This is a genomic window from Coprococcus sp. AF19-8AC (assembly GCF_003603115.1).
GTDB lineage: Bacteria > Bacillota > Clostridia > Lachnospirales > Lachnospiraceae > Coprococcus > Coprococcus aceti.
Map to the genome: position 1 here is coordinate 57,672 of NZ_QTMI01000001.1, position 230,686 is coordinate 288,357.

General features: G+C 44.9%; 212 protein-coding genes, 1 tRNA gene and 3 riboswitches (2 of these 216 only partly in view). Of the genes, 180 read left to right on the forward strand and 33 right to left on the reverse strand.

Translation table 11 applies throughout. From position 1 onward, the window contains the following. The 43 genes from DWX57_RS00315 to DWX57_RS00525 all read left to right on the forward strand — a co-directional run. A protein-coding gene (locus DWX57_RS00315; RefSeq protein ID WP_118016778.1) for a tetratricopeptide repeat protein crosses the window boundary here: on the forward strand, window positions 1–517 show its end. Its footprint begins 2,204 nt before the window's first position; the window shows 517 of its 2,721 coding nt (coding positions 2,205–2,721); its start codon lies off the left edge, out of view; it ends in the stop codon at window positions 515–517. A gap of 92 nt (window positions 518–609) precedes the next feature. Further along, a complete protein-coding gene (locus DWX57_RS00320) occupies window positions 610–1,101 on the forward strand; it encodes a hypothetical protein (RefSeq protein ID WP_118016777.1) in 492 nt (163 codons plus the stop codon). Window positions 1,102–1,218: 117 nt separating this feature from the next. Beyond that, window positions 1,219–2,499: a DUF4143 domain-containing protein gene (locus tag DWX57_RS00325; protein WP_022216601.1), complete on the forward strand. Its 1,281-nt coding sequence runs from the start codon at window positions 1,219–1,221 to the stop codon at window positions 2,497–2,499. 29 nt (window positions 2,500–2,528) lie between these two features. Continuing rightward, a tRNA-Thr gene (locus DWX57_RS00330) sits at window positions 2,529–2,601 on the forward strand. Between the two features lie 74 nt (window positions 2,602–2,675). Continuing rightward, a complete protein-coding gene (locus tag DWX57_RS00335) occupies window positions 2,676–3,221 on the forward strand; it encodes a DUF5662 family protein (protein WP_015533282.1) in 546 nt (181 codons plus the stop codon). An 11-nt stretch (window positions 3,222–3,232) separates the two neighbouring features. Next, window positions 3,233–6,817 (forward strand): DNA polymerase III subunit alpha, encoded by a 3,585-nt coding sequence (locus DWX57_RS00340; RefSeq protein ID WP_120122825.1) that lies wholly within the window; start codon window positions 3,233–3,235, stop codon window positions 6,815–6,817. A gap of 26 nt (window positions 6,818–6,843) precedes the next feature. Further along, complete coding sequence (locus DWX57_RS00345) at window positions 6,844–7,650, forward strand: TrmH family RNA methyltransferase (protein WP_117548568.1); 807 nt, start codon at window positions 6,844–6,846, stop codon at window positions 7,648–7,650. An 82-nt stretch (window positions 7,651–7,732) separates the two neighbouring features. Then, the gene (locus DWX57_RS00350; RefSeq protein ID WP_015533280.1) at window positions 7,733–8,365 is read left to right on the forward strand and encodes a single-stranded DNA-binding protein; all 633 of its coding nucleotides are present in this window, start codon (window positions 7,733–7,735) and stop codon (window positions 8,363–8,365) included. Window positions 8,366–8,486: 121 nt separating this feature from the next. Next, a riboswitch (Lysine riboswitch) is annotated at window positions 8,487–8,659 on the forward strand. 87 nt (window positions 8,660–8,746) lie between these two features. Beyond that, a complete protein-coding gene (gene dapA / locus DWX57_RS00355; protein ID WP_120122826.1) occupies window positions 8,747–9,631 on the forward strand; it encodes a 4-hydroxy-tetrahydrodipicolinate synthase in 885 nt (294 codons plus the stop codon). Between the two features lie 212 nt (window positions 9,632–9,843). Beyond that, the gene (gene dapB, locus DWX57_RS00360) at window positions 9,844–10,599 is read left to right on the forward strand and encodes a 4-hydroxy-tetrahydrodipicolinate reductase (RefSeq protein ID WP_022216597.1); all 756 of its coding nucleotides are present in this window, start codon (window positions 9,844–9,846) and stop codon (window positions 10,597–10,599) included. Between the two features lie 8 nt (window positions 10,600–10,607). Then, window positions 10,608–10,973 carry a DUF6145 family protein gene (locus tag DWX57_RS00365; RefSeq protein ID WP_015533275.1) on the forward strand — a complete coding sequence of 122 codons (366 nt, stop codon included), beginning with the start codon at window positions 10,608–10,610 and terminating at the stop codon, window positions 10,971–10,973. Between the two features lie 37 nt (window positions 10,974–11,010). Further along, window positions 11,011–11,778, forward strand: a complete 768-nt coding sequence (locus tag DWX57_RS00370; protein ID WP_118016773.1) for a type III pantothenate kinase — start codon at window positions 11,011–11,013, stop codon at window positions 11,776–11,778. 48 nt (window positions 11,779–11,826) lie between these two features. After that, window positions 11,827–12,795: a tRNA dihydrouridine synthase DusB gene (gene dusB, locus DWX57_RS00375; RefSeq protein WP_117548571.1), complete on the forward strand. Its 969-nt coding sequence runs from the start codon at window positions 11,827–11,829 to the stop codon at window positions 12,793–12,795. A 309-nt stretch (window positions 12,796–13,104) separates the two neighbouring features. Continuing rightward, window positions 13,105–13,962, forward strand: coding sequence for a 3D domain-containing protein (locus DWX57_RS00380; protein ID WP_117548572.1), 858 nt, complete (start codon window positions 13,105–13,107; stop codon window positions 13,960–13,962). A 236-nt stretch (window positions 13,963–14,198) separates the two neighbouring features. Further along, window positions 14,199–15,686 (forward strand): threonine synthase, encoded by a 1,488-nt coding sequence (gene thrC / locus DWX57_RS00385; RefSeq protein WP_022216593.1) that lies wholly within the window; start codon window positions 14,199–14,201, stop codon window positions 15,684–15,686. A gap of 140 nt (window positions 15,687–15,826) precedes the next feature. Then, the gene (queD, locus tag DWX57_RS00390; RefSeq protein WP_207666502.1) at window positions 15,827–16,246 is read left to right on the forward strand and encodes a 6-carboxytetrahydropterin synthase QueD; all 420 of its coding nucleotides are present in this window, start codon (window positions 15,827–15,829) and stop codon (window positions 16,244–16,246) included. 95 nt (window positions 16,247–16,341) lie between these two features. Further along, on the forward strand, window positions 16,342–17,010 hold the full coding sequence (queE, locus tag DWX57_RS00395; protein WP_117875416.1) for a putative 7-carboxy-7-deazaguanine synthase QueE: 669 nt from the start codon (window positions 16,342–16,344) through the stop codon (window positions 17,008–17,010). 1 nt (window position 17,011) lies between these two features. Next, on the forward strand, window positions 17,012–17,605 hold the full coding sequence (gene folE, locus DWX57_RS00400; protein WP_118649310.1) for a GTP cyclohydrolase I FolE: 594 nt from the start codon (window positions 17,012–17,014) through the stop codon (window positions 17,603–17,605). A gap of 99 nt (window positions 17,606–17,704) precedes the next feature. Continuing rightward, the gene (gene queC, locus DWX57_RS00405; RefSeq protein ID WP_055143853.1) at window positions 17,705–18,382 is read left to right on the forward strand and encodes a 7-cyano-7-deazaguanine synthase QueC; all 678 of its coding nucleotides are present in this window, start codon (window positions 17,705–17,707) and stop codon (window positions 18,380–18,382) included. 39 nt (window positions 18,383–18,421) lie between these two features. Continuing rightward, window positions 18,422–19,336 carry a diacylglycerol/lipid kinase family protein gene (locus DWX57_RS00410; protein ID WP_022216588.1) on the forward strand — a complete coding sequence of 305 codons (915 nt, stop codon included), beginning with the start codon at window positions 18,422–18,424 and terminating at the stop codon, window positions 19,334–19,336. A 19-nt stretch (window positions 19,337–19,355) separates the two neighbouring features. After that, window positions 19,356–20,711 carry a phosphoglucosamine mutase gene (glmM, locus tag DWX57_RS00415; RefSeq protein ID WP_055223692.1) on the forward strand — a complete coding sequence of 452 codons (1,356 nt, stop codon included), beginning with the start codon at window positions 19,356–19,358 and terminating at the stop codon, window positions 20,709–20,711. A 390-nt stretch (window positions 20,712–21,101) separates the two neighbouring features. Then, the gene (gene purF, locus DWX57_RS00420; protein WP_120122828.1) at window positions 21,102–22,574 is read left to right on the forward strand and encodes an amidophosphoribosyltransferase; all 1,473 of its coding nucleotides are present in this window, start codon (window positions 21,102–21,104) and stop codon (window positions 22,572–22,574) included. Between the two features lie 135 nt (window positions 22,575–22,709). Next, window positions 22,710–24,164: an adenylosuccinate lyase gene (gene purB, locus DWX57_RS00425; protein WP_015533264.1), complete on the forward strand. Its 1,455-nt coding sequence runs from the start codon at window positions 22,710–22,712 to the stop codon at window positions 24,162–24,164. Between the two features lie 334 nt (window positions 24,165–24,498). Next, on the forward strand, window positions 24,499–24,990 hold the full coding sequence (locus DWX57_RS00430) for a hypothetical protein (protein ID WP_117548577.1): 492 nt from the start codon (window positions 24,499–24,501) through the stop codon (window positions 24,988–24,990). A gap of 108 nt (window positions 24,991–25,098) precedes the next feature. Beyond that, the gene (locus tag DWX57_RS00435) at window positions 25,099–25,359 is read left to right on the forward strand and encodes a DUF4160 domain-containing protein (RefSeq protein WP_015533263.1); all 261 of its coding nucleotides are present in this window, start codon (window positions 25,099–25,101) and stop codon (window positions 25,357–25,359) included. A gap of 33 nt (window positions 25,360–25,392) precedes the next feature. Next, complete coding sequence (locus tag DWX57_RS00440) at window positions 25,393–25,668, forward strand: DUF2442 domain-containing protein (RefSeq protein WP_022059619.1); 276 nt, start codon at window positions 25,393–25,395, stop codon at window positions 25,666–25,668. Between the two features lie 202 nt (window positions 25,669–25,870). Then, a complete protein-coding gene (locus tag DWX57_RS00445; RefSeq protein ID WP_004849642.1) occupies window positions 25,871–26,146 on the forward strand; it encodes a YhdT family protein in 276 nt (91 codons plus the stop codon). Beyond that, window positions 26,136–27,623 (forward strand): sodium/pantothenate symporter, encoded by a 1,488-nt coding sequence (gene panF / locus DWX57_RS00450; protein WP_120122829.1) that lies wholly within the window; start codon window positions 26,136–26,138, stop codon window positions 27,621–27,623. The genes DWX57_RS00445 and panF overlap by 11 nt, the downstream gene beginning before the upstream one ends. Before the next feature lie 53 nt (window positions 27,624–27,676). Beyond that, window positions 27,677–28,123, forward strand: coding sequence for a PaaI family thioesterase (locus tag DWX57_RS00455; RefSeq protein ID WP_120122830.1), 447 nt, complete (start codon window positions 27,677–27,679; stop codon window positions 28,121–28,123). Between the two features lie 19 nt (window positions 28,124–28,142). Beyond that, window positions 28,143–28,799 carry a DNA/RNA nuclease SfsA gene (gene sfsA / locus DWX57_RS00460; protein WP_120122831.1) on the forward strand — a complete coding sequence of 219 codons (657 nt, stop codon included), beginning with the start codon at window positions 28,143–28,145 and terminating at the stop codon, window positions 28,797–28,799. Between the two features lie 564 nt (window positions 28,800–29,363). Continuing rightward, window positions 29,364–29,999, forward strand: coding sequence for a GyrI-like domain-containing protein (locus DWX57_RS00465; RefSeq protein ID WP_120122832.1), 636 nt, complete (start codon window positions 29,364–29,366; stop codon window positions 29,997–29,999). 33 nt (window positions 30,000–30,032) lie between these two features. Further along, entirely contained in the window at window positions 30,033–30,509 is a 477-nt protein-coding gene (locus DWX57_RS00470) for a GNAT family N-acetyltransferase (RefSeq protein WP_120122833.1), read from the forward strand. Continuing rightward, a complete protein-coding gene (locus DWX57_RS14205; protein ID WP_187115847.1) occupies window positions 30,510–30,734 on the forward strand; it encodes a hypothetical protein in 225 nt (74 codons plus the stop codon). A gap of 117 nt (window positions 30,735–30,851) precedes the next feature. Beyond that, window positions 30,852–31,457, forward strand: coding sequence for a helix-turn-helix domain-containing protein (locus DWX57_RS00480; protein WP_120122834.1), 606 nt, complete (start codon window positions 30,852–30,854; stop codon window positions 31,455–31,457). 15 nt (window positions 31,458–31,472) lie between these two features. After that, window positions 31,473–31,841 carry an ACT domain-containing protein gene (locus tag DWX57_RS00485; RefSeq protein ID WP_120122835.1) on the forward strand — a complete coding sequence of 123 codons (369 nt, stop codon included), beginning with the start codon at window positions 31,473–31,475 and terminating at the stop codon, window positions 31,839–31,841. Between the two features lie 52 nt (window positions 31,842–31,893). Continuing rightward, a complete protein-coding gene (locus DWX57_RS00490; RefSeq protein ID WP_120122836.1) occupies window positions 31,894–32,379 on the forward strand; it encodes an SMI1/KNR4 family protein in 486 nt (161 codons plus the stop codon). A 95-nt stretch (window positions 32,380–32,474) separates the two neighbouring features. Continuing rightward, window positions 32,475–33,494, forward strand: a complete 1,020-nt coding sequence (locus tag DWX57_RS00495) for a PDDEXK nuclease domain-containing protein (RefSeq protein ID WP_270227060.1) — start codon at window positions 32,475–32,477, stop codon at window positions 33,492–33,494. Window positions 33,495–33,519: 25 nt separating this feature from the next. Further along, window positions 33,520–34,359 carry a DUF3658 domain-containing protein gene (locus tag DWX57_RS00500; RefSeq protein WP_243104986.1) on the forward strand — a complete coding sequence of 280 codons (840 nt, stop codon included), beginning with the start codon at window positions 33,520–33,522 and terminating at the stop codon, window positions 34,357–34,359. Between the two features lie 94 nt (window positions 34,360–34,453). Continuing rightward, the gene (locus DWX57_RS00505) at window positions 34,454–34,753 is read left to right on the forward strand and encodes a type II toxin-antitoxin system RelB/DinJ family antitoxin (protein ID WP_118649302.1); all 300 of its coding nucleotides are present in this window, start codon (window positions 34,454–34,456) and stop codon (window positions 34,751–34,753) included. A 3-nt stretch (window positions 34,754–34,756) separates the two neighbouring features. Continuing rightward, entirely contained in the window at window positions 34,757–35,104 is a 348-nt protein-coding gene (locus DWX57_RS00510) for a type II toxin-antitoxin system RelE/ParE family toxin (RefSeq protein ID WP_243017659.1), read from the forward strand. Window positions 35,105–35,280: 176 nt separating this feature from the next. Next, window positions 35,281–36,657: a sodium-dependent transporter gene (locus DWX57_RS00515; RefSeq protein ID WP_118757550.1), complete on the forward strand. Its 1,377-nt coding sequence runs from the start codon at window positions 35,281–35,283 to the stop codon at window positions 36,655–36,657. A 4-nt stretch (window positions 36,658–36,661) separates the two neighbouring features. Beyond that, window positions 36,662–36,746: riboswitch (Fluoride riboswitch) on the forward strand. An 87-nt stretch (window positions 36,747–36,833) separates the two neighbouring features. Then, the gene (locus DWX57_RS00520) at window positions 36,834–38,033 is read left to right on the forward strand and encodes a cation:proton antiporter (RefSeq protein WP_120122837.1); all 1,200 of its coding nucleotides are present in this window, start codon (window positions 36,834–36,836) and stop codon (window positions 38,031–38,033) included. Between the two features lies 1 nt (window position 38,034). Continuing rightward, a complete protein-coding gene (locus tag DWX57_RS00525) occupies window positions 38,035–38,700 on the forward strand; it encodes an HAD family hydrolase (protein ID WP_243106133.1) in 666 nt (221 codons plus the stop codon). A gap of 71 nt (window positions 38,701–38,771) precedes the next feature. Here DWX57_RS00525 and DWX57_RS00530 read toward each other — a convergent pair whose 3' ends face one another. Beyond that, window positions 38,772–39,650 (reverse strand): LysR family transcriptional regulator, encoded by an 879-nt coding sequence (locus DWX57_RS00530; RefSeq protein ID WP_120122839.1) that lies wholly within the window; start codon window positions 39,648–39,650, stop codon window positions 38,772–38,774. A gap of 337 nt (window positions 39,651–39,987) precedes the next feature. On the opposite strand from DWX57_RS00530, the gene DWX57_RS00535 reads away from it, so the two are divergent. The 15 genes from DWX57_RS00535 (at window position 39,988) to DWX57_RS00605 (ending at window position 57,501) form a co-directional block, all read left to right on the forward strand. Then, complete coding sequence (locus DWX57_RS00535) at window positions 39,988–41,271, forward strand: adenylosuccinate synthase (protein ID WP_004849677.1); 1,284 nt, start codon at window positions 39,988–39,990, stop codon at window positions 41,269–41,271. A 138-nt stretch (window positions 41,272–41,409) separates the two neighbouring features. Then, entirely contained in the window at window positions 41,410–42,750 is a 1,341-nt protein-coding gene (locus DWX57_RS00540; protein ID WP_120122840.1) for an MATE family efflux transporter, read from the forward strand. Window positions 42,751–43,028: 278 nt separating this feature from the next. Then, on the forward strand, window positions 43,029–43,244 hold the full coding sequence (locus tag DWX57_RS00545) for a CPBP family glutamic-type intramembrane protease (RefSeq protein ID WP_117875520.1): 216 nt from the start codon (window positions 43,029–43,031) through the stop codon (window positions 43,242–43,244). A 248-nt stretch (window positions 43,245–43,492) separates the two neighbouring features. Continuing rightward, window positions 43,493–43,681: a GHKL domain-containing protein gene (locus tag DWX57_RS14780; protein ID WP_118016752.1), complete on the forward strand. Its 189-nt coding sequence runs from the start codon at window positions 43,493–43,495 to the stop codon at window positions 43,679–43,681. A gap of 43 nt (window positions 43,682–43,724) precedes the next feature. Next, window positions 43,725–44,549 carry a hypothetical protein gene (locus DWX57_RS00555; RefSeq protein ID WP_118649297.1) on the forward strand — a complete coding sequence of 275 codons (825 nt, stop codon included), beginning with the start codon at window positions 43,725–43,727 and terminating at the stop codon, window positions 44,547–44,549. Window positions 44,550–44,581: 32 nt separating this feature from the next. Further along, window positions 44,582–44,899 carry a hypothetical protein gene (locus DWX57_RS00560; RefSeq protein WP_120122841.1) on the forward strand — a complete coding sequence of 106 codons (318 nt, stop codon included), beginning with the start codon at window positions 44,582–44,584 and terminating at the stop codon, window positions 44,897–44,899. Window positions 44,900–44,934: 35 nt separating this feature from the next. Beyond that, window positions 44,935–45,291, forward strand: coding sequence for a hypothetical protein (locus DWX57_RS14210; protein WP_173795154.1), 357 nt, complete (start codon window positions 44,935–44,937; stop codon window positions 45,289–45,291). Window positions 45,292–45,299: 8 nt separating this feature from the next. Then, entirely contained in the window at window positions 45,300–45,629 is a 330-nt protein-coding gene (locus DWX57_RS00570; protein ID WP_117875550.1) for a hypothetical protein, read from the forward strand. A 256-nt stretch (window positions 45,630–45,885) separates the two neighbouring features. Next, entirely contained in the window at window positions 45,886–46,545 is a 660-nt protein-coding gene (locus DWX57_RS00575; RefSeq protein ID WP_120122842.1) for a cellulose binding domain-containing protein, read from the forward strand. 88 nt (window positions 46,546–46,633) lie between these two features. Further along, window positions 46,634–49,627, forward strand: coding sequence for a DUF7305 domain-containing protein (locus tag DWX57_RS14785; RefSeq protein WP_442872074.1), 2,994 nt, complete (start codon window positions 46,634–46,636; stop codon window positions 49,625–49,627). Then, window positions 49,611–50,873 carry a hypothetical protein gene (locus DWX57_RS00585; RefSeq protein WP_120122844.1) on the forward strand — a complete coding sequence of 421 codons (1,263 nt, stop codon included), beginning with the start codon at window positions 49,611–49,613 and terminating at the stop codon, window positions 50,871–50,873. The genes DWX57_RS14785 and DWX57_RS00585 overlap by 17 nt, the downstream gene beginning before the upstream one ends. After that, window positions 50,870–55,537, forward strand: coding sequence for an RHS repeat-associated core domain-containing protein (locus tag DWX57_RS00590; RefSeq protein ID WP_120122845.1), 4,668 nt, complete (start codon window positions 50,870–50,872; stop codon window positions 55,535–55,537). The genes DWX57_RS00585 and DWX57_RS00590 overlap by 4 nt, the downstream gene beginning before the upstream one ends. Before the next feature lies 1 nt (window position 55,538). Continuing rightward, the gene (locus tag DWX57_RS00595; RefSeq protein ID WP_117875548.1) at window positions 55,539–55,937 is read left to right on the forward strand and encodes an Imm44 family immunity protein; all 399 of its coding nucleotides are present in this window, start codon (window positions 55,539–55,541) and stop codon (window positions 55,935–55,937) included. Window positions 55,938–56,288: 351 nt separating this feature from the next. Further along, window positions 56,289–56,627, forward strand: a complete 339-nt coding sequence (locus DWX57_RS00600; RefSeq protein WP_117875547.1) for a hypothetical protein — start codon at window positions 56,289–56,291, stop codon at window positions 56,625–56,627. A gap of 49 nt (window positions 56,628–56,676) precedes the next feature. Next, window positions 56,677–57,501, forward strand: a complete 825-nt coding sequence (locus tag DWX57_RS00605; RefSeq protein WP_120122846.1) for a hypothetical protein — start codon at window positions 56,677–56,679, stop codon at window positions 57,499–57,501. Between the two features lie 149 nt (window positions 57,502–57,650). On the opposite strand, the gene DWX57_RS00610 is transcribed toward DWX57_RS00605, so the two are convergent. From DWX57_RS00610 to DWX57_RS00620, 3 genes are read right to left on the reverse strand one after another with little or no spacing between them, the layout of a single operon-like run. Next, window positions 57,651–58,559 (reverse strand): redoxin domain-containing protein, encoded by a 909-nt coding sequence (locus DWX57_RS00610; protein ID WP_120122847.1) that lies wholly within the window; start codon window positions 58,557–58,559, stop codon window positions 57,651–57,653. Between the two features lie 40 nt (window positions 58,560–58,599). After that, on the reverse strand, window positions 58,600–59,505 hold the full coding sequence (locus tag DWX57_RS00615) for a 4Fe-4S binding protein (RefSeq protein ID WP_118016748.1): 906 nt from the start codon (window positions 59,503–59,505) through the stop codon (window positions 58,600–58,602). Next, the gene (locus DWX57_RS00620) at window positions 59,498–59,638 is read right to left on the reverse strand and encodes a CD1871A family CXXC motif-containing protein (RefSeq protein ID WP_243003495.1); all 141 of its coding nucleotides are present in this window, start codon (window positions 59,636–59,638) and stop codon (window positions 59,498–59,500) included. Before DWX57_RS00620 ends, DWX57_RS00615 begins: the two co-directional genes overlap by 8 nt. Before the next feature lie 157 nt (window positions 59,639–59,795). On the opposite strand from DWX57_RS00620, the gene DWX57_RS00625 reads away from it, so the two are divergent. Together DWX57_RS00625 and DWX57_RS00630 are read left to right on the forward strand one after the other, a co-directional pair. Then, on the forward strand, window positions 59,796–60,434 hold the full coding sequence (locus tag DWX57_RS00625; RefSeq protein ID WP_238050552.1) for a response regulator transcription factor: 639 nt from the start codon (window positions 59,796–59,798) through the stop codon (window positions 60,432–60,434). Then, window positions 60,431–61,573: a HAMP domain-containing sensor histidine kinase gene (locus DWX57_RS00630; RefSeq protein WP_120122848.1), complete on the forward strand. Its 1,143-nt coding sequence runs from the start codon at window positions 60,431–60,433 to the stop codon at window positions 61,571–61,573. The genes DWX57_RS00625 and DWX57_RS00630 overlap by 4 nt, the downstream gene beginning before the upstream one ends. An 8-nt stretch (window positions 61,574–61,581) precedes the next feature. Here the strand turns inward: DWX57_RS00630 and DWX57_RS00635 are convergent, their stop codons facing one another. Beyond that, window positions 61,582–62,982: an MATE family efflux transporter gene (locus tag DWX57_RS00635; RefSeq protein WP_120122849.1), complete on the reverse strand. Its 1,401-nt coding sequence runs from the start codon at window positions 62,980–62,982 to the stop codon at window positions 61,582–61,584. 283 nt (window positions 62,983–63,265) lie between these two features. Between DWX57_RS00635 and DWX57_RS00640 the strand changes: the two genes are divergently transcribed. From DWX57_RS00640 to DWX57_RS00700, 13 genes are all read left to right on the forward strand, one after another. Continuing rightward, on the forward strand, window positions 63,266–63,895 hold the full coding sequence (locus tag DWX57_RS00640) for a hypothetical protein (protein ID WP_120122850.1): 630 nt from the start codon (window positions 63,266–63,268) through the stop codon (window positions 63,893–63,895). Then, window positions 63,885–64,865, forward strand: coding sequence for a biotin--[acetyl-CoA-carboxylase] ligase (locus DWX57_RS00645; protein ID WP_120122851.1), 981 nt, complete (start codon window positions 63,885–63,887; stop codon window positions 64,863–64,865). Before DWX57_RS00640 ends, DWX57_RS00645 begins: the two co-directional genes overlap by 11 nt. 163 nt (window positions 64,866–65,028) lie before the next feature. Further along, complete coding sequence (locus DWX57_RS00650) at window positions 65,029–66,237, forward strand: NADP-dependent isocitrate dehydrogenase (RefSeq protein ID WP_015533231.1); 1,209 nt, start codon at window positions 65,029–65,031, stop codon at window positions 66,235–66,237. Between the two features lie 196 nt (window positions 66,238–66,433). Further along, window positions 66,434–66,817, forward strand: a complete 384-nt coding sequence (locus DWX57_RS00655; RefSeq protein ID WP_120122852.1) for a VOC family protein — start codon at window positions 66,434–66,436, stop codon at window positions 66,815–66,817. 27 nt (window positions 66,818–66,844) lie between these two features. Then, window positions 66,845–67,378 carry a nitroreductase family protein gene (locus tag DWX57_RS00660; protein WP_120122853.1) on the forward strand — a complete coding sequence of 178 codons (534 nt, stop codon included), beginning with the start codon at window positions 66,845–66,847 and terminating at the stop codon, window positions 67,376–67,378. A 23-nt stretch (window positions 67,379–67,401) separates the two neighbouring features. Beyond that, a complete protein-coding gene (locus DWX57_RS00665) occupies window positions 67,402–68,463 on the forward strand; it encodes a zinc finger Ran-binding domain-containing protein (RefSeq protein WP_120122854.1) in 1,062 nt (353 codons plus the stop codon). 231 nt (window positions 68,464–68,694) lie between these two features. Next, on the forward strand, window positions 68,695–69,096 hold the full coding sequence (locus DWX57_RS00670; protein ID WP_243106135.1) for a hypothetical protein: 402 nt from the start codon (window positions 68,695–68,697) through the stop codon (window positions 69,094–69,096). Window positions 69,097–69,323: 227 nt separating this feature from the next. Next, window positions 69,324–69,611, forward strand: coding sequence for an Asp-tRNA(Asn)/Glu-tRNA(Gln) amidotransferase subunit GatC (gene gatC, locus DWX57_RS00675; RefSeq protein ID WP_120122855.1), 288 nt, complete (start codon window positions 69,324–69,326; stop codon window positions 69,609–69,611). Between the two features lie 22 nt (window positions 69,612–69,633). Further along, on the forward strand, window positions 69,634–71,097 hold the full coding sequence (gatA, locus tag DWX57_RS00680) for an Asp-tRNA(Asn)/Glu-tRNA(Gln) amidotransferase subunit GatA (RefSeq protein ID WP_173794534.1): 1,464 nt from the start codon (window positions 69,634–69,636) through the stop codon (window positions 71,095–71,097). A gap of 3 nt (window positions 71,098–71,100) precedes the next feature. Next, window positions 71,101–72,531, forward strand: a complete 1,431-nt coding sequence (gene gatB / locus DWX57_RS00685) for an Asp-tRNA(Asn)/Glu-tRNA(Gln) amidotransferase subunit GatB (protein WP_022217158.1) — start codon at window positions 71,101–71,103, stop codon at window positions 72,529–72,531. A gap of 2 nt (window positions 72,532–72,533) precedes the next feature. Continuing rightward, the gene (locus DWX57_RS00690; protein ID WP_055223734.1) at window positions 72,534–74,015 is read left to right on the forward strand and encodes a sugar transferase; all 1,482 of its coding nucleotides are present in this window, start codon (window positions 72,534–72,536) and stop codon (window positions 74,013–74,015) included. A gap of 31 nt (window positions 74,016–74,046) precedes the next feature. Continuing rightward, on the forward strand, window positions 74,047–74,793 hold the full coding sequence (locus DWX57_RS00695; RefSeq protein ID WP_120122856.1) for a glycosyltransferase family 2 protein: 747 nt from the start codon (window positions 74,047–74,049) through the stop codon (window positions 74,791–74,793). 30 nt (window positions 74,794–74,823) lie between these two features. Continuing rightward, window positions 74,824–75,036, forward strand: a complete 213-nt coding sequence (locus DWX57_RS00700) for a toxin-antitoxin system HicB family antitoxin (RefSeq protein WP_055273599.1) — start codon at window positions 74,824–74,826, stop codon at window positions 75,034–75,036. Window positions 75,037–75,093: 57 nt separating this feature from the next. Here DWX57_RS00700 and DWX57_RS00705 read toward each other — a convergent pair whose 3' ends face one another. After that, window positions 75,094–76,317, reverse strand: coding sequence for a UDPGP type 1 family protein (locus DWX57_RS00705; RefSeq protein ID WP_118016737.1), 1,224 nt, complete (start codon window positions 76,315–76,317; stop codon window positions 75,094–75,096). Window positions 76,318–76,380: 63 nt separating this feature from the next. After that, window positions 76,381–77,109 carry a glycosyltransferase gene (locus DWX57_RS00710; protein ID WP_055273597.1) on the reverse strand — a complete coding sequence of 243 codons (729 nt, stop codon included), beginning with the start codon at window positions 77,107–77,109 and terminating at the stop codon, window positions 76,381–76,383. A gap of 204 nt (window positions 77,110–77,313) precedes the next feature. On the opposite strand from DWX57_RS00710, the gene DWX57_RS00715 reads away from it, so the two are divergent. From DWX57_RS00715 to DWX57_RS00725, 3 genes are all read left to right on the forward strand, one after another. After that, window positions 77,314–79,668, forward strand: coding sequence for an LCP family glycopolymer transferase (locus DWX57_RS00715; RefSeq protein WP_118016735.1), 2,355 nt, complete (start codon window positions 77,314–77,316; stop codon window positions 79,666–79,668). 333 nt (window positions 79,669–80,001) lie between these two features. Further along, window positions 80,002–84,549, forward strand: a complete 4,548-nt coding sequence (gene gltB, locus DWX57_RS00720; RefSeq protein WP_118649275.1) for a glutamate synthase large subunit — start codon at window positions 80,002–80,004, stop codon at window positions 84,547–84,549. Window positions 84,550–84,551: 2 nt separating this feature from the next. Next, window positions 84,552–86,117 (forward strand): glutamate synthase subunit beta, encoded by a 1,566-nt coding sequence (locus DWX57_RS00725; protein ID WP_120122857.1) that lies wholly within the window; start codon window positions 84,552–84,554, stop codon window positions 86,115–86,117. 65 nt (window positions 86,118–86,182) lie between these two features. On the opposite strand, the gene DWX57_RS00730 is transcribed toward DWX57_RS00725, so the two are convergent. Both DWX57_RS00730 and DWX57_RS00735 read right to left on the reverse strand, forming a co-directional pair. Continuing rightward, a complete protein-coding gene (locus DWX57_RS00730) occupies window positions 86,183–87,412 on the reverse strand; it encodes a 6-phosphofructokinase (RefSeq protein WP_055223744.1) in 1,230 nt (409 codons plus the stop codon). Between the two features lie 29 nt (window positions 87,413–87,441). Beyond that, window positions 87,442–88,041, reverse strand: a complete 600-nt coding sequence (locus DWX57_RS00735; RefSeq protein WP_133300860.1) for a hypothetical protein — start codon at window positions 88,039–88,041, stop codon at window positions 87,442–87,444. A gap of 434 nt (window positions 88,042–88,475) precedes the next feature. Here DWX57_RS00735 and DWX57_RS00740 point away from each other — a divergent pair, with 434 nt between their 5' ends. The 14 genes from DWX57_RS00740 (at window position 88,476) to DWX57_RS00800 (ending at window position 103,859) form a co-directional block, all read left to right on the forward strand. Next, window positions 88,476–90,089, forward strand: coding sequence for a SpoIID/LytB domain-containing protein (locus DWX57_RS00740; RefSeq protein WP_022217148.1), 1,614 nt, complete (start codon window positions 88,476–88,478; stop codon window positions 90,087–90,089). An 18-nt stretch (window positions 90,090–90,107) separates the two neighbouring features. Then, a complete protein-coding gene (locus DWX57_RS00745; protein ID WP_120122858.1) occupies window positions 90,108–91,100 on the forward strand; it encodes a YihY/virulence factor BrkB family protein in 993 nt (330 codons plus the stop codon). A 158-nt stretch (window positions 91,101–91,258) separates the two neighbouring features. Beyond that, a complete protein-coding gene (locus tag DWX57_RS13960) occupies window positions 91,259–91,531 on the forward strand; it encodes a hypothetical protein (RefSeq protein WP_133300861.1) in 273 nt (90 codons plus the stop codon). A 14-nt stretch (window positions 91,532–91,545) separates the two neighbouring features. Further along, window positions 91,546–91,725: a hypothetical protein gene (locus DWX57_RS00750; RefSeq protein ID WP_015533216.1), complete on the forward strand. Its 180-nt coding sequence runs from the start codon at window positions 91,546–91,548 to the stop codon at window positions 91,723–91,725. 754 nt (window positions 91,726–92,479) lie between these two features. After that, entirely contained in the window at window positions 92,480–93,499 is a 1,020-nt protein-coding gene (gene pheS, locus DWX57_RS00755; RefSeq protein WP_120122859.1) for a phenylalanine--tRNA ligase subunit alpha, read from the forward strand. 286 nt (window positions 93,500–93,785) lie between these two features. After that, on the forward strand, window positions 93,786–96,215 hold the full coding sequence (gene pheT / locus DWX57_RS00760; protein WP_120122860.1) for a phenylalanine--tRNA ligase subunit beta: 2,430 nt from the start codon (window positions 93,786–93,788) through the stop codon (window positions 96,213–96,215). Window positions 96,216–96,342: 127 nt separating this feature from the next. After that, complete coding sequence (gene queA / locus DWX57_RS00765) at window positions 96,343–97,407, forward strand: tRNA preQ1(34) S-adenosylmethionine ribosyltransferase-isomerase QueA (RefSeq protein ID WP_120123134.1); 1,065 nt, start codon at window positions 96,343–96,345, stop codon at window positions 97,405–97,407. A gap of 102 nt (window positions 97,408–97,509) precedes the next feature. Further along, entirely contained in the window at window positions 97,510–98,055 is a 546-nt protein-coding gene (locus tag DWX57_RS00770; protein WP_120122861.1) for a hypothetical protein, read from the forward strand. After that, the gene (locus DWX57_RS00775; protein WP_120122862.1) at window positions 97,995–98,459 is read left to right on the forward strand and encodes a DUF2752 domain-containing protein; all 465 of its coding nucleotides are present in this window, start codon (window positions 97,995–97,997) and stop codon (window positions 98,457–98,459) included. The genes DWX57_RS00770 and DWX57_RS00775 overlap by 61 nt, the downstream gene beginning before the upstream one ends. A gap of 25 nt (window positions 98,460–98,484) precedes the next feature. Continuing rightward, a complete protein-coding gene (locus DWX57_RS00780; protein WP_120122863.1) occupies window positions 98,485–99,009 on the forward strand; it encodes an LURP-one-related/scramblase family protein in 525 nt (174 codons plus the stop codon). A 468-nt stretch (window positions 99,010–99,477) separates the two neighbouring features. After that, window positions 99,478–100,215 carry a LytR/AlgR family response regulator transcription factor gene (locus DWX57_RS00785; RefSeq protein WP_118757568.1) on the forward strand — a complete coding sequence of 246 codons (738 nt, stop codon included), beginning with the start codon at window positions 99,478–99,480 and terminating at the stop codon, window positions 100,213–100,215. 437 nt (window positions 100,216–100,652) lie between these two features. Further along, window positions 100,653–101,498: a GHKL domain-containing protein gene (locus tag DWX57_RS00790; protein WP_165852738.1), complete on the forward strand. Its 846-nt coding sequence runs from the start codon at window positions 100,653–100,655 to the stop codon at window positions 101,496–101,498. A 40-nt stretch (window positions 101,499–101,538) separates the two neighbouring features. After that, on the forward strand, window positions 101,539–102,960 hold the full coding sequence (locus DWX57_RS00795) for a hypothetical protein (RefSeq protein WP_120122865.1): 1,422 nt from the start codon (window positions 101,539–101,541) through the stop codon (window positions 102,958–102,960). Window positions 102,961–102,962: 2 nt separating this feature from the next. Then, on the forward strand, window positions 102,963–103,859 hold the full coding sequence (locus DWX57_RS00800) for a hypothetical protein (RefSeq protein WP_120122866.1): 897 nt from the start codon (window positions 102,963–102,965) through the stop codon (window positions 103,857–103,859). Between the two features lie 176 nt (window positions 103,860–104,035). On the opposite strand, the gene aroA is transcribed toward DWX57_RS00800, so the two are convergent. Next, window positions 104,036–105,313: a 3-phosphoshikimate 1-carboxyvinyltransferase gene (aroA, locus tag DWX57_RS00805; RefSeq protein ID WP_120122867.1), complete on the reverse strand. Its 1,278-nt coding sequence runs from the start codon at window positions 105,311–105,313 to the stop codon at window positions 104,036–104,038. 75 nt (window positions 105,314–105,388) lie between these two features. Beyond that, a complete protein-coding gene (locus tag DWX57_RS00810) occupies window positions 105,389–106,483 on the reverse strand; it encodes a prephenate dehydrogenase (RefSeq protein WP_165852739.1) in 1,095 nt (364 codons plus the stop codon). 274 nt (window positions 106,484–106,757) lie between these two features. Between DWX57_RS00810 and DWX57_RS00815 the strand changes: the two genes are divergently transcribed. Both DWX57_RS00815 and DWX57_RS00820 read left to right on the forward strand, forming a co-directional pair. After that, window positions 106,758–108,029, forward strand: coding sequence for a M18 family aminopeptidase (locus DWX57_RS00815; RefSeq protein WP_120122869.1), 1,272 nt, complete (start codon window positions 106,758–106,760; stop codon window positions 108,027–108,029). 106 nt (window positions 108,030–108,135) lie between these two features. Then, complete coding sequence (locus DWX57_RS00820) at window positions 108,136–109,248, forward strand: N-acetylmuramoyl-L-alanine amidase family protein (protein ID WP_120122870.1); 1,113 nt, start codon at window positions 108,136–108,138, stop codon at window positions 109,246–109,248. Between the two features lie 51 nt (window positions 109,249–109,299). On the opposite strand, the gene DWX57_RS00825 is transcribed toward DWX57_RS00820, so the two are convergent. After that, window positions 109,300–110,025 (reverse strand): pseudouridine synthase, encoded by a 726-nt coding sequence (locus tag DWX57_RS00825; protein ID WP_120122871.1) that lies wholly within the window; start codon window positions 110,023–110,025, stop codon window positions 109,300–109,302. A 280-nt stretch (window positions 110,026–110,305) separates the two neighbouring features. On the opposite strand from DWX57_RS00825, the gene DWX57_RS00830 reads away from it, so the two are divergent. Then, the gene (locus tag DWX57_RS00830; RefSeq protein WP_015533206.1) at window positions 110,306–110,920 is read left to right on the forward strand and encodes an SH3 domain-containing protein; all 615 of its coding nucleotides are present in this window, start codon (window positions 110,306–110,308) and stop codon (window positions 110,918–110,920) included. Window positions 110,921–111,035: 115 nt separating this feature from the next. Here DWX57_RS00830 and DWX57_RS00835 read toward each other — a convergent pair whose 3' ends face one another. Next, on the reverse strand, window positions 111,036–111,689 hold the full coding sequence (locus tag DWX57_RS00835) for a response regulator transcription factor (protein WP_118016722.1): 654 nt from the start codon (window positions 111,687–111,689) through the stop codon (window positions 111,036–111,038). Between the two features lie 53 nt (window positions 111,690–111,742). Beyond that, on the reverse strand, window positions 111,743–112,900 hold the full coding sequence (locus tag DWX57_RS00840; protein ID WP_120122872.1) for a sensor histidine kinase: 1,158 nt from the start codon (window positions 112,898–112,900) through the stop codon (window positions 111,743–111,745). Between the two features lie 302 nt (window positions 112,901–113,202). Between DWX57_RS00840 and DWX57_RS00845 the strand changes: the two genes are divergently transcribed. The 5 genes from DWX57_RS00845 (at window position 113,203) to DWX57_RS00865 (ending at window position 119,366) form a co-directional block, all read left to right on the forward strand. Then, window positions 113,203–114,150, forward strand: coding sequence for an ABC transporter ATP-binding protein (locus DWX57_RS00845; RefSeq protein WP_118016720.1), 948 nt, complete (start codon window positions 113,203–113,205; stop codon window positions 114,148–114,150). An 84-nt stretch (window positions 114,151–114,234) separates the two neighbouring features. After that, a complete protein-coding gene (locus tag DWX57_RS00850; protein ID WP_120122873.1) occupies window positions 114,235–115,398 on the forward strand; it encodes an ABC transporter permease in 1,164 nt (387 codons plus the stop codon). After that, window positions 115,385–116,545 carry an ABC transporter permease gene (locus DWX57_RS00855; protein WP_118649264.1) on the forward strand — a complete coding sequence of 387 codons (1,161 nt, stop codon included), beginning with the start codon at window positions 115,385–115,387 and terminating at the stop codon, window positions 116,543–116,545. The genes DWX57_RS00850 and DWX57_RS00855 overlap by 14 nt, the downstream gene beginning before the upstream one ends. A gap of 72 nt (window positions 116,546–116,617) precedes the next feature. Next, window positions 116,618–118,432: an alpha-amylase family glycosyl hydrolase gene (locus DWX57_RS00860; RefSeq protein ID WP_165852740.1), complete on the forward strand. Its 1,815-nt coding sequence runs from the start codon at window positions 116,618–116,620 to the stop codon at window positions 118,430–118,432. Between the two features lie 31 nt (window positions 118,433–118,463). After that, window positions 118,464–119,366, forward strand: coding sequence for an NAD-dependent epimerase/dehydratase family protein (locus DWX57_RS00865; protein WP_120000241.1), 903 nt, complete (start codon window positions 118,464–118,466; stop codon window positions 119,364–119,366). Between the two features lie 326 nt (window positions 119,367–119,692). On the opposite strand, the gene DWX57_RS00870 is transcribed toward DWX57_RS00865, so the two are convergent. Beyond that, entirely contained in the window at window positions 119,693–120,931 is a 1,239-nt protein-coding gene (locus tag DWX57_RS00870; RefSeq protein WP_004848633.1) for an argininosuccinate synthase, read from the reverse strand. A 483-nt stretch (window positions 120,932–121,414) separates the two neighbouring features. Between DWX57_RS00870 and argC the strand changes: the two genes are divergently transcribed. The 10 genes from argC (at window position 121,415) to DWX57_RS00920 (ending at window position 132,264) form a co-directional block, all read left to right on the forward strand. Then, complete coding sequence (gene argC / locus DWX57_RS00875; RefSeq protein WP_055223794.1) at window positions 121,415–122,455, forward strand: N-acetyl-gamma-glutamyl-phosphate reductase; 1,041 nt, start codon at window positions 121,415–121,417, stop codon at window positions 122,453–122,455. A 55-nt stretch (window positions 122,456–122,510) separates the two neighbouring features. Continuing rightward, window positions 122,511–123,737, forward strand: coding sequence for a bifunctional ornithine acetyltransferase/N-acetylglutamate synthase (argJ, locus tag DWX57_RS00880; RefSeq protein ID WP_120122875.1), 1,227 nt, complete (start codon window positions 122,511–122,513; stop codon window positions 123,735–123,737). Between the two features lie 43 nt (window positions 123,738–123,780). Beyond that, window positions 123,781–124,671 (forward strand): acetylglutamate kinase, encoded by an 891-nt coding sequence (gene argB / locus DWX57_RS00885; RefSeq protein ID WP_117548634.1) that lies wholly within the window; start codon window positions 123,781–123,783, stop codon window positions 124,669–124,671. A 328-nt stretch (window positions 124,672–124,999) separates the two neighbouring features. Then, on the forward strand, window positions 125,000–125,617 hold the full coding sequence (locus DWX57_RS00890) for a ComEA family DNA-binding protein (RefSeq protein ID WP_120122876.1): 618 nt from the start codon (window positions 125,000–125,002) through the stop codon (window positions 125,615–125,617). Window positions 125,618–125,646: 29 nt separating this feature from the next. Next, entirely contained in the window at window positions 125,647–126,333 is a 687-nt protein-coding gene (locus DWX57_RS00895; RefSeq protein WP_015533197.1) for a response regulator transcription factor, read from the forward strand. A 1-nt stretch (window position 126,334) separates the two neighbouring features. Continuing rightward, window positions 126,335–127,810, forward strand: coding sequence for a sensor histidine kinase (locus DWX57_RS00900; RefSeq protein ID WP_120122877.1), 1,476 nt, complete (start codon window positions 126,335–126,337; stop codon window positions 127,808–127,810). A 9-nt stretch (window positions 127,811–127,819) separates the two neighbouring features. After that, window positions 127,820–128,755 (forward strand): GerMN domain-containing protein, encoded by a 936-nt coding sequence (locus DWX57_RS00905; RefSeq protein ID WP_242992589.1) that lies wholly within the window; start codon window positions 127,820–127,822, stop codon window positions 128,753–128,755. 108 nt (window positions 128,756–128,863) lie between these two features. Beyond that, window positions 128,864–130,174 (forward strand): ComEC/Rec2 family competence protein, encoded by a 1,311-nt coding sequence (locus tag DWX57_RS00910; RefSeq protein WP_120122878.1) that lies wholly within the window; start codon window positions 128,864–128,866, stop codon window positions 130,172–130,174. Between the two features lie 11 nt (window positions 130,175–130,185). After that, window positions 130,186–131,232 carry a ComEC/Rec2 family competence protein gene (locus DWX57_RS00915; protein WP_165852741.1) on the forward strand — a complete coding sequence of 349 codons (1,047 nt, stop codon included), beginning with the start codon at window positions 130,186–130,188 and terminating at the stop codon, window positions 131,230–131,232. 81 nt (window positions 131,233–131,313) lie between these two features. After that, window positions 131,314–132,264 (forward strand): YitT family protein, encoded by a 951-nt coding sequence (locus DWX57_RS00920; protein WP_015533194.1) that lies wholly within the window; start codon window positions 131,314–131,316, stop codon window positions 132,262–132,264. Window positions 132,265–132,353: 89 nt separating this feature from the next. Here DWX57_RS00920 and pdxT read toward each other — a convergent pair whose 3' ends face one another. Next, on the reverse strand, window positions 132,354–132,917 hold the full coding sequence (gene pdxT / locus DWX57_RS00925) for a pyridoxal 5'-phosphate synthase glutaminase subunit PdxT (protein ID WP_117548639.1): 564 nt from the start codon (window positions 132,915–132,917) through the stop codon (window positions 132,354–132,356). Between the two features lies 1 nt (window position 132,918). Further along, the gene (gene pdxS / locus DWX57_RS00930) at window positions 132,919–133,797 is read right to left on the reverse strand and encodes a pyridoxal 5'-phosphate synthase lyase subunit PdxS (RefSeq protein ID WP_004848658.1); all 879 of its coding nucleotides are present in this window, start codon (window positions 133,795–133,797) and stop codon (window positions 132,919–132,921) included. Window positions 133,798–134,060: 263 nt separating this feature from the next. Between pdxS and holA the strand changes: the two genes are divergently transcribed. After that, window positions 134,061–135,080 carry a DNA polymerase III subunit delta gene (gene holA, locus DWX57_RS00935; RefSeq protein WP_015533192.1) on the forward strand — a complete coding sequence of 340 codons (1,020 nt, stop codon included), beginning with the start codon at window positions 134,061–134,063 and terminating at the stop codon, window positions 135,078–135,080. A 153-nt stretch (window positions 135,081–135,233) separates the two neighbouring features. On the opposite strand, the gene rpsT is transcribed toward holA, so the two are convergent. Next, complete coding sequence (gene rpsT / locus DWX57_RS00940; RefSeq protein WP_022059403.1) at window positions 135,234–135,497, reverse strand: 30S ribosomal protein S20; 264 nt, start codon at window positions 135,495–135,497, stop codon at window positions 135,234–135,236. A 297-nt stretch (window positions 135,498–135,794) separates the two neighbouring features. Between rpsT and DWX57_RS00945 the strand changes: the two genes are divergently transcribed. The 5 genes from DWX57_RS00945 (at window position 135,795) to DWX57_RS00965 (ending at window position 142,689) form a co-directional block, all read left to right on the forward strand. Continuing rightward, a complete protein-coding gene (locus DWX57_RS00945) occupies window positions 135,795–136,475 on the forward strand; it encodes a hypothetical protein (RefSeq protein ID WP_117548641.1) in 681 nt (226 codons plus the stop codon). 24 nt (window positions 136,476–136,499) lie between these two features. Next, window positions 136,500–139,019 carry a 1,4-alpha-glucan branching protein GlgB gene (gene glgB / locus DWX57_RS00950; RefSeq protein ID WP_118757585.1) on the forward strand — a complete coding sequence of 840 codons (2,520 nt, stop codon included), beginning with the start codon at window positions 136,500–136,502 and terminating at the stop codon, window positions 139,017–139,019. 149 nt (window positions 139,020–139,168) lie between these two features. Further along, window positions 139,169–139,369, forward strand: a complete 201-nt coding sequence (locus tag DWX57_RS00955) for a cold-shock protein (protein WP_117548643.1) — start codon at window positions 139,169–139,171, stop codon at window positions 139,367–139,369. 389 nt (window positions 139,370–139,758) lie between these two features. After that, on the forward strand, window positions 139,759–140,724 hold the full coding sequence (locus DWX57_RS00960) for a PfkB family carbohydrate kinase (protein WP_120122880.1): 966 nt from the start codon (window positions 139,759–139,761) through the stop codon (window positions 140,722–140,724). Between the two features lie 114 nt (window positions 140,725–140,838). Then, window positions 140,839–142,689 (forward strand): alpha-amylase family protein, encoded by a 1,851-nt coding sequence (locus DWX57_RS00965; protein WP_120122881.1) that lies wholly within the window; start codon window positions 140,839–140,841, stop codon window positions 142,687–142,689. On the opposite strand, the gene DWX57_RS00970 is transcribed toward DWX57_RS00965, so the two are convergent. Next, on the reverse strand, window positions 142,690–143,742 hold the full coding sequence (locus tag DWX57_RS00970; protein ID WP_120122882.1) for an alpha/beta hydrolase: 1,053 nt from the start codon (window positions 143,740–143,742) through the stop codon (window positions 142,690–142,692). A gap of 98 nt (window positions 143,743–143,840) precedes the next feature. Then, complete coding sequence (locus DWX57_RS00975) at window positions 143,841–144,752, reverse strand: AraC family transcriptional regulator (protein WP_165852742.1); 912 nt, start codon at window positions 144,750–144,752, stop codon at window positions 143,841–143,843. 122 nt (window positions 144,753–144,874) lie between these two features. Between DWX57_RS00975 and DWX57_RS00980 the strand changes: the two genes are divergently transcribed. The 3 genes from DWX57_RS00980 to DWX57_RS00990 all read left to right on the forward strand — a co-directional run bounded on the left by DWX57_RS00980 (window position 144,875) and on the right by DWX57_RS00990 (window position 147,698). Continuing rightward, entirely contained in the window at window positions 144,875–145,636 is a 762-nt protein-coding gene (locus DWX57_RS00980) for a response regulator transcription factor (RefSeq protein ID WP_243106138.1), read from the forward strand. Window positions 145,637–145,716: 80 nt separating this feature from the next. Then, window positions 145,717–147,300, forward strand: a complete 1,584-nt coding sequence (locus tag DWX57_RS00985) for a sensor histidine kinase (protein WP_120122884.1) — start codon at window positions 145,717–145,719, stop codon at window positions 147,298–147,300. Window positions 147,301–147,398: 98 nt separating this feature from the next. Beyond that, a complete protein-coding gene (locus tag DWX57_RS00990) occupies window positions 147,399–147,698 on the forward strand; it encodes a hypothetical protein (RefSeq protein WP_120122885.1) in 300 nt (99 codons plus the stop codon). 418 nt (window positions 147,699–148,116) lie between these two features. Here DWX57_RS00990 and DWX57_RS00995 read toward each other — a convergent pair whose 3' ends face one another. The 6 genes from DWX57_RS00995 to DWX57_RS01020 form a co-directional block, all read right to left on the reverse strand. Beyond that, window positions 148,117–149,052, reverse strand: coding sequence for a thiamine pyrophosphate-dependent enzyme (locus DWX57_RS00995; RefSeq protein ID WP_004848697.1), 936 nt, complete (start codon window positions 149,050–149,052; stop codon window positions 148,117–148,119). A gap of 13 nt (window positions 149,053–149,065) precedes the next feature. Next, window positions 149,066–150,247: a pyruvate ferredoxin oxidoreductase, alpha subunit gene (gene porA, locus DWX57_RS01000; protein ID WP_015533185.1), complete on the reverse strand. Its 1,182-nt coding sequence runs from the start codon at window positions 150,245–150,247 to the stop codon at window positions 149,066–149,068. Then, the gene (locus tag DWX57_RS01005) at window positions 150,248–150,550 is read right to left on the reverse strand and encodes a 4Fe-4S binding protein (protein ID WP_004848700.1); all 303 of its coding nucleotides are present in this window, start codon (window positions 150,548–150,550) and stop codon (window positions 150,248–150,250) included. It lies immediately after the preceding gene. After that, window positions 150,550–151,125 carry a 2-oxoacid:acceptor oxidoreductase family protein gene (locus DWX57_RS01010; RefSeq protein WP_022217194.1) on the reverse strand — a complete coding sequence of 192 codons (576 nt, stop codon included), beginning with the start codon at window positions 151,123–151,125 and terminating at the stop codon, window positions 150,550–150,552. The genes DWX57_RS01005 and DWX57_RS01010 overlap by 1 nt, the downstream gene beginning before the upstream one ends. A 327-nt stretch (window positions 151,126–151,452) precedes the next feature. Continuing rightward, a complete protein-coding gene (locus tag DWX57_RS01015) occupies window positions 151,453–152,736 on the reverse strand; it encodes a sensor histidine kinase (protein WP_120122886.1) in 1,284 nt (427 codons plus the stop codon). Between the two features lies 1 nt (window position 152,737). Beyond that, entirely contained in the window at window positions 152,738–153,445 is a 708-nt protein-coding gene (locus DWX57_RS01020; RefSeq protein ID WP_117548652.1) for a LytR/AlgR family response regulator transcription factor, read from the reverse strand. 507 nt (window positions 153,446–153,952) lie between these two features. Between DWX57_RS01020 and DWX57_RS01025 the strand changes: the two genes are divergently transcribed. From DWX57_RS01025 to DWX57_RS01035, 3 genes are all read left to right on the forward strand, one after another. Continuing rightward, a complete protein-coding gene (locus DWX57_RS01025) occupies window positions 153,953–156,241 on the forward strand; it encodes a hydratase (protein ID WP_022217197.1) in 2,289 nt (762 codons plus the stop codon). Window positions 156,242–156,466: 225 nt separating this feature from the next. Then, window positions 156,467–157,105, forward strand: coding sequence for a sugar O-acetyltransferase (locus DWX57_RS01030; protein ID WP_118757592.1), 639 nt, complete (start codon window positions 156,467–156,469; stop codon window positions 157,103–157,105). A gap of 12 nt (window positions 157,106–157,117) precedes the next feature. Beyond that, on the forward strand, window positions 157,118–158,503 hold the full coding sequence (locus DWX57_RS01035) for a hypothetical protein (protein ID WP_133300862.1): 1,386 nt from the start codon (window positions 157,118–157,120) through the stop codon (window positions 158,501–158,503). Between the two features lie 137 nt (window positions 158,504–158,640). On the opposite strand, the gene DWX57_RS01040 is transcribed toward DWX57_RS01035, so the two are convergent. Continuing rightward, window positions 158,641–159,597 carry an SPFH domain-containing protein gene (locus DWX57_RS01040; protein WP_055143974.1) on the reverse strand — a complete coding sequence of 319 codons (957 nt, stop codon included), beginning with the start codon at window positions 159,595–159,597 and terminating at the stop codon, window positions 158,641–158,643. A 53-nt stretch (window positions 159,598–159,650) separates the two neighbouring features. Next, on the reverse strand, window positions 159,651–160,097 hold the full coding sequence (locus DWX57_RS01045; protein WP_015533182.1) for an NfeD family protein: 447 nt from the start codon (window positions 160,095–160,097) through the stop codon (window positions 159,651–159,653). Window positions 160,098–160,361: 264 nt separating this feature from the next. Here DWX57_RS01045 and DWX57_RS01050 point away from each other — a divergent pair, with 264 nt between their 5' ends. After that, window positions 160,362–162,011, forward strand: a complete 1,650-nt coding sequence (locus tag DWX57_RS01050; protein ID WP_243105793.1) for an AI-2E family transporter — start codon at window positions 160,362–160,364, stop codon at window positions 162,009–162,011. 70 nt (window positions 162,012–162,081) lie between these two features. Here DWX57_RS01050 and DWX57_RS01055 read toward each other — a convergent pair whose 3' ends face one another. After that, a complete protein-coding gene (locus tag DWX57_RS01055; RefSeq protein ID WP_015533181.1) occupies window positions 162,082–162,267 on the reverse strand; it encodes a DUF4250 domain-containing protein in 186 nt (61 codons plus the stop codon). Window positions 162,268–162,436: 169 nt separating this feature from the next. Here DWX57_RS01055 and DWX57_RS01060 point away from each other — a divergent pair, with 169 nt between their 5' ends. Then, window positions 162,437–164,092 carry a putative polysaccharide biosynthesis protein gene (locus tag DWX57_RS01060; RefSeq protein ID WP_119998966.1) on the forward strand — a complete coding sequence of 552 codons (1,656 nt, stop codon included), beginning with the start codon at window positions 162,437–162,439 and terminating at the stop codon, window positions 164,090–164,092. 129 nt (window positions 164,093–164,221) lie between these two features. Here the strand turns inward: DWX57_RS01060 and DWX57_RS01065 are convergent, their stop codons facing one another. After that, window positions 164,222–165,013: a transposase gene (locus DWX57_RS01065; RefSeq protein WP_120122888.1), complete on the reverse strand. Its 792-nt coding sequence runs from the start codon at window positions 165,011–165,013 to the stop codon at window positions 164,222–164,224. A gap of 614 nt (window positions 165,014–165,627) precedes the next feature. Here DWX57_RS01065 and DWX57_RS01070 point away from each other — a divergent pair. From DWX57_RS01070 to DWX57_RS01250, 38 genes are all read left to right on the forward strand, one after another. Continuing rightward, window positions 165,628–166,269 (forward strand): chromate transporter, encoded by a 642-nt coding sequence (locus tag DWX57_RS01070; protein ID WP_120122889.1) that lies wholly within the window; start codon window positions 165,628–165,630, stop codon window positions 166,267–166,269. Continuing rightward, entirely contained in the window at window positions 166,269–166,841 is a 573-nt protein-coding gene (locus DWX57_RS01075; protein ID WP_120122890.1) for a chromate transporter, read from the forward strand. The genes DWX57_RS01070 and DWX57_RS01075 overlap by 1 nt, the downstream gene beginning before the upstream one ends. A 166-nt stretch (window positions 166,842–167,007) precedes the next feature. Then, window positions 167,008–167,442: a hypothetical protein gene (locus tag DWX57_RS01080; RefSeq protein ID WP_120122891.1), complete on the forward strand. Its 435-nt coding sequence runs from the start codon at window positions 167,008–167,010 to the stop codon at window positions 167,440–167,442. Window positions 167,443–167,718: 276 nt separating this feature from the next. Then, window positions 167,719–168,168, forward strand: coding sequence for a MarR family winged helix-turn-helix transcriptional regulator (locus tag DWX57_RS01085; protein WP_120122892.1), 450 nt, complete (start codon window positions 167,719–167,721; stop codon window positions 168,166–168,168). Then, window positions 168,165–169,514, forward strand: coding sequence for an MATE family efflux transporter (locus tag DWX57_RS01090; RefSeq protein WP_120122893.1), 1,350 nt, complete (start codon window positions 168,165–168,167; stop codon window positions 169,512–169,514). Before DWX57_RS01085 ends, DWX57_RS01090 begins: the two co-directional genes overlap by 4 nt. 89 nt (window positions 169,515–169,603) lie before the next feature. Then, window positions 169,604–169,706: riboswitch (cyclic di-GMP riboswitch) on the forward strand. Between the two features lie 29 nt (window positions 169,707–169,735). Further along, the gene (locus DWX57_RS01095) at window positions 169,736–170,173 is read left to right on the forward strand and encodes a response regulator (protein ID WP_118757600.1); all 438 of its coding nucleotides are present in this window, start codon (window positions 169,736–169,738) and stop codon (window positions 170,171–170,173) included. Window positions 170,174–170,695: 522 nt separating this feature from the next. Continuing rightward, complete coding sequence (gene ychF, locus DWX57_RS01100; RefSeq protein ID WP_055223899.1) at window positions 170,696–171,793, forward strand: redox-regulated ATPase YchF; 1,098 nt, start codon at window positions 170,696–170,698, stop codon at window positions 171,791–171,793. A gap of 108 nt (window positions 171,794–171,901) precedes the next feature. After that, entirely contained in the window at window positions 171,902–173,011 is a 1,110-nt protein-coding gene (gene lgt / locus DWX57_RS01105; protein WP_120122894.1) for a prolipoprotein diacylglyceryl transferase, read from the forward strand. Window positions 173,012–173,329: 318 nt separating this feature from the next. After that, window positions 173,330–173,782, forward strand: coding sequence for a division/cell wall cluster transcriptional repressor MraZ (gene mraZ / locus DWX57_RS01110; protein ID WP_015533171.1), 453 nt, complete (start codon window positions 173,330–173,332; stop codon window positions 173,780–173,782). Between the two features lie 19 nt (window positions 173,783–173,801). Next, window positions 173,802–174,737 (forward strand): 16S rRNA (cytosine(1402)-N(4))-methyltransferase RsmH, encoded by a 936-nt coding sequence (gene rsmH, locus DWX57_RS01115; protein WP_015533170.1) that lies wholly within the window; start codon window positions 173,802–173,804, stop codon window positions 174,735–174,737. Between the two features lie 27 nt (window positions 174,738–174,764). Next, window positions 174,765–175,340 (forward strand): hypothetical protein, encoded by a 576-nt coding sequence (locus DWX57_RS01120; protein ID WP_120122895.1) that lies wholly within the window; start codon window positions 174,765–174,767, stop codon window positions 175,338–175,340. Window positions 175,341–175,377: 37 nt separating this feature from the next. Next, the gene (locus DWX57_RS01125) at window positions 175,378–177,675 is read left to right on the forward strand and encodes a peptidoglycan D,D-transpeptidase FtsI family protein (RefSeq protein WP_118757602.1); all 2,298 of its coding nucleotides are present in this window, start codon (window positions 175,378–175,380) and stop codon (window positions 177,673–177,675) included. Between the two features lie 189 nt (window positions 177,676–177,864). Then, window positions 177,865–179,610 carry a peptidoglycan D,D-transpeptidase FtsI family protein gene (locus tag DWX57_RS01130; protein ID WP_120123137.1) on the forward strand — a complete coding sequence of 582 codons (1,746 nt, stop codon included), beginning with the start codon at window positions 177,865–177,867 and terminating at the stop codon, window positions 179,608–179,610. A gap of 70 nt (window positions 179,611–179,680) precedes the next feature. Further along, entirely contained in the window at window positions 179,681–180,640 is a 960-nt protein-coding gene (gene mraY / locus DWX57_RS01135) for a phospho-N-acetylmuramoyl-pentapeptide-transferase (protein ID WP_022217211.1), read from the forward strand. 46 nt (window positions 180,641–180,686) lie between these two features. Then, window positions 180,687–182,048: a UDP-N-acetylmuramoyl-L-alanine--D-glutamate ligase gene (gene murD / locus DWX57_RS01140; RefSeq protein WP_120122896.1), complete on the forward strand. Its 1,362-nt coding sequence runs from the start codon at window positions 180,687–180,689 to the stop codon at window positions 182,046–182,048. A gap of 38 nt (window positions 182,049–182,086) precedes the next feature. Continuing rightward, window positions 182,087–183,199 carry an FtsW/RodA/SpoVE family cell cycle protein gene (locus DWX57_RS01145; RefSeq protein ID WP_242992592.1) on the forward strand — a complete coding sequence of 371 codons (1,113 nt, stop codon included), beginning with the start codon at window positions 182,087–182,089 and terminating at the stop codon, window positions 183,197–183,199. 24 nt (window positions 183,200–183,223) lie between these two features. Beyond that, window positions 183,224–184,675: a cell division protein FtsQ/DivIB gene (locus DWX57_RS01150; protein WP_120122897.1), complete on the forward strand. Its 1,452-nt coding sequence runs from the start codon at window positions 183,224–183,226 to the stop codon at window positions 184,673–184,675. 125 nt (window positions 184,676–184,800) lie between these two features. Beyond that, window positions 184,801–186,090 (forward strand): cell division protein FtsZ, encoded by a 1,290-nt coding sequence (gene ftsZ / locus DWX57_RS01155; RefSeq protein ID WP_022217215.1) that lies wholly within the window; start codon window positions 184,801–184,803, stop codon window positions 186,088–186,090. A gap of 88 nt (window positions 186,091–186,178) precedes the next feature. Beyond that, on the forward strand, window positions 186,179–187,699 hold the full coding sequence (locus tag DWX57_RS01160; RefSeq protein ID WP_117548713.1) for an NAD(P)H-hydrate dehydratase: 1,521 nt from the start codon (window positions 186,179–186,181) through the stop codon (window positions 187,697–187,699). Next, entirely contained in the window at window positions 187,683–188,855 is a 1,173-nt protein-coding gene (gene alr / locus DWX57_RS01165; protein WP_330416291.1) for an alanine racemase, read from the forward strand. The genes DWX57_RS01160 and alr overlap by 17 nt, the downstream gene beginning before the upstream one ends. 103 nt (window positions 188,856–188,958) lie before the next feature. After that, the gene (locus tag DWX57_RS01170) at window positions 188,959–189,303 is read left to right on the forward strand and encodes a type II toxin-antitoxin system PemK/MazF family toxin (RefSeq protein WP_055144003.1); all 345 of its coding nucleotides are present in this window, start codon (window positions 188,959–188,961) and stop codon (window positions 189,301–189,303) included. 30 nt (window positions 189,304–189,333) lie between these two features. Then, the gene (locus DWX57_RS01175; protein ID WP_118016697.1) at window positions 189,334–190,134 is read left to right on the forward strand and encodes a hemolysin family protein; all 801 of its coding nucleotides are present in this window, start codon (window positions 189,334–189,336) and stop codon (window positions 190,132–190,134) included. Window positions 190,135–190,180: 46 nt separating this feature from the next. Next, window positions 190,181–190,930, forward strand: a complete 750-nt coding sequence (locus DWX57_RS01180; RefSeq protein ID WP_015533161.1) for a YebC/PmpR family DNA-binding transcriptional regulator — start codon at window positions 190,181–190,183, stop codon at window positions 190,928–190,930. A 187-nt stretch (window positions 190,931–191,117) separates the two neighbouring features. Next, window positions 191,118–192,854, forward strand: a complete 1,737-nt coding sequence (locus DWX57_RS01185; RefSeq protein ID WP_120122898.1) for an ABC transporter ATP-binding protein — start codon at window positions 191,118–191,120, stop codon at window positions 192,852–192,854. Further along, complete coding sequence (locus DWX57_RS01190) at window positions 192,847–194,607, forward strand: ABC transporter ATP-binding protein (RefSeq protein ID WP_120122899.1); 1,761 nt, start codon at window positions 192,847–192,849, stop codon at window positions 194,605–194,607. Before DWX57_RS01185 ends, DWX57_RS01190 begins: the two co-directional genes overlap by 8 nt. Window positions 194,608–195,010: 403 nt before the next feature. Then, window positions 195,011–196,231, forward strand: coding sequence for an aspartate aminotransferase family protein (locus DWX57_RS01195; protein ID WP_015533159.1), 1,221 nt, complete (start codon window positions 195,011–195,013; stop codon window positions 196,229–196,231). A gap of 59 nt (window positions 196,232–196,290) precedes the next feature. Beyond that, a complete protein-coding gene (gene queF, locus DWX57_RS01200) occupies window positions 196,291–196,785 on the forward strand; it encodes a preQ(1) synthase (RefSeq protein WP_015533158.1) in 495 nt (164 codons plus the stop codon). 41 nt (window positions 196,786–196,826) lie between these two features. Continuing rightward, window positions 196,827–198,125, forward strand: coding sequence for a bifunctional folylpolyglutamate synthase/dihydrofolate synthase (locus DWX57_RS01205; protein ID WP_015533157.1), 1,299 nt, complete (start codon window positions 196,827–196,829; stop codon window positions 198,123–198,125). Next, entirely contained in the window at window positions 198,112–198,258 is a 147-nt protein-coding gene (locus DWX57_RS14005; protein WP_015533156.1) for a hypothetical protein, read from the forward strand. Before DWX57_RS01205 ends, DWX57_RS14005 begins: the two co-directional genes overlap by 14 nt. A 29-nt stretch (window positions 198,259–198,287) precedes the next feature. Further along, window positions 198,288–199,898: a tetratricopeptide repeat protein gene (locus DWX57_RS01210; protein ID WP_120122900.1), complete on the forward strand. Its 1,611-nt coding sequence runs from the start codon at window positions 198,288–198,290 to the stop codon at window positions 199,896–199,898. A 104-nt stretch (window positions 199,899–200,002) separates the two neighbouring features. Next, window positions 200,003–200,350, forward strand: a complete 348-nt coding sequence (locus DWX57_RS01215; RefSeq protein ID WP_015533154.1) for an anti-sigma factor antagonist — start codon at window positions 200,003–200,005, stop codon at window positions 200,348–200,350. 17 nt (window positions 200,351–200,367) lie between these two features. Then, window positions 200,368–200,805: an anti-sigma F factor gene (gene spoIIAB, locus DWX57_RS01220; protein WP_015533153.1), complete on the forward strand. Its 438-nt coding sequence runs from the start codon at window positions 200,368–200,370 to the stop codon at window positions 200,803–200,805. Further along, window positions 200,805–201,488: a sigma-70 family RNA polymerase sigma factor gene (locus tag DWX57_RS01225; RefSeq protein WP_117548722.1), complete on the forward strand. Its 684-nt coding sequence runs from the start codon at window positions 200,805–200,807 to the stop codon at window positions 201,486–201,488. Before spoIIAB ends, DWX57_RS01225 begins: the two co-directional genes overlap by 1 nt. 57 nt (window positions 201,489–201,545) lie before the next feature. Further along, window positions 201,546–202,169 (forward strand): stage V sporulation protein AA, encoded by a 624-nt coding sequence (locus DWX57_RS01230; protein ID WP_118649249.1) that lies wholly within the window; start codon window positions 201,546–201,548, stop codon window positions 202,167–202,169. After that, window positions 202,159–202,575, forward strand: coding sequence for a stage V sporulation protein AB (locus tag DWX57_RS01235; protein WP_119999057.1), 417 nt, complete (start codon window positions 202,159–202,161; stop codon window positions 202,573–202,575). Before DWX57_RS01230 ends, DWX57_RS01235 begins: the two co-directional genes overlap by 11 nt. Window positions 202,576–202,615: 40 nt before the next feature. After that, the gene (locus DWX57_RS01240) at window positions 202,616–203,065 is read left to right on the forward strand and encodes a SpoVA/SpoVAEb family sporulation membrane protein (RefSeq protein WP_117548724.1); all 450 of its coding nucleotides are present in this window, start codon (window positions 202,616–202,618) and stop codon (window positions 203,063–203,065) included. Between the two features lie 119 nt (window positions 203,066–203,184). After that, complete coding sequence (locus DWX57_RS01245) at window positions 203,185–203,565, forward strand: DUF3783 domain-containing protein (RefSeq protein WP_015533147.1); 381 nt, start codon at window positions 203,185–203,187, stop codon at window positions 203,563–203,565. Continuing rightward, on the forward strand, window positions 203,566–205,281 hold the full coding sequence (locus tag DWX57_RS01250; RefSeq protein ID WP_120122901.1) for a VanW family protein: 1,716 nt from the start codon (window positions 203,566–203,568) through the stop codon (window positions 205,279–205,281). Between the two features lie 25 nt (window positions 205,282–205,306). Here DWX57_RS01250 and DWX57_RS01255 read toward each other — a convergent pair whose 3' ends face one another. Next, complete coding sequence (locus DWX57_RS01255) at window positions 205,307–206,662, reverse strand: chloride channel protein (protein WP_330514270.1); 1,356 nt, start codon at window positions 206,660–206,662, stop codon at window positions 205,307–205,309. A gap of 165 nt (window positions 206,663–206,827) precedes the next feature. Here DWX57_RS01255 and spoVAD point away from each other — a divergent pair, with 165 nt between their 5' ends. Both spoVAD and spoVAE read left to right on the forward strand, forming a co-directional pair. Continuing rightward, window positions 206,828–207,853 carry a stage V sporulation protein AD gene (spoVAD, locus tag DWX57_RS01260; protein ID WP_120122902.1) on the forward strand — a complete coding sequence of 342 codons (1,026 nt, stop codon included), beginning with the start codon at window positions 206,828–206,830 and terminating at the stop codon, window positions 207,851–207,853. Between the two features lie 6 nt (window positions 207,854–207,859). Then, window positions 207,860–208,216 (forward strand): stage V sporulation protein AE, encoded by a 357-nt coding sequence (gene spoVAE, locus DWX57_RS01265; protein ID WP_118016689.1) that lies wholly within the window; start codon window positions 207,860–207,862, stop codon window positions 208,214–208,216. Between the two features lie 64 nt (window positions 208,217–208,280). Here the strand turns inward: spoVAE and DWX57_RS01270 are convergent, their stop codons facing one another. Then, entirely contained in the window at window positions 208,281–211,004 is a 2,724-nt protein-coding gene (locus DWX57_RS01270) for a transglycosylase domain-containing protein (RefSeq protein WP_120122903.1), read from the reverse strand. A 261-nt stretch (window positions 211,005–211,265) separates the two neighbouring features. Here DWX57_RS01270 and DWX57_RS01275 point away from each other — a divergent pair, with 261 nt between their 5' ends. The 13 genes from DWX57_RS01275 (at window position 211,266) to thiI (ending at window position 226,965) form a co-directional block, all read left to right on the forward strand. Further along, window positions 211,266–211,577: a hypothetical protein gene (locus DWX57_RS01275; RefSeq protein WP_015533142.1), complete on the forward strand. Its 312-nt coding sequence runs from the start codon at window positions 211,266–211,268 to the stop codon at window positions 211,575–211,577. Window positions 211,578–211,669: 92 nt separating this feature from the next. Continuing rightward, window positions 211,670–212,572 (forward strand): GPR endopeptidase, encoded by a 903-nt coding sequence (gene gpr, locus DWX57_RS01280; RefSeq protein WP_015533141.1) that lies wholly within the window; start codon window positions 211,670–211,672, stop codon window positions 212,570–212,572. Between the two features lie 91 nt (window positions 212,573–212,663). Further along, complete coding sequence (locus DWX57_RS01285) at window positions 212,664–213,833, forward strand: stage II sporulation protein P (protein WP_120122904.1); 1,170 nt, start codon at window positions 212,664–212,666, stop codon at window positions 213,831–213,833. Window positions 213,834–213,968: 135 nt separating this feature from the next. Further along, a complete protein-coding gene (lepA, locus tag DWX57_RS01290) occupies window positions 213,969–215,783 on the forward strand; it encodes a translation elongation factor 4 (protein ID WP_022217229.1) in 1,815 nt (604 codons plus the stop codon). 151 nt (window positions 215,784–215,934) lie between these two features. Then, window positions 215,935–217,236, forward strand: coding sequence for a radical SAM family heme chaperone HemW (hemW, locus tag DWX57_RS01295; protein WP_120122905.1), 1,302 nt, complete (start codon window positions 215,935–215,937; stop codon window positions 217,234–217,236). Window positions 217,237–217,973: 737 nt separating this feature from the next. Beyond that, window positions 217,974–219,014 (forward strand): heat-inducible transcriptional repressor HrcA, encoded by a 1,041-nt coding sequence (hrcA, locus tag DWX57_RS01300; RefSeq protein WP_120122906.1) that lies wholly within the window; start codon window positions 217,974–217,976, stop codon window positions 219,012–219,014. Window positions 219,015–219,051: 37 nt separating this feature from the next. Next, window positions 219,052–219,717: a nucleotide exchange factor GrpE gene (gene grpE, locus DWX57_RS01305; RefSeq protein ID WP_119999066.1), complete on the forward strand. Its 666-nt coding sequence runs from the start codon at window positions 219,052–219,054 to the stop codon at window positions 219,715–219,717. Between the two features lie 36 nt (window positions 219,718–219,753). After that, window positions 219,754–221,601, forward strand: a complete 1,848-nt coding sequence (dnaK, locus tag DWX57_RS01310) for a molecular chaperone DnaK (RefSeq protein WP_015533135.1) — start codon at window positions 219,754–219,756, stop codon at window positions 221,599–221,601. A gap of 26 nt (window positions 221,602–221,627) precedes the next feature. Further along, entirely contained in the window at window positions 221,628–222,785 is a 1,158-nt protein-coding gene (gene dnaJ, locus DWX57_RS01315) for a molecular chaperone DnaJ (protein WP_055144029.1), read from the forward strand. An 11-nt stretch (window positions 222,786–222,796) separates the two neighbouring features. Then, complete coding sequence (gene prmA, locus DWX57_RS01320; RefSeq protein ID WP_022217233.1) at window positions 222,797–223,759, forward strand: 50S ribosomal protein L11 methyltransferase; 963 nt, start codon at window positions 222,797–222,799, stop codon at window positions 223,757–223,759. Window positions 223,760–223,787: 28 nt separating this feature from the next. Continuing rightward, a complete protein-coding gene (locus DWX57_RS01325) occupies window positions 223,788–224,546 on the forward strand; it encodes a 16S rRNA (uracil(1498)-N(3))-methyltransferase (protein ID WP_120122907.1) in 759 nt (252 codons plus the stop codon). A 77-nt stretch (window positions 224,547–224,623) separates the two neighbouring features. Continuing rightward, entirely contained in the window at window positions 224,624–225,769 is a 1,146-nt protein-coding gene (locus tag DWX57_RS01330; protein ID WP_118757618.1) for a cysteine desulfurase family protein, read from the forward strand. Between the two features lie 8 nt (window positions 225,770–225,777). After that, window positions 225,778–226,965 (forward strand): tRNA uracil 4-sulfurtransferase ThiI, encoded by a 1,188-nt coding sequence (gene thiI / locus DWX57_RS01335; RefSeq protein ID WP_117548736.1) that lies wholly within the window; start codon window positions 225,778–225,780, stop codon window positions 226,963–226,965. Between the two features lie 101 nt (window positions 226,966–227,066). Here thiI and DWX57_RS01340 read toward each other — a convergent pair whose 3' ends face one another. Continuing rightward, complete coding sequence (locus DWX57_RS01340) at window positions 227,067–227,300, reverse strand: HPr family phosphocarrier protein (protein WP_015533130.1); 234 nt, start codon at window positions 227,298–227,300, stop codon at window positions 227,067–227,069. Between the two features lie 92 nt (window positions 227,301–227,392). Between DWX57_RS01340 and mtaB the strand changes: the two genes are divergently transcribed. From mtaB to DWX57_RS01365, 5 genes are all read left to right on the forward strand, one after another. After that, window positions 227,393–228,751 (forward strand): tRNA (N(6)-L-threonylcarbamoyladenosine(37)-C(2))-methylthiotransferase MtaB, encoded by a 1,359-nt coding sequence (mtaB, locus tag DWX57_RS01345; RefSeq protein WP_117548737.1) that lies wholly within the window; start codon window positions 227,393–227,395, stop codon window positions 228,749–228,751. A gap of 66 nt (window positions 228,752–228,817) precedes the next feature. After that, a complete protein-coding gene (locus tag DWX57_RS01350; RefSeq protein ID WP_022217238.1) occupies window positions 228,818–229,075 on the forward strand; it encodes an IreB family regulatory phosphoprotein in 258 nt (85 codons plus the stop codon). A 14-nt stretch (window positions 229,076–229,089) separates the two neighbouring features. Then, window positions 229,090–229,539, forward strand: a complete 450-nt coding sequence (gene ruvX, locus DWX57_RS01355; RefSeq protein ID WP_015533127.1) for a Holliday junction resolvase RuvX — start codon at window positions 229,090–229,092, stop codon at window positions 229,537–229,539. A 59-nt stretch (window positions 229,540–229,598) separates the two neighbouring features. Continuing rightward, window positions 229,599–229,877, forward strand: a complete 279-nt coding sequence (locus DWX57_RS01360; RefSeq protein ID WP_015533126.1) for a DUF1292 domain-containing protein — start codon at window positions 229,599–229,601, stop codon at window positions 229,875–229,877. Window positions 229,878–229,882: 5 nt separating this feature from the next. After that, a protein-coding gene (locus DWX57_RS01365; RefSeq protein WP_022217240.1) for a ribonuclease J crosses the window boundary here: on the forward strand, window positions 229,883–230,686 show its 5' end (the start). The gene runs 861 nt beyond the window's last position; the window shows 804 of its 1,665 coding nt (coding positions 1–804); the start codon lies at window positions 229,883–229,885; its stop codon lies off the right edge, out of view.

A 230,686-nucleotide genomic window follows, 5' to 3' on the forward strand; every position in this document is an offset into this window, starting at 1 on the left:
ACCTGCCAAGGGACAGAAAGTTGTGGAGAACAAGTTCTTCAGACTCTGTGTTCCAAAGGAGTGTAACGCAGTCATCAATGATGATGGCGGTACTATCAAGATGGCTGATTCCGTCGTTGAGTTTGCAGTTGCCGAGATGCCTGTCAATGCTACGGCAGAGCAGGATTACCTGAAGATCTACAAGCTGATAGTTTCAGAGTATCTGCCTGATGAGAATGCGGATGTCATCATTGCCAACTCAAGAATGATCGGATCTGCAATAAGGGCTTCAAAGGATAACGTACATACATTCAGCATCCTTCTGATAAGCTCCAAGAACCAGTACATATTTAAGTTGAGTTCTAAGGACAGACGTCAGATGATGCAGTTCAAGGATGTCGTAGTTGCAATAGCCAAGTCTCTTGTTGAGACAGGTGAGATCTACAAGGCGACAGAGGAGGGCAAGAAGAACATCGGTCTTGCATTCCTGCTGAAGGCTAATGAGAGTGGATTCCTGTCGATCGGCAAGGGCGAGTAATACAACAGGATATCAATTAGATCAGAATGATCCCGGAGGACATATCTCCTCCGGGTTTTTTACCCCATAGGGATAGAGAAAGGGAGCATATTATGCCGGGACTTAACAAGAGAGAGCTCACGAGCAAGCCTTTGAGAATGGATTCCAGAATGGCGAGGGATTTGGAGAGATTATCTGATTATACCGGTTATTCTCAGAATGAGATCATTCTCATGTCCATAAAGAAATATCTCTTTGAAAATCGTGGGTATTTCCTGCGGGATATGGTTGAGGAGAAATGCCTTTCGCGCATTGAGAAGGAAGTAAGGATCATGCGTGGAGAGACCCATCTGAAGTATGGAGACATGACGGTGGATGTGGTGAAGTCAGAGAATGCAAATGGTAATATCAACTTATATGTAGCGACTATAAGACTTCGTAATAAGCTTGGAGAGATATTCTATGAGGATGTACAGGAGCTGGATATGTCGGGAAAAGACTGGGAATATTATAAGGAGTTCCTGTATGAGGTTGTGATGAAGTACATGGATATCGATGAACCAGCACTTAAGACGTATTTCAGGGAAAAATTCCTGTATGAATAGTATAAAGTGATAAAAAATCAGAGAGTGCAATGATATGGGTTTAACTATTTACATTGCAAATTTTTAGTGGTATCCTATAATAGATTTGGAAAAAGTGGTCGAATCGAGGTGAGATGCTTGTTTAGAAATGTTATGAATGACCTTGCAACATGGTATGAGACCGGAGCGGATAAGATTGCAGTTGTCCGTGGTGGCAAGTTTGTTGGCAAGACATGGGCTGTGGCTGATTTTGCCATGGGATTTTTTGAGGATCATATAATAATAGATATGGACAAGTATCCGGACTTTGCCGCATATGCAGCAAAGGAGAGGAGGCCGGAGAAGCTTCATGCCAAGCTTACAACGTCGCTTGACAAGTATGATTTCAAGGATAAGCTTCTTATATTTGACAATGCGCAGAACTGTGTGGGACTGCTCGGCAACCTTGTTGAGTATAGCAGATACAATACTGACTGCAGGATCTGTGTCATTGCGACATCCTGTGGACCAATCCCGGGAGAGGAAGAGTGCCAGGATGACATATGCGTATATGAGATGATGCCTATGAACTTTGAGGAATTCCTGAAAGCGGGAAAGGGCAGAAAGCTCTGTGCATTTATAGAGAACCAGAAGATCACACCGATGCCGGATGAGGTCAGGGACAGCGTCCAGACAATGCTTGAGACTTTCTTCGTGACCGGAGGAATGCCGGAGGCGGTGGATGAATATTATAAGACAGGAGATCTCAGAAGAGTTGATGTGGTTTTGAAGTCTATACTTGACAGAACTACTGAATATCTGATAAACTCCACTCCGAAGAGATATCTTACCAAGGTCATGGCGATATGGAACAGTATTCCGGTTCAGCTTACCAAGGAGAACAAGAAGTTCATGTATGGATACGTTGATCCGAAGGCCCGTGCCAGGGAGTATGAGGCGTCAGTTGATCAGATCGTCAGGATGGGCGTTGTGCGTCAGGTGTACAGAGTCAGGAATGGAGTGCTTCCTCTGGCAAACCAGAAGGATGACAAGTCATTTGAGCTGTATCATCTTGATCATGGTCTGCTCAGGGTCATGGCTGGTATTCTGGTTCAGGATATTGACACAGATAATGTTCTTGATATGATGGATGGAGTTATAGCAGAGCAGTACGCTCTTGCAGAGCTGTATGTGAACAGGAGTATCGGGGATCTGTATTTCTGGATCTCATCGGCCACAGCGAAGGTTGATTTCGTGTATGAGGGCGATGGAGAGGTCATTCCAGTGGATGTTCAGACAAGTCCGCACACCAAGGCCCAGAGCTCCAGAGTATTCAAACAGAGATATGACAATCAGACTTCAGTGAGGATATCTACAGATGACATGTTTGTCGATAAAGGATTGGTAAATATACCGCTATATGGTATCTGGTGTTTCTAACCGATAGCGTATGGTAGTAATTTATAGATGCCGAAATAGCTCAGTTGGTAGAGCAACGCATTCGTAATGCGTGGGTCGAGGGTTCGAGTCCCTTTTTCGGCTTCAATATTGAGGAAGGCTGCCTGCAAAAGTTTTTGCGGCAGCCTTTTGTACTCAGTGGGAAAGGACGGGATGATATGGATGCTCCAAAATGGTACAGACATTTGAAAACCATAAACAGACATAAGAGAATGGTCATGCATAACTGCTTTAAGTGCGGATTATACTGGCAGGGGCTTGTGCACGATCTGTCAAAGTATTCGTGGACTGAGTTCTCAGTCGGGGCAAAGTATTATCAGGGAACAAGAAGCCCGAATGATGCGGAGCGCGAGAGCAAGGGGTATTCAAGCGCATGGCTGCACCACAAGGGAAGAAACAAGCACCATCTGGAATACTGGGTAGACTACAGTGTTGACAGGAACTGTGTGGAGCTGGTGGGAATGCGCATGCCGGAGAAGTACGTTGTGGAGATGTTCTGCGACAGGGTGGCTGCCAGCAAGAATTATAATGGTGATAAGTATACGGATTCATTTCCGCTTGAGTATTATCTGAGGGGCAGATCCAGACATCATCTGCACCCTGAATCGGCGGATCTGCTGGAGGACATGCTAACGACTCTGGCTGAGAAGGGCGAAGATTATACATTTGACTATATAAGGCGGGAGATACTGCATAACAAATAAGGAGGAGACATATGGAGTTTACACATCTGCATGTGCATACAGGCTACAGTCTGCTGGACGGTGCGGCGAAGATAGACGGACTTGTGCGCAGGGCAAAGGAACTGGGATATGATTCCCTCGCAATAACGGATCACGGCGTCATGTACGGTGTTATAGAGTTCTATGAGACTTGTCTCAGAGAGGGGATAAAACCTATTCTCGGATGTGAGGTGTATGTCAGTCCGGGATCACGATTTGACAGGGAAGTTGGAAAGGGCGATGACAGATATTATCACCTCGTCCTTCTGGCGGAGAATGATCTGGGATATCATAATCTGTCCAAGATCGTGACCAGAGGATTTACCGAGGGCTTTTACTATAAGCCGAGGGTCGATATGGAGGTGCTGGAGAAGTACCATGAGGGAATTATAGCGCTCAGCGCCTGTCTTGCCGGTGAGGTTGCGACAAAGCTCAGAAAGGGCGACTATGACGGTGCGAAGGAGACTGCGATAAGATACAGGAATATATTTGGCGAGGAAAACTATTTTCTGGAGATGCAGGATCACGGAATACCTGAGCAGGCAACTGTGAATGCGGGGATCATGCGTCTGTCAAAGGAACTGGGTATCCCTATGGTCGTGACAAATGATTCGCACTACATCTATGCCGAGGACTGGGAGGCACATGATGTTCTCCTGTGTATACAGACTAACCACAAGGTTCAGGACGAGAACAGAATGCGCTATGAGGGAGGTCAGTTCTACCTCAAATCAAAGGAGGAGATGGCTGAGCTGTTCCCATACGCCCTGGAGGCTCTGGAGAATACACATAAGATCGCAGAGCGGTGTAATGTGAATATCGTATTTGGCGAGCAGAAGGTTCCGAGATTCGATGTGCCGGAGGGATATACCGCGGAGGAATATCTGGATCATCTGGTATATGAGGGTATGGAGAAAAAGTACGGATTTACATATGAGGAGTCCGGTAAGATGGCCGAGGGAACCCACGGCTACGAGGTCAGACAGAGAATAGATTATGAGCTGTCTGTCATAAAGAGCATGGGATTTGTGGATTATTTCCTGATAGTGTGGGATTTCATTCATTTTGCAAAATCGCAGGGAATTGCGGTTGGACCTGGAAGAGGTTCGGCGGTTGGAAGTGTGGTTGCTTACTGTCTGGACATCACGACCATTGAGCCTTTGCAGTACAACCTTCTCTTTGAGAGATTCCTGAACCCGGAGCGAGTATCCATGCCGGATATTGATATAGATTTCTGCTATATCAGACGTCAGGAGGTCATCGACTACTGCGTAAGGAAATATGGCGAGGAGTGCGTGACACAGATAATAGCATATCAGACCATGGGCGCAAGAAACGTCATAAGGGACGTTGGAAGAGCCATGGATCTCCCGTATGCGGTGTGTGATTCCCTTGCAAAGGCAATACCTGCAGAGAAGGATATGACCATAGATATAGCACTCAAGACGAGCAAGGATTTCAGGGATATGTACGAGGGCTCGGACGAGATCAAGGAGCTTGTGGACATAGCCAGAAAGCTTGAGGGACTCCCTAGAAATGCAGGAATGCATGCGGCGGGAGTGGTTATAGGCCGTGAGGCGATAGAGGAGTATGCGCCTTTGTCAGTTGGAGCCGAGGGCGCGGTGGTAACCCAGTTTGAGAAGAACACGGTGGAGCATCTGGGAATGCTCAAGATGGACTTCCTGGGACTCCGAACGGCGACCGTTGTGCAGGATACAGTCAAGCTTGTCAAGCAGACAACAGGCAAGGATATAGACATAGACAATATAGATTACGATGATCCGAATATACTTGGACTCATGGGACAGGGAAAGACCGAGGGTATGTTCCAGCTCGAAAGTGAGGGCATGAGAAACTTCATGATGAAGCTGAAGCCACAGAGTCTGGACGATGTAATTGCCGGTGTTGCTCTGTTCAGACCGGGTCCTATGCAGTTCATAGACGACTACATCAGGGGCAAGGAGAACCGTGAGCTGGTTCACTATGATACTCCTGAGCTCGAGGAGATACTTGAGCCGACTTATGGATGTATCATTTACCAGGAGCAGGTAATGCAGATCGTTATGAAGCTGGCGGGCTATACGCTGGGAAGAAGTGACCTTGTGCGCCGAGCCATGGCGAAGAAGAAGCCTGAGGAGATGGAGAAGGAGCGTCATAACTTTGTGTACGGCAACAAGGAGCTCAATGTTCCAGGATGCGTGGCAAATGGAATCTCGGAGACTGTGGCAAATAAGATATTTGACGAGATGATGAAGTTCGCGGAGTACGCATTTAACAAGTCCCACTCCGTGGCATATGCGGTACTTGCGGCACAGACAGCGTACCTTAAGTATTACTATCCGGTGGAGTTCATGGCTGCGCTGATGTCATCGGTAATTGACAACAATGGCAAGGTTGCAAAGTATATAAGTGTGTGTAAGCAGATGGGAGTTGAGGTGCTCCCTCCGGATATAAATGAGGGAGTGGCAAAGTTCTCCATAAGCAACGGCAAGATAAGATACGGACTCTCCGGTATAAAGAGTGTCGGCGGTGCTGTTGTCGACAGGATAGAGGCGGAGAGGACCAAGAATGGACCGTTTAAGGATCTCAGGGATTTCCTCACAAGGATGCCTTCAAAGGATACAAATAAGAAAACTGTGGAAGCTCTGATACTCAGCGGTGCATTTGATGATATGGGAGCAAACAGAAAGCAGATGATGATGGCTCTGCCGGCCATAGCGGAGGAAGCCGCAAGGGAGAGAAAGAGCAGGGAGTCAGGGCAGATGTCTCTGTTTGACCTGATGGGAGACGATTTTGTGCAGAGCAATCTCGTGCCTTACCCTGATGTGGAGGAGTATTCAGATCAGGAGAAGCTGGCGCTTGAGAAGTCTGTGCTCGGAGTGTATATATCGGGACATCCGCTTGGCAAATACATCGAGCTTATGCAGAGAACATGCACGGCTCAGGCGACGGATTTCGTGGTGGACACCGAGGATGACGATGAGATGAGCCAGGATCAGGGTGACGGAGATGGACAGAAGCTTCAGGACAATGCAATGTATGTCATCGGCGGACTCATATCAAGGGTGACGGTGAAGCTCACCAAGAACAATCAGAATATGGCGTATGTGACTATAGAGGATCTGGTCGGACAGGTCGAGGTTATAGTATTCCCGAGGGATTTCGAGAAGTTCAGGGACAGACTTCTGGTGGATTCCAGAGTGTTTGTCAGGGGCAGGGCGAATCTCGGCGAGAAGGAAAACAAGCTCATATTGTCGGATATGATAAGCTTTGAGGAGGCAGAAGGTGGCAAGAGCTTTCAGTCGGGGAAGCCATGGAACAACAGACAGAAGCCTGTTCAGAGCAACAGCCAGCTCTGGGTATTGTTCGATGATGTGGACGAATACATGAAGAACGAGTCTGCATTTATGTCGATCCTTGAGGAGTACAAGGGCACATGTCCGGTGTACGTGCAGCTCAAGAAGTCCAGACAGGCGAAGAATATGGGCCGGGGATTCTGTGTGGATGAGAATTCCGGCGTGGTGTACGCGCTCCAGATGGAATACGGCAAAGACAGGGTATTGCTCAGAAAAGTGTGACAGAAATACCGCAAAAGGAGAAAAAAGTGGAAGTAATTACAGCAAACAGTAATCCGAGGATAAAAGAACTTAATAAGCTGAACAAGGATGCAAAGCTCAGAAAGGACAGAGACGTGTTCGTGGTCGAGGGGATACGCATGTTCAGGGAGCTTCCGCTTCAGAATGTTCAGGAGGTGTATCTGTCGGAGAGTGCGCTTAAGGAATACAGGGATGAATTCAAGAGCATGGGTGTGCTTGATGGCAGGAATACCTGGATACTCAGCGACGGAGTGTTCGCAGGGGTGTCACAGACCAAGACTCCACAGGGGTGCATGGCTGTGGTGAAATGCATGCATTATCAGCTTGATTCCGTGCTCGGCAGGAATGACAGAGAGACATTTCTTGTGCTGGATACGCTCCAGGATCCCGGAAATATGGGAACTATATTCAGAAGCGCCGAGGCAGCAGGTGTGACCGCCGTGCTTATAGGAAAAGGTTCATGCGATCCGTACAATCCGAAGGTAGTCAGATCGACGATGGGTGCCATATTCAGGGTGCCATTTGTCATGTGCGATGACCTGCCCGGGACTGTGGAGGAGCTGAGACAGTCAGGCGTTGTGGTGTACGGAGCACATCTGGACGGCGACGATCTCTACGACATAGGATTCCCGGACAGGGTGGCATTCCTCATAGGAAATGAGGGAAATGGCCTGACGGATGAGGTGGCGTGCAGAGCTGACAGACTTCTCAGGATTCCGATGGAGGGCAAGGTCGAATCGCTGAACGCTGCAATATCGGCGACTCTTTTGTCGTATGAGGTAATGAGACAGCGAAAGAGAGACCGACAAAACTAGATCAAACAAGACAGCATATTTTTGTACTGCGTGGCATAACTTTTAAAGTATGCAAAAGTTTGTTATAACGGAGGGAGAAAATATGACTGAAAAAACATTAAACAACAATCAGGTAGTGGTGGCAGGAGAGATAGCATCAGAGTTCGTGTTCAGCCACGAGATATTTGGCGAGGGCTTCTATATGGTGGATCTCATCGTCAGCAGACTCAGCGATGCTTACGATACTATTCCGCTCATGGTGTCTGACAGACTGTTCGATGTGAACGAATCCCACATAGGGGAGCGCATCATGGCAAAGGGACAGTTCAGGTCATACAACAAGCATGAGGAGACCAGAAACCGCCTTATACTGTCTGTGTTTGTGAGAGAGATCGAGACCATCGACGAGGATGATGCGGAGGAGGAGAACAGACCAAATCAGATCTATCTTGACGGTTACATATGTAAGGCACCTGTGTACAGGATGACGCCCCTTGGAAGGGAGATCGCGGATGTGCTGCTGGCGGTCAACAGAGCATACGGCAAGAGCGATTACATACCATGTATCTGCTGGGGCAGAAATGCGAGATTTGCCGGAAAGCTCCAGGTAGGAGAGCATGTGGCCATCTGGGGAAGGATCCAGAGCAGGGAGTATCAGAAGCGTATCGACAATGACCAGGTGATCAGCAAGGTGGCATACGAGGTGTCTGTGAGCAAGATGGAATGTCTTGAATGATATTTCATAAGGAGGGACCCACGTCAGTGGGAGGAATCCTTGTGAAGCACGCAGTAAAATATATGGTTGACATGGTCTGGATGCGGTGATATAGTAGCACTATCTAAGGTTAAACTGAATACAATATAGTAGAGGCGCGGGATTAATGATTAAGCAGGCTGATGCATGTGGATGCAGAAGATGCCTGACGAAAGGGAAGACCGCCGAAGTGATGGATATTCCACAGGATCTGTTGCTGGTTGTGCAGTTAAGAACTGTATGACTGTCATCTGAGGATGGAGAGCTACTTGTAAGAATGGGATGTTTTTATGGGTTGGCTTTTTGCCAGCCCATTTTTATGCTATATTGTATCGACTATTTATTTTTAAGGAGGACGACAATATGTCAATTTTTACCGGTTCAGCAGTTGCACTTGTAACACCATTTCTTGAAAATGGAGATGTGGATTATGATAAGCTCAAGGAGCTCGTGGAGTTTCATATAGCACACAAGACGGATGCCATAGTTATCTGCGGAACAACAGGCGAGGCTTCAACACTGTCACACGAGGAGCATCTTGAGTGCGTGAAGAAGTGTGTAGAGTTCGCTGACCACAGAATAAAGGTAATAGCAGGAACAGGTTCAAACTGTACTGCAACAGCAATATATCTCTCAACAGAGGCAGAGAGCTACGGAGTGGACGGTCTGCTCGTGGTTACACCATACTACAACAAGGCTACACAGAAGGGCCTCATCGCACACTTCACAGCCGTTGCAAATTCAGTAAATGTGCCTATAATCCTTTACAATGTGCCATCACGTACAGGCTGCAATATCCAGCCGGAGACAGCAGTATATCTTGCACAGAACGTTGAGAACATTGTCGGTATCAAGGAAGCTTCAGGCAATATAAGCCAGGTCGTAAAGCTTGCAAGTCTTTCAAAGGGATGCATAGATATCTATTCAGGAAATGACGATCAGGTTGTACCTCTTCTCTCACTTGGCGGAAAGGGAGTTATCTCAGTAACAGCCAATATAATCCCTGAGGACGTACACGATATGGTTCAGAAATATCTTGACGGAGATGTTCAGGGAAGCCTTGATCTTCAGCTTAAGACCATCGACCTCTGCAACGCACTGTTCTGCGAGGTCAATCCAATACCTGTCAAGAAGGCTGTAGAGCTTCTTGGTATGTGTGATGGAACAATGAGAATGCCGCTCACTGAGATGGAGCCACAGAACGTGGAGAAGCTCAAGAAGGCAATGGAAGAGTACGGAGTTCTCTAGGACTGTAATTATCATAGAAACAATACAGATGTCTGCGGTCTCAACTGGCTGCAGACATTTTTATTTGCCGAGGTGGATATAAACGTTGCACAATGGACAGCAAATGTGTAAAATGGAGTACATGTTGAAATATATGCGCATGTCAGCGTGCATAGACCACACAAAAGACGACAACAAATGACAAAGCTTATATATATGGAGGATAGACAGACATGGTAAAGATCATAATGCATGGTTGCAATGGAAAGATGGGACAGGTAATAACAGGTATCGTTGCAGGCGATCCTGATGCCGAGATCGTAGCGGGAATAGATGTTGTGGACAACAGGGATAACGGATATCCGGTATTTACAGACATAGATGCCTGCGATGTCGAGGCTGATGTCATCATAGATTTTGCAGCGGCTGTAGCTGTTGACAAGCTCCTCGATTACGGTGTGAGGACACAGACTCCTATAGTTCTCTGCACAACAGGTCTCTCAGATGAGCAGCTTGCAAAGGTAAAGGAGTGCAGTGCAAAGGTTGCCATACTCAAGTCAGCGAACATGTCACTGGGAATCAATACACTCATGAAGCTTCTGAAGGATGCTGCGAAGGTATTCTCACCAGCCGGATATGATATAGAGATAGTTGAGAAGCATCACAACCAGAAGGTGGATGCTCCATCCGGAACAGCTCTTGCTCTTGCTGATTCAATCAATGAGGCATGCAATGAGCAGTATGAGTATGTGTACGACAGAAGCCAGGTGAGAAAGAAGAGGGATAAGAAGGAGCTCGGAATCTCTGCTGTCAGAGGCGGCACTATAGTTGGAGAGCATGAGGTGATATTTGCAGGTATTGATGAGGTTATAGAGTTCAAGCACACGGCATATTCCAAGTCAGTATTTGCAAAGGGTGCTGTTGAGGCAGGAAAGTTCCTCAAGGGCAAGCCTGCAGGAATGTACGATATGGCGGACGTTATAGGATAGGAGCGGTTATGGAGATTTCAACCAGGACAGAGGATGGCGAGCTTGTTCTGTGCGCCAGCTCGATATATAATCAGAAGTTTTATCTGAACAAGGAATTTTCAAAGCTTCCTGATGAGATAAAGGACGAGCTTCACGCCATGTGTGGAGCGTTTACACAGGAGGTCGGAGGAATATTTATGTTGGTGTTTGACGACGCCGGCAATCTGAAGATACAGACGAGGGCACTTGAGGATGACCTGTTATTTGACGACATAGGATGCGGACTCAAGGTCAAGAAGCTGCAGAATGAAAAGAAGGAGCTGTTCCAGAGTCTGGAGCTGTTCTATAAGATATTTATACAGGGTGTTGACATTAACAGTCTTGTAAATGAATGATATAAAATAATTGGAAGATCAGGAAGGAAAAAGGGGCATGTTATTTGCTATTGATGCTGGAAATACAAATATTACGATAGGACTGTTTGACGGAGAACGCCTGGAGAAGACCTTCAGGATGACCACCGGGATATCGAGAACATCGGATGAGTACGGAGTATTTCTGCGCGACTGGCTCAGAATGAGACAGTTGTCAACTGATGTTATAGATGAAGTTATAATCGCTTCGGTTGTTCCGAAGATCATGCATTCCCTGGTGAATGGCATAAAGAAATATTTTGGAATAACACCACTCATAGTTGAACCGGGAATAAAGACGGGGATCAATATAGCGCTGCCAAACCCGAAGCAGCTTGGAGCTGACAGAATAGTTGACGCAGTTGCGGCTTATCACATGTATGGCGGACCGGTTCTCACGGTGGACTTTGGAACTGCCACAACGTACGACCTCATCAATGCCGATGGCGTGTTTGAGGCTGAGGTCACATCGCCGGGCATAAGGCTTATTGCAAATGCTCTGTGGACGGGAACAGCCAAGCTTCCTGAGATAGAGATAAAGGTGCCTGAGACGATACTGTGCAAGGACACGATATCCAGTATGCAGGCCGGTGTGTGCATGGGCTATATTGGCCAGACAGAGTATATAGTGAAGAGAATGCGCAAGGAGTCAGGATACGACAACATGAAGGTCGTGGCTACCGGCGGACTTGGAAAGATGATATATGAGAACACGGACTGCATAGATGTGTATGATCCGGATCTCACACTTCACGGACTCAGACTTATCATGGACAAGCAGAAATAAGTCGGATTTTGCAAATTATATATTATTATAGAAGCAATGGAGAAATTTATGGATTTCAGAGATAAATTGATCCTGGCGCCGATGGCTGGTGTATGTGACCAGCCATTTCGTCTTTTATGCAAGGAACAGGGCTGTGATATCCTGTACAGCGAGATGGTGAGTGCCAAGGCAATATATTATAAAAATAAGAACACGAAGCCGCTTCTGGCTATGGATGAGCGGGAGAAGCCATTTGGGCTGCAGCTCTTTGGCTCTGATCCTGAGATCATGGCGGAGATGGCAAAGAGGATAGAGAGCAACGGTTATTCGTTCATAGATGTAAATATGGGCTGCCCTGTGCCGAAGGTGGTCAACAATGGAGAGGGATCTGCGCTGATGAAGGATCCGGTTCTCGTTGGAAGGATAGTCGAGGCCATGGCAAAAGCTATAAGCATACCGCTGACCATCAAGATAAGAAGCGGATTTGATTCAGAGCATATAAATGCGCCTGAGATAGCACATATAGCCCAGGAGAGCGGGGCTGCCGCTGTGGCGGTGCACGGAAGGACAAGGCAGCAGTATTATCAGGGACATGCGGACTGGAGCGTCATAGCCAGGGTGAAGGAGGCGTGCATCATCCCGATCATTGGCAATGGCGATATAAACACTCCTCAGGACATCATAGACATGAGGGCGCAGACGAACTGTGACGGCTTTATGATAGGAAGAGGTGCGAGGGGCAACCCGTGGATATTCCGCGATATGAAATACTACTACGAGCATGGCGAACTGCCGGACAAGCCTGACATATATGAAGTGAAGGATATGATGCTGAGACATGCGAGACTCATGGTTGAGTTCAAGGGTGAGTACACAGGTATCCATGAGATGAGAAAGCACGTGGCATGGTACTCAGTCGGAATGTATGATTCGGCAAAGCTCAGGAGCAATGTGAACCAGGTTGAGACTTACGAGGAGCTTGAGGAACTGCTCTGTATATGGGCTGACAGCGCACCTGAAAAAGTCATTGTGAGTTAACATAAAAACAAAAAATGTAACAGGAAATAAAGAATTTATTAAAAATTCTAAAGTAAAAATATACAAGATGCTAATTTGTTTCAAAAATGTTACGGTACTAAAATGTAAAATATGCACAAAAATGGCATTTTAAAATGTTGCATATTTACATTAACTGAATTAAAGATTTTATGCGAGTTGTGCATGATTTACAAAAATAGCCACTTTGCTTGACCTTTCTTTCGACAGAGATTATAATAGCGTCATGAGTTAAATTTTAACGGTTTTGTAACAATTCTGAAACCGTAAAGAAATTAAGGAGAAAAGGTTATGCAAAAGTTTTCAGATTCATCACGTATGAAATCACAGAAACTAATGAAGACATCACTGAAAAGGAACGTAAAGAAGATTAGCATAGGAGCAGTACTCTTGGCAGTTGGATTTTCATCATACGCAGTTATCGCATCAGATGACAGCATGGTTTCATCCAAGGGCAAGGGAGTGTCGATCGCAGCAGCAGGTAATACATTATACGCAGACAACACAGCAGACTATGGAGAGGCAACATCATCAGTTGCACTGGCAGATGGTACTCTGTCAGATGTCAACAAGACTGGTTCAGTAGCCCTCTCAAGCAAGAAGACAGTTAAGAAGACTTCAGCCATAAGCGGTGGAGTTCAGGAGAGCACAACAGAGGCTCGTGCAACAGAGGCTGCACAGCAGGCAGCAGACACAACAAAGTCAGAACCTACCACACAGATGAAGGTTAAGGATAAGGATAAGTCAGCAGCAGGACTTCCTGACGATCAGATATCAGTTGATCCATCAACAGAGAAGTCAACAGATGGACTTCCTGATGACAAGGTTATTTATGTGAATGGTGAGGCATCAGGTACATATCTCGGAACATTCTGGATTACGGCATATTGCCCATGTCCAATCTGCTGCGGTGAGTACAGCAACATGGATAACCCGACAACAGCTTCAGGTGCACCTGCAGTCGAGGGTGTGACATGTGCAGCGCCAAGTAACTTTGCATTTGGTACAGAGCTTATAGTTGATGGTCATACATACACAGTTCAGGACAGAGGTGGAGCTATCAATGGCAATCATCTTGATATCTACTTCTCAAACCATCAGGCAGCTCTTAACTTCGCAACAGGCTACTATGATGTATATGTAAAGTAATAAAAAGCAGAAATTGTATACAGATATATTAAAGACCCGCCGTAAGGCGGGTTTTTAAATGCAGTGAGATAAGTGTTGGGAAAGTGTTGGAAAAGTCGCACGAATGAGGCGGGCTATAGCTTGTTTTTTATAAAATGCTGTGTTATAATGCACACGATTATTTGTAAGAATACAGGTGATTCCTGAGTTTAGTACATAACGAAATGTTTAAATATATTTATTAAGGAGATTGGCAAATGGAACTTATCTACAGAAGCACAAGAAATGCAAATGAGACAGCAACAGCATCACAGGCTATACTTAAGGGACTTGCTAATGAGGGGGGACTCTTTGTACCAGATTCTATACCAGCACTTGATGTGTCTCTGGAAGATCTTGCAAAGATGAACTATCAGCAGGTTGCATACGAGGTTATGAAGCTTATGTTCACAGACTTCACAGAGGCTGAGCTTAAGCATTGTATAGATTCAGCATATGATTCAAAGTTTGATACACCGGTTATAGCACCACTTGTGAATAAGGCAGGAGCATATTATCTTGAGCTTTTCCATGGATCAACAATAGCATTCAAGGATATGGCACTTTCAATCCTTCCATATCTTCTCACAACATCAGCAAAGAAGAATGGCGTAAAGAATGAGATCGTCATCCTCACAGCAACATCAGGTGATACAGGTAAGGCTGCCCTTGCAGGATTTGCAGATGTTCCTGGAACAAAGATCATCGTGTTCTATCCAAAGCACGGTGTAAGCCCAATCCAGGAGAAGCAGATGGTTACACAGAAGGGTGACAATACATTTGTTGTTGGTATCACAGGTAACTTTGATGATGCCCAGACAGGTGTGAAGAAGATGTTCTCAGATGCTGAGCTTGCAAAGTACATGGATGAGAAGGGCTATCAGTTCTCATCAGCAAACTCCATCAACATCGGACGTCTTGTCCCTCAGATGGTATACTATGTATACGCCTACACAAGACTTGTTGCAGACGGAACCATCAAGGCCGGCGATAAGATCAACGTGGATGTTCCAACAGGTAACTTTGGTAATATCCTTGCTGCATACTACGCAAAGGAGATGGGACTTCCAATCGCAAAGTTCATCTGTGCATCAAATGACAACAAGGTTCTGTTTGATTTCTTCCAGACAGGAACATACGATAGAAACAGAGAGTTCATACTCACAACATCACCATCGATGGATATCCTCATTTCAAGCAACCTTGAGAGATTGATATACAAGATTGCTGGCAATGATGCTGAGAAGAACTCAGAGCTTATGAAAGAACTCACAACAGATGGAGTGTACACCATCACAGACGATATGAAGGCAAAGCTTGCTGAGTTCTATGGTGGATATGCAACAGAGGCAGAGACAGCAGCTACCATCAAAAAGGTATATGAGTCAGATGATTATATCATCGATACACATACAGCAGTTGCGGCTACAGTATATGAAAAGTATGTGGCAGAGACAGGAGATAAGACACCTACAGTCATCGCGTCAACAGCAAGCCCATACAAGTTCACAAGAAGCGTTATGAACGCTATAGACGCTGAGTATGATTCCAAGACAGACTTTGAGCTTGTCGACGAGCTTGAGAAGCTCTCAGGTGTAAAGGTACCTCAGGCTATAGAGGATATCAGATCAGCAAAGGTTCTCCACGACACAGTATGTGACAAGGAGGATATGCTTGCAGAGGTTAAGGGATTCCTTAATATCTAATGTATATTAAACACAATAAAATAGATTGACAGTTCATTAGTACCATCCTGTCACTAAACAAAACTAGGACATAAGAAGATCAGAATGTCCTATTCTGGTCTTTTTTTGTGGTGAACAGTTGGATGCTTATAGGAGGAGTTATGTATAAGTTAAAGACAAAGGCAAGTTTTGACAGCGCCCATTTTTTGAAAGATTATGACGGTAAATGCAGCAATATCCACGGACACAGATGGACTGTGGAGATCGAGGTCGGTGCAGAGACTCTTGAGAGCGATACACAGAACAGAGGAATGGTGGTTGATTTCTCCAATCTGAAGAAGGATCTGAAGGAGATTGCGGATCACTTTGACCACAGCCTTATCATGGAAACGGGAAGCCTGAAGCAGGCGACGGAGGATGCGCTGCTGGCGGAAAATCTGAGAATCGTGAAGGTTGATTTCAGACCTACTGCTGAGAATTTCGCAAAGTATATATACGATGAGATGGCAGGCCGGGGCTACAAGGTCGTAGAGGCAAGTGTGTATGAGACCCCGAACAATGTGGCATCTTATTGCGAGTAAACATATATGATATATCCCGGTGAGGAGCTGACTGAGATAAAAGCAGACAGATACGAGAGATGTGCACTATATACCGGGAGAAAGGAAATACAGACGTGAGTACGTACAGAGTTGTAGAGAGATTTATAAGTATCAACGGGGAGGCCGCGAGAGCCGGAGAGCTTGCCGTATTCATAAGATTTGCGGGCTGTAATCTTGATTGCGGTTACTGCGATACCAAGTGGGCAAATGAGGCAGGCGTTCCGTATGAGGAACTCACCGAGGATGAGATCATCGATTATGTCAGAAGGACAGAGGTGAAGAACGTCACCCTGACAGGTGGGGAGCCGCTGATACAGAAGGATATAGATAAGCTCCTCCTTGCATTTGAGCTGGAGGACGATATAAGGGTTGAGATCGAGACGAACGGAAGTGTGGATATAGCAGAGTTCAAGGCCCTTGGAGGGAATGTGTCATACACGCTGGATTACAAATGTCCGTCCAGCGGCATGGAGAATGACATGTGCCTTGCAAATTATAACTATATAGACAAGAATGATTCGGTGAAATTTGTGGTCGGTTCACAGGAAGATCTGGAGAAGTGTCTTGAGATAGTTCAGGAGTATGCGCTGGATGAGAAGACGAGAGTATTCATCAGTCCTGTGTATGGCAGCATAGATCCTGCGGATATAGTGGATTTTATGATCGAGAACGATATGAACGATGTAAAGCTTCAGTTACAGCTTCACAAGTTCATTTGGGATCCGGAAGAAAGAGGTGTATAAGATGGCGATAGATAAAGAGGCTATAAAGGAACACGTAAGAGGAATATTGATTGCCCTTGGAGATGATCCTGACAGGGAGGGACTTGTAGAGACTCCTGACAGGGTTGCGCGTATGTACGAGGAAGTATTTGAGGGAATGAACTACACCAATGACGAGCTGGCCGAGATGTTCGGCAAGACATTTGCTGAGGATGGAGTGGCAAGGCAGGTCGGTGACATGGTGTTTGTCAAGGATATAGAGGTGTTCAGCTACTGTGAGCATCACATGGCGCTTATGTACGACATGAAGGTGTCAGTCGCATACATTCCAAATGGAAGAGTGCTCGGACTTTCTAAGATAGCGAGGATTGCGGATATGGTGGCGAAGAGACTTCAGCTCCAGGAGAGGATAGGCTCGGACATAGCCTACGTCATATCCAAGGCTGCTGGAACTGAGGACGTGGCGGTCATGATAGAGGCACATCACAGCTGCATGACGGCAAGGGGCATCAAGAAACCGGGAAGCAAGACCATGACGACCACTCTCAGGGGAAGATTTGAGAGCGACACAGCTCTGCAGAACAAGATGCTGATGATGTACAATGCGGGAAGATAGTTATCGGTACACTGAATTGATAATGGTGAATTTGTTTATCCGTGAGCGTTATAATGCGGTTCGGAATATCATATTTGATTATATATGGAGGATGAGATCATGCAGAATTTAAAGAATAAGGATGAGGCAGTTGTAGTATTCAGCGGCGGACAGGACAGCACAACGTGTCTGTTGTGGGCACTCAAGAAGTATAAGAAAGTGTACGCCGTATCATTTGACTATGGACAGAGACATGCGTTAGAGCTTGAGTGTGCTAAGGAGATCGCGGACAAATTCGGAGTGGAGCATCACATACTCGACATGAGCCTGCTTAACCAGCTTGCGCCAAATTCACTGACAAGAACAGATATGAAGGTTGACGAAAATGCACCTGAGGAGGGCACGCCGAATTCATTTGTCGATGGAAGAAACATGGTATTTCTTACATTTGTAGCAATATTTGCCAAACAGAGGGGAATATCTGATATAATAACAGGAGTGTCCCAGAGCGACTTCTCAGGATACCCGGACTGCAGGGATATATTTATCAAATCGTTAAATACAACACTTAACCTTGCAATGGACTACGAGTTTGATATAATAACACCATTGATGTGGATCGATAAGATGGAGACATGGAAGATGGCTGATGAGCTGGGCGGACTGGATGTTATCAGAGATATGACACTCACATGTTACAATGGCATCAAGGGCGAGGGCTGCGGACATTGTCCATCATGCAAGCTCCGCAAGAAGGGGTATGATCTGTACATGAAGTACAAGGAGGATCACAAGTAAATAAGCAGTATCAAAGGGAAAGGTTGTGTTATTGAAAGTATGAAGAATATGCTGTTCATCATGAATCCCAAAGCGGGTAGGACTACTCTGAAGAATTCTTTGGTGGATGTGCTGGAAGTGTTCTGCAATAACGATTACGCGGTCAGGACATATCTTACGAAATCGGCAGATGACGCAGAGAGAATTGTTCAGGAGGAAGGCGCAAACTACGATGTGATCGTATGTGCGGGGGGCGATGGAACCCTGGGCAACACAGTTACAGGATATATGAAGAGCGGGATAAGGGTTCCACTTGGATATATTCCGTGTGGCTCCACCAATGACTTTGCAAGGAGCATGGACATACCGAGAGAGACGGTTGAGGCGGCTGAGATGATAGTGAAGGCAGAGCCGTTCTCCATAGATATAGGAAGTCTGAACGACAAGAACTTTGTTTATGTCGCAGCTTTTGGAATGTTCTCAGATACATCATATGCAACGCCGCAGAATATGAAGAATATATTTGGACATGCGGCATATGTATTGCAGGGGATAAAAAGCCTGGCAAATGTACCATCTTACAAGATGAAGGTTACAATAGACGGGGACGAGCAGGAAGGCGAGTTTATATTCGGTATGGTGTCCAACTCGGTATCCGTTGGAGGGTTTAAGAGTATAACCCGAAAAGGAGTTGAGTTCGATGACGGACTTTTTGAGGGAGTATTGATAAGGACAATGAAGACACCGGCTGACCTGGAGAGAGTGGTCAGGGCACTTCTTACAGGTGATGTGAATGAGAGGAGCATGGTTTCATTCAGGGCTCACAGGGTCAAGTTTGATGCAGAGGATCCGGTTGCATGGACATGTGATGGTGAGTTCGGCGGAGAATATAAGGAGACCAAGATACACATCCACAGGAGAGCGATAGATCTTCTGGTCGTTCAAGAAAGCGAGCAGGATGAGGTTATAGAATAATAGAATCGAGGATTTTACAATGGGTAAATATTTTGGAACAGATGGATTCAGAGGCGAGGCAAATGTAGACCTTACAGTGGAGCATGCCTATAAGGTTGGAAGATACCTTGGCTACTACTATGGCAAGCAGCATGAGGATGGAAAGGCTCATGTCGTCATCGGAAAGGATACGAGACTTTCAAGCTACATGTTCGAGTATTCCCTGGTTGCGGGACTTACAGCCAGCGGAGCTGATGTATATCTGATGCATGTAACACCTACTCCTAGTGTGTCTTATATAGTCCGCACAGGTGATTTTGACTGCGGTATCATGATCTCAGCCAGTCATAACCCATACTATGACAATGGTATAAAAGTCATCAATGGTCAGGGCTACAAGCTTGAGGCTGCCATCGAGAATGAGATCGAGCAGTATATAGATGGTGAGCTTGGCGAGATACCATTTGCAAAGAAGGACAGCATCGGTAAGACCACCGACTACACAATGGGAAGAAACAGATATATAGGTTATCTGCTCACGATCCCTACCAGACCTTTCAAGGGAATGAGAATTGGTCTTGACTGTGCAAATGGTGCGTCATATCTGGTTGCAAAGTCGGTGTATGACGCTCTCGGAGCAAAGACATATGTCATCAACAATGAGCCAAATGGAACAAACATCAACACGGACTGTGGTTCAACACACATTGAAAAGCTTCAGGCATTTGTCAAGGAGAAGGGACTTGATGTGGGATTTGCATTTGACGGTGATGCGGACAGGTGTCTTGCAGTGGACGACAAGGGCGAAATCGTGGATGGAGACAAGATACTCTATGTCTGCGGTCGTTATCTGAAGGATAAGGGCGAGCTGAACAACAATACCATCGTCACAACTATCATGTCCAACCTTGGACTTTACAAAGCACTTGACAAGAAGGGCATCAACTATGAGAAGACGGCAGTCGGTGACAAGTACGTGTTCGAAAATATGATGGAGCACGGACATTCCATCGGCGGCGAGCAGTCAGGACATATCATCTTCTCCAAGTATGCAACAACCGGTGACGGTGTCCTCACCTCACTGATGATCATGGAGACTATACTTGGACGTAAGGTCAAGCTCTCAGAGCTGTTCCACAGCCTGACGATATATCCACAGCTCCTTGTGAATGTCAAAGTTTCAAGCAAGGATGCAGTCATGAACGATGCTGATGTGCTGAAATTGAACGATGAGATAGCAGCAGAGCTTGGAGACGACGGAAGACTTCTTCTCAGACAGAGCGGTACAGAGCCTGTCATCAGAGTTATGGTCGAGGCAGCCACAGATGAGCTGTGTGAGAAGTATGTATACAAGATGGTGGATCTCATAAAGGCAAAGGGATACGCAGTGGAGTAGAGAGTGGTATAAAAGCTCAAAAGATACAAAGTACGTAAAATTTGTATCTTTTGGGCTTTTTTTCAATTCCAGGTGGAAGCCGGAAGGACTATGTGGTAACCTGCCGCGTCAGGAGAGAAGTACAGCGCGACCGGTGAGGCGAGGTTGTGGCAGAGATATGTGGATTTTCTCAAGTTCAAACCGACAAATACTTGCGAAATATACTGCTGTTGGCGAAAATGCATGAAAAAAGTGGGGTATAATCCTAAAAATGATAGAATTTATCTGTTGACATGTTGTGGCAAAACAGATAAAGTTTTATGTGGCGAAAGATATGACTGTCACCAGACATACGATGAGAATTATGTGGCCGTGACAGTTACAATAATATAACATGAGAGGCATATATTTATGAACGAATGTTTAAGATCCCATTATTATGACGAGGACGAGATGCACGAGGAGTGCGGAGTCTTCGGTATCTATGATTTCGATGGAAATGATGTGGCGAACACGATCTATTATGGTCTGTTTGCATTGCAGCACCGTGGGCAGGAGAGCTGCGGTATAGCGGTGTCAGACACTGCCGGTCCTAAGGGCAAGGTCAGCTCCTTAAAGGGCATGGGCCTTGTGAATGAGGTGTACACACCTGATTCACTGAGCAAGCTAAAGGGAAATATCGGTGTGGGTCATGTGAGATATTCAACAGCCGGTGCCAGCACTATAGAGAATGCACAGCCACTGGTTCTCAATTATGTAAAGGGAACTCTGGGACTTGCACACAACGGCAATCTGGTAAATGCTCCTGAGCTTAGACGTGAGCTGGAACTCACAGGCGCTATATTCCAGACTACAATTGATTCTGAGGTAATAGCTTACCATATAGCCAGGGAGAGAGTTAAGTGTGGTTCCGTTGAGGAGGCTGTCACTAGAGCTCTCAAGAAAGTAAGGGGATCATATTCACTTGTCATCATGAGTCCTAGAAAGCTTATCGGAGCCAGAGATCCATTTGGTTTCAGACCGCTTTGTATAGGAAAGCGTGATAACGCATACATACTGGCATCTGAGAGCTGTGCGCTCGATACAATAGGTGCCGAATTTGTCAGGGATGTGGAGCCTGGAGAGGTTGTAACCATATCACCTGAGTACGGAATCCAGTCGTACAAGAACATGTGCCAGGAGCAGCATGCAAGATGTATATTTGAGTATATATACTTTGCGAGACTTGATTCAGTCATAGATGGAATGTCTGTGTACGATTCGCGTATCACAGCCGGAAGATGCCTTGCAAAGGACAGCCCGGTTGACGCTGATGTGGTAGTTGGCGTTCCTGAATCGGGAAATGCAGCGGCCATGGGCTATTCACTTGAATCGGGTATTCCATATGGAACGGCATTTGTCAAGAATGGATATGTGGGAAGAACATTCATAAAGCCACAGCAGAGCCAGAGAGAGTCCAGCGTGCGTGTCAAGCTGAACGTCCTTAAGGAGGCTGTAAATGGCAAGCGTGTCATAATGATAGATGACTCTATAGTTCGTGGAACTACGAGTGACAGAATAGTTGGCATGCTCAGGGAGGCAGGAGCGACTGAGGTTCATGTAAGGATCAGTTCACCTCCATTCCTGTATCCATGCTACTTTGGAACTGACATTCCGGACAGAGAGCAGCTCATAGCATACAACAGGTCTGTAGATGATATATGCAAGATCATAGGTGCCGACTCTCTGGCGTACCTGAAGATGGAGAGACTACCGGAGCTCTCAGGCGGAAGACAGTACTGCCATGGATGCTTCAGCGGCCAATATCCTATGAAACCGCCTACAGAGGACATCAGAGGCGACCACGAAGACTTCAAGAGAGGATCGGAGTCACACATAAATTAGGATTCCGAATTTCTGGTTTATGCAAAAAAAGCATGGAAATAATCAGAAACCCATGTATAATAGTTGTGTGATAAGATATAAAAGCATTTGTCAGCTGGCAGATGCGGGAGACTACAGGAAGAAAGAGGTAAAGACATGAGTAAGGACAAGTACGAAAGCCCACTGTGTGAAAGATACGCTAGTAAGGAAATGCAGTATATTTTCTCACCTGATATGAAGTTTAAGACATGGAGAAAGCTGTGGATAGCTCTTGCTGAGACAGAGAAGGAGCTTGGTCTCAAGGACGAGAACGGCAATCCAAGAATCACAGATGAGCAGATCGAGGAGCTCAAGGCTCACGCTGATGACATCAACTATGATGTTGCCAGAGAGAGAGAAAAGCTGGTTCGTCACGACGTAATGAGCCACGTATATGCATACGGTGTTCAGTGCCCTAAGGCAGCAGGAATAATCCACCTTGGAGCAACAAGCTGCTATGTAGGCGATAACACAGACGTTATCGTTATGACAGAGGCATTAAAGCTTGTCAGAAAGAAACTCATCAATGTTATAAATGAGCTGGCAAAGTTCGCAGATCAGTACAAGGATCTCCCAACTCTTGCATTTACACATTTCCAGCCTGCACAGCCAACGACAGTCGGCAAGCGTGCAACACTCTGGATGCAGGAGCTGCTCCTTGACCTCTCTGATATAGAGTACATGATCAGCCAGCAGAAGCTTCTCGGATCAAAGGGAACAACTGGAACACAGGCAAGTTTCCTTGAGCTCTTCGGAGGAGATCACGAGACAGTGAGAAAGATAGATGGAAAGATCGCTGAGAAGATGGGATTTGCTGAGTGCTATCCTGTATCAGGCCAGACATATTCAAGAAAGGTCGACTCAAGAGTTCTTAATGTGCTCTCAGGCATCGCACAGAGTGCACACAAGTTCTCAAATGATATCAGACTTCTCCAGCACTTAAAGCAGATAGAGGAGCCATTTGAGAAGAACCAGATCGGTTCATCAGCTATGGCATACAAGAGAAACCCAATGAGAAGTGAGAGAATCGCATCACTTGCCAATTATGTAATGTGTGACGCGCTCAATCCTGCTATCACAGCCGCAACACAGTGGTTTGAGAGAACACTTGATGACTCAGCAAATAAGCGTATCTCAGTTCCAGAGGCATTCCTTGCAGTTGATGGAATCCTTGATCTGTACCTGAATGTTGTAGATGGTCTTGTGGTATATGACAAGGTTATCTACCAGTGCTTCATGAAGGAGATTCCATTCATGGCAACAGAGAATATCATGATGGATGCTGTTAAGCGTGGCGGCAACCGTCAGGAGCTTCATGAGAAGATCAGAGAGTACTCAATGCTTGCAGGCGAGCAGGTCAAGAAGTACGGAAGAGAGAATGACCTCGTTGACCGTATCGCAGCAGACCCTGACTTTGGTATGACAAAGGAGGAGATCGTATCTATCCTTGAGCCAAAGAACTTCGTAGGTCGTGCTCCTGAGCAGACAAGAGAGTTCCTTGCAGAGGTCATTCAGCCTATCCTCGATGAGAACAAGGATATCCTCGGTGTTACTGCGGAGATCAATGTATAAAGATCTGAATTAAAATGTATATAGAGTAAATAAGACGCTGGCGCATTTGCAGTGTTGATATGTCTGTTCTGTCATGGACATATCAACAAGCTTATGTGCCGGCGCTTTTTATATATTGAATGGGTGTCATTTTGCGGCGGAATGCGGATTACATGGACTGACAGACAGCTCAATTCTACGCATAAAAATTCTTGTCGTAATTTCATTAGATTTGCATTTGCTAAGGTACGAATAGGTACATTCTAAGGTTTACATTTGGAAATAGATGTGTTAGTATGGTTAGCGAAAACTAACCTAAAAATTAATACAAAAGAGTGTTAAGAGGGCTAAAGAGATGTTGGTGACAATAGTTGCGGCGGTAATTGTTATGGTGGCCTATTTCCTTCTTCTGTACGGAATGGTCGCATTTGTACAGGATAAGAGATTTATGAGCACAGCACCGAAGGAGAATCTGGCGGTGATTCCTGACAGAAAAGAGAGATTTCGCGGAGCTCATGCGGTTGGATGGTGTATAGAAGTAGTTGCACTTCTGCTGTTTATAGGAGCTATCGTGCTTAGCGTGTGGGATGGCGTACGGCATGATTTCGGCTACTGGAAGTTCTTCGCGCGATTTATAGTGATAATGTATGTGATGGAGATCTATGATATAGGTTTCTTTGACTGGGTGCTGCTCTGTCATTCAAACTTCTTCCCGCGTTATTATCCGGAGGTCAAGGGAGTTGTGGGACCTCATATGTTCGGATACAATATGAAGATGCATGTTATGCACTTTATTATATATATTCCTATCTGCGCTGTGGTCGCCGGGGTGTGTATGCTGTTTTAGAAAAGACTAAATCTACTTAGGTTATCTTTTGATATAGTCATGATAGTTATTGAACAGCCTTGGAATGATATAGTATAATATTATCAATAATAATTGGAGGTTGATAGTATGCCAGAAATATCACTGTTTTATGGAATCAGAATAACTATGTATTATGATGATCATAATCCGCCACATTTTCATGCAGAATATAACGGAAATAAAGCTATAATAGATATAAATGAAGCACGGGTTATAAAAGGTGCATTGCCTTCAAGGCAGTTAAAGCTCATACTTGCATGGTGCGTAATTCATCAAGATGAGTTAATGCAGAATTGGGAATTATCGAAGGATGGTTTGCCATTAAACAGAATAAATCCATTGATTTAAAAGTTATGTATTATACAGAGAGGGGGAATTGGCATGATATATGATATAGTACAGGTAGTTCCATTTGAAGATTATACAGTATATGTGTATTTTGAGGATGGCAAAATTGTATGTTATGATGCAAAACCACTACTGGATAAGAAAGTGTTTGAACCGCTTAGAGACAAAGATTTCTTTTTGAATTCATGTACAATTTTGAATGGAACTTTGGCATGGGATGTGACAGGAACGAGGGATACATCAAAATGTCTGGATATTGATCCGGATACGTTATATGAATTGGAAAATGTTAAAGAGAAAATAGCGTAACATAAATCGGTATACAGTAAACTATAAATAGCTGGTGTATGGACGAAACGTCTGTGCGCCAGTTTTTTTGTGCAGACAATAATACAGAGTTTGTATATGCACAGGATTTGGGTGGCTGTCGGGGCAACTATGAAAAAACTGATCAGCGTGATATAATGAGCATTGTTCGATGTATTTATGAAATATAAGGGGATATATTATTATGATGAAACTGACAAAGGAAGAACAGCACAGGCAGTGTATAAAAGAGATCAAAGCGACGTTGCTTGTGGTATTTATATGTTTTTTATGGCATGTGCTAACCGCGTTCCTGCTAAATGGCACCGGGTGGACGGTGTTCCATATGCCGGCGTGGTTTGTGGTCTCGGTGCTTGGAACAGTGGTGCTTGCGGTAATCGGTGTATTCTGGCTGCTTAAGTTTGTGTTTGTAGATTTCCAATATGAAGAGGATGAGAGTGAGGGTGAAAATGAACAGTAATCAGATATTGATCTTATCGGTTTTTCTCGGATATCTGTTATTCAATGTTGTGGTGAGCTTTGTCTACAGCAGAAGGGCGGAGAAAAGTCTGCACACAACGTCCGAGAAGAAGTATTTCATAGGCGGAAGAAATATGAACGGAATCGTCCTAGCCATGACGATCATGGCGACATACACTTCCGCAAGTTCATTTATATCAGGACCGGGGGCCGCAGGTCTTACATATGGATATGCACAGGCGTGGATAGCTGCTATTCAGATCCCGGTCACATTTCTGGTGCTCGGTGTGCTTGGAAATAAGCTGGCGATAGTGTCCAGACGAACGGGCGCTGTGACAGTGGTGGGATACTTCAAGGCGAGATACAAGAGCGATGCGCTGGTGGTCATCACGAGCCTTGGACTTATAGTTTTCTTCATAGCACAGATGATAAGCCAGTTTACGGGAGGGGCCACACTTATAGCATCCATAACGGGAATGGATCATGTGAGTTCACTTTTGATATTTGGCACAGTCGTGATATTGTACACAGCTATTGGCGGATTCAGTGCGGTTGTCATAACTGACACGATTCAGGGAATAGTAATGTGTATCGGAACATTCCTGTTTATATTCTTTGTCTTAAGGAGCGGGGGCGGTCTTGCCGCGATAGATGCCGGTCTTCAGACAAATCTGCCGGAGGTGTACGATGACATTTTCTCGAAATACACGCCAGGAGGACTGCTCAGCTATTGGGTGCTTGTGGGATTTGGAACGCTGGGACTTCCCCAGACTGCTGTGCGCGCCATGGGATTTAAGGATACGAAGAGCATGCACAGAGCGATGTGGATCGGAGTTCTCACATGCAGCTTTGTAATCGTGGGAATGCATCTTGCAGGAACATGGGCTGGCGCACTTGTCGATACGGACAATCTTCCAACTTCGGATTATTTTATACCGTATATAGTACAGAAGATCATGCCGCCTGGAATAGCAGCGATATTCCTCGCAGCGCCGATGGCAGCAGTCATGTCGACAGCGGATTCGCTCCTCATACTTGCCGCAGCAGCTATAGTGAAGGATCTGTGGAAGAATTACGTGGTGGGTGATGATCCGGTGAAAAATGAGAAATACGACAAGAATGTCAAGCTGGTGAGCACGATACTTACGATGTTGCTCGGCGTGGTGGTGATGGTTCTCACGATCAATCCGCCAGATATAATTTTCATGCTCAACATGTTTGCATTTGGCGGACTTGAATGCACATTCTTTTGGCCTCTTGTGGGAGGTCTGTTCTGGAAGAAGGGAACTAAGCAGGCGGCGGTGTGCAGCAGCGTAGGTGCGATCGCGACATATATATTTGCAACGTATTTTATCAAGATCGCTGGGATAAATGCGGTCGTGTGGGGACTGATGGTAGGTGCGGTGCTGTACTTTGGAATTGGGTTTATAACGGGAAGAAAAGGACTTGATCCGGATATTCTGGACAAGTGCTTTTGATATGTGCGCAGGATGTATGAACTTGAAAATAGAGTTGAAAGGTAAAATGAAGCATGAATGAGATAAACGACAACAAAAAAGCTATGTCCGAGGATGTGAAACAGGCACTGATAAGGTTTAACAAGGACAACATCTATGTTCAGAACCTGAAGATAGAGCTGGTCGATATGAGCCTTGGATATGTGAAGGGCAAGATGATGATCACAGAGGATGTCCTTAATCCATATGGTTCTGTGCATGGTGGATGCCTGTACTCACTTGCGGATATAGTGAGCGGGATTGCGGCATGTACCTACGGAAAGTTTTCTTCAACTATAGATGGAACCATGACATATATAGCTCCGGCTATGAACACGGAGTATCTCATCTGTGAGGGAATCGAGATCCGCCAGGGCAAGAAGGTGTCACTGTACGAGGCAAATATTTACGATGACAAGGGACAGCTTGTGGACAAGGCAAGGTTCTCATTCTACATGATGAACCGCTCTGTTGTGGAATAGATGGGAGATGTAAGGCAAGGTGAAATATACAAATGTTATCTCAGGCAAGTTCGTAGAAAGGCCAAACAGGTTCACAGCCCATGTGGAGATAGACGGAGTTACAGAGACCGTGCACGTAAAGAACACAGGGAGGCTTAGCAGTTTGCTGATACCGGGGAACACGGTCAGCCTTGAGAAGTCTGCAAATCCAAACCGCAAGACGAAATACGATCTCATAGCGGTGGAGGATCCAAAGCTTGGCTGGGTGAACGTGGATAGTCAGGTGCCGAATAAGGTGGTTTTGGAATGGCTTAAAACTAAGGATTATGACTTTATAAAGCCGGAGTATGTATACGGGGATTCAAGGATTGATTTCTATATGGAAAAGGATGGCACGAAGTATCTCATGGAGGTCAAGGGCTGCACTCAGGAGATCGATGGGATAGGATATTTCCCGGATGCACCCACCGACAGGGGAGTCAGGCATTTGCGGGAGCTGATGAAGGCGGTCTCCGAGGGATATAAATGCTATGTTGCATTTGTCATTCCGATGACAGGGATAACTGAGGTCAGGCCAAATGCGGAAATACACAGGGAGTTTGCGGAGACTTTCTATGAGGCGAAGGCTGCCGGCGTGGAGGTGTTAAATCTCACGTGCCGGGTTACACGGGATGAGCTTGAGATAGTGGATAAGTGAGATAGGTGAAAATTATAAGGGTAAATGATAAGCAAATATACGTTTGACATGCAAGCGGCTAAATGCTAGTATAATATCAAAAGGTGCTACCGATAGACGGTTAGCCTTGATATATGAATGGTATAAAATAACCGCTCACAGTTTACCAGGCTGGGCGGTTATTTTTTTGTCTTATTCTTGCTCCTAGAGCCAACGGCATAACCAAGATTAAAGCAAGTAAGACATAAGCTGATGATGGCTATAAAAAGATCCGTTGTAAGCATAAGCAAAAACCTCCGTGATAGATTTCCATAAATGGATTTTCTATGTAAACACAGGCTATAAACTCCTGTGGTGAAGGTTAACCGCCTACCGAATAGGGTAGCACCAAATATATTATAACAAACATATGTTCGATACACAATACTGAATATACATGAGAATGAAAAATGGGCTCGGCAAACACCTGTTACGATAAGTAACAGCATTGTCATAGTGCGTATATGGACTATCAAGGGTTATGATAATAAGCTTGAAAAAAACAGGAGGAATATGGTGATATTGCTAAGATTGAGGAGATAAGTTATGGCGTTTGATTTTAAGAAAGAATACAAAGGGTTTTATTTGCCGAAAAATAAGCCACAGATCGTAACGATTCCAAAGGCGAATTACATAGCGGTAAGGGGCAAGGGCGACCCGAATGAAGAGGGCGGAGAATATAAAGCTGCGATTGGCGTTTTATATACTGTTGCGTACACTCTCAAGATGAGTTATAAGACTGATTACAAAATAGAGGGATTTTTTGAATATGTAGTCCCACCGCTTGAAGGCTTTTGGTGGCAGGATAATGTGGAAGGTGTGGATTATACAGATAAATCTGCATTTAACTGGATTTCTGTTATTCGTCTTCCTGATTTTATAACAAAGAAGAATTTTGATTGGGCGGTGGAGACCGCGTCAAAGAAGAAAAAGATTGATTGTACTTGTGCAGAATTTCTGAGTATTGATGAAGGCTTGTGTGTGCAGGTCATGTATATAGGAGCATTTGATAATGAACCTGAGACAGTAGCAGTGATGGATAAATATTTGGAAGATAATGGGTATGTAAATGATTTCACTGATGAACGACATCATCACGAAATCTATCTATCAGACCCAAGAAAAACTGCACCGGAAAAATGTAAAACTGTTATAAGGCATCCGGTAAAGAAGAGATCGTGATTCTATTTTAGAAAATAAAAAATAAGGGACTTTATGGATTACACAATAAGAAGATTAAAACAGGAAGAAACCGGGATATTAGATACATTTTTATATGAGGCAATATTTATTCCGGAGGGCGTGGAGGCACCTCCAAGGGACATTATCAATCAGCCGGAATTGCAAGTGTACGTTGACGACTTTGGAAACAGAGCGGGGGATATGGCATTTGTCGCAGAGACAAATGATAAAGTTGTTGGAGCTGTGTGGGTTCGTATTATGGATGACTATGGGCATGTTGATGACGATACACCGTCTTTTGCAATCTCACTACTCAAAGAATACAGGAATTACGGCATTGGAACAGAGCTGATGAAAAGGATGCTGGAGGAGCTGAAAAACTGTGGATATAAGAGCGGTTCACTGTCTGTGCAAAAGCAGAACTATGCAGTCGGAATGTACAAAAAAGTTGGATTCCAGATCGTGGACGAGAATGATGAGGAATATATAATGATTTGCAGGCTGTCGTAGATGGTAAGTGATTTAGAAGACATAAGTAGCTTTGATGAGAAATATGTGACAAAAATAGATGGAATTATTTCAAGACATAATTGTCAGGTGGAAAAAACGCCATTTAGAAGTAAAGAAAATATTAGTGCCGGATTTGTTGTGGTGCCGTTGTTTATGACAGTGGTATGTTCAATTGCGTTGATAATAAATGCAAGGGGATATGTATGGAACATTCAGAGCAAATAGCTTATTTTGCCTAGTCTACGAAGCGTAGAACCCGCATAGATTCACCATATTCTACGCCTCGTGGGTGTGATTTGCAATAAAAAGGGGAGATAATTGAGCCAGAAAGGAGGGAAACATATGGACCAGATTAAAATTGGCCGATTCATCGCTGATGAGAGAAAGAGAAAGGGATATACTCAAAAACAGCTTTCTGAAAAACTTGGAATCAGCGATAAAACAATTTCAAAATGGGAACGAGGAAATGGTTTTCCGGAAGTTTCATTATTGTTGCCGTTATGTGATGAATTAGAGATAACAGTGAATGAATTACTGTCTGGCGAAAGAGTATCTGAAGAGGATTATCGAAAGAAAGCGGAGGTTAATATGGTGAATTTAGTTAGGGAGGCACAGGAAAGCAAAAAGAAAATTATTTTGTCAGCAATGGTTGCGGCACTCACGATCGTTGCGGCATTTCCATTGTTTTTACTGTCAGGAATTCTGGAGATGGAGAATTGGCTGAGGGTTCTGCTTATCGCAATAGGGTTAGTAGTGGTATGTGGCGGAATAGTGATTGCGTGTATTCTTGATAGAGAGGCAGGAGCATTTGAATGCCCTGATTGTAACACAAGGTTTGTTCCGGATATGAAGTCATATGTAATGGGAGCACATACATTAACAAAGCGTAAATTAGTTTGTCCTCATTGTGGTGCACATAGATATTGCAAAAAGGTGCTTACAAAATAGATTCAAGGAGAGGTCATGGAGATAAAAGAGATTGATGAAGAATTTTCAGTGTGTCAGGTGGAAGCTTATACATATGCGAATCTCGATTCTGAGTATTGTTTTATAGGAAAAACTGATGAGGAAAGGTCTCTGGTATGCCCGGTGAGTGAAGTGCCGGCAAATGTTATAAAGCGTGATGATGGCTGGAGAGCCTTCCGCATTCAGGGAGTACTGGAGTTTTCTTTGATCGGGATTCTGGCTAAGATCGCATCTGTTCTGGCGGATAACGGAATTTCGATATTTGCAGTATCCACATATAATACGGATTATGTTATGGTGAAGAAGGAGAATTTTCAAAAAGCACTAGAAGTTCTGGCGGTAGCAGGGTATGAAATTGTGGATTGAGAGTTGATAAACCGAAACCTAAAACCGGGATGAGAATCAGGGAGATACTATTATGAATATTCCTCACAATAGTTTAATGGAGAAATTCAAAGAACTTGTGCGCTTATGCGAACAGATTGCATCTGATTATGGTGACGATGCTTCATGGTTCAAACAACCTGCATCAGATGAAATGATTTCTAATTGGGAAAATAAACACAATGTTTTTATTCCTGAAACATATAAAGAATGGTTAAGTTTCACGAATGAAGCACAAATTAGAAACTCATTGGCACATTTTTATGGGCCGGACAAGTTTGTTATGGACTCTGGAGACTTACCAGAAGACTTGATTGTAATTGCAGATTTAATAGGTGATGGTGAACAATTATGTTTTTCAAAAATAACAAGGGATTTTGTTTGGGTTGACCATGGTGAGTTAGAAATAATAGATGATTTTGGTGCTGTTTTAAGTGAAATAATTAGAATGCTTAAGCCCAAAAGCTGCTTATCTCCTAAAATGGAAGAATTATTAATGAATATGGTTAAAAAAAAATAATTGCTAGGATAAAAAGAAATGTATATGGATTATGATTTATTACAAAAAATATACAATATCAAGTCATTTGTAGGATATACAGATGAGGAAATGTATTGTTACAAGCAAGGAAGAATGCTAAAACGGCAGTTAATCTCACTATGGTATATGCCTATTATGAAATTGGCAGAATAATCGTAGAGGAAGAACAGCGCGGAGAACGGAGAGCAGCATATGGACAGCAACTCTTGAAGGGATTATCTGATTATTTAACACAGAATTTTGGAAAAGGATTTTCTGTTGGAAATTTAAAAAATATTCGTCAATTTTATAAGGTTTATTCTGCGGATCAAATTGGCGAAACAGTGTTTAGCCAATTCAAGGATCTTCCATCGATTAACACGGGAAGAAAATTTTATCTTAGTTGGTCACATTACTTGAAATTGATGCGAATAGAAGATGTTGATGAGAGGCATTTTTATGAAATTGAAGCTGTAAAGAATGACTGGAGCTTGCGTGAATTAGAGAGACAGTTCGATAGTGCTCTGTATCACAGAATTTTACTTAGTACTGATAAAGATAAGATTCAGAGACTATCTGTGGAGGGACAGATAATAGAGAAATCTTCTGATTTGGTTAAAGATCCTTATGTTTTAGAATTTCTGGGGCTGGAGGATAAAAGTGAGTATTCAGAGAATGAACTGGAAACGAGGTTGATCAATAATCTGCAGTCATTTCTTCTAGAGTTGGGCACCGGATATACTTTTGTAGCCAGACAGAAAAGATTTACTTTTAATGAAGAACATTTCAGGGTAGATTTAGTGTTTTATAATAGAATGTTACGATGCTTTGTTCTTTTTGATTTAAAGATAGGTTCGCTGAAACACCAAGATTTAGGACAGATGCAGATGTATGTGAATTACTATGATCGTTATGAAAAGCAGGAGGATGAAAATCCTACTATAGGAGTTCTACTTTGCCAAGACAAGGACGATTCTATGGTGGAATTGACTCTTCCAAAGGATTCAAATATATTTGCGTCGAAGTATCAGCTTTATTTACCAGATAAAAAGCTACTACAGGATAAACTGGGCGAATGGGTAAAAGAATGTGATGCAGATAAATGCACAAAATAGAAACGAGATTCAAAAGGAGCAGATTATGGTAGAGATACTATTTGGAGAAAGTTCGGCAGGCTCCATGAAAGCGGCAAAATGCGAGGATGTGGAATATAAGAATGGCCAGTCACTGTGGATACAGGGTTCTTCTGACGAGGTGATCTGTCTTGGTTTCATGCTGGATATGGGCTACATAGGTGAGGCAGTTGACAGTCAGTACCGCAAGGACTTTATCTACTCAATGTATGCCCAGAACCAGTGGGAGCAGGACGATGAATATGATAATGAACTTAAGGGACTTGGCGATGTGTATGCTGGGGAGCTTGCAAGGCTTATAAGATTTCTTGAAAATGGCGAGCCGGTAAGAATATGGTACAGCGACGCTCCGTATTCAAGGTGTGGATTTTACCATGTATGCAGCATACTGAAGGACTATCCAAATGAAGTGTCTGTTGTCACTCAGCCAGAGCATGTTGTGAAGAAAAATGTCATAGTGACATATCATAGCTGGAGCGAAGTGGCAGCGGAGGAATTTGCCGGATTTCTCGGAAATGAGAGTAAACTCACATCAAATGAGATAAGAATGTATGCGGAGATGTGGGGCGAGCTTGTACTTGAAAATGCTTCGCTTAGGGCTGTGGTAAATGGAACAGTGCTCAGTGTGTCAGAGGATTTCTATGATTTTATCATTTGGAACAGGCTGACGGACAAGCCGGTTAAGGAGTGCAGGTTGATCGGTGACATTCTGGGACAGGTTCCGATCGGAGTCGGTGACTGGTGGTATGCGGCGAGGATAGAACATTTCATAAGGCAGGGCAGGATAAAGGTTGTTGAGGATTCGGAGAATAAGTATGCACGTTTGATAAAAAGGTGTGAAACATAAAACCAACACATAAAAATTTTGCTATGTTAAAAAGACTAATGTATTGCAATTAGAAATACATTGTAGTACACTCAAGCTGAGAGGTGGTGTTATTATGGCAACTAAAACAGCTAACGTTACAGCTAGAATACAACCGGATATTAAGGAATCTGCGGAGGCGATTTTAGAAAAATTAGGAATTCCAGTATCTGTATTTATTGATATGACCTATAGACAGGTCATTTCTGCCAATGGTATCCCTTTTGAATTGAAGGTTTCAAGAGAAATTGAAACAAGAGATACTATGACTGATACAAGGTTTGATACATTGATGCAAAAAGGACTTGAACAAGCGAGGACAGATGATTCAAGACCAGCTAAAGATGTTTTTGCTGATTTGAGAAAGAGAGTATAACATTTGGTAAATACTTATGAGGTTAAGATTACGCAACAAGCACAGGAACAGATGGAAGAGATAGTTGATTATGTTTCTCGTGAATTGTTTGCGCCAGAGGCTGCAAAAAGTCTTTTGAACAAATTAGAAAATACAATAATGTCATTATCTGTATTCCCGGAGAAACACAAATTGACTGATGAGGAACCATGGAGATCAGATGGTATACGAAAAGTAAGTGTTAGTAATTTCTTGGTGTACTATTGGATAAATAAAGTAGAGAGTAGAGTATATGTTACAGCCGTGATATATGATAGAAGAGATCAGTTAGAACAATTAAAGACCATGAAGATACAGTTTGGAGATCCATAATCCTTTTTTAAATCAGGTTATGGATTTCTTTTCTTGTGACAATAGTGTTGGTCGGATGATGTTCAAATATATAGTGGCTTTTCCTCTCGGGTCATGTTAGAATCACATGTATATGCAAATAAATGTGGAAGGAAAGATTACGAGGATTAGTTCCAGGTAAACTATGGTGAAAGTATATGGAAGATATGAAGAATGGTAAGCGAAGTTCATTTTCGGGCAAGCTGGGGTACGTGCTGGCGGCGGCAGGTGCATCTGTGGGTCTTGGAAATATATGGAGATTCCCTTATCTTGCGGCAAAGTACGGCGGAGGGATTTTTCTCATAATATACATCGTGCTTGCACTTACATTTGGTTATACTATGATAGTTGCGGAGACTGCGATCGGACGAATGACGAGAAAGAGTCCGGTTGGGGCATTCAAATCATTTGGAAAGAAGAAATGGCTGTCGTTTGGCGGCTGGATAAATGCCGTTATACCTGTGCTTATAGTGCCGTACTATTCGGTTATCGGCGGCTGGGTCATCAAATACCTGGTGGAGTATTTCAGAGGAAACGCAAAGCTGCTGGCTGAGGATGGATATTTCACCGATTTCATATCAAATGGTGTGTCAACGGAGCTGTGTTTTGTGGCATTTTGTGCATTCACACTTATCATTATATTTGCCGGTGTGCAGAATGGGATAGAGAGGGTGTCAAAGATCATGATGCCTATACTGATCGTTCTGTCAGTCATCATTGCGGTATATTCCGTGACAAGACCGGGCGCACTTGCGGGAGTAAAATACTTCCTTGTGCCAAATGTGAAGAACTTCTCGTGGATGACAGTGGTTGCTGCCATGGGGCAGATGTTCTACTCACTTTCCATTGCCATGGGAATACTCATAACATTTGGCTCTTACATGAAGAAAGATACGGCGATAGAGGATTCGACTAGAAATGTAGAGATATTCGATACAGGTATAGCGATCATGGCGGGACTTATGATAATCCCGGCGGTATTTGCATTCTCTGGAGGAGATCCGAATACACTTCAGGCCGGACCATCACTGATGTTTATCACTATTCCAAAGGTATTCCAGAACATGGGATTTGGAACTGTCATAGGAATCGTGTTCTTCCTGCTCGTACTATTTGCTGCTGTCACAAGCTCCATAGCACTTACTGAGAGTGCAGTGTCGACATTTGAGGATGAGCTTGGATGGGGAAGAAAGAAAGCAACGGTGCTTGTGGGAGTTATCATGCTTGCACTTGGAAGTCTGTCATCCCTGGGATATGGTCCGCTGGCAGGAATCAAGATCATAGGCATGCAGTTCCTTGACCTGTTCGACTTCCTCACCAATTCGGTGATGATGCCTATAGCGGCATTCCTCACAAGTTTGTTTGTGTCAAGGGTAGTTGGAATAGATAAGATAGAGGAGGAGATAATTCACGGCGAGAGTGCCTTCAGGAGAAAGAAGGTATTTGTAGTCATGATCAAATATCTCTGTCCTGTATTTGCCATCATTATCCTGCTCAGCTCTGTTGCAAATGCACTTGGCTGGATAAAGATGTAGAATTATTATAAAAGGGAATGAGGTTCTCCCTTGGAAGCCCTGGAAGGGCAACCTAAACTGCTGATATAGCTGATGACTTCTACGATTATTTTTGTCGCAGAAAGCATCAGCTTTTTTATGCCTAACTCTTTTTAATCACTGATGCGTCTGCTAAATTTAAGGAGGTATTGTTTATCGTGTTGACATCACTTGCACTAATTTTCATCGTCGGACTGGCGATGGGCGCCATCTGTCAGAGGCTTAAGCTGCCGCGCATCATAGGAATGCTGGCGACGGGAATCGTTCTTGGTCCGTATGTGCTGGATCTCTTTGATCCGTCCATATTGTCCATATCTGCGGATCTCAGAAAGATAGCGCTTATCATCATACTTATCAAGGCAGGACTGTCCCTTGACCTTAAGGATCTGAAGAAGTCGGGACGCTCGGCTGTGCTACTCTCATTTGTCCCGGCGTCATTTGAGATCCTCGGATATATACTGTGCGCACCTGTTATACTTGGAATAAACCGCACAGAGGCAGCTGTCATGGGCGCGGTGCTAGGCGCGGTATCACCGGCGGTCGTTGTTCCGAGAATGGTGAATCTCATAGAGAAAAAGTACGGAACTGACAAGGCGATTCCGCAGATGATACTTGCGGGGGCGTCCTGCGATGATATATTTGTCATAGTGCTTTTTACCACATTTCTCAGCATGGCGCAGGGCGGAAGTGCTCATGTCATGGATTTCGTGAATATACCAATATCCATCGTGCTTGGAGTACTGCTTGGCGTGGACGTTGGATATGGACTTTATCTGTTCTTTGAGACTTCCTATGCAAGGAAACACTGCGTGAGAAACAGCATGAAGGTCATCATCGTGCTGGGATTTTCGTTCCTGCTTATAGCGATAGAGGGATGGCTTGAGGGAAAGGTGTCGGTGTCGGGACTCCTTGCGGTGGTGGCTATGGCATGTGTCCTGAAACTCAAATGTCCAGAGTCGGTGTCGGGAAGACTCTCACAGAAATTTGGAAAGCTGTGGCTTGCGGCGGAGGTCATATTATTCGTGCTTGTGGGTGCGGCTTTGGATATTAGATACACCCTGGCAGCAGGACTTCCGGCGCTCCTTATGATATTTGTCGCACTGGCATTTAGAATGGTTGGTGTTCTGATCTGCGTGGCACATACATCACTTACATGGAAGGAAAGGCTGTTCTGTGTCATCGCGTATCTTCCGAAGGCTACAGTTCAGGCAGCCATCGGATCAGTTCCGCTTGCGGCAGGGCTGGCATGTGGTAATATAGTATTGTCGGTTGCTGTGCTGGCGATCGTGGTGACTGCGCCGCTTGGAGCGATAGGAATAGACGGAACATACAAGCATTTGCTTAGTGAGGATGAATAAGATGAATAATAAGATAAAGAACATTATATTTGACATGAACGGCACAATGATATTTGACGGAAAGTATCATGAGATAGCATGGAAGGATTATGCGGAGAAGCTTGCTGGCAGACAGATGAGCACGGAGGAGTTTCAGCATCATGTGCTGGGGCACACGAACAAGGATATTCTGGAATACCTCATGGGAAAGGGTACGCTAACCGAGGAGAGGATACTTGAACTTACCGAGGAGAAAGAGGCTATGTACAGAGAGATGTACATGGAAGATACTGCAAACTTCAAGCTGGTGGACGGCCTAGTGGCATACCTTGATAAACTTAAGGGACAGGGGATAAATATGAACATAGCCACAGGGTCAAATATGACAAATCTCGCATTCTATTTTAAAGAGTTTGATCTCGGAAGGTGGTTTGATATAACGCTGTGCGCATACGACGATGGAACCATGAATGCTAAGCCGGCTCCTGATATGTACATCCGGGCCATGGAGCGCATCGGAGCAGTGCCGGGAGAGACCATGGTCATAGAGGATGGCCCGTCGGGAATCCGGGCAGCGGCGGCAGCCGGAGCCGGATATATAGTTGGAATCTACGGTGACTCATCAAGAGAATTGCTTGAGAAGACAGGGCTGTGTGATGAGCTGATTCCGGATTATAGAAATATGTGATAAGAATAGGGCGTGTTCAAATGGACGAACATGATCTATTTTACTATGGTATATGGGTGTGGGGATGATTCCTACAACAACTCCATAAGTTTATTTGCAGCAACGCTCATACCACGGCGCCTGTCACTGATGATACACATGTGACGCTTTGGTATGGGCTTTTTAAATTGCAGGCGGAACAGGTCACCGCGGTCTATATAGCTCTGGGCGAAGTCTGCCATGATGGAGCCGATGCCGAGATTTCTCATGACGAACTGGGCAATCATATCGCTGGTAGAAAGCTCGAATTCGGGCTGCAGAGTCACGCCCTCATGGCTCAGGAATGTGTCGACATATGCGCGTGTGCTTGTGTCGTGCTCCAGACAAATGATCGGAAGCTCGTCCAGATCGTGGTAGTCCAGAGTTTTGCCCTGAAGATATGAGAACCTTGGTCCGGCGATGAAGATGTCCTCGATCTCCCTTGCCTGCCTGATCTCCATGTGAGGATCTGCAGGAAGAGGACTGGTGACGATACCGAAGTCTATGTTGCCTGATAGCAGATGATTTATCGTGCTGGGAGTCGGAGCATTTGTGACATGAACCTTGATCCCCGGATATAGCTGGTGGAAATGCTCCAGATATGGCAGGAGATAGAACTGCAGTGTCATATCGCTTGCACCTATCCTTATCTCACCAGTCTCCATGTGGAGGAGCTGTGAGAGCTGCTGTTCACCCAGGGATATGGATTCGTATCCCGCTGCAACGTGGGAGTAGAGGATTTCTCCGGCATTTGTCAGTGAGACGCCCTTCTTGGTTCGGATGAACAGTTCTATGCCGATCGCCTGCTCCAGAGCTTTGACTGCCTGACTTACGGCTGGCTGGGATATACACAGCTCCCTGGCAGCAGCGGATATGCTGGATGCTTTGGCGACATGGTAGAAGATCTTGTAATATTCGAAATTTATGTTCATTTATAATTTCCTCCAGATTCGACTGAGATTGGCAGATACATGCTAGTTTGAGTGCAAATTTAACATGCGATAAATAAGCAAAAATACATCAGGTGTGGACAAAATCCATCATATTTACAGTTTATGTTGGTTTCTACAAAATGTAAAGACAAATATAAGATACGCTTATAATAAATATAAATAATATTGATTTTACTTATGACATTATAGTGTTATAATAAAAAGGTATTGTGAGTGATTTGCTTATAAATATTATGTATAGGCAGAAACATTTGAACAGCCACAATACGGATATCAGAAAATATTTCAAAATGCTGCGAAAGCGAGGAAAAGTATTATGGTAAGAGCGGTTGTAGGAGCCAATTGGGGCGACGAAGGAAAAGGTAAGATCACAGACATGTTAGGCCAGGAGTCAGACATAATCGTAAGATTCCAGGGTGGTGCCAACGCAGGTCACACAATTGTCAATGACTATGGTAAATTTGCTTTACATACACTTCCATCAGGAGTGTTCTACAGTCACACAACAAGTATCATTGGAAATGGTGTTGCACTTAACATCCCTCTTCTTTTCAAGGAGATAAAGTCCATCACAGACAGAAATGTACCAATGCCTAAGATCCTTGTATCTGACAGAGCACAGATGGTTATGCCATACCACATTCTCTTCGACGAATACGAGGAGGAGAGACTTGCAGGTAAGTCATTCGGATCAACAAAGTCAGGAATCGCTCCATTCTATTCAGATAAATATGCAAAGATCGGTTTCCAGGTAAGCGAGCTCTTTGATGAGGAAGCACTGAAGGAGAAGATCGAGAGAGTTATAGTACAGAAGAACGTTCTTCTTGAGAACCTGTATCACAAGCCACTCTTAAAGGTTGACGATATATTCAACACACTCATGGAGTACAAGGAGATGGTTGCTCCTTATGTATGTGACGTATCAGCATACCTCTATGAGGCGATCAAGGAGGGCAAGAACATCCTTCTTGAGGGCCAGCTTGGTTCACTTAAGGATCCGGATCACGGAATCTACCCTATGGTTACATCATCATCAACTCTGGCAGCTTATGGTGCCATCGGTGCAGGTATACCTCCATACGAGATCAAGCAGATCATCACTGTATGTAAGGCATACTCAAGCGCAGTAGGAGCAGGCGAGTTTGTAAGTGAGATATTTGGCGACGAGGCAGATGAGCTCAGACGCCGCGGCGGTGATGGCGGTGAGTTTGGTGCAACAACAGGAAGACCTAGAAGAATGGGTTGGTTCGACTGTGTGGCATCAAAGTATGGCTGCCGTATCCAGGGAACAACAGACGTTGCATTTACAGTACTTGATGTACTTGGATATCTCGATGAGATCCCAGTATGTGTAGGCTACGATATCGATGGTGAGGTTACAACAGACTTCCCAACAACATCAAAGCTCAAGAAGGCAAAACCTGTATATGAGACACTCCCAGGCTGGAAGACAGATATCAGAGGAATCAAGAAGTACGAGGATCTCCCAGAGAACTGCAGAAAGTACATCGAGTTCGTTGAAGAGCATATCGGATTCCCAATCACAATGATCTCAAATGGTCCGGGAAGAAACGATATCATCTACAGAAACGCAAAGTAATTTGACCTGATTCACAGGGAAATCAAATAACAGAAAAATAACAGGGACACTTTCCAGTAAGAGATTATTAGGGGGTGTCCCTCTTGTTGTTGTAAATAAGGACAAGTGGATTAATATTCAGTTTGGAGGAATAACATAATGTCAAAAGATGAGTATTTGATCACAGATGCACCGCTTAAAGCGCTGACTGTTTTTGCAATGCCTATGATCTTGGGCAGCTTTTTTCAACAAGTGTATAATATGGCTGATTCAATAATAGTTGGCCAGTATGTCGGATCATCTGCACTTGCGGCTGTTGGCGCATGTGCCGCTCTTACAAATGTATTCATTTGTGTGGCACTCGGTGCCGGCATAGGTGCGGGCGTGCTTGTGAGCCGCTATTTTGGAGCCAGGGATTATAGTAAAATGAAAACAATAGTATCAACATCGCTGATAAGTTTTATGGTTTTGAGTATACTTTTGGGTGTATGTGGTCTTATCTTTTCACGTTCGATGATGACGCTGCTTCAGACACCTGCTGACATACTGGATGAAGCGGTGCTGTATCTTCGTGTTTATTTTGCCGGATTTCCATTTTTGTTTATGTATAATATTCTTTCAACAATGTTCAATTCAATCGGTGAATCAAAGATACCGTTGGGTCTTTTGATATTTTCTTCTGTCTTGAATATTGTTATGGATCTTTGGATGGTGGCAGGCCTCGGCCTGGGCGTTTTCGGTGCAGCTCTTGCAACTCTTATTGCCCAGGGAATATCCGCAGTGTTTTCACTGCTGATTTTTCTTTGGCGTATGTGCCAATATAAAGGCCGTTTTGATTGGTTTGACAGGCACGAGTTACATTTCATGCTTAGAATTGCCGTACCATCGGTTCTTCAGCAGTCCACAGTGTCGATTGGTATGATGATCGTTCAGGCAGTTGTAAATCCATTCGGTACACAGGCACTTGCAGGTTACTCAGCAACGATGAGGGTAGAGAATGTTTTTTCACTGATATTTGTATCCATTGGAAATGCAGTTTCACCGTATGTTTCTCAGAATCTTGGCGCAAAGAAAATCAAACGTATCAAAAAAGGATATCGGGCTGCGTTGGTGTTGGATGTGTGCTTTGCGATCATCGCATTTATAGTCATTGAAACACTGCATACTCAGATTTCATCTTTATTCCTTGGCAAAGATGGAACCGCTTTGGCATATCAGGTGTCTGGGGGCTATATGAGATGGATTGGCTACTTTTTCATCTTCATGGGAATCAAGATGGCAACCGACGGGGTCCTTCGAGGACTTGGGATCATGCGCCCATTTCTCATTGCAAATATGGTCAACCTCGCGATTCGTCTGTCAGTTGCCCTGATTTGTGCGCCCCGTTTTGGTATCGAATTTGTCTGGCTTGCGGTGCCGGCGGGATGGCTTGCAAACTTTCTGATCTCTTATATGGCTCTCAGAAAGTCGTGGCCGGTTGATAAAGCAATTGGCGAATGATCGGTTTGGTGCAAAGGAATGTCTGTTTTGCGAAGTTTTTTTCCAAAAAAAATTGACACAGTATACTGACCAACATATAATCGTTCTAAAAAGTGTCTGCTGATTAATGAGAAAATTAAAATTTAAGCTTAATCAAACAATTCAATTTTGTCAGCACAAACAATAATTAACAGCGTTAAGGCGTATGGAAATTAAAAATCCATACGCCTTATTTTTTTCAAATCTGTGCCTGCGCGTGAGCGCCGGTACTCAAATAAATTTTCAAAGGAGGAGTTGCCATGCTGTTAAATGCCTTTGCAAGCGTGCTGTCAAGCAGCCAGAGCAGCGGAATGGAAGATACGACAGTCTACCCATTCTGGCTATCCCTAATCTGTTTTGCAATAGTACCGGCAATCATTGAGGAATACATCTTCCGGGGGGTGATACTCGGCGCTTATCTGAAAGTGGAGATGATGGCGGCGGTTCTGAATAGCAGCCTACTACAAAGCATTTGATTTAAGATGGTATGGGTGATATAGTCTGAAATGTAAACATTTTGCTTAACTATAGGGGATTGATGGGAATGCGATTGATTTATTATTCTTGGATATTGATTTGATTACGACCAGCGGCGTAGATATAGGACAGTATATTCGGCATAGACTGAATAATTACAGCATGGAGATTGTGTTTATGTGTCTTCTGAGAAGGATAATGCAGAGCCGGAATGAGCAGCAGATAGTGCCGAGTGTGGCTCTGATAATTGTGCCGATTATCAGTATATGGTCAACTGCGTAAATCAGGGAGACATTTTCTTACCACCAAAGATGATTCGTATAATCATGGCATGGGTTTACAGAGTGTACAGGATGTTGTGAATCAAAATAATGGTGAGATACAGTTTGAAGCCACTGAAAATACTTTCATAGTCAGAGTTATATTGTTCAATTAACGTAAAGGGGGTATCGTACATCTGTTGTGTGCGAGAAAGAGAAATGGGAACATTGGAAGTGGACAAGAGTCTTAAAGCGGCGTTTAAGGAAACGCTGGAGCCGCATGGGTTCAAGAAAGTAAAGGGGAGGTATCCGCACTTTGTGAGGATGGCAACTCCCGAGATTATTCAAGTCATCAACTATCGGCTGGAGCAGGCTCTGTCGCCGCAGTTGGAGGAAAAACGGTTTGAAGTATACTGTGCGGTCGGCAGTATATACCGCCCGGAGATCAATCTGAACCGGTCTGTGTATGCCTGCATGGACTGGATACATACTACGATGCCTCATATGTACATGAAGGCAAAACGCAATGAAATAACGGTGTATGAGAATGAACAGCCGGGAGTTGACTATATCATCAAAAAGGGAGATGAAGCATCTCTTAGGGAACAGATTGCGTTTGCCATGACTGGAATAGAGCATTATATAATTCCGGCGTTTGACAAGGTGGTGGATTTAAAGACATGCGTGGATTATTTAGAGTTATATGATTTTAGTAATTTGTATATCAGCAGAAAAACTGAATGTAATGAGGATGTATTTATTTTGCCGGCAAAGTATCCGAATAAAGAATCCTATAGAGTGAAAGTGCAAAGTGATTATCAAGAGATAAAAATGGAATTAAAGCAAGACATTCTAGATAATAAAATTACGGAAGAAGAAGGAGAGCGGGAATTGACTTGGTATGAAAGGCGGTTTCGTGACAATATTGAAAGATATGGGAAACTTTTTGAAGATGAAGCAACCAAAAAAGAAGTTTCACAATTAAAGGCAGAGCGCGCAGAAAAAAATATAAATGCAATACGTGCGATGGGAATTGAAGTGTAAAAGACGGGGGGCAAAAAGAAGGGAGTAAGCATATGAAATTAAAACAAATGACAAGAAGAATTATTGCTGTAGTGCTGTCAATATCAATGTTATTGACAGTGTTACCGACAAACTGCAGTATAGTTTTCGCAGAAAGTGGAAATTCAGGAGAGACGATTCTTGCATCTTTGACAGATGAGATTTCAAGTATGGGCGAGGCATCAGCGGAAGCGCTTGCCGATTCGACCGCAGAAGCCAGCGTGCGGGCAGGGGATTGGAGAACGGCAATTTATGTAGACCGTTTGGCGTGGAATAAATTTCACATAGAGGTGCAGAAAGATATAGTTACAAAATATAAATCAAAGCCGTAAACGCAGGTAAGATAGTCACAATTCCGGCAGAGGACATGACGATAGGCAGCTGGTCGGGAACAGGGTATATGGTCATAGACCCTGAGACCGGAGCAGGGGCGTATATGATATCAGGCGGGCTGTGTGGGGGAAGCACGGCGGAAGCCATATATAGTATGTTTCTTGTCAGTCAACTATATTTTAGCGTAACATTAGAATCGCAAGTACAGGGAATAGTTTCAATGGCGGAAATACTCAGTTATGCAGTTTTGTTTGATGGCATGCTAGCAACGGCAGTTGCTTATGGTGGAATGAATCAAGCGATAATGAAATTAATGGGTTATAACTGGATTGATATGTTTAAGGATGGGTTTTTAGGAATTTTGGATGGATATTCAAAAATTGGTTCATAGGAGGGCTAATGAAACTTTTTGGGTTTGCATTTATTTTATGGATAATTGTATATGTCTATGGAATATATAAGCATGGAATAAAAGATGTAATACTTCAACATAAGGTATTTATTAATTGCTTATTACTAGTTGTGACTGTTATATTATTTGCATTCGGTTGTTATACAAATGTTATATACTCAAGCAAATGTAAAATAGGTGAACGAGTAGACGGGGTAATATCGTCGAGAGATTTTAGCCCAGGTTCAAGAAGTGCAGAATGGTATTATGAGTATGAAATAGATATTACAGATGAAGATACTCATGTGACAGCATATTCAAGTAAATATTATAAGTAAGGTGACATTGTAGCATGTTATGTAGCAATTTCCGATGTTCAAAAAGAACGTAAATCAATTATTGAGGTTAGTAATGAATGCAAAAAAGGAAATAGATTAATAACGGTTGCAGGTTATGTACTGATTTTTGAACTAGGAATTTGGTGTATTCAGAATAAATTTTAAAGGCAGTTAAAGTCAGGGTATAGTTTGTATTAAGCTGAGGAGAAAAAGTAAACAATAACCATAAACCACATTTCAAAGGGAGGAAGAAACAATGTTAAAGGGGAAAAATTTCTTATTGAAAAGAGTCATTTCGTGCGTCCTTGTATGCGCCATGATACTGGGGCTGATTCCGCAGTCCGTCTATGCGGCACCGTCTGAAGGCACAGACACTCAGAAGACTTATTCGTCAGACGGATTCACCATTACTTACAAGGAAGCAAGTGCATGGGACAATTATGTGAATGCGGAGATAACGCTTGCAAACGACACGGACAGTGCAAAGAGTCTGTGGGAGATTCAGTTTTCATATGACGGCGAGATAGACAGTATATGGAACGCTGATATAAAAAACCACGATGACGGCACGTATGTGCTTGAAGCAAAAACATACAACAGCACGATAGCTGCGGGGCAGTCCGTAACCCTTGGGTTTATGGCTCACGGAAGCAGTGCAAAACCTGCCATGCCGGAGAGCATAACATTTGCAGATGCTTCGGCTTCGGAGGATAAAAAGGACGAAGATACAGAAGGCGGGGATTCGGAGGGTACAGGAGGTCCCGGAAAAGTGGAGCGGACTAAACTACGCAGTGTTCACATCCGGAGATTCAAATCTGTCGCTTTATACGGGAAATACAAGTATAAGCGGTTCAGTCCATACAAATCAGGATTTTTATTATCAGGGCAGCAGCATAAAGATAGACGGAGTGCTTGAGGCTTCAAAGGGCATAACAATAAAGACGGCAGTCGGTTCTGACTCCATACAGATAGGCTCCAAGTTGGAAAAAGCAGACAGAATAGAGATGCCGGATATCACAGAAGAGCTGACCGAATACACATCAGCAAACGGCGTATGCTATGACGCTTCCACGCAGTTTGGAAGCGACAGCATAATCATTGATACATCGCTTTATATAAACGGCGATGCCGCATTCAATACGACAGAGTTTATGGGACAGGGAATCATATATGCAACGGGAGCGGTTACATACAATGCGGGAAGCATGAGCACAGCGAACGGCTCAAGGCTGTTTATTGCCTCAGAGAGCGGAGACATTACCATCAATGGTTCCGGGATATCAATGAATGCCGTTCTGTACGCGCCAAACGGCTGTGTATGTATCAATTCAAACGAACTGAACCTGAATGGTCGCATCATAGCAAAACAGGTATGTATAAACGGAACAAAAGTAAATATAAATGCAGGACCGTGTGATTTGGACATGCTTGATTTCATCTTCAAGCCAGAGATTGATGTAGCGGCAGATGGTACAAAGAAAGAAAACCGCAGGGTCAGCCTGTCCGTGCAGGAGATTATGAACACGGAATACATACAGAAAGAGAATACGGTCTGGAGCATAACCAGAGACGGGGAAGATGCCGGACAGTATTATGCTGTGGATGAAGAAAATTCAGATTATTTCCACAGGGAGATGATTTTTAGGGAAGCCGGCACTTATATGGTGTCTGTCACCGTGACAACAGGGAAGGTCAATTACACGGTTACAAAAGAACTGGTGATTGAGGAGGATAAAGCGCCATGCGCTGATTTTGAACTGTCGGATAAATACTTTATGCGTGATGAAGAGGGGAAGACATATGTGCACATAGACGACAGTTCGGTGTCACCGGATGGAGATACTATAGGCAGACGTGTGTGGACGATATATTATGATAAGGACAACAATGGAGAGTTTGACGAATCTGAGGGCACGGTAATCAGCGACGAAAATGAGGCGGCTGTTGATTACACGACAGAGAACGTCGGCAGATATAAGGTATCGATTACAGTGTACGAGACCTTTGACGACACAATACCAAAGCTCCTGACGGAAGATGCGTATCTGCATGATGATACATCGGGCAAGGCTGTTTCGGAGTGCGTGTTTGAAGTAGGCAATGAGGCGCCGACGGCAGCGCTTGATATTGAAAAGTCAAAGTCGGCTGATATAGTATTCACGGTCGGCGAGACCGATGCTGACACCATGGCTGTCTATACGGAGAAAGCCGATGAGCTTAAGACTCTGCTTGCAGAGAACGGGATAGACGCCAAGGTGGATGCTGTGTCCACATCCACATATACCGCGCAGGACACATTTGCGTGGAAGGAATACGGACACTACAACTGCGACGGCTACGCAGAGCACATCATATATGAAGAAGATGCCATCAAGATGATAGGATATTACAGTTCTCCAAAGAAGGATTTTCTTTATATAGCAAATGACAATCCTGGGCAGAAGACATTTGAATTCGATTTGCAGCGTGATAACACCGACTGGCACAGCATGGAGGGCGGCGGCTTCCTGTTCAACACAACGGTTTCCGATGATGATAATTATATAAAGGGATTCTGTATACTTGTGACTCGGTCGGGGCTTAAACTCGTCCGTATAGACTGCGACAACCTTCAGAGATTCAGAGACGGCGGTGTAGAGTGGGTGCAGAATGTCGGTCAGCTTTTAAGGACATACAGCATACCAAATCTGTATGCGGAACATCATTTCAAGATAGTGGTTGACAGCAGCACCATATCGGTGTGGGATGGGGACACTCTTGTGATAGATAACTTTGTTCTGCCTGAAAACGATTATGGCTATGGGTTTGGACCTATCACAAGTCAGGCATGGCACGACTGTTGGCAGAGGTCATACTTCACATTCAAGAACATAACCATGGAGACAATGACTGGAAGCAGCCTTTCGGATATTGTAGACGGATATGACTGGAGGGCAGGGGCGTCACATTATGTGCTGAACATAAGCAGCGCTGAGGTGCCGGAACTGGTTTCCGATGACGCCATGGCGGAGCTTGCGGCTGCACTCATAAGAAATCAGGCGGCATTTGCCGGAATCGGCAGTGATACAAACGAAAGTCAGTATCTCGGACTTTTAAATGCCGCGAATACGGGCGGCATGTACGTATCACTGGACGACCTATCTTCCAAGATGGACACGATAAACACGTACATACTGCAGTCTGTACTCAGCAAGGACTACAGCATAGACAAATACATAACAACAGATGATATAATCACCTACAAGGGTTATTATCAGGATGCCGAAAATGATAAGATATATGAAGAACAGTGGGGGTATGAATACGATCCGTCGGCTTTCACGTCGTCGTCAGGTGAGGCTGAAAATATAGTAAAGAAAGTGGACGAGCCTATTACGGTGTTTGAAAATACGGGAGCATATTCCATACGGCTTGCAGTAAGGGACAATCCGACGGGTGACAACGATGCTCTGGACGGGTACCGCCTGTGGTCTGATACGGAGCAGTATGACAGGCTGCTTCTTGTACAGACACGCCCTGCTGCGTCGGTTTCCGTAACGGTTTCGGAAGACAGTGAGGACAGCTCGGAATGTATTGCAAATGCAGTTTATGAGGCTTATGATGCAGACCACACTGATGACAGCACACAGGGTATACGAGAGGAATATTTCTGCTACAAGAATGTAAAAGACGCGGGATGGACTGAGGGCAAGCTTCCGAACAGGCTTGCAGCAGGGTGCACATATCTGGTTAAGTATCAGGTAAAGGATGCGGAGGGGACGCTGTCTTTCCCTGCCGTGGCGGTTGTGTGTACTACTGAGCCGGGAGTATACGAGGAGATTGATGATACGGTTCCGCCTACGGTGTATATAGACACAGCAAAGACAGAGATAAAAGTGGGAGAGGAACTTCTGATAGACGGATATGCGCTGGATGATTACGGCGTGGATTCGTATGAGATGTATATAGACGGGGAGCTTGTGCCTCAGCTCTTTTGGACGAGTGATATTAACTCCTGACAAGGCTGGTGAGATAAAAGTAAAGGCGGTAGCCACGGATATCGGCGGCAATACTTCCGAGAAGGAAATCACCATCACCGTGGTGGACGACAGGGACACTACGCCGCCTGTGGCAGAGATTACATCACCAAATTCGGGTTCGGAGCTTGGATTTAATATACAGATAAAGGGAACAGCTGATGATGAAACCAAATTTGACAGCTATACACTTTCGTACCGCGCGCAGAGTGAAGATGAGTATCACGTCTTTGCCGAGGGCAGCGAGGCAGTGACAGATGACGTACTCGGAACGCTTGACGTGTCGGAATTTACTGCCGGCACATACGATATACGGCTTACCGTAAAGGATGCGGCGGGAAATGTCTCTTACTATGGCATAACCCTGTATATCGAGGTGGGTACGGGTACATCGTCATACGCCCTTTCGGGTTCCATCGACTCGATATCACTGTCCGAAGACAAGTCGCAGATAGATATAAAGGGCAGTGTAAACGCGGAAGGAAATTTAGACAGATACTCGCTCACATACAGCTTGGGCGGGTACGGCGACAAGGTGACCATATCGGAAGGCACGGAAGAGGTAACAGACGGCATACTTGGCTCCATAAACACGTCAGAGCTATCGGGCGGAACTTATTACCTGACGCTCACTGCCACGGATACAAATGGCAACAGCGGAACTGCATCGGCGTCGTTTGGGTATACCGTGGGGACATCTTCGATTGAAAATGAGAACACGGGCGAGATAGGCAAAGACAGCGGAAAGGAAGAAGAAGGAAAAGAAGAAGGCGGCGGAGAAGAACAGAAGCCGGAGACGCAGGACAAGCCGTTCTCTGTCAGCCTGTCATACAGTCAGGCTGCAATAGGAACTGCGGTCAAGGTACAGGTGACACTGCCGTCGGATATTGATGAGAGTACTCTGGTTATATATAAGGGCGAAGAGGAGATAGCAAGCGGAACGAGGAAGACGGAATTTACGTCCGCAGTGTCCGGAAAAGTTAGGATAACCGCAGTCGGAACGGACACAGCAGGCGAGAAAAGACAGGTGACTGCTTACTGTAACCTCTTCAACGACAAGGACAAGAAGGCTCCCGTAGCGGAGATAACATCGCCTGCGATAGATGAGGCGCTTACGGAGCCTGTGGACATAACAGGCTCGGCATATGATGAGACGGAGCTTGATTACTGGAAGCTGGAATACCGCATGACAGATTCCTACTTCTCTCAGAAGGTACAGAGAAAGTGAAGGACGGTACTCTGGGACGACTTGACACAACCATGCTTATGAACGGACAGTACACCTTAAGGCTGACGGTATGCGACAAGGGCGGCAACAGGACGAGACTTGAAAATGATTACGTGGTAGAAGGCGGTCTCAAGGTCGGTGCCATGAACATAGGCTTTACCGACATAACGGCAAAGATGGGCGGTTCCACGGTGACTGTAAACCGCATGTACGACAGCAGGAATAAGCAGCAGGGCGACTTCGGTATCGGCTGGACGCTCGGCATATCAGGCATGAAGCTGTACGAGACAAATGATATAGCAAACGGGTACCAGATGACACAGTCGGGTTCCCTGTTCTCAACAGCATACCAGATAAGCGAAACGGTAAGCCATGACGTAACCGTGACATACGGCGACGGGACAAGCGACAGATTTGAAGTATCGCTTTCACCGGAGCGCAGGGCGCTCGTGCCGATATCCGAGGTGACGGTATCATACAAATGCGTGACAAGCCAGAAGGTGAAGCTCGAGATTATAGGCGATACGACTGCATACTTTACAGGCAACGGGCTGATGTTCTACGAGGACAGCATGTTTGACGACCTGAAATACAAGCTCACCAACAAGGACGGCGTGCAGATGTACATGACGGCGGATGGCGGCGTATACAAAATAGCTGACACCGACGGCAACGTAATAACGGTTGATGAAAACGGATACCATGCGGAAAACGGAAAAAGCATCATATTTGACAGGGACAGCAAAGAGCGTGTTACGGCGGCGACGGATCCGAACGGGAACACCACGAAGTACGCATATGACGATGCGGGCGACCTTATAAGCGTGACTGACAGTGCAGACCGCACGGTGAGCTTCACATACGACGCGGAGCACAACCTGATATCAATCACCGACCCGATGGGCATAGCAGTGGCAAGGAATGAGTATGACGATGACGGAAGGCTTATTGCGACCATAGATGCGGACGAGAACAGAATAGAGTACGATTATGATGTGGACGGAAGAACGGAAGCGGTGAAGGACCGCAGAGGGAATACCACGGTATACACCTACGATGACAGCGGCAACATACTCCAGACGGTGGATGCATGCGGAGGAAAGACGACAAATACCTATGATGACATGGGAAATCTTCTCTCGACAACGGACGCAAACGGGAATACCACAGGCTATGACTATGACTCATCAGGCAACGTGACAAAGGTAACCGCCGCAGACGGCACAGCCGTTTCAAGTGAATATACACAGGATAACCTTGTGTCCGGCATACAGATGATGGACAAGACCGTCATGGCAATGGAGTACGATGACTATGGCAGACTGACAAGCCTGACTGACGCTGACGGCAATGATACGGAATACACATATTCGTCAGACGGAAAACTCACGGGAGTAACTGACGGGATAGGAACCGTCCAGACGGTGACATACGATGCGGACGGAAATGCTGCTTCCACCACAAACGGTGCGGGCGAGACAGCATCATACACTTACGATAAAGACGGAAGGTGCACTTCGGTGACGGTCAGCCGGATAGAGAATGGTGAGACGCTCACATTCACAAGCACCTACAACTACAACGAGGCGGGAGACATTATCCAGAGCGTTGACAACTCCGGAAACGTGACGGCATATGAGTATGATGCGGATGGAAACATGATAGCATCAACCGACGCAAAGGGACGCAGAATCACGTATGAATATGATGACCTCGGCAACACGGTGAAAACTGCATACCCGGACGGAACATGTGAGACTTTCGATTATGACGCAAACGACAACAACACGTCGGCGACAGACCGAAGCGGGCAGACAGTGCAGATGGAGTACGATAAGCTGAACCGCCTTACGAAGAAAACATACGCTGACGGGACAAGCGAGACATACACTTATGACGCAGCAGGCAACGTGACGTCAGTTACAGGCACAGGCGGCGGAAAGACCACCTATGCATACGACTGCCGCGGCAGGAATACTTCCGTAACGGACGCACTTGGTAACACAACCGTGTTCGCATACGACGAGGCTTCGAGACTTGTATCTCAGACGGACGCGCTTGGCGGCGTGACGTCATATGAATACGATGACAACGGCAACGTGACAAAGACTACGTATGCGGACGGCAACAGCGTAACTGCTAAGTACGATGCGAGAAGCAGAATCACTGAGCAGAAAGACCAGAACGGCAGTAAGACGGAGTATGCCTATGACGGCGCAGACCGTCTTGCAGGCGTGACAGACGCAGACGGCGGAACCTACACCTACGGCTATGACGGAAACGGCAATCTGGCAACGGTTACGGACGCGCTTGGGAACACCACCACCTACACTTATGATGCAGGCGGCAGGGTGTCCACGGTTAAGAATGCTCTGGGCGGAACTGCTTCATACGTATATGATGAAACAGGAAACGTGGCGAAGTACACAGACTGTGCGGGAAATGTCACGACATATGTCTATGACGATATGGACCGCCTCACGGAGAAGAACGTGTCAGGAGAAAAGACTTCATACACCTACAGCAAGGCGGGACTTCTCACAAAGGTCACGGACGGCATGGGAACCGTAAGCTTCAGCTATGACAGCTATGGAAGACTCACAGGAAAGACAGACGCAGCAGGGAATAAGCTGACGTATACCTACGACAAGTGCGGCAGGCTGTCGTCCATGGACAACGGATTCGGCGGAACAAAGTACGAATACGACATCATGTACCGCGTGACGCGTGTCATAGACAGGAACGGTCAGGCGACGGTGTACGAGTATGACGCCCTCGGCAACAGAAGCGCAGTGTGCTATCCGAACGGAAATGTCATGACATACACCTACGATGCGTGCAGCAGGCTCAAGGAAGAGTGCATAGTAAACGCAGACGGTGTGACGCTTGCAAAGTATACCTACGGTCTGGGCAAGGCAGGGGAACGTCTCAGTGTGACTGACATCACAAACGGCATAGAGACTGACATCGCGTATGAGTACGACAGCCTGAACCGCCTGACGAAAGAGGTCATAGAACGCGGAGACAACAAACTTACAAACGAGTACGGCTATGACAGTGCGGGAAACCGCACGTCAAAGGAAACCAAGGTTAAGGGTGACATCACGGAGCTTGCGGACACGCAGCTTGACGAGGTGGAGATAACTGAAGGTACGACTACTTACACATACAACGCCTTAAACCAGCTCGTAAACGAGAAGTCAGATGACGGAACCATCACGTATACATACGATGCAAACGGAAACCTGACGGAGCAGGCGGGCAGAAAGACGGCTTCCTACAGCTATGACGCGGAGAACCGTCTGACTAAGGCGACGGTACAGAGCGGCAACAGCGTCACGATAGAGAGCTATACCTATGACTATGCAGGCAACCGCACATCGAAGACAGTCAATGAAGACAGCACGGTATATTACGTGACCGACACGAGCGGAAGTCTTGCATATGTGGCAGCCGAGATGGATGCGGACGGCAAAGAGACTGCTTCATACACCAGATGCGACGGCGAGCTGATGTCGATGGAAAGAAGCGGGGAAGTATGGTATTATCTGTATGACGGACTTGGCAGCACAAGGCTTCTTACAAATGAAGCGGGACGTATCACAGACAAGTATGCCTACGACGCATACGGCAGCCTCCTGAAAAAGAGCGGCGGCACTGAGAACGACTTCCTCTACACGGGCGAGCAGTATAATGCGAACACGGGGCTATACTACCTGAGAGCAAGATACATGAATCCGGGCACGGGCACGTTCATAAGCATGGACAGCTATCAGGGAAGCCTTTACGATCCGATAAGCTTGCACAAGTATCTGTATGCGAATGCGAATCCGGTTACGTATACGGACCCGAGCGGATATTTCTCACTACCTGAACTTAGTGCTGGCATGACAATGTCGCAAGTGTTGTCATCATCGTGGAAATTTATAGGACTAAACACTTTGATAGGCTCTTTAACTGGAGCGGCTGTTGGAGCTGTTGATTCCATTTTAGGAGGAAATAATTTCTCGACGGTATTGCAGGATGCTTTTAAAGGACTTTGGCAAGGGGCATTGTTTGGATGTGTTCTATCTTCTTTAACATGTTTTGCAACAATTAGTCCAATTTGCATGACCTTGCTATGTGCCTCACAGAAATTATTGTTGGTGAGCGGAACGGTAGGTGTAGCTATATCGGCTGAAGAAGGACATCCTGCTCAAGCAATATTTCGAGCCATCGTGTCAATTTTTGCATATAAAAGTTTGGGCAAAATAATAGATGGAGTAGACATAGCTAAATTAGACGGAGCAACTAAAGGTTATAGTCAAGATGCAAATGGTAGATGGCACAGATCCAATGGGCAATTTGCATCAAATTCGGAAGTTGGGATAACAGGTAAGACAGCGAGTGGAAAAGGTGTTCATGGTAACTCATTGACCAATAATTTTAATAAAAATTATGGATATGCATTGATTGATAAGAATACAAGTGAGGTACTTAAATTTGGAGAAACTTTATATCCAGACACAAGATATACACAAAGTTATTTAGATAGCATAAATGCAGAAATGAAAGTATTGGTCAGTGGACAAAAATTAGATATTCATTTATGGCAGCATGATATGAACATGTATTATTTTTATAAATATGGAGATTTTCCACCGCTGAATAAGAAAGGTTGGTAGTATGGAAATAAATATTAATTCGCCACAGTATTACACAAATGAATTTGGGATAGATGACGATATATATAATCTGTGCCAAGATATTCATGAATACTTTAAAAACAAATGTTACAGCGAAAGTATTGATATAGTTGGAATAATACCTATAATTGCTCCTAAGGAGACGATAAATAAAGGCTTATGTAAAAGAGGGTATCATTGTGAACCAAAATATGGATTTGCAAGCGTCAGGGAGTACATAGATTATGAAGAGTATGTTTCTGCGGATGTTGAAAAGAAAAAAAAGTTAATGCTTCAATGTGTTTTAAATTCTGTAAAAACAATAAAAACAAAGGGAAGGATAGACTTTCAAAAATTCAAAGAGGATTTTGATGTTTTTTGTAAAGAACATAGAATTTAAAAAACGGCAAAAATTAAGCGGATTGTAAACATCGTGATTTAGAGCCCTCAATGACGTGGCAGTCGGCTTCATGTGCGACGGCATGTGCAAGACATCACTCGGCATCATCCTAAAGTCGATGATGGCAATATTCGGTCTCGGAAGCTAGGTTGACCAGATATAGGAAGCAATAAAGAGCGGCGATCCTGTGGAGATAGCGGTGCGGTTCGTGCAGCTTACGTGTATGCTGTTCGGGCTCACAAGCCAGTACTTCACGGGCGACACGCTGGTTTCGGCGGAATACGGGCTTACGCCGATAGCTGACATAGAGGCAGGAGACTATGTCTGGTCTAAGGACACGGAGACGGGAGAATGTGTTCTCAGGGAAGTGACGGAAGTTTCTCACTGTCGGAGACATCGGTTGAAACGAGTGGACAAGCCTGTCTGCAAAGCGCAAATGCAATTAATGCTATGGTTATGCTCAATATCGCAAGGAGCCTTTGGGGAACAAAACGGAGTTCCTATGTAGTATATACACTCATGGTTGCATTCCATACAAGAAATTGGATAGAAGATGATGGCGGTATGGTAGGATACAATATGATAAATGGTATAGGTGCAGGAAATAAAAATAAAACAATATATCATGATAAGTCAAATGAATATTTTAAAGACTACCCATCGTTGATTAATAATTATATTAGCGAATAGATAAATGCAATATATGAAGATATTGGTGCATGGTGGAAGGTAAAGTAATATGGGAACATTGGAAGTGGACAAGAGTCTTAAAGCGGCGTTTAAGGAAACGCTGGAGCCGCATGGGTTCAAGAAAGTAAAGGGGAGGTATCCGCACTTTGTGAGGATGGCAACTCCCGAGATTGTTCAAGTCATCAACTATCGGCTGGAGCAGGCGCTGTCGCCGCAGTTGGAGGAAAAACGATTTGAAGTATACTGTGCGGTCGGCAGTATATACCGCCCGGAGATTAATCTGAACCGGTCTGTGTATGCCAGCATGGATTGGATAAATACAACACAGCTAGATATGTATTTTACGGCAAAGCGAAATGGAATACCGGTTTACGAGAATGAACAGCCGAGAGTTGATTATATCATCAAAAAGGGAGATGAAGCTTCTCTCAGAGAACAGATTGCGTTTGCCATGACAGGAATTGAGCATTATGTAATTCCGGCATTTGACAAGGTGGTGGATTTAAAGACTTGTGTGGATTATTTGGAACTATATGGCTTTGATGAGTTGGAAATTAGTAGAAAAACTGAATGTAATGGGGATGTATTTATTTTGCCGGCAAAGTATCCGAATAAAGAATCCTATAGAGTGAAAGTGCAAAATGATTTCCAAGAGGCAAAGAGAAGTGTGATGCAACGTATTTCGGAGGGAAAAATGACACAGGAGGCAGGCAGGGAAAAGTTGCTTTGGTGTGAAGAAAGCTATAATGATGATATCGAACAATACGGAAGATTTTTTGAAGATGAAACAACTAAAAAAGAACTTGAACGATTAAAGGCAGAGCGAGCAGAAAAAAATATAAATGCAATACGTGCGATGGGAATCGAAGTATAAACGAGGATAAAAAGGAAGGGAGCAAGCATATGAAATTTTATTGCACGGGAAAAGGTCATCTGGTTTCTTGAAAACCAGATGACCTTTTTTGAAAAGCAGAAAGGCTTCTTGTCCTTTCATTAGTATATTCAATTTAAAGTCAACTATAATTATTTATCCTTGTTATCAGCGTCGATCACTGACTTGATCTGTTTCATAAGAGAGTCATAGTTGTCCTGATTGTCGATTCCTCCAAGCATAGGTTCTCCGACAATATTACCATTTCTATCGACTAGTATGGTTGTAGGAAATGCCATGATGTCGGAGGCATACTTGCCTATACTTGAATCAGAGTCAATGGAGATATTGCGGTATTTTGCACCCTGGCTGTCAAGAATGGCTGCGGCTTCCTTGATAGCATCTTCGTTTCCGTCAAATGTCTCTGTGTTGATACCTACTACCTCGCCTCCCATCGATTTGATGGCATCGTTCAATTCATTAAGCTTGGATAATTCTGCGACACAAGGCTTGCAGCCGGTAAACCAGAAATTAACGACAGTTACTGCATTATTGGAAAACAGGCTTTCGTCAACAGAATTACCATCCAAATCCTTGCCGGAGAAACTATTGAAAGGTGTGATTTCTTCGGAACTGTCGTTCTGGTCGGTGCTATCTGATCCTGTATTATTATTTTCGATTTCGGATATCTGCTTTTCAATCTGTCTGATGGTTTCAATATCATCGTTAAGTGTTTTAAGTTCATCATCTGTAAAGGATTCCTTGTTTGATTCAACGGCGCTGGCCAGATAATCGGCATAATCTCCGCTTGGATCAGCGCTGCTTTTATTCATCATGCCAAATACCTTGTTCCATACATCCTGGTGATCTGCAAAGATCTGGTTCTCCTGTTGATATAAATCATCCAGCTTCGTGTTGGAATCGTCCGCAGCTTCAGTGGTGACTTCTGCCTGGGTTTTTGGTGAACTCTCAGTTGTGGCAGATCCTGATCCGTTACATGCCGTGAGAGATAATGCTGCACAGAGAGTGATAATAGATATTAATGTTTTTTTTGTCTTCATAAATAATTGCTCCTTTAAATAATATTAGTGTGGTTGATTGTTACATGTTGGTTTTGGAAGATTGCTTATGTCCTTTTTGGGAACATGGCTTTCCCATAAACTGATAGTGGATCGCATCTTTTGGACATGCCTTCATACATGCTCCGCATCGTATGCATTCCGGATGATTTGGTGTTTTGCATACATCTACATCCATTTTGCATGCCTTTGAACACTTACCGCATCCGACACATTTGCTGCTTTCAACCTTGATACTCATAAGGCTGACCTTGTTGAATAATGAGTAGATTGCGCCGAGAGGACAAATCCATTTACAGAAGGGTCTGTAGAACAGAATACTCAGAACGACAACTGTAATTAAAATAAGGCATTTAAATGAAAACAGCTTTCCAAGAGCAGAGCGTATAGCTGCATTTCCGAGTGAAAGTGGTATAGCACCTTCCAGAACACCTTGTGGACAAATATACTTACAGAAGAACGGGTCTCCCATTCCTATGGAGTTCGTTACAAGCATCGGCAGAAGTATAACGAAAACAATAAGGATTATATATTTCAGGTATCTTAGTGGTTTCAGCCTGGCTGTGGAAAACTTTTTCCCGGGGATTTTGTGAAGCAGATCCTGAAACCATCCAAATGGACACAAAAACCCACATATAAATCTTCCGAGGATCACACCGATTAAAATGAAAAAACCGGTTATGTAGTAAGAAAATTTAAATTTGGATGATCCGACGACCGCCTGAAATGCACCAATGGGACACGCTCCTGTTGCAGCAGGACAGGAGTAACAGTTTAGTCCTGGTACGCATACTGTTTTTGCATTGCCCTGATAGATCTTGCCTTTAAATAAATTGGGGATGTGAATATTGGTAAGCAGCGTGGCTGCTGCCTGTATCCATCCGCGTATTCTGGCTGTTTTTTTTGACAGTGATTTGTTCTTATCCAATTCCTACACACTCCAGACATAATTTTATTGCTTTGCTGAGCACGGCAGCCGCTTCACCTCTGACTGCACCATAGCTGATCATTGCCATACCCGTGATGAGTAAAATGATCTGAGATATTTTCCTGTACTTCAAGTTATTGCAGCTCCTTTCATGATTGTGTTTGTTGACCAGCTGACTTGGATATTATACAATAGCTGTTGTAAAATTTTTGTTAAGAAGGATTTTTGTTAAGAAACAGGTGACAGTTTTGAGATTATTGATAGTTGAAGATGAGAAGCAGATATGTGATATGGTTGCGAAAAGCCTGTATGATGCCGGGTATGAGGTGGATACCTGTTATGACGGAGAAGAGGCTCTTGAATGCATTCTGTCAGAGGAATATGACCTGATCGTTCTGGATCTGAATCTGCCGGGTATGGATGGAATGGAGATTTTAAAGGAACTCAGACAGAAAAATGAGGAGACAAAGGTTATCATATTATCTGCGAGAGGGCAGATAGCGGATAAGGTTGAAGGGCTGGATGCAGGTGCAAATGATTATATGGAAAAACCATTTCATCTGCAGGAGCTTGAGGCGCGTATCAGAAGTCTTACAAGAAGAAAATTTGTACAGAAGGATGTATGTCTGGAAAGTGGCGGGATAAAGTTTGATACGATAAAACGTGAGGCATACGCAAAAGGAGAAAAGGTTCCCCTTACAAGAAAAGAAAATGGAATCCTGGAATATCTGCTTCTTAATCTGGGCAGACCGGTAAGCCAGGAGGAATTGATGGAACATGTCTGGGATGCTTCGGTTGACAGTTTCAGTGGAGCGATCAGAGTACATATGTCTTCGCTGAGAAGAAAGCTTAAGGCAGTGCTTGGATATGATCCGATTTTGAACAAGGTGGGAGAAGGCTATAAAATACGAGAGGAGTCCGACAGATGAAAAGAATGTCGCTGCAGTGGAGGCTTACCTGTATAATCACATTATATATTGCGCTTATATGTGGATGCCTTACTTTGCTTGTCTATAAAAATGGAGTGTATTATATTGATTCTCTGCAAGAAACCGTTGATGCCCAGGGAGATGATAATGGGAGCGGTACTGATGAAATATATATCAGTATTCCGGAGGATAAGTGGGATGAATTTGCAAATGACTTTTCTGTTAAGGTGTACAATAATAAGGCAGATTACAAGAAAAACAGCCTGATAATTTCTGCCCTGCTGGCTCTTCTTGGCGGAGTAGCCACATATTTTATAAGTGGGCATGCACTAAAGCCGATCGGGGAGTTTTCTGATAAAATTGAAGAGGTACAGGCACAGAATCTGGCAGATTCACGGATAGAAGAAAACAATGTTAAAGAACTGAACCAGCTCAGCGTTTCATATAACAAGATGCTTGAACGCCTCTCGGATGCATTTGAGATACAGAGACAGTTTACTGCAAATGCAGCACATGAGCTCAGAACTCCACTGTCTTTAATGCAGATACAGCTTGATTCATATAATTCTTCCCGGCATCCGGGAGATGATGAAGTCACTCTGCAGACGATAAAGATGGTCACTGAACAGAATGAGAGACTCAGCAAAATGGTAAAGACACTTCTTGATATGAGTGAGCTTCAAACTGTGAGCCGGGATGATAAAATAATGGTCGATGCGCTTGTTGATGAGGTATTGGCGGATCTGGAACCTCTTGCACAGGAAAAGGATATAGAACTTATTGGAGAATGTACGGATGTAACGATGATAGGAAGTGACATCCTTATTTACAGGATGTTATACAATCTTGTTGAGAATGCTATAAAATACAATCACGCAGGAGGACGGGTTACAGTGACAGCGCGTCAGAAGGAAAAACACGTTTACCTGTCAGTAGAGGATACCGGAAATGGTATCCCGGAAGAATTGAAGGATCGCGTGTTTGAACCTTTCTTTCGCGTGGATAAATCCAGAAGCCGTGAGCTTGGCGGCGTAGGACTGGGACTTGCTTTTGTCCGCGAGATCGTGATAGTGCATGATGGCAATATTGCAGTTAAGTCTAATCCGTCTGGAGGAACGATTTTTGAAGTCGTTTTATAAAGTGAGCATTATATTGTTGCCGTTGCGGATTTGGCACGGCTAATTTTATTTTCTCCGAACTTTCGTCTCAGCTGTTTCATAACCCACAGGTACGCAGGTATCAGGAAGAGATCAGCACATACCCATGCAAGCGGACTTCCTAGTGATACGCAGATGAAACCGAAATGAGGCACCAGCACGAAACCGGCAACAGAACGGGCGATCATCTCACATATGCCTGCAAGTATGGCGAAAGTCGAGTAACCAAGTCCCTGTATCATGAATCTTACGATATTCACAAGAGCCAGGAATATGTAGAATGCGGCATTGATAACCACGAATTCATATATGTAGCCGATAAGCTCAATCTGTTTCTTCTTTACAAAGAGAAGTGCAAGCTGTTTTCCGAACACGATGGAGAAAGCCAGAGCCACGAGGGCATATATGATTCCCATCTTGATACAGGCTTTAAGGCCCTGATCAACACGGTCAAGACGCCTGGCACCAACATTCTGACCTCCGTATGTTGCCATGGTGGAGCCCATTGCATCGAAAGGACAGCACATGAACATGCAAATCTTGGATCCTGCTGATACGGCTGCAACATATGTTGAACCCATATCATTGACTGCGGTCTGTAGAATGACACTGCCTATGGCTGTTATGCTGTACTGCAGTCCCATAGGCAGACCCATACCGCAGAGCTTAAGGCAGTGGCGCATGCTGAATGTCCAATCCTCTTTACTGAATTCAAGATACTTCAGTTTCTTTGTCATGTATATCGTACATATGATTCCTGACACTGCCTGTGAAGCTACTGTGGCAACTGCAGCTCCGGCGACGCCCATAGGAACAACAAGTATAAGATCAAGTATTATGTTGACAATTGATGAACCCACAAGGAATATGACAGGTGTGATACTGTCTCCGAGTGATCTCAGTATCCCGGCGGTCAGGTTGTAGAGGAAGGTTGCCGGAATGCCCAGGAATATTATAAATATGTATATATATGCATCATCGATGATATTCGAAGGTGTTCTGAGAGCCTTGAGTATCTGCATGGTAAAGATACTTACTGCCACTGTTATAACAGCAGCCAGTGCAACGGATGACCATATACTGTTGATTATATAAGCCTTAAGAGCCTTGAAATCCTTCGCACCGTAAGCCTGGGCAACAGGGATTGCAAATCCATTGCAGATTCCTATACAGAATCCGAGTATCATGAAGTTGATGCTTCCGGTGGAACCCACCGCCGCCAGCGCGTCCGTTCCCAGCTTCTGACCGACTATGACAGAATCCACCATATTATAAAACTGCTGAAATATCAGACCAAAGAGAAGGGGCAGACCAAAGTTCAATATAAGCTTTGAAGGTTTTCCATCTGTGAGGTCTTTTGTGCCACTGATGCGTGCGATAAAATTCTTCATGTAATTCACCTCTCCAAAATTGTTATTTACAGGTTGTTTTCACGATACTGTGTATTTGCTAGTTAATCACCTTTTAATGATTATATATATGGAAAAAAGGTGATTAAACGTGGTAAAATGTAAACACTTTTGTAATGCTGAAAACTTGATATATATTAGTCTCTGAACTAATATAAGTACAGTCGTAAAAGTGATGAAAAAAGAGAAAATAATTGTGCATAAAGCGCATGGATACGAACCGGGATGATATCAGTAGTGATCATGACCTGGCAGGGGATATGGAATGAGTAGAGATAGTGATAAAAAAAAGAACAATAAAAAACACAGAGAAGAGATTAGAAATATAAGCAGCATAGAGAATGGTACTTCGAGAGCCTACAGGCAGAAGGTGCTTGTCAGACAGGCTGGAAAGCTCGTGGACGAGCTGGAGCGCGCAAGGCGTGAAGAACAGGAGACTCAGGCAGATGGAATCATCAGACAGAAGGTAGTCAAGAGAAAGAGCACCAGGATAGCGTACAGGGTGGTTGGCATAATATTTGTACTGGCAGGTATAGCACTTGTGTGGTGGGCTATGGGAGGTCACTACAGAATGATAAAGGCTGCTATTGCGATTGCGGCCATGGCATATGGATTTTATGTGGTCAAGGCTTCATTTAGAAAGTCTGCATATGATATGACATATCTGTTTGGTCAGGATGTTGTAACGATCATTCAGAAGAGAGGCAGTAAGGTGATACCGTATGAGACTATTACAGGGTATATCATGATAGAGCCTGATCCTGAATTGAAGTATTATATAATTAAGTTTGACAGAGGCAGGGAGAGTTACATAGTTCCATTTGCCGGATCAAAAGGCAAATGTGAGGCGGTATACGATATCCTGAGAGAGAAGGTAAGAACTGATGAAGAATAAAATACTTGAAAAGCTGCAGAACAGTGATGGATATGTGTCAGGACAGGAGCTCTGTGAGCTGTTGGGGGTATCCAGAACAGCGGTGTGGAAGAACATACAGGCACTCAAGAATGAAGGTTATGTGATCGAGGGCGTGAACAACAAGGGATACAGATTGGTGAGTGAGCCTGATGTAATGTCTGAGGAGAAGATCTCAAAGTATCTTGAGACCAGAACATTTGCCAGAAAGCTTTACTATTATGATGAGACGGATTCAACGAACACCCGTGCCAAGATAGTCGGGGAAACTGACTGTGTTCACGGAGCTCTGTTCGTGGCAAATGAGCAGACTGCAGGAAAGGGACGAAGAGGCCACAGTTGGAATTCTGATAAGGGCACGACAATATCCATGTCGTATCTGCTCAAGCCGGACATAGATATTTCCTGTGTGTCAAGGATAACTCTGGTGTCGGCGGTGGCACTTGCCAGAGCGTTCAGCAAGGTGGAGGGAGTAAAGCCTCAGATTAAATGGCCGAATGATGTGTTGTCTGATGGAAAAAAACTGGTCGGAATCCTCACAGAGATGAGTTCCGAGGGAACTGACATAAGCTATGTTGTTGTGGGAATAGGCATAAACGTGTATAACCGAAGCTTCCCTGAGGACATAGCAGACAAGGCCACATCAATACTGCTGGAAAATGGCAAGGGCTGTGACAGATCATGGTTCATTGCACAGGTGTCAAATGAATTTGAAAAGCTATATGACGAATTTATAAAGAATAAGGACCTGGGATTCCTTGTTGATGAGTACAACAGTTATCTTGTGAACAGGGATAAGCAGGTGTATGTAATAGAGGGGGATAAAAAGACAGAGTACACGGCGCTTGGACTTTCAAAGGATGGCGGACTTCTGGTGAGGGATGCCGATGGCGAGGTTCACGATATAATATCCGGGGAAGTATCCGTGAGAGGAATATATGGATATGTGTAAGGCTGAAAAAAATAGCTGATCAAGAATATGGTTATAGGGCTTAAGAAAATTAATAATTGGTATGTATAATTCAAAAAAACTAGAAATATAGCCCCTTATAGTTTATAATCGGCAGTGAGTATATAACAAAACTTAGAAAACACAAAGATGGAGGACATAAAACATGGAAAAGATTCAGATGACCACACCACTTGTAGAGATGGATGGAGATGAGATGACCAGAATTCTCTGGCAGTATATCAAGGATGAGCTTATTTATCCATTTATCGATCTCAAGTCAGAGTACTATGACCTTGGACTTGTACATAGAAATGAGACAGATGACAAGGTAACATTTGACTCAGCATACGCAACACAGAAGTATGGCGTAGCTGTAAAGTGTGCTACTATCACACCTAATGCGGCAAGAGTTAAGGAGTACAATCTCAAGGAGATGTGGAAGAGCCCTAACGGAACCATCAGAGCGATCCTTGATGGTACAGTGTTCAGAGCACCTATCGTAGTAAAGGGAATCGAGCCATGTGTTAAGAACTGGAAGAAGCCTATCACCATCGCAAGACATGCATATGGTGATGTATACAAGAGCGTAGAGATCGATGTTCCAGGTCCTGGAACTGCAGAGCTTGTATTCACAGGCGATGACGGACAGGTTATAAAGGAGACTATACATAAGTTTGATGGCCCTGGTGTTCTTCAGGGACAGCACAACGTGGACAAGTCTATTGAGAGCTTTGCAAGAAGCTGTTTCAAGTATGCGCTTGATACCAAGCAGACATTGTGGTTTGCCACAAAGGATACCATATCAAAGAAGTATGACCATACATTCAAGGATATCTTCCAGGAGATATTCGATGCAGAGTATAAGGAGCAGTTCGATGCAGCAGGTATTGAGTACTTCTACACACTTATAGATGATGCGGTTGCCCGTGTTATGAAGAGTGAAGGCGGTTACATCTGGGCATGTAAGAATTATGATGGAGATGTAATGAGTGATATGATCTCATCAGCATTTGGTTCGCTTGCCATGATGACATCAGTTCTCGTATCCCCTGATGGAAAGTATGAGTACGAGGCAGCACACGGAACAGTTATGAGACATTACTACAAGCACCTTGCCGGTGAGGAGACATCAACCAACTCAGTTGCAACTATCTTCGCATGGTCAGGAGCACTCAGAAAGCGTGGAGAGCTTGATGGAATCCAGGCACTTCAGGATTTTGCAGACAAGCTCGAGGCTGCAACCATCAAGACTATAGAAGATGGCAAGATGACAAAGGATCTGGCTCTCATCACAACTCTCGAGAACCCAACAGTCCTCAACAGTGAGAACTTTATCAAGGCTATCAGAGAGACACTTGAGGGTATGCTCTAAGAATGAAATTGTGTAACGGGCTGATTACAGACGTTGCTTTTAACGGGATATCACCTTTATTCATACAAATGGATAAAGGTGATATTTTTTATGCCATTGTGGAAAATGTGGCAATGGGTTAAAATAGCTTATATAGCGTGCATATAGTAGTTTGTCTATCTGAGTGTAGCGTATAAGATAATGAGGAGTTGCATTTATGAGAATTGAGCATGTTGCGATGTATGTGAATGATCTTGAAGCTGCGAAGAATTTTTTTGAGAAATATCTGGGAGCATCAGCAAATGAGGGATATCATAATAAAACGACGGACTTCCGTTCATATTTTCTCACATTTGATGATGGCGCAAGGCTTGAGATAATGAACAGGCCGGGAATGGATGATCCTGAAAAGCCACTTAACAGAACCGGATTGATACATATAGCGTTCAGTGTGGGAAGCAAAGAAAAAGTTGATGAGCTTACCAGACAGCTTGCGGAGGATGGCTATGAGGTGATAAGCGGACCGAGGACGACAGGCGATGGCTATTATGAGAGCTGTGTGGTCTGCATAGAGGATAATCAGATAGAGATAACAGTATAGGAATGACAGAATAGGAGGTAAAAGGCAATGGATAATCAGGTATTAGAGGTAATAAAAAAGAGAAGCTCAGCGAGAGCATACAGTTATGAAGAGGTTACGAAGGAGCAGCTTGAGAAGGTCATCGAAGCTGGGCTTCAGGGACCTACAGGTATGAATAAGAAAGAGATACATTTTACAGTTGTTAAGGGTGATGCTCCAATTCTGGAAGAGCTTGATGCAGAGAAGCGTGCACTTCGCGGACAGGATAAGCAGCCTCACAATTTCTATTATGAGGCTCCGGTGCTCATATTCTTAAGCGCTGAGGATGACTTCAAGTGGAGCAAGGTGGATTCAGGAATTGCAGTTCAGAATATGGCTATAGCGGCAGAGAGCATGGGGCTCGGAAATCTGATAATCGGTTGCGTGTATGATGCACTTCACGGGGAGAAGAAAGCATATTTTGACAAGGCACTTGCAATACCGGAGGGATATTCATTCCAGATAGCTCTTGCCGTTGGACACAAGACTGACAACAAGACACCACATGATTACGATGCTTCTGTGCAGGTAAGTTATCTGTAGTATATACGGGGAGGATATTGTATATGGGAAAACTTGTGATGGGGTATTGGGACTGCCCTTATTGTAGTACGAAACATATAGAGGGAACGAGGCGCGAGTGCCCTTCCTGCGGAAAGCCGAGAGGACAGGAAGTTAAGTTCTATATGGATGGAGTGAGGTATCTGTCTGAGGAGGAGAGCCAGACAAAGGGAAAAGGTGCAGACTGGTTATGTGATCACTGTGGAAACTATAATTCTGCTCTCAATACACGGTGTAGCAGCTGCGGTGCTGAACGAGGTGCGAAGGATAAGGGGTATTTTGACGTCAGGAAAGAGCAGGACGCAAGGAATGCCAGGAATGCATCAGGTACAGGAACGGCTGCCGGCGGACAAAACAGCGGGCAGGGCAATCGGAAAAGAGGACATTCATTTGGTGCTTTGAAGATAGTACTGATCGGCATGCTGGTGATAGCGGCGATAATCGGACTTACAGCAATCATAACCATGCCAAAGAAGAGAACAGTCACAGTCAAGGATATGACATGGAAGACCAGTGTTGATGTGGAGAAATATATTCTGTGTGATGAAGATGACTGGGAACTCCCAGAGGGCGCTACGCTAAAGACTACGAAACAGGAGGTCCATCATACAGAACAGGAATATGTTGGTGAGCGTGAGGAGACCTATGATTCATATGAGGTGATAGGTTCCCATGTGGAGTACAGTTATGAGGATAATGGAGATGGAACCTTCTCTGAAGTTGCAAATAATGTGGATGATTACGGATATGTGACGAGAACGAGGTCTGTTCCTGTGTACAGGGATAAGCCGATATACAAGACGAAATATTATTATACAATATGGAGGTGGAAGTACAACAGGACGGAGACTGCGGAGGGCGGTGGAAAGACACCGGAATATCCAGAGCCTCAGCTCACAGACAAGGAGAGACTAGGGGAAAAAACAGTTGAATATGAAGTCACATGCGAAGTGAAGGATAAGGAAAAGACATATAAAGTTGAAAAGTCTATATATGACAAACTTGACATAGGTGAGACATATAAAGTCAAGGCTGACTCTGAGGAGATAGTGAGTATCATAGAGTAAAGACTTAAGAACACGGAGGCGGGCAAAAGTGACAAAGTAGTCAAAGTCTGGTAAGGATATTCAGATATTGAGAGACCATTCTGACCTGCCTGGCTCATCCCCGGATGGATAAGACATAGTGAAAATTATGTCGAATCTGTTCGGGGATTTTTTTATTATAACGAATATGCAGCTCATAGCAGTTATATGCTGCAAAGCAGCTCTGCAACGGAGCTAATGGGGGACTTTGGTGTGATATGTTTTGACACACTGTGTGCACAGACACATCTTCACAGTAACTTTATCACAAGGACACTCAGTGCAAATTCAAACTCGGGACTCAGAAATTCGTATGGAGTATATGAGGAATTCTACTTTGAAAATGCGGAACGGATGTGTGGCTGTGTGTCGGATGCAGGAACAGTGATAGCTCCAGAGGCAGCGGTAAATCTCGGACACAACTGGGATGGTTGTGTGGTGAGTGAAGTATTCTCAAACGGAGGAGAGTTCCACAGAGTACCGGGAAATAATTTCCCTGATGAAGAGCCAACGACAATTGAAATAGGACATAGAGCTGGGCTACAGCTTGGTCGTGTTCAGGAGATAGTCTGGCTTAGCAGACGCTTCAACAGAAGTGATGATGAGATAATTTAAATAGAGTTACAGCACCGCCATGTATGCAGCGTTTTACATGGCGGTGTTTTGCGTAATACAGGTAAAAATGCCCATAGTCTTGCATAATATCCTGGAATGTGATATATTTTAGAGGAATTTTGTGGTACAAAATACCATGGCGGGAGAATGTGTTTACATTATTTGACACAGAATAATAAGAAGGCACATTCTTTATTTTTGCTCATTAAAGATAGGAGAACAAGAACATGACGATAACTGATGAGACAATTGATTATGTTGGAATCCTTGCTAAGCTTGAGCTCTCCCCTGAGGAGAAGGAGCAGGCAAAGAAGGATATGTCAGACATGCTTGATTATGTCAGCAAACTGAATGAACTTAATACAGATGGTGTGGAGGCTATGAGCCATACATTCCCATACAACAATGTGTTCCGTGAGGACGTTGTCGTAAATGGAGACGACAGAGAGAACATGCTGATGAATGCACCTGAGCAGAAGGACGGATGCTACAAGGTGCCAAAGACATTTGACTAGGAGGTAGGCTGAAGTGAATTTAATGGGTATGACGGCTGTAGAGCTGGGAAAAGCTATTAAAGATGGACAGGTGAGCGTAGTTGAAGCGACACAGGCCTGTCTTGACAGCATCGAGGCGTGCGAGAAAGATTACAATAGTTTTGTCACGGTTGATCGTGAAGGAGCACTTGCCCAGGCTGAGGAAGTGCAGAAGAAGATAGATGCAGGAGAGCTTAGCGGTCCTCTTGCAGGAGTGCCGATAGCAATAAAGGACAATATGTGCCAGGAGGGTGTGCAGACAAGCTGTTCATCCAAGATTCTGTCAAATTTTGTTCCGACATATACTGCTGAGGCCGTTGTAAAGCTCAAGGAAGCAGGAGCGGTTATAGTAGGACATACCAACATGGATGAGTTTGCCATGGGAAGTACAACCGAGACATCATATTTTGGTGAGACAAGAAATCCATGGGATACAGATAGAGTTCCAGGTGGTTCATCAGGTGGATCAGCGGCAGCAGTTGCCGGTGAGGAGGTGCCATGTGCCCTCGGTTCAGATACCGGTGGATCTATCAGACAGCCGGCTTCATTCTGCGGTGTTACCGGAATCAAGCCAACCTATGGAAGAGTGTCAAGATACGGACTTATAGCATACGGTTCATCACTTGACCAGATCGGACCACTTGCGAAGAATGTAGAGGACTGTGCGACGATCCTTGAGATCATATCACAGTATGACAAGAAGGATTCAACATCAGTTAACAGAGATGACAATGATTTCACAAGCGCACTTGTGGATGATGTGAAAGGCCTTAAGATCGGTCTTCCAAGAGACTATTTCACAGAGGGACTTGAGCCTGAGATAAAGGAAGCTATATATGGTGTTGCTGAGGCGCTCAAGGCAAAGGGTGCAATAGTTGAGGAGTTTGATCTCGGTATGGTTGAGTATGCTATCCCTGCGTACTATATTATAGCATCAGCAGAGGCAAGCTCTAATCTTGAGAGATTTGACGGAGTAAAGTATGGATACAGAACATCAGAGTATACAGATCTCCACAACATGTACAAGAAGAGCCGTTCGGAGGGATTTGGCCCTGAGGTAAAGAGAAGAATCATGCTCGGTTCATTTGTACTGAGCTCAGGTTACTATGATGCGTATTACGTAAAGGCTCTCAAGGCAAAGGCTCTCATCAAACAGGCGTATGACAAGGCGTTTGAGAAGTATGATATCATCCTCGGACCTGTTGCTCCAACAACAGCACTTAAGATGGGAGAGTCACTCTCAGATCCTATCAAGATGTATCTGGGCGATGTATACACTGTTCCTGTAAATCTTGCAGGACTTCCGGGAATATCACTTCCATGTGGAACTGACAAGAATGGAATGCCTATAGGTGTGCAGATGGTTGGAGACGCATTTGACGAAAAGACCATTATCAGGGCAGCGTATGCATTTGAGCAGACTAGAGAGTACAAGAGACCTGCACAGGTTTCAGAAAGGGGGCTGTAAGAGATGGCAAAGACATATGAGACAGTCATCGGACTTGAGGTTCATGTAGAGCTTGCGACCAAGACAAAGATATTCTGCGGCTGCAGCACAGCATTTGGAGGAGCTCCTAATACACATACATGTCCTGTATGTACAGGAATGCCGGGCTCACTTCCGGTACTTAACAAAGAGGTTGTAAATAAAGCGATTGCGGTCGGCCTTGCAACCAACTGTACGATCACACAGAACTGTAAGTTTGACAGAAAGAACTATTTCTATCCGGACAACCCACAGAACTACCAGATATCACAGCTCTACTATCCAATATGCAGGGATGGTAAGGTTGAGATAGAGGTTGACGGAGTTAAGAAATATGTGAGGATCCATGAGATACATATGGAGGAGGATGCAGGTAAGCTTGTCCATGATCCATATACAGACAGCTCACTTGTGGATTTCAACCGTTCAGGTGTGCCTCTTATAGAGATAGTATCTGAGCCTGACATGAGATCTGCGGAGGATGTAATAGCATATCTTGAAAAGCTCAGGGAGACGATACAGTATCTCGGAGCTTCAGACTGTAAGCTGAATGAGGGATCCATGCGTGCTGATGTCAATCTTTCGATCAGAGAGGTTGGCTCAGAGGAGTTTGGCACACGTACAGAGACCAAGAACCTGAACTCATTCAAGGCCATTGCCAGAGCCATAGAGAATGAGAGAGAGAGACAGATCGATCTCATCGAGTCTGGTGAAAATGTTGTCCAGGAGACAAGAAGATGGGATGATACTAAGGAGTATTCATATCCTATGAGATCCAAGGAGGATGCACAGGATTACAGATATTTCCCTGATCCTGACCTTGTACCTATCCACATCAGCGATGAGTGGCTCCAGCAGGTAAGGGATGCACAGCCTGAGTTCAGAGACGAGAAGAAGATAAGATACAAAGAGGAATATGCGATTCCTGACTATGATATAGACATCATCACGGCCTCCAAGAAGCTGGCAGATTTGTTTGAGGACGCGATTGCACTGGGAGCACCTGCAAAGAAGGTTTCCAACTGGATCATGGGAGAGACCATGAGACTGATGAAGGAGAACAGTGTTGATGCGGAAGACCTGAAGTTTTCAGCGGAGAATCTTGCGAAGCTCATCAAGCTTGTTGATGACAGGGTTATCAATGGCGGTGTTGCAAAGGAAGTGTTCGAAAAGATATTTGCAGATAATATAGATCCTGAGAAGTATGTCAAGGATAACGGACTTGCAACTGTTCAGGATGACAATGCACTTAAGGAGGCATGTCAGGTAGCCATAGATAACAATCCAAAGGCTGTTGATGATTACAGAGGCGGCAAGGAGAAGGCTCTCGGAGCACTTGTCGGACAGGTTATGAAAGCTATGAAGGGTAAAGCAGATCCTGGATCTGTCAACAAGATGCTTAGGGAGATGCTATAAATATGGAAGAAAACAGAAGAGTTAGAAAGAGGGACAGATACAAACGTCTCATAACAGTGGGTGAGGCCTGTGTACTCATCGCTGTGGAGCTGGTGCTGTTTGGACTCATGTGGTACCGGGACTATGAGGTAACGCTTACGCTTCCGTTCTGGAGAAGAGGAAACTGGGCAGTTATCGGAATGTATGGAATAATTATCATACTTTTCACCAAGCTTTATGGTGGTTACAGAGTCGGATTCTTCAGACTGCTTGATATAGTTTACTCACAGCTGCTGGCTCTCGTGTGTGCCAATGTAGTTGGTTACCTGCAGCTCTGTATAATCTGTCGTGACTATGTAAATCCGGTACCATTGTTAAAGGTAACCGGGCTTGAAACGATAGTGATATTGATTTGGATATTTGCGTGTAGATTTTTGTATGCGAAGATGTATCCGCCAAGGCATCTGCTGCTGGTATATGGATATAAGACTCCGATAGAGTTCATAGACAAGATCAATGCCCGTAAGGACAAGTATGTAATAGAAGACAGAATACATGTCAGCGAGGGCGAGCAGGCGATCAAGGAGAAGATACTCCAGTACGATGGAGTAATCATTTGCGAGACAAAGGCTTATATAAGAAATGAGCTTGTGAAGTATTGTTTTGAACACTCCATCAGATCGTATGTTGTGCCAAAGCTTTCCGACATAATCATATTAGGAGCTGAGCCTATTCATTTGTTCGATACGCCTATCCTCTTATCACGAAATCAGGGACTTACCGGTGACGATATGATCATTAAGAGGATCATGGATGTTATATGTGGATTTATACTGCTTGTCATAGCTTCACCATTTATGCTCATATCAGCACTTGCGATATGGCTGTATGACAGAGGACCGGTATTCTACAAGCAGGACAGACTGACACTGAATGGCAAGGTGTTCAAGATCATCAAGTTCAGAAGTATGAAGATGGACTCCGAGGCAGGTGGAGCACAGCTTGCAAAGAAGGATGATGACAGAATAACCCCTGTGGGAAAATGGCTCAGAAAGCTGCATCTTGATGAACTGCCACAGCTTTTCAACGTACTCAAGGGTGATATGTCACTTGTCGGACCGAGACCTGAGAGACCGGAGATCGCCGAGCTTTATAAAAAGACATTCCCTGAGTTTGACTACAGACTCAAGATGAAGGCCGGACTTACGGGATATGCACAGGTTTACGGCAAATACAACACAACCCCTAGAGATAAGGTTAAGCTGGATCTTACCTATTATGAGCAGTATTCAATATGGCTTGATCTCAAGCTGATGCTCCTGACGGTAAAGATCATGTTCCAGAAGGAGACATCAGAGGGAATCGCATCAAATATGACCACGGCACTCAGGGATGGCGAGAAGGTACAGATACCTTCACCTGTAAATGTGAAGCCGGAAGGGCTTGATGAGTCTGAGGATGCATTCTATGACCTCGGAAAGACTGTGCAGAAAACAGATAAATAATAAGCGATATATATCGATGTAGGTGTGTGTGATGACTGGAGAAAAAGTATCGGTGATAATTCCGGCGTATAACAGCAGCAGAACCATTTATTCTGCGGTGGATTCAGTTATGAAGCAGGGGATTCCTGTGGAGGTCATAATAGTTGATGACTGTTCGACGGATGATCTGATAGGAGCACTTGATGGATACGCGGAAGATGACCGTGTGAATATCATCAGAAATGAAAAAAATATGGGAGTTGCAGCTTCGCGTAACCGCGGGGTTGCGGCTGCAACTTGCAGATACGTTGCATTTATAGATTCGGATGATCAGTGGCAGCCTGATAAACTGGTTAAACAGTTGAAGCTTATGGAGCAGACAGGTGCGGTTCTGTGTTCTACGGCCAGGGAGCTTGTGAACGAAGACGGATCCAGAACGGGAAAAGTGATCGGAGTTCCTGAAAAGGTCACCTATAAGATGCTGCTCAGAGGAAATGTGATCAATTGTTCATCGGTTGTGATGGACAGACAGGTTGCACTCAGATATCCGATGGGCAACGACGATATCCATGAGGATTATATTTGCTGGCTGCAGATACTGAAGGAATACGGAAGCTCGGTTGCGATAAATGAGCCGTTGCTATTATACAGGCAGATGAGAAACAGTAAGTCTGGTTCAAAACTGTCGTCTGCAAAAAAGACATTTGCCGTATACAGAAAAGTTGGATATGGAGTTACAAGAAGCTGCTTTTACTTCATGTGTTATGCGGTAAATGGTGTTGTAAAATATCTGTTCTGATAGGAATAAATTATATGGCGGAGAAAAGAAATGACGGATGACAATAAGAAGAGAGGCCCAGGAAGGCCGACGGAAAAGAGAAAAGATACGATCCTGAGACTTAGGATAGATACAGATACTCATCGGAAGCTCAGTGAATGTGCGGCGGTGCGACAGGTATCTATGTCAGAGCTTGTCAGGGAAGCGATAGATGAGATATTCCGAAGAGAAAAAGAAAAACAGCAGAAGAATGAGGCAGAATAAAAATAACAGGTCGATGGCATATACCATCGACCTGTTATTTTGTTATATATTCATGGATTAAAGTGTGTAGCCGTTCTTTTTGAGGAGCTCTCTGGCTGAGTCTATAGAATCATTTCCTGTAGCATTCTTTATAGGAGCAAATTCCTTCTCTCTGTCGACCTCAAATGGAAGACATGTTCCCATATAAGCGATCATATCGAGAGCCAGTGTCTCAAATTTGTAGCCGTTTGGCTCTGATGGCTTGACGATCTCTCCATCCTCACCGACATAAGGGATAGCCTTCTTGACGATGTGGAGAGGCATACTTTCATTCATGATCTTCATCAGTCTGTCAACCGGGAAGATATAGTTTAATGTAACTCCATAGTTGTAAGCGTAATCGCCGTTGGCATCGCGCTCATCACGCATGGCATCTGTGAGTTCATAATACTCGACGATATATGGCTTTCCGTGGTTAGTACACAGGACGCCAACCTTCTCGTCAGGGTATGCTTTTTTGACAACCTTTCCGCCGGAGAGGAAGCCCTCTGTGAGAACTGCTCCGAGGAATACTGGGTCTGCAATTCTCTGAAGTACATTGTCAACTGAGAATACATTTATATACTTGATTCCGTATTTCGTGAGCTTGTCGAGGTGGCCTGCCTTGCAGAGGGATGAGAACCATCCTCCGTTGCCGTTAGGAGACATGGCAACCTTTCCCTTCTCCTCGAGATATATCTTGCCGTTGAAGTCCACTGAAGGAACCATTTCCTGTTTAAAGAAATGAACATATTCAGGATTGTAACCGAAGTAGTCATGCTCTTTGAAGAATGATGTTGTGTCATCGTGGTTCTTCTCATTGGTCATGATGAAGAAATGGATCCAGGTATCTGCCATCTTCACAATATCGAGGGTGTGCTCGATGAGAAGCTGGAATATAAACATATCCTTGGTGACACCGACGTTGAAGGTTCCCTTAGGACCGGAGAATCCAAGACGGGTGCCCTGACCACCTGCCAGGAGGACCAGTGCCAGATCGCCAGCTTTGATGGCTTCAAGGCCTGCGTTCTTGTATATATCATACTTTTCTGCAATGCTGTCCATCTGGAGAGCTGCAACGGGAGCGATATCAGAATCACTTCCTGATGAATTTTGTCCGATCATATCGATAAGTGAGAAATCAATTTCACTGATCTGGTTCAGGAGTGCTGTCTGTTCAGCCTCGCTGAGAGTATCATAATACTTTAATAAGTGTAGCTGTCCTTTTTCTTCGAGAAGCTTGTAAGCGTTTTCGTAATTCATAAAAATCTCCTTAATAAATGTGTAGTTTGTATTTATTTTCTCTATCCGTGTATAATCCCTAAATTAATGATATTTCTTCTTGATCTCAATAGTGTCTGTGAATACCTTCCAAATGTCCTTGATCTTGATCCTTCTTCCATCTGCTGCATCGTCCCTGCTGTAATTCAGGACGATAGGAGCTTCGGATATCGAATATCCCTGTCTGTGTGCAGCCACAAGGATTTCAATATCAAAGGCATAGCCCGATATGGAAAGGTTCTCGGCAATCGGCTTTATGACTTCTGCTTTGAAAAGCTTTATACCGGTCTGGGTGTCATGGATACCAAGATGAAACAGCATTTTGAGCATAATATAATAGCTGTAGCTCATGACTCTTCTAATAGGAGGATAATCAAGCTTGGATTCAGGGTGAAGCTTTGATCCTATGACTATGTCAGAACCGGTGTCCCTCATCTGCTTCATAAATGGCTTGAGAAGAGATGGACTCAGTTCAAGGTCAGAATCAAGGAATGCTATATATTTGCCGGAAGCTTTGGCAATTCCGGTTGTGATAGCATGTCCCTTTCCCTGATTGACATCATATCCTGTATCTACAATATGAGAATCCATTTCGGCTGCCTCGGCAATAAGTTTGCCTGTGGAGTCCTTGCTGCCGTCATTCACAGCGATTATCTCATAACGATGAAGAAAACGGCTGAGTATTCGGCTAGTCTCAAGAAGATTATCTTTGATGTGCTGTTCTTCATTGTAGGCGGGCATAACCACCGACAAAGTAATATTGTTATTATCCATTTCCTGCTCCTTAAAAAATAAGCATTGATATTTAGACATTATTAATACGAGTATACTTTTTTATACATCATGTGTCAAATAAAATAGTGTTAATATGAAGGTGTTTATACTAATTAAGATATAATACATGTTGTAAAAGGGAAAAATATAATGTATTATAGAGCGAGGTAACGACATTTTTAGATATTTGAAAAAGGAGTTCCAATGGATAATAAGAAGAAAAATGGAATGAGATCCAGGTACGATGAGGACATGGATTGGCTGGATGACGATGATGATTATCTTGATGATGGTGGATTGATAGGATCATTGTTGTTCGGGGATAAAAAGAAGAAAGAAAAAAGGCGTGATCCTGAGCCGGAGAGAAAGGCTGATAAGAGACCGGAAAAGAAGCCGGAAAAGAAGCCGGAGAAGAAGCCGGAGAAGAAGCCTCAGAAGAATATTTCCAGACCTGTGAAGCCGGAAGAGGATTATGACGAGTATTATCACGAGGACAGCAGGGCAAGAAGAGTGAAGAGTGAGGCCCGGGCAAAGCAGAGACAGACCGGACAGCCTGTAGCAGACAGAGCTGTGGACAGAGGTCCGGTGAAGAGGACACAGGGCACTGTACCGAGGACACAGAGCAATCAGAGTACCGTGCAGAGACCTTCAAAAGCTGCCCAGAGACCACGCAGGAGTATACAGAGCACAGGAAGCTCATCTGTGGACAATCTGCTCAGAGAAGTTGACAATATTGAGACAGATGTGCAGACAAGACATGAGGAGCTTAGACGTGAGGCGTGGGAACGCACCCAGAGAAATGTTGCAAAGGCAAAGGCTGAGGTTGAGAGGCTGGAGTTCGAGAGAGAGCAGAATGCCCGCGAAGAGGCAAGAAAGCTTAAGGTTCAGCAGGAGCTTGAGCGCCGCCAGCAGATGAAAGAAGCTGAGAAAAAGGAAGAGCCTGTTGAGGAAGATAACAAGATCACTGAGCCGCAGGAGAGTGATGCGGAAGTTGTAGAAACTGCCACACAGCCAGTAGAAGAGCATGAACAGAAGACTGAGCCGGCAGATATTCTGGAGAAGAATACGGAGCCTGTCCTTGACGATGAGGTCGAGGAAGCTGCAGAGGCAGAGCCTGTTGAAGAGGCTTCGACAGTATCATCCCGAAGAACAGATGACATGCTGGACATGGATGAGCTTGAGCGTATAGAGAATGATATTGATGAGGATAAGCTCAGTTATTCGGAATCAGATACGGCTGATCTGGGACTTGGAGACATAGGCAAAGCATTGGGCTTCGATGAAGTGGAGCTTGAGGATGATGAGGAAGAGCCTGAGGAGGACGAGGAGTCAGACAGCGAAAAGTTCTTCAGGGAGAATCTTCTCGATGAGGCTGATCCAAAGGTTGTCAATCCGGAGAGAAAGAAGCTTAACATCAGTACAAGAGTGTGGGCGATAGCGTTCTTTGTCCTGCTTGCACTGTTTATACTCATATGTATAATATATGTCAAGAATTATGCCAGAATGAAGTACAATGAGATGGATATCAATGAGATAAGTGCAGATCAGATACTTGTCAATGACGGTGTCAAGGATGCGACCAAGGGATATCGTGCCATTGCACTCTACGGAGTGGATTCCAGAGATTCGAATATGAATTCAGGAACTAACAGTGACAGTATAATGATAGTGAGCATCAATGAGAGCACCAAGGAGATCAAGCTTGTATCTGTATACAGAGATACTCTGATGGAGATAGCAAGCGGTTCCATGGATACCACACAGAAGGTGAATTACGCATACCAGCTCGGCGGTGCGGTTACAGCTATCAACACACTGAATACCAATCTCGACCTGAATATCACAGATTATGTGGCAGTTGATTTCAGTGCAATGGCAAGTATAATCGATGCTGTTGGAGGCGTTGATGTCAAGGTCGTTGATGAAGAGGTGAACAACTTCAATAAGAACCTTGCAGAGCAGATAAGCCTGTCAGGCAAATATTCATCAGGAATAACTGAGGCAGGAGAGTATACTCTTGATGGACAGCAGGCAGTTGCATATTCAAGAATACGATCCACTGGCCAGGGAGATATAACAAGAACCGAGAGACAGAGAATAGTCCTCATGAAGGTTATAGACAAGCTGCTCAGTGCAGACACAGGTTCACTTGATTCATTTGTTGATGTTTCATTTAAATGTATATCAACAAGTCTTAACAAGGACGATATACATGCTCTTGTCAAGGATGTGGCTGGATATAAGGTTGTAGATACCGCAGGATTCCCATTTGCATATGAGGCAAAGGAACTCTCGGACAAGGGTAACTGCCTTGTGGCTGCTGATATGGCATCCAATGTGGAGGCATTACACGAATATCTGTATGGTGCTGACAAATACGTCATATCAGGCACAGTAAAGCAGATAAGCAGCAATATAGAGAGCATATCAGGTGTTAAGGCACAGAAGGTCAAGGTGACGACGGAGGCTCCGGGTGATGGAATATCAGATGGAAGCGACGAGGATGGAGATCTTAGGACGATAACAACTCCTCCAAAGGGAATGATCGTCGAGGAATAAAAAACTAAACATAATAATTAAGCAAGGAAGCTTCAGATATGGGGCTTCCTTTTTTATGCATCGGGGACATTGAGATATGAGACATCCGATGCTTAAAGAAAGGCTACAACATAAAGAATTGTATATACATTACAGAGCATTGTTTTTTAATCGAAAACTGTCAGATAATTTATTGAAAAAAGATGTTTACAAACAGTGTAAATGGTAGTAATATATCAAAAACGATAAATGACTTGAGAAAAATACAAAAATAACAATATTTACTTGAGAAACAAAAGCTAAAAGCAAAATATCGTTGCGAATGACAAAAACATGGAAAGGACGGAACAGGACATGATTGAGAATAAGAGAGCGGAGAATACCGGATTATACGACCCAAGCTTTGAGCACGATAACTGTGGTATCGGTGCCGTTGTCAATATCAAGGGTATAAAGACACATGACACAGTGAACAATGCACTCAAGATTGTTGAGAATCTTGAGCACAGAGCAGGAAAGGACGCAGAGGGCAAGACCGGAGACGGTGTAGGCATACTCCTTCAGATATCACATAAGTTCTTCACCAAGGCTTTAGCAGAGCTTGGATATGACCTTGGAAAGGAAGGCGATTATGGAATAGGAATGTTCTTCTTTCCACAGAAGGAGCTGGCGCGCAAGCAGGCTATGAAAATGTTTGAGGTCATAGTGGAGAAGGAAGGCCTCGAGTTCATTTGCTGGAGAGAGGTTCCTACAACACCTGGAATCCTTGGCAAGAAGGCAATAGATGTCATGCCATGCATCATGCAGGCATTCATCAGAAGACCTGAGACAGTGAAGGCCGGTATGGACTTCGACAGAAAGCTCTACTTCGTCAGACGAATATTTGAGGAGAGTAATGATGACACATATGTTCCATCACTTTCCAGCAAGACTATAGTATATAAAGGAATGTTCCTCGTCGGTGAGCTCAGAATGTTCTACAACGACCTTCAGGATCCTGACTATGAGTCAGCCATAGGACTTGTTCATTCAAGATTCTCAACGAATACAACGCCATCATGGCTCAGAGCTCATCCGTACAGATACCTGTGCCACAACGGTGAGATCAATACAATAAGAGGAAATGAGGACAAGATGATCGCCCGTGAGGAGACCATGGAGTCCACCATCATGCAGGATGAGATGTACAAGGTTATGCCTGTTCTTGATCCGGATGGATCGGATTCAGCAAGACTTGACAACTGTCTTGAGTTCCTTGTACTGAATGGAATACCACTTCCTATGGCAGTCATGATCACGATCCCTGAGCCATGGGAGAACGATAGAGCCATGAGTCAGGAGAAGAAGGATTTCTACCAGTATTACGCAACCATGATGGAGCCTTGGGATGGTCCTGCTTCTATATTATTCACAGACGGTGAGCTCATGGGAGCAGTTCTTGATAGAAACGGACTGAGACCATCGAGATACTATATCACAGATGATGATTACCTTGTACTTTCGTCTGAGGTCGGAGTCCTGGACGTTGATCCATCCAAGATCGTGAAGAAAGACCGACTCAGACCTGGCAAGATGCTTCTGGTAGATACAGTGAACGGACGTCTTATCTCAGATGAGGAGATCAAGGAGAAATACGCGCTTGCAAAGCCTTACGGAGAGTGGGTAGACAGCAATCTTGTACATCTCGCTGATCTGAAGATCCCGAATATCAGAGTTCAGGAGTATACAGACGAGGAGAGGGCAAGACTTCAGAAGGCATTTGGATATACCTACGAGGATTTCAAGAATACCATATATCCTATGGCAGAGAAAGGTGCAGAGGCAATCAGTGCCATGGGTACTGATACACCACTTGCAGTTCTCTCGAACAGCCACAAGCCACTGTTCAACTTCTTCAAGCAGTTATTTGCACAGGTTACAAACCCACCTATCGATGCGATCAGAGAGGAAGTTGTCACATCCACATCGGTATATCTCGGAAAGGACGGAAACATCCTCGAGGAGAAGCCGGAGAACTGTCATGTGCTGAAGATCAACCATCCAATACTGACAAATACGGATCTTTTGAAGATCAAGAATATGAATGTACCGGGACTTAAGGTTGCGACACTTCCGATTCTTTATTATAAGAACACATCCATGGAGAAGGCTCTCGACAGACTGTTTATCGAGGCCGACAAGCTCTACAGGGACGGTGTAAACATCCTCATCCTCTCAGACAGAGGTGTGGATGAGAACCATGTTGCAATACCATCACTCCTTGCAGTATCAGCTATGCAGAAGCACCTGGTAAGAACCAAGAAGAGAACAGCGGTTGCGATCATCCTTGAGAGTGCTGATCCAAGAAATGTTCACCACTTTGCAACACTTCTCGGATATGGTGCATGTGCAGTCAATCCATATCTGGCAATAGAGACGATCAAGCAGATGGTAGATTCGCATCTGCTGAACAAGGATTTCAATGCGGCTGTCGATGATTACAACAGTGCAATATGCCACGGAATAGTAAAGATCGCATCCAAGATGGGTGTATCAACGATCCAGTCATACATGGGATCACAGATATTTGAGTGTATCGGTCTTTCAAAGGACGTTGTGGACAGATACTTTACAAATACAGTAAGCCGTGTTGGCGGTTCTGGTATAAAGGAGCTTGAGAAGACAGTTGATGATCTTCACTCATCAGCATTTGATCCGCTTGGACTTAACACAAACCTTGCCCTTACAAGCATCGGTGCACACAAGTTCAGAAGCGGCAAGGAGGAGCACCTGTACAATCCTGTTACTATACATCTTCTTCAGGAGTCTACAAGGCGCGGCGATTACAAGCTGTTCAAGCAGTACACAGCAGCGCTCCACGATGAGCAGAAGCCATTCCACCTGAGAGGTCTCATGGACTTCAAGTTCGCTGACAAGCCGGTTCCACTCGATGAGGTCGAGCCTGCAAGCGAGATTGTGAAGAGATTCAAGACTGGTGCCATGAGTTACGGAAGTATATCACAGGAGGCACATGAGTGTATGGCAATCGCCATGAATGAGTTGGGCGGCAAGTCCAATTCAGGAGAGGGCGGTGAGTCGATAGAGAGACTTACGATCGGCAAGGATGGCAAGAACAGATGCTCAGCCATCAAGCAGGTTGCATCTGGAAGATTTGGTGTCACATCGAGATATCTTGTGAGTGCCAAGGAGATACAGATCAAGATGGCACAGGGAGCAAAGCCTGGTGAGGGTGGACATCTTCCTGGCGGAAAGGTATATCCATGGATCGCAAAGACAAGACTTTCAACACCGGGGGTAAGCCTTATCTCTCCACCACCACATCACGATATCTATTCGATAGAGGATCTTGCACAGCTCATCTACGACTGCAAGAATGCAAACCGTGATGCGAGAATATCAGTAAAGCTTGTGTCTGAGGCTGGCGTTGGTACAGTAGCTGCCGGTGTTGCAAAGGCCGGAGCACAGGTCATCCTGATCTCAGGTTACGACGGAGGAACAGGTGCAGCACCTAACAACTCCATCCATTACGCAGGACTCCCTTGGGAGCTTGGACTTGCAGAGACACATCAGACACTTATCATGAATGATCTCAGAAATAAGGTCATCCTTGAGGCAGACGGTAAGCTGATGACAGGCCGTGACGTTGCGATAGCTGCAATGCTCGGAGCTGAGGAATTTGGATTTGCAACAGCACCGCTTGTAACAATGGGTTGCGTCATGATGAGGGTATGTAACCTTGACACATGTCCTGTCGGAATAGCAACTCAGAACCCAGAACTCAGAAAGAGATTCAGAGGTAAGCCTGAGTACGTGAAGAACTTCATGCTGTTCATAGCAGAGGAGCTTCGAGAGTACATGAGCAAGCTCGGCGTCAGAACAGTCGATGAGCTGGTTGGACGTTCAGATCTCCTCATGAGCAGCGACAGAGCAGATGAGAGAAATGTCATCCTTGATAAGATAATTAACAATCCTTATATAGATATGCCACAGAACAAGGTAAAGTATCACGAGAAGAATGTCTATGACTTCCAGCTTGAGAAGACAGTAGATATGAGAATTCTCATGAAGAAGCTTGGACCTGCACTTGAGAAGGGACAGAAGAAGAGCGTTGAGCTTGATGTGGTCAACACAGACAGATCTGTTGGAACGATATTCGGTTCAGAGATCACAAAGAAGTACGGCGAGTCACTTGATGAGGACACATACATCGTCAAATGCAACGGCGCCGGCGGACAGAGCTTTGGAGCATTTATTCCAAAGGGACTTACACTTGAACTGGTGGGCGACAGCAACGATTACTTCGGCAAGGGTCTGTCAGGTGGTAAGCTGATAGTTTATCCGCCTCGTTCAGTTAAGTACAAGCATGAGGATAATATCATAATAGGAAACGTTGCACTGTACGGTGCCACAAGTGGTAAGGCATTCATCAACGGTGTTGCCGGCGAGAGATTTGCAGTTCGTAACTCTGGTGCCACGGCGGTCGTTGAGGGTGTTGGCGATCACGGATGTGAGTACATGACAGGTGGTAAAGTAGTAGTTCTTGGAACAACAGGCAAGAACTTTGCAGCCGGAATGAGCGGTGGTATCGCATATGTACTTGATATGGGCAACGATCTGTACAAGAGACTTAACAAAGAGATGATATCCATAGAGGCTGTGACAGACAAGTACGAGGTGAGCGAGCTGAAGCAGCTCATCATGGATCATGTAAATTATACAAATTCAGAGATAGGCAAGAGGATTCTTGAGGACTTTGAGGGATATCTTCCAAAGTTCAAGAAGATCATACCAAAGGATTACAAGAAGATGATGAATATGATAGTTGCATTTGAGGAGAAGGGCCTGAGCCGCGAGAAGGCAGCTATCGAAGCATTCTACAAGGTTAAGAACGGAGGTAAGTAGGAATGGGAAAACCAACTGGATTTTTAGAATATGAGAGAAAGACAAGCGCAGAGCTTGCTCCTAAGGACAGAATCAAGAATTTCAATGAATTCCACACTCCGCTTAGCCGTGATGAGCAGAGAAAGCAGGCTGCAAGATGTATGGACTGTGGCGTTCCATTCTGCCAGGCAGGTATGAACATATGCGGAATGACATCGGGCTGTCCGCTGAACAACCTGATCCCAGAGTGGAATGATATGCTCTATAACGACAATCTTGAGCAGGCATTTGCAAGACTCAGCAAGACCAACTGTTTCCCTGAGTTTACAAGCCGTGTGTGCCCGGCTCTCTGTGAGAAGGCATGTACCTGTAACTTAAACGGTGATCCAGTGTCGGTCCGTGAGAACGAGAGAGCCATCATAGAGTATGCATTTGCAAATGACCTTGTAAATGATAAACAGCCAAAGGTTCACTCAGGCAAGAAGGTGGCAGTCATAGGTTCAGGTCCTTCGGGACTGGCCGTGGCAGACCAGCTGATCGGCAGAGGCCACGACGTGACTGTGTATGAGAGAAGTGACAGACCGGGTGGACTTCTCATGTATGGTATCCCAAACATGAAACTTGAGAAGCAGATCATAGACAGAAGAATAGATGTCATGAAGAAGAGAGGAATAAAGTTCGTACTGAACACAGAGGTTGCAACCGGAAAGGCATCTGCGAAGGCTGTGTGTCCGAAGGATGATCAGATGACAGGTTATCTTAAGAACAAGAACCTCAAGTATGTGAAGGCTGAGGATCTGCTCAAGGAATACGACGCAGTTGTGCTTGCCTGTGGTGCAGCCAATCCAAGAGATATAAAAGCACCTGGAAGGGATGCAAAGGGAATCTACTTCGCTGTTGATTTCCTCAAGACTACGACAATGAGCCTTGTAAATTCGGGCTTTGCTGACAAGCAGTTCGTGAACTGTAAAGGCAAGAATGTTCTCGTCATCGGTGGTGGTGATACAGGAAATGACTGTGTGGGAACAGCAGTCCGTGAGGGCGCTGTCAGCGTTACACAGCTTGAGATGATGCCAAAGGCACCTGATACAAGAACACCAGACAATCCATGGCCAGAATGGCCGAAGATCTGCAAGACAGACTACGGTCAGCAGGAGGCAATAGCAGTATACGGACATGATCCTAGAATATATGAGACTACAGTCAAGGAATTCATCAAGGACAAGGACGGAAATGTCAAGGCAGCCAAGTGTGTGAAGCTCGAGTGGAAGAAGAATCCTGAGACAGGAAGAATGACTATGACAGAGATAGAGGGAAGCGAGTATATCGTTGACTGTGATGTGGTACTCATCGCAGCCGGATTCCTCGGATGTCAGACATATGTGGCAGAGAGCTTTGGCGTGGAACTCAACGAGAGAACAAATGTCAAGACTCCATGTCCAAACTCATATACAACAAATGTTCCAAAGGTATTCGTAGCCGGAGACATGCACAGAGGCCAGTCACTGGTCGTATGGGCCATCCGCGAAGGCCGCGAGGCCGCCATGGCAGTAGAAGAGCTGCTGCTCGGATACACTAATCTGCAGTAGGATATATAAAATAAAAAAATATCCCTAACACCACAGATATTGAGGTGTTAGGGATATTTTATCCTTTAAAGCAGGTGGTTTACCGGCAGGTACATAGGAAGTCCATCTTTGTACTGAAGGGAAACCTCGCCGATTATAAGAGGTCTGAGATATGCTTCCATCTCAGGTGTGACGTCATTCTTCTCAGGTGTGATCCACTCAAGCGGAATTGTCTTAGCCTGGTTGGCGATGAGAGATACATTCTCAGGTTCAATGATCCACTGGTATGGATCGTTAGAAACTCGCTTGATCGTGGACATAACAGCAGTCATTCCCTCGGCGGCGTATTTTACAGCAGCCTGGCCAAGTGCAAATGACTCGTTGATATCTGTCCTTGAGGAAATATGCGCTGCACATCTCTGGAGCACATTGAGCTCGATGGAACGAACCTTTATATCCATTCTGTCCTTAACAAGACTCTCGAGAGCCTTGCCGGTTCCGCTGAGCTGGGCATGTCCGAACTTGTCTGCCACAGCAGAAGTTGCGCTGATGTAGTTGCCATCCTTATCATGTATACCCTCAGATACGGCCACGATGACACATCTTGAAGTCTTTAATACATTTTTGATGTCCTCTATAAACTGATCCTCATCGAAGTCTACCTCAGGAAGATATATGAGATGAGGAGCAGGACTGTAGTCATTTCTTGCCAGACAGGATGCAGCGGTGAGCCAGCCTGCATCACGGCCCATGATCTCCACGATGACAACACTTGGTATCTGGTAGATGTAAGTGTCGTGGGCAATCTCCAGCATGGTGGATGCAACATACTTGGCTGCAGAGCCAAATCCCGGAGTGTGGTCGGTATGGCACAGGTCATTGTCAATGGTCTTAGGGATGCCGACGATCTTCACATCCGATCCGATCTTCTTTGCATATTTGCTGAGTTTATCCACTGTATCCATAGAGTCGTTGCCGCCGATATAGAAGAATGCGGCAACCTGATATTCCTCAAATCTGTCAAATATTATCTCATAAGGTTTTGAGTCAACCTCAAAATCAGGAAGCTTGTATCTGCATGAGCCAAGGTACATTGCAGGGGAGAGCTCCAGAGTATTTACCAGAGGAAATTTTGAGAGGGCCATGAGGGACAGATCTATGAAATTATTGTCCAGCACTCCCTGGATCCCGTGAATTGCACCGTAAACTCTGGTGAATTTGTTGCTTTTCTTAACTCCGTCTATGACACCTGCCAGCGAAGCATTTATCGCTACGGTAGGACCTCCTGACTGAGCTACTATACAGTTATCTTTCATTTTGTAAATCTCCTTTGAAAGGTTTTATTTTATTCTGGACTGCGCAGGAGTATGGTTATCTTTTTGCGGCCATAAACCATAAGTGCGTCCTTGATTATATCTTTGTTGGCATCGGTTGTGTGTATCTCAACAGTGTCCAGAAGCTTTTCGACATATGAGCACCAGAGGTCATAGATGATCTTCTGGTTCTTCTCACTGACAGGCGGAAGTGCAGCCTTTGCCTTTTCCAGATCGCAGTCAGCATCTGTCATGTAAATGAATGAATCAGGTGTGAGTGCTTCCTCACCGTATGCTGCGACAAATATCTCTTCTGTCCTGACAAATCCACAGTCATACATCTCAACTATGAGATCGTGGATACATTCATCGATATTATCGAAATAGTGGTAGTAACGGAGCAGATGAGCCTGATTCTCGTCCTCGATGTCATCACGGTTTATCCAGTACCCCTTGCTCTGGCTCTGTTCCTCCCTGATAGCCTCTTCCTGCATGAGATCGAGATCTCTCAGTGCCTCCTCGCGCTTATCGGCAAGCTTTCTTCTGACATACACCACAGTCATGACTATGAGTGCAAGCAGAAATACTCCGAGCAATACGCCGAATAACATTTGTAAGCTGGTTTTATCCATTTGGTGAACACCTGCCTTTCATGTTTGGAAATAATTATAAATTCCCATAAGTATCTACATTCTAACACAGGTAAGATTGGTATTTCAAGAAGGCATATAATGTCAATTATAGTGGTTAAAGTTCACGTGAAAAATTCTTGCAAGAGATGTAAAGGTAAGGTATAATGTGCTCATAGCTGAGATGTATTAAGTCTCTTGTGATTTTGAACCTACATTTGAATAAACGGGATTCCTATATCATTGTTATTGAAGTCAAGCCTCGTTATATAAGTTCTAGTGGAAGGCAGATATACAATTGCGGTTGCCCACCTAGCGCTGCTAGGACTCAAAAGCAAGGGCGCATTTCAGTTTATTACACAAGATGAAGAAGCAGCATGTATATGCTGCTTTTTCTCTGTATGTGGATATATTTGCGGAGAAATGGAGACAGGGGAATGCGAATAGATCAGAGAAAGAAATGGTATCAGAAGATCAAATACAATAAGAATTTTAAGATAGTGAGTTTCATAACTATAATTCTGGTATGTGTTGTCGGATATATGATGATAACAGGTAAAAACAGAGTAGGCGAAGAGACTGATGATAACAACGATGGCAATTCAGTGGAGACCATAGTTATAGAAGCTCCGGATGATCCGCTGGGAGATCTGAAGCAATATGTTGAAGCCGACACGGACAGTACAGAGATCGCGGAGTATGACTACACAATTCAGGGAGCAGGAACTGTGGCTTCAAAGAAGAAAGAGGATAAAGGCAGCAGCTCGTCCGGCACCGACAGAACCAGCGGGGGCAGCGGCTATGGCGGATCGTCAGTCGTTATATCCGGTATGGAGAACAGTGTCAGAGTCATCCTGACAAATGGCGGAGATTATTATCAGAGCTATGTGGAATTTACCTGCAGTACAGGATTTAACGTGACGAGCGATGGCAAGAAGAAAACCTATAAGGCGGATGAATTTGTATCACTTGGCAGCGACAACAAGGCCTCATCCATCATAGTTGAGCCTGAGAGTTCGGATGGAATGATAACAGTATCGAGTCTCAGCAAATCAAGCGGCACCCCGAGGTATCACGGAGCCCTTGAGATAACAAAGGATTCGTCGGGATACATGATCATCAATCAGGTAGATATAGAACAGTATCTGTATGGGGTAGTGTCAAGTGAGGTTTCATCGAGCTACAGCCCGGAGGCGCTCAAGGCTATGGCAATCTGCGCCAGAGGATTTACATATAGAAAGCTTGGAAGTAACTACAGGGGATACAATGCAGACCTTGATGACACAACATCGTGCCAGGTCTACAATAACTTCCCTGAGACGGGAAATTCCATAGATGCAGTCCAGTCCACATCCGGAATTGTACCTACATATAACGGAGAGATCATAAATGCTGTATATTTCTCAACATCGTGCGGAACGACTACCACGAGTGACCAGGTGTGGGGCGGAAGCATGCCATATACCTGTACACGTATTCAGAATACGGCGCTGGACATCCCATATTTCAGCGATGAAGCGGCATTCAGGGATTTCATGGATGGCAAGACGGACACAGATGTGGTTGAGAGAAATCTTCCTATGTACAGGTGGACGGTTACATACACAGAAGATGAGATGAGAAATGCGGTTGAGACCGGCCTTTCAAGATGCTCGGATGTGTCTGCGACATCGGTTGGCAAGATCAAGTCAATAATGGTGACGGGAAGAGATGACAGTGGACTTGTGAAGGAAGTTACGATAACAGGCGACAAGGGAAGCGTGGTAGTCAGCGGCCAGAGCAATATCCGAGTTCTGTTCGCCACGGATGGCAAGGCTATAACAGAGCAGGATGGATCAGAGCTCACGGGCTGGACAGGCGTTCCAAGTAATTTCTACTATGTAAAGAAGGATAATGACACAGGACTCTACACACTTAAGGGCGGCGGATACGGACATGGAGTCGGAATGAGTCAGAATGGTGCAAATGAACTGGCAAAGCTGGGATATACTGCAGCGCAGATAATAAGCCATTATTACAACGGAGCAGTTCTCAGTTCGGTTGAAAAGTAACGGAGAGAATCACTAATTATGAAGTTAAAGAAGCGCATAGTGCTCATATACCATAAAGTCAGATTGTTTATGGCAGAGATGAATAAGGATCAGGTGGCGGCATTTGCGGCACAGTCTGCTTTTTTCCTGCTGCTGTCACTGTTTCCACTGGCGATGACGCTGCTTACATTTGTCAAATATCTGCCATTCACAGAGACCCAGGTGTTGGAGATAATAAAGGAACTGTTCCCGGAGGAGATCAATTCCAATTTTGAATTCATGTTTGCAGAGATTTTCAACAGCAAGAGCTCACTGCTTGCCACCACAGCAACCATATTGCTCACAGTGTGGTCGGCGTCAAAGGGAACAATGGCTATAGGCCGCGGACTCACTTTCATGGCAGGCAAGGAGGACAGCGTCAATTATTTCCTCAGAAGAGCGATACACACTCTGTATACATTGATATTCTGTGTGATGCTGGTGGCGGTTATGGTCATATATATCCTCGGCGATGTAGTTGTGTCAAAAATGCTGGTGCGGCTGGATTCAGTGGAGAGATTCCAACTGGTGGATACTGTTGCGAATATCCTGTCGATCGTCAAGATAGCATTTGCCCCTACGGTTTTGTTTGGAGTTATGATAGTGGCATACTGGGCGCTGCCGGTTGAGCGGGTGAGGATCAAGACCGCTGTGCCGGGAGCTGCATTTACGACCATACTCTGGATGCTTTTGTCATTTGGCGTATCAAGCTATATCAATATAGTGGGAATCAACACATATATGTATGGAAGCCTTGCAAGTGTGATATTGCTTGCGCTGTGGCTTTACATGTGTATGTACGTCATGCTGATAGGCGCAGAGATCAACAAATTCATGGATAACGGAATACGTGGAATAAGGAGGAGGGCCCACAAGGCCGGGCGTAAGAAGAGACGACTTGAGAGGAAGAAAAAGCGTGCGGAGAAGAGGCGGATGCGAAAAAATCGACATTTAAAGATGGACGAAGAAGTTGATGTAGAAGTAGATAAATAAAATAAAAGTAGAGTGTATTCAAGTTAAAGAATACTGCGATTGAGACGCATAGTGGCTCATATAAAAATACAAGTAGTAAGCGGGTAAAGAAAACAATTTCTATAAATGTAAGATATTACAGTGCATATTATAAAATAAAAGCCTCCTATTCTGGTGGGGTGGCAATTGATATTTTGGTAACTAAGGGGGCAGTCACAGCAAGTCTAGCAACAGGGTATACATTGTCTACGCTTCTTTCAGATATAATAAGTAACTATGGAAGTACTGATATTAGGTCTCCTGGTATTGAAAACTGGGGATATAGATTTAAATATGTAACAAATAGCAGTAAAGATGGATTTGATATTTATTTACTTACGTATAATAGTAAAGGAAGACTTGCAGATACAAAGAAAATAAAGAGTGAAAGATATAAAGCAATTTTGATATAAAAAGGAGAAAATATATGAGAGAAAAAAAAGCTATACTTCTGTTAGTACTTAGTGCATGTTTGTTTGCAATCGATTTTATCTTAAAAGGAGATTTTGGTAAGGTGATGTTTTATATAATCTTATTGATAGGCTGGATATTACTTTTGGCATCAATTGCTTTACAAATAAAGAAAAAGAAACGGGAAGATGATTAAATAGGAGTATGGTACTCGTAAGGTTTATTTTCACAATCAAGTTATATAATATTTCTGAAAATTGAATTGTTGTTGATCATGACAGTATGACAAAAAAGATGTTGACTAACACCCACATGTAGGTATATTATCTCTACAGGCAGTGACGATGCAAAAGATACGTATGTCGCCATCAGAGAGACTAGGTCAGCGGCTGAAAGCCCGGTCAGGTAAGAGTGCGTATTTAATTTCACATCAGAGCCACCACGGCTGAAGGATTGAAGATATCTGTTTTATCAGATGACAGATGTTGGTCTGTGTAGGGTGTGGCGTGTGACGTGCGACAAACGTCTAATGAGAGTCAGACATGGACAAGATACATAGAGTGTCTGGAATCAGGGTGGTAACGCGGATATAATTCGTCCCTAGTATGTATAACATGCTAGGGACTTTTGCGTTTACAGGGTGACAAGCGGCTGCGATGCGCGAGCTTGCTCGCATGCATCAGCAGACATTTGTCACCCGCGCGCGACATGAAACACGGAGCCCGGGAGGGCGGAGTGTGAATGCCGTGCAGGGATTGAGAGAGCGCGCAGCGCGAAGCAATCCCGGTAAACGCAAAAAAGAGGAATGAGCGCATAGCCCGATAGGGCGGAGCGCGAATTACTGTAGGAATTGCGGAAGCCGTAGGCGAGCAATTCCGTGACTTATATATGGAAGTAATTAATATAGGATCCACATTGAAATCCCTATAAATAGAAAAAGGAGAAACACGATGAGAGACAAGTTGGAAGCCATCAAGGCAGAGGCTCTTGCCAAGATCGAGAGCGCAGAGGTTGTATCGACACTTAACGATGTGAAGGTGGCGATACTCGGTAAGAAGGGAGAACTCACACAGGTTCTCAAAAGCATGAAGGATATAGCACCGGAGGACAGACCAAAGGTAGGTCAGATGGTAAATGAGGCACGTCAGGCCATCGAGACAGCCCTTGACGAGAAGACAAAGGCCATCAACAGAGCGCTCCGTGCAGAGAAGATGAAGAGAGAGACAATAGATGTAACTCTTCCAGGAGTGAAGAAGCTTACAGGACACAGACATCCAAACCAGATAGCACTTGAAGATCTGGAGAGAGTATTCATCGGTATGGGTTACGAGATAGTTGAGGGACCAGAGGTAGAGTACGACAAGTACAACTTCGAGCTGCTGAACATCCCTGCAAATCACCCTGCAAAGGATGAGCAGGATACATTCTATGTTACAAAGGATATCCTCCTTCGTACACAGACATCACCTGTTCAGGCAAGAATCATGGAGAAGGGCAATCTTCCGATCAGAATCCTCTCACCTGGACGAGTATTCAGAGCTGATGAGGTAGATGCAACACATTCACCATCGTTCCATCAGGTAGAGGGACTTGTGATAGACAAGGGAATCACCATGGCTGACCTCAAGGGAACACTGGCGCAGTGGGCAAAGGAGTTCTTCGGTGAGAACACAAAGGTCAAGTTTAGACCTCACCACTTCCCATTCACAGAGCCATCAGCAGAGTGTGATATCACATGCTTCAAGTGCGGCGGCAAGGGATGCCGAGTATGTAAGGGCAGTGGCTGGATAGAGATCCTTGGCTGTGGTATGGTTCATCCAAAGGTTCTCCGCGACTGTGGAATAGATCCTGAGGTATATTCAGGATTTGCATTTGGAATCGGACTTGAGAGAGTAACACTTCTCAAGTATGAGATAGATGACATGAGACTGCTCTACGAGAACGATATGAGATTCTTAGACCAGTTTTAATTGTGGGGACGCTGCTGGACGATGGAGGTATTGAAGTCGCTTAGATTGACCCATTGTCAACGCAGAACGCTTCCGCTCGTTTCGCCCTGCAGCGGTACTAAGGCGCCGCTGGAGCGCCACCTAAGGACCGGCGGGCTCAAATGTCTGCTTATGACAAATGGGTCAGCCTAAGCGGATTAAAATGTGTCGAACGTCTGGCAGCTGTCTGCTGATTGACGTAATGTAGTAGAGATTCAATGAGGTTTATGTAGAAAGTAAGATTACACAATTAAAAGGAGAATAGAAGATGAATACACCAATTTCATGGATAAAGGCATATGTTCCTGATCTGGACGTGACAGCTCAGGAGTTTGTAGATGCCATGACTCTCTCAGGATCACATGTAGAGGGTTACGAACAGAAGGACAAGAATCTTGACAAGATCGTTGTTGGCAAGATTCTCACTATGGAGAAACATCCGGATGCGGACAAGCTTGTAGTATGTCAGGTAGATGTTGGACAGGCGGAGCCTCTCCAGATAGTGACCGGAGCAAAGAATGTAAAGGTTGATGATCTCATCCCACTTGTACTTGACGGTGGTAAGGTTGCGGCAGCACACGGCGACAACAATGAGTACCCTGACGGAATCAAGATCAAGAAAGGTAAGCTCAGAGGAGTTGAGTCAAATGGTATGATGTGCGGTATAGAGGAGCTTGGTTCATCACGAGACTTCTACCCGGAGGCACCGGAGGATGGCGTGTATGTATTTCCAGAGGAGTCAGGTGTGAAGCCTGGCGATGACGCTGTAAAGGCACTTGGACTTGACGATGTTGTAGTTGAGTACGAGATCACATCCAACAGAGTTGACTGTTTCTCAATGATCGGTATGGCAAGAGAGGCAGCAGCTACATTTGACAAGCCATTTTACCCACCAGTGGTAACAAAGACAGGAAATGACGAGGATGTCAATGACTATATATCAGTAGAGGTAAAGGATCCTGACCTCTGCCCTAGATACACAGCAAGGGTTGTCAAGAACCTGAAGATCGGACCTTCACCAAAGTGGATGCAGCAGAGACTTGCTTCACAGGGAATCCGTTCGATCAACAACCTTGTCGATATAACAAACTACGTTATGGAAGAGTACGGACAGCCAATGCACGCATATGATCTCAGCACCATAGCCGGCAACAAGATCGTTGTCCGCCGTGCAAATGACGGAGATACATTTGTAACACTTGATGGACAGGAGAGAAAGCTCGACCATGACGTTCTGATGATCTGTGACGGTGAGAAGGAGATCGGTATCGCCGGAATCATGGGCGGCGAGAATTCCATGGTAACAGACAGTATCGATACACTGCTCTTTGAGGCAGCCTGCTTTGATGGAACAAATATCAGACTTTCATCGAGAAGGATCGGTCTTGCGACTGATGCGGCAGCCAAGTTCACAAAGGGACTTGATCCAAATCTTGCTATGGAGGCAATAGACAGAGCATGTCAGCTCATTGAGGAGATGGGCGCAGGTGAGGTAGTCGGCGGAGCTGTTGACGTGTATCCAAATCCTGTACAGGACAAGAAGCTTCCATTTGAGCCTGACAAGATGAATGCGCTTCTCGGAACAGATGTTGAGCCTGAGAAGATGCTGTACTACTTCGGCAGACTTGGACTCACATATGATGCAGATACTAACACACTGGATGTGCCAAGCTTCAGACAGGATCTGAACTGCATGGCAGATCTGGCAGAGGAGGTTGCAAGATTCTACGGATACGACAACATTCCTGTATCACTTCCAAGAGGTGAGGCTACAGTTGGTAAGCTCCCATACGACCAGATGATCAATGCCATCGCAAGGGATGTCCTTGAGGCAAATGGTTTCTCTGGCGGTATGTGCTACTCATTCGAGAGCCCTAAGGTATTTGACAAGCTGCTTCTGCCTGCTGACAGCGAGTTTAGAAAGACCGTTACAATAGCAAATCCTCTCGGTGAGGACTTCAGTATCATGAGAACTGTATCACTGAACGGTGTTCTCACATCACTGGCAACAAATTATAATAGAAAGAACAAGATCGCAAGACTTTATGAGTTCGGAAATGTATATCTTCCAAAGTCACTTCCACTCACAGAGCTTCCAGAGGAGAGAATGAAGCTGACTATCGGTATGTATGGTCAGGGAGATTTCTTTGATCTCAAGGGAGTTCTCGAGGAGCTTACAGACAAGGTTGGTCTCAAGGGACAGGTGACATACGAGCCTGAGTCAGAGTACACATTCCTTCATCCGGGCCGTCAGGCAAAGCTCAAGAAGGGCAACCTGACAATTGGATTTATCGGACAGGTACATCCTGAGGTATGTGACAACTACAACCTTAAGGGTGAGGTATATGTGGCAGTCATCGATATGCCTACACTGGTTATGCTTTCAAACTTCGATACCAAGTACGAGGGAATCGCAAAGTTCCCTGGAAGTACAAGAGATCTGAGTCTTGTTGTGGACAAGGAAATATTTGTCGGACAGATAGAGGAAGTCATAAAGAAATGTGGCGGCAAGCTGCTTGAGAGCTACAAACTTTTCGATGTATACGAGGGTGAGCAGATCGCAAAGGGCAAGAAGTCGGTGGCTTACACAATGACATTCCGTGCTAAGGATAGAACACTTGAGACGTCAGAGGTCGATGGAATCATTGCCAAGATTCTCAAGGAGCTTGGAAAGCTCGGAATCGAGATCAGAGCGTAATAGGCGCTATCCTTGAAATATTTGTGATAGTAGTATAATATGTAACTGTTTGGCGCGGAGATATTGTATATATCCAGCGTCAGACAGTTATTTTTGTGTGAATAAATATGTGAGGAATTACGATATGATGAAATTAACAGACTTTTACTATGATCTGCCACAGGAGCTTATAGCACAGGACCCACTCCTCAAGAGAAGTGAGTCACGTCTCATGGTCCTGGACAGGAAGGACAATACGATAGAGCACAAGCACTTTTATGATGTGATAGATTACCTGAATCCGGGAGACTGTCTGGTCATCAACGATACAAGGGTTCTTCCGGCGAGACTCCTGGGCGTCAAGGAGGATACGGGAGCATCCATAGAGGTCCTTCTTCTGAAGAGAAAGGACGACTGTACATGGGAAACTCTGGTAAAACCGGGCAAAAAGTGTAAGGTGGGTGCTCGTATAGTATTTGGTTCAGAGTCAAATGAACCTGACCCTGAGACAGGACTTATAAAGGGCAAACTTGTGGGTGAGGTCGTCGATATAGTTGAGGAGGGCAACAGACTCATCAGATTTGAGTTCGATGGAATATTCGAGGAGATCCTTGACGAGCTGGGACAGATGCCGCTCCCTCCATATATCACACACAAGCTAGAGGACAAGAACAGATATCAGACTGTGTACGCAGAGCACGACGGATCAGCAGCAGCGCCGACAGCAGGACTTCACTTTACAACAGAGCTGCTTGACCAGATCAAAGCGAAGGGAATCAAGATAGCGCATGTGACACTTCACGTCGGACTCGGAACCTTCAGGCCTGTTAAGGAGGAGAATATTCTGGATCACCACATGCATTCTGAGTTCTGTATCATAGAGCAGGATGCTGCTGATATGATCAACGAGACAAAGGCTACAGGCGGAAGGGTTGTGTCCGTTGGAACGACAAGTACCAGAACTCTTGAGTCTATGTCGGACGACGATGGAACAGTTCATGCAGGTAGCAAATGGACGGATATTTTCATTTATCCGGGATACAAGTTCAAGGTTATTGACGCGCTCATCACAAATTTCCATCTGCCTGAGTCAACGCTTCTTATGCTTGTTTCTGCGCTCTACGACAGAGAGCATATACTTGAGGCGTACAAGGTGGCGGTTGAGGAGAAGTACAGATTCTTCTCATTTGGCGATGCTATGCTGATAAAATAGCAGAAGAATCAGGACGATTAGAATAAAGGCATGATGTAATAGGGGTGCTGATAATTTTTATATACTCTGGATGGGACTTATATCCGGAGAGGAGACAGATATATGGGAAAGAAGATATGCGTGGTATTCCCGGGAATCGGGTATCACACCGATAAACCATTACTTTACTACAGTAAAAAATATATGGTGGCACATGGATATGATATTGTTGATGTGACATACGGCAAGCTTTCGGGACATCTCCCGGAGGAGATACAGAAGGTATTTGATGATGGCTGGAATAAAGCGGTAGATTGTCTGAAGAATGTGGATTTCTCGGATGCTGAGGATATAGTATTTCTATCAAAGAGTATAGGTACGGCTATATCTGCAAGATATGTGGCGGAGAAAGGGCTTAAAGTAAGAAATATATATTTCACACCACTGGAGATTACCATGCAATATGCCAATTCAAATGGCATAGCTTTTCACGGAACGGCGGATCCACTAGTGAATACGGGTGAGCTGACAAGACTTTGTGAGGCTAAGAACATACCTCTTTATAGATATAAAGGCGGAAATCATTCAATAGAGACAAAGGATATTCTATGGAACATAAGAACGCAGGAAGACATAGCGGAAAAATATATAGATTATTTGAACTTCTAGGACATACAGAGGGGCAGTTATATATTGCGGAGATAGCAGTGCTCATAACACTGCTTATCGGCACGGCGGTATATATACTGCTCCTTCGTGTCCTGCCAGATACATCATGGCTTGAGGGATGTCAGATACGTCGGTTTACAGGAGTGATATGTCCCGCATGCGGTACGACAAGGGCTGTACTTGCCATGCTCCACGGACATATTCTGACGGCTATGTATTACCATGTGGCGACTGTGTATCTGGCGTGCATCTGCATCATATATTTGGTGGGCAATACGATCAGGCTTGCCACAAATGGCAGGACACCGCTTGTGAGATTCCGATTGTGGTATGTGTATGTGTGGCTTGGGATATTTGTCGTGTCTTACGTGGTGAAGCTGGTGGTGCCAGGGTATGGCATATAATGAGCGCAAGTGAGTAGGCGTGCGCATGTCATCGCGCTTATGCACGACGACATATGATATAAGGAGTGGTTTTATGAGACTTATGATAAAACAGCGGGTATTTGCCTGGACAGATACCTATGATATATACGATGCATGGGGAAACAAAAAGTATTTTGTGAAGTCGGAGGCGTTTCGGCTGACGCATCAGGTTCACGTATATGACATTGCGGGAAATGAGATAGGACTGGTCAGTCAGAGATTGTTCACATTTCTGCCGACATTTGACATCAGTGTGGGTGGCAGACCGTGTGGAAGTATCAGGAAGGAATTTACATTCTTCAAGCCATCGTACAGTATTGAGTATGGAGGATGGCAGTGTGATGGAGATTTCCTTTCGTGGAATTACAGTGTCACAGCTGGAAGCAGGCTGGTGGCAAATATAGCAAAGCAGCTTCTCAGCTGGGGAGATACATACACACTTGATATCTCAGATCCGGGTGATGAGATCATGGCACTTATGCTGGTGATAGCTATTGATGCGGCCAATTGTTCACAGAATAATAATTAATTTTTAAATAGGTATTAAGAACTCCTTCATCAGAATCCATTGATAAGAAGAAAAAGATGCTTGAGGCAAGAAAGCGTATTGAAAATAAATGAGTTATTTGACAACAGAAGAATTTGAAAGTATTTTGGATACTGTGACGATATTTCCAGTTACCTCAGTAGAATTAGGAGATATTTCACAGTATTCTTTTGATTGTGGAGATGCAGAAGAGTATGTCACATTTTTGATTAATAAGATTGTTTAGAAAGCGTTTAGAAAGTATCCTCTTGATGTTTAGTCGGATGTATGATAGCAGTGCTCTGGATCATCCTTGGAATCTGTAATTGAATATGTTTGCAAAAAGGCTTTTCGGTTTATTCGTAACCGGAAAGCCTTTTTTTGTCCCAAATCGGCACTATAATGTCGTTTCGTGCATTCAGCATTGAAGAGGTAATATAACAAAGTGTATAATAATAATGGGGTGAGCATATGGACCAAAGAAGTAAGCTTAATATAGCGGTATGCGATGATGATATATTTGTAACTGAACAGCTGAGTGAATGGATAAAGGAATATTTTGTTTCCAATCATTTGGAAGAACCCAACATATATGAGTTTGACAATGGCGAGGATCTGATAAAAAGCGAAGTGAAATATGATTTTGTATTCTTGGATATAGTAATTCCGGGAATGAATGGGATAAATATAGGCAGACGGCTATTGGCGCAGAATGAGGAGTGTCTGATATATATAATAACGGCATACGACAGCTATCTTGATGCTGCTATGAGCTTGAGGGTGTTCAGGTATATTTCAAAGCCGCTTGACAAATCCCGTATATACCGAAATATACAGGATGGACTTAAGATATACACAACATCAAATACTAAGATATTGATTGAGACAAAGAATGAAAATATAATCCTCAGAGCTCCGGAGATTATTTACCTGGAGGCACAGGGACATACGCTATTTGTGAACACCAGTGAGGGAAAATACATCTCTGTGAGAAAGATGGATTACTGGGAGAAGACATTGGATACAAGGGGGTTTTTTAGAACACACAGAAGTTTTATTGTGAATATGGAACATGTAGTAAGGTTTGATCATTCATTGGTGTATCTGGATACTGGGGTAACAGCCTATCTAACGAAACGCAATTATCAAAATTTTAAGCATGCATTTATGATGTATTTGGAGGGGGCAAGGACATGCCAATGGCTATGATTTATGGAATCGTTTTTCTGATAGAAGCGTTGATAGCATTTCAATACTTCGAGTGGATGTTTGTAAAACCAAGATATACGGTGATAAAGAGATTTGTTTTGGTGTTGGCGTGTTATGTTGTTTTATTTGGTTTGTTTGAACTAAATATATTGATATTTAATTTTATTTCATTTCCAGTATTCAACTGGATAATAATAAAATTCGTATATGGACAAAAAACTTTAAGCTCAGTTTTTCATAGTGTGGCAATGTCAGTAATTATGACATTGTCAGAGATGGTGGTTGTGGCGGTATTTTCTGGAATCAGTCAAAAAGCCTGGGATCCATCTGGTGGTGTTTTGACGGTATTATTTTTTGCAATGTTAAGTAAGTTTGTGTATTTCCTTGTGATGTTTGCAATCAGCCGATACGGGATGAGACACAGGGTGGATGTACATATGGGAGCACAGGGTTGGGTAATTCTTGTCATACCAGTGTGCGTGATAGTTGTTGTGTGTCTGCTTAATTACATGTGTTACTTTTCTGACATCAGCAAAATGCAGGAATCAATAGTGTTGTATTGTTCAATAATCTGTCTGGTAATAATTATTATTTCATTTGTGATCTACGGATATCTGCAGAGTGCCTACAAGGAGAATTTGGATAAGACATTGCAGACCCAGAGAGAAAAATATGACATTGAGTATTATAAAAAAATGATCAGTCAGGACGAAGAGCAGAAAATAATGATACATGACATAAAAAAGCATATCAGCGGGATACATGATCTGCTCGAACATCATGATTACGATAAGGCGGTCGAATATATTGAAAGGATATATGAATCCGGCGAGTTGAAAGAAAAGATAAGGTTTTCGGATGATCATATGGTAAATGTTATTCTTAATCGATATGTCGGCAGGTTCATTGATGCGGGAATTCATTATGATTTTGATGTGAAAAGGGCACGTATGGATTACATGCAGGTAGATGACTTAACTGTCCTTCTGTGTAATATGCTAGACAATGCCAGTGAGGCAATGAGTGAAATAGACAGTGCCAGTGTGGAACTTAGAATGAATTCACAGGGGAACGGTGATGGAACGATCATAGCAATGACAAATGATTGTACACACGGCTCTGATTCACGAAAGTCCAGTAAGCCGGATCAAAAATTCCATGGATTTGGAATAAAGAGTATGAAAAGGGTTGCGGAAAAGTATGGTGGCGGTGTCGATGCATACTACTCAGAGGATGATCAAAGATTCCATACGGTCATATATCTGTCAAATTCTGCCAGGTAAGACTGCCTGATATTTTTGTAAAATAAAACGGAGGTGTACGATGAACAAGAAAAAAATAATGTGTGCAGCACTTATTTCTGTTATGGCATTAAGTCTTGCTGCGTGTGGAAATAAAAAAGTTGATTATGGAATGAAAGGGGGAAGTGATGAAGCAGATAATGCGGGAGGACTTGATGGACAGCTTGACATACCCGATAACTGCGATGTTACTTTTGACATAGGAGAATCAAAACTCTCATCGATAACATTGAAGGATGATGATATAGAGGTTCCAGATGCTGATAGAGTATATAAAGTTGGGTTTGACACGGTAAATGCACCATGTTCAGATGATGAACTTAAAACTATAATATCCAAACTTTTTGACGAGACATCAGAAATAAGGTGGCAGGATGGCGATGCTGCTGAGTCAAAGGAAATCCTGGATAACACGATAGCTTCATATAAGGCGGACATAGAAAAGGCTTTGGCGAGTGATGATCCTGGTTATGCAGAGCTTTTAGAGGAAGGTATGAAAAGATGGGTAGACGAGAGAAATAGCATTGATGATGAGTTACCAATAGCTACAGAATATAAGATTAATGAGCATTATGTTGCGGAAGCCGGTGGGGTACAGAGAATATTTATGGCGGCATCGGATAATGAAGATGGAGATGGATATAACAATTACTATTTTACGTATGGTATGACACCTGAGGGTGAGGATAAGGCACTTGTATCAGAGGTTCCAGGAACTGAAAGTACGTATGAGATCAATGTTGTCGGTGAAGACACATATGATGGGGATGAGAAGAACCCAATCACAGAAGATGAAGGACTCAGTTCTGCAATGAAGTTACTAGACAATCTGGGGATAAGCGGATTTGCCTGCACAGGGACAGAAGAGGCGGTGAGAGCCTGGACAGGCGGTACTTATGGTGAAGATGTCATAAAAAAGCCTGATGGATACAGATTCCAGTTCGGACGGAAGATAGATGGGATAGATGTGGTATACTCAACAGATATCGACACCGTGGATAGTATTGATACCGATAACCTTACCTATAAAGGTGGAGTTGACAAGGCGGTAATAAGTGTTGATAAGTTTGGGGTTGTCTCATCGACGGTGTATGTATATGCCGACGAGGATACGTTTGATAAAGAGGAGGTCAAGCTTTTAAGCTGGGATGAGATGATTAAGGCTGCGGGCGAGAGTATAGCCAAATATTATAAGGATCACCCGACAAATTATGGAACGGTGGAATTTAATGATGTGGAACTTGCCTATGTACCATGTGCTGATGAGTCGGGAAATAAGTATTTTGTTCCGACATGGATATTTTCTCAGAATGAATATAATGAAGACTACCGATGCGATATGCCATTGCAGAGGGTATATATAAATGCGATAGATGGAAACTACATAGATATAGTGGATAACATGAAGAAGATAGGAATGTATGAGGAGACAGGCAGGAAATAGTCATGAATAAGATACCAAAGTATGTTGTTATCATAGCCTGCATATTGGTAATGGTGGTGTTGCTGCCATTAGGTTATGTTAGATATAAGACGCGTTACGAAGCTGAGCAGATAAGTGTGTCAACGTCTCTGGATGGTGATTATGAACTTGTGATCTATTCTGTTGGTGACCCGGATTTTCCATTTGGAGCTGCCCATGGAAGACTGGTGCTGAAGGGCAAGGAGAAGACGGTTGCATATAGGTCATTTGAAGTGGCAAATGATGGTGCAAGATTTGACGAAAGCGATCTAAAGACGACATGGTATATTGATCGTGTGGAGGTGGTAGTGTCTGGCTCTGAACAGCGTGACGAGCTTGTGACCATGCGTTTTAATGGGCAGACCAGCAGTAGACGTCTCACGACCAGATATAGAAGAGAAGATACGGATATAGAAAAAGACAGCGAACAAGACTCTGCGATAACGGAAAAAGCTTCGGGTGACAGCAGGGAGAATGCAGAGAGCTCCACTGATTCCTCTGTTGATCCTGATGTAAATGATCAGCCAGAAAATAAGGAAATTACAGTCGGGTATCAGGCGATCTTTGAGAAATATTCAGATGCCACAGCTGGAAAATTCGAAGTATATTACGGCGCCTCGGAGTCATCATCAAGATGTATATTGTCTGAAAGTGATACTACAGTGGAATACATTGTATATGATGGCAAGTCAGAAAATGATAAGTGCGGTCTGTATGTAAGGTATCGTACTGAAAAAGGCGGTGATGGAACATATGATTATGGCAGCGCCGAAATAGAAGATATCTATGCATATGTATTTTCCAGTGGAGAAGTGATAAGCAGTGGAAAGACAAACTGGGAAGATACTGGAACTGATGAGTTTGAGAGGGCAACGGAGTAAGCTGTTGTGAATAGTCCATGAACTGTGGTAAAATGAATATTGGACAGAGCAGGATATCATTAAATTATTAGGATAAAAAGTAACACAAATAAAGGCAACACAGCTGTCTGGTAGGATGCAAAGCATCACAGACTGTAGTGTCGCCTTTATTTGTGCTAAAAATAATCTTTATATCTTTAACGTTCCAGCCCACCCAGATCATCATAAAATCCCGGATATGAGATGTTCACGCACTCGGCTCCGGTGATCTCTGTATCGCCATCAGCGTTAAGTCCTGCGATGGCAAAGCTCATGGCGATTCTGTGATCCAAGTGACTGTCGATCACTGCACCGTGAAGAGGCTTTCCACCGCGTATGATCATTCCGTCATCGGTTGCAGTTATGTCTGCACCCATGGATGAGAGAGCGTTTACCATGACATCTATTCTGTTGGATTCCTTGACCTTGAGCTCCTGGGCATCCCTGATGATGGTCTCACCGTCTGCAAAGCATGCGAGAACTGCTATGGCAGGGATCTCATCTATGAGCTTTGGTATGATGGAACCCTCAATAACACAGCCCTTGAGACTTGATGTCCTGACTGTTATGTCAGCGGTTGGCTCACCGCATCCGCTCACTACATTGGAGTATTCCATATCGCCGCCCATTGCCTTGATTACTTCAAGTATTCCGTCTCTGGTCGGGTTGATTCCAACATTCTTGATGGTGATGCATGAGTTCGGAGTGATAAGTCCTGCAACAAGGAAGTAAGCAGCTGATGATATATCTCCAGGTACAAGTATCTTCTGTCCAACAAGATTATCCACAGGCTTTACGGTAGCCGTAGTTCCCTCTGCTTTTATATTGCCGCCAAATGACTCAAGCATGAGTTCAGTGTGGTTTCTTGACACATATGGCTCGGTGACACTTGTCTCGCCTTCTGCATAGAGTCCGGCAAGGAGTACACATGACTTTACCTGTGCTGACGCGACAGGTGAGTTGTAATGTATTCCATGGAGTTCCTTTCCGTTTATAAGGAGCGGTGCACAGTCATTTCCGAGTTCGGATGTGATGTCGGCACCCATTATGGAGAGAGGCGTCATGATTCTCTTCATAGGGCGCTTACATATAGAAGCATCACCTATAAGCCTGCTTGCAAATGGCTGAGCGGCAAGTATACCCGATATAAGTCTGGTGGTTGTTCCGCTGTTGCCGACATCAAGTGTGCCTTCAGGCTTTGACAGTCCATGCAGACCTTTGCCGTGCACAGTTACAATATTTCCATCATATTCAATGTCTATACCCATCTGCCTGAAGCAGTTCATCGAGGAAATGCAGTCGGCACCGTTTAAGAATCCGTGTACCTCGGTTATTCCATCTGCGATTGAGCCAAACATGATGGAGCGGTGGGATATGGATTTGTCCCCCGGTATTGTTATCTCTCCGTTAAGTGATCTTACTCTGTTGATTTTCATAATTTATGGTATTCCTTTAATGTAATAAATGTAGTTAAGTTCGTGACCTTTATCTGCCGATAAAGCCGGTTATGTCTAACGATTATATATACTGTATCCTGCACCTTTAAGCACATCCTGCGCAGCTTTTCTGGCAGCTTCGTCATAGAATGAAAGCCTGAGTACACCTTCCTCATCCTCCCGGTTGTGGGAGACCCCAATGTTCTTGAGGCTTATCTTTGCCTCAGCGATAAAAGTAGCAACCTTTGCTATCGCACCAGCTTCATCAGGTATATCCACGAACAGCTCGTGGTTCATCCTTATAACGCCGCTGGTGTTGTTCGGTATGGAATCCCTGTAGTTTCTTGCCGATGCAAAAAAAGCATTTATCCCAGCCGCATCGCGCTGCTTAATATGATAAATCATTTTGTCTATAAGCTCAACATATTCCTGAAGACCGTTCACGATATTGTCAGGATTTGCCAGAAGAATGTGCTCCCATACCACCGGATTGGAGGATGCGATCCTGGTTATATCTTTGAAACCACCGGCTGCCAGTGATTTAAATATATTGTCTGGGCTGTCTGCCGCTGCGACAAGGTTGACCAGTGAGGCGGCTATGACGTGGGGCACATGACTTATGTAAGAGGTTATACGGTCGTGCTCAACAGGTGAGTATGTGATCGGTATTGCGCCCAGATCTCCGATAAATGTGGAGAACTCCTCAGTCTTGCCCGGCAGAACTCCGTCTGCAGGTGTGATGAAGTAATAGGCATTCTCTATGAGCCTGTCGGTGGCCGCCCCATAGCCAGATCTCTCAGAGCCGACCATAGGGTGTCCGCCGACAAAATACCTGGCAAGCCCAAGCTCCTGGACTGCTTCGTATATGTCGAGCTTTACGCTTCCGACATCAGTCAGTATGGTGCTGTCTGTAAGAAATGGCCCTAGCTGGCGCAGGTATTCTATATTATAGTGGACCGGTGCGCACAGAAAGATATAGTTACATTCTGCTATGGTATGGATATCATCTGTATATTCAGTCAGTGTCCCATCGGAGACAGCTTCCTTGAGTGTAGATAGATTATTGTCAAAGCCGACTATTCTGTAATCAGGGAAAATGCGGTGGATGGATTTGGCAATAGATCCTCCGATAAGTCCCAGACCGATAAATCCTATTGAAAAATCATTCATTTTACGTTCTCCTTTAACAGTTTGACGCATAAAAGCGTTAAAGTATCTATTGGCGATTATACAGCCTTTTGAATGACAGGGCAAGAGAAGATTCACATTGCGATAAAAAAACTTGAATATCAGATGTGGATATTAAGCTAAAATAAGAAGTAAGGGAATTGTATAAGCTGAGGATTTGTACTAAAATCTTTGTGAAGAACGCAGACGAAGCACATAAGAAAGGATACTGATGTGTGCGTTTGTCGACCGACCATTATAAGGAGGATAATTTATTATGATAGATACACTTTGCAGACTACTTGACGCCGGTGTCACACAGTTTCATGTAGTGAAGGAATGTGAAGCCATGCTGCAGGATCATGGTTACAGAGAACTTGATATTGGGGAGTGCTGGGAGCTCACGGCCGGAGGAAGATATTATGTGAAGCCATACTCATCTATGATGGTGGCGTTTGCCGCAGGGGAGATGCCTGAGTATGGCAGGCTGAATATCGGCCTTGCACATACAGATTTTCCTATGCTCAAGATCAAGACTCAGCCGGATATGAACAGAAGCGGCTACCAGACACTGAATGTAGAGCCGTACGGCGGACTTATCAAGGAGACATGGTTTGACAGACCGCTTGGAATCGCGGGCAAGGTCATGGCGCAGACCACGGATCCGTTCAGGCCGAAGACGTATCTGTATAATTCAGAGCGTGCCATGTGCATAGTGCCAAGCCTTGCACCGCATCTGAGAAAGGATGCACCCGGGGAGAAAATGAATGTGCAGAAGGAGCTCATACCTGTATATGGTCTGGATGGTCAGAAGGTGAAAGACAAAGATATATTACAGTATGTGGCAGATGACCTTGGGCTTTTGAAGGACGATATTCTTGATTATGATCTATATCTGTATAACATGGATGGAATGGAGATAGTTGGGGCAGATAAGGATATGATAGCTTCTCCGAGACTTGACAATGTAACTTCCGTGTCAGCGCTTGTTGACACCATGTGCAGAGAGACAAATGGCAATAATACAAATGTTATAGCATTGTTTGACAATGAGGAGATAGGCAGCAGATCGAAGCAGGGAGCAGATTCAGTGCTTCTGTCAGAGATAATAAAGCGAATCATGGAAGGCTTGGATATTGAGGATGGAGCAGGAAGACGCCTTATGAGAGATGCATTTATGCTGTCACTTGATGTGGCGCACGCAACCCATCCCAATTATTCAGAGAAAAGTGATCCGACAAATCAGATTGTAATGGGGCGCGGAGTGGCACTCAAATCAAGTGCGAGCCAGAGATATGTGTCTGACAGTGAGGCATCTGCGGTTATCATGGCTCTGTCGAGAAAACATGATATAAAGATACAGCGACAGGTGAACAGGTCGGGGATGGCAGGAGGACAGACTCTTGGTCCTATAGCTTCATCTTATCTGCCGGTCAGGGCTGTGGACATGGGAATACCTATACTGGCTATGCATTCAGCGGTGGAGCTGGGAAGTGCGGAGGATTATGCCCAGCTTGAGAAGCTGTGCGGGGCCGTATTTGGAATGTAGTATGTTGAAATCAGGTATTTGAGCAATTTACTTGTGCAGTTATTACGATTGTGTTACAATAAGATGATGTATTTTTAACTTCAATAATCACTTACGGAGGATACTCATGAAGAAGAAACATTTAAAATATGCAGTGCTCTGCTTTGGACTTGCTTCCATGCTGGCATTTGCCGGATGCGGAAGCAAAGGTGACGATGCTACTACAGCCAATCCGACGGAGACAGAGGCGACCACAGAGGCGGTGACGGTGGCGACTACGGAAGCAACCACTGAGGCACAGCCGGAGAAGGACAAGGATGGCTTTACAATATGTAATGACAAAGTAAAGACTCTTGACTATGTGAATGTCAGAACGAGCCCATCAACTGATGGAGAGATATATCAGGAAGTTGCAAATGATGTTGAGATGGACAGAATCGGTTATAACGATGAGTGGAGCAAGGTATCTATAGATGGTGGGGAATACTATATATTCTCAGAGCTCCTTGAGGTCGTAGGCGGAGGAGATAAGTCTGATGCATCGACTGAGGCGACAACAGAGAATTCATCGGATGCATCCACAGAACAGGGAACTACATCCAATGTTGGTGAGGGCAAGATGATAGTTATAGATGCCGGACATCAGCAGAATGCAAATGAAGAGACCGAGCCGATAGGCCCTGCTGCTACAGAGACAAAAGTAAAGGCAACCGTTGGCAACACAGGTGTATCAACAGGAATAAAGGAATATGAGCTGAATCTTCAGATCGCACAGAAGCTTGAGGCAGAGCTCACATCCAGAGGCTATACAGTTAAGATGATCAGAACATCGAATGATGTTGATATAAGTAATGCGACGAGAGCAGAATATGCGAACAACCTTAAGGCAGATGCAGTTATAAAGATCCATACAAATGGATCGACAGACGGTAATGCGACAGGTGTGATGACAGTATGTCAGACATCATCTAATCCATATAATTCAGCTATCTATGATCAGTGCAAGAGTCTTGCCACGGATGTTTTATCAGGACTTCTGGCTTCCACAGGAGCTAAGAGCGATGGAATATGGGAGACGGATACCATGAGCGGAATAAACTGGAGTACAGTTCCGGTAACCATAGTGGAAGTTGGCTATATGACTACAGCATCTGAGGAGGCACTTCTTGTAACAGACGATTATCAGAACAAGATCGCCAAGGGAATAGCAGATGGCCTTGATAAATATATTACAGAATAGAAGTCAGTAACATAAATAAAAATAGAGAACAGGATTTCCTGTTCTCTATTTTTATTGTGGCATATCGAACCGGAGAAGACTGACCTCTTCTTCCGAGAGACTTCTGTAGGCACCTGTTGGAAGCGATTCGTCTATCTTCAGCTCACCCATTGCGATTCTTCGCAGAAAAGTAACTTTCATGCCGACGGCCTCAAACATTCGCTTGACCTGGTGAAAACGTCCCTCTGTTATTATGAGTTCGATCTCCGATCTGGCAGCGGTGCTGTCGGAAGATAATATGCGCAGATCTGCGGGCAGTGTAGGTTTTTCATCTCCGATATCCACACCTGTGGCGAAAATGTTTATGGTATCATCTGTTACATATCCGTCAATCTCTGCGTAATATGTCTTGGGAATGTGGTGTGCAGGAGACAGAAGATGGTGGGTCAGTGCTCCGTCATTTGTCAGAAGTAGAAGTCCTTCTGTGTCTATATCCAGCCGTCCCACGGGTGACAGGTCTTTTGTATTTTCTCCTTTTAGCAGATCGATAACGGTCTGATGCACGTTATCTTTGGTGGCGCTTACACACCCCGCAGGTTTGTTCAGGATGAAATATCTGTATCTGGAATAATTCAGAATCCTGCCATTATATTTTATAGTATCGTTGTTCTCATCTATCTTTACATCTGAGGATTTAACCGGGGCACCATTGACGGTGACAGTGCCTTTTTTCACATACTGCTTTACCTGACTGCGGCTGCCGATCCCCATTTCAACTAGAAATTTATCAAGTCTCATAATGTACTCCTTTAGTTGACTGTATGATGTCATATGATACCACGAAAATGCGCTTTTTTCAGCAGAAAAGTTAAATGTTACAAAACACAACATGTCGTTACAAACAGTTGTGTAAAACCACTAGAAATTGGTATTTTTTTGTCAGAATCAGTTGACACATGCACATGTGTAGTGTATTATATTTAACAGAAATGTAACAAATGCGGTAACTTTGTAAAATTTAGATTACGAAATACTACATAGAAAATAGCTTGGATTAAGGGTAAAAGAGGAAAAATTAATGACTAGATCACGCAGTAAGTTTGGAAGATTTGTAGATCACATGAGAAGGAATGTTCTCAGTTATAAATATTTAAGACATAACATTTTGATGACAGCACTTGTGGTTGTAATGGCTCTTTGTGTATTTGCTGTCATAAGTTTTGGAGAGAAGGCTGACCCGCTTGCGGATGAATTATATGCGAATGATAGTGTGACTATCAACAAGAGTCAGGCAGTGATGATGGCAGACAGCAGTGTGCAGCTTGCCATCGACGCAGTGGTGCCTGCAGGAAGTTCAGTATCGGCCAACGATACGGCCAGAGTTGCCAGCAATGCATCAGGTAGTATACAGTCTGTGACTTCAGCGTCTACCGAGGCAGTGACAACAGAGGAAGCGACAACAGAAGAGACCCCTTCAGAGGTGCTTCCGGGCGTAACAGCATCAGTGATATATGATGGTGTGTATGTCCATACAGAGCAGTCATCAGAATCAGATATCATAGCTACAGTGAACAGTGGAGAGATGTTCGACGTTGTATCACAGGATGAGAGCTGGATAGGAGTTCAGTTATACGATGGCTCGATCGGATATATTTCAACAGAATATGTAAGTGTGGATGCCTCACTTCAGTAGTAGTGTATATGAGTACCCCTCACCCAGGTACAACACAGTAAGACAGAAAAAGCAAGCCGCATGTCATTCAAGGATGGCGTGCGGCTTGCTTTTTTAGTGTTGTATTGACTGTTGCTCAATTGGTTAGCTTTTTGTAGTAGAAGCACGCCAGCTGTGTGCGGTCTCTCAGCTGCAGCTTGTCAAGGATGGAACTGATATAGTTTCTCACTGTACCCTCGCTCAGATACAGGCTTGATGCGATTTCTTTGTTATTCAGTCCATCTGCAACAAGTCTGATAATATTCATTTCCTTGGAACTGAGTTCGTATTCCATTCCGGCAAATGGCGATGGCTGGACATCTGATGAGGTAGTGTCCATATGTCCAATAAGATCAGGGAGCTTTCCAACTATCTCATCCCCGAATACAGTCTGTCCATTGTATACTGCTTTTACTGCCGGTGCGATGCTCTCAAAATTCTGCTTCAGTATATATCCCTTTGCCCCGATACTCAGTGCTTTGATTATATATTCGTCATCTGAAAATGTTGTCAGGAGAAGAATGCGGGCATCCGGGTGAGAGACCATGATATTCTCAGAAGCCTCAAGGCCATTTATGTTCTCCATGCGGATGTCCATGAGTAGAACATCCGGTTGATATTCTTCGTACAGTCTGATCGCATCAGCTCCACTGCCTCCTGTGGCGGATACCTGTATGTCGTCGCAGGCTTCGAGTATGGTCTGAAGTGACAGTGCCACCAGTTGGTCGTCATCTATTATAACTACATTCATTTGTCGGTTTCCTCCTATTTATAATCAGGATATTTTGCATATCTGTTTGGAATTCAGTCTGTAAAATCTCTTTTCATGATATTGATCAATATGGAAAATCCGTCGTCGGTTGATATCTTCATTGTGCCTCCAAGTTTGTTTACTCTTTCCAGGATACCATTTAAGCCCATCCCGCCAGAAGCGCTTCCTTGTGCCGGGGATAGACCGGAGCGGATGTTCTGTCCATTGTCTGTTATATACAGTTGATAAAATGCCGGGTGTTCCCGCACGCGGATATCCATATGGTCGCCGTTGCTGTGCTTCAGCGTATTGTTAATGGCTTCCTTTACTATGTTGATGAATGAGTATTTGATCTCTCTTGGAAGCTTATCTGACATGTCGTAATCCATGTAGATGTCCATGTCGCTGACGTTGTTGATCACATCATCTAGAGCGGTGCGCAGGTCTATGGATTCATCGTGTAGATCGTGGACACTTTTTCTCATGCTGTCCATGGCGGTATCCAGCGTAGATTGCAGCTGTGCCAGGGGCTTCTCAAGACGCTCGTCTTTGTTGATAACTTTGATGGCACCGGTCTGAAGTATGGATCTGGTGAGCATATGACCGACATTGTCATGAATCTCCCGGGCAATCCTGTTTCGCTCTGACAGGGTGGCGGTGAGCACCATGTTGTCCTGATTTTCCAGCAACTGGCGTGTATTCTGTGCAACCAGCATGTCGTGTTCTGCAGTATTGTCCCTCATGGCATGAAGCTCCGCCCTCAGTAGATTTATCCGGCAGCAGTACACGCTCATAGCAAATGAGAATGCGATGAGGCATATCTGCGGGAGAACTGACATCAGAGGATAGTTGACGCACATGTATATGGATAACAGGACAAGTATGACTGGTGACAGCCGTTGTCTGTATCTGTACATGTCGTAGCTGACTATGGGCACGAACATATAGACTGGGTGCAGCCAGAATGCGGATACAAGATACGCGCATACCAGTGCCTCGCATATGTATGGATATATTCTGCTGTGGTTCTCGGCGCCCTTCGTGGTGGCTCTGTCCACTGCGGAGATCCCGGCAAGTGCTGGATAGACCGCACCGGCAATGAGCGACAGGAGAAGTGCGATGATGAGCCGGGTGTCCGTGGCAGTATTATGCGCATATATCATGACAAATGCTGAGACCAGCAGGAGTCCTTTGTTGATGAGGTGTTTCATAATTATTCTCCATAATGTAGAAAATGCTGTAGTATATATCGTGCTGTCTGAATAGCCGTGCCAGACAGTGTGTGCAGCATAGTGTAATAATTATTATAAATAAATATGAGGGAAAAAGGAACATGACAAATGTCACATTGTGAAGATGACGTTGTTCACTGTGAAAACAGATCAAGGGTGTATATAATGAGAGCATGTAATAAAGAATGTAGCATGCTGATGAGTGCAAACTATCATGTTATGAACGACACTCATAAGATAATGAGGGTCAAAAAACAGGATATCAAAACAGGAGGATATATATGAGTAATTCAGAAAATGCAATAGAGGTTACCAATCTGGTAAAGAGGTACAAAGATCTACTGGCGCTGGATCATTTCAGTTTGACGGTGAAGGCGGGGGAGATACTTGGACTCCTTGGACCAAACGGCTCCGGCAAAACGACAACTATAAATTGTATACTGTCCCTGCTCACATTTGACAAGGGCGATATAAAGGTATTTGGCAAAGAGATGAAGCCCGACAGCTACGATATCAAGAGAGAGATCGGAGTTGTAATGCAGGATGTGGCGGTGTTCGATGAACTGACTGTATATGAGAATATTGATTACTTCTGCGGCCTCTATATAAAGGACAAAGAGAAGAGACGCAAATGTGTTGAGGAGACAATGGATTTCGTGGATATTGCGGATTACAGGAAATTCCTTCCAAAGAAGCTATCAGGAGGCCTTCTCCGAAGACTGAATATTGCCTGCGGAATAGCGCATAAGCCAAAGCTTATATTTTTCGATGAACCGACAGTGGCAGTTGATCCACAGAGCCGCAACAGAATACTTGAGGGGATAAAACGTCTGAATGAGGAAGGCGCGACTATCGTGTACACCTCTCATTATATGGAGGAGGTCGAGCAGATCTGCGACAGGATAGTCATCATGGACAAAGGTAAATCTGTTGCAGTCGGAACAAAGGATGAGCTCAAGAAGATGATCAAGAATACCGAGACCATCAAGGTTGAGGTGCTTGGACTTACAGGCGAGCAGATGTCGGAGCTTCACAGTCAGCCACATGTGTATGAGGACGAATATAACGGAGGCATGCTGACACTTAGATATTCTGGTGGAAGACACAATCTGGTGAGGCTTATGGAATTTTTCAAGGAGCACGACATATCATTTGGCAGGGTAGTCACGGAGCTCCCAACACTCAATGATGTGTTCCTGGAGATCACAGGCAAGGAACTTAGAGACTGATCTGAATGTAAGCTGGATTATGGATTTGTTGAAGAAACAAATATTTGTATATTTCAGATGAACCGGGATTAAAAGGAGAGAAATATGTTTATACGGGATTTCCTATATACGATAAAGATATTGATGCGTGCCAAGGTGTCTATTTTCTGGACACTGATATTTCCTATACTGCTTGCCACTTTCATGTACATGGCATTTGGCAACATATATGAACAGGATGAGATGTTTAGTAATATCAAGGTGGCGGTGGTCACTGAGGATGAATCGGCAAATGGACTTAACTATATGCTGGATGCGCTGTCGGATGGCGATGATGCCCTTTTGTCGGTTACAAGGATGAGCGAAAGCGATGCGGAAAAGTCACTGGCTGAGGAAGAAGTCGAGGGCATCATATATACGGATGATGTGAAACTCACGGTTGCGGAGAGTTCTGTCAATGCGAGCATACTTGAGACTGTGCTTTCTGAGTACAAGCAGTACGAGCATGCACTTATGGATATATATAAGGATGGCATCGGACTCCAACAGTATATGTCTGGGACTTTCGGCGTGGATGATATGTCGAACCTTGTGGAAAAGCTCTCAGAACAGAGATCATATTATACAGAGAAGGCCAGCACCGAGGGCAGCCAGAACGTGTATAACAATTATTTCTATGCCATATTTGCCATGAGCTGTCTGTTTGCATCACTTTCGTCTATAGGAATGATGAACAATCTTCAGGCAAATGTGAGCGCTACGGGAAAGAGAAAAAATGTGTCCCCACAGAGAAAAATGACATTTGTTCTGGCAGAGTTTGCTGCACTGCTGCTTATACATTTTGTTGTCGAGGTCATAAGCTTTATATACATGTCCTGCATAGGAGTGGATTTTGGCGACAGAGTATGGGAGATCCTGCTTACTCTGTTTGTGGGCTGCTTTATCGGTCTGGCGATTGGAGTCATAGTTGGGGCTATATCAAAGCTTGCTGAGGGAACCAAGATAGGTATTGTGATCGGAATATCCATGGTGATGTCCATCCTTTCTGATCTGTGTATAAACGGGATAAAGTATGAGATACAGCAGCACGTGCCGATTATAAATAAGCTCAATCCCGCGGCTCTGATATCGGATTCATTCTATGCGCTGAATGTTTACAGTGACCACCAGGTTTTCACTGAGAATATCGTCATAATGGCTATTGAGGCTGTGGTCCTCATAACAGTAGGGATTCTCATGGTAAGGAGGAACAGATATGCAAGTGTTTAGATCTTTTTTCAAGGTTTTGAGAAAATATATTGGGGAGATGATTATGTATGTGGGAATCCTGTGCGGAGTTATGATAGTGTTCATCAATCTGGGAAACAAGGATCCACAGAACTATTATAAGGATAAAACGATCAAATATGCGGTGAGCGATGAGGATGGCAGTGAGATGAGCAGAAAATTAGTGGCTTACCTGAATGATACGCAGCAGCTTGTAGATGGCGTTGATATAGACAAACGAGGTATTCAGGATGCTCTCTACAACAGGACGGTGGCTTGTGTGATCAGGATACCGGATGGTTTTGGTGATGCATGGGCAAATGATGCTGCGGATGGTCTGCTTGAGATAACGACTATCCCCGGAAGTCAGGCATCCATGCTGTTTGAGACAAGGCTTGACAGTTATATGAATATGGTATCTCTGTACAAGAAAGCCGGTGATGATGTGAACGATGCAGATAAGAGAGCGAGGGAGGCACTTGAGCAGAAGGCGGAAGTCGATATGGCAGACGGAAAGACCTCAGGACATTCCATGTTATATAACTTCTACAATTATCTCGGCTGGGTCATGATCTGCATAATGATAGTTGGTATAGCTCCGGTTCTGCAGGTGTACAACAGAAAGAAACTCAGAGCGCGTATAGAGTGCTCATCCTACAGATTCTTCAGACTCAACAGAGAACTTGTACTGGGAATGATGTCAACTGGATGTGCGCTGTGTGTGATATTCATAGTGCTGTCGAAAATACTGATAAAATATGAGGTTTTATCGGCAAGGGGAGGAATGTTCATACTGAATATGCTGGTGTATGCCTGCGTGGCACTGTCACTGGCGTTTCTAATTAGCAAGCTGACCCAGAGTGAACAGATTCTTTCTATGTGTGCAAACGTAATATCGCTTGGAATGGCATTCCTCTGCGGGATATTTGTGCCGAGAGAGTTCTTAAGTGACACTGTGATGGCGATAGCACATTTCCTTCCGGCATATTGGTATGCAAATGCAACGGAAGCCATCGACAGTTTTGTATCAGGCAGTTCGGTGTCCGGTATATTTGTGAGCATGGGAGTTCAGGTGCTTTTTGCCGTTCTGTTCATACTTGTTGGAGTGATCGTTGACAGGTACAAGACCGCCGGCAGGGCTATGGCTTAGAAAATACACTGGAAGTTATGAGGCATGGTCTGTTATAATGTTCTTTGGAGGGAGTATAGGAGGAACGAGAAAGTGCTTAAAAAGAAAGTGCTGAAACAGAACAACTTACTCAGACTGCAGAAGAGACTTGCAGTGGTTATGCTGGCCCTTACACTTGGACTCGGTACAGGGTGCGGCAAAACAGATGACGGAGCGGACGGTGCTGCGTCGTCAGAAGCAGAGACTTTGGCGGATGGTCAGACAAACGATCAGACAGATGCCGGAGCATCAGAAGGAGATGGACAGGAGTCAAAAAAAGCTACGGAAGACAAGGATGAGCCTTATGTAGAGGGAACATACTCAAGTGATTCGTATGACGTGGCGGAGTTTGCGGCAGAGACTCGTAAGAAGACCGACGAAGAGGGTAATCGCGGTGTGTATTACGAGATATTTGTCAGATCATTTGCCGATTCAGACGGCGATGGTATAGGCGATCTGAATGGCATCACGGAGAAACTTGACTATTTGCAGAAACTTGGAATCGACGGGATATGGCTCATGCCGATCACTGCATCCGATACTTATCACGGGTATTCGGTGACGGATTACATGACGGTGAATCCCGATTACGGAACAGAGGATGATCTTAAGAGATTGCTTGATGAGGCACACAGCAGAGGCATGAAAGTCATCATGGATCTGGTCATCAATCACACCAGTATCAATCATCCGTGGTTTCAGGCTGCAAAGTCAGATGAGAACAGCGAGTACAGAGATTATTACAGGTGGGTGTACAAGACCGACAAGAAAGACTGCAATCATCTCCTCGACAAATCAAGCTGGGGAGATATGGTGTGGCACCAGGAAGGAGACTTCTATTATTATGGTGTGTTCGGCGCGGATATGCCGGATCTGAACTATAACAATCCGGATGTTAGACAGGCTGCGAAGGATGCCGCCGGTCACTGGCTGGAGCTTGGTCTTGATGGTTTCCGTATGGACGCCGCAGTTCATATCTATGGGGCGCATGAGTTCAAGCAGCAGGAAGATTCTGAAGCGGCAAACATCACCTGGTGGAACGAATTTGCCGGTTACTGCGAGAGCATAAATCCTGATGTATACCTGGTGGGTGAGGTATGGCAGGATGACAAGGTGCTGGAAAATTATGTCCAGCCATTTGACACGAAGTTTGATTTTGCAATTCAGCAGAAGATACTGAACTGCGTACAGAAAGGCATGGCGGTGCCAGGATTTGGCGATTCTCTTTCCGTGGCGATAGAGAATATACAGAATAAATATGACGGCGTGGATGCCAACTATCTGAATGGAATATTTGGAGCAAATCACGATCAGGACAGGATAGCATCGTCGGTGAACAGTCTGGATAAGGCGAGACAGATAGCAGCGGTATATATGACACTTCCAGGCAATCCATATATATATTATGGCGAGGAGCTTGGAATGTACGGCAGTAAGCCGGATGAGATGATAAGGACGCCTTTTCTTTGGGGAGGTGACAGTACATATAATACGTCGTGGGAAAAGGACGATCAGAATGCAGAGACAAAGGGACTTGACCAACAGATGAAAGATCCGGATTCAATGTATTCATATTACAAGACACTTATAGCGCTTAGAAAAGACAATCCTGCCCTTATGAAAGGAAACTATAGAGCGGCAGCGCTCACAAGCGACAGTGTGATAGCGTACTTCCGTGAGGCGGATGGACAGAAACTGCTAGTGGTGCACAACTTTGCAGAGGGCGATCAGACGGTATCACTTGCTGAGTGCGGAGACATAACAGTTACAAATGTACTTTATTCAAGTTCTGGTGAGACAGGTGTGTCAGACCTTAGTTCAGTGAAATTAGCTGGAAATGAGAGCGTGGTGCTGGAACTTGGTGAGTAGATAAAAAATTCCAATTTAAAGGAGGCTCTTCATGAAGAAAATACTAATAACGGGTGGTACAGTATTTGTAAGCCGGTATGCGGCGCAGTATTTTGTGGACAAAGGCTATGAGGTGTATGTGGTGAACAGAAATTCAAGACCGCAGGTTCCAGGTGTGAAACTTATAGAAACGGACAGGCATGACCTGGGAGACAAACTCAAAGACATCTATTTTGATGTTGTGGCGGACATAACCGCATATAATGCGGAAGATATCACAGACTTATGTGACAGCCTTGGTTCATTTGGTCAGTATATCATGATCAGCTCAAGTGCAGTGTATCCAGAGTATGGAGATCAGCCATTCCGTGAAGATTCAGAACGGGCACTCAACAGATACTGGGGGTCATATGGTACGGATAAGATTGCTGCGGAGGATGCATTACTTGACAGAGTGAGTGATGCTTACATACTCAGGCCACCATATATTTATGGACCTATGAACAATGTATACAGGGAGGCTTTTGTATTTGACTGCGCCAGGGCGGACAGACCATTTTATCTGCCCGGAGATGGTGGCATGAAGCTGCAGTTCTTCCATGTGAAGGATCTCTGTATCCTGATGGAGAGAGTAATAGAGGAAAAGCCGGAGACTCATATCATGAATGTGGGAAATGTGGAGCAGGTCACTATAAAAGACTGGGTGACGATGTGTTACGCCTGCTTTGATAAGATCCCTGCGTTTGTAAATGTCAGTGAGGATATAGAACAGAGAAATTATTTCAGTTTTTATAACTATGAATATTATCTCGATGTGCAGCAGCAGAACAAAATATACCCGGAGACAATATCATTGGAAGATGGATTGAAAGAATGCGCAGAGTGGTATGTGGAAAATGAATCAGAAGTTGGGAAAAAGTCATATATGGAATATATAGACTGTAATTTAAAATAATGTACGTTGGTGCAGCGATATTGTAAATGATATGTATTTAGGGAGATCTGGAGCTTCGGCTCCGGATCTTTTTTTATAGATATACATTCAAATATCGTCGAGATATACGATGTGCATAAATTCATTAAGAGTTGCCCGGTATTTAAAAGGGTATGTTGGGGATTTTTATGAAATTTGTGAGAATGCAGAAAATGGTAAGAAATATCTGTATGATATTCGATCAATAAAAAAGGAAACGAGCAACCCACAACAGTAAAATGTGGTAAAAACCCATTTCCTTTTCTATATACTATTCCAACACGCTTCTTTTGTAAAGAATCTATAAATTATTTATTGTTGGCGTTGTCCTTCTCCTCGCGCTTCTGATCCATCATAGCACGAACCTTCATTGAAAGACCGAACAGGTTGATGAAACCTGAAGCATCCTTGTGATCGTAGAGGTCGCCAGTTGTGAATGAAGCAAGGCTCTCTGAGTACAGAGTATAATCTGATGTAGTACCAGCCTTGATGATGTTACCCTTGTAGAGCTTCATCTTTACATGACCAGTTACACGCTCCTCAGTCTTGGCAACAAATGCTGAAAGGCTCTCGCGGAGAGTGCAGAACCACTTTCCTTCATATACAAGTGCTGCGAACTTTGTTCCGACAAGCTTCTTGTACTCCATGGTATCACGGTCAAGTGTGAGCTCCTCAAGCTGCTTATGAGCCTCTGTAAGGATAGTTCCACCAGGTGTCTCGTATACACCACGTGACTTCATGCCGACAACACGGTTCTCAACGATATCGATGATACCGATACCGTGCTTTCCGCCGAGCTTGTTCAGCTCACGGATGATATCAGAAGTCTTCATCTTCTTGCCGTTGAGTGCTACAGGGTAGCCCTTCTCGAAGTCAAGGTCGATGTACTCAGGCTCATCAGGTGCCTTCTCAGGTGTAACTGAGAGAACCAGAAGGTCATCGTAGTTTGGCTCATTTGCAGGATTCTCAAGCTCAAGGCCCTCATGGCTGATGTGCCAGATGTTACGGTCACGGCTGTAAGAATGCTTTGCATCAAATGGAAGATCGATGCCGTGTGCCTTACAGAAAGCGATCTCATCCTCACGTGACTGCATTGTCCACTCAGGCTGTCTCCATGTAGCGATAACCTTGATGTCCGGTGCAAGAGCCTTGATAGAAAGTTCAAAACGAAGCTGGTCGTTACCCTTACCTGTAGCTCCGTGGCAGATGGCAACAGCGCCTTCCTTACGTGCAACCTCAACGAGCTTCTTGGCAATGATAGGTCTTGCAAATGAAGTACCGAGAAGGTACTTGTTCTCATATACAGCGTCAGCCTGAACTGTTGGCATGATGTACTCATCGCAGAGCTCGTCTACAACATCGATGATGTAAAGCTTCTCAGCTCCTGAATACTTTGCCCTCTCGTCAAGTCCCTCAAGCTCACTCTCCTGACCTACATCTATACATGCACAGATAACATCGTATCCGTATGTCTCCTTTAACCATGGGATGATGGCAGTGGTATCAAGACCGCCTGAATAAGCCAGTACAACTTTTTCTTTAGCCATTTTAATAAATCCTCCTATTTATAAATATAGAGCAGATGCAATAAAGATACATCTACGCACATCACAAGAGCTCTGTCCGGCTAAGCGGGATCCTCTATATGACATTTTCTACATGAACTATACAACGCAAATGTATATTATGCAAGTGATTTTTCAAAATATTCATTCGTTCACCGTATATTATTCATGAAAAATATGCATAAATACAGCGCAAAATGGTGGCAAAAATGCTGATAAATCGTATATTTTGGACAAATATGCAAATATTCAAAAAAACCATTGCATATTATACGTTGTAAATGTATAATTATAAAAGTTTCCGCAGAGGAAACGAGGAACAGAGATACAAAAGCTCAGGGTAATGAGTGTATTTCTACATATTAAATAGTGTATGTTGACGATATACATTGTCAGGTATACAATCAGACAGAGTATGTCTTTATACAGATATAGAAAAAGTACATATAAATTATGGAGGCAGTTATGATTAAGGTAGGAATTATCGGATCAACAGGATATGCAGGACAGGAGATAGTAAGAATTCTTCTTGGACATAAGGAAGCGGAGATTGTATGGTATGGATCAAGAAGCTTTATAGATCAGAAGTATTATCAGGTATACGGCAACATGTTCCAGATCGTGGATGCAAAGTGTATGGATGACAACATGGAGGAGCTTGCCTCACAGGTAGATGTAATATTTACCGCCACACCACAGGGACTGTGCGGATCACTGGTAAATGAGGAGATACTGTCCAAGGTCAAGATCATAGACCTCAGTGCAGATTTCAGAATAAAGGATGTTGCTACTTATGAGAAGTGGTACAAGATAGAGCACAAGAGCCCACAGTTTATTGACGAGGCTGTGTATGGTCTCTGTGAGATAAACAGGGAGGATATAAAGAAGTGCAGACTTCTTGCAAATCCTGGATGTTATACAACTTGTTCGATCCTTTCACTCTACCCACTGGTTAAGGAAGGTCTGGTTGATGCCAACTCCATCATCGTTGATGCTAAGTCTGGAACATCAGGTGCAGGAAGAGGCGCGAAGATCGCAAATCTCTACTGTGAGGTCAACGAGAGCATCAAGGCTTATGGTGTTACAACACACAGACATACCCCTGAGATAGAGGAGCAGCTTGGATATGCGAATGGCAGTCCGATAGTCATTAATTTCACTCCACATCTTGTTCCTATGAACAGAGGAATACTTGTAACAGCATATGCCAACCTCAAGGAGAAGGTCGACTACGATACAGTGAGAGCTGCATACGATAAGTACTATGCAAATGAGAGATTTATCAGAGTCCTCGACAAGGATGTATGTCCTGAGACAAGATGGGTTGAGGGAAGTAACTATGTGGATGTCAACTTCAAGATAGATGAGAGAACAAACAGAGTCATAGCCATGGGTGCACTTGACAATCTCGTAAAGGGAGCAGCAGGTCAGGCTGTGCAGAACATGAACATCATGTTTGGATTTGACGAGGCTGAGGGCCTTCGCATGGCTCCTGTTTTCCCATAAACATCAGGTTTGAAGCATTTGCCTCAAAATAGACACTTGGAAATAAGGTGGTAGGATGAAGATAATTCCGGGAGGCGTGACCGCCCCTGCGGGCTTTAGGGCAGCGGGACTTCACGTTGGAATAAGAAGAAATAAACTGAAAAAAGATATGGCACTTTTGGTGAGCGATGTTCCGGCTCATGTGGCAGGAGCATTTACACAGAACATGGTTCAGGCGGCTCCGGTCATATACGACAGGCGGCTTTGCCAGAATGTGGGAATGTGTCAGGCGCTGGTGGTAAACAGCGGTGTGGCGAATACCTGTACCGGAGAGCAGGGAATCCATGATGCGGAGGCCATGGCGACCCATGTAGGTAAGAGCCTTGGCATAGATCCAAGCACGGTTGCGGTGGCTTCTACAGGAGTCATAGGAATGAGACTTCCGATGGATGTCATACAGAGCGGTATAGATATGCTGGTGCCTGAGCTGTCATATTCCATAGATGCCGGAGTGGATGCCGCGGAGGCGATCAAGACGACTGATATCTATAAGAAGGAGATAGCCGTAACTTTAGAGATCAAGGGGCAGCAGGTCACCATCGGAGGTATGTGTAAGGGATCAGGAATGATCAATCCTAACCTGGGAACCGTACTCAGCTTTATCACGACAGACCTGAATATCAGTTCAGAGCTGCTTGACAAGGTGCTTAAGGCTGATGTGGTCGATACATACAACATGGTGTCAGTGGACGGAGATATGTCCACCAACGACACTGTCATGATATTTGCAAATGGCATGGCGGGCAACGAGGAACTGCTGGAGACCGATGACGACTTTCCTGCATTTGTCGAGGCAATAAGATATATCAACCGCGCATTTGTCAGGGCGATAGCCTCGGACGGCGAGGGTGCTACCAAGATGTTTCAGGTGGATGTGTCGGGCATGCCGGATAAGGATACTGCAAGACATCTGGCAAAGGCGATAGTGGCCTCCAATCTTGTAAAGTGTGCCATGTACGGAGCTGATGCCAACTGGGGCAGAATAGTGTGCGCCATGGGACAGAGCGGCGTGAAGTTTGATCCATACAGGGTGGATATAGAGATAGCCAGTGTGGCAGGACATCTTGAGATCGTAAAGCATGGAGTGACAACTGATTACGATGAGAAGGAAGCAAGTCACATACTCTCAGAGAAGCAGATAAAGCTCAAGGCGCATATGAATATGGGGGATGAGATGGCCACAGCGTGGGGGTGCGATCTCACATATGACTATATCAAGATAAATGCGGATTACAGAAAATAGACTGTAGTCAATAATATGAAATAGAAGAAAGAAGGACAGAGAAATGGTTATAGGTGATTACACAGTAGATCAGGTAATTGAGAAGGCACAGACGCTGATAGAGGCTATGCCGTATATCAAGAAGTTCCAGGGTAAGACAGTGGTAGTAAAGTATGGCGGAAGCGCTATGCTTGACGAGAACCTCAAGTACAACGTCATCAAGGACGTTGCCATGTTAAAGCTCGTTGGAATGAAACCGGTCATCGTACATGGTGGCGGTAAGGAGATCAGCAAGTGGGTTGAGAAGGTTGGCAAGGAGGCTGAATTTATCAATGGTCTCCGTGTGACAGATGCAGAGACTATGGAGATCGCAGAGATGGTTCTCGGCAAGGTCAACAAGAGCCTCGTAAGCCTCATGCAGAAGATCGGACTTAAGGCAGTCGGAATCAGCGGCAAGGACGGCGGTATGTTCACAGTCAAGAAGAAGTTCCCTGGTGGCAAGGATATAGGTTATGTGGGAGAGATAACAAAGGTTGACACATCTATCCTCACATCACTCATCGAGGATGATTTCATCCCTGTTATAGCACCTATAGGTGTGGATGAGAATTACGAGGATTACAATATCAACGCTGATGACGCTGCATGTGCAGTCGCTACAGCTCTTGAGGCTGAGAAGCTTGTATTCCTCACAGATATCGAGGGAGTATTCATCGATCCAACAGACAAGTCGACACTTATCTCAGAGATGGATATACATGAGGCAAAGGACATCATAGAGAAGGGTGTTGTCGGCGGCGGTATGCTTCCGAAGCTTAACAACTGTATCTCAGCCATGGAGAACGGAGTTTCAAGAGTGCATATCCTCGATGGACGTCTCCAGCACTGCCTGCTTCTTGAGTTCTTCACCCAGAAGGGTATCGGAACAGCTATCCTCAAGGAGCCTTTATTCTAGGATGCAGGGCAGAATATAACAAAGCTTCAAATAATAAAATAGTAAATTATAAAACAGTATATATGACCGTGGTGGACAGCCATCTGTAAGGATGGAAGATTACCGGTCATGTATGCTGTTTTTTTATGTCTGATCTGAATCGGAGAGTTTATAAAAATGTTACATTTTTATGTGTTGTAAAAAGTATCAATGAATAAGGGATAAAAGGGCTCTTTTGTGAAAAAAGTAACAAAAATGAAATAAAATAGAAATATATTGTTGTAAATTCAGAGGTGTTTAGATACAATAAACCTGTGTAATTCTGTGCTGACACAGGAGGTGTCGCACGATGAAGAAAATAATTAAAAATTTAGCATATTTATGCGTGCTGACGATGATATTATTGTGTTCCGGCTGTGGAGAAGAACAGGTAACTATATCCGGTAATTCAGAAGAGAATGTTACGGAGAAAGCTTCGCAGCAAGGCGCGGAAGAAGCCGGAGCAGACGAGAGCGTAACGATACATTCAGAAATTCCAGAATACATAACAGTTTTTGTATGCGGAGCAGTGGAGAATGAGGGTGTATATGAACTCGAAGCCGGATCCAGGGCGAATGATGGCCTTGAGGCGGCGGGAGGATTCTCCGATGACGCAGATACCGTTGCGGTGAATCTTGCAGATGTGCTTGAGGATGGTCAGAAGCTGTACTTCCCTGTCGGAGGTGAACAGCTTCCGGAAGAGAGCGAAGGTGGGACAGATGCGTCGGAACAGAGACTGGTCAACATCAACAGTGCAGATGCTGCGGAGCTTATGACGTTACCGGGAATAGGCGAGACGAAGGCCTCACAGATTGTCGAGTACAGACGGAAGAATGGAGCATTTGCCTGTAAAGAAGACCTTAAGAATGTCAGTGGCATAGGAGACAGTATATATGAGAAACTGGAGACATATATATCGACAGAGTAAATGAGTCTCGGGGTAGAAAGGATGTTAAGATGAAGAAAGTTCTTGTTGTGGATGATGAGAAGTTGATTGTTAAGGGCTTGAAGTTCAGCCTGGAACAGGATGATATGGAAGTGGATACAGCCTATGATGGTGGCGAGGCTATAGAGAAGATAAAGGCCAACGATTATGATATAGTGCTTCTGGATATAATGATACCTGTATATACCGGAATAGAGGTGTGTCAGATGGTCAGGGAATTTTCAAATGTCCCAATTATCATGCTCACTGCAAAGGGTGAGGACATGGATAAGATCATGGGACTTGAGTATGGTGCAGATGACTATATAACAAAGCCATTTAATATTCTTGAGGTGAAGGCCAGGATCAAGGCTATACTTAGAAGAAGCAACCGCAAGCAGGCACCTGCAAAACCGTCAAATGTAATGGAGATCAACGGAATGAAGGTTGAGCTTGACAGCAGACGTGTATTTGTCGGTGGTAAGGAGCTTAATCTGACAGCCAAGGAGTTTGACCTTCTTGAGCTGCTCATGGCGCATCCAAACAAGGTATATTCAAGAAATGAACTCCTGAATACGATCTGGGGAGATTCCTACCCGGGAGATGCGAGAACAGTTGATGTGCATGTTAGAAGACTTCGTGAGAAGATAGAAGCTAATCCGGGTGAGCCGGTATACATTCATACAAAATGGGGAGTAGGATATTTCTTCAAGGGCTGATATGAAAAAAAAGAAACGTGCAACAGTTGAAACAGAAAAAATTGAAGAGAAGAATACCGCCCAGGAGAGATCCAGAGTCAATATCAGAGTGGGGCAGAGAACGATCATATCGCTTATAGTGGCAGTGAGTGTGGCAGTGATCGCCTATGCAGCACTGTGGATACTGGCGGGCACTGTGAATTCGAAGAGTGAGAGAAATCTTGACAGACACGCACAGGAGTGTGCAGAATACATTGCCCATATAGTGAATGAACACAAGGCGGAGGATGATATAGGGAGAGCCGTGGACGAGATAAAGACCATGGCTTATTCTCTCTCTGCCCGTATAGTTATAGTGGATACTGATTACAAGGTCGTGGTGGACTCCTATGGAAAAGACACCGGAAGATATCTGGTGGATGAGAACGTGTTCAGCGTAATGAAGGGGCAGCAGAAGTATATATCAGAGACAGAGGAAAATGTGTACAGACGCATAGTTCCAGTGATCAACAGTGAGGGCTATACAGATGCGGTGGCACTGATATCTCTTGAGACCGATGCTCTCGAGAACCTGTCAATATATATGAAGAGAAATGCAACTTATCTGTTTGCGATATCGTTGATACTTGGATTGATAGCTGCTTATTTTGCGGCTAAGTTATCAGTCAGGGATGTGAACCATGTCAGAAACGAGATAGAGGGAATGAAAGGCGGTAGCCTTGAACCGATGAGCGTGGACGGTATGTTCAGGGAGACACAGGAGCTGACAAAGGATATAAACGATATATTCAACAAGGCACAGCTTCTTGAGGAGTCCCGTCAGGAATTCGTATCAAATGTCTCACATGAGTTAAAGACACCGATAACATCCATGAAGGTTCTGTCCGAGTCGCTGCTCACCCAGAGCGATGTACCGGCGGAGATGTACAGGGAATTCATGGAGGATATAGTTCAGGAGATAGACAGAGAGGCGGAGATCATAAGTGATCTGCTCACATTGGTCAAAACAGATAAAGGCCCTGACAGCCTGAATAAAGAGCCTGTGGATATGAATGAATTTATGGATCTCATACTCAAGAGACTTAAGCCGTTGGCGGAGAAGAGAAGTATACAGCTTTCATTTGAGAGCTTTGGCGATATAAAAGCTGAGATAGACAAGGTGAAGTTTACACTGGCTATCTCTAACCTGATAGAGAATGGAATAAAATATAACATCGATGGCGGATGGATAAAGGTTTCTCTCAATTCAGACCACAGGAATTTCTATATCAAGGTTGCGGATTCCGGTGTCGGCATACCGGAGGACTGTATAAATCACATTTTTGAGAGATTCTACAGAGTAGACAAGGCGAGAAGCCGAGACACAGGTGGAACCGGTCTGGGACTTGCCATCACGAAGAATATTATTATCATGCACAAAGGAACTATAAATGTATATAGTGAGCCGGGAAAGGGAACGACATTCACGGTAAAGATTCCGTTACAGGCTCAGGAGTAAAGGATAGATATGACGAAGAAAAAAAGAATTTTGCTCACTGCCATGGTCATGGTCACGGTGGTGGTCCTTGTGGCATGTGGAAGCGACAGCAAGAGTGGCAGAAAGAAAAAAACTGTGGACGATTCAACTGAAAATCTGACTCTGTACTATGCAAACTCAACGTGGACTGATCTGTCCCCGGAGGTTGTCACCCGTGACCAGCTCGTCACGACGGAGAACCTTATCGATACTGTGATGAATGCGCTGATGGACAGCGGGGAAATGACGGATAAGCAGGTCCCGGTTCCTCAGGGCGTTACGTACCAGAGATATACATATGACGGTCAGGCAACTATCAATCTTATGTTCAACGTTGACTGGGAGGCCACTGACACATATGAGATGGTGCTAAGCAAGGCGGCATTTGTGAGAACTCTGACACAGATCGAATCGGTGAAGAAGGTTGTGTATGAATACACTGACATTGCAAATGAGAACAGTATCGTGCGTGAGGAGCTCACAAATGATTCATTTTCAGATATGGACAACTTCATGAATCCACATGAAGAGTACAACATATATATGCCGGACAGCACAGGACAGAAGCTGGTTCAGAAGACCATAGATCTGGACAGATCAGCTCCTGAATCACTGGAGGAACAGATGGTTGCAGGACTGAGAATGAGTTACGATGGAACAGTTGCACCGTTCAATGAGAAAACTGTGGTTAAGAGTGTCACTGTGGATGATGCTGACGGTGTGTGTACGATAACATTTAATGAGAGCTTTGCGGATGGAACAGCAGGTGTGGACGATGAGATACTTGTGTATTCTGTTGTGGATTCCCTCATGGAGCTTGAAGATGTCAAGAGGGTACAGATAAATGTGGATAATACAAATAACAGATTGAACAACATCGATCTCAGCAGGAAATTTACTGCTGATTATTCAAAGCTTGAGAGATAAACAGAAGTTTGAACAAAACAGGAGGATACGAATATAAAGAGACCATTATTCTGGATAGCAGTATGCTTTGCGCTTGGAGAGGCGTATAAAGAGGCGGCTGACAGTTCAGTGCTTATAATTGGTCTGATCATATTGGCTGCACCGGTATTGTCGGTTTACATGGACAAAGCCGGTACAGCCATGTTTTTTTATAGTGGCAAAGCTCATGGTGATAAAGACAGAAAGAACAGGATCGTCAGATGCGTTCTGAGTATGATGATATTTGGAATGATCTCGTTGACCGGTTATATGAATGGCTGTGCTATGTCAAAGCAGGAGAGACTCGCAGAAGAGCTCGATGGGCAGCAGCCGGGCGGTATAGAAGGAAAGGTGTACGAGATCAGGCAGTCCGGCGATGAATGGCGGGTATATGTGTATGCGGAATGGATAACATTTGGCGGAGGCGACTCAGAAGAAACTGTGGAATACCGGGGAAGATCAAAGGTATTGCTGTACATGGAAGACGTGGGAAGCCTGAAGACCGGAATGAAGCTGACCTTAAGCTGCAGTCTGTCAAGGCCGGACTCTGCAGATAATCCGGGCGAATTCGATGCGCGGGAATATTATTCGCACAAGGGAATATATATAGTAGGAAAGGATATCTCCATTCTGGAGTGTGGAGAGGACTACAGCCGTATAGGAGACATTCTGTTCAGGCTGCGTATAAAGTCCGGGGAGATCACAGACAGTGTGTTTGGAGAGACGGATGGCTCGGTGATAAAGGCAATGCTACTGGGGGATAAGAGCGGCATTGACAGGGATACGAAGAAGCTGTTTCAGATGAATGGAATAGCTCATATTCTGGCGATATCCGGTGTGCACATAGCAATAATAGGAATGACATTATTCGGCGTGCTGCGAAGGCTTACAGGGTCATATATGGCATCAGGTATAATGGCTATATCTGTGATCGTACTTTACGGAGTTATGACAGGGATGGCGAGTTCAACTGTAAGAGCCATGATAATGATGGTGATATCTGTGATCGGTCAGGTAAAGGGGCGAAGCCCTGATATGCTTACATCCGCGGGAACCGCGTCAGTCATACAGGCGCTGATTGATCCGGGTATCATCCTTGATGCCGGATTTCAGTTGTCTTTTGCCGCAGTGCTGGGGATGGCGGTGCCTGGAGCACTTATGAAAAAGCTTATTCCAACTAAGAATAAGGTAGTCAGCACACTTGTAATGAATCTGGCGATAACACTTGCCACCGGACCGCTTGTTATATTCTATTATTACCAGTTTCCGCTGTATTCGATTTTTCTGAATCTGCTCATAGTGCCATTGGTTTCTGTGATAATATTCGTGAGTATCGTCGTGATTGCGGCTATGCTTATTTTCCCGGGATACTACAGGGCAATGAGATGGCGGTGGGCATAGGAGCGTTTCCTGTGAAGCTGATACTTGCAATATACAGGCAGCTTTGCGAATGGGCGATGAAGCTTCCATTTTACAGTATAAATACAGGCCATGTGTCGGTTATGATGATCGTAGTATTTTATATGGCTATGGTTGGAGTGCTGATCCTGCTTGTAAGAGCAAAGAGTGCAGACTGCGCCAAGGTGAGGAGGCGGATGGTCTGTCTGTGCGCTGCTGTGATCATGACCTTGTGCTGCGTGTGTTACGAAGCAGCTTCATTTGACCGGGAGTTCAGAGTTGTATTTATGGATGTTGGTCAGGGAGACGGCATACTTATAAGGTCTGGCATGGGAGTAAATATATTGATAGATGGGGGCTCGTCGAGTAGCAATAAGGTTGGTGAGTACGTGATGGCGCCTGTTCTAAAGTTTTATGGTGCAGCTCATGTAGACTATGCATTTGTGACACACGGAGATAAGGATCATGTGTCCGGTATCCAATATCTTCTAAGCGATACGAACTCCGGTATCAGAATAGATAATCTTGTGGTTCCGATGTATGGTGATATTGAAAATATGGGTGAACTGCTTGAGCTGGCAGAGAAAAGAGGCGTAAATATCATATATATGGACGGCGGTTCTCAAATGTCCTATGGCAAGGACGCGGCTAAGATGTGGTTAAATTTCTTGCATCCGTCCGAAAAAACTGATATAAAAGATGCAAATGATCTTTCTGCGGTTATCCGTCTGGAGTATCGAGGGTACAGTGTTTTATTTACGGGAGACCTGGGAGAAGATGGAGAACGGGAGCTTATCTCGGAGGGCGATGATCTGAGTGCTGATGTGTTGAAGGTCGGACATCACGGCAGCAGATATTCTACGAGTGGGGAGTTCCTGAGAGCAGTCGACCCGGATCTTGCGATCATATCGGCGGGGGAGAATAACCGATATGGTCATCCGCACGGGGAGACACTGGAGCGTTTGGATGCCTGTGGAGCTGATGTAATGAGTACCATAGACCATGGAGCTATATGTGTAGAGATAACGGATGGTGGAATTTCGGTAACCGGATACAGATGATCAGGGAGTTATGAGAATAAGAATTCTGAAAGGAGAACAGGGGAAGGAAGAAACGACTATGATGTGGAAAGGAAGATGAGTATGACAAAAAAACTAAAATTACTGCTGGAATTTGTAATGCTGACACTTGGCGCAGTTATAGCTGCATTTGCTATCGAAGAATTTCTCGTGCCGAACACCATACTTGACGGAGGAGTCATCGGTATAGGTATCATGATCAATAATCTCACAGAAGTGTCCCTGAGTATTCTGACGATCGTTCTTAATGTTCCGTTTCTTATAATAGGTTCAAGACAGCTTGGTAAGATGTTCATGGTGAAGTCCGGTTATTCCATGGCTGTATTCTCAGTATTTGTGGAGATATTCAAACCCCTTGAAAATGCAACCTCAGAGACCATACTTGCGGTGTGCTTCGGCGGTGTGATACTTGGACTTGGAGTTGGTATCATCATCAAGTTCGGCGGGTGCTTGGATGGAACGGAGACCGTGGCCATCATGCTGAACAAGAAAAAAGACTGGCCGGTTGGAAGAGTTGTTCTGGGCATGAATCTGATTATATATTCTATTGCGGGAATGCTCTTTGGTTTGGACAGGGCGATGTACAGTCTTCTTACATACTTTATAACATCAAAGGTGCTTGATATGGTTGAGACCGGTCTTGAGCAGGCGAAGGCAGCCATGATCATAACTGATGATGCCAGAGAGGTGGCAGACAAGATATACAAGAAGCTTGGAAGAACAGTTACCATCATGCAGGGCAAGGGAATGATAAGCGGCAACAAGACAGTGCTCTACTGTGTTATCACGAGATTTGAGATCGGTGAGCTGAAGAACATCATCAATTCCATAGATTCTTCTGCATTTGTCACAGTTACGGATGTGGCGGAGATCATCGGCAACCACATCAAGGATAATGAATACAAGGAGATCCTTGAGAAGATAGAGGAGAAGGAAGAACCGCTCACAAAGCTTCCTGAGCATGAGAGTATGACGGACTTTGATGGCCTGGAGCATACCGGAAAAATAGATTAGAAAAAGCCTGTGACATATACCGGCAGATAACTGCTGTATATGTCACAGGCTTTCTTTATTGATATATGTTTTAGACTGTAGTCAATATATTACTGGATACTGTCTACAAATGCCTTGTGGATCCTGTAGTCGCTGTCAAGCTCAGGGTGGAAGGAAAGGGCAAACTGGTTGCCGTACTTAACCGCCACGATCTTGTCATCAACTGTTGCAAGGACATCAACCTCAGGTGAAGCCTCAGCCACATAAGGTGCACGGATGAAAGTCATAGGAACCTCACCGATACCTTTAAGCTCGGCCTCTGTGTGGAAGCTTCCAAGCTGTCTTCCGTAGGCATTTCTCTTTACTGTGACAGGGAGAGTGCCAAGGTGTACAGTGTCATCACCTTCGATGTGCTGTGCCAGAAGAATAAGTCCTGCACATGTGGCAAGAACCGGCATGCCACCCTTGATCTGAGACTTTATAGTGTCGAACATGTCGCTGTCTCTGAGAAGCTTTCCTTGGACTGTGCTCTCACCGCCAGGAAGGATCAGGGCGTCATAAGGCTTGTTCAGATCTCCGGCATTTCTAAGTTCTATGCATGATACGCCGAGCTCGGAAAGTACATGCTCATGCTCTGCGAAAGCTCCCTGTACTGCCAATACACCAACCTGCATATTACTTACCCCTTTCTGCCATGAGGATTGCGATCTCCTGCTCGTTGATACCAACCATAGCCTCGCCAAGTCCCTCTGAAAGCTTTGCAACGAGATCAGCGTCATTGTAGTTTGTTGTTGCCTGTACGATGGCAGCAGCACGCTTAGCAGGGTCTCCTGACTTGAAGATACCTGAACCTACGAATACACCCTCAGCACCGAGCTGCATCATGAGAGCTGCATCGGCAGGAGTAGCAACACCGCCGGCTGCGAAGTTTACAACTGGGAGACGGTGATTCTCATGTACGTACTGAACGAGATCGTAAGGAACCTCAAGCTTCTTAGCTGCCTCATACAGCTCATCTGTTCTCATGCTGACGATCTCAGCGATCTGGCTGTTCATCTTTCTCATATGTCTTACGGCCTGAACGATATCACCTGTACCAGGCTCGCCCTTAGTTCTGATCATTGAAGCACCCTCGTTGATTCTTCTGAGAGCCTCGCCGAGATCCTTGGCACCACATACAAATGGAACCTTGAACTGTCTCTTGTCAATATGGTATACGTCATCTGCTGGTGAGAGAACCTCGCTCTCGTCGATGTAGTCGATCTCGATGGCCTGGAGGATCTGAGCCTCTGCAAAATGTCCGATACGGCACTTAGCCATAACAGGGATTGATACAGCGTTCTGGATTCCCTTGATCATCTGTGGGTCGCTCATACGTGATACACCACCGGCAGCTCTGATATCTGCTGGGATTCTCTCAAGTGCCATAACTGCACAAGCGCCGGCAGCCTCAGCGATCTTAGCCTGCTCAGGTGTTGTAACGTCCATGATAACTCCGCCCTTAAGCATCTGGGCAAGTTCCTTATTTAACTTATATCTTTCTGTTGTCTCCATGTTGAACCTCCGTTATAATTAGATTTGTGTTTATTGGAGTGAGTGTACATAAACTCACAATCTGTAGGTGATTATAAAACCAAAGTGACATTATAGGAATAATCAATATGTGATTATAAAAACAGGTCAGATAACCTCTGATGTTATCAAAATACATAGAAAAACAGGTCAGATTTGCCACATAAGATATAATTATGGTAGAAACTGGTACTGTATTTTGAAAATCATATTGTGAGACATAAGCTTGATGAAGGAGAAACGTAATGGCTGCAACAAAGAAAAAAGAAAAAAAGAACGCGATGGCGGTCATAAACCAACATATAAAGACGGGGGAGTTTGCCAAGATATATCTTCTGTATGGGGAGGAGAGGTATCTCGTGAACCAGTACAGGGATAAGCTGCTGTCGGCTCTGACTGATAAGGACGATAATCTGAATTTTATGAAATTTGCCGGAAATGGGATCGATACATCTGAGCTTCTTGCATTCTGCAACGAGATGCCATTTTTTGCGGACAGAAGAGTTGTCCTTGTGGAGAACAGTGGTCTGTTCAAGAGCAGCAACGAGGATTTTGCAAAGAAGCTGGTGGAAATAGAGGATACATCAGTTGCCATATTTGTAGAGATGGATGTGGACACCAGGTATAAGCTGTTCAAGGCTGTGGACAAGAATGGAGAGGCTCTGGATTTTGCGACCCCTGATGAGAAGATGATGGTCACGTGGGTGAAGTCACTGTTCCGTGCCGATGGTGTTGCCACCACAGACACGGCGATATACAAGATAATCGAAGCTGCTAACATGGATATGAACTGTATCAAGAATGAGGTTGACAAGATGATAAGCTACGCCGGAGACACGAAGCAGGTCAGCGAGCATGATGTGGATCTTCTGTGCAGTCAGGATGCGGAGAGCAAGGTGTATCAGATGATAGACTTCATCATTGCAAAGCAGAAGGAGAAGGCTTGCAGTATGTATCACGATCTTCTTGAGAATAAGGAATCGGCGATCATGATAAACGCATGTATCATGAGACAGTTCAACAAGCTTCTTCTGGTAAAGATGGCATTATCAGATGGCGCGCAGGACGCCAGCCTGGCGAAGATCGCAGGATGCCCGGTGTGGGCGGTGAAGAATTACAAGGCTCAGTGCAGGGGCTACAGCATGGCACAGCTTAAAGACATAGTGGAGAACTGTCAGGACATGGACTACAAGCTCAAGACCGGACAGGTTATGGATAACGCGGCGATGGAGGTCATGATCGTGGAGCTGTGTGAGATGCAGTAGGAGACTGGTGATGATATTAGATATTGAGGCAAAAAAATAACCACTGTGAAAACAGTGGGTATTTTTTATATAACTATGATTGGTTCAAATATATGCAGCCGTTTAATATATCCAAATCCTTGTGTCAAAGTTATGTAGTTATCAGCCAGATGCTTAAGCCATCTTGTTAACTGCAACTGCAAGACGTGATACCTTACGAGCAGCGTTGTTCTTGTGGTAGATGCCCTTTGAAGCAGCCTTGTTGATCTCTGATGTAGCAACAACAAGTGCCTGCTGAGCAGCAGCCTTATCACCAGCAGCGATAGCAGCCTCAACCTTCTTGATAACTGTCTTAACCTTAGACTTGATCATCTTGTTTCTAAGTGTCTTCTTCTCGATAACATTGATTCTCTTCTTTGCAGATTTGATATTAGCCAAAATTCTTACCTCCATAAAATCTAATTAAATATAATAAGGTTTTACATTAAAACCGGACACGGACAATTCAATGTAAACATACTCACATATAATAGATGAAACGCAATTCGTTGTCAAGACTAAAAAACAAAAAATTGCGCATTTTCGCGGATTATTTTCATGCTGTTTCCTAAGAAAAATGAAGTAAAACAACATGTTACTTTCCTTTACATAAAAAGAGGTAAATGGTATCATATATGCAGTGGGTCTTAATGATCCATACATATTATAATACAGGAAAAGCAGAGAAATATACAGATGTTTAAATATAGATTTTTTCAGGTGATAATGGCACTTTCGCTGGTCTTGCTGATCATCTCCACGGCGATAATGTGTTCGTTCAGCGTTTGCAGGGTTGCGGAGAAGAGCTACAAGCCGAGTAATAGCGGCACGATAAGTTCAGTCATGAATAACGGACAGACTGATGAATTATCAGAATTTGATGCGTGGGTGGAATACAGTATCGTGCTGGATGCTCTGGATGGGGACAGCGAGCAGGAGTACAGGCTTGGCAACGTATATCTGTCCACTGAGAATGTGATGAGGCTTGAACAGCTTGCAGACATCAAATCCAAGGCAAGCAATGGTGTGTTCATATCCATTGTGCTTCTGGTGGCATGCTTTGTAGTCATAAGGAGAAGGAGACTGTATGAGTGTGTTGTATGGGGCGGCGCTGCAGGCGTTATAATAGGAATAATCAGCTTCATAGCCATGGCGGTATCCGGCAGCGGAATCATGTATGGCATAAGAAGAATGGTGTTTGGAGAAAGCTATGCGGAGCTTTTTCCGGGACACGATGTCCTGCCGGATATAATACCGGCCGGTACGGGAACGAAGGTTCTTTGGGTGTATGTTGGAACGATATTTGTTGGACTTGTGGTTACTATCATAGTCAGGGTTATAAGCTATAAGAAATCACGTCCACACAAATTCAGATAGAAGGTTACATAATGGGAGGTAGTTATGAGAAAAAGAATCGAGGAGTGGATAAACTGGGTGCTCTATGATGAGCTCATTGCCAGCAAGATCAATGCGCCAAAGCATTTGCTGGGAATCCATGATTATGGTGAAGGTCAGATAATCGTTGTGTACAAGCCGGGGGCGATCAGGGTAGAGGTTACATCGCGCACAGGTAAGAAGATACACACCATGGAACAGATGACAAATGAAGGACTGTTCGCCATTTATTTTGATAAGAAGGAGTACGATGGCAACAAGTACAATGTTGTCACCACATATGAGGATGGCACCATTATAAACAGTGCAGATCCATATTCATTTGAATCGCTTATCACGGATTTTGACACATACCTTTTTGCGGAGGGTAGACATTACAATATATATGAGAAGCTTGGCGCACACCCTATGACTATAGACGGTGTACGTGGAACCTACTTTGCAGTGTGGGCTCCTCATGCAAGACGTGTCAGTGTAGTCGGTGATTTCAATCTCTGGGATGGTAATGTAAATCCTATGCAGATCACGGCAAATGAGGGAATATACGAACTGTTCCTGCCGGGCGTGGAGCCAGGTGCTGTGTACAAGTATCAGATCATGACAAGATATGGAGAGATACTGTACAAAGCGGATCCATATGGCAACCAGTGTCAGATGAGACCTGAGAATGCCTCTGTGGTTGCGGACATAAGCAGCTATAAGTGGAAGGATACATCATGGATGAAGGATAGAAGCAAGATCAGCCGTACTGACAGAATGCGCATGCCTATGTCCATATACGAGATGCATCTCGGCTCATGGCACAAGAAGGTTGAGGATGACGATGCAGGCTTCTACACATACAGGGAGCTCGCTCCTATGGTGGCAGACTATCTCAATGAGATGGGATATACGCACGTAGAGCTCATGGGTATATCAGAGTATCCATTTGACGGCTCATGGGGCTACCAGGTTACCAATTATTATGCACCGACCAGCAGATATGGTGATGCAGTAGATTTTATGTATTTCGTTGATTATATGCACAGCAAGGGAATCAGTGTTATCCTCGACTGGGTGCCAGCACACTTTCCTAGGGATGCGCACGGACTTGGACGTTTTGATGGGATGCCTCTCTATGAGCATCCGGATCCAAGAAGAGGAGAGCATCCTGACTGGGGCACATATATATTTGACTATGGCCGCAATGAGGTGGCAAACTTCCTCACGGCAAATGCTCTGTTCTGGGTCGAGAAGTTCCATATAGACGGACTCCGCGTGGATGCTGTGGCATCCATGTTGTATCTCGACTATGGCAAGCAGGATGGACAGTGGCTTCCGAATGAGCATGGTGGAAACGAAAATCTTGAGGCAATAGCACTTATGCAGAATATAAACCGCATCATGGAGGAGAGAAATCCGGGGGCATATCTAATAGCAGAGGAGTCAACAGCGTGGGCAGGTGTAACTGCTCCGGCATCCATGGACGGACTTGGTTTCCTGTTCAAGTGGAATATGGGATGGATGAATGACTTCCTTGAGTATATGCAGATGGATCCATATTTCAGACAGAACAACCAGAACATGCTGACTTTCAGTCTTTCGTATGCGTATGCTGAGAACTATGTTCTCGTCATATCCCATGACGAGGTAGTTCATCTCAAGCGTTCAATGATAGAAAAGATGCCTGGCAGCGAGGAGGACAAATTCGCAAATCTCAGAACTGCGTACGGATTCATGTATGGACATCCGGGCAAGAAGCTGCTCTTTATGGGGCAGGAATTTGCACAGCCTAGAGAGTGGAGTGAGGCGAGAAGCCTTGACTGGTTCGTCTTAGACAATCCGCTCAATCAGGGCATGGAGAGGTATGTCAAAGCGCTCAATAAGCTTTACAATACCAATGATGCGATGTATGCGAATGACACAGATCCAATGGGATTTGAGTGGACAGACTGCGATCACCCGGACATGAGCATACTTTCATTTGTAAGACGAGGCTCAACTCCGAAGAAGCAGCTGCTTTTCGTATGCAACTTCACTCCGGTTGAGAGAGATAATTACAGTATACCGGCTCCGTGCTACACGACATACAAGGAGATACTCAACTCAGATGATGTACAGTTTGGCGGAAAGGGCAGACTCAACAGCAAGCCGGTCAAGGCACTGGACAAGAAGAATGCCAGAACTCCTTACAGTATAGACATCACGGTTCCACCACTCTCAACAGTTGTGTTTGAGTACGATTACACGGATATGTCACCTGAGCTTGAGAAGAAGGAAGCGGCAGCCAAGGCGGCTGCAAAGAAACGTGTGGACGCTGCAAAGAAAAAGGCTGCATTGGCACAGAAGAAGGCTGAGGAGATAAAGAAAGACGCTGAGAAAAAGGCATCAGAGCTGAAGAATGATGCAGAGAAGAAGACTGCTAAGTTGAAGAAAGAAGCATCTGAGATATCAAAAGGGATCAAGGATGATATAGCTGATATAGAAAAGTCAGTGACGGCTGTTGCTGATGATATCCGGAAAGATATAAATTCACGAAAAAAATAAACTTGCAATATGAGACAACAGGTCATATAATGTGGGTGTAAGTGCAAAGGGGCACAGAACGATATCGTTCTGTGCCCTTTTTTGTACATCAGGCGGGTGACGATCTTCCTGATCGTAAGAATCCGGGTAGTTTTTAAGGAGGAAGCAGTATGAAGACAGGAAAAGTAAAATGGTTTAATGCAAAGAAAGGCTACGGCTTTATATGTGATGAGGATGGAGCAGATGTATTTGTACATTTCTCAGCACTGAATATGGAGGGCTTCAAGGTTCTTGAAGAGGGAGATACAGTAGAGTATGAAGTTGTGGACGGTGAAAAGGGTCCACAGGCGACAAATGTGACAAAACTGTAAATACAATGCGGTATATGTCAAAACAGCCATATATTTAAAGCGAATACATGTTGAATTAGGAGAACATCCCCGGGTTATGATTACAGATGATCAGGGGATGTTTTTTATGAGCAACGAACTGGAGCATGCTATTGCGTAGAACTGAGATAAATATCTACAAGGCCTCGTGTTACATAAATACAAGAATATTATAGATATCGCCATATGCTAAAATTGTATGTCTGCTATAATAAAAACAACACATATTTAAAAATCATCTTGACGGCTGGCGATGATAAAATGTAGAATACACATATATGGTGAAACATGTTTCATGCATTTGCTGTTGGTGATAAACAGTTAAATAAACAGGCACGTATTTATTTTAGATTATAAGGGGGATATGTACCATGAAGAGATTTGATGTTGTGGCACTTGGAGAACTGCTCATAGACTTTACACAGAACGGGCTCAGCGGTCAGGGCAATATGATGATGGAGGCCAATCCGGGCGGAGCACCATGCAATGTTCTCGCTATGCTGCAGAAGCTTGGCAAGAAGACTGCATTTGTTGGAAAGGTAGGGGATGATTTCCTTGGAAAAATGCTTGCCGGTGTTGTGGCTGATGCCGGGATCAACACTGACAATCTGAAGTTTGACAGGAATGTACACACAACACTTGCATTTGTGCATACATACGAGGACGGAGACAGAGACTTTTCATTTTACAGGAATCCGGGAGCGGATATCATGTTAAGTGCAGATGAGGTGGATGAGAGCATCATAAAGGATGCCAGGCTGTTCCATTTCGGATCACTCTCACTGACATATGAAGTGTCACGTGCTGCAACACAGAAGGCTGTGGCTGCTGCAAAGGAGGCTGGATGCATCGTCACATTTGACCCGAACCTCAGGGAGCCTCTGTGGAAGACACTGGACGAGGCCCATGATCAGATCGACTGGGGTATGAGACAGTGTGATGTGCTCAAGATATCGGACAATGAGATACAGTGGTTCACAGGAAGAGAGGATTTTGACGAGGGTATAAAGATACTTCAGGACACATACAATATACCTTTGATACTTCTCTCCATGGGAAGAGATGGAAGCCGTGCATACTACGGGAATGTAGTCGCTGAGGCAAAGCCGTTTATCCAGGAGAACACTATAGAGACCACAGGCGCCGGGGACACTTTCTGTGCATGCGTGCTGAATTATGTACTTGATAATGGACTTGAAGATCTTGACACTGATAAGCTTACAGAGATGCTTGTATTCGCAAATGCTGCTGCATCGATCATCACAACACGCAAGGGAGCACTCAAGGTTATGCCGGAGAGATCTGAGGTTGAGAAGCTCATTGTCGAGAGACAGTAATAGATAAAAATATGGTAACAGATTAAAACTGGTTATGTACGTTAATGATACAGATTATGTAAATAAAATGAGAATGATAAGTTAATTGACTATAGTCAGAAAAGGAGAAGATAAATGGCAGGTTCAAAGACAGTGAAAAAGACTGCAGAATATACTAAGAGATTTGATGAGAGATATGACGAGCTCAAGTGGCTCTACTGTGAGCTCTATAACAACAATATGGAGGCATTTGACTGGCTGTGTGATTCTCTGTATGGTTATTATCAGGAGAGGAATGCTGATCTCAAGAAGCTGGACAGAAGCCGTGTCAAGAATCCGGATTGGTACAAGCAGAATGATCTGCTGGGTATGATGATGTACACAAATGCATTCGCGGGAACTCTCAAGGGTGTAAAAGAAAAGCTTCCATATGTGAAGTCATGTGGTGTGAATTATCTTCATTTTATGCCACTGCTGGAAAGCCCTAAGGGCAGAGATGACGGCGGATATGCTGTTGCGGATTTCAGAAAGGTAAAGCCTGAGCTTGGAACCATGGAGGATCTGGAGGACCTCACTGCAGAGTGCCACAGACAGGGTATAAGCTGTTGTCTGGACTTTGTGATGAACCATACAAGCGAGGATCATGAGTGGGCAAAGGCGGCGAGACAGGGGGATCCTGTTGCGAGATCCAGATATTTCTTCTATGATGACTGGTTTGTTCCAAATATTTACGAGGAGACAGTTCCTGAGGTATTTCCAACCACAGCGCCTGGTAACTTCACATGGATAAATGACTGCAATCAGGTGGTCATGACTACATTTTACCCATACCAGTGGGATCTGAACTATGCAAATCCTATGGTGTTCAACGACATGGTCGGCAACATGCTCTATATGGCAAACCGAGGTATAGATGTCATCAGACTCGACGCTGTTCCGTATATATGGAAGCAGATAGGCACAAACTGCCGTAACCTGCCGCAGGTTCACACTCTTGTCCGTATGATGAGGATAATCAGTGAGATAGTATGTCCGGGAGTCCTTCTTCTCGGAGAGGTCGTTATGGAGCCTTCCAAGGTAGTTCCATACTTTGGAACAGTTGACAAGCCAGAGTGCCATATGCTCTACAACGTGACAACCATGGCATCCACGTGGAATACGATAGCCACGAAGAATGTAGGACTCTTAAAGCGCCAGATGGATCAGGTGTGTGCACTTCCAAAGGATTATGTGTTCCTGAATTACCTCAGATGCCACGATGATATCGGCTGGGGACTTGACTATGACTGGCTGGCACAGTTCGGCATAGATGAGGTGGCACACAAGAAGTTCCTGAATGACTATTTCACAGGAAAGGGATACAACAGTGATTCCAGAGGTGAGCTCTATAACGATGATCCTAGACTCGGAGATGCCCGTCTGTGTGGAACAACAGCATCCCTGTCAGGCCTTGAGGCCGGCCAGTACGAGGCAAATGCAGACAAGATCGAACAGGCCATTGCCTGTGATCTCATGCTTCATGGATACCTGCTGGCACAGAGCGGAATCCCGGTTCTGTACAGCGGTGATGAGATAGGACAGACAAACGATTATACTTATAAGAATGATCTGGACAAATGTGCGGACAGCAGATATCTGCACAGAGGAAACTTCCCATGGGACAAGGTTGAAAATAAAGATCCTGTAGCCATGAAGATATTTGACGCGCTGCGCCACATGGAGGATATAAGAGCATCGCATGATGTATTTTCATGTAATGCAAATGTCTACACCATAGAGACAGGATGTGCAAGCGTCCTCGGAATAGTGAGGGAATATGCGGGACATGAGCTGAGGGCATTTTTCAACTTCAGCAACATGAATCAGCTCATCTGGACTATGCCTGAGGATCAGGCTGACATATATACCGATCTCATATCAGGCAAGACACTCCGCGAGCTTGGAGCAGTCATGCCTAGATATGGATGCTGGTGGTTCTACAGATAGTTATTCGGAATCTTTTTTATAGAACATAAGAAGAGTATTTTTGATAGAAGGCTTAAAGACTGTGTTATGGTCATAGCCTTCTATTTTTTCGTAGGTTAGGTTTAAGCCAGAATAATTTCTCTCTTGTAAATCATTGTAGAAATCCTCGATAGAAGATATGAAGTTTTTATCCTCATCTGCACCTACGGTTACATAGACATTAGCATTTAGAGTCTGTGTTCTGTTGTAATATTCTTCTTCGTACGTAGACATGAATTTGCCGTCAGTATTTGCCCACATGGAAGGACTGCCAATATAATAATTTGCAAATGTATTTTTTCCTATAGTGTCATTATGGAACAGAGCATAGTAAGCCCAGTATCCACCCAGGGAATGACCTGTGAGAGTCATGTTTTCAGGGTTTACAGAGTATATTTCTTCCAGATAAGGAATCAGGTTATCTACAATAAAATGCAGGAATGAATCAGGGTTAGTCTGAAGATCTCTTTTTCTGATGACATCATAATTGTAATTGTTTGGATACCCTATGCTGACAAGGATAACATCCTGTATCTGGCCAGATGTCATGAGAGGTCTGAGTTCAGGGTGATCACTGAGTCTCCAGACTCCATCGGTCATAACAACCATTGGATATGAGCTTGCTTCGTTATAATCAGGTGGAAGAGATATATGGACAACAAAAGTGTCATCTATCTCAGCATCATAAATGGATAATTCGTTGATATAGTCTGCACAGGCGGGATCAAGCGTGGTCACCTCGTTATAATACATGTGCTCGGGAGAGAGTTTTCCCATGGTTATGCTGGCACGTTCCTCTGGAAGTAAACCTGTTGGAGTTGGCGCTTCTGTAGTAAGCTCCTCAGTTGTGATTTCTTTGACTGAGGTTTCACTTGTTGTTGCTTCTTTGATTGACGTATCTTCGGATGAAGAATAGCTGGTGACCGATTTGGTGACAGTAGAGTCATTCTTAGATGCTGACGAGTGTTGACACCCGGTGACAGCTAATATAACGGCTATGCTGAATGTGGTCAAAATTGTTAATTCCTTTTTCATAAAAGGCCTCCTTTGATTGTATTTAGTAATTATCATATAAGTGAGAAATACTATAAAAACAATATCACAGGAGTTGCATTATGACCTGTCAGCAATGGTTAAACCTTGTCGGGGCGGATTTGCAGGAGAAGGTAATTTTGTTCCTTTTTTAATGATACATTGCTACACTCTAAGGTTATGTCAGGCACTATGTTATAATGAGAAAATGGGAGAAATTCTGTGTAAATTTTATACCAAAGTGACTGCTGCCCGGCAGGAGTAGTATCTGAACAGTCAAAACAGATCCATTCGCCGTCAGGAATGCTTGTTATCGAATAATCGGATATATTTAATCCGGAAATTTCTTGTTTTGTGATCATTCGTCCAAATGTGTAATTAAAGCATGAAATTTCATTATTGAACTTATCAATATTTATAAAATCATTTGATCTGTAACCGAATAAGCAGTTATTTGGTTTTTCATCAGTGGATTTAATTTCCATTAGTTTATCCCAGCTTTGACTGCAGCATTCTCTTGTAAATTTTGGAATCAGAACATTATTTTGCGCAGTATCGAGGCTTGTGAAAACCATCGAATAACCGGCAATACACATGCTGTTGATATTAATGATTCTGTAATTGAGCATAGACCCCCCATCTGCTGTGACCCTTAATACAATCCGGGTGAAATTACGGAGCCCTGACTTGCTATTTCGAACATAAGATGGAGAGTTTCCATGAAAGCGTGTGAAAGCCTTCGTGAAGCTTTCGGGTGTGTCATATCCGTATTCAAGTGCAATATCAGTCACCGCGCGGTTGGTGGAAATGAGTTCTTCCCCAGCCAGGGAAAGCCGGCGGTTTCTGATATATTCCCCTATAGTATATCCCGTGATTAGATGAAATACTTTTCTGAAGTTGTCGGGAGAAGAGTAAGCCTGCCTGGCTATTGTATTTTGGTCCAATACTTCACCGTCAATAAGGTGAGTCTCAATATAATCAATTGCGTTAATAAGTCCTTCGGTCCAATTCAAATGGTTTTCTACCTCCATGTAATGTATGTATATCACTATAGCACATATTTGTAGTAAATTGTTATAATGGACATATGAAAGTCATATCGGTTTGTTAATATGCAGGTCAAGGAGGTGATGATGTGGAGAGAAATGACATAGAGGCGTCAATAAATGCCGCATATGCAGAAAAAAATTCGGAGACTTCAAGAATGAAGATGTACGCTCTGAACAAGATATTGTTGGTGGAGGATGATATACACATAAGTGAGGTCATACATGACTACTTTGTCAGAGAGAGTGGAGGTCGGATGTATGTCGAGGTGGCGTATAATGGCGATGACGGATTGGACAGTTTCATGATGGAGACATTTGATCTTGTGCTGCTTGATATCATGCTGCCAGGGATGGATGGTTTTGCGGTGTGTCGTGAGATGCGCAGGAACAGTATGGTTCCAATATTATTTCTGACGGCTAGAGATTCCGAACGGGATATTATGCTGGGCTATGATCTGGGTTGTGATGACTACATAGTGAAACCATTTTCACTTGCAACTCTGTATGCCAAGTGCAAGGCGCTTATCAAGAGATCCAAGGGGACTGACAGCAATGGAGAGCTGGTATGTGGAGCGATAAGCATGAATCCGTCAAGATATATGACGAAGGTAAATGACGTGGAGGTCGATCTTGCACCAAAGGAGTTTGCTCTTCTGAAGATACTTCTTGAGAATAAGGGAAAGGTTATCACAAGAGAAAGACTGCTCGTTGATATCTGGGGTTATGATTATGAAGGAAGCGACAGATGCGTGGATAATCATGTAAGAAAGCTCCGGGCAGGTATAGGCAGTGCAGGAAAGCAGATAAAGACTGTGATAGGCAAGGGGTATCAGGTGAAAGAAATATAATTTATATCAGGCAAGAAATGATGATAAAAATGTCTGTATTAGAAAGCCTGGATTAGAATGTAAAAAGGGAGAAAAACGATATGACTGATAAAAAGAATAACAATAAGAAATATACATCGGCAGTAAGACGTGAGCTTAAGCGTATAGTGAGGCGAAAACTTTGGCGCGGGTTTCTGGTTGCAGGAGTTATGGTTATGCTGATCATCATAGCCGCACTTGGTTTATTGACTATAGTCAATTACAACCAGAGATCAGGATTTGACAATGATGTGAGAACAGTGTGCAATGGAATGTACAGAGTGATAAAAGATGGTGAGAGTGATCAGGAAATACGGGAAGATATAGAGGGGATACTCAGCAAATGCAATACACCTTATTTTGTATCAAAGGTTTACAGATATGACGATGGGGTTAAGCTGTCAGGACAGGATGCATGGCTTGAGGATGATGCTGAGTTTGAGGAAGATGCTGCATATGAGGATGACGCTGAGCTTGAGGATGAAGATAACAGCTCAGATACAGGCTCAGGGGATGATGATTTTCAGCCGGGAGACAGATTTGTTGAAAATGGTGTAACCTATGAGTGGATATCCACGGATGAAGGTATAACAGCTGTCAAAGTTCAGTCAGAAGATCAGGTATATGAAGATATAAGATCGGTTTCGGAGATATACCATGACTTTGTTGCGCAGGGGAAAGACAATGTGGATTTTGTAAATATGGAAAAACAGTATGAGAGCTCAAGAGCATATTTGAATGATGTATTTGAGAGGGAAGGGATGGACACCAATACAGATTATGAAGAGGACATATCCTGGAGAGGATATTACTACAGAGGCAGAACTGTGACTGTTGGTGGAAACGATTATTATGTTGCAGCTGCGATGTACGAGGATCCATTTACAAGATCTGAGATGGGGCTGTTTCGTATCATTATATATATGACGCCATTAGTTCTTCTGTGCTATGTGATAACGGCGGTGATATCCTACAGGAAAAAGAAAAAAGAGATCATTGAGGATGAGACCCGCAGAAATATCATTGCAGCTATAGCACATGATGTGAGAGGCCCGGTTACCGCCATATCAGGATATGCGGAGAACCTGCAGCAGATAGTTCATGATGCTGAATCAAGGCATTACACGACCTCTATACTGGATAATGTTTCATATATCAATGAGATGATAACCGGTATGCTCTCATACATCAGGCTGGAAAACACACTGACTATTAAGAATGACAATGTGGATATGGCGGCGCTTGCCAGACAGGTTACAGACAGGTATACAGGTGAACTGGAGAACAGGAATATAGAGTGCGAAATCGCCGGTCATGCTGAGATACGCGCCGATGCAAGACTCATGGATATCATGCTGGATAATCTGATCATGAATACGGTAAAGTATGCGTCAGACAACAGCATTGTAAATATTGATATTGGTGTGGGCAGACTGGTCATATCAAATGATATGGATGGTGAGATAGACTGTGATCCCCCTGAGTTATGGGAGCCTATGAAAAAAGGCAATTCCGCCAGGACCGGACATACAGGAAATGGTCTGGGGCTGTCAATAGTGAAGAAAATACTTGACCTGTCAGGTTTTACCGGGGATATAGCCATGGAAGATGGAAAGTTTGTGGTTACGATCATCTGGAGTAAATAGACACAGATAATGTGTATTGAATAATAAAACGTATAATAACATATTTGACAGAAGTTATATAGATAAGAGGAGGCTGTCCGGCGTAAAATGGACAGCTAGTGTTCAGAGATGATGAACTGGTTCAGAACTATGTACTCGATATAAGCGGTGCAAAGAACATGACCTCAGATGAAAAATATGCAGTCCTTTCCAGTGTGAAACTGAAGGATGGAACAATGCTTACAGATATCGTCGAATCGGGAGACGAAAATACAAACACAGCCGGAGAATACGAACTTCTGTTCACCACAGACCGCATATTGGATGTAAGCCAGGTAGACAGCCTGCTGTTCTGGAAAAATGCAGGCGAAGATGCGCAATACACTTTCAATGATTTCTATGAGGTTCCATTTAACTGATATTTTTCTTTGGTGTAAAATAGCACGATAGTGCCATTGACTGAGAGTTACCATTTCTTGCTATGAAGTATGCGATGCCATTATTGTGTGATTATACACTTGCATGTAAAGAATACAAAACAACTAGAAAATCCGTATATTACAATATGCAACAATCAGCAGTTAAGAACTAAATTAAAAGATAAGATTTGATGTTCTAAGAATTACAATATATTCAAGAACAGAAAGAAATCCAGTCCAGTATATATTACGATCGGTAGTGTAGTCGACTGAGTTTCAGCGCTTCTTGCTAAGGCGAAGCACGCAACGCCCTTATCGCGTGCGTAGCCGCATGCAGATAGAAGCAAGCGGAAACGAAGGAAGACAAACGTGATCGTATATATACTGGACTGGATTTCTTTCGTCCGTTTGTTAATATTTAATTCTTAGAACATCTATACAGCAGATCCTCCCAACGGCGGTCAACCTCCTGCTGATACTGAACGAGAAGGTGCTCGTTCTCAGGCTTGAACAGGTGCTTGAATCTGCCCTGCGTTCTCAGGAAGTCCTCGATAGGAAGCTTCTTCTTAGGAGAGTAGGAGAGGATCCATTTGCCCTCAATAACCTCGAACAGAGGCCAGTAGCATGTCTCAACTGCCAGCTTGCAGATGTCCATGATCTTCTCAGTAGGGTATCTCCATCCTCTAGGACATGGTGACATGACATTGAGGAAAGCTGCGCCAGGTGTGTATATGGCCTTCTCAGCCTTCTCATAGAGATCACGCATGTTGCCGAGAAGAGTAGATTGTCCAACATATGGGATGTCGTGGGCAGCCATGACCTGTGCCAGATCCTTTCTGTTCTGCATCTTACCATTTGACTGTGAGCCTACCGGTGTGGTTGTGGTGTCAGCATACATAGGAGTAGCCGATGAACGCTGGATACCGGTGTTCATGTATGCTCCGTTGTCATAGCACACATATACCATGTCATGTCCACGCTCCATGGCACCCGACAGTGACTGAAGTCCGATGTCATAAGTTCCGCCATCACCGCCGAATGTGATGAATTTGTAAGTGTCATCTATCTTGCCTTTTTTCTTCAGAACGTTGTAGGCTGTCTCAACACCTGAGAGGGTTGCGCCTGCGTTCTCAAATGCGTTGTGTATGTAGCTGTCCTCGTAAGCTGTGTAAGGATACATGAAGGTTGAAACCTCAAGACATCCTGTGGCGTTACCGATGACCGCCTTGTCGCCCTCGTGAAGGGCGCGGAGTACAGTTCTGACAGTGATCGTACCACCGCAGCCTGCACACATTCTATGACCTGGAGCAAGACGCTCAGGCTTGTTCATTACTTCTTTAAAATTATATGCCATTTCATCTTACCTCCTACTGTCTAAGTCCTATGTACTGATACTGAGGAATCTCAGCACCGTTCTCTATCATGTCTTCAAGCTGTGCAAATACGCCCTTGGCGCTGTCCACAGTGTAGTCACGTCCGCCGAGACCGTAGATGTAGCTGACAGCCTTTGTGGTTGCCTGAATGTCATACAGGTGCTCCTTGACCTCTGCTGAGAGAGGACCGCCGCCTGCTCTGAATCCTTCCGATCTGTCAAGGATTGCCACAGCCTTGGTGTGGGCGAGAGCCTTTGCAATCTCCTCACCAGGGAATGGTCTGAACACTCTGATCTTCAAGAGTCCGACCTTCTTGCCTTCGTTTCTCAGCTCATCTATAGCTTCCTTTGTTGTTCCGGCTGCAGAGCCGATCATAACGATGGCGTAGTCAGCGTCGTCAAGTCTGTACTCCTCAAAGAATCCGTAGTGACGGCCTGTCATCTCCTCGAATTCCTTTGCAACGTCAAGAATAACCTGCTTTGCATTCTTCATGGCAGTGTTCTGAGCCATCTTAGTCTCCATATAGTAAGGAGATGTGGCGTAAGGACCGACAGCCATAGGCATCTCAGGATTTAACAGATACTGCTCAGGGGTGTATTCACCTACAAACTTCTTTACGAGATCATCCTCGATGAGGGTGATGTTTTCAACGGCATGGCTTGTGATGAAACCATCCTGACATATCATGATAGGAAGTCTGACATCCTTGTGCTCAGATATTCTGTATGCCTGAACAAAGTTGTCATATGCCTCCTGGTTGTTCTCTGCATATATCTGAAGCCAGCCTGTATCACGTGCGCCCATACTGTCTGAGTGGTCACAGTTGATGTTGATAGGGCCGGAGAGTGCTCTGTTTACAAGTGCGAGGGCAAGTGGAAGACGATTGGACGCTGCCACGTAGAGCTCCTCCCACATGAGAGCCATACCACATGATGATGTGGCTGTGAGTGTACGGCAGCCGGCAGCCTCTGCGCCGATCGCTGCACTCATGGCACTGTGCTCACTCTCTACCGGTATAAATTCTGTATCGATCTCTCCATTGGAGATAAATGTTGAAACGAACTGAGGTATCTCAGTTGAAGGTGTTATAGGAAATGCAGGCATAACATCCGGATTGATCTGCTTTATAGCATGTGCCACAGCCTCATTTCCTGAAAGACGTTCTCTTATAGCCATTTATTTGCCCTCCTTCATAGTGATTGCTCCGAATTTGCACTGGTATGCGCATATACCGCAGCCCTTGCAGTGCTCCAGGTCAAATGCGAGACGCTTGCCTGATACGACCGGAATGCATGAATCCGGACAGACAGGTGCGCACAGAAGACAGTGTACGCATTTGCTCTCGTCTAGGACAGGTGTTGAAGTCCTCCACTCACCTGTGTTAAATGCCTTGGATGTGCCACCGCCGTATACGTGGTTTCCAGGTGTGAGCTCTGTCCATTTGCTATTGTCATGTATCTTGCTTATATCTGTTCTCATTACTTCATTACCTCCCTGAAGGCGAGCTTTAATGCTTCCATGTTGCCCTCGATAACCTCTGGTTTCTTGGCAAATTTGTGCTGATATGACTGTCTCATATCTTCGAGGAAAGGTCCCTCCTCCATGATTCCGCTGACAGCAACGATGGCTGCAAGCATAGGAGAGTTAGGGAAATTCTTGCCGAGAGTCTTCATGGAGATCTCTTTGGCGTCAAGTGTGTATACCCTACCCTTGTAACCCTTGAGCAGTGGACGAACCTCGTCCGGAGTCTTAGGTGTATTTATAATGATGGCACCATCCTCGGCGAGACCTGCAGTCACATGTACAGGTTCGATCAGAGATTCGTCTACAACAACCACATACTGTGGCTCGTAAATGTTGGAATGTACTCTGATAGGTTCACTGCTGATCCTGTTGTAAGCAGTGATAGGTGCGCCCATTCTCTCCGGGCCATACTCAGGGAATCCCTGAACATATTTACCTGTTTTGAATGCCACATCTGCGAGAAGCAGGGCAGCAGTCTTGGCACCCTGACCACCACGTCCGTGCCATCTGATTTCGATAGTATCTTTCACTTTTACATCTCCTGTCAAAAATTTCTCATTAAGTTCTATTTAATTCCATTTAATATGAAAAAATAATCCTTTTGATTATACCATTTATAAACAATAAGTAAAGAATAAAATTAAGGATATATGGTGGAATACAGAAAAAATTAACGAATAATGGTGGATATGCCTGAAAATGTTAGATGTTGACGGGCTGCGCAACATAAAATCTTAAACAATAGGGAAAAAAAGATAAAAATACTGCATGTGTATATATGAAAGAGATCATTATCAACAAAAAAGACAGATATGGGATCTGTCCATAGCTGTCTTAAAAGGTCATAAAAGTGATATTTATAGTCTGACCAGAAAATGAATATAAGTCTGTCCGTCTGCTGTCTGATTGTCGAGAAGGATCTCACCGTCATATTTTTTAGTGAGTTGTTTTAACTTATAAAGACCTATTCCCCTTGAATATCTGCCGTCCTTCAGCGGCTTTGTCGAGTAGCCTTTGGTGAAGAAATCCCTTCGCATGACCGAGGTGAGAGTAGGACCTGCATTGAGGGTCTCAATGGATGTCTTCGTTCCGTCTGAGTCGATCACTATCTCTATATGTCCTCCATCCTCGGTGGCATCAAATGCATTGTCCACCAGAATACTCATCGTATCCAGAAGTTCGAATTCAGCAGCCTTTGATGTGAGAGTTGAATTCTTGACATTTATATTGAGATCTATATTTCGTTCCTGAGCAAGGTTCATCTTGCTGAACAGGAATCCTGCAATCAGTTTCATGTTGATCCTCAGAAGGTAGGAATTTTTTATAACATGATCGCTGCATGAAGTATCAAGTTCCTTTGCCAGAGCGGCAGAGAGTGATTCATAATCGGTGTAGCTGATCGGCAGCATACTTATTGCCTGAAGTTCGTTGTTGTAATCGTGCTGTCTCATTCTAACCTGATCAATAAGCTCCTCTATAATAGGAAGATACTGTTCATAAGACTGCAGCTGCTTCTGGGACTCCCTGAGACTCATGTAGTTCTTGTACATTCCGGCGTACAGGATGAGTATAAGAATAACTATAAACAGGAAAGTCATAAACACATTCATGAAATCTTTAGGTGATATACGCTGGTATAAAACCATGGAGACCATGAGGGCAAATACAGCGAGTATTATATTCCTGAAAACCTGGTTTTTTATGATGAGGGTTTCATACAGCTTATCCAGGTGCCCGAATTTGTACAGCAAAATAGCTATCACAAAAGCCATAGCTTCAGTTATATATGTTGAAGCATTGGTGAAAGGGTTGTCTGTGAATTGCATGATGACAACCATCTGTATAAGGTTCAGCACTGTCATGATTATAAGAGCTATTGCGTAGCCCGTTATGATCTTCATTGGCGGATAACGGAAGACCAGGGAGTAGAATACAAAGCAGTAGATGTATGTTATCAGTGTGAATATGAACATGGAGTCTGTAACTGTGGCAATCAGAGAGACTGGTAAAGTCAGCAGAAGCAAAGGTGGAAGTCTCCTTGCTATCTGGGAAAATTTTACATTGTATATCGCCATCATGAATATTAAAAATACAAAGGTATCAAGCAATATCTTGGAAAGAAAGTTAAAATATGCAGCCATTTTATCTGTACTCCTGGTAAGTTTCTATAATAGTTTTATATTTGCGTCCAACCGGTATGGACTCCTGAGTCAGCTTTAGCTTTATAAGTGAATTGGATCTGTCATAACTCTGTATGTAGTTGGGATTGAAGTAATAGCTTTTGTGGCATCTTACCAGAGAAGCATCACCGGCATCCTGCAAAATTGACTCGAAGGTCGGGTTGGTGACGATAAAATCGCCGTCGGATGTGAAAATGTGCTTGTGGTGGCCGGATGCACATACATAAATTATTTCATCCATGCTTATATGGAAAAGTATTCCCTGGATATCCTTTACGCGGATCCTTGATGTCTGGTCGTCAGGCTGTGTGAGCACCGAGTTGATACCTCCTACGACATCGATTCTGTCATAAGGCTTTGAGAAATAATACTGGCAATGATACTTGTTGATGACATCAAGGTTTGGAACGGTGATATCGGTGATGAAGATGACAGGTGTGTCACTGTATTTGGGAATTCTTCGGAGATAACCACATACATCCAATCCGGTCTTCCCTCCACCGAGATCAATGTCCAGTAAAAAGATATCAATATCAAATGAATCTATTATTGTTATGGCATCGTTGTAAGTTGATGCAGTGTTGACAACAGCGTCTGCGTACTCTTCTTCAATTATATATTTTAAGCCGGTAAGCTGGATATTGTCATCCTCAACAATCAGAAAATTCATAATCAAACACTCCTGTGAAAAATTGATAGATAAACAAAACTCTTAAATTATTAACATATCAGGAACATTCTATCATACAAATGGGAATTTCTACAATAGGTATAATTAAAGTATATGTGTGTTGTAAACGAAAATTTATGTCGTTCAGGTTGTTATACGCGTCGTTTGTGTCGATTTATGTCAAAACTATTGGAAAAATTATACAAATAGTATAGTGTATGTAACAGAGAATAATTAACTCTGAGGGGAGATTGATTATATAGTGTCAGATAGGATGTATCAGGTACAGGTATTTCGGTTAAGGGTATCTGTACAGTATATTCAATCTGATGCATCGGAGCTGCCATATGTGCCTGGGCATGTATGGCAGATTTTTTGCGTTAAGCTGTAATATAATACTATTTAAAATTTGAAAATAATATGGTATGATGTAGAGAAACATGGGGTTTTGTATACATCTGTGTGAAATTCCATAAATGACAAAAAGCTATTACCAGGAGGAAGAGTATGATTAAATTATTTGACAACGGTGCTTATCTGTTACATGGTACAGAGCTGGTTGAGGATAATGCTGAGGCAGGTGCAGTTCTCGCATCAAAGCTTGGCAGTGCTCCATCAAAGGAAGAGGCATCAAAGAACACACTTGCTTACGGAATATTGGCTAAGCATAACACATCTGACAATATGGAGAATCTTAAGATCAAATTCGATAAGATGACTTCACATGATATAACATTTGTAGGAATCATCCAGACAGCAAGAGCATCAGGTCTTAAGGAGTTCCCTATACCATATGTACTTACAAACTGTCACAACTCACTGTGTGCCGTAGGTGGAACCATCAATGAGGATGACCATATGTTTGGCCTCTCATGTGCGAAGAAGTATGGCGGCGTGTATGTACCACCTCATCAGGCGGTCATCCATCAGTTTGCAAGAGAGATGCTGGCAGAGTGTGGCGCCATGATACTTGGATCAGACTCACATACACGTTACGGTGCTCTTGGTACTATGGCTATTGGAGAGGGCGGCGGTGAGCTCGCAAAGCAGCTCCTGTGTAAGACATACGATGTTGCAAAGCCGGGCGTTATCGCAATCTATCTCGACGGAGAGGTACAGAAGGGGGTTGGTCCTCAGGATGTGGCACTTGCCATCATCGGAGCAACATTTGGCTGCGGATATGTCAAGAATAAGGTCATGGAGTTCGTTGGTCCTGGTGTTGACAAGCTCTCAGCAGATTTCCGTATCGGTATTGATGTTATGACAACAGAGACAACATGTCTGTCATCAATATGGAAGACAGATGACAAGATAAAGGATTGGTATGACATTCACGGAAGAAGTGAGGCATACAAGGAGATGAATCCTGGCGATGTGGCTTACTATGACGGAGTCGTATATGTAGATCTGTCAACAGTTAAGCCAATGATAGCTATGCCATTCCACCCAAGCAACACATACACCATCGACGAGCTGAATGCCAACCTCATGGATATCCTTGATGATGTTGAGAAGCGTGCACTTGTAAGTCTTGACGGCAAGGTCGACTTCACACTCAAGGATAAGGTAAGAGATGGCAAGCTGTATGTTGAGCAGGGAATCATCGCCGGATGTGCCGGTGGTGGATATGAGAATATCTGCGATGCGGCTGATATCCTCAGAGGCAAGAGCATAGGCGCTGACGAGTTCACACTGTCAGTATATCCTGCAAGTACACCTATATATATGCAGCTCGCAAAGAATGGTGTTCTGGCTGATCTCATCGAGACAGGTTCCATCGTTAAGACAGCATTTTGTGGACCTTGCTTTGGTGCCGGTGATACACCTGCCAACAATGCATTCTCCATCAGACATTCAACAAGAAACTTCCCTAACAGAGAGGGTTCAAAGATACAGAATGGTCAGATCTCATCTGTTGCGCTTATGGATGCGCGTTCTATCGCAGCAACTGCAGCCAACAAGGGCTATCTGACATCAGCAACAGACCTTGCAGATATAGAGTACACACATCCAAAGTATTTCTTCGACAAGGCTATATACGACAGAAGAGTTTACAACGGTGTTGGAAAGGCTGATCCTTCAGTTGAGATCAAGTTTGGTCCAAACATCAAGGACTGGCCTGAGATGGTTCCTCTTACAGACAACCTTCTCCTCAAGGTGGCATCAGTTATACATGATCCTGTAACAACAACAGATGAGCTTATCCCATCAGGAGAGACTTCATCATACAGATCAAATCCTCTTGGACTTGCAGAGTTCACTCTGTCAAGAAAGGATCCTGAGTACGTTGGAAGAGCGAAGGCTATCCAGGCTGTAGAGAAGGTTCGTGAGGCAGGTGAGTGCATGGGTAAGGCATTCCCAGAGGTCAAGGAAGTTATGCATGCCATCAAGGAGAAGTTTGAGGACGTATGCGGAAGCAACACAGGTGTTGGAAGTACCATTTATGCTGTTAAGCCAGGTGACGGTTCAGCCCGTGAGCAGGCTGCATCATGCCAGAAGGTTCTCGGTGGATGGGCAAACATTGCAAAGGAGTACGCTACAAAGAGATACAGATCAAACCTTATCAACTGGGGTATGCTTCCATTTGTGATCGACAAGGATTTCGACTTTGACAATGACGACTATGTATTCATCCCGGGAATCAAGGATGCGGTGAAGAACAAGACAGAGGTTATCAAGGCATATGTTGTGAACAAGGATTTTGCTGAGATAGAGCTGAGACTTGGAGAACTCACAGACGATGAGAGACAGATCATAACAGATGGCTGCCTCATCAATTACTACAAGTACAACTAAATGATATATATGGTGCCGAGTGCGCCATGTATGTACATTTGAATATAATGTATATACGACGATATAACAGGCATCATCATGGGCGCTTTAGTGCGGCTTGGTGGTGCCTGTTGCTTTCATATAGCCAGTGTGATCATGATGTGATAATTCACGATGTCAAAAAGAAACGGATTTACAACATGGCGGGTTTATGAAGACAAAAATAAAATACAGGAGGTATTTATAATGGGAAAATCAGAGCTGGAAAAGATGCACACATGTGAGCTTTATCTTCCGGGCGATGAGGATATCGCCAGAGAGCAGATAAAGTGTCTGGACAGATTATATGACTTCAATATGACCAGACCAACAGAGATGGTCAAGCGTCAGCAGATGCTCAAGGAGATGTTTGAGGAGATAGGAGACAACTGCTATATAGAGCCACCACTCCATGCAAACTGGGGCGGAAAGTTTGTGCATTTTGGAAATAACATATATGCCAACTTCAACCTGACAATGGTGGATGACACGCACATATATGTTGGAGACTATACAATGTTTGGTCCGAATGTCACACTGGCTACGGCGGGACATCCGATAGACGCAGATCTCAGAAAACAGGGATATCAGTACAATGCACCTATAACAATAGGCAAGAACTGCTGGATAGGTGCAGGAGTTACGATACTTCCGGGGGTAACTATAGGTGATAACACCGTCATAGGAGCCGGAAGTATGGTTGCAACGGATATACCATCAAATGTAGTGGCTGTCGGAAACCCGTGTAAGGTGCTTCGAGAGGTGAATGAGCGAGATGCAAAGTATTACTTCAAAGATCACAGGATAGACTTCTTTCAGTACAACAACGTAAGCAAGAATGACTGATGAGGTGAATGAGTGAAGGTTACATGCAAAAGCTGCGGTAAAAAATTTTACCCCGAAAAGACAGGGCATATGTGTCCGAGATGCGGTTCATGGTATGTGGAGAAAAACATAGATGGGCAGTTTGAAAGCGGAGCAGCTCCGGCAGATGCCGGAGATCACAATCAGGATCAGACATCCCATATTGAAGACAAGAATAAACAGTATGGAAATGTGCACAGCGAGTGGTTCAAGAAGAAAGAAAAAGATGTACTCGATAATGAAAAGAGACTGGAAAAAGTCAGCATGATAATTATCATTGTATTTTCCCTGATAATATGTCTGGGGACCGTTTATTCGGCGCTCACGTCAGATCATGACAAAAGTCTTGGGTTTGATGAAGAATCAGAAGGCGAATATGAGGATACAAATGATGAAATATACAGTGGCGATGGGAATTATTATGTTGATAGTATCCCAGTCAAAGGATATGCATTTGGAGACAAGATGGTGAATGTGGATCCTGTTGGAAATACGTCGTGGTTAACGATCAATTCAGTGGAGCCGATAGAGCTGGAAGATGCCGATGTTCCCGAAGGATATGTGGTATACGATATGGAATATGAGATGGATGCTACGGACGATGGGAGTTCAGATGCAGAGGGTATGCCAGACGGAAGAGATTATTTTGATGTATATCTCAGATCAAAATCTTGTATGATGTTGGAACCTATGAGTCAGGAGGACATAGACATTTTGATGTCATATGATGGATATGCAGATGCCAATGACATATCAGAAGTAGTGGATGCTGATCATGGACATATGTACTTTATGGTCAGGTCAGATGATTATGGGTATATGGTTGTATACTGTCAGAATGATGATCCTGAATCACCAGAAGGTCAGTCTACTCCTACAAATATTATGTATGTGGTAGGCGAAAAGGCTGATGCATCGGTTTGGTATGATGTGAGTAAGCTTGACACTCCTAAGGGAAAGTTATACAAAATATACGATGGAGAGTATGGACAGAAAATTGAGAATGATAAGAAATATACTCTTCCAGGTGGGGCGGAAATTACCACTGATGAGATAAGTTATCTGAGTGAAGTAGAATTTGATTATGACAGTTATGACTATTATCTGGTGAGCGATATACTGTTAAATCACGGCGCAAGGATAGGAAACTTTGACATTGTGGTTATAGATACGGATAGTGATACGGATCCAATTAAGAGAAAGATTTTCTATGGTGAATATACAGATGATGCCCTTACTCCAATGTCTGTGGTGTATCAATATGTTGTGTACGGTATCCCGAAGGGACAGGATAAGATCATAAATGTTACATATGAATTTGGATCAGTGCTGGATGAACTGCAGCATGAGACCGCAAGACTTCCGGTTCCAGAGCAATAATACTATATATGTTTCTATATATGAAAGACTATTATAATATCCTGAATGATATACATATGAAGTTATAAGAAAAGGCATACATGGACGGTACAGTGAAATGTACTGTCATGTATGCCTTTTGTGATTAATCTCTTTGCTTACTGCTTTGATATGGCAGCAGTTTCAGTGCTCTTGGCAACCTCTACAATAGAAGAGGTGAGACCTGCGATTCCCTGTATCTCTGATGGGATGATGATCTTGGTAGCCTTGCCGTCTGCAGCCTTTGTAAATGCTTCCAGGCTCTTTAGAGTGATGACCTGATTTGTAGGCATTGACTCATTCAGTGCTCTGATACCATCTGCATTTGCCTGCTGTACAGCGAGGATAGCCTGTGCCTGACCTTCGGCTTCCTTGATAGTTGCTTCCTTCTTAGCCTCAGCACGGAGGATCTGAGAAGCCTTCTCAGCCTCGGCCTCAAGGATGACTGACTGCTTGTTACCTTCTGCGATGAGGATGGCTGACTTCTTCTCACCTTCAGCACGGAGGATCTGCTCACGTCTCTCACGCTCTGCCTTCATCTGCTTCTCCATGGCATCCTGAATAGCTGCAGGAGGGATGATGTTCTTGAGCTCTACTCTGTTGACCTTGATTCCCCAAGGATCAGTAGCCTCGTCAAGTGTTGCTCTCATCTTGGTGTTGATTGTCTCTCTTGATGTAAGTGTCTGGTCAAGCTCGAGGTCACCGATGATGTTACGAAGTGTGGTAGCTGTCAGGTTCTCGATGGCCATGATAGGATTCTCAACTCCGTAGCTGAAAAGCTTAGGATCTGTGATCTGGAAGAATACGACTGTGTCGATCCTCATTGTTACGTTATCCTTTGTGATAACCGGCTGTGGAGCAAAGTCAACAACCTGCTCCTTGAGTGTAACCTTCTTGGCTACCTTATCGATAACAGGCATCTTCATGTGAAGTCCAACAGACCATGTTGCCTGATATGTTCCAAGTCTCTCAATTACATAAGCGTGTGCCTGTGGCACGATCTTGATCGTACTGCAAATAATAACGATTACGATCAGACATAAAATGATAATAAGTGAAATTCCTGCTCCGTCCATAATAATCTCCTTAATTAAAAATGTGTGTGTCTTAAGCTGATAAGCCCTTAGCTTTATATTGCCGGCTTTCCTGCCTTTTCTACGATTGCTTTGACTCCGGATATCTCGTCGATCACGACCTCGGTTCCGGTTTCAATGGTATCGCCATGTTTGGATCTTGCTGTCCACTCAACTCCGTTGATCAAGACCTGACCGGTGGACTTGAGATTGTCTATGTCAGCAGATACGATAACGTGTTTGCCGATAAGACTTTCTACGTTTGTCTTCACCAGTTGGTTGTCAAGATGCTTCTTGGCAATCGGTCTTGTCGTGAAGAAAAGAATAGTGGTGACAACAAGAAATGCAACGATCTGTAGTGGCAGCGATCCGCTGAAAAAAGCGATGATCATTGCCACCAGGGCTCCTCCACATGCCCAGATGGTTGTAAGTCCAAGCGATATGATCTCAGCAATGAGACATACGGCAAATATGATAAGCCAGGTTGCAATCTCCCAATTCATATAGAACACCTCCCTTGTTTAGGAAATCCTGGTATGCGATAGTTTTCGCATTTGCCCTTGGCTAGCTCTCATTTTACTAAAAAACAGTAGGGTAAACAACATAAATTTTCTGAACATACTATCCCCTAAAGTGCATTATATGCACGAATTATAAAATTTATGAGATTAAATGATAAATGTATGGTTAATTTTGCGTAAGCTGTATTGAACAGGTTTGGAAAAACTAATATAATAAACACATGCTAAAGAATGGGAGAGAAGAAGTTGGCTGTTAATAATAAGAAGAAAAGAATTCTCAACATAAGTCTGGCGGTCATAGGAATAATCATTGTCGGACTCCTTTTTAATAAGATACTGGAGCAATGGTCGGGATTTCGTGCGATACTTGACAAGATATCGAGTGCATTTGCACCGATCATAGTGGGCGCAGTCATTGCGTTTCTCATGAACCCGATACTTGTTTTTTTCGACAGATTATTTCATACGATATTCCAAGAGAGAGTCATATCGGATAAGAAAAAATTGTTCAAGGTTTCGAGAACTTTGTCGGTTATTTTAACTACCATAGTGTTCCTTGGAATCATAACCGGAATAGTGTGGCTGGTGGTTCCTCAGCTCTACGACAGTATCAAGCAGCTTGTGGGCAACATGGATACCTATTATTCCAACCTTCAGACGATGGTGGAGAATATAAATGAGAAGTTCCAGAAGCTCAATATACCTGAGGATCAGATCAACAAGTATATGAACAATGCATATCTCAAGGTTCAGGATATGCTGAATACCAAGATCATGCCAAATGTGGACAAGATCGTGGTGAATATAGGAAGTGGAGTGTTCTCAGGTCTTAAGTTCCTATACAATTTCTTCATCGGTATTATCGCTTCGATATATGTGATGGCAAACAAGGAATATCTTGCATCTAGGGGAAAGAAGATCATATATGCGGTATTCAAGGTGAAGAATGCAAATACTATCCTTGACGGACTTTCAGAGATGAACAGGATATTTGGTCAGTTTATTAATGGTAAGATACTTGATTCACTTATCATTGGAATGATCATGTTCATAGTTTCAACGATACTCAATCTGCCATATGCGGTTCTGATAAGTGTTATCGTCGGAGTGACAAATGTCATACCGTTCTTCGGACCTATCATAGGAGCTGTGCCATGTTTCTTCATCGTGCTCATTGCAGATCCTATAAAGAGTCTTGTGCTGCTTATTGTTATACTTGTACTGCAGCAGTTTGATGGCAATATCCTCGGACCGAAGATCATCGGAGATACCACAGGACTTTCAAGCTTCTGGGTGCTCACAGCGGTCATAGTTGGCGGCGGTTTGTTCGGATTCTTTGGAATGCTTCTCGGAGTTCCTGTATTTGCCTGCTGTTACATGTACATCAACAGGACATGCACTGCAAAGCTGCAGGAGAAGAATCTTGCGTTCAAGACATCCGAGTATGAGAAGATCCGCAGGATAGATGAGGAGACGGGAGAGCCGATATATATAACTGAGGAAGAAGAGGATATAAGGTTCAAGAAGAAGACGCCGGAGCAGAAGCTTGCGGAGCGTGAGAACAAAAGGAAGCTCAAGCAGAAGCAGCATATGCTTCAGTACCCATCAGATCTTCCAGATGATGAATATGTGAAGTCTGGCACTGCGCATGCAGATGATCAGTCTCAGGATGACGATGATTCAGATGATGATCCTATCAGTATATTTGATAAATTCATGCATGTTATGAAGAGCGTGGCCAGCAGGGCGGACGCTGAAAAGCTTGCAAATAATATAGTAGGAAGTGATGCAGAGCCTGATAAGGAAGCTGACAGCAAAGATGACGCTGAAGAAGTTGGAAATGGTCAGGCAAAACCGGAGAGTGATAAAAAAATTTCCGGAAATCAGGATAAATAAAACATAATATCAGCACGGGGAAAGCAGATGCTGTCCCTGTCTGACAAAAGAGAAAAGAACAGATTTGCTTTTACACAAATCTGTTCTTTTCTGCATCGTATGAATAGTCGATGGATGCGAGCTTACTCTTGATATCATCTGCATTTACACATAGTGAGCTGCAGAGCTCGTCAAGACTTGGATAGTCATCTCTGAGCTTCGTGTTGATGAAGCTGAGAAGCACCATAGGATCCTTTGGAAGTGAAGAGTATTCCATGGTTAAAGTTCCTCCTTGTGGTATATTTGGTCATAATATGCATCGTGTTTATAAATATTATGGTTGAATTAACTGCATAAAATTGGTATATATATAGTTTGTGATATATATCAAAGATACAAATTGAATTTTACAACAGTGATTTAGAAATGGCAATAAGGAGTTAGATATGAGTACAAATACCGGTACGGCAAAGAAAGGAAAGCTATCAGGAAAGGGAAGTAATCTGGCGCTTCAGGCAGGAATCCTGGCGGGAGCCGGAATCGTGTCGAGGATCATCGGCCTTCTGTACAGATCGCCTCTGTATCAGATACTTGGAGATGAGGGAAATGGATATTATGGTTCAGCGTATGCAATATACGCCATGGTCATAATGATCGCCACATACAGTATTCCTACAGCGGTGTCGAAGCTTGTTGCCGGTAAGATAGCTATGGGACAGTACAAGAGTGCCAGACGTATATACTACTGTACATTTATATATGTAGTCATAGCGGGTGCTGTGGCGGCACTGATCACGTACTTTGGAGCCGAATGGTTTGTAAGTGACCAGCCAAATGCAGTCTTAAGTCTTAAGATACTTGCCCCTACTATATTTATATCGGGCTTTCTTGCAATATTCAGAGGATATCTGCAGGCGTACAACACGATGGTGCCTACATCTATATCGCAGATCATAGAGCAGCTTGCAAATGCAGTAGTCAGTATCGTCGCTGCGTATATGCTTGCAAAGCCATTTGCCGCTGGAACAACCGAGCATGCAAAGTATGGTTCTGCCGGAAGTGCCATGGGTACAGGTGCCGGAGTCCTTGGAGGATTGATATTCATACTGTTCGCTTATGCGAGAAGAAGAAAGGGTATCATGGAGTCTGTGAAGAGCGATACAAGTCCTGACACGGAATCCTATGGAAAGCTGTTCAGAATAATCATTGCCACAGTCACACCTATCGTGGTGGCAGCAGTGGTGTATAACGTGCTCACACCTATAGACATGAAGGTATTCTATGTGGTCATGAAGATGAAGGGCATGGATTCCCTGGAGATGGCAAAGCTGTATGGAATTTACTCAGGACAGTATACAGTTCTCACGAACCTTCCGCTTGCCATAGCAGCTTCAGTTGGAATCGCATATATTCCGGGAATATCCGGTGCGTATGCAAGAAATGACATGCAGAAAACCAATAAACTCCTGAATCAGGCGCTCAGCATGTCCATGCTGGTCACCATACCATGTGCGGTTGGAATGGGAGTCCTGGCTAAGCCTATAATACAGCTCCTGTTCTCAGGTGCGGATCCGATGGCAGCCAAATGTATGTATCTTGGATTCATATCCATAGTGTTCTTTGCACAGTCAACTGTAACCAACAGTGTGCTTCAGGCCATGGGTAAGGTGATGGCACCGGTTATCAATGCAACCCTTGCACTGGTGATACATGTGGTGGTTCTTGTGGTTATGCTGTACTGCACAGACTGGGCACTTTATGCACTGGTATTTGGTTCGATAGTGAATTCGCTGCTCATATGTATATTCAACCAGCGTTCGCTCACAAAGTACAAGACTGGCAAGATGGACAACAGGCGAATATACGTTGCACCTACTATAGCATCTATCTTCATGGGTGTTGTTACGATCATTGTATATGAGGGCTGCAGGAAGCTTCTCGGCAACTGGGTGATCGCGATGTTTGTTGCAGTATTTGTGGCGATCATATTCTATGCGGTGGCTATACTCAAAGCCGGAGGATATACGGAGGAGGAACTTCTCAATATGCCTAAGGGAGGTCTTATTGTGAGGTTTGCGAAGAAGTTCAGGCTGATAAAATAAAATGTTTGTAAAGTGGGGACGTTCCTTTTGTACTGACGAGTGTCCCCGTGTACCGACGAGTGTCCCCGTGTACTGACGAGTGTCCCCGTGTACTGACGAGCGTCCTCGTGTACTGATGAGTGTTTCCTGTCAAGGCTGAGGTTCGCTGTTGTGAGGAGTGCCTTCTGTTAAGGTTCGCTGGATAATTCCTTTAGATGTACCCGTGAGACGGTTCAGCTGTCTGATAGATATACCTTGTTCGTGCAGATGAACAAGGTATTTTTTCTGTTCTAAAAGAGGCAGTAATTGAAAATCGGTGATAGTAGGACACCCAGTTTCTTTTATAATTAACTCCTTTGCAACATCATCAGGGAGCCTTTTGGTCAGTTTATGAATGTCCAGGCAGTCAGCTCCTTCAGTTTCTCGGTGAAATGTAGTAAATGCATTTGAATCACCAATTAGATTGTTTATCAGTCCGATATCTACCAATGCCGAATTCCCTGATAGATAACTGTAGATACTGCTCCAGGGGTAAGACTCGCCGGGAAAAGCTTCTATGCCAGCTTTGTACGGATTTTGGTGTATATAGCGGACTACAGTGAGAAGGTATCGTTCATTGTTAACAGGTTCACTGTAATATCTGCCTTGCTGCAGGAAGCCGGTTCGATCATATTTCATATTAAACCAAACCGCATAACGCGTGTTAATGCGGCGAAATACAGTCGCCAGTGGGGTGTTAGGGGTATGTATGAGAAGATGAACGTGATTGGACATCAGGCAATATGCGTAGATTTCAAATTGGCATTCTTTTTTGTAATAGCCCAGGATATCCAGGTATTTGGCATAATCATTATTTTCTTCAAACATTTGCTGTCTGTCTGCTCCGCGAATTACAACGTGATAAATGTTTGATTCAGATATAGCTCTTGGTTTTCTTGGCATAAAAGGACCTCCTCCAAAATGATAAAATGTGATGTGTACAGTGTGGAAAAAATAAATGTTAAAATGTGATTCATGAAAACACGGTAATCAAAAATATAGCCATCAAAAACCAACCACGATAAGACAAAAAGACATTTATAAAAAGGTAATTGTTGAAAAATTGAAATGACTATGGGTTTCGTATAACATGATTCATATAATATCATTCATATGAAAATGGATTTGATTAGATACGATAGCTTAACGATCGTTTAAGAAAATCAAAACATATAATATTATACTATATTTTGAAAAGAAGTAAAGCGATTTGTAGAAGTATATGATAGAATATATCAGGGACGTTCCTTTTGTATCGGAGAGTGTCCCCTGTCATGCGAAAGGTGAAAACTCGATATGGGGCAATAAAAGGAGTAAAGTTGACATCATTGTTTGAGAGAACCATACGTGCAATGTCTGCGACAGAAGATGATAAAAAAAGTATGATGCAGAAGATGGCAGATGTCAGTTGCAAAAATATTTAGACGAAAATTATTTAGACTTGATTAGGAATATATATCTAGTGTGGGACAGAGGGACGCTTCTCGTGACAAAAGGAACGTCCCCAAGGATTAATTATGGAAAAAGAAAAAAGAAAGGGTAGGACCCTTTTAAAGATATTCATAACAACATTATATCTGAGCGTCTTTACCTTCGGGGGTGGATACGTCATCGTTTCACTTATGAAGAAAAAGTTTGTGGATGAAAACCATTGGATAGAGCAGGACGAGATGCTGGATCTTGTGGCTATATCCCAATCGTCGCCGGGACCTATCGCAGTAAATGGAGCGATAGCGGTTGGATACAAACTGTGCGGTATAGCAGGGGCACTGGTGGCCATAATCGGAACGATCATACCGCCATTTGTCATAATATCCATCATATCTTACTGTTACAGCGCGTTCAGGACTAACTGGGTGATCAGTGAGATGCTGGAGGGAATGCAGGCCGGTGTAGCTGCGGTCATTGCATCAGTGACATATGATATGGGAGCAGACATAGTAAAGCAGAAGGATGATCTGGGGATATTGATCATGATAGCTGCATTTGTTGCATCCTACATATTGGAGATAAATGTCGTGTTCATAGTAATTGTCTGTGGACTTGTCGGCGTTTGCAGAGGACAGCTGGAGAAAAGAAGAGGGCGTGGGCATAAAAAGACAGAGGATACTTCTGACGGAAATCCTGAAAACCATCCCGACAAAGGGGGGATGGAATAATGATCTATTTGCAGTTGTTCCTAAGTTTCTTCCAGATAGGACTCTTCAGTTTCGGCGGAGGTTATGCCGCCATGCCGCTTATACAGGGGCAGATAGTGAAGATACATGGGTGGATGACCATGTCAGAGTTCACGGATTTGATCACTATATCCCAGATGACTCCGGGACCTATAGCTGTCAATTCGGCGACATTTGTGGGGCTACGGGTGGCCGGATATGCCGGTGCGGCGGTTGCCACGCTCGGATGTATACTCCCTTCATGTATCATTGTAACGGTCATAGTCAGGCTGTATCTGAAATATCGCAAGCAGGATGTTCTTCAGGAGATTCTCGGCGGCATAAGACCGGCTGTTGTGGCTATGATCGCGTCAGCGGGAGTTTCGATATTGGTGACGGCGGTCTGGACTGGTATCGATATGATAAGTCTCGCAGGAACTAAGTGGAATCTTGTGGTGATATTTGCAGTGAGTGTTGTTCTGCTCAGGAAATTCAAACTGAATCCGGTGTGGGTGATGCTGCTTTCCGGCGGAATGCAGGTGCTGTGTGAAGTGGGGACGTTTCTTTTGTCATGAAGAGTGTCCCCTGTCACGGGTAAGGTTTTAAGAAAATCAAAGCAAATGTACTTTTTAATATATCTTTAAAGAAGAAAATAGCTTTGTAGAAGTATTTTGAGGGACACGGTGGCACTCTTTGTGACAAAAGGAACGTCCCCCAAGGAGGTCCCCCAAGGAGGTCTAGATGAAGAAGAAAATATTACTGTGTCTGATAGCACAGCTCATATGCTGGAGCATTATGACGCTGTCTGATTACGTGGAAGAAACATATAATGATAGTTACAATCTGGTCGTTGTATTTGCTGTACCCCTGATATGCGTAATTCTGTATATTATATTCAGAAAATGGATATACGATAATCAGATTGTGCGGCTGAAAGATGTCGCTATAATCTGTGCGGCGTGGATGATCTGTGGATTGATACTGGGATTACTGATCGGTGCTCTGGTTCTCAATGAAATGTGGATAGTATCGCAGGCTACAGGAGGATGGGAGCATTTTCTGAATGGAATCGAATACATAATGTTCGCCATAACGCTTGCAGGAATACCATTTGTGGCGGTGGTTCTGATCGAATCGGTTGTGGGAATAGTAAAGGGAGTTAGAAAAAGGGCTTGACGAGAGCTTTGGTAAAGTTGTCCGGCGTAAGTAATAAGTTTTATAATTAAATGCTTCATCTGTGAGAGGATCAGGTGGAGCATTTTTTATGCATGGTGGCTAATGGCTTACTCAGGCATATGAATAGTTTATATGTCCCTTGACAAAAAGAGAAAACATAGATATACTTACCTGCGGTAATTATCAAAGGTAATTACTAGAAATAATAAAAACGTTAATAAAAGACAGATAAGTCAAAAAATGATGGTAATCATTTTATTACGTGAAAGGAAAGCCATGACAAAGGAAAAGATAAAACAGGTTATGGATGCCTGCTACCAGGCTAAGAGAGTCAGAGATATGATGCCCAAGCTGCCAAATGGAGTGACTCCGACGCACATACATTATCTTGATGTGATAACGAAGCTGGAGCTTGACGGCACAGATGTAAAGGTCAGTGATATAAGTGATGAACTGGGGCTCCCAAGACCGGGAGTGACAAAGACGATAAAGGATATGGAACGCCTTGGATTTGTGGAAAAGAAGGCTTCAGAGGCAGATGGACGTATTGTGTATATAAGGAGCACTCAGGCTGGCAGAGATCTGGTTGGCAAATATGTTGATGAGTATTTCACAGGACTGGGGGAGTCTCTTACCGATATCACAGATGAAGATGCAGATATTATGATAGCGACCATTGAAAAAATTTATGATGTTATGAGCAAAAGGAGTCAAGACATAAGATGAGTGTACAGGATAAAACAGATTTTACACAGGGAAGTATAATTAGAAAAATGCTCCCATTCATGGGACCGATTCTTGGAGCATTGATACTTCAGGCTGCATATGGTGCGGTTGATCTGCTGGTGGTTGGAAGATTCGGTTCGACGGCGGGACTTTCAGCCGTATCTACGGGCAGCCAGGTGCTCAATCTGGTTACATTTGTGATAACAGCACTTGCTATGGGTGTCACAGTGCTTATTGCCAGATATATAGGCGAAAAGAACACGGATCAGATAGGAGAGCTTCTTGGAGGCGCCACGACCATATTTGCAATACTTGCGGTGGTGCTGGCAGTTGTCATGGTGACGTTTGCAAGACCTTTGTCCGTGTTGATGCAGGCACCGGCAGAGGCGGTCACTCTTACATCATCGTACGTGAGGATATGCGGAGGCGGAATATTTTTCATTATGGCCTACAATGTGCTCACCGCGATATTCAGAGGTTTTGGAGACAGCAAATCACCTCTTATATTTGTGTTTGTGGCATGTATAGTAAATGTTATCGGTGACCTTATCCTGGTTGCGGGATGTCATCTTGATGCTGCGGGTGCAGCCATAGCAACAGTGGTTGCCCAGGCGGTCAGTGTTGTCCTTGCGCTTGTGCTGCTGAAGAAGAAAAAGCTTCCATTTAAGATATCAAGAAAAGATTTCAGATTAAACAGACAGTGCAGAAGATTGCTCTCAGTTGGACTTCCGCTTGCAATGCAGGAATTTCTCACGCAGATGTCATTTCTAGCGCTGTGTGCATTTATCAACAGACTTGGCCTGGAGGCATCATCCGGATATGGAGTTGCCTGCAAGATAGTCAGCTTTGCCATGCTGGTACCAAGTTCGCTTATGCAGTCTATGGCTTCATTTGTATCGCAGAATGTTGGAGCTGGAAAAGAGGACAGAGCGAGAAAAGCGATGCTTACCGGTATGGGCATAGGACTTTCTGTCGGCGTGGTGGTATTCATTGGCGTGTGGTTCTTTGGTGACAAACTGACATCAATTTTCACCACCGATGCGTCTGTTATCCAGAGGGGCTTCGAGTATCTGAGGGGATTTGCGCCTGAGACTATAGTCACGGCGGTGCTGTTCAGTATGATAGGATATTTCAATGGGCATGAGAAGTCGCTGTGGGTCATGATCCAGGGACTTATCCAGACGTTACTCGTTAGACTGCCTCTTGCCTACTACATGAGTATACAGCCGGATGCTAGCCTTACGAATATTGGACTTGCAGCACCTATAGCCACATGTGTCGGCATCGTGCTCAACGTCATATTCTACATCGTTATGTCAAAGAAGTGGAAAACGGAAAAGACCTGAAAAAAATTAAATAAATGCTTGACAAATAAAACAAATGATTATAATACTTTAATCAGAGAATTGTAATCTATATGTAAAGAATTTGAAAAATAAATATTTAGTAAACCCGTTGAAAAGCGGTGACACAAAGCCATATGGGTCTAAGGTCTGAAAACAGAGAACTGTTTCGGACTATGACAGCCGGTTGCAGTATAATTTCCCTGTTGGAACTAGTATGTACAATGAGGAGTATAATTATATTTATTAAAAGGGACTGGAAGAATATCAGAAGATCTGACTATTCGGACAGGAGAGTCCTTCTTGTGGAGGACAATGATCTGAACAGTGAGATCGCATCGGAGATCATAGGAATGACGGGAGCCAGTGTGGAGATCGTTGAGAATGGCAGGGAGGCTGTGGAGAGAATAGAGAATGCCTCCGATAACTGGTATGACATAGTGTTTATGGATGTTCAGATGCCGGTCATGAATGGGTATGAGGCCACCGCCGCTATAAGAGCACTGCCTGGAAGAAGAGGCCAGATTCCTATCATAGCCATGACCGCAAATGCATTTGCTGAGGATGTGCAGCTTGCAAAGAACACGGGGATGGATGAACACATAGCGAAACCGCTTGATTTTGAAAAATTGAACACAGTGATGGAGAAATATCTGAACTGATAAAATGTAACAGCCAGCCGGGGGTAAAACCCGGCTGGCTGTTGTAGTTTTGATCAAAGGCTGCAGGTCAGATCATTTTTTTGTAGCGTGCCATATCAGTCTTACTTATTCCCATGGAAATACACACTTTTTCAAAAGATTGCTTAGTATTCTTCATCAAGTTCTGTATGGCAGCTACCAGCGCTTCGTCGGCGCCAATCTGTTCACTTTTCGATAGAAAAAAGTATATTGGGAACACAGTATGAGAATCGTGCAACGGAGATCATAGATTTTATTTTACCACGAAAAAAGGATGGAACTGCGATATATCAAGTTTTGAAGGAGGCACTGGGTAAAAAATAGTTATGGGATTCCGATAATAATTATAAACATTGAAATTAAGCCACGGGTGTAGTACAATTACCGTGCTATTGGGGCTTTTTGCGCCCTGAAAACAGATGGTACACTAAATGGTACACCATATAATCGGCAAAGTCAGAATATCAAGCAAAATCAAGGCTTTAAGAAAGGAAAATAGAAAAAATGAAATTAGGTATCGTAGGACTCCCAAACGTGGGAAAAAGTACACTTTTCAATTCACTTACAAAGGCAGGAGCGGAATCAGCTAACTATCCGTTCTGTACAATAGATCCAAACGTAGGAATCGTTGCAGTGCCGGATGAGAGGCTGGACAAGCTCACAGAGATGTACAACTCAGCCAAGACAACACCTGCTGTTATAGAATTTGTAGATATCGCGGGTCTTGTAAAGGGCGCATCAAAGGGTGAAGGACTTGGAAACCAGTTCCTTGCAAATATCAGAGAGGTTGATGCCATAGTTCATGTTGTAAGATGCTTTGAGGATACAAATGTCATCCACGTTGACGGTTCCGTAGACCCGATCAGAGATATAGAGACCATCAATCTGGAACTGATCTTCTCAGATATAGAGGTGCTCGACAGAAGGATCGCCAAGACCATCAGAGGTGCAAGAAATGACAAGATGCTTGCGAAGGAGCTTGACTTCCAGCAGAGGATCAAGGCTCACCTTGAGGATGGTAAGCTTGCAAAGACCATAGAGGTCGCAGATGAGGACGAGCAGGCGTGGATAGAGGAATATAACCTTCTCACATGGAAGCCTGTAATATTTGCCGCAAATGTAGGCGAGGAAGACATTGCGGACGATGGCGCTTCAAATGAGAATGTACAGAAGGTAAAGGAATACGCAAAGGACTTCGATGCAGAGGTATTTGTAGTATGTGCACAGATAGAACAGGAGCTGGCAGAGCTTGATGATGAGGAGAAGAAGATGTTTCTCGAGGATCTTGGAGTTAAAGAGTCTGGTCTTGACAAGCTTATCAAGGCAAGCTACTCACTTCTTGGTCTTATCAGTTATCTGACAGCCGGAGAGACAGAGTCAAGGGCATGGACCATCAAGAAGGGAACGAAGGCACCTGGAGCAGCTGGCAAGATTCACTCAGACTTTGAGAGAGGATTTATCAAGGCGGAGGTTGTCAGCTACAAGGATCTCATGGACTGCGGAAGCATGCTTGCTGCCAAGGAGAAGGGCCTTGTAAGACAGGAAGGCAAGGAATATGTGGTTGAGGATGGAGATGTGATTCTCTTTAAGTTTAATGTATAGAAATTTACGTGGTAAATTTCGTTGAATGATGTATTAGAAAAGTGGCAGCTGCCTTTCTGCAATATGGAGAGTTGGCTGCTACAAGTATATTTTATAAGGTGGAATAATATGGCTCAGATAGCTGAATATTTTAGAAGTATATTTTTCCCGAATCTGGGAATAACACTCAGAAATGTGGGAGACCACATAAGTATAGGAAATTTTGAGATAAGGTTCTACGGGATCATCATCATGATAGGATTCCTGCTGGCATATGTACTCGTCACAAACGAGGCAAAGAGAACAAAACAGAATCCGGAAATGTATCTGGATTTTATACTTATACTTATCATTCCGGCCATACTTGGAGCAAGACTTTACTACATTTTGTTCAGACTTGATCAGTATATAGTGCAGGGTGATGTGGGAGCCACTATCAAAGCCATGCTGAACATCAGAGGCGGTGGACTTGCCATATACGGCGGAATCATTGCAGGAGTCATCACAGCGGTAATATTCTGCAAGGTGAGAAAAGTCAGCTTTGTACTCATGGCGGATACAGCCACTTTTGGAATACTGATCGGACAGATACTTGGAAGATTTGGAAACTTCTTCAACAGAGAAGCATTTGGCGCATATACGAACAGTAAGATGGCCATGGCGATTCCGCTTGATTACTACAGATCTGATGGCAATCTTGACTATCTGGAGAGAACCGGTGTCATCACACAGAAGATGCTGGATAATGTGGTGAATATAGACGGCATGGATTGCATAACGGTCCATCCGACATTCCTGTATGAGTCCTTATGGAATCTTATGCTGCTTGTGTTCTTATTTATATATAGAAAGCACAAGAAATTCAAAGGAGAGTTCGCTCTTATATATGTGGGAGGATACGGACTCGGAAGATTTATCGTCGAAGGTCTCAGAAGTGATTCCCTGATGATCGGCAATACAGGGATCAAGGTATCCCAGGCGCTTGCACTTGTATGCTTTGTAACTGCTGTGGTACTGCTTGTCATAAATTATGTAAGATGTGCCAAGCGTGGCTGGCCTGCTGCAGTGATGGGAGACGCCGCTGGCACAGAAGTGAAGATTAGTGGCGAATGTGATCCTGCGGATACAGAAGTGGAGACCAGTGGTGAAGCAGACGCTGCCGGTACAGAAGTGGAGACCAGTGGTGGATCAGATGACGCTGGAGAAAAAAAGAAAGATGACAAAGATGCCACAAAATAGCATTTCAGCGCAGAAAAAGTGGCAATAAAAATAATATAACAGGGAGACAATACAGATAAATACCCACAAGGTGGAGATATCCCCCACGAAATGGGAAAAAACTGGGATTTGTCTCCACCATAAAAAGCCTGTAGGTTTGACAGTGAAAACTGTTAGATCTACAGGCTTTTTTGCGTATTTGCACACACTTTTTTCATATAACAGGGTTGCAATTTGGGGGGCTATAGTATAGAATAGTGGTTACAAGTGGCATTACTGTGCAACTAAGTGGTGGAAAGTGGTGATTGAACCGGAGTTATACGAAAGGAGGAGATCGGGATGTCCAGATGCTTATCAGGTGAATATGAACATAAGCTTGATGCAAAAGGAAGACTGATCATGCCATTAAAACTTCGTTCTGAACTCGGGGAGTCATTCATGGTAACCAAAGGAATCGACTGCTGTCTCTATGTATATGGAATGACAGAGTGGGAGGAGTTCGTTGAGAAGCTGAACAAGCTTCCTATGACCAACAGAACGGCCAGAGCCTTCAAGAGAGGTTTTCTTGCCGGAGCGGTCAAGTGTGAGCCGGATGCACAGGGAAGAATACTTCTATCTCCGAAGCAGAGAGAATATGCTCATATAGACAAGGATGTGTATGTCATCGGTAACGGTGAGAAAGCGGAGATCTGGAGCAAGGAAGAGTGGGATGGCCCTGAGAACATGAGTGATAATCAGGCCAGCATGGACGAGCTTGCAGATGAGCTTGATGCACTTGATTTTAGTTTTTAGAAGAGAATGGTAATTGATTATGGAATTTGCGCACAAGTCGGTCTTGCTTGAGGAGACCATCGACAACCTGAATATCAAGCCGGATGGCATCTATGTGGATGGCACATTAGGGGGAGCCGGACACTCAGAGCAGATTGTGAAGAGGCTTGGTGAGGGCGGCAGGCTTATAGGTATCGACCAGGATGAGGATGCCATAGCTGCAGCGTCGAAGAGACTTGAGCCGTATGGGGATAAGGTGACCATAGTCAGGGATAATTACCAGAATTTCAGAAGAATATTGGATGAACTGAACATACAGAAGGTGGACGGGATACTCCTTGATCTGGGAGTGTCTTCATATCAACTCGATAATGCGGATAGAGGATTCACATATCGGGTTGATGCTCCACTGGATATGAGGATGGACAACAGGCAGACAAAGACTGCAAAGGATATAGTCAATGATTATTCCGAGGCTGAGCTGTTCCGTATACTTAAGGATTATGGAGAGGAGAGATATGCAAAGAGTATTGCATACCACATTTGCAAGTACCGTGAGAACAAGGTGATAGAGACCACCGAAGAGCTCAACGATATAATCCGTGGCTCCATACCGGCAAAGGCGAGGAATGGACAGGGACATCCGTCCAAGCAGACATTTCAGGCGATCAGGATAGAGCTTAACAGAGAGCTTGATGTGCTCAGGGATTCAATAGACGGCATGATAGCAAGCCTGAATCCGGGAGGAAGATTGTGTATCATCACATTTCATTCCCTTGAGGATCGGATAGTGAAGCTAGCATTCAGGAAAAATGAAAATCCATGCATTTGTCCACCGAACTTTCCGGTGTGCACATGCGGAAGAAAGCCTCTCGGCAAGGTGATAACGAGGAAACCGATCATACCGGGAGAAAGGGAGCTTGAGGAGAATTCCAGATCAAAGAGCTCAAAGCTCAGAGTGTTTGAGGCAATTTGACAGATATAAATGAAAGAGGCGATATAGATGGCAGATAGAAGATACTACACAGAGGGTAGTTCTGCAAGACAACTGAATTATGATGACCGGACTGGACGTAACAGATCCCGCGAAGCTGTAGTCAGAGGCTCAGCCGCTCCGGCGAGAAGACCACAGCCTTCAGTTAGACCTGAGAGAGCTCCACAGCCGGCGCGAAGAAAGAAACAGGGATCATCTCATCTGACTGACAGAGAGAGACGAGAGCTTGCAGCCAGAAAGGCACAGAGAAAGGCAGTTACAAATGCACAAATAAGATATACGGCGGGCATGGTTGCTGCGATAATCGTTGCGGTGGCGCTGTGCTGTTATCTTCTGAAACTTACATCAGATGTCAAGTCACAGAAGGAGTCAGTGGCAACGCTGAAGAGTCAGGTGGCAACACAGCTTGACGAGAATGCAAGCTACAGCGCAGGACTTGATTCCATGACAGATCTGGATGAGATATATAATATTGCAACTACTAAGCTCGGCATGGTATACTCACAGCCGGGACAAACATTATACTATTCACAGAATAATGATGATTACGTAGTACAGTACAAGGATGTCCCTAAGGCCAAGTAGTCTTAGGGATATTTAATTTTTAAGGTGGAAAGATAAAATGTCAAAGAGATCAAAGCTATTTTTAAAAGGAATGAGAAGAAAGACCAAGATCGCATATTTGCTGGTGGTGGGAGTTCTGGTGGCACTCACCATAAGAGTTGTGTACATCAACGTGGCAAATGGAAAGGAGTATTCGGAGGCGGTGGTTCTGCAGATGGACTACAATTCCACGGATATTCCGTATGAGAGAGGCGAGATACTGGACAGAAATGGAAATGTCCTTGCAAACAGTGAGAAGACCTACAGCCTGATACTTGAGCCTGTGAATATTCTGATCACGGAGAAGGGAAAGGCGGCAACAAGAGCTGCGGTGCTGGAGTATTTCGATGTGTCAGGAGACGATTTTGACAAGCACATTGCAAATGAGGATTCTTATTATGAGGTAGTCCTCAAGGATCTTCCATATACAAAGGTTAAGGCATTTGAGGATTACTGTAAGACCGATGAGGGCGCAGATGTCATAGGAGTGAGATTCGAGACGGTGTATAAGAGAAATTACCCAAATGGATCTCTGGCGTGTCACCTGCTCGGATACACCGCCAGCGGAAATGTTGGACAGGGTGGTATTGAGGGTTATTATAATGACTACTTAAACGGTGTGGATGGCAAGACTTACAGATATATGTCGGGATTAGGCGGCGTTGACTCGGAGACTGTGGCAGCCCAGAATGGTGAGACAGTAGTATCCACCATAGATATGAATATACAGAAGATTATAGAGGACAACATCACTGAGTATATGCAGAATACAGGTGCTAAGCAGATAGGTATCATAGCAATGGATCCAAACAATGGCGAGATACTTGGAATGGCAAGCTCACGTACCTACGATCCAAATGACCCGATGAACACACAGGCGCTCAGGAACATGACAGTCACCGTCACCCAGGAGGTTGAGATCGAGGGTGCAGATGAGAATGCGGACAGCCTGATAAGCGTTGAGAGTGCAAAGAAAAATACAACAGCAACAACGGAGAGCAGCGAGGATGGCACTACCACAGAATCATCCACAGAAGCGACCACCGAACAGAAGAATGTAAAGACTGAGGAAGTGGAATACGATTTCTCAAAGATGTCGGATGAAGAGTTCCATAGCACGATAGATGGATTTACATCAGACCAGTTATATGAGGCACTCAACTATGTATGGCAGAATTACTGTATAAGTGATGTGTTTGAGCCGGGTTCAACATACAAGGCATTTACCATAGCGGGAGCCATGGAGGATGGAGTGATCTCAGACGGAGATGAATTCCTCTGTGATGGTTCACAGGTCGTAGTCGAGGGAGAGAGCCCTATTTACTGTAGTTACAGAGCAGGACACGGAATGGTAGACGTCAAGAGAGCTCTGGCTGTTTCATGTAATGATGCATTGATGCAGATAGCGGACAAGGAGGGGCCAGAGACATTTGACAAATATCAGGTGATATTTAACATTGGTTCCAAGACAGGAATAGATCTCGAAGGTGAGACGACAGGTATTAAGTACGATGTGGAGAATCTTAATCCTACAGAGCTTGCGACATCTTCATTTGGACAGGGTGTTACAACATCCATGATCCAGATGGCAGCGGGATTCTGTTCTGTAATAAACGGCGGAAATTATTATGTGCCACATGTTGTCAAGAGACTTCTGGATTCAGACGGAAATGTGGTTGAGAATATGGATCCGGTGCTTGTCAGAAAGACCATATCCAAGGAAGTGTCGGATTACATGAAGACATACCTCCAGGCGGTTGTTGAGGAAGGTACAGGATATGCGGCTGGAATAGAGGGCTACACCATCGGTGGTAAGACAGGTACAGCCGAGAAGCTTCCTCGAGGAAATGGAAAATACGTACTGTCATTCATAGGATTCACCCCTGTTGAGAATCCTCAGATCATGCTTTACGTTGTAGTTGATGAGCCTCATGTTGAGGATCAGTCAGGATCAGGAGCAGGAGCAAAGCTGTTCAATCAGGTTATGCAGGATCTCCTTCCATACCTGAATGTATACTCAACAAACGGAGATGATGTGGCTTATGACGGAACGGAGGAACCGCTATCATCAGCATTTGACACGGATACAGAGACTGCAGATACAGAGGCGGCAACAGAGGATGCGGCTGCTGAGGACACATCAGCGGAAGATACATCAGCGGATGATACATCGACCGACGACACATCGGCGGATGACACGTCGTATGACGATACGGCAGACGACAGTTATACGGCGGACGATACATGGGAGGATGACAGCGGAACAGGCGATGACACGGATACGTGGAGCGGTGACGAGGACTATTCCGGCGAATGATAATTTACACAGTAAACCAAAGCATCGAAGGTGCAGATACACCTCCGGTGCTTTTTTAATGCAGAGATAGATTTGTACACGAATAGGCGAATACATGAGGCATCCGGCTAATATGATAATAAAAAAGTCCGGGATCAAGAGTTGAAGGTATACAGTTATAACAGGCGGAGGATAAAGTTTGTGTTCGTTATGGCGGCCCTAGCGCTGGGAGTTATAGTTGGCCGTCTTGCATACATAATGCTCTACAGGGGAGAATACTATAGTGAGAAAGCAGATTCCCTGCATGAGAGGGAGAGAAGCATAAAAGCTCCCAGGGGAAGGATATACGACAGAAATGGCAATATCATAGCGGACAACAAGGCGGTGTGTTCAATATCCGTGATACACAGCCAGATAGAGGATGAGGCGGAGGTCACAGAGCTTCTTACAAGATATCTGGATAAGGATCCGGCAGACATCAGGAAGAAGGTGGAGAAGGTATCCTCAAGGGAGCTCATAGCGTCAAATGTAGACAAGGAGACCGGAAAAAAGATCAAGGCGGCTGCTGTTCCGGGGATCAAGGTGGACGAGGATTACAAGCGCAGCTATCCATATGATACCCTTGCATCGAAGGTTATAGGCTTCACCGGTGCTGACAATCAGGGAATACTGGGCCTTGAGGTGACATATGACAGTGTGCTCACAGGGACAAATGGAAGCATAAATGCGGTCACGGATGCAAGGGGAATAGAGCTTGCGGAATATTCAGAAACCAGGACAGAGCCCATTTCCGGAAATGATCTCGTGACAACACTGGATCTCAATATACAGAGATATGTGACACAGGCTGCAGAGAAAGTCCTGATCGAGAAAAAAGCAAACAGGGTGTGTGCAATAACGATCAATCCCCAAAATGGCGAGATATATGCCATGGTGGATGTGCCGGAATACAATCTGAACGAACCGTTCAAACTGGTTAAGCCAGAGAACGATGGAGAGACAGACACAAGGGAAGATGCAGAGAGAAATAACAGCGCATCCGGGACATCCATGTTGCTGCCTACAGCCGGCAATATGGATGAGTTGAACAATATGTGGAGAAATTATCTGATAAGCGACACATATGAGCCGGGATCAACCGCCAAGATAATAACACTGACGGCAGCACTCGAGAAGGGAGCGGTCGACAGCAACTCAAACTTTTTCTGCCCGGGATATAAGATAGTTGAGGACAGAAGGATAAGGTGCAGCAAGACCACGGGCCATGGAAGCCAGAGCCTTAAGGAGGCGCTCATGAATTCCTGCAATCCGGCGTTTATGGAGATAGGAGAGAGAACAGGTGTGGATGGCATGTACGAGTATTATCACAAGCTGGGATTGTTCAGTCAGAGCGGAATAGACCTTCCCGGAGAGGCAAACTCCATCATGCATAAGAAGGAAAATGTCGGGCCGGTAGAGCTTGCCACCATGTCGTTTGGACAGTCATTCCAGGTGACTCCGATACAGTTCATATCTGCAGTGTGCACGGTTGTGAATGGAGGGCATACGGTAACTCCACATTTGGGAAAAAGGATAATAGACAGCAGTAAAGAAACTATTACAGCCATTGAATTTGACGAGCAGAGACAGGTTATAGATGAGGGGACATCACAGAAGATGCGGGAGATGCTTGAGGCAGTCGTTGCCGAGGGCGGCGGATCAAAGTGTGCCATAGAGGGCTGCAGGATAGGCGGAAAGACCGCCACGAGCGAGAAACTTCCCAGAGGAACAGGCAGATACATATCTTCTTTTATAGGATTTGCGCCGGCGGATGATCCTCAAGTCCTGACGGTCGTGCTAATAGATGAGCCCGAGGGCACATATTATGGAGGAACCATAGCGGCCCCTGTTGTGAGAGATATTTTTTTGAATATTCTTCCCTATTTGGGAATTGACAAAGCCACAAATGAGTATTAAATTTATCTCAGTCTGAAAACAGTTTAAGAAATACATAGTCCGCGGTGTGCGGGCAGGTAAGGAGTACAAAATGAATTTAGATTTAAAGATTGTTTTACCGGTAGTGATAGCATTCTGTATCAGCGTGGTGCTGTGCCCTATAGTTATACCGTTCCTGAAGAAGCTCAAGTTCGGTCAGTTTGTCAGGGATGACGGCCCACAGGCACATTTGAAGAAGGCCGGAACACCAACCATGGGTGGACTTATAATCCTTCTGTCACTTACGATCACGACGCTTATCTATATGAAGAAATATCCGGATGTCCTTCCGGTGCTTTTTGTGACACTTGGATTTGGACTTATCGGATTTATCGATGATTACATCAAAGTTGTTATGAAGAGATCAATGGGACTTCACGCATGGCAGAAGATGCTCGGACAGATTGTCGTTACGGGAGTATTTGCATATTATGTAGAGAAGTATTCAGATATCAACAATGAGCTTATAATACCATTCCTTGGCAAGACGGTTCAGCTCAACAGCACACTCTATGTGATACTGTTGTTCTTCATCGTGCTTGGAACAGTTAATGGTGCGAACTTCACAGATGGACTTGACGGACTTGCGTCATCAGTCACGGTTCTCATAGCCACATTCTTTGCGGTTGTAGCAGTGGGAACAGACTCAGGTGTTGCTCCGGTTGCCTGCGCAGCGGTTGGATGTCTTCTTGGCTTCCTTGTGTACAATGTGTACCCTGCAAAGGTATTCATGGGAGACACAGGTTCTCTGGCACTCGGTGGATTTGTTGCATCAACAGCGTATATGCTCAAGATGCCTATATTCATAGTTATAATAGCTTTCATATACTTCATTGAAGTATTATCAGTTATAATACAGGTTGTTTCATTCAAGCTTACAGGCAAGAGAGTGTTCAGAATGGCACCTATACATCATCATTTTGAGCTCGGGGGATGGCCTGAGTCAAAGGTCGTTGCTATATTTTCTATAGTGACTGCAGTCCTCTGTGTGGTAGGTTTACTGGCTCTGTAATGTAGAAAGGAGAAAATGGTGCAGTGGTGCACCATGGTGAAATGATATGGAGATCAATACAGCGATAGTAGCAGGAACAGGAAAGAGTGGAATCAGTGCAACCAAGCTTCTGGTAAATCATGGAGTAAAGGTTTATCTGTTCGATGAGAACAAGGACAGAGATATAGAGGCGATAAAGGAGAAGACAGGCGATTCAGAGCTTGTTCAGATAGAACTCGGTGAGCTTGGAGAGGATGCCCTCTCATCATCACAGCTCATGGTCATCAGTCCGGGAATCCCTGTTGATGCGCCATTTACAGATGTGGTGAGAAATGCGGGAATACCTATCTGGAGTGAGATAGAGCTGGCATACCATTATGGTAAGGGTAAGATAGCAGCCATAACAGGAACAAACGGCAAGACTACAACTACAGCCCTTGTGGGAGAGATAGTCAAGGCACACAATGCCAAGACCATCGTTGTGGGAAATATTGGAATACCTTACACAGAGCTGTGCGACACAACAGACGATGATTCAGATACAGTTGCAGAGATAAGCAGTTTCCAGCTTGAGACGGTTATAGATTTTCATCCGAATGTCAGTGCAATACTCAACCTGACTCCGGATCATCTGAACAGGCACTATACATTTGAGAATTATGGAAATGTAAAGTTTTCAATAACAAAGAATCAGACCATGGATGATGTGACAGTCCTCAACTATGATGATGAGCATACACGCGCCATGGGAGAGAAGGCAAAGGATCATTGCCATGTAGTATATTTCAGCAGACTGGAGAAGCCGGCCGGTGGAGTATATGTAGAGGATGGGGATATCATCCTCGAGGATGGCGATAAGAAGATCAATGTACTTGCCATTAAGGATCTTAAGCTCATGGGAGCTCACAATGTTGAGAATGTTCTGGCAGCAGTTGGAATATCATATTATATGGGAGTCCCTGTTGATGTTATCAGAGATGTTGCAACATCATTCAAGGCTGTTGCTCATAGAATAGAATATGTTGACACCGTCGATGGTGTCGCATACTACAATGATTCAAAGGGAACAAACCCTGATGCAGCCATAAAGGGAATACAGGCCATGGTGGCTCCTACCTTCCTCATAGGTGGAGGCTACGACAAGGGTTCTGAGTACGACGAGTGGATAGAGGCGTTTGACGGCAAGGTAAAGTGGCTTGTTCTCATAGGCCAGACTGCGCAGAAGATAGCTGACTGTGCCAAGAGACATGGATTTAACTCAATTATATTTGAGGAGAATCTTCAGGATGCGGTAGCATATTGCCATGAGAATGCGGTTGACGGAGATGCGGTGCTTCTCTCACCTGCATGTGCAAGCTGGGGACAGTTTGACAACTACGAGCAGAGAGGCGATATGTTCAAGAAGTATGTAAGAAGCTATAAGGAGTGATCTGATTGCATGGAGGTCCTGAGGTTTCAGAAGATAGAGTGAGAGATGCACGAAAACGGTGTCCGGGAGGATATGTGGATGTGACCATGCTCCTGGCGCTGGGGATGATTCTGATATTTGGGCTTGCCATGATATACAGTACGAGCAGTTACAGGGCGTACGACCTGTACGGAGATCAGATGTACTTTTTTAAAAGACAGGCACTTTATATGTTGCTGGCGATCCTCGCCATGTACATAGTGTCAAGATATGACTACAGGCGACTGCTCAGGCTGTCTGCGGTCATTTTGCTGTCATCACTTGTTCTTCAGGTGGTGGTGCTGATAATAGGAACGGCCAGCCATGGGTCAGCAAGATGGATATATATTGGACCTATAGGATTTCAGCCATCAGAATATGCCAAGACGGCGATCATAATCTACACCTCGGCGAGGACTGCCGTGGAGAGCAAAAATCTGTGCAGACCGGGCTGCCTTATAAAGGTAATGATCCTGCCCGTGATCACCATAGCCCTGATCGGTGTGGAGAATCTCAGCACGGCTATAATCTGTTTTGCAATCCTTTTTGTAATATTGTTTGTGGGAAGCCCCAGGGTCAGACATTTTGTTCTGATCGGTATATTTGGTGTTGTCGGGAGTGTGCTTTTCATAATGTTCGCAGGCTACAGGGCGAACAGAGTCAAGATATGGCTTGATCCTGAGAATTACGCAGATGGCTATCAGACGGTTCAGTCGTTATATGCCGTTGGTTCCGGTGGACTGTTTGGAGTGGGCTTTGGGAGAAGTGTCCAAAAGATGGGGTTTATTCCGGAGTCACATAATGATATGATATTCTCAGTCGTGTGTGAGGAGCTCGGAATTGTCGGAGCGGCATTTATACTTATCATTTTTCTTATATTACTTAGGCGGATGGCTGTGACGGCCATGAATGCCAGAGACAGATTTGGAAGCATGCTCACAGCGGGAGTGATGGCACATGTGGCGGTCCAACTGCTGATAAATGTGAGTGTTGTCACGAATACCATTCCGCCGACAGGTGTGCCGATGCCATTTGTCAGTTATGGCGGAAGTTCGATAATTTTCATTCTGATGGAGATGGGGATAGTGATGTCCGTATCCAGAGGAATTTCGTATGACGAAACAGACATATGACAGATCCTTTAAAGGAAGATTTGAATGGAAAACAACAATAGACGAAATGTTAATAAAAATAGAATGAGCAGAAATGTTGATGTTGCGCAGACCAGACGTGAAAGCGGCTATGTGGATGTTATGACCGGAAAACGCCTCGACGGAAGGGTCAAGGTTCCGGTTGATAAGAGAAGACAGCAGACAGACAGCCGCAATGGACAGCGGAGAGCAGACGGAGATATGCGCCGCAGGACGGATGAGCAGACACGAAGAAGGCCTGATGGGGAGCACCGCAGAACAGGCGAACAGGCGCGCAGAAGACCAGACGGAGAGCGTCGCAGATCTGACGAGCAGGTGCGCAGAAGACCAGACGGAGAGCGCCGCAGATCTGACGAACAGGTGCGCAGGAGACCAGACGGAGAGCGCCGCAGATCTGACGGACAGGTGCGCAGGAGACCAGATGGAGAGCACCGCAGATCTGATGAGCAGGTGCGCAGGAGACCAGATGGAGAGCGTCGTAGATCTGATGAGCAGGTGCGCAGGAGACAGGATGGAGAGCGTCGCAGACCGGATGACCGGATGCGCAGAGAGGATGCAGAAAACCGCAGATCCGAGGAGAGACGCAGGCGTAAGCAAGATCAGGCGGTTGCTGCAAAAAAGAAGAACAAGAAAAAACGCAAAAAAGAGGGCAGAAAGCTTACCCCGGAGGAGATAGAGAGAAAGAAGAAGCTGCAGGCGGAGAAACTTGCCAGAAGAAAGGCGAGACGTGAGAAGGCGGCAAGGATATTCAAGATAGTTCTCAAGATACTTCTCATTCTGGTGGTGCTGTGTGCTATAGCGTTTGTATACATACGTACATGTTATAAATTGAAGTCCATAAAAGTGACCGGAACTGATCACTACACTGACCAACAGATGGTCGATATCGTGACCGGCGGTAAGGATTATGGCAATACGCTGCTGTTTATACTTGAGAGCAGACTGAATCCTGCCCAGGATGTAACCTTTATAGATAAGATAGACGTCACATATGTGAACAGGAATTCAGTAGAGATCACGGTGTACGAGAAGGCCATGGCGGGCTGCATAAAGTACAGCGATCAGTATGCATATTTTGATGGCGATGGTATCGTGCTCGAGATATCCGATGCAAAGCTTGATGATGTTCCTTGTATAGAGGGACTTACAAGTGACAGCGTGGAGCAGGGAAAGAAGCTTGATGTCGGTGATTCGGGATTCTTCCAGGAGATACTGACTATGACACAGCTCATTTACAAGAGCGGAATACAGATAGACAAGATTACTTATGACACAGATCAGAATCTCATACTTCACAAGGATGGAATAAAGATCAGGATCGGCGACGGTGAAAACCTGGAGACGAAATTCATGAATCTTGAGAGCATACTTGAGAGCGTGAAGGGTAAAAAGGGAACTCTTGATATGTCGAATTACAGTGAATCGCAGAGGAACGTTATCTTTAAAGAAAATAAATAAAAAATTTCTTGCGTAATGATATAAAAAATCGTATTATATAGGTACTAATGCGATAAAACGGTCAGCTTTTGAGCAGATGACAATGATTGATGGATAAAGAATAAGTATATAAGGAGGATGCAACCGTGCTTGAGATAAAATCAAATGACGAGAGAACACCGGCAAGGATTCTTGTAATTGGTGTCGGCGGTGCAGGTAACAATGCTGTTAACAGAATGATCGATGAGAATGTTGAGGGAGTGGAACTTATCGCTATCAATACAGATAAGCAGGCTCTTTCACTCAGCAGAGCTACAACAAAGATCCAGATAGGTGAGAAACTTACCAAGGGTCTTGGTGCTGGTGCAAAGCCTGAGATCGGTGCCAGCGCTGTAGAGGAGAATAGAGAAGAGATCGTAGACATCATCAAGGACGCCAACATGGTATTCGTAACATGTGGTATGGGTGGTGGAACAGGAACAGGCGCTGCCCCTGTCGTTGCAGAGATGGCACGTAACCTTGGTATCCTCACAGTCGGAGTTGTCACAAAGCCATTTGGTTTTGAGGGCAAGCCTCGTATGAGAAACGCAATCGAAGGTATAGAGAGACTTAAGGAGAATGTGGATACACTTATTGTTATCCCTAACGACAAGCTCCTTCAGATCTGTGATAAGAGAACAAGTATTCCTGATGCGCTGAAGAAGGCAGATCAGGTACTGCAGCAGGGTGTTCAGGGTGTTACAGACCTTATCAATAAGCCGGGTCTTATCAACCTTGACTTTGCAGATATACAGACAGTTATGAGAGATAAGGGTATCGCTCATATCGGTATAGGTTCAGCAAGCGGAGAGAACAAGGCTGTTGACGCCATCAAGGAGGCTATGGATTCACCACTTCTTGAGACAACCGTTTCGGGTGCAACAGATATCATCGTAAACTTCTCAGGTAACATTGGTATCGTTGAGGCTTATGATGCTGTTACATATCTTACAGAGCAGGCTGGAGATGGAGTCAACATCATCTTCGGTACAGTTGACAATGACAACATGGGTGAGGATATAAGCATCACGATCATTGCTACAGGTCTTGAGAGATCAGGCGAGAGCGATGTCACCGCAAGATATGCAGGTACTGCATCTCCTATGGGAACAATGACCACACCTAAGCCAGCAGTTACAACAACACCTGCTGCAGAGCCAAAGACTGCTACATATGCAGGCCAGAGCCTTGGAACACACAGCACTCAGACAAGCACAAGACCATCGTTCCTCGGCGGTCAGACAACTGAGACTGCTCCGGCAGCAAAGCCAGCATACACAGCACCTGTGACACCAGCACAGCAGACACCTGTAACATCAACACCAGTTGAGCCGGCACATGTGTCAAGACCAAAGACAGAGAGTATCAAGATTCCTGATTTCCTCAAGAAGAGATAAGGAAGAGATCGGAAGATTTTTATAGGTAAGTATAAAACGGGTAATTTCGAGAGAAATTATCCGTTTTCTTCAATAAGGAGGCAGAAATATGTTTTATGTTGCAGACCGAACAGAGATGCAGGAGATAGACAGGCTGACCATAGAGGAAAAGGGTGTGCCAGGGATCCTGCTTATGGAGAGAGCTGCGATCACCGTGCTGGAGGAGATAAATTCCAGACTGAAGTCTATAAACGCGGACAGAAAATTAAAGTGCCTTGTGGTTGTTGAAGGCGGCAATAACGGCGGGGACGGACTGGCTCTTGCGAGACTTCTGTACCAGCAGGGAGATATTGTCCATGTCTGTTATATAAATGGAATATCGAGAGTAAGCGACAGCTTTTCATATCAGCTTGAAATAGCGAAAAAAATCGGCATACAGGTGACGGATCACATCATTGACAGTGATTACGATGTGGTTGTGGACGGAATATTTGGCGTCGGACTCAAGCGTGATGTGGCGGGAATATGGAGAGAGACCATAGAGACGATGAACGGACTTGTCGGCTTTAAGGTTGCCATAGATACCCCGTCAGGTGTGGATGCCAGCACGGGGCAGATCATGGGATGTGCATTCAGGGCAGGCATGACGGTCACATTTGGACTGAATAAAAGAGGGCTGATATTTTATCCCGGCTGCGAGATAAGCGGAGAGGTCGTTGTGAGAGACATAGGATTTGCACAGGCTGAAGTGGACAGAGTACACCCGGTGGCATATTCCTACAACAGAGACGATCTGTGCATGCTTCCGGGACGGAGTGATTCATCAAATAAGGGAACATATGGAAAGCTTGCGGTGATAGCTGGAAGCAGAGACATGTCCGGTGCCATGACATTTGCGGCGGAGGCTGCATACAGGATGGGAACAGGGCTTGTGAAGATATACACACATATCGACAACAAGGAGATAGCAGGAGTAAGAATTCCTGAGGCAGTGCTTATGTGCTATAGCAACAAAGATGAAGCGGAGCAGTGTGCAAGGGATGCCGTGGAGTGGTCGGATGCCATACTGATCGGTCCTGGTATAGGAAAAGGCGATGCGGCAAGGAGCATGGTGGAATATATTATGTGCGAGGCCGTGCAGACCGTGATCGCGGATGCGGATGCCTTGAACATAATATCCGAAAAGCCCGATATTCTTGGAAGACACAGAGGACCGGTGATCGTAACACCACATATAGGAGAGATGTCAAGACTTACAGGCGTCGCCATACCGGATATAAAAAAGAATATATTAGAGGTGTGCAAAGACTTTTCGATGGAGTATAATGTTGTAAGTGCGCTGAAAGATGCCAGAACATGCGTAAGTGACGGCAGGGATGTGTACATAAACACATCCGGTAATAACGGTATGTCAACTGCGGGGGCAGGGGATGTGCTTGCCGGGATAATAGCTGGGCTTGTCTGCACCGGACTTGGTGCGTATGAGGCTGCGAAGCTGGGAGTATATATACATGGGTTGGCAGGAGATATGGCGGCAGAGCACAGAGGAAGAAATGCAATGATAGCCAGGGATATAGTGAGCGCTATATCGGAGGTTATAAAAGGAGCAGAACATGATGGACAACAGTAACTTTAACAGAGTGCAGGCTGTGATAAATCTTGACAATATAAGGGATAATATCACGGCTATGAAAAGGCTTATAGACGGTGATAAGAAGATGCTGGCGGTCATAAAGGCAGACGCCTATGGACACGGCGCTGTCGAGGTGGCAGAGGCACTTGATGATCTGGTGGATTTCTTTGCAGTGGCATTCATCGATGAGGCTTTGGAGCTCAGAAGAGCAAATATAGATAAGCCCATATTGATACTGGGCTACACAGATCCCTCGGATTACGAACTGATTATCAGATATGATGTTAGACCTGCCATGTATGAGGTGGACGATGCACAGAAGCTCTCGGATTTGGCGGTGAGCATGAATACAAAGGCAAAGATCCATATCAAGGTCGATACAGGCATGGGAAGAATCGGATTCACATGTGATGAAGATGGCGTGAAGAACATAGAAAAGATCAGTCAGATGCCGGGCATAGAGATAGAGGGGATATTTACCCATTACGCAAAGGCTGATGAACTCGACAAGACCGCTGCAAATGGTCAGCTTGAGAAGTTCAGGTGGATAAACAGCCAGCTTGAGGCACTTGGAATACACATACCTGTAAGGCATATATCTAACAGTGCGGGTATCATGGAGATGGACAATTCGGATTTTGATATGGTCAGATCGGGAATAGTCACATACGGACTTTATCCATCAGATGAAGTAGATAAGAATATAGCGGCTTTGAAACCTGCTATGAGACTTATGTCCAAGGTTATATTTGTGAAGGACGTAAAAGCCGGAACAGGTATAGGATATGGATGGTCCTATATAGCGGATCATGATATAAAGGTTGCGACGGTGTCGGCAGGATATGCCGATGGATACCCAAGAGCACAGTCCAATATAGGCCGAGTTATCATCCATGGAGAGTATGCTCCGATCATCGGAAGGGTGTGCATGGATCAGTTCATGGTTGACGTGAGCCACATTGATGGTGTAAAAGTAAGAGATGACGTAACTCTCATCGGACAGGATGGAGACAGAGAGGTAACTGTCGAGGAGGTGGCAGCGCCTGCCAACAGCTTTAATTACGAGCTGGTATGTAACATATCAAGACGAGTTCCGAGAACATACATAAGGGACGGCAGAGAGCTTGGACAGGTAAACTATCTTCTGGATTAACGAATAACCGGTACTGTCATGGGCAATACTTTTTTTAGAGTGGAATACATACTATATAAGTATATAGCCACATTCAATGAAAGTATTTGTGGGGTGAACAGAATTGGTGATCAGACGTGGGGATATTTATTACGCGGATCTAAGACCGGTGGTTGGATCGGAGCAGGGAGGCATACGACCTGTTATAGTAGTTCAGAATGAGGCTGGGAACAGACACAGTTCCACGGTCATAATAGCTGCGATAACCAGCAAGATGAAGAGGCCAAAACTTCCAACACATATCATGCTTGATTCTTCAAGCTGTGATATAGCGAAGGATTCCGTCATATTGTTGGAACAGCTCAGGACTATAGACAAACAGCGCCTGAAAGAAAAGGTGTGTCACGTTGACGCTGATGTGCTGAGGCGCGTTGATGAAGCTCTGAAGATAAGTCTTGAACTGGCATAAAATAATATATGAGGTGATACAGACAATTATATGAAGATTTTTAACAAAAAATCAGAAGAGGAAAAGGTAGAAGAAGAGATCATATCCATGGTGAACGAGGGAAATGAGCAGGGACTTATAGAGGACTCTGAGGCCCAGTTTATTACAAACATATTTGAGTTCACTGACAAGGAGAGCAGAGATGTGATGACGGCCAGATTGAACGTCATGGCTATAGACAAGAACTCTGATCTGGACGAAGTCATGGAGATAATGATAGAGAATAACTATTCAAGATATCCGGTGTATGACGGTGATCTTGACAACGTAGTTGGAATAATCTATTTCAAGGATTTTGTGAAGGAATATCTGCGCGATAAGACGAAATCACTGGCTGAGATCATGGTTGAGGCTACATTTGTACATCCTACGTACAACATAGCAAAATTGTTCCGCAGGATGCAGACAGCAAAGATACATATGGTCATAGTTGTGGATGAGTATGGTCAGACAGAGGGAATTGTGACCATGGAGGATATTCTGGAAGAGATAGTCGGCAACATACTTGACGAGTACGATGACGCCAGCGAGGATATCAAGAAGCGTGGCGATATGTACATAGTCAGTGGTAAGGCTGAACTGGATGAGCTGAGTGACGTTCTGGGGATAGAATTCCCGGACGAGGACTTCCAGACGCTGAACGGATTTCTGCTGTATGAGCTGGGGAGACTTCCATATGCGGATGAGGAGATAGAGATAGTGTATCAGAACTACAGATTCACTTCCCTGTCGGTAAATAACAACATGATCGATGAGGTAAAGATCACAAAGGTTGAAAAAACACCGCAATAGTGATAATATACGTAACTAGTAATCAAGAGAAAGAGGAGAATTAACGATGTCAGGACATTCAAAATTTGCGAACATCAAGCACAAGAAGGAAAAGAACGATGCAGCAAAGGGTAAGATCTTCACAATCATTGGTAAGGAGATCGTGGTAGCAGTAAAGGAAGGCGGAGCAAATCCTGAGAACAACAGCAAGCTTCGTGATGTAATCGCCAAGGCAAAGGCGAACAACATGCCTAACGATACTATCAAGCGTGGTATCGAGAGAGCGGCAGGAGATGCAAACTCAGTAAACTATGTAGTGAATACATATGAAGGCTACGGTCCTAACGGTACCGCCATCATAGTAGACACTCTTACGGACAATAAGAACAGAACAGCAGCCAATGTGCGTAACTGCTTCACAAAGGGTGGCGGTAACGTAGGTACAACAGGCTGTGTATCATATATGTTTGATCACAAGGGACAGATCATCATTGCAAAGGAAGACTGTGATATAGATGCAGACGACCTCATGATGATGGCACTGGATGCAGGAGCTGAGGATTTCTCAGACGAGGATGACAGCTACGAGATCATCACAGCACCTGAGGATTTCTCGCAGGTAAGAGAGAGCCTTGAGAAGGAAGGCATAAAGATGGCTGAGGCTGAGCTCACAATGATACCTCAGAACTATGTTGATATAGACGATCCTGAGGTTGTCAAGAAGTTCACAAGGATTATAGATATGCTTGAGGAGGACGATGACGTTCAGGCAGTATATCACAATGCAAATCTTCCGGAAGAGGACGATGAGGACTGATATATAATTGCAAGGGATATGATAACATTGGTAACAGACAATTACTCAGATAATCAGCGCCATTGCAGCATAGCTTGAAATAGAACTTCCGCACCTTATATATGGTGTGGAAGTTCTATTTGAGTAATGACGACATGGATGGTATCTGTGTCTGTTATATACGGAATGAGTATTGTTAGGAGAAGAGATGAAGGGAATACTTAGATATCTTAAGGACTATAAGAAAGAGTCCATACTTGCCCCGCTTTTTAAGATGTTGGAGGCAACATTTGAATTGCTTATCCCGATCGTCATGGCAAATGTAATCGATGTCGGTATAGCAGGGCGTGACATAAGCTACGTTGTGAAGATGTGTCTCGTCATGATACTTTTGGGAATTATCGGTCTGGTGTGTTCTATCACCGCCCAGTATTTTTCGGCAAAGGCTGCTACAGGATTTGGAACAGCACTTCGAAATGATCTGTTCAGGCATATTACATCACTTTCATACACAGAGATCGACAGCATAGGAACATCCACACTGCTCACGAGAATGACCAGTGACACGAACCAGGTACAGACAGGAGTCAACATGGTGCTCAGACTGTTCCTCCGTTCACCGTTCATAGTGTTCGGTGCCATGATCATGTCATTCACCATCGACGTGAAGTCGGCCATGACATTTGTGGTGACCATACCGGCACTTTCAATTGTTGTGTTCGGTGTTATGGCACTCAGCATACCTCTGTTCAAGAAGGTGCAGAACAGACTGGACAGAGTCACACTGCTCACCCGTGAGGGACTTGAGGGCGCGAGAGTTATCAGAGCCTTCAACAGACAGGACAAGGAATTTGAGGAGTTTGACAAGTCCACGGATGACCTGATGAAGTTCCAGCTCCTTGCAGGACGTATATCAGCGTTCATGAATCCTGTCACTTATGTGATAATCAATCTCTCAACCGCAGCTATAATCTGGATCGCAGCGGGACAGACAGATGCGGGAATCATCACACAGGGAAAGGTCGTCGCACTTGTCAACTATATGTCACAGATACTCGTCGAGCTCATCAAGCTCGCAAACCTTATCGTGACGATCACCAAGGCTGTTGCCTGCGCAAAGAGAATAAATGCGGTCATGGATCAGCAACCATCGATAACAGACGGAACAGGCAAGGCAGCAGGATCACTGGCAAATACTGTAAAGGTAAGCTTTAGGGATGCAAATCTCAGATATGCTGGGGCCGGAGCAGATTCCCTGTCAGATATAACATTTGACGTGGCACCGGGCGAGACTGTGGGAATCATAGGCGGTACGGGTTCAGGAAAGAGTTCTCTTGTAAACATGATCCCAAGATTTTACGATGCCAGCCAGGGAAGCGTGTGCATAGACGGAGTTGACGTAAAGGACTACACCCTGGACGAGCTCAGGCATAAGGTCGGAGTGGTACCGCAGAAGGCTGTATTGTTTGCCGGAACAATAGCAGACAATATCAGGTGGGGCAAGCAGGATGCGACTGAAGCAGAGATAGACGAGGCGCTTGAGATAGCCCAGGCCAAGGAGTTTGTAGACGGCAAGGAGAATGGAATATACTTCAAGATCACCCAGGGGGGCAAGAACCTGTCGGGTGGACAAAAGCAGAGGCTTACCATAGCCAGAGCGGTCGTCAGAAAGCCTGAGATACTGATACTGGATGACAGCGCATCGGCGCTAGATTTTGCAACTGATGCGGCTCTCAGAAAAGCAATCAGGGAGAAGACAAAGGGCATGACTGTATTCCTTGTGTCACAGAGAGCGTCGACCATCATGAATTCGGATAAGATCATCGTCATGGATGATGGTCAGATAGCCGGGATAGGAACCCATCGTCAGCTGCTTTCTAACTGTGAGATATACAGGGAGATATGTCAGTCACAGCTTTCGGAGGAGGAACTGTCTCATGAGTAAAGATAAAGGGAATAAATCAGTAAATAAAAAGACGATACTCAGAATACTGAAGTATATCAAGAGATACAGGTTCCTCGTGGTTCTGTCTCTCATATGTGCAGCCATATCGGTCGTGCTCACACTGTATGCACCTATCATCATGGGACATGCAGTTGACAGGGTCGTTGGACCGGGAAAAGTAGATTTTACAGGACTTAAAGGAATGCTTGCAAAGCTTGTGATTGTGGTCGTTATAACGGCTGTTGCACAGTGGGTCATGAACGTGCTCAACAACATGATCACATACAGGGTGGTTAATGATGTAAGAACAAAGGCATATGAGAAGCTTGGCAGCCTGCCGCTCTCATATGTGGATTCACATACACACGGAGACATAGTCAGCAGGATCATAGCTGACGTAGACCAGTTCTCAGACGGACTTTTGATGGGATTTACACAGCTATTCACAGGAGTTATGACTATAGTAGGAACACTGTGCTTCATGCTGTCGATCAACTGGATCATAGCCATTGTGGTCGTATGTATCACTCCGGTATCACTCTTTGTTGCGTCATTCATAGCAAAGAGAACATACAGTATGTTCAGGAAGCAGGCTGAGATCAAGGGTGAGCTCACATCCCTTGTAAATGAGATGGTTGAGAACCAGAAGGTAGTCACAGCATTCTCCATGGAGGATGAGACCTGCGACAGATTCCAGGAGGTCAATGGAAGACTTAATGTGGCAGGACTTCAGGCTACATTCTTCTCATCGATAACAAATCCTAGTACAAGATTTGTCAACAGCCTCGTGTACACAGGCGTTGGAATCATAGGTGCCATAACAGCTATAAAGGGCTTTATATCAGTTGGACAGCTCACAAGTTTCCTGAGCTATGCAAATCAGTATACAAAGCCGTTCAATGAGATATCAGGCGTTGTCACAGAGCTTCAGAACGCGCTGGCATCCGCTGCCAGAGTGTTTGAGCTTATAGACGAGGACCCAGAGGCTGCAGAGCCTGCTGGCGCACACGAGCTCACAGACGTTCACGGTGAGGTGGACCTTAAGAATGTTGACTTCTCATACAACAAAGATGTGGAGTTCATCAAGAACCTCAATCTGAACGTGAAGAACGGACAGAGAATAGCAATAGTGGGACCTACAGGCTGTGGTAAGAGTACAGTCATCAACTTGCTCATGAGATTCTACGATGTGGATGCCGGAAGCATATCCGTGGATGGATATGACATAAGAGAGGTCACAAGAAAGAGCCTCCGCGGCAATTACGGAATGGTACTTCAGGAGACTTGGCTTAAGAGCGGCACGATAAGGGACAATATAGCATACGGAAGACCGGACGCAACGGATGAGGAGATCGTCGAGGCTGCAAAGCAGTCACATGCACACAGCTTTATTAAGAGACTTCCTGATGGCTATAACACATATATAACAGAGGATGGAGGCAATCTGTCACAGGGACAGAAGCAGCTCCTATGTATCACAAGGGTTATGCTTGATCTTCCACCTATGCTCATACTGGATGAGGCAACATCATCCATAGATACAAGAACTGAGATAAGGATACAGAGAGCATTTGCCAAGATGATGAAGGGCAGAACAAGCTTCGTGGTTGCACACAGACTGTCAACCATCAAGGAGTCAGATGTCATCCTAGTCATGAAGGACGGGCACATCATCGAACAGGGAAATCACGAGACACTGCTTGCAAAGGGCGGCTTCTACACGAATCTGTACAATTCCCAGTTTGCAAGATAATACAGAGAAATGCATAAATATAAAAGGGCTGTGCTTTGAGGTATACCTCACGGTACAGTCCTTTTTAACGGTGGTTAAAGCATTTATCTGTTATATTTCACGAACGCTTGCCAGTGGCGGGCTTTGTGTATATAATGTATGCGTGCGAGATGCGATACTCAGTGAAGTAGATTATAGGCAATTGCGAAATTCAAGAATTGAACATGCAAGAGGTGTTTAGCCGTACCAGATCAGGGGAATACGAAGTCGCCGGTACTTAGATGGCGCGTCAGCGGCATCTTTAGTACCGCTGCAGACTGAGTTAAGTGGAAACGACCCCTGATTGGTATGCTAAAGCACCTCTGCATATGTAATCATGTTTCGCAATTGCCTATAAAGTAGATAAAGGCAAAAGGAGAGAAAGATGAAGGTTAGTGAATCAGGTTATACAAGAGAAGAACTTTTAGAGATAGTAGATACATATCTGGCAGAGCAGTCCAGAAGATGGGAATTCATAGAGGAGAAGGGCGATGGCATGTATGTGTACGCTGAGAACGGCGACAGATACCTCGACTTCTTCGCAGGAATAGCGGTAAGCAGCGCGGGAAATGCCAACAAGAAGGTTGCAAAGGCCATAGCTGACCAGGCGGCAAATGTAATACATGCATCAAACTATGCATATACACTTCCAATGATCCTCCTTGCAAAGAAGGTGTGTGACACCATAGGCATGGAGAAGATCGTGTTCCAGAACTCAGGAACAGAGGCAAATGAAGCCATGATCAAGATGGCTAGAAAGTACGGCGTGGACAATTACGGACCGGACAGATATAAGATCGTGACAGCGAAGAACAGCTTCCACGGAAGAACATACGGTGCACTGTCGGCAACAGGCCAGCCTGATTCGGCCTGCCACAAGGGATTTGCACCACTCCTTCCGGGATTCACATATGCAGAGTATAACAACCTTGAGGACTTCAAGAGCAAATGCGATGAGAACACCATAGGAATCATGGTAGAGCCTGTACAGGGCGAGGGTGGTGTATACCCTGCAGACCCTGAGTTCCTTAAAGGACTTCGTGAGTTCTGTGATGAGAAGAACATGCTCCTCATGTTCGACGAGGTTCAGACCGGATGGGGAAGAACCGGAGACATCATGGCATATATGACATATGGCGTAAAGCCTGACATGGTATCCATGGCAAAGGCCATCGGGGGCGGTATGCCTATAGGCGCGATGTGTACAAGCACCAAGATAGCAGCAGCATTTACACCTGGTGCCCACGGTTCAACATACGCAGCCAACCCTGTGTGTTGTGCAGCGGCGCTTGCAGAGATAGATGAGATACTGGATAACAAGCTCTACGAGAATGCAAAGGAAGTAGGAGCATACTTCATGGAGGAACTCAAGGCACTTCCTTGTGTCAAGGAGATCAGAGGACGTGGTCTTCTTATAGGCGTTGAGTTCAACAAGCCTATCGCATTTGAAGTAAAGCACAGAGCGTTTGAGAACAAGCTCCTCATAACAGCTGTAAGAGACAGCATCATAAGGATCGCACCTCCACTTATCGTTAAGAAGGAGCACTGTGACGAGGCTGTTAAGCTGCTCATCAAGTCTGTGACAGAAGCACTGCAGGAGCAGTAATACAGCGTGATCATATAGCAGAATAAGCATGAATCATAAAAGTAATATAGGAGACCATAATGGGAAGAAGTAAAGAAGAGATGGAGGGTGTGACCCTCCTTGGAAATAAAGACGTAAAGTACAGCATGGACTATGCACCTGAGATGCTCCAGACATTTGACAACAAGCATCCGGACAACGACTACTTTGTAAAGTTCAACTGTCCTGAGTTCACAAGCCTCTGTCCGATCACCGGACAGCCTGACTTCGCAACGGTGTACATATCATATGTGCCGGGCGAGAAGATGGTGGAAAGCAAGTCGCTGAAACTGTATCTGTTCAGCTTCAGAAATCACGGAGACTTCCATGAGGACTGCATGAACATTATCATGAAGGACCTCATAAAACTGATGGATCCAAAGTACATCGAGGTGTGGGGCAAGTTCACACCGAGGGGGGGAATCTCCATAGACCCGTACTGCAATTACGGCAGACCGGGAACAAAGTGGGAGGAGGTTGCCTGGAACCGTCTGGCAAACCACGACCTCTACCCTGAGAAAGTTGACAATAGATAATTGGGTCTGAGCAGCACGCACGGACGGATAGGAGAATCATAATGGCGGATTACAGAGAGACCGTGGATTATATATTGGGTATTCCGCTTTTTGCACAGAAGATTGGCAAGGAGAACCTTTCCAGTCTTTTGTGCCGTTTGGGGAACCCTGAGAAGGCTGTTCCTGCGATACATGTGGCGGGAACCAACGGCAAGGGCAGCACATGCCGCGCTCTGGCGCAGATGCTTGCAGCCCGGGGATACAGAGTGGGATTGTTCATATCACCCCATCTCGTGTCCATAAACGAGAGAATACAGATAAATGGTACAAATATATCCGATGACGATTTTGTGTCGGCATTTGAGACCGTAAAGGGGCAGTTCATGGAGCACCCTTCGTTCTTCGAGGTCATGTTTGCCATGGCGGCGGTGTATTTCAGACAGCAGAAGTGTGACTTTGCCGTATACGAGACAGGAATGGGCGGAAGACTGGATGCGACAAATGTCCTGACGCCGGAGCTTACGATCATCACGTCGGTGGGAATGGATCACATGGAGTATCTTGGCGACACGATAGAGAAGATAGCTTATGAGAAGGCAGGCATCATCAAGCCGGGTGTTCCGGTGATATATTTCAGGCGGGATGAGGCGGCTGCGCGGGTCATAGAAGATACTGCCAAAGAGCGTGGAGCGGACATAATTCCGGTCGAAAAATCAGATTATATAATAAATCATTTGGGGAACAAAACCATTGATTTTTCATTGCATAATCGGTATTATAGTTATTGCAATTTACAGATACAGAAGACATCACTGTACCAGGTGGAGAATGTCAGCCTTGCCGTGACAGCATTCAGGATGCTCATGGAGAGGCGGAATGTACCGGAACAGGATATAGAGAAGACCGTGAGGAATGCACTCCTGCAGTTCTACTGGGAGGGCAGGATGGAGGAGATAGCTCCCCATATATATGTGGATGGTGCCCACAATGTGGAGGCTGTAAATGCATATATAGAGACCATGAACAGGCTTCATGGGGAATATGACAAGATACTGGTATTTGCGGCGGTGAAGGATAAGGAGTATGACTCCATGATACATTTGCTTGCCGGAAATATTACGTTTGGCAGGATAATAGTCACAAGCGTTGACAGCAGCAGAAAGGCGGATTCCGCAAAGCTGGCGGAGATATTCTCGGCGTGTACGGATACTCCGGTCATGGTCAGCGATGAGATTGACGATGCCATGGATATGGCAGTGGAGCTCAGAGGAGACAGAGAGAATACCAACATATACTGCGTTGGTTCCCTGTATCTGGTGGGCGGTGTCAAGAGATGGAGGAACAGACATGATCAATTTTGATGAAGAGATAAAGAGGTTTAAGCCGGCACTTGAACTTGACCAGGCAGAGGATGCAATATACAACAATGATCTCAAGGACATCATGGATGTCATGCAGGAGATGATGAGGGTTGCAAAGGAAGCAGAGAAGTAAAGAACACAGATTGGTCGGGAGATTAAGATATGGCAGATGTACTGAATTGTAAGCACTGCGGTGGAGCGATAGCCGTCACAGGCTACTGTACCAGGTGCGGACTGAAGATAGATTACGTGAACAAGGCTCTCAACTCGTCAAAGTACTATTACAACATAGGGCTTGATAAGGCGAGGGTCAGGGATATGTCAGGTGCGGAGGAGGCGCTCAAGCTGTCTCTGAAGTATGACAAGATGAATATAGATGCCCGGAACCTTCTTGGACTGGTGTACTATGAGACCGGAGAGATAGTTCAGGCGCTCAGCCACTGGGTAGTGAGTGTGAATTATTTTGACGGCAAGAATGTCGCCAAGAGATACATCAAGGAGATAAAATCCAACCCACACAGGCTGGAGGCGGTGAACAATGTAACCAGAAAGTATAATCAGGCGCTGGTATATGCGAAGCAGGGCAGCAAGGATCTTGCCTTTATACAGCTCAGAAAGGTACTTTCCGACAACAGCAGATTTATACAGGGATACCTGCTCCTTGCACTTCTGTTCATCGACGAGGGAAGATATGACAAGGCTCGCAAGGCACTCAAGCGTGTCATCAAGATAGACAGGACAAATCCAGTGGCGGTTAGATATTTCAATGAGATGGGCCACACTGATGAGGAGATCATGAACTTCAGGGATTATCCGCAGGAGGACTACGATGTGGATTCTCTGTTCGTGGATGACCAGAAGAAGCTCATAGCCGGCAACAGCGAGGTGGATTTTGATGGGGATCCGATTCCGGTTGGAAGATACAAGGACATCAATTTCTACAAATATTCCATCGCTTATATCATAGCGGGAGTTGTTCTGGGACTTGCGGCTATGTGGACGCTCATCATCCCGCACAGGGATAAGGTGGCTGACAATTCAGAGAGAGACCTGAAGGTTACATTCAGTCAGGAGATAGCGGATAAGAATGTGGCCATATCGGAGCTCCAGTCACAGGTGGACAGCATGACCACCAAGCTCACAAATGCTGAGACTGAGGCGAAGAACCTTCAGACACAGATAGATAAGTATGGCGATTACGCTTCACAGGTTCTGTCGGATGACAATAAGGCAAGGGTACAGTCAGCAATCTATAAGTACGAGGCCATGACATATGAGGCTGCCATAGATGATCTGAACAGAGTTCTTCAGGATACACCTAACAGCGATGTGGCACTGTTCTACAAGGCGATGTGTTATCTGAAGCTTTCTGATGATAACAATGCCACACTGGTATTTAACCAGCTTGTTGAGAACTGTCCGAACTCCGTATACTACACGGTTGCGTGTGATTATGCGGATGAAGATGCCATACAGGCGGGACTTGAAAAGAAGAATTCTGCAAGTACAGCCAGCACGAACACGGGCGACGGAACAGATACAACCGACAGATCAAGCACAAGTGACGAAACAGGTACAACCGACAGCACGGACACAGGTGACGGAACAGATACAACCGACAGCTCGTATACAGGTGATGGAACGGATACGACCGACAACACGTATACGGATGATGGAACAGGCACCATCGACAATACGTATACAGGTGACGGAACAGACACGACCGACAGTTCGTATACAGGCGATGGAACAGATACAACTGACGGACAGTAACGAAAGACATATAAAAAGATTATAATTTATAGAAGGCACAAAAGAGACGGATAAGGATTAATCGTTTCTTTTGTGCCTTTTATTTTGTGACAGGGGGATTGAAGATGAATATCTACGAGAAAATGGGGGATACTATAATCGTATATATGCCCAGAGAGGTGGATGATTATGCGGCGGTGAAGATGACCGCAGGGATAGACGGAGTATTTGCCGAGGAGGTGGTGAGACATGCCATATTTGATTTTGGCAGGACAACGTTCATGGACAGCTCGGGGATAGGACTCATAACGAGAAGGTACAGACAGCTCCACGACAGAGGGGGAAGCGTTGGGGTGATAAATGTAAATGCGAGAATGGACAGGATACTGCTCATGTCCGGTATATACAGGATCGCGACAAGGCTGGACAGCGGTGTCCGGGATGAGGCTGAGGATTGGACAGATAAAATATAGATAACGAGGAGAATGGTATGGATAAGAACAGATTGATCATGGAATTTGGCTGTGATGCCCGGAATGAGGCTGTGGCGAGAGTCGTGGTGGCGGCTATGCTGACGAGGACAAATCCTACACTCAGTGAGGTGGAGGATGTCAAGACGGCGGTGTCGGAGGCTGTCACGAATTCGATAATACACGGATATGGATCCGGTGAGGGAAGCATAATCCTGGAGGCATACATAGAGGAGCGCACCCTGTACATAACGATCACAGATCACGGCTGCGGCATAGAGAATGTCGACAGGGCAATGGAGCCGCTTTACACCACTGTCACGGACGGAAGCAGATCGGGCATGGGATTTTCATTTATGGAGGCTTTCATGGATGAGCTAAAGGTAGAATCCCGCGTGGGTGAGGGAACCGTGGTAAATATGAAGAAGATAATAGGAAAAAGTCAGGAGATATATTGATGGCGGATAATCATCGTTTGCTTGAACTTGCAAAAGATGGAGACAGAGATGCCAGAGATAAACTTGTGACGGACAATATGGGACTGGTGGTCAGCGTTGCCAGAAGATATGTGGGGAGAGGACAGGAACTTGAGGATCTTATACAGATAGGGCTTATAGGCCTTGTAAAGGCCATAGACAGGTTTGATATGGACTATGAGGTAAAACTGTCCACGTATGCGGTTCCACTCATTCAGGGGGAGATTAGACGCTTTCTCAGGGATGACGGAATGGTGAAGGTCAGCAGAAATCTTAAAACGATATACTACAGGGCAGACAGATACAGACACGAGGTCGAAAAAAACAGAGGGACTGAGCCGGGAATGGAGGAGATATGTGAGGCTATAGGAGCGACTCCTGAAGAGCTTGTGATGGCGATGGACGCGGCATCGGATGTGACATGCATAGATGATCTTCACGCGGAGATGTGCGGCATGGAAGATGGAGACCGCATCGTGGACAGGCTGTGTGTATCGCAGCTTCTGGACACGCTCACGCCGGATGAGAGAAAACTTGTGGTGTTGAGGTATTTTCAGGACAAGACGCAGGGACAGACAGGGCAGATCCTTGGCATGAGCCAGGTGCAGGTGAGCCGGCTTGAGAAAAAGATACTCGGAAGACTCAGATGGAAAATATTGGAGTAATATCAGCCATATACATGGACAGACTATTCTTAGAATATAAGAACAGGGGACATGTATATGGCTGAACTTTTGTATTTGAAACTGTCGGAGAGCTGCCTGGCGGAGAAGAGAAAGGTCAAAATAAAGGATGTGGCGACGGTGCTGAGTCCGAATCCAGATATAAAATACGGCGTTGAGAAGCTGGAGCTCATGAGCTTTTCCGGCAGCAGGGAGCAGCAGGTCATATCGGTGATGTACATTCTGCAGGTGATACAGGAGCACTACCCGGACTGCCAGACACAGACCATAGGGGCGACGGACGTTGTCGTGTATTACAGGACATATGACACCAGCGACAAAGTAAAGCAGTTCTTCAAATTTCTGATGATATGCTTCATCGCATTTTTCGGAGCAGGCTTTTCCATCATGTCGTACAACTCGGATGTCAATATGGTTGGACAGCTTGACGTCATGCACAACATATTTGTGGGGCAGGGCAGGGATGCCTATCCTGTGGCGGGAATAGCATATTCCCTGGGGCTCTTCATCGGTATAATCGTATTTTTCAATCACGGTGCAAAGAAAAAATTCTCAGATGATCCTACACCGCTTCAGGTTCAGATGAGACAGTATGAACAGGAGGTCAACCAGACAGTCATAACGGATGCCTCCAGAAAGAAGGCGGAGAGAGATGCTGATTAGATACGCTATGCTTGCCATCGCCTGCTTTGCCAGCGGTGTGGCCATATCGGGCGGGTATTTTGCATTTATATCCATGATAGGAATATTCCCCAAGCTCCTTGAGAATGTAAAGGGGGCAAGGCATTATCTGCTCATAGAGTGTCTGCTGGCATATGGTGCGGCACTGGCAAATCTGATATATGTATTCAAAATATCGGTTCCGGTGACATGGGTGGGATATACCATCATATGTCTGTTCGGAGGGATATTTGTGGGATGCCTGGCGGGGGCACTTACGGAGGTGTTGAATGTCATACCGATCGCGGCCAGAAGATTCAGTGTGAGAAGGAATCTCCCTTATGTCATATACGGCCTTGCTGCGGGAAAACTGGTAGGCTCGGTGTTGAGTGTAGTTCTGGGCATGTGATAAAGTCAAAATTATTTTGTGTTGAATGGAGGTATTTGTTATGAAGTTTGAACCTACAGAGAGCGATTACAATGAATATGTGGAGCTTGTGACACCCACATCAAGCGTTCCGAGAAACTGCCTGTGGGCGTTTCTTGTGGGAGGCGTGATCTGTACGATAGGGCAGGGGATATTTGACCTGCTGGTACACTTCGATGTGAAGGAAGACGAGGCGTATGCGTATGTATCGCTGATACTCGTCCTCGCAAGTGTTATCCTCACAAGTCTGAATCTCTACAAGAAGATAGCAAAGTACGGCGGTGCCGGAGCACTTGTGCCGATCACAGGATTTGCAAATGGTGTGTGTGCGCCCATAGTGGAATTCCAGACTGAGGGTGAAGTGTTCGGAAAGGGCGTGAAGGCGTTCACCATAGCGGGGCCTGTTATACTGTACGGTATATTTACAAGCTGGCTGCTCGGTGTTATATATTGGATAGTCTCAATATGGTGAAATGGGGTTTATTAAATTAAAAATCAACATATTTTCCCCACATCGGTTGACAATATTTGAAAAAATAACATAATGGGTATAGATTTGGACAAAAGAAGAAAGACAGGAGAAATGCTGACATGAAGAGGCTAATGACAGTCAATCTGGCACCTGAGCAGAAGAGTGCAGTACAGGATATATGCAGTGACATAGGTGCGGAGTGCGTTGACATTCAGAGAAAGCATTATGGTATGAAGGTCGGAAGTCTGTGCGACACGGCTGACATATCTGGCTGTGGAGATGAGACCGGACAGACGGAAGATCTCAGTATGGATATGCTCATATTTGACGGAGTGAGCAGCAAAGAACTTGATATATTTCTTGAAAGGTATAAGAAGACCGGGCTTCCGGCAGTAAGGCTGAAGTCGGTCGTGACACGGAGCAACAGGGAGTGGACTGTACAGCAGCTATACTCGGAGCTTGCAAAGGAATATCTATTCTACAGGATGAGGGGAATGTAGATGGCAGACGAAAGAAGAAACGGACATACAACTGAAAAGAGACTTGCGCAGAACAGGCAGAGAGCTTCAGGACGTTCAGGACGGCGTGCATCTGAGCAGTGGAGGAAGAGACAGCAGCGATACAGAGTGATAAGCTGGATACTCACGGCGGTGTTCATGGTGATATTTTATGCGCTAATATGTGCGTGTGTGGGTAACAGAAAGCTGTACAAAAAGACCACCATAAACGGATTAGACGTTGGCGGAATGAAAACTGCGGAGGCGGCAAAGAGCATAAATGACCAGTTCAGACGCGATTACAGCAGTGTGGGCATACAGGTGAAGCTGGATGATAAGACTTACACCCTGAATGTGTCGGCGGCGCTGGATATGGATTCTGAGAAGTCTGTGCAGAAGATACAGGATGACTCACATAGCTTCTGGAGAAGAGGCTATGGGCTTCTGGAATCATGGACACTTGGAAGCAGCTATGATATTTATCCATATATAGGCGACAGCGGCATCATAACGACCGCCATCGAGAGCAGTGATATGATGAAGGTTGATCTGGATATAGAGGATGGATACAGGATAGAGGACAAGAACCTCATTGTGACAAAGGGAAAGGGCAGCTACAGGATAGACACAGACAAGCTGGTAACCCGCATAAAGAAGCAGATAGCAAAAGGAGACTATGGCACTGTGGTGGAATGTCCTGTCGTGTCTGCTGACGTGGATCTGGACGAGGTATACAAAAAGGTACATTGTGAGCCGCAGAATCCAACGCTTGACCCGGACAAGAACTACGAGGTAGTTGAGGCCAAGGACGGTGTGGACTTTGATCTGGAGGCGGCAAAGAAGAGCCTTGAATCTGCCAAGAAGGGAACGGATGTGAGCATCCCGCTCACATACACCCCGGCGGATATGAGTACGGAAGAATACAGGAAGCTGCTGTTCAGAGACGAGATGAGTTCATACAGCACAGAGGTTGAGGGTTCAGAGAACAGAAAGACAAATGTCAAGCTGGCGGCGCAGTATTGCGATGGAACCATACTCATGCCGGGAGAGTCATTTTCATATAACCTCGGAGTCGGAGAGCTCACCGAGGAGAGAGGCTTCCTTCCGGGCCCATCATATGCTGACGGACAGTCAGTCATGGACATGGGCGGTGGAATATGTCAGGTGTCATCCACCATGTACATGGCGTGCCTGTATGCGAATCTCGAGATAGATGAGAGACATTGTCATCCATACCCTTCATCGTATGTTCCTGCGGGACTTGACGCCACTGTAGCGTGGGGCGGATGTGACTTTGTATTTACAAATGACACGGATTACCCGATAAAGATAAGCACAAGCTACGATGGATATTCCACATCATGTACGATATGGGGCACCATCACGGAGCCGTTCAGCGTGGAGCTCTACACGGAGACCGTTGAGACAGAGCCATATGAGACCAAGTATGAGCTGGACAAGAGTCTTGGCAAGTATGAGCAGGTGCTTGACACAGTGGGAATAGAGGGCCTTACAGTGCAGTCCTACAGAAGAGTGTATGACGGCGATGGAAATGTCATATCGGACAATCCTGAGGCGATAAGCGTGTACTCTAAGCGTGACGAGGTGTACAAGGTAGGAAAGCTTCCAAAGGACAAGGATAAAGACAAAGATAAGGATCAGAACAAAGATAAGAGTGACAGCTCAGACACAGATAAGAAGACGACTGAGTCTGAGTAAGATACTCAGGAAGAGTAGTTGCCGGCTACTCCTCAATGTCGTCTGAGTCGTCCTCCCTGATCCTTATAAGGCCTTCCAGGAATCCCGGTTCCTTGGTCTTTATCTCCTGGTTGGTGTAGAGATTGACATAGTGAGGGCGGAGCTTGGAGTAGATGATCTTCTGCTCGTTGTACAGGCTGTAATAGCCGGACAGCATGTAGCTGACGGCACATCCTATGGTGAACAGAAGTATTCCGTGCGCTCCGAACAGCTCTATGCTCAGGAACAGAGATGTAAGAGGACAGTTTACCACGCCACAGAAGAAGCACACCATTCCGAGGGCAGCGGCAAAGCCCGGGTCGAGTCCAATGAGTCCACCCATGGCGCATCCAAATGTGGCACCGACGAAGAACGATGGAACGATCTCACCGCCTCGGAATCCACAGCCTATTGTTATGGCGGTGAACAGCGCCTTGAGAAGGAAAGCCGTTGGTTTTGCTTCTCCGTTGAGCGCCTGGGCGATGATGTTCATACCGGTTCCGTTGTAGTCGGTGGTGTTGAGTATTATGTTGAGCAGGACGAGCATCACGCCTCCTGCGAATACGCGCACATACTGGTTCTTGAAATATTTGCGGAAAAGCTTGTGCACAACGTTCATGAATATACAGAACAGACTGCTGAGCACTGCGCACAGGATAGCCAGACCGATGACCTTGATCACCAAAGGCACATCCACGGATGTCGGCATGCCGGCTATATTGTAGTGGTCGTGTACAACGTGAAGCTTTCGTGTTATGGCGTATGCTATGACTGACGAGAACAGACAAGGCACAAATGCGCAGTAGTAGAGGATACCGATGCTTATGACCTCCATACTGAACAGCGCGGCAGTAATTGGGGTTCCAAACAGTGCTGAGAAGACAGCGCTCATGCCGCAAAGTGTGAGTATGTGCTTGTCGCTGTCATCCAGCTTGAACAGCTTGCCTATGGACACACCGATGCTTCCACCTATCTGAAGGGCTGCACCCTCCCTTCCTGAGGAACCTCCGAAGAGATGTGTGATGACCGTCGATATGAAGATCAGCGGAGCCATACGGGAAGGAATCTCGTCCTCCACACTTCTTATGGAACCGATGACAAGATTGGTTCCCTTGGAATGTCTTATTCCACAGATCCTGTATATAAATACGATCACGATTCCCGCAAGCGGCAGAAAATATATTATCATATGATTGTTCTCACGGAAGCCGGTGGCGTACTCTACGCATATATGAAAAGCTGTTCCGACAAGCCCGCATATCGTTCCCATTATCAGTGAAAAAACTATCCATTTGAAAAAAGTCGTAGCATATCTGACACATCTGCTAAAACAGTTTACCCAGTATTCCTTTGTAAATTCCACGGCGATTCTCCATTCCTTTTTCTTTGTAAAGCAGCTTTAGTAATGTTAAAGCAAATAAATGAATTTGTCCAGTGCTGAGGTTAACAAAAACTACCATTATAATCTGCAGTGCATAAGGGAATTATAGTAACAGTTACATTTATCCATATAAGGGAGTTGCATGATATGAATGAGAAAAAAGGAAAACAGAGCATAAAATTTGGCAATCCCCCATATATACTGGGGGCAGCAGCGGTGGCGGGGCCGAAGGAGATAGACGGCCCGATGGCGAGATATTTTGACAGGGTGAGCGAGGATGCAACATTCGGCAAAGATTCCTGGGAGGAAGGCGAGAGTGAGATGGTGCGTCAGGCCGTGAACCTTGCCATACAGAAGGCGGGGATAGACAAGCAGGATATAAGGTATATATTTGCCGGGGATCTGCTGGGACAGCTCATAGCGTCGACATTTGGAATCAAGGATATGGAGATCCCGGTGTTTGGACTGTACGGTGCGTGCTCGACGTGCGGGGAGGCACTGTCGCTTGCATCCATGACTGTGGCGGCGGGGTATGCGGACAACGTCATTGCGGAGGCGTCAAGCCACTATGGAAGTGCGGAGAAGCAGTTCCGTTTTCCCTTGGAATATGGAAATCAGCGTCCCCTGTCGGCTACCTGGACGGTCACGGGAAGTGGTGCCTTTGTGGTGTCAGACAGAGAGTCAGATGTGTGTATCCAGGGAGTAACCACAGGGCAGATCATGGACTATGGAGTGAAGGATTCGCTCAACATGGGAGCGTGTATGGCACCCGCGGCGGCTGCCGTCATATATCAGAATCTTCAGGATTTTGGCATAAAGCCCACATACTACGACAGGATAATAACTGGTGATCTTGGCAAGGTCGGCAAGACCATACTTGAGGATCTTCTGAGCATGAACAATGTGGATATATCGGCAAATCATATGGACTGCGGTATAGAGATATTTGACAACGAGGAACAGGATACCCACTCGGGCGGATCGGGCTGTGGCTGCTCGGCGACTGTTCTTGCCGGATATATATTGAAGAAGGTGAGCTCCGGGGAGTGGAAGAGAGTGTTGTTTGTTCCGACTGGAGCACTGCTTTCCACCGTGAGCTATAACGAGGGGCAGACCATACCGGGGATAGCCCATGCGGTCATGATAGAGCATCACGAAAAGAAAGGAGAGTAGATGTAAATGGATTATGTAAAAGCGTTTGTGGTTGGCGGAATAATATGTGTTCTTGCCCAGATATTGATGGACAAGACAAAGCTCCTTCCGGGAAGAATAATGGTCATACTTGTATGCACAGGTGTTGTACTTGGAGCGCTTGGAATATATAAGCCGCTTCTGGACTTCGCGCAGTGCGGAGCGTCGGTGCCGCTCACGGGATTTGGATATAATCTGTGGAAGGGCATAACTGAGGCGGTTGATAAGGATGGATTTATCGGACTGTTCCGCGGAGGCTTCCAGATGGCGGCGGTTGGAAGTTCGGCTGCACTGATATTTGGATATCTTGCATCGTTGATATTCAAGCCGAAGATGACAAAATAGAAATAGAAGACAGGCAGATATAAAAAGCCCCACCATACATTGAATTGTATGATGGGGCTTTCCGTCATTGAGTTGTATCGGTTGAATCATCCGAGCTTGGTTCCTCGGTTGTGGTTATCTCTGTTGAAGAGGTAGGCTCCTCTGACGTAGGTTCCTCAGTTGTAGGTTCCTCAGTCGTTGTAGGCTCCTCGGTTGTTGTATCTTCTGATGTATCCTCCGATGTATCTTCGGTTGTCGTGGTTGCTTTGGTAGTCTTCTTTGTATCCTTCTTCTTGCCGTGGATGTTACAATGCTCCTTCAGAAGCGATTCATCCCAGGTGTATCCCTCAAGGACATACTCACCGTCATCGTTCAGCTTGTAGATGAAGGTTGTTGTCTCAGGACATTCCTTGTTGGCAAGCATGTGTGATTCGTTACATACCACTACCTTCTTGACACCTGGACAATACTTTGTAGGTATCTTTGTCGCATCGAAGTAATCCGTAACTGTTGGACATCCGTTCGATGGAAGAAGTCCGGTATCTGAACATACAGTGGCCTGTACGATTCCGTCCGGCATCTCAAATGTAGCTGATGTATCAAGTCCCTTCTTCTCAATGACCTGATCCATGATATCTCTCCACATATAGCACTTGATAGAACCAGGGCTGTATGTGATGTTCTCATCATTTCCAAGCCATATAGAAGCTGTGTAGTATGGGTTATAACCACAGAACCAGTTATCAAAGTCTCCTGATGTGGTACCTGTCTTACCTGCTGTATACATACCTGTGTAAGAGTTGGCACCTGAACCGGTACCTCCTGTTACAACGTCGTGCATGGCACTTGTGAGAAGCCATGCTGTCTGCTCTGATATGACACGTGTCTTCTCAGGTTCCCTGTTGTCTATCAGAAGATTGCCTTCATGGTCGTAAACCTCTGAGTAGAACACAGGCTTTATATAATTACCACCGTTGGCGATGGTTGCATATGCAGCTGTGATCTCCAGGTTGGTAATACCATTTGTCAGACCACCAAGTGCAAGTGACTGGTTGATATCTGACAGGATGAGACCGTCGCTGTCTGTCTTTCTCTCAACAAGAGTTGTAAATCCAAGCTTCAGCAGATAGTCGTATGCGAGCTGTGGAGTTACATCTGTGATACACTTTACGGCTATGATATTCATAGATTCCATGATAGCGTATCTGATAGTCTTAAGTCCCCAGTAACCGCCGTACCAGTTGTATACAGGATTACCATTCTCATAGTTGTATGGTGCATCGTCATATACGGTTGCCAGAGACATATTACATGCCTCCAGTGCCGGGAGATATGCAGCAACGATCTTGAAGCAGGAACCAGGCTGTCTGGTCGCCTCAGTTGCACGGTTGAATGATCTGTTCTCAGTTTTCTCTCCTCGGCCTCCGACAAGTGCCTTGACCTGACCGGTGTTCTGATCCATGAGAGTGAATGATACCTGTGGCTGGATGACCAGCTTGAATGTCTCCATGAAGACCTCGTCGCCGGTTTTGGCAACCATTGCATCCTTGAACTGGTCAGCCGCAGCACGGGCATCATCCTCGCTGTAATATCTTGCGCTGTAGTCGTAGCCCTCCTGCTCTGTGAACCAGCTCTCGAGATTCTCCACGCTGTAGTTCGTCTGAACCTTTGTCTCCTTATCCGCAAGGGTGAGAGCGTAGTTGAGCTGATATACAGGCTCAGGCCAATAGGATGCATCATTTACAACTGAATCAGCGATCTCCTGAATATCAGGATCCTGACACACGATTACCTTGAGTCCGCCTGACCAGATCAATGTCTCAGCCTCATCCTCTGAGTAGCCCTTGGCAACCAGATCATTCTGAAGCTGCTTGATGACCTCATCAGTGTAGTATGAGTTGACCTCTGTCTTCTGCTCCTTTTCTTCCTTCTTAGATACGGAAGCGATACGCTTGTAAACATTATCGTTTATTGCCTCGTCATACTGTGCCTGTGTTATATACTCAAGATCCAGCATGTATTTAAGAACCTGGGTCCTTCTGGTCTTGTTGTCGTCAGGCGACAGGAGAGGATCGTATTTGGTAGGGTTCTGCGGAATTGCTGCGAGCACGGCACACTCAGATACCGATAACTGGCTGAGCTCCTTGCCGAAGTAAGTCTTGGCAGCAGTCTCAACACCGTAGCAGCCCTCTCCGAGATATATGGTGTTCAGATAATACTCGACTATCGACTTCTTGTCGATCTTCTTCTCCATATCCACAGCCAGATACTGCTCCTGAACCTTACGCTCAAGCTTATCAAGGAAGGTTGACTCATTCAGTCCGACGTTGAACACGTTGTTCTTGATAAGCTGCTGTGTAAGAGTGGAAGCACCCTCATCGAAGTCTCCGCTTTTGAGACCCTTTATAAATGCTCTGGCGATACCCTGTACATCGATTCCGTTGTGCTCCCAGAAACGTCTGTCCTCTATAGCGACAAATGCATTCACAAGATCCTCAGGAATAGAGTCGTAATACACATACTCTCGGTTGGAGTTGGAATTGGCAAGTGTCGTGATCTCCTTTCCATTCTGGTATACAAGAGTTGTCTTGTATCCCTTAGGTATGAGAGCGTCAGCGTTGATGTTCGGCGTATCATCCAGAATACCCTTGAGGGCTCCAAATCCGGCTCCGACACCGACTATCACAATGGCGAGCACCAGCACCAGTATAATCTTAAACACAGAAATGTTAAGCTTACGCCGGTTTCTTGGAAGCTTGGATACCAGCTCCTTCTGAGCCTTCACCGCTCCCTTCTTAGTAAAATCCATAAAAAGACCTCCTTAAAACCTGGGGGATAGATCCCCGCTATTTAATTGTAAAAGTAAATTCTAAATAAGGGCAGACTACTGCCGTTAATATACACTTCAAATTAGTATATCAAATAACAGTATAATAATAAAGAAAAAAATATTGCAACAAAACAAAAATTAATAAACGTGAACGAAAAAATCAGAAAGAGTAAATTGACAACGGTATGATTCAAAAGCATAATAAATATAAAAAAGTGCAGAATAAACAGGAGAAGATATATGTTTGCATCAATAGACGAAGCGGTTGAATACTGGAAGGACGAGCTGTCATATGTGGACGACGCAAAGGTGACAGGATATGTGGGAGGCTACCCGGTGGTGGAATTTACCATCAACAAAGCCGCCTGGGGACTTGTTAAGGACAAGAAGAAATTTGGAAGGATCGTAAGATCATCAGAGATGGAGGGCGGAATAGAAGTCGGTGTGTCGACATGCTTTTATCAGACGGCATCCCTGGAGTGGGAGCCACCTGTCCTCAGGGTGTGCGGATATCCTGAAGTGATCAACAGAATACTTGGCAAGGTAATGTAAGATTTACCGTGGAATGCCCCGGCGGATACATAAAAATGCATCCGCCGGGGTATTTTATTATACATGTAATGGGTTATGTAAGGAGGACGCATATGAACAGGGAGATACGTACGGATCTTGCGATAGAGCTCAGAGAAAATGTAGCCGACAGGAGAAATATGCCTGGGGTCAAGGTGAAGACGGTGGTGAATGAGGACAGGAGCATCAAGACAACCACCATAACGGTGCTGGATGAGATAGGGGAGAAAAATCTGGGAAAGGCAAAGGGACAATATATAACGATAGAGTGTTCCAAGCTTAAGGAATATGAGGAGTCCATACATGAACCTCTGAGGGCGGAGCTTGAGGGCAGACTCAGGGAGCTCATGGGGCATGCGGGAAATATACTGGTGGTCGGACTTGGCAACAGGCAGGTCACCCCGGATTCCATAGGCCCGCTGGTCATAGACAATCTGTATGTGACAAGGCACCTGGACACTCCGGGAAAGCCAGATCTGGTCATGAGTGCCATATGTCCGGGAGTCATGGCACAGACCGGAATAGAGACTGTGGATATAGTCAGGGGAATATGCGATGAGATAGACGTGGAGATCGTGGTTGCAATAGACGCCCTGGCGGCCAGAAGCAGCAAGAGACTCGGATGCACCATCCAGCTCACGGATACAGGTATAAGCCCCGGCTCCGGTGTCGGCAACAACAGAAAGACACTGAGCTCAGACAACCTTGGCAGACGCGTGATCGCAGTCGGTGTTCCGACAGTCATCTCCGTTCCATCCATCATAGACGATTCGCTGGACGAGGTGGCTGACGCATTTAACGAGACCTATGGGCGCAGGATCATGAGGGAGTTCACGGAGAAGCAGAGATACCAGATCGCGTGCAATCTTCTGGATGAGGATATGGCGGATATGTTCGTGACCCCGAAAAATATAGACGAGCTAGTGCGCCGCATCAGCTTTACGATATCTGAGGCGATAAATGCCATAGCGATGTAGAGAAAAATACAGGGAATCATTTGGCACGTACACTCATATATTTGAATAATGGAGAACAGAGACCATAGCATATTCAAAGGGGTGGAAATGTATGTCGGACAGAAAGCTTCATACGAAGACTGTGTATATACTTGCGTGGGTGATTCTGGTGTGCGCGGGGATATTGATAAGGACAGGGATAGCTGATGATGTGTGGAAGCTGGTGTACCGTGGGATATATGGCAGCTCTTCAGGAGATGCAGGCGGGAGCATATACAGCCCCGGTGCGGCTGAGCCGGATGTGTACTGTTACATGGATTACTGGGAATCCCAGGTCAGGGAGGTGTGCGAGGAGGGCAGGACATACCAGACGGAGGATGCGGATTCCGAAGGCGAGGCATCATCGCAGGCGGAGACTTCAGAGACTTCAGAGACTTCTGCGCCTGCCAGCACTGAGACCACAGAAGCTGCGCAGAGATCCGCTGATGCCAGGACAGTGTCGGCCATGGCGGATATAACGAGCTCTTATATAGGTATGGACGCAGATACACTCCTTTCATATTGTTATAACGCCACATACCCTAAGTGCGTCAAAAAAGACGAGCTGGATGCGGAAAATCTGCTCGGCAAAGATCTGTCGCTGGATATGGACACGGGCGGATACAAGGTTCTGATATATCACACCCACGGCTCTGAGGCATTTGCGGACTCAAGACCGGGCGAGGTTGACGACACGGTGATAGGACTTGGCAACCGCCTGGCGGAGATACTCACGGATACATATGGCATACCGGTGTACCACGACACCACGGCATATGACATGATGACAGGGGTTCTTGACAGGAACGCTTCCTATGATTATTCGAGGGAAGGTGTGTCACAGATACTTAAGGACAATCCTGAGATAGAGGTCATCATAGATCTCCACAGGGATGGTGTGCCGGATGACACACATCTGGTTACAGATGTGGATGGAAAGCCCACAGCACAGATCATGCTGTTAAATGGCATGTGCCGTGACGAGGATGGCAACGATGTGGACTATTGGAGCAATGACAACAAGGTCGACAACATGGCATTTGCACTTCAGACCTATCTGGCGGGCAGGGCAAATTACGGCGACATGATGCGCAAGATATACATAAGTACGAGCCGGTACAACATGGATCTCATGCCGCACGCCATGCTGGCAGAGATAGGCGCACAGACTAACACGGTGGAGGAGGAATACAACGCCATCGAACCATTTGCCGCAATGCTTGCAAAGGTGCTCCTGAAGTGAGGATTAAGTGGCATATTGGCACTTGCAGTTATATGCTCATACATGTTATATTAACGTCAAATGCGAGTAAGACAAGTATAAGAATAAAAGAGCCTGCACATACAAGGCGCGGGACATAGATAAGGATGTGAAGACATGGAGCATTTAGACCAGTCAAAGATAAGAAATTTCTGTATAATAGCGCATATAGACCATGGTAAATCAACACTTGCCGACAGGATCATAGAGAAGACCGGAACTCTGACCAGCAGGGAGATGCAGAATCAGGTTCTTGACAATATGGATCTTGAGAGGGAGCGTGGAATCACCATCAAGGCACAGTGTGTCAGGATCGTGTACAATGCCAATGATGGACAGGAGTACATATTCAATCTCATAGACACTCCGGGACATGTGGATTTCAATTATGAGGTATCTCGAAGTCTGGCAGCCTGTGAGGGAGCCATACTTGTGGTTGATGCCGCACAGGGCATAGAGGCGCAGACCCTGGCGAATGTATACCTGGCGCTGGATCATGACCTTGATGTCATGCCGGTCATCAACAAGATAGACCTTCCGTCAGCAGATCCGGAGAGGGTCGTGAACGAGATCGAGGATGTAATTGGAATAGAGGCACAGGATGCCCCAAGGATATCGGCAAAGAATGGAATTAATATAGAAGAAGTGCTTGAACAGATCGTGAAGAAGGTGCCGGCACCGCACGGTGACCCTGAGGCTCCACTCAAGGCACTTATATTCGACAGTCTGTATGACTCTTACAAGGGAGTTATCATATTCTGCCGATTATTTGACGGCTGCGTGAAGAAGGGAACCACCATAAGGATGATGGCCACCGGAGCTGAGGCTGAGGTGGTTGAGGTCGGAATATTCGGAGCGGGAAGATTTGTCCCATGTGATGAGCTGTCAGCCGGTATGGTTGGTTACATAACAGCCAGCCTTAAGAATGTACAGGATACCACAGTGGGAGATACAGTCACACAGGCGGACAGGCCATGTGACGAGGCGCTTCCTGGATACAAGAAGGCACAGCCTATGGTATACTGCGGACTCTATCCTGCGGATGGCGCAAAGTATCCGGATCTCAGGGATGCCCTTGAGAAACTTCAGTTAAATGATGCGGCGCTCAGCTTTGAGCCGGAGACATCCATAGCACTGGGCTTTGGTTTCCGATGTGGTTTCCTTGGACTGCTTCACCTTGAGATAGTTCAGGAGCGACTGGAGAGGGAGTTCAATCTAGATCTGGTAACCACAGCGCCAGGCGTTGTATATAAGGTACATACCACAGATGGGAATGTGATAGAGCTCACCAATCCGTCGAACCTGCCGGATCCATCCACCATAGAGTACATGGAGGAGCCATTTGTCGATGCGGAGATCATGGTCACAACAGAGTATGTGGGTGCCATCATGCAGCTCTGCCAGGAGAGACGAGGCGTGTACAAGAGCATGGAGTACATGGAGGAGACAAGAGCGCTTCTCAAGTACGACCTCCCACTGAACGAGATCATATACGATTTCTTTGATGCACTTAAGTCGCGTTCAAGGGGCTATGCTTCATTTGACTATGAGATGAAGGGCTATGTCCGCTCAGAGCTTGTGAAGCTGGACATCCTTATCAATAAGGAAGAGGTCGATGCACTCTCATTTATCATACACAAGGATACAGCGTATGAAAGGGGCAGAAAGATGTGCGAGAAGCTCAAGGACGAGATCCCGAGACATCTGTTCGAGATCCCGATCCAGGCGGCCATAGGCGGCAAGGTAATAGCCCGCGAGACAGTCAAGGCCATGAGAAAGGATGTCCTTGCCAAGTGCTACGGCGGAGATATATCCAGAAAGAGAAAGCTCCTTGAAAAGCAGAAGGAAGGAAAGAAGCGAATGAGACAGGTGGGCAATGTGGAGATACCACAGAAGGCATTTATGTCTGTCCTGAAGCTTGATGAGGAATAGAAAAGACCGGGAACACAGTGACACGGTTATATCAAATAAGAAATAATAGAATCGTAGAAAAGCCGTTAATGAGAGCATTCTGACAGGAGCATTCTTAGTAGCGGCTTTTTTCATGCGGTGACGATATTTGAAATAAAAAGGAAGGATACTAATGATAGATATAATAAATACCGACAATTCAGATCGGGATTTCGGCGATGCAAATAATGACGAAGTTTTAGAGTCATATGAGAAGAAGCCGCTCAGCATATACATACATATCCCATTCTGTGTGAAGAAATGTGCATACTGCGACTTCCTGTCATTTCCGGTGGGGGCAGCCTGCATGTCGGGATATGGAGTGTACCGTGAGAAATACATCGAAGCCCTGTGCGAGGAGCTGAAAAGCTACTCATATCTGGCGGAGACCCACAAGGTCAGGACAATATACATAGGAGGCGGAACTCCATCCATACTGGAGCCGGACGAGATCACACTTGTAATGACGACGGTGAGGAAGCTGTTCGATGTCGCGGAGGATGCGGAGATAAGCATAGAGGTGAATCCGGGCACCCTGACCAGCCGTAAGGCAGCAGAGTATATAGTAAATGGCATAAACAGGATGAGCATAGGCCTTCAGTCCGCACAGAAAAATGAGCTGGAAGCTCTGGGCAGGATACACAATTATGACCAGTTCCTCGCCGCATTTGACATGGCTAGGGAGGCCGGATTTCGCAATATAAATATAGACCTGATGTCAGACATACCGGGACAGACCATGAGGTCATATCTGGACACCCTTGACAAGGTATTAAGGTGTAAGCCGGAGCACATATCGTCCTACAGCCTCATAGTGGAGGACGGAACTCCTCTGGCAGCAGATGAGAACCTGCTGTCACAGATCCCGGATGAGGACGTGGACAGGCAGATGTACGACATAACAAATAAGCTCTTAGGCACCGGCGGCTACCACAGATACGAGATATCCAATTACGCCAAAGCTGGCTACGAGTGCAGACATAACATAGTCTACTGGACCCTCGGGGAATACATAGGAATCGGAATCGGAGCAGCGTCCTTCCTGTACGGCAGACGCTACACCAACACATCCAGTCTGGAAGACTACATAGACGGCATGGCAAGACACAGGGAGCTCATGACATTCGGAGATCACGTCGCAAATTCGGGTAAGGCAAGAGATATAATAGAACACATGCGCAATGTGGAAGAAGAACTTGACGCAGACAGGCTGATGGAGGAATATATGTTCCTCGGCCTGCGTATGATATCCGGTGTGAGTGCAGAAAAATTCAACGACTACTTTGGACACTCCATCTACGACATATACGGCCCCGTCATAGATAAATACAAGTCCACCGGCCACCTCGAAGATGACCACGGCCTGATCCGCCTCACAAAAAAAGGCATCGACGTAAGTAACACGATCCTCGCCGACTTCCTCATAGAGGACTGACGGACGCGTCCTGAGGATGAAGATAACTACACTGTATGGTTTGAAATCACGCTTGTCTGTCAGCCTCTCAGACATTTCCAACGTGCATGCGGCTTCAAGCGCGATAAGGGCGTCTGCGCTCTCCGCCTTAGCACAGAAATGTCTGAGAGGCTGACGCCTGCGCTACCGATTTCAAACCATACAGTGTAGTTATCATACATCATCCTCAGAACGCTGATCCCGAAAGCTAAAAATAAAAAAACACACTTCGTCAGTTCTCTGACTAAGAATAAGGAAAAGCATAATCTGGTGCAATATACTTTGGTATAAACACCATCAAAGCCATTCCCAGTGTCAGCCTTTACATGTATATGGAAGACACTCTGAGTGCCAGCCTTTAATTCGTAAGTACAGTAGCATGCCTACAGCTGCCATATGTTCAATCGGTAGCGAAAGCGTCCTTGCTTCGGGATTTCTTTGCTAAGGCGGAGCAGGCAGACGTCCTTATTGCCTGCGAAGCCGCATGCATATAAGAAATCCCGAAGCAAGGTAAGATGAGCGTGATTGAGCATATGGCAGCTGCAGGCTGTGCCCGTCATTCCAAAGGCTGGCACGACCGTCCTTCAAAACATAAAAAAAACACAAAAACATTCGTTATTTTGTTGACAAAAGGGGGCGGCAGTGTTAGATTATGTTTAGTGGTTAGCACTCGGATATGTTGAGTGCTAATAAGACTAAAAGCAAAAAGGAATGAGAGTATGGAACTTGACGAGAGAAAAGTCAGAATTCTAAAAGCGATCGTTTCGAATTACCTGGAGACTGGAGAGCCCGTTGGATCGAGAACCATTTCCAAGCTGGCCGACATGAATGTCAGCCCGGCTACCATAAGAAATGAGATGTCAGATCTTGAGGATATGGGTTATATATGCCAGCCACATGCATCGGCAGGAAGAGTTCCAACAGATGCAGGTTACAGGTTTTATGTTGACAGCATCATGGCAGACAGGGATGAAGAGAAAGCAGAGGATCAGACAGAGCGAGAGAATCTGCTGAATAGAGTTGATAAGCTCGAGAAGCTTCTCAAGCAGGTGGCAAAGGTGCTTGCGGCGAACACTCAGTACGCAACACTGGTTACGATGCCACAGTACAACAACACAGTAAAGTTCATCCAGTTGTCACAGGTTGATGAGACCACATTGTTGGCGGTCATCATGGTTGATGGCAATATAGTCAAGAATAAGCTGATCAAGACGACGTACAGCCTGAAGAATGAAGATATTTTAAAATTTAATATTCTGCTAAATACCTTCCTTCAGGGCGCGGCACTTCAGGATATCAATCTTGAACTTATACAGACCATGAAGGTTCAGGCAGGTGAATATGCAGAGATCCTTGAGACGATATTCCAGGGAATCATGGAGGCAATCCATGAGGCCGATGATCTCAAGGTTTATACCAGTGGAGCAACGAATGTACTCAAGTACCCTGAGCTGGCGAACACGTCATCCGCAGAGAAGCTGCTCGGAACACTGGAAGACATAGAGGACAAAGAAGAATTTGCAAAACATGTGGAGGATGTGATCCAGCAGGACAGCGACATACAGATCCTGATAGGACAGGAGAACAGCGATGAAAACCTGAAGGATTGCTCCCTTGTAACAGCAACATACAAGATGCCGGAGGGCGCAAAAGGAACGATAGGAATAATCGGACCGAAGAGGATGGATTACAAGAAAGTTGTGAACATGCTCAAGGAACTCACCGGGGAGCTTGATGACATATTTAACAGCAATGGATAGACAGATAAGATTATAACGATGAATAGGAGGATATGTAATGGCTGATAGCAATAACAGTACTGCATCCGACAAGAAGGTTAAGACAGAGCAGACAGCAGCCGAGACCATAGTTGGAGATGCTTCAGCAGAGATAAAGGATGACGTTGAGTCAGAAGTCAAGGTCGGTGAGACCATTGATGTTCCGGAGGAGCAGGCAGAGGCTGCAAAGCCACAGCATGTTGCAAAGGAGAACAGACGTGGAGGCAAGGCTCTCCGTGAGGAGAACGAGAAGCTCAAGGAACGCTGCAAGGATGCAGAGACAAAGTACACAAGACTTCTTGCGGAGTGTGAGAACATCCGCCAGAGAAATGAAAAAGAGTCAGGCAAATTGTACGACATAGGTGCAAAGGGAGTTCTTGAGAAGCTCCTTCCTGTGGTAGACAATTTTGAGAGAGCAATGGCAGCCATTCCTGATGAGGATAAGGACAGACCATTCGAGTCGGGAGTTGCAAATATATATAAGCAGCTTATGACGTCATTGGAAAGCATAGGTGTAAAGCCTATGGATTGCGCCGGGGAACAGTTTGATCCTACATTCCACAATGCAGTGATGCATGTAGAGGATGACAACTACGAAGAGAATGTAATCGTTGAAGAGATGCAGAAGGGTTACATGTACAAGGATCAGGTGCTGAGATTCAGCATGGTAAAGGTTGCAAATTAAATTAATCATGAAATTTTTTTCTAGGAGGAAAAGACAATGGGTAAGATTATAGGTATTGACTTAGGTACAACAAATTCATGTGTAGCAGTTATGGAAGGTGGTAAGCCTGTAGTTATAGCTAACTCAGAGGGTATGAGAACAACACCTTCAGTAGTAGGTTTCCTGAAGACAGGAGAGAGAGTAGTAGGTGAGCCTGCAAAGCGTCAGGCAGTTACAAACGCAGATAAGACAATTTCATCTATCAAGCGTCACATGGGATCAGATTACAGAGTAGAGATAGATGGCAAGAAGTATTCACCACAGGAGATTTCAGCAATGATCCTTCAGAAGCTGAAGTCAGATGCAGAGGGATACTTAGGAGAGAAGGTTACAGAGGCAGTTATCACAGTTCCTGCTTACTTCTCAGATGGACAGAGACAGGCAACAAAGGATGCCGGTAAGATCGCAGGTCTTGATGTAAAGCGTATCATCAACGAGCCTACAGCAGCAGCTCTTTCATATGGTCTTGACAACGAGCAGGAGCAGAGAATCATGGTTTACGATTTAGGTGGTGGTACATTCGATGTATCTATCATTGAGATCGGTGAGGGTGTCATCGAGGTTCTTGCAACAGCCGGCGATAACAAGCTCGGTGGTGATGACTTCGATAACGCAATTACACAGTATATGCTTGATGAATTCAAGAAGGCAGAGGGCATCGACCTTTCAGGCGATAAGATGGCTATGCAGAGATTAAAGGAAGCAGCAGAGAAGGCAAAGAAGGAGCTGTCATCAGCTACAACAACCAATATCAACCTTCCTTTCATCACAGCAAACCAGGATGGACCAAAGCATTTCGATATGAACCTTACAAGAGCTAAGTTCGATGAGCTTACAGCAGATCTTGTAGACAGAACAAAGGGCCCTGTTAACACAGCACTTGCTGATGCAGGACTTACAGCAGCAGACCTTGACAAGGTACTTCTTGTCGGTGGTTCAACCCGTATCATCGCAGTACAGGAAGAGGTTAAGAGACTTACAGGTAAGGAGCCATTCAAGGGAATCAACCCTGATGAGTGTGTTGCTATCGGTGCTTGTATCCAGGGTGGTAAGCTTGCCGGAGATGCCGGTGCAGGCGAGATCCTTCTTCTGGATGTTACACCACTTACACTTTCAATCGAGACAATGGGTGGTATAGCTACTCACCTTATCGAGAGAAATACAACAATCCCTACAAAGAAGAGCCAGATCTTCTCAACAGCACAGGATAATCAGGATGCCGTTGATATCAACGTAGTACAGGGTGAGAGACAGTTCGCAAAGGACAACAAGAGTCTTGGCAGATTCAGACTTGATGGTATCGCTCCAGCAAGACGTGGAGTTCCACAGATCGAGGTTACATTCGATATCGATGCAAATGGTATCGTAAATGTATCAGCAAAGGATCTCGGAACAGGAAGAGAGCAGCACATTACTATCACATCAGGAACATCACTTTCAGATGATGATATCGATAGAGCAGTTAAGGAAGCAGCAGAGTACGAGGCTCAGGATAAGAAGCGTAAGGAAGGCATCGAGGCAAGAAATGAGGCAGATGCACTTGCATTCCAGACAGAGAAGGCACTCGGTGAGGTAGGGGATAAGCTTTCAGACTCTGACAAGGCTGGCGTAAAGGCAGATCTTGACTCCTTAAGAGCAGCAATAGACAGCACAGATGCAGAGAATATGAGCGATGCAGATGTAGATAAGATCAAGGCTGCAAAGGATAAGCTGATGGAGAGCGCACAGAACCTGTTCTCAAAGCTCTATGAGCAGAACGGTCCTGGAGCAAACGCAGGAACAGGCGCAGGCACACCTGATTACTCAGATGGCGATGTTGTAGATGGAGATTTCACAGAGGTTTAATATATAGAGGATGAAAGGTAAAGGCTATGGCAGAGACAAAGACCGATTATTATGAAGTCCTTGGTGTAACCAAGGGAGCCTCTGAAGCCGAGATCAAAAGGGCATACCGAGTGGTAGCAAAAAAATACCACCCGGATATGAACCCTGGTGATGAAGAGGCTGCAGAGAAATTCAAAGAAGCAGCTGAAGCTTATTCAGTCCTCAGTGACCCTGAGAAACGTGCAAAGTATGATCAGTTTGGCCATGCAGCATTCGACCAGAACGGCGGCGGTGCCGGCGGATTTGGTGGATTTGACTTCGCGGACATGGGAGATATCTTTGGAGATATATTTGGAGATATGTTCGGTGGCGCAAGCCGTCAGAGAAATACAAATGGTCCTATGAAGGGCGCAAACATCAAGACAACCATCAGAGTAGCCTTTGAGGAGGCTATATTCGGAACCCAGAAGGAGCTTGAGCTCCCACTGAAGGATGAGTGTGATGTATGTAAGGGAACCGGTTCACAGCCGGGACACCAGCCTGAGGTCTGCGGCAAGTGCGGCGGTAAGGGACAGATAGTGACAACACAGCAGTCACTTTTTGGAGTTGTACGTAATGTTCAGACATGTCCTGATTGTAGTGGATCTGGTAAGATCATCAGATACAAGTGCAGCAACTGTGCAGGAACAGGATATGTAAAGAGCAGAAAGAAGATACAGATAGCTATTCCACCAGGAGTAGACAATGGTACTAACATCCGAATCAAAGGAAAGGGTGAGCCTGGTATCAACGGTGGTGAGAGAGGAGATCTTACAGTTACCATACTTGTTGATCGTCATCCAAACTTCCAGAGACAGGAGTACAATCTGTATTCATCAGAGCCTATCACATTTACACAGGCAGCACTTGGTGGAGTTATCAAGATCAACACCATCGAAGGAGAGGTTGATTACACCATACCACCAGGAACACAGACAGATACACGTATAAAGCTGAAGGGCAAAGGAGTACCTAACCTCAAGAACCCAACTCAGCGAGGCGATCACTATGTAACACTTGTTGTACAGGTGCCGGAGAAGCTCACAGAGGAGCAGAAGAAGATCCTAAACCAGTATGAGCAGGCAACACTTGTAGAGACAAGACCTGCAACAGATTCAGCAGGACCATTTACATTTGGCGATCACAAGAGAAGAAAGAAAAAGTAGGTATAAAATATATGAAATGGACGAAGCTCACAATAGATACAACATGTGAAGCTGAAGACCTCATAAGCGCCTTCCTCGAAGAGGAAGGCGTTTTGGGTGTTCAGATAGAAGATAATATTCCCCTCACTGAGGAGGAGATGGAGACGATGTTTGTCGATCTCCTGCCGGATGATATGCCGGAAAATGATGGAACTGCAAAGGTGTCCTGTTTCCTTGACGATACATTTGACGTGCAGGAGATAAAGGATAAGGTGGCTGCAGAGATCAGGAGACTGTCAGAGTTTCTTCCTGTCGGAACAGGCAAGATAACCGAGAGTGAGACGAAGGAAGAGGACTGGAGAGACAACTGGAAGGCCTACTTCAAGCCATTCAGACTGTATGACAATATCATCATCAAGCCAACCTGGGAGGAAGTGCCTGAGGATGCAACGGACGAGGATATAGTTATTGAGATAGATCCCGGAACAGCATTTGGAACAGGTTCCCATGAGACGACGAGACTGTGCATAGGCCAGCTCAAGAAGTACATGAAGGATGGAGATGAGATACTCGATGCCGGAAGCGGAAGCGGTATCCTGTCATTTGTTTGCAATAAGCTGGGTGCAAAGCATGTTCTCGGTATAGACATAGATCCGATCGCTGTTGATGTGGCGGGAGAGAACAGAGATGTGAACCATATTCCTGCCGAGGCTGTGGAATTCAAGTGCGGAAATGTCCTTGAGGACCAGAAACTGGTAGAGTCAATAGGCGCAAATTATGATATAGTAGTTGCAAATATCCTTGCAGACGTTATAATTCCAATGTCGGCTGTAGTTCAGAAGTTTATGAAGGATGATGGTATTTTTATATCATCGGGCATTATAAACATAAAAGAGGATGAGGTCAGACAGGCTCTTCTTGACAATAACTTCGATATCGTAGATACTGTCTACATGAATGACTGGGTAAGCTTTGTCGCAAAAAAGCATGTATGAACCAGCGTGTGAGAGGAAATAATCAAATATGAACAGATTCTTTGTAGACGTAGATGGCAGAGATATAGGAACAGATATAAGCATAACAGGCGGAGACGTTAACCATATAAAGAACGTTCTCCGCCTTAAAGTGGGTCAGGAGATAACTGTCAGTAGCGGCAGAGGAAGAGATTATACGTGCAGTATATCGGAGCTTGGCAGAGACGAGGTTCTGTGCCGCGTCGAGGATGTGAATGATAACTTTGCAGAGCTTCCAGTGGAGGTTACCCTGTTTCAGGGATATCCGAAGTCGGATAAGATGGATCTTATAGTACAGAAGATGGTGGAGCTCGGTGTCTGCCGGATAGTTCCGGTATTCACTGCGCGCACCATAGTGAAGCTTGATGCGAATAAGGCTGCAAAGAAGACCGAGAGATGCCGGATCATAGCGGAGTCTGCTGCAAAACAGTCCGGAAGGGGAATTGTCCCTGAGATCACGGAGCCGGTAACATTTGCACAGGCGATAGAGATGGCGAAGACTCTTGATATGAATATAATTCCATATGAGGAGGCGGAGGGACTTGCAAAGTCCAGACAGATCATCGCTGATGTGACAGCACCGTCCTCTGCCCGCAGAAGTCTGGGGGTATTCATAGGCCCGGAGGGTGGCTTTGCCAGGGAAGAAGTGGAACAGGCAATGGCGGCCGGGGCGGAATGTATAACTCTTGGACACAGGATACTGCGCACTGAGACGGCCGGACTGGCGGTTATGTCGATCATCATGTTCAGTGCCGACAGGGACAATTAGAACAATATTGTAGAGATTAGTGAAAGAAAGAAGCTTGAAGCCGGACGTATATCGGTTTCGGAATGGTGGAAGACAACATGGAAGCATATTTTGACAATTCAGCGACCACCCCGGTTTATCCGGAGGTGAGAGATCTTGTGGTAAAGTTAATGGAACAGGACTATGGCAATCCGTCATCACTGCACCAGAAGGGTGTGGATGCGGCCAGATACGTGAGCGATGCTAGGGATAAGATAGCCAGGTTGCTCAAGGTTCAGGCGAAGGAGATTGTGTTCACATCGGGTGGAACAGAATCCAACAACATGGCTCTGATAGGAGGAGCACTTGCCAACAGGAGAGCGGGCAACAAGATCATCACAACTGTAGTCGAGCATGCGTCAGTCGGCAGTCCGCTGACATTCCTTGAGGATATGGGCTTTGATGTTGTCAGGATCCCGACCGGAAGTGATGGCGTGGTAGATGTTGACCGGTTGGTAGATGAGGTAGATGACGATACGATCATAGTGTCAGTCATGTACGTCAACAATGAGATAGGTGCTGTCATGCCGGTGGAGGACATTGCCAGACGCATAAAGGAGAAGAATCCGAATGTACTCTTCCATGTGGATGCCATACAGGCATTTGGCAAATATGTGATATACCCGAAGCGTATGGGAATAGACATGATGTCCATAAGCAGCCATAAATTCCACGGACCAAAGGGCGTTGGAGCACTGTTCATAAAGGACAGAGTCAAGGTCAAGCCTGTGATATACGGTGGAGGCCAGCAGGGCGGAATGCGGTCAGGAACAGAGAATGTACCGGGAATAGCCGGAATGGCACTGGCTGCCGAGATGACCTACAGAGATCTCGATGCAAATGTAGCGCACATGAGAGAACTCAAGGAACATCTTATAGATGAACTCACACAGATAGACGATGTGTACAGTAATTCCGGGGATGCGCCCCATATAGCCAGCATAACCTTCAAGGGAGTGCGAAGTGAGGTCATGCTTCATGCTCTGGAAGAGAAGGGCATATATGTCTCATCCGGTTCAGCATGTTCGTCGAATAAACATTCCACAAGCAGCACGCTGAAGGCCATAGGTCTGCCACCTGAGAAGCTTGAGTCCACACTGAGATTCAGTTTTTCACCGGAGAATACAATGGAACAGATAGATTATGCAGTCGAGTGCTGCAAGGAACTTTTACCGATACTCAGAAGATATGTGAGGAAGAAATAGGAGGAAATATGCAGTACAAGGCATTTATGATAAAGTATGCCGAGATAGGCACAAAGGGAAAGAACAGATATATATTTGAAGACATACTCTGCAAGAACATCAACAGAAAGCTGAAGCCTTACGGAGATTTCTATATCCGCAAGGAGCAGGGAAGAATATTCGTTGAGTGCAAGTCGGATTACGACTATGAGGATGTGGTAAATGCCCTTGGAAAGGTATTTGGTATTGTTGGAATATGCCCTGTTGTGGTTGAGGAGAACACAGAGTTTGAGAACCTCAAGCAGAAGGTAATAGATTATGTTGAAAAGGCATACGACAGAAAGAACTTCACATTCAAGGTGTTCACCAGAAGAAATGACAAGACATATCCTATGACTTCCATGGAGGTAAGCGCCGAGCTTGGACATTTCCTCCTTGAGGCGTTCCCTGATCTTGCAGTGGATGTGCACTCACCTCAGGAGATAATCAATGTGGAGATCAGAAAGGTAGCATATATCTATTCGATCACCATACCTGGCCCGGGAGGACTGCCGGTTGGAACGAACGGCAGAGGAATGGCACTTCTGTCAGGCGGTATAGACAGCCCTGTTGCGGCATATATGATAGCCAAGAGAGGAGTTGTTGTGGAGGCAGTATATTTCCACGCACCTCCGTTCACAAGCGAGAGAGCAAAGCAGAAGGTTATAGATCTGGCATGTCTTGTGGCCGACTACTCAGGAGCCATCAGACTCCATGTTGTCAACTTTGCCGATGTACAGATGGCAATATACGACAACTGTCCTCATGAGGAGCTTACGATCATCATGAAGAGATACATGATCAAGATAGCGGAGGAGCTGGCTGAGAAGAATGACTGTCAGTGTACGATAACAGGAGAGAGCATAGGCCAGGTTTCAAGCCAGACTGTGTTCAGCCTGAACGTTATCAACCAGGTCAGCACCATGCCGGTGTTCAGACCATGTATAGGTATGGATAAGCAGGAGATAGTAGACATATCAGAGAAGATCGGAACATACGAGACATCTATACTGCCATACGAGGATTGCTGTACGACATTTGTTGCAAAGCATCCGGTTACACATCCGGTTCTATCTGCGATAGAGAAGTCGGAGGCAAAGCTTAACGGAATCATCGAGCCATTGTACCGCAAGGCTGTAGATACGGCAGAGGTCGTTATGTGTCGCGCAAAGCAGTAAAACAATATAAAACAGTGATAAAAGACAACAAAAAAGAGATGCTTCATAATAAGCATCTCTTTGATTATCAGATCCATATAACATACGGGGCAGAAATATGATTATTCTGCAAGGTATGGCTTCAGAGTAGCCATGATCTCATCGATACCGCTCTCTGCATGAATGTTAAGTTCGATAGGCTTTGAGATATCAAGACTGAAAATACCCATGATTGACTTGGCGTCAATTACGTAACGTCCTGATACAAGGTCGAATTCTGCGTCAAATTTCGCAATGTCATTGCAAAAGCTCTTGACCTTATCGATTGAGTTTAAAGAAATCTTAACTGCTGTCATAAATAGTCCTCCTAACCCTTGTAAGTTTTTTATGTACTGTCATTATTATATTTTTATAGAATACAAAAGTCAATATAAGGAGTGTAAAATACATGCTAAAAGGAATGTCTGTGGCTGCCACAACACTTGGCTGCAAAGTCAATCAGGCGGAGACTGACAGCATGCTCGACATGCTGAAGGCTGCCGGTGCAAATATAGTGGAATTTGACGAAAAAGCAGATATATATATAGTAAATACCTGTTCTGTGACCAATATTGCGGACAAAAAATCAAGGCAGATGCTTCACAGAGCCAGAAAGATGAATCCTGATGGAATAGTGATAGCCGCAGGATGCTATGTGCAGTCAGCCAGAGAGATTCTCGAGCAGGATGAAGCTATAGATATAGTAATAAGCAACAATAAGAAGAAAAGTATCACAGAAATAGTTAATGATTATATTAATGTGAGAAACAATGGAAAAAATGCCCCGGGTAAAGATCATGAAGCCATGGAATACTTCGTGGATATATCCAGAGAGACTGAGTACGAGGAGATGGGCGGCCATGTCCCTGTGGGACACACAAGGGCATATGTCAAGATCCAGGACGGCTGCAATCAGTTCTGCTCATACTGCATAATCCCGTATGTAAGAGGAAGGATAAGAAGCAGAAGCCAGGAGGCGATCCTTGCAGAAGTATCAGAGCTTGCGGAGGCAGGAATAAAAGAAGTTGTGCTTACCGGTATACACATATCGTCATATGGCAAAGATAAGAATAATGAGGGAGCACTTATAGAGCTTATAGAGGCTATCTCAAAAATCAAAGGAATCAAGAGAATAAGGCTTGGTTCACTTGAGCCGGGGATAATAACAGAGGAGTTTGTGGAGAGAATTTCATCCAATTCGAAAGTATGTCCACACTTCCATCTGAGCCTGCAGAGCGGCTGTGATTCAGTGCTCAAGAGAATGAACAGAAAGTACACTTGCGAGCAATACTTTGAAAAATGTGACATGCTGAGAAAGGCGTATAAGTCCCCTGCACTCACCACGGATGTGATAGTGGGCTTCCCGGGAGAGACTGAGGAAGAATTTGCAGAGACTGTCAGATATCTGACGGAGCTCAATCTGTATGAGATGCATATATTCAAGTATTCTCCGAGAAAGGGGACAGTCGCTGCCGCCATGAAAGAGCAGGTTGCCCCTGAGATAAAGAATGAGCGAAGCGATGTGCTGCTTAAGCTTGCCCATGACAACAAGACTGCGTATGAATCTCAGTTTGAGGGCTGTGAGCTTGAAGTTCTGGTGGAAGAGGTTGTAAAAAAGAACAATAAGACATATCTCAGGGGACATACGGAGAGATACATGGATATACTCATAGATGTGGGCGACATATCCATGCCGGAGAGTTTTGTGAACAGCTTTGTGTATGTGACATATACCCAAAATGGGGGAAACCTTCCTTTACTTTTGTAGTTTTTTATATTAGAATAGGAATGTTAATTGGCTCATGAGATAATAACAAGATGAGGACGTGATTTGATGAATAACGAAAGTACACAGAATATTGTTCCAATCAAGGACGCGACAGTGGACGTACGCGAGATAATTGGAGAAGTATACGATGCACTTACCGAGAAAGGATATAATCCGGTAAGCCAGGTTGTTGGGTACATAATGAGCGGTGACCCGACATATATCACAAGCTACAAGAATGCGCGAAGCCTGATCATGAAGGTGGAGAGAGACGAGATCATTGAGGTTTTACTTGAGGACTATATCAAGAATAACCTCGTGTAAAGGAAAAGAATAGTATGAGAATATTGGGACTTGACTATGGAACCAAGACGGTGGGAGTTGCCGTGAGCGATCCGCTCAAGATGACTGCCCAGCCGCTGGAGACGATAGAGAGAAAGTCGGCGAACAAGCTGAGACAGACACTTGCCCGCATAGAGGCCATACTTGAAGAGTATGGAGCGGCAGGAGAGCGCGACCGCATAGAGCTGATAGTGCTTGGCTACCCGAAGAACATGAACAATTCAGAGGGAGACAGATGCGAGGCCACCCAGGCATTCAAGGAGGATCTTGAGCGCAGAACAGGACTTGAGGTTGTTCTGTGGGATGAGCGCCTTACCACTGTGGAGGCAGAGCGGATCCTTATGGACAGCGGAGTGAGAAGAGAGAACAGGAAGACGTACATAGACAAGATGGCGGCTGCGGTCATACTGCAGAACTATCTTGATGCGAAGTGCAGCAGTCTGTGATAGACACAGACCTTCTGCCTTTGTTTTGTGTACGCCTGAAGAAGTATTAAGAGGTTTATATGGCAGAGAACAGGAAGACGGACAACAGTATCATATTTGAAGCAGAAGATGGAACAGAAGTGGAATTCTCGGTTGTGGAGCAGACCACACTTGGCGGCGTGAATTATCTGTTCGTTATAGACAAGGCGGATGATGAATCATTCCTTATCCTTCGCGAGAACAACGGAGCTGATACGGAAGAGATGGCAGCATACGATATTGTGGAAGATGAAAATGAATTAGAGGCGGTCATCAAGATATTTGACGAGCTGCTTGAGGACGTAAATTTGGAGGTATAAGAAAATTGAATAAGAATAATAAAGAGACAGTGAAGATCATTCCTTTGGGCGGTCTGGAACAGATTGGAATGAATATCACTGCGATAGAGTATGAGGACTCTATCATAGTCATTGACTGCGGACTGGCATTCCCTGAGGACGACATGTTAGGAATCGATCTGGTAATTCCTGATGTCACCTATCTCAAGGAAAACGCGGACAAGGTCAGGGGACTCGTGGTTACCCATGGACATGAGGATCACATAGGAGCCATACCGTACATTGAGAAAGAATTAAACATGCCGATCTATGCGACCAAGCTGACCATGGGTCTTATAGAGAACAAACTGAAAGAACACAACCTTATGAACAACACCAGAAGAAAGGTTGTAAAGTATGGTCAGAATATAAATCTTGGGGCATTTAGAGTGGAATTCATCAGAACAAACCACTCCATAGCAGATTCGGCGGCCCTTGCCATATACACACCGGCCGGACTTATTGTCCACACCGGAGATTTCAAGATAGACTACACACCGGTATTTGGTGGAACCATAGATCTTCAGAGATTTGCTGAGCTCGGCAAGAAGGGTGTGCTTGCACTCATGGCTGACTCGACAAATGCTGAGAAGGAGGGCTTCACACAGTCAGAGAAGACAGTGGGAAGAACATTTGACAACCTGTTCAACGACAACAAGGATCACAGGATCATCATAGCGACATTTGCATCCAACGTTGACAGAGTACAGCAGATCATCAATTCAGCTTACAAGTATGGCAGAAAGGCTGTCATAGAGGGACGAAGCATGGTGAACATCATCACCACGGCG

Excerpts from the sequence above, each read along its gene's own strand:
- DWX57_RS00625 (WP_238050552.1), top strand. The coding sequence starts at position 59,796 with ATGGTTGCGAAAAGCCTGTATGATGCCGGGTATGAGGTGGATACCTGT.
- ychF (WP_055223899.1), top strand. The coding sequence starts at position 170,696 with ATGAAATTAGGTATCGTAGGACTCCCAAACGTGGGAAAAAGTACACTT.
- purF (WP_120122828.1), top strand. The coding sequence starts at position 21,102 with ATGAACGAATGTTTAAGATCCCATTATTATGACGAGGACGAGATGCAC.
- DWX57_RS01150 (WP_120122897.1), top strand. The coding sequence starts at position 183,224 with ATGGAAAACAACAATAGACGAAATGTTAATAAAAATAGAATGAGCAGA.
- DWX57_RS00710 (WP_055273597.1), bottom strand. The coding sequence starts at position 77,109 with ATGGATAATAACAATATTACTTTGTCGGTGGTTATGCCCGCCTACAAT.
- DWX57_RS00440 (WP_022059619.1), top strand. The coding sequence starts at position 25,393 with ATGATATATGATATAGTACAGGTAGTTCCATTTGAAGATTATACAGTA.
- DWX57_RS01245 (WP_015533147.1), top strand. The coding sequence starts at position 203,185 with ATGAAGAGGCTAATGACAGTCAATCTGGCACCTGAGCAGAAGAGTGCA.
- DWX57_RS01180 (WP_015533161.1), top strand. The coding sequence starts at position 190,181 with ATGTCAGGACATTCAAAATTTGCGAACATCAAGCACAAGAAGGAAAAG.
- DWX57_RS14205 (WP_187115847.1), top strand. The coding sequence starts at position 30,510 with ATGGTAAGTGATTTAGAAGACATAAGTAGCTTTGATGAGAAATATGTG.
- DWX57_RS01075 (WP_120122890.1), top strand. The coding sequence starts at position 166,269 with ATGATCTATTTGCAGTTGTTCCTAAGTTTCTTCCAGATAGGACTCTTC.
- DWX57_RS00790 (WP_165852738.1), top strand. The coding sequence starts at position 100,653 with ATGGGAGCACAGGGTTGGGTAATTCTTGTCATACCAGTGTGCGTGATA.
- DWX57_RS00750 (WP_015533216.1), top strand. The coding sequence starts at position 91,546 with ATGAGAGAAAAAAAAGCTATACTTCTGTTAGTACTTAGTGCATGTTTG.
- DWX57_RS00785 (WP_118757568.1), top strand. The coding sequence starts at position 99,478 with ATGGACCAAAGAAGTAAGCTTAATATAGCGGTATGCGATGATGATATA.
- DWX57_RS00870 (WP_004848633.1), bottom strand. The coding sequence starts at position 120,931 with ATGGCTAAAGAAAAAGTTGTACTGGCTTATTCAGGCGGTCTTGATACC.
- pheT (WP_120122860.1), top strand. The coding sequence starts at position 93,786 with ATGAATACACCAATTTCATGGATAAAGGCATATGTTCCTGATCTGGAC.
- DWX57_RS00890 (WP_120122876.1), top strand. The coding sequence starts at position 125,000 with ATGAAGAAAATAATTAAAAATTTAGCATATTTATGCGTGCTGACGATG.
- DWX57_RS00635 (WP_120122849.1), bottom strand. The coding sequence starts at position 62,982 with ATGAAGAATTTTATCGCACGCATCAGTGGCACAAAAGACCTCACAGAT.
- dnaJ (WP_055144029.1), top strand. The coding sequence starts at position 221,628 with ATGGCAGAGACAAAGACCGATTATTATGAAGTCCTTGGTGTAACCAAG.
- DWX57_RS01030 (WP_118757592.1), top strand. The coding sequence starts at position 156,467 with ATGGGAAAATCAGAGCTGGAAAAGATGCACACATGTGAGCTTTATCTT.
- DWX57_RS14005 (WP_015533156.1), top strand. The coding sequence starts at position 198,112 with ATGATCAATTTTGATGAAGAGATAAAGAGGTTTAAGCCGGCACTTGAA.
- DWX57_RS00810 (WP_165852739.1), bottom strand. The coding sequence starts at position 106,483 with ATGAATGATTTTTCAATAGGATTTATCGGTCTGGGACTTATCGGAGGA.
- DWX57_RS00920 (WP_015533194.1), top strand. The coding sequence starts at position 131,314 with ATGACAAAAAAACTAAAATTACTGCTGGAATTTGTAATGCTGACACTT.
- DWX57_RS00480 (WP_120122834.1), top strand. The coding sequence starts at position 30,852 with ATGGACCAGATTAAAATTGGCCGATTCATCGCTGATGAGAGAAAGAGA.
- gatB (WP_022217158.1), top strand. The coding sequence starts at position 71,101 with ATGGCAAAGACATATGAGACAGTCATCGGACTTGAGGTTCATGTAGAG.
- dapB (WP_022216597.1), top strand. The coding sequence starts at position 9,844 with ATGGTAAAGATCATAATGCATGGTTGCAATGGAAAGATGGGACAGGTA.
- DWX57_RS01125 (WP_118757602.1), top strand. The coding sequence starts at position 175,378 with ATGTCAAAGAGATCAAAGCTATTTTTAAAAGGAATGAGAAGAAAGACC.
- pdxT (WP_117548639.1), bottom strand. The coding sequence starts at position 132,917 with ATGCAGGTTGGTGTATTGGCAGTACAGGGAGCTTTCGCAGAGCATGAG.
- rsmH (WP_015533170.1), top strand. The coding sequence starts at position 173,802 with ATGGAATTTGCGCACAAGTCGGTCTTGCTTGAGGAGACCATCGACAAC.
- queC (WP_055143853.1), top strand. The coding sequence starts at position 17,705 with ATGCAGAATTTAAAGAATAAGGATGAGGCAGTTGTAGTATTCAGCGGC.
- DWX57_RS00830 (WP_015533206.1), top strand. The coding sequence starts at position 110,306 with ATGACTAGATCACGCAGTAAGTTTGGAAGATTTGTAGATCACATGAGA.
- DWX57_RS00525 (WP_243106133.1), top strand. The coding sequence starts at position 38,035 with ATGAATAATAAGATAAAGAACATTATATTTGACATGAACGGCACAATG.
- gatA (WP_173794534.1), top strand. The coding sequence starts at position 69,634 with ATGGGTATGACGGCTGTAGAGCTGGGAAAAGCTATTAAAGATGGACAG.
- grpE (WP_119999066.1), top strand. The coding sequence starts at position 219,052 with ATGGCTGATAGCAATAACAGTACTGCATCCGACAAGAAGGTTAAGACA.
- DWX57_RS01045 (WP_015533182.1), bottom strand. The coding sequence starts at position 160,097 with ATGAATTGGGAGATTGCAACCTGGCTTATCATATTTGCCGTATGTCTC.
- DWX57_RS00965 (WP_120122881.1), top strand. The coding sequence starts at position 140,839 with ATGGCAGGTTCAAAGACAGTGAAAAAGACTGCAGAATATACTAAGAGA.
- spoVAE (WP_118016689.1), top strand. The coding sequence starts at position 207,860 with ATGGATTATGTAAAAGCGTTTGTGGTTGGCGGAATAATATGTGTTCTT.
- DWX57_RS01055 (WP_015533181.1), bottom strand. The coding sequence starts at position 162,267 with ATGGAATACTCTTCACTTCCAAAGGATCCTATGGTGCTTCTCAGCTTC.
- DWX57_RS00485 (WP_120122835.1), top strand. The coding sequence starts at position 31,473 with ATGGAGATAAAAGAGATTGATGAAGAATTTTCAGTGTGTCAGGTGGAA.
- spoVAD (WP_120122902.1), top strand. The coding sequence starts at position 206,828 with ATGAATGAGAAAAAAGGAAAACAGAGCATAAAATTTGGCAATCCCCCA.
- hrcA (WP_120122906.1), top strand. The coding sequence starts at position 217,974 with ATGGAACTTGACGAGAGAAAAGTCAGAATTCTAAAAGCGATCGTTTCG.
- DWX57_RS01195 (WP_015533159.1), top strand. The coding sequence starts at position 195,011 with ATGAAGGTTAGTGAATCAGGTTATACAAGAGAAGAACTTTTAGAGATA.
- DWX57_RS01060 (WP_119998966.1), top strand. The coding sequence starts at position 162,437 with ATGAGTACAAATACCGGTACGGCAAAGAAAGGAAAGCTATCAGGAAAG.
- DWX57_RS00665 (WP_120122854.1), top strand. The coding sequence starts at position 67,402 with ATGGGAAAACTTGTGATGGGGTATTGGGACTGCCCTTATTGTAGTACG.
- hemW (WP_120122905.1), top strand. The coding sequence starts at position 215,935 with ATGATAGATATAATAAATACCGACAATTCAGATCGGGATTTCGGCGAT.
- DWX57_RS00320 (WP_118016777.1), top strand. The coding sequence starts at position 610 with ATGCCGGGACTTAACAAGAGAGAGCTCACGAGCAAGCCTTTGAGAATG.
- DWX57_RS01090 (WP_120122893.1), top strand. The coding sequence starts at position 168,165 with ATGAGTGTACAGGATAAAACAGATTTTACACAGGGAAGTATAATTAGA.
- DWX57_RS01095 (WP_118757600.1), top strand. The coding sequence starts at position 169,736 with ATGAGGAGTATAATTATATTTATTAAAAGGGACTGGAAGAATATCAGA.
- DWX57_RS01210 (WP_120122900.1), top strand. The coding sequence starts at position 198,288 with ATGGCAGATGTACTGAATTGTAAGCACTGCGGTGGAGCGATAGCCGTC.
- DWX57_RS00410 (WP_022216588.1), top strand. The coding sequence starts at position 18,422 with ATGAAGAATATGCTGTTCATCATGAATCCCAAAGCGGGTAGGACTACT.
- DWX57_RS00995 (WP_004848697.1), bottom strand. The coding sequence starts at position 149,052 with ATGGCATATAATTTTAAAGAAGTAATGAACAAGCCTGAGCGTCTTGCT.
- DWX57_RS01070 (WP_120122889.1), top strand. The coding sequence starts at position 165,628 with ATGGAAAAAGAAAAAAGAAAGGGTAGGACCCTTTTAAAGATATTCATA.
- DWX57_RS00795 (WP_120122865.1), top strand. The coding sequence starts at position 101,539 with ATGAACAAGAAAAAAATAATGTGTGCAGCACTTATTTCTGTTATGGCA.
- DWX57_RS00820 (WP_120122870.1), top strand. The coding sequence starts at position 108,136 with ATGAAGAAGAAACATTTAAAATATGCAGTGCTCTGCTTTGGACTTGCT.
- purB (WP_015533264.1), top strand. The coding sequence starts at position 22,710 with ATGAGTAAGGACAAGTACGAAAGCCCACTGTGTGAAAGATACGCTAGT.
- lepA (WP_022217229.1), top strand. The coding sequence starts at position 213,969 with ATGGAGCATTTAGACCAGTCAAAGATAAGAAATTTCTGTATAATAGCG.
- DWX57_RS00455 (WP_120122830.1), top strand. The coding sequence starts at position 27,677 with ATGAATGAGATAAACGACAACAAAAAAGCTATGTCCGAGGATGTGAAA.
- DWX57_RS00715 (WP_118016735.1), top strand. The coding sequence starts at position 77,314 with ATGGATAATAAGAAGAAAAATGGAATGAGATCCAGGTACGATGAGGAC.
- DWX57_RS01005 (WP_004848700.1), bottom strand. The coding sequence starts at position 150,550 with ATGAGAACAGATATAAGCAAGATACATGACAATAGCAAATGGACAGAG.
- DWX57_RS00775 (WP_120122862.1), top strand. The coding sequence starts at position 97,995 with ATGGAACATAAGAACGCAGGAAGACATAGCGGAAAAATATATAGATTA.
- holA (WP_015533192.1), top strand. The coding sequence starts at position 134,061 with ATGGCTGCAACAAAGAAAAAAGAAAAAAAGAACGCGATGGCGGTCATA.
- DWX57_RS00370 (WP_118016773.1), top strand. The coding sequence starts at position 11,011 with ATGTTATTTGCTATTGATGCTGGAAATACAAATATTACGATAGGACTG.
- dapA (WP_120122826.1), top strand. The coding sequence starts at position 8,747 with ATGTCAATTTTTACCGGTTCAGCAGTTGCACTTGTAACACCATTTCTT.
- DWX57_RS01275 (WP_015533142.1), top strand. The coding sequence starts at position 211,266 with ATGTTTGCATCAATAGACGAAGCGGTTGAATACTGGAAGGACGAGCTG.
- DWX57_RS00850 (WP_120122873.1), top strand. The coding sequence starts at position 114,235 with ATGTTTATACGGGATTTCCTATATACGATAAAGATATTGATGCGTGCC.
- pdxS (WP_004848658.1), bottom strand. The coding sequence starts at position 133,797 with ATGGAGACAACAGAAAGATATAAGTTAAATAAGGAACTTGCCCAGATG.
- DWX57_RS01330 (WP_118757618.1), top strand. The coding sequence starts at position 224,624 with ATGGAAGCATATTTTGACAATTCAGCGACCACCCCGGTTTATCCGGAG.
- DWX57_RS00835 (WP_118016722.1), bottom strand. The coding sequence starts at position 111,689 with ATGAATGTAGTTATAATAGATGACGACCAACTGGTGGCACTGTCACTT.
- DWX57_RS01020 (WP_117548652.1), bottom strand. The coding sequence starts at position 153,445 with ATGAATTTTCTGATTGTTGAGGATGACAATATCCAGCTTACCGGCTTA.
- DWX57_RS14785 (WP_442872074.1), top strand. The coding sequence starts at position 46,634 with ATGCCGGATATCACAGAAGAGCTGACCGAATACACATCAGCAAACGGC.
- DWX57_RS00490 (WP_120122836.1), top strand. The coding sequence starts at position 31,894 with ATGAATATTCCTCACAATAGTTTAATGGAGAAATTCAAAGAACTTGTG.
- argJ (WP_120122875.1), top strand. The coding sequence starts at position 122,511 with ATGAAGATAATTCCGGGAGGCGTGACCGCCCCTGCGGGCTTTAGGGCA.
- DWX57_RS01160 (WP_117548713.1), top strand. The coding sequence starts at position 186,179 with ATGTTTTATGTTGCAGACCGAACAGAGATGCAGGAGATAGACAGGCTG.
- DWX57_RS01250 (WP_120122901.1), top strand. The coding sequence starts at position 203,566 with ATGGCAGACGAAAGAAGAAACGGACATACAACTGAAAAGAGACTTGCG.
- DWX57_RS00690 (WP_055223734.1), top strand. The coding sequence starts at position 72,534 with ATGGAAGAAAACAGAAGAGTTAGAAAGAGGGACAGATACAAACGTCTC.
- alr (WP_330416291.1), top strand. The coding sequence starts at position 187,683 with ATGATGGACAACAGTAACTTTAACAGAGTGCAGGCTGTGATAAATCTT.
- DWX57_RS00945 (WP_117548641.1), top strand. The coding sequence starts at position 135,795 with ATGTTTAAATATAGATTTTTTCAGGTGATAATGGCACTTTCGCTGGTC.
- DWX57_RS00780 (WP_120122863.1), top strand. The coding sequence starts at position 98,485 with ATGTCATCGCGCTTATGCACGACGACATATGATATAAGGAGTGGTTTT.
- DWX57_RS00865 (WP_120000241.1), top strand. The coding sequence starts at position 118,464 with ATGAAGAAAATACTAATAACGGGTGGTACAGTATTTGTAAGCCGGTAT.
- mraY (WP_022217211.1), top strand. The coding sequence starts at position 179,681 with ATGAATTTAGATTTAAAGATTGTTTTACCGGTAGTGATAGCATTCTGT.
- murD (WP_120122896.1), top strand. The coding sequence starts at position 180,687 with ATGGAGATCAATACAGCGATAGTAGCAGGAACAGGAAAGAGTGGAATC.
- glgB (WP_118757585.1), top strand. The coding sequence starts at position 136,500 with ATGAGAAAAAGAATCGAGGAGTGGATAAACTGGGTGCTCTATGATGAG.
- prmA (WP_022217233.1), top strand. The coding sequence starts at position 222,797 with ATGAAATGGACGAAGCTCACAATAGATACAACATGTGAAGCTGAAGAC.
- DWX57_RS00700 (WP_055273599.1), top strand. The coding sequence starts at position 74,824 with ATGACGGATGACAATAAGAAGAGAGGCCCAGGAAGGCCGACGGAAAAG.
- DWX57_RS00570 (WP_117875550.1), top strand. The coding sequence starts at position 45,300 with ATGAAACTTTTTGGGTTTGCATTTATTTTATGGATAATTGTATATGTC.
- DWX57_RS01285 (WP_120122904.1), top strand. The coding sequence starts at position 212,664 with ATGTCGGACAGAAAGCTTCATACGAAGACTGTGTATATACTTGCGTGG.
- argC (WP_055223794.1), top strand. The coding sequence starts at position 121,415 with ATGATTAAGGTAGGAATTATCGGATCAACAGGATATGCAGGACAGGAG.
- DWX57_RS01015 (WP_120122886.1), bottom strand. The coding sequence starts at position 152,736 with ATGGCTGCATATTTTAACTTTCTTTCCAAGATATTGCTTGATACCTTT.
- DWX57_RS00470 (WP_120122833.1), top strand. The coding sequence starts at position 30,033 with ATGGATTACACAATAAGAAGATTAAAACAGGAAGAAACCGGGATATTA.
- DWX57_RS00540 (WP_120122840.1), top strand. The coding sequence starts at position 41,410 with ATGTCAAAAGATGAGTATTTGATCACAGATGCACCGCTTAAAGCGCTG.
- DWX57_RS01235 (WP_119999057.1), top strand. The coding sequence starts at position 202,159 with ATGCTGATTAGATACGCTATGCTTGCCATCGCCTGCTTTGCCAGCGGT.
- DWX57_RS01360 (WP_015533126.1), top strand. The coding sequence starts at position 229,599 with ATGGCAGAGAACAGGAAGACGGACAACAGTATCATATTTGAAGCAGAA.
- DWX57_RS01065 (WP_120122888.1), bottom strand. The coding sequence starts at position 165,013 with ATGCCAAGAAAACCAAGAGCTATATCTGAATCAAACATTTATCACGTT.
- aroA (WP_120122867.1), bottom strand. The coding sequence starts at position 105,313 with ATGAAAATCAACAGAGTAAGATCACTTAACGGAGAGATAACAATACCG.
- DWX57_RS00430 (WP_117548577.1), top strand. The coding sequence starts at position 24,499 with ATGTTGGTGACAATAGTTGCGGCGGTAATTGTTATGGTGGCCTATTTC.
- glmM (WP_055223692.1), top strand. The coding sequence starts at position 19,356 with ATGGGTAAATATTTTGGAACAGATGGATTCAGAGGCGAGGCAAATGTA.
- dnaK (WP_015533135.1), top strand. The coding sequence starts at position 219,754 with ATGGGTAAGATTATAGGTATTGACTTAGGTACAACAAATTCATGTGTA.
- DWX57_RS01350 (WP_022217238.1), top strand. The coding sequence starts at position 228,818 with ATGAATAACGAAAGTACACAGAATATTGTTCCAATCAAGGACGCGACA.
- DWX57_RS00955 (WP_117548643.1), top strand. The coding sequence starts at position 139,169 with ATGAAGACAGGAAAAGTAAAATGGTTTAATGCAAAGAAAGGCTACGGC.
- DWX57_RS00445 (WP_004849642.1), top strand. The coding sequence starts at position 25,871 with ATGATGAAACTGACAAAGGAAGAACAGCACAGGCAGTGTATAAAAGAG.
- DWX57_RS01270 (WP_120122903.1), bottom strand. The coding sequence starts at position 211,004 with ATGGATTTTACTAAGAAGGGAGCGGTGAAGGCTCAGAAGGAGCTGGTA.
- DWX57_RS00630 (WP_120122848.1), top strand. The coding sequence starts at position 60,431 with ATGAAAAGAATGTCGCTGCAGTGGAGGCTTACCTGTATAATCACATTA.
- gatC (WP_120122855.1), top strand. The coding sequence starts at position 69,324 with ATGACGATAACTGATGAGACAATTGATTATGTTGGAATCCTTGCTAAG.
- DWX57_RS01025 (WP_022217197.1), top strand. The coding sequence starts at position 153,953 with ATGATTAAATTATTTGACAACGGTGCTTATCTGTTACATGGTACAGAG.
- DWX57_RS00650 (WP_015533231.1), top strand. The coding sequence starts at position 65,029 with ATGGAAAAGATTCAGATGACCACACCACTTGTAGAGATGGATGGAGAT.
- DWX57_RS00435 (WP_015533263.1), top strand. The coding sequence starts at position 25,099 with ATGCCAGAAATATCACTGTTTTATGGAATCAGAATAACTATGTATTAT.
- DWX57_RS00735 (WP_133300860.1), bottom strand. The coding sequence starts at position 88,041 with ATGGATAAAACCAGCTTACAAATGTTATTCGGCGTATTGCTCGGAGTA.
- DWX57_RS00745 (WP_120122858.1), top strand. The coding sequence starts at position 90,108 with ATGAAGTTAAAGAAGCGCATAGTGCTCATATACCATAAAGTCAGATTG.
- DWX57_RS00545 (WP_117875520.1), top strand. The coding sequence starts at position 43,029 with ATGCTGTTAAATGCCTTTGCAAGCGTGCTGTCAAGCAGCCAGAGCAGC.
- DWX57_RS00905 (WP_242992589.1), top strand. The coding sequence starts at position 127,820 with ATGACGAAGAAAAAAAGAATTTTGCTCACTGCCATGGTCATGGTCACG.
- DWX57_RS00365 (WP_015533275.1), top strand. The coding sequence starts at position 10,608 with ATGGAGATTTCAACCAGGACAGAGGATGGCGAGCTTGTTCTGTGCGCC.
- DWX57_RS00465 (WP_120122832.1), top strand. The coding sequence starts at position 29,364 with ATGGCGTTTGATTTTAAGAAAGAATACAAAGGGTTTTATTTGCCGAAA.
- DWX57_RS00335 (WP_015533282.1), top strand. The coding sequence starts at position 2,676 with ATGGATGCTCCAAAATGGTACAGACATTTGAAAACCATAAACAGACAT.
- DWX57_RS00645 (WP_120122851.1), top strand. The coding sequence starts at position 63,885 with ATGAAGAATAAAATACTTGAAAAGCTGCAGAACAGTGATGGATATGTG.
- DWX57_RS00575 (WP_120122842.1), top strand. The coding sequence starts at position 45,886 with ATGTTAAAGGGGAAAAATTTCTTATTGAAAAGAGTCATTTCGTGCGTC.
- DWX57_RS00505 (WP_118649302.1), top strand. The coding sequence starts at position 34,454 with ATGGCAACTAAAACAGCTAACGTTACAGCTAGAATACAACCGGATATT.
- queF (WP_015533158.1), top strand. The coding sequence starts at position 196,291 with ATGGGAAGAAGTAAAGAAGAGATGGAGGGTGTGACCCTCCTTGGAAAT.
- gltB (WP_118649275.1), top strand. The coding sequence starts at position 80,002 with ATGATTGAGAATAAGAGAGCGGAGAATACCGGATTATACGACCCAAGC.
- DWX57_RS01185 (WP_120122898.1), top strand. The coding sequence starts at position 191,118 with ATGAAGGGAATACTTAGATATCTTAAGGACTATAAGAAAGAGTCCATA.
- dusB (WP_117548571.1), top strand. The coding sequence starts at position 11,827 with ATGGATTTCAGAGATAAATTGATCCTGGCGCCGATGGCTGGTGTATGT.
- DWX57_RS00800 (WP_120122866.1), top strand. The coding sequence starts at position 102,963 with ATGAATAAGATACCAAAGTATGTTGTTATCATAGCCTGCATATTGGTA.
- DWX57_RS00740 (WP_022217148.1), top strand. The coding sequence starts at position 88,476 with ATGCGAATAGATCAGAGAAAGAAATGGTATCAGAAGATCAAATACAAT.
- DWX57_RS01225 (WP_117548722.1), top strand. The coding sequence starts at position 200,805 with ATGGCGGATAATCATCGTTTGCTTGAACTTGCAAAAGATGGAGACAGA.
- DWX57_RS00815 (WP_120122869.1), top strand. The coding sequence starts at position 106,758 with ATGATAGATACACTTTGCAGACTACTTGACGCCGGTGTCACACAGTTT.
- DWX57_RS00900 (WP_120122877.1), top strand. The coding sequence starts at position 126,335 with ATGAAAAAAAAGAAACGTGCAACAGTTGAAACAGAAAAAATTGAAGAG.
- panF (WP_120122829.1), top strand. The coding sequence starts at position 26,136 with ATGAACAGTAATCAGATATTGATCTTATCGGTTTTTCTCGGATATCTG.
- DWX57_RS01240 (WP_117548724.1), top strand. The coding sequence starts at position 202,616 with ATGAAGTTTGAACCTACAGAGAGCGATTACAATGAATATGTGGAGCTT.
- DWX57_RS00600 (WP_117875547.1), top strand. The coding sequence starts at position 56,289 with ATGTGTTCTCAGGGAAGTGACGGAAGTTTCTCACTGTCGGAGACATCG.
- DWX57_RS00380 (WP_117548572.1), top strand. The coding sequence starts at position 13,105 with ATGCAAAAGTTTTCAGATTCATCACGTATGAAATCACAGAAACTAATG.
- DWX57_RS00845 (WP_118016720.1), top strand. The coding sequence starts at position 113,203 with ATGAGTAATTCAGAAAATGCAATAGAGGTTACCAATCTGGTAAAGAGG.
- queD (WP_207666502.1), top strand. The coding sequence starts at position 15,827 with ATGTATAAGTTAAAGACAAAGGCAAGTTTTGACAGCGCCCATTTTTTG.
- DWX57_RS01205 (WP_015533157.1), top strand. The coding sequence starts at position 196,827 with ATGGCGGATTACAGAGAGACCGTGGATTATATATTGGGTATTCCGCTT.
- DWX57_RS01215 (WP_015533154.1), top strand. The coding sequence starts at position 200,003 with ATGAATATCTACGAGAAAATGGGGGATACTATAATCGTATATATGCCC.
- DWX57_RS01130 (WP_120123137.1), top strand. The coding sequence starts at position 177,865 with ATGGCGGCCCTAGCGCTGGGAGTTATAGTTGGCCGTCTTGCATACATA.
- DWX57_RS00655 (WP_120122852.1), top strand. The coding sequence starts at position 66,434 with ATGAGAATTGAGCATGTTGCGATGTATGTGAATGATCTTGAAGCTGCG.
- DWX57_RS00605 (WP_120122846.1), top strand. The coding sequence starts at position 56,677 with ATGGGAACATTGGAAGTGGACAAGAGTCTTAAAGCGGCGTTTAAGGAA.
- DWX57_RS14210 (WP_173795154.1), top strand. The coding sequence starts at position 44,935 with ATGACGATAGGCAGCTGGTCGGGAACAGGGTATATGGTCATAGACCCT.
- DWX57_RS00855 (WP_118649264.1), top strand. The coding sequence starts at position 115,385 with ATGCAAGTGTTTAGATCTTTTTTCAAGGTTTTGAGAAAATATATTGGG.
- DWX57_RS00825 (WP_120122871.1), bottom strand. The coding sequence starts at position 110,025 with ATGAGACTTGATAAATTTCTAGTTGAAATGGGGATCGGCAGCCGCAGT.
- thrC (WP_022216593.1), top strand. The coding sequence starts at position 14,199 with ATGGAACTTATCTACAGAAGCACAAGAAATGCAAATGAGACAGCAACA.
- queA (WP_120123134.1), top strand. The coding sequence starts at position 96,343 with ATGAAATTAACAGACTTTTACTATGATCTGCCACAGGAGCTTATAGCA.
- DWX57_RS01230 (WP_118649249.1), top strand. The coding sequence starts at position 201,546 with ATGGCTGAACTTTTGTATTTGAAACTGTCGGAGAGCTGCCTGGCGGAG.
- DWX57_RS01340 (WP_015533130.1), bottom strand. The coding sequence starts at position 227,300 with ATGACAGCAGTTAAGATTTCTTTAAACTCAATCGATAAGGTCAAGAGC.
- DWX57_RS00350 (WP_015533280.1), top strand. The coding sequence starts at position 7,733 with ATGACTGAAAAAACATTAAACAACAATCAGGTAGTGGTGGCAGGAGAG.
- DWX57_RS01325 (WP_120122907.1), top strand. The coding sequence starts at position 223,788 with ATGAACAGATTCTTTGTAGACGTAGATGGCAGAGATATAGGAACAGAT.
- DWX57_RS00960 (WP_120122880.1), top strand. The coding sequence starts at position 139,759 with ATGAAGAGATTTGATGTTGTGGCACTTGGAGAACTGCTCATAGACTTT.
- DWX57_RS01120 (WP_120122895.1), top strand. The coding sequence starts at position 174,765 with ATGGCAGATAGAAGATACTACACAGAGGGTAGTTCTGCAAGACAACTG.
- DWX57_RS01080 (WP_120122891.1), top strand. The coding sequence starts at position 167,008 with ATGAAGAAGAAAATATTACTGTGTCTGATAGCACAGCTCATATGCTGG.
- porA (WP_015533185.1), bottom strand. The coding sequence starts at position 150,247 with ATGGCTATAAGAGAACGTCTTTCAGGAAATGAGGCTGTGGCACATGCT.
- lgt (WP_120122894.1), top strand. The coding sequence starts at position 171,902 with ATGGCTCAGATAGCTGAATATTTTAGAAGTATATTTTTCCCGAATCTG.
- DWX57_RS00705 (WP_118016737.1), bottom strand. The coding sequence starts at position 76,317 with ATGAATTACGAAAACGCTTACAAGCTTCTCGAAGAAAAAGGACAGCTA.
- DWX57_RS00770 (WP_120122861.1), top strand. The coding sequence starts at position 97,510 with ATGGGAAAGAAGATATGCGTGGTATTCCCGGGAATCGGGTATCACACC.
- DWX57_RS00840 (WP_120122872.1), bottom strand. The coding sequence starts at position 112,900 with ATGAAACACCTCATCAACAAAGGACTCCTGCTGGTCTCAGCATTTGTC.
- DWX57_RS00610 (WP_120122847.1), bottom strand. The coding sequence starts at position 58,559 with ATGAAGACAAAAAAAACATTAATATCTATTATCACTCTCTGTGCAGCA.
- DWX57_RS00640 (WP_120122850.1), top strand. The coding sequence starts at position 63,266 with ATGAGTAGAGATAGTGATAAAAAAAAGAACAATAAAAAACACAGAGAA.
- DWX57_RS00725 (WP_120122857.1), top strand. The coding sequence starts at position 84,552 with ATGGGAAAACCAACTGGATTTTTAGAATATGAGAGAAAGACAAGCGCA.
- DWX57_RS01175 (WP_118016697.1), top strand. The coding sequence starts at position 189,334 with ATGAAGATTTTTAACAAAAAATCAGAAGAGGAAAAGGTAGAAGAAGAG.
- DWX57_RS00530 (WP_120122839.1), bottom strand. The coding sequence starts at position 39,650 with ATGAACATAAATTTCGAATATTACAAGATCTTCTACCATGTCGCCAAA.
- DWX57_RS00895 (WP_015533197.1), top strand. The coding sequence starts at position 125,647 with ATGAAGAAAGTTCTTGTTGTGGATGATGAGAAGTTGATTGTTAAGGGC.
- thiI (WP_117548736.1), top strand. The coding sequence starts at position 225,778 with ATGCAGTACAAGGCATTTATGATAAAGTATGCCGAGATAGGCACAAAG.
- gpr (WP_015533141.1), top strand. The coding sequence starts at position 211,670 with ATGAACAGGGAGATACGTACGGATCTTGCGATAGAGCTCAGAGAAAAT.
- DWX57_RS00340 (WP_120122825.1), top strand. The coding sequence starts at position 3,233 with ATGGAGTTTACACATCTGCATGTGCATACAGGCTACAGTCTGCTGGAC.
- DWX57_RS01085 (WP_120122892.1), top strand. The coding sequence starts at position 167,719 with ATGACAAAGGAAAAGATAAAACAGGTTATGGATGCCTGCTACCAGGCT.
- argB (WP_117548634.1), top strand. The coding sequence starts at position 123,781 with ATGGTTATAGGTGATTACACAGTAGATCAGGTAATTGAGAAGGCACAG.
- DWX57_RS00970 (WP_120122882.1), bottom strand. The coding sequence starts at position 143,742 with ATGAAAAAGGAATTAACAATTTTGACCACATTCAGCATAGCCGTTATA.
- DWX57_RS00730 (WP_055223744.1), bottom strand. The coding sequence starts at position 87,412 with ATGAAAGATAACTGTATAGTAGCTCAGTCAGGAGGTCCTACCGTAGCG.
- DWX57_RS01040 (WP_055143974.1), bottom strand. The coding sequence starts at position 159,597 with ATGGACGGAGCAGGAATTTCACTTATTATCATTTTATGTCTGATCGTA.
- folE (WP_118649310.1), top strand. The coding sequence starts at position 17,012 with ATGGCGATAGATAAAGAGGCTATAAAGGAACACGTAAGAGGAATATTG.
- DWX57_RS00985 (WP_120122884.1), top strand. The coding sequence starts at position 145,717 with ATGACTGATAAAAAGAATAACAATAAGAAATATACATCGGCAGTAAGA.
- DWX57_RS00555 (WP_118649297.1), top strand. The coding sequence starts at position 43,725 with ATGGGAACATTGGAAGTGGACAAGAGTCTTAAAGCGGCGTTTAAGGAA.
- mraZ (WP_015533171.1), top strand. The coding sequence starts at position 173,330 with ATGTCCAGATGCTTATCAGGTGAATATGAACATAAGCTTGATGCAAAA.
- DWX57_RS00660 (WP_120122853.1), top strand. The coding sequence starts at position 66,845 with ATGGATAATCAGGTATTAGAGGTAATAAAAAAGAGAAGCTCAGCGAGA.
- spoIIAB (WP_015533153.1), top strand. The coding sequence starts at position 200,368 with ATGGATAAGAACAGATTGATCATGGAATTTGGCTGTGATGCCCGGAAT.
- mtaB (WP_117548737.1), top strand. The coding sequence starts at position 227,393 with ATGCTAAAAGGAATGTCTGTGGCTGCCACAACACTTGGCTGCAAAGTC.
- DWX57_RS00515 (WP_118757550.1), top strand. The coding sequence starts at position 35,281 with ATGGAAGATATGAAGAATGGTAAGCGAAGTTCATTTTCGGGCAAGCTG.
- DWX57_RS00535 (WP_004849677.1), top strand. The coding sequence starts at position 39,988 with ATGGTAAGAGCGGTTGTAGGAGCCAATTGGGGCGACGAAGGAAAAGGT.
- DWX57_RS00500 (WP_243104986.1), top strand. The coding sequence starts at position 33,520 with ATGGTAGAGATACTATTTGGAGAAAGTTCGGCAGGCTCCATGAAAGCG.
- ruvX (WP_015533127.1), top strand. The coding sequence starts at position 229,090 with ATGAGAATATTGGGACTTGACTATGGAACCAAGACGGTGGGAGTTGCC.
- DWX57_RS00560 (WP_120122841.1), top strand. The coding sequence starts at position 44,582 with ATGAAATTAAAACAAATGACAAGAAGAATTATTGCTGTAGTGCTGTCA.
- DWX57_RS01190 (WP_120122899.1), top strand. The coding sequence starts at position 192,847 with ATGAGTAAAGATAAAGGGAATAAATCAGTAAATAAAAAGACGATACTC.
- DWX57_RS00695 (WP_120122856.1), top strand. The coding sequence starts at position 74,047 with ATGACTGGAGAAAAAGTATCGGTGATAATTCCGGCGTATAACAGCAGC.
- DWX57_RS00595 (WP_117875548.1), top strand. The coding sequence starts at position 55,539 with ATGGAAATAAATATTAATTCGCCACAGTATTACACAAATGAATTTGGG.
- pheS (WP_120122859.1), top strand. The coding sequence starts at position 92,480 with ATGAGAGACAAGTTGGAAGCCATCAAGGCAGAGGCTCTTGCCAAGATC.